We start from the raw sequence: 230,686 nt of genomic DNA on the forward strand, positions 1-230,686 counted from the left end.
CACGATCCAGGGCCGCGACTGACGTTTCCCCACGGCCAGACCAACGACCACCCAAGCCGAAAGTCACATGATCAACGACTTCTGTTAGGACCTCTTAGCCACTGCCCCGGCTGAACTCCTCTCCGCGCTGATCGGCTCGCTGGAGACGGGAGGGGCGTGGGTGATGAACCTGCGCCTGGTGCCGCACTGGCTCATCGTCGGGGCCACGCGCTCGGGCAAGTCGACCCTGCTGGCCCGGCTCATTACCCAGCTCGCCACACAGCGCGTCGCCCTGGTCGGCATCGACTGCAAGGGCGGCATGGAACTCGGCCTCTTCACCACACGACTGACCGCACTGGCCACCTGCCGCCGTGAGGCCGTGGCCGTGCTCTCCGCGCTGGTGGTCGACATGCAGGACCGGATGAGCGCATGCCGGTCGGCCGGAGCCCGCTCCATCTGGGAGCTCCCGGACAAGCTCCGCCCCGTGCCGGTCGTGGTCCTGGTCGACGAGATCGCGGAACTGTACCTGTCCAACGGCACCCGCGAGAGCAAGGCAGAAGCCGAACAGTGCTCAACGCTCCTCCTGCGGCTGGCCCAGCTCGGTGCCGCCCTCGGCATTCACCTGGTGGTGGCCGGCCAACGTGTCGGCTCCGACCTCGGTCCCGGCGTCACCGCCCTGCGGGCCCAGCTCGGCGGCCGGATCTGCCACCGGGTCAACGACCCCGGCACAGCGGAAATGACCCTCGGCGACCTCAACAAGGATGCCGTGGCGGTCGCCCAGGCGATCACGCCGGAAGAGCGCGGTGTGGCTGTCTGCACGGGGCCCGATGGCGGATGGAGCCGTGCGCGCTCACATCTCACCCCCACTGATGAGGCCGTGGCCACGGCCCGGAAGTACGGCGCGATGACCCCGGAACTGTCCCTCGTCACCCGCGCCCTGGCGGCGCTGGAAGGAGAGTCGAAGTGATCAGCGAAGGTACGGCGTTCACGTTCGCGGTGATCTTCGGGATCATCACCGTCCTCCTCGTCCGCTCGCGCGACGTCCGGGCCTGGGAAGCGGTCTGCGTCGGCCTCTTCGGCGTCTACCTCGGCCAGACCCCCGTGATCTTCACCATCCACGGGCTCGTGACCTGGTTCATAAGCGGCTTCTCCCACACCTGAGCAGAGAGGACACCCGACCATGCCCATGCCTCGCGTGAGGTGCCCCCACTGCAAGGGCGACGGCGCCCGTAAGACCTGGACCGGACGGATCCGGCGCTGCCGCGTCTGCCGGGGCACCGGCACCATCCGCTGAACCCCGCCACACCCGAGCCACCTGCAAGGGAGCGATCCCCATGACCGACGACGCGCCACCAACCCACATCCGTGCCGCTGCGGCGGCCCACCCCGGAAGGTCACCACCATCACCCCGCAGTACACCCCGGCTGACCGGCGCGCCGCCCTGGATCGCGCGGCGCGCCTGCGTCAGCTCCCCGAAACCGACCGCGACGCCATACGCCTCGCTCAAGATCCCAAGTTCCCCCGCTGGCTGGACCAGGTCACCGCGACCGGCGGATGCGCCCATCCCGTCCACCTCTCAGGCTCCACCACCACCCTGGACGGCACTACGGGCGAGATCCTCCGCCACTACGACACCCGCGACGAACCCGGCGAACGCCTCCTCGTCCGCTGCCGCAACCGCCGCGCAACCGTCTGCCCCGCCTGCTCCCGCCTCCACGCCGGAGACACCTACCACCTGGTGCGCGCCGGACTCCTCGGCGGCAAGAACGTCCCCCCGGCCGTCCGCTACCGGCCTCGGCTGTTCGTCACCCTCACCGCCCCCTCCTTCGGCCCGGTCCACCGCGCCGGGGAACAGTGCCGACCCCGCCGAGACAGCCACACCTGCGAGCACGGACGCGCCCTCGGCTGCGGCACCGTCCACGCCCCGGATGCCCCGGTCGTCGGCCAACCGCTCTGCCCCGACTGCTACGACTACACAGCCCACGTCCTCTGGCACGCACACGCATCCAAGCTCTGGGACCGCTTCGTCATCGACGTCCGGCGGCGCCTCGCCTCCTCAGCCGGCCTCGTACAGTCACGCTTCGCCGAGCACGCCCGGCTCTCCTTCGCCCGCGTCGCCGAGTACCAGAAGCGGGCGGCCGTCCACGTCCATGCCGTCGTCCGCGTCGACGGACCGAACGGATCCGACGACGAACCCCCGCCCTGGGCCACTGTGCAAGTCCTCGTCGATGCCGTACGCAAGTCGGCCCGGCGCGTCCTGGTCCGCTCGTCCTACAGCCCGGCCGTGGGACAACTGGTCCTGAGCTGGGGTGAGCAGATCGACGCCCGGCCACTGCACACCGACGGTGACGGCCCCGATGACGACGCCGTAGCCGCGTACGTCGCCAAGTACGTCACCAAGGGAGCCAGCGAAACCGGCGCCGGCCTCGATCACCCGCTCACCACCTGGGCCGATATCGAGGCGGCACCCGTCAGCACCCACGTCCGCACGCTCATGCGTGCCTGCTGGCGCCTGGGCGGCCTCCCTGAGTACGCACCCCTCCGCCTCCGCCCGTGGACCCACACCCTCGGCTACCGCGGCCACATCCTCACCAAATCCCGCGCCTACTCCACCACCTACGCAGCCCTCCGCGCCGAACGCGCCCACCACATGGGCCACACCGACACCCCCGACGCCATCACCGAACACAACTGGCGCTACATCGGCTCCGGCCACACCCCCGGCGCGGCCCTCATCGCGGCCGGCGTCGCCGAAGACCTTGCGGGATCTCGGCGGCTTGCTGTGGAGGCAGGACGAGAGGGGGGATGGCTCTGACGACGACTCTTCCCAAGCGTGGTACTCAGCACGTCAGCCCCTTGCCCCCGCCACGGAACGGTGAGAGCAGTACCGACATCATGATCGAAAATGAGATCGTGATCGTGGACGACGATGGGACAGAACAACCGTTTGATCCGGCGTCGTGGTTCTCGTGACACAAACGGCCGCCTCCCCGTATCGCTGGGAGGCGGCTGCACTCGTTCGCCAGCAGTCTCGTATCAGAAAGCTTCGGCGAAGTCGTCTTCCTTGAGTATCAGGCGGTCCCGCACGTCCTTCGGGATCATGAGCTTCATGTGGACGTACGGGGCGCGTACCCCCTTCACCTTGGTCCGCTTGATAGTGCACTTCACGCCCACCCGGAGAAGATCGGCGCCCATGGCCTCCATGCCGCCCTCCTCCCACCGCTCCCGGAACGACTTGCCGTTGTGCACGGCCACCCACCGGTCCTTCGTCGACTCGGGGTCGATGGCCTCCAACTGCTTGATCAGGTCGTCCATGGTCTTCTCGGCCTGCTCCCGCGTGAAGCGGGTCTTCGTGAAACGCCCCTCGGGTTCGAGACCGGTCATGTAGTAGCTGATGGACTCCTCAAGGCGCTTCTGCTCCTTGCGGGCTTCGGCGCCCTGGCGGTACTCGCGCACCATGACGGGGTCGTCACCGAGAACCTTCAGCACGTCCTCGACGAACTTGCTGTAGATGAGGTGCGGGTTCGGTGCGCCGTGCCCGCCGCTCTTGCACTTGCCGCATCGCAGGTACTCGTATGCCCTGCCCTTGTGCGTTGTCTTCTGGACCATCATGTTGGCCCCGCAGTCGTAGCAGAGCAGGACTCCGAGGAACTTCGTCGCCCCGCCGGGGGCGCGGGTGGGCTGATTCTTCCCGCGTCGGTCCAGGGCGGCTTGGAGGCTCTCGAACTCCTCTTCTGTGAAGATCGGATCCGCCACGCGGATGGGCTTCCCGTCGTTGCCCAGCACGATCTTCGAGCGGCGCACGCCTCCGACCTTGTTCTCCTCCACGCGGTACCCCATCAGTCCGGGGTTCCTGAGCCGGCGGAGCATCGTCGACGTGGTCAGGCCTGGTCCGCAGATTCCGGCACGGATGAGCACCCTGGACATGCGCCGCGCGGATGCGGGCTTCGGCCTCTGGGCGGCGCGGCGGCACCAGTGCAGTGCTCTGTACGCCTCTGCATTGATGGCGAGGACGACCCTGTCGTCCTCGTTCTCCGTCGTCTCGTAGCCGTACGTCGGCTTGCCCACGACCCAATCCGTCTGCGTCCTGGCGTAGTCCCACAGGCTCGTGATGCGCGTGCTGGTGTTGGCCGCCTCGATCTCGGCGATTCCACCGATGATCGTGACCATTATCTTTCCGGCCGTCGTGGTCAGGTCGATCGAGTCGTGCTTGGACAGCAGGTTCTTCCCGTACTTCAGGCACCACTCGATCATGGTGCTGAGGTCCGTGAGGCGCCGTACGAACCGGTCCAGCTTCCAGAACAGGATCTCGTCGAACTCCGGCGCGCGGTTGTTGAGCCAGTCTCCCAGTTCCTTGCGCTTCCACGGGGGGACCTTCGTCGCCGATACATTCAGGTCGCTGGCGACACCGACGACTCGGCGGCCTCGCTCCAGGGCGAGCTTCCGCAGATCGAGTTCCTGCCGGATGGGGGACGTCGTCTCGTCGGTGAGGACTGACAGGCGTATGGAGAGCAACGCCCTGGGGGCGTCGTCCGGCAGCAGGGCCTCGGCCTTCTTCAGGTCCTCCAGGACCGCCAAGTCTGCTGCCGTCCACTCGGTCTCGACGTCGTACGCCGGTAAGTGAGTTGAGCTGCGCTTCCTGCTTCGGGTTGCCATTGCGGCACCGTACTGGATTTAGGACTGTTGGTGTATGCCCTGCCATGGACACGACGATCCAGATCGGCCCGACCGGCAAGAAGCTGCTGCCGCTGACGGTCAAGAAGGACGTTGCGACCAGCGGACACGTGCACTGAGGTGAGCGAGGCGCGAGGTGCTCTCCGAGGTGGAGTGGGGCCGGCCCCGTCGGCTGCCTGAGAGCGGCCTCTGCGCACTTCTGAGCCCCCTCCTTGATCGGGAGGGGGCTCGGTCGTGGCTGGATCAGCTCTGACAGCCACAGCCGGAGGCTGCTTTCGCCGCGCTGACGCTGACGGTGGGGTCTGCCGCCGTCTCGACCTCGGTGCAGCAGGCGTTCACCCCGCAGCAGGTGCCGGCCGACGGGTCCGTCCGGGTGCCGGGCCGGGGAGCCGTCGGCTTCGACGCGCGGACGATCGCGGAGTGCATGCCGTCGGCGACCGGATGCGTCGGAATGATCTCGATGCCCGTGAACCCTGCCGCTTCCAGGCCTGTGCGGTACTCCTCGAAGGAGAGGGCGCCCGCGATGCACCCGACGTGGTCGCCGCGCTCCCCGCGCTGGGCCGGGGTGAGTGAGTCGTCGGCGACCACGTCGGACACGCCGATCCGGCCGCCGGGCCTCAGGACGCGGTAGGTCTCGGCGAAGACGGCGGGCTTGTCGGTGGACAGGTTGATCACGCAGTTGGAGATCACGACATCGATGGTGCTCGCGGGCAGGGGGATCGCCTCGATCGTGCCCTTGAGGAACTCGACGTTCGTCGCCCCGGCCTTCTCGGCGTTGGTGAGAGCCAGGGCGAGCATCTCGTCGGTCATGTCGAGGCCGTAGGCCTTGCCGGTGGGGCCCACGCGGCGGGCGGAGAGCAGGACGTCGATGCCGCCGCCGGAGCCGAGGTCGAGGACGCGTTCGCCCTCGCGCAGTTCGGCGACGGCGGTGGGGTTGCCGCAGCCGAGGGAGGCGGCCACGGCCTCGGCGGGCAGGGTCTCGCGCTCGTCGGTGGCGTACAGGGTCGAGCCGAAGTTCTCGTCGGTCTCGATGGGCTGTGGGCCGCAACAGGCGGTGCCGCCTTCGCTGACCTGCACGGCGGCTGCCGCGTAGCGCTGACGGACGGTTTCCCGGAGGTCGGTGGACTGGTCGGACATGGAGCACTCCCGCGTGAGTGGGCATGGCGGTGCCCTGAACGGCTTGTATTGATGTTCTTCGATTCCACCTTGCGCCTTGATTCGAAAAACGTCAACATAGACGCATGTCGAATCAAGAGCTGAAGATCCTCGGCCAGGACGGGGCTGGTGCCTGCTGCGAGGGATTGGCCGCTGCGCCACTGGATGAAGAGCAGGCGGCCGACCTGGCGAAGATCTTCAAAGCCCTGGGCGACCCGGTGCGCCTGCGGCTGATGTCGATGATCGCCTCGCGGGAGGGCGGGGAGGTGTGTGTCTGTGAGCTGACCCCGGCCTTCGACCTCTCACAACCGACGATCTCGCACCACCTGAAGCTCCTCCGGCAGGCGGGGCTCATCGACTGTGAGCGCCGCGGCACCTGGGTCTACTACTGGGTGCTGCCGAACGTCCTCGACCGCCTGGCCGGATTTCTGGCCATGCCGCAGACGGCGAAGGCATCCGTGTGAGCGCGCCCCTGGGGCGTCGCGTCGCTGCGGAAGCGGTCGGTTCGGCGGGGCTGGTGGCGGTGGTCGTCGGCTCGGGGATCCAGGCGGCCGGACTCTCGCGGGACGTGGGCGTCCAACTGCTCGCCAACTCCACTGCCACGGTCTTCGGTCTGGCCGTGCTGATCGTGCTCCTCGGGCCGGTCTCCGGCGCGCACTTCAACCCGGTCGTCACCCTCGCAGCGTGGTTCACCGGCCGCAGGAGCGGAGACGGGCCGAGTCTGCGGGAGGTGGCCGCGTACGTTCCGGCGCAGATCGCTGGGGCTGTCGTCGGCGCCGTCCTGGCCGATGCCATGTTCGCCGAACCCCTGGTGAAGTGGTCCACCCACGACCGCTTCGCAGGGCACCTGTGGCTCGGGGAGGCAGTGGCGACCGCCGGACTGGTGCTGCTGATCTCCGGCCTGAACCGGACGGGTCGCGAGCGATTCGCTCCGGCCGCTGTGGCGTCCTTCATCGGGGCCGCCTACTGGTTCACCTCCTCCACCTCCTTCGCGAACCCCGCGGTGACCATCGGCCGGACGTTCACCGACACCTTCGCCGGAATCGCCCCGGCCTCTGTCGCACCCTTCATCGCGGCTCAACTGGTGGGTGCCGCCGTCGGCCTGGGCCTGGTGGCGCTGCTCTTCGGGCCCGCCGCTCCTGCCGAGACCGATGTCGTCATGCCGCGGGGCGACACCGAACCCGCTGCTTCTCCTCGCTGAACCGTCTTCCAAGGAACATCCACCATGAGCGACTCCACTCCCCGCCCCTCCGTCCTGTTCGTCTGTGTCCACAACGCCGGGCGCTCCCAGATGGCCGCCGCCTTCCTCACCCACGTCGCCGGGGAGAAGGTGGAGGTCCGCTCGGCCGGCTCCGCCCCTGCCGACGCGGTCAACCCGGCGGTGGTGGAAGCGATGAACGAACTCGGCATCGACCTCTCCGCCGAGACCCCGAAGGTCCTCACCGTGGAAGCCGTGCAGGCGTCCGACGTCGTCATCACCATGGGGTGCGGAGACACCTGCCCCGTCTTCCCGGGGAAGCGCTACCTTGATTGGCAACTCGACGATCCGGCCGGCCAGGGCGTCGATGCGGTCCGTCCGATCCGGGACGAGATCGAGCGGCGCATCCGTGGGCTGGTGAACGACCTGACGGGCTGAACGGTCCAGGTGCGTCTGCAGATCGGCTCGACCGGCAAGAAGCAGCTGCCGCTGACGGTCCTAGGTGATTCTCGAACGTGATTGAGGCTTCCATCTCCGCCGTACCGGGCCTGATCGCCTCCTGGGCGGTCCTCGCTGCACTCGTCGCGGTGCCGACGGCGCTCGTGGCGAAGGCGAAAAAGAGGCCGTGGCCTCTGCGGACAGCACTGGCCGCCTACGTGGCCGGCATCGCCGCGGTGACCCTGCTGCCCGGTGACGCCGGTCTGGGGCCCTGGCAGTGCGACACGGGGATGCCCCTCCACCTCGTCACGTCGGCGAGTTCCCGGCTGAACATCGCGCTCTTCGCGCCCGGTGCGTTTCTCGCCGTCCTGCTCTTCAGGAGGCCGGCGACGGTTGCGGCCGCGTTCGGAGCCCTCAGCGGGGCGGTGGAACTCGCGCAGTCGGTGGGGCATCTGGGGCGCTCGTGCAGCGTGACGGACCTCGCGGCCAACGCGACCGGCGCGCTGCTGGGTTCTCTGGCGGGGGCGGTGTGGCTGTACCGGCGCCGACAGCCGCCCGCGCGGCCCGTGCGTGACCTGGTGTGGGGGGTGGCGCTCGCGGCGGTCGCCGTGTCGGCCGTCGGGGGAGTGTTCCAGTCGCGGATCGACCCGGTCGACGTCGTGGCGATGGACGACCGGAGGCGTGACCTGGCCGAGTCCGCCGGGCAGGCCGAGGAATGGATCGCCGCCGCGGCCAAAGGCGTGTTCGGGAACGACACCGAGGTACGGGGGACTTCGGCCGAGCAGGACGGAAGCCGCCTGAGGATCACCGCTGAGACGAACCACGGCACCCTCACCGGCACCTGGCCGGCGAAGACCCTGGAGCGTGCCCGGTCCTCGCGCCTCCGTGGGGACGAGGGCAGCCTCAGCGAGAAGGAGGTCGCGGCAGCGGCCGAACGCTTCGCCCGCACGTGGTTCCCGCGGAACGTCGTGGGGAGCGAGCAGCGCATCCGATCCACCGGTGAGGGCCCGGCCGCGGTCTGCACGGTGCTGTACCGGCGCTACACGGACGGGGTCATGATGCCCATGCGCCTCGACCTCACCCTCACCACCACGGGACGAGTCATCGCGTTCTCGGCCCGAACCGTCGATGATCCTGTGCTGCCGAGAGTGACCATCGGCGAAGCCGAGGCGAAGATTCTGGCGGAAGCCGCGACGGGCCGGTCGGCCGACTCCACCGCGCTCCTCGCGCAGCGGGTCGAGGGCGAATGGCGACCGGTCTGGCGGGTGAACGACGCCAAGGCCGGGCAGCACATCACGATCGACGCGACGACCGGTGAGCGCATCGCCGACCAAGGGTGACGGTCTGGGGCGCGCCGGTCTGCGACATCTGCCGCCGCACATCACCACGCCCGCCGACCGTCAGCCCGGCGAACGCAACCGGTCCAGTTCGGCCCCGAGCCCGTCCCGCAGCGCGTCATGCTGCGGACCCAGCTTGACGCTGTCGTCGTTCCACCGGTCGGGCGGATACAGCCACACGGGCCTGCCCACCAGTTCGGGCGGCTCCCACGCGAACCGTGGCCAGACGTGGGCGTGCAGGAACGGGTCGGTGTTTCCCAGGATCTCCAGGTTGACGCGGCGGAAGTCGGGGTCCAGCCGTCGGCAGACCCGCTCGACGGCCTCTCCGAGCCGGTCCATGTCGGACAGGAACGACAGGCGCCTGGGCCTCGGCAGGTCGGACAGCCGCCGAACTCCCGGTTCGTCCACGAGGAGAACCGAGTACCCGGGCAGGAACTGAACGTCGCCGATCACCGCGAACCCCGACTCCAGCCGCCGTAGCACGGTCGGGTTCTCGCCCCGCAGAGCAGCCCCGATCCGATCCGTCCTCCAGTCGTCCGTCTCATACGTCCCATCCGTCCCATCCGTCATGGCCCTCAACTTAGTTGCCGCCGCTGAGTGGGGATCCTTCAGGGGAGAAGGGTGCCGAGAGCGCGGCCGAGGCCATGTGCGATGACCACGTCGTCCACTGGAACAGGCACGGCTACGGCGATTTCGCGGTCCGGGATGCCACGACGCATGCGTTCCTCGGCCGGGTGGGACTGCGTCATCGGGCCCAGTACGGGGTCGACCTCGGTTTTGCGCTGCACCCGCGGGCCCAGGGACGGGGGATCGCCCAAGAAGCGGGGCGTGCGTGCCTGGGTCTGGCGTTTCGGCGGCTCTCGCTCCCCGCCGTCTTCGCGTTCGTCCTGCCCGGCAACGCGGCCTCGATCGCGGTACTGCGCCGCCTCGGCGGCCGGGAGGACGGGGTGGTCGAGTCCAGCGGTCTGCGGTGCCTGCGCTACCGGTTCGACCCTGCCGTCGCCGTGGACGACGAGTGCGCCGACTTCCGGCTGGTCCAGACGCAGAGCCGCCGCCCCGGGGCATCCGATGACGGCCTGGCCGAACCGCTCGGTCTCGTGTGGGGCGACCGGCCGCACGCCCTCGCGGCCGTCTCCGGAGGCCGGCCGGTCGCCTCCGTGGGATGGCTGCTGCGGGACATGGCGTTCGACGGTGTGCCGCGCCGCGCCGCCGGGCTGGGCGGGGTGGTGGTGCACCCCGGCCACCGCGGCCGGGGGCTCGCCCGGACGGTGATCAGTGTCGCGGTCGAACACGCCAGAGCCGCCGGAGCCGAGACGGTGGTCCTGCTGGGCCGTCCGGATCTGGTTCCGCTCTGCACCCGGCTGGGCTGGAGCCGGCTCTCCGTGCCCGTCACCTTCCGGCAGCCCGAGGGCGCCCGGACCTGGCCACTGGCCGCCATGGTCTACGACCTGGCGGGCCTGCCCCGTCCCACCGCCGGCGTCGACCTGCGGGGCCTGCCCTTCTGATGCAGGCCCGGTGCCCCGGCCTGCCCGACCGTGGCGGAACCACCCGTGGCGGGTGAGGTCGGCGACGGGTCGTGAGGGGATTCTGCTGGGGGAGCGGGGGACGCGGCGGCGAAGGGACGAGCGGGCGATGGGCGACGAGAGGGCCGAGCGGATCGCGGAGTTCGTCCGTCCGTTGCGGGTCGAGCCCGGCCGCCGGGTGCGGCTGGGGAAGGACTTCGATCCGCGGTACAAGGCGGGGATCCGGAAGAAGAAGGAGGGCGTCGAGCTGCTGCGGAGCGGGGTCGAGCTGCTCGCCGACTATCAGCAGCGGCTGGCCGCGCAGGACACGCACGGGGTGCTGGTGTGTCTCCAGGCGCTGGACGCCGGAGGCAAGGACGGCACGATCCGGCATGTGATGAGCGGCGTCAACCCGCAGGGCGTACGGGTGGCGAGCTTCAAGGTGCCCTCCGACGAGGAGCTCGACCACGACTTCCTCTGGCGTTACCACCGCGAACTGCCGGGGCGCGGGGAGATCGGCATCTTCAACCGGTCCCATTACGAAGAGGTCCTGGTGGTGCGGGTGCACCCGGAGAACCTCGAACGCCAGAAGCTGCCCGACGCGGCCCGCGGTCCGGGCGTGTGGAAACGGCGCTACCGGGAGATCAACGACTGGGAGCGCTACCTCACCGACAACGGCTTCGCCGTCGTCAAGCTCTTCCTGAACCTGTCGAAGGAGGAACAGCGCAGCCGTTTCCTCAAGCGCATCGACGTCCCCGAGCGGAACTGGAAGTTCTCGGCCGCCGACGTCCGTGAGCGCGCCCGCTGGGACGACTACCAGAAGGCGTTCTCCAAGATGCTGTCGGCGACCAGCACCCCCTGGGCGCCCTGGTACGTCATCCCGGCCGACCGGAAGTGGTTCGCACGGGTGTGTGTCAGCGCAGTCCTGGCCCACACCCTGATCGGCATCGACCCCCGCTATCCGGAGGTCGGCGACGAGACCCGGCGGGAGCTGGCCGAGGTCAAGCGCGAGCTGGAGCGCCAGGCCCCCGTCGGCGAGCCGGCCGACCCCTACGCCGCGAAGGAAGAGGGCAAGCGCGGGGGGCGGGCATGAGTGCCCCGGCCCGCGCCCCGCAGCCACAGCCGCGGCAGCGGGCGGCGAGCGGTCGGCCCTGGTACGCCCTGCCTGCGGACGAGGTCGCCACCGCCCTCGGGGCGGAGCCCGGGCGGGGGCTGTCCGCCGGCCGGGCGGCCGAGCTGCTCCGGGCGAACGGCCCGAACGCGCTGCCGGAGGAGCAGCCGGTGCCGGGCTGGCGCCGCTGTCTCGCCCAGTACCGCAGCTACATGCAGCTCGTCCTGGTGGCCGCCGCCGTGGTCTCCCTGGTGATCAAGGAGTGGAGCACCGGGGTGCTGCTGTTGGTGCTCACGGTTCTCAACGCGGTCGTCGGGATGCGGCAGGAGGGCAAGGCGGAGAGCGCCATGAACGCCCTCAAGTCGATGATGAAGGCGACCGCGCGGGTGCGCCGGGACGGGGCGGAGTCGGAGATCCCGGCCGAGGAGGTCGTCGTAGGGGATGTCGTGCTGCTCGCGGCGGGCGACGAGGTGCCGGCCGACGGGCGGATCGTCGCCGCGAACGCGCTCCAGATCGACGAGTCCGCGCTGACCGGCGAGAGCGTCCCCGCGGTGAAGGATCCCGGGACGCTCACCGGGACGGATCTGTCGCCCGGGGACCGCACCAACATGGCGTTCATGAACACCCCCGTCACCCACGGCAGCGCGACGGTGATCGTCACGGCCACCGGGGCCGACACCGAACTCGGCCGGATCTCGGGGATGCTGTCGAGCACCACCCGGGAGGCCTCGCCGCTGACCCGGGAGCTGGACCGGCTCACCCTGTGGATCGCGGGGACGGCCGGACTGACGATGATCGTGATGTTCGTGCTGGGGCGCAGCCGCGGTACGGCGTGGGACGCGCTGTTCGTGAGCGCGGTCTCGCTGGCCATCGCCGCCATCCCGGAGGCCCTGCCGACAGTGACGCAGACGATCCTGTCGATCGGCGCGGTCGACCTCGCCCGGCGCGAGGCCATCGTGAAGGACCTGCCGTCGGTGGAGTCGCTGGGGTTCACCTCGGCGATCAACTCCGACAAGACCGGCACGCTCACGATGAACCAGATGACCGTGGTGGAGGTGCTCGATCCCGGGGACCGCTACACCGTCTCCGGCACCGGGTACGGCCTGGAGGGCAGGATCCGGCACCCCGTCGGCTCGGCGCCCGACATGGAGGAGGCGATCCTGCCGTACCTGGTCGCCAACGACGCCACGCTCGTCGGGGGAGCGGTGGTCGGCGACCCCACCGAGGGCGCGCTGCTGGTGCTCGGGCACAAGGCCGGGCTGGACATCGACGCCACCCGGGAGCGGCTGCCCCGGCTGGCCACGCTGCCCTTCGACCCGTCGTACAAGCTGATGGCCACCTTCAACGAGGCGACGGACGGGACGGGCCGCCCGGTCGTGCGCTGCTTCGTGAAGGGGGCGGCGCCCGCGGTGATCGACCGGGCCGCGACGGCGCTCGCGGGCGGGAAGGCGGTGCCGTGGAACGAGGACGCCGGGGCGCGGGCGCAGACCCACATCGAGCGCATGGGCGGCGAGGGCCTGCGGGTGATGGCCGCCGCGCGGCGCGACCTCGATCCGGCGGACTTCGACGCCGACGGCGACCTCCTCGCGTACGTCACCGAGTTGCAGATGACGAGCCTGGTCGGCATGGTCGATCCGCCCCGGGAGGAGTCGCGGGCCGCGGTGGCGGACGCGCAGGCGGCCCACATCCGGGTGCGCATGGTCACCGGCGACGACGTCGTCACGGGTGCCGCCATCGCCCGGCAGCTCGGCATCGAGGGCGAGGCCATGCTCGGCGCCGACTTCGCCGCGCTGCCGGAGGAGGAGCGGCTCGCGCGGATCGACGACATCGGCGTGGTCGGGCGGGTCGCCCCCGAGCACAAGGTGCTGCTCGCGGACACGCTGAAGGCGAAGGGGCATGTGGTGGCGATGACCGGCGACGGCGTCAACGACGCCCCGGCCATCAAGGCCGCCGACGTCGGGATCGCCATGGGCTCCGGCACCGAGGTCGCCAAGAACGCCGGGCGCGTGGTGCTGTCCGACGACAACTTCGCGACGATCGTCTTCGCCGTCGAACAGGGCCGCAAGATTTACGACAATCTCACCAAGTACATCCGGTTCGTGCTGGTGCTGCTGGTCGTGTTCGTGCTGACCTTCCTCGGCGCGACGCTGTTCGACATCGCCGCGGGGGAGCCGTTCACCCCGGCGCAGGTCCTGTGGATCCACTTCTTCGTCAACGCCGCCTTCGGCTTCGCGCTCGGCTTCGACCGGCAGAGCCCGGGACTCATGGCGCGCCGGCCCCGCCCGCGCGGCGAACCGGTGCTGACCACGGGGGTGATGGTCACCGTCGGGCTCTCCGGACTGGCGATCACGATCGGGCTGCTCTGTCTGATCCAGCTGGGCACCTCGCGCTTCGACAACGTCGCGATCGGCCAGTCCATGGCGTTCACGTCCTTCGCGCTCTGCCTCATCGTGGCCGCGCTGGAGTGCCGCAGCGAGACGGACACCGTGCTCACCACCGCCAGCTTCGACAGCAAGCAGATGAACATCGCGATGTTCGTGGAGTTCGTGCTCGCCGTGCTGGTGACCCAGATGGACGGCTTCCAGCGGCTCCTCGGGACGACCGAGATCGACCTGGAGCAGTTCGGTTGGGCGCTGCTCCCCGCGGTGGCCCTGCTGGCCCTGTGGGAGCTGGGCAAGGCCCTGGTCCGTAGGAACTCCCCGAAGACCATCGGGTGAGAAGACAGACAGGTGAGAACAGAGAAAGGTGATTCCGACATGGCAACCGCATCCGAGACCCCCGTTCTGGACACCCTCGCCGCCATGACCATCGACTCCGTCGAGCGCTGTCACATGGACGAGCGGACGCTCATCCTCACCCGTATCGCCGCGCTCGTGGCCGTCGATGCGCCGGCGATCTCCTACCTCGCGCACATCGACCCGGCGATGAAGGCCGAACTCACCGTCGAGGAGCTCCAGGACGTCCTCGTCGCCATCGCGCCCGTCGTGGGCAGCGCCCGCGTGATGTCGGCGGCCGGGCACATCGCGCAGGCCTTCGGCGTCGCCATCGCGCTGGCCGAGGCGGAGGCGGAGGCCATCGCCAACGCCGAGGCGGAGAGCCGCGGCACGTCCTGAACCGCCCACGCCGGGCACACTTTTGTCATCCGTCCGGCTGATTCCGTGCATCCAGTGAGCGGTCCGCGGCGTCTACACCGGTATGGACCTGCAGAAACCGCCCGCCGAGCCGCATCAGCCGGAGGGATGCCTCGTCGTCGCGATCCGGCTGCCCGTGCGGATCGTGGTGCTCGTGCTGGTCGTGCCCGTGCGGATGGCCTGGGACGCGCTGGTCGTCACCGGCCGCTTCCTACGGGACACCCTGCTCCGGCCACTGGGCCGCGCCCTGCTGTGGCTGGGGCGGGTGGTGTTCGTGTGGCCGCTGGTGGGGCTGTGGCGGTACGTCCTCGTCCCGGCCGGCCAGGCACTGGCCTGGCTCGGGAAGGTGCTCCTGGTCGTCCCCGCCGTCGCCCTCCACCGGTACGTCCTGACTCCGGTCGGGCAGGCCGCCGTATGGCTGGCGCGGGGCGTCGGCGCGGGGTGCGCGTGGCTGTACGCGCGCGTGCTGACCCCCGCCGGGCACGCGGTCCTGTGGCTGGCGCGGTACGCGGTCGTCGTCCCCGTGCTGTGGCTGGTCCGGTACCTGGTCGTCGTACCCGCCCGTCGGGTGTACGAGTGGATCCTCGCGCCGGTCGGACGGGCCGCCGCCTGGTGCGCGCTCGGGTTGTGGCGGCTGCTCGGACTGCTGGTCACGGGGCTCGGGACGGCCCTGTACTGGATCGCCCGGGTGCTGCTGGTGCTGCCCGCGCTCGCGCTGTGGCGCTGGGTGCTCGTCCCCGTCGGGCGCTTCCTCGGCGTCCTCGCCCGGGAGGTCGGGGAGGCGCTCGGACACGCCTGGCGGATCGCGGGGCACCTCTCGCGCTCCGTCGGCCGGGTCCTCGCCACCGTCTTCCGGTGGCTGTTCGTGGAGCCGGTGCGCTGGGTGTACCGGACCGTCCTCACCCCGGTGGGGCACGTCGTCCGCGACCTCGTCCTCAAGCCCGCCGCGCAGGCCGCGCGCGCCGTGGGCCGGGTGACCCGGCAGGCCCTCGCCTCCGCGCGCGAGACGGCCCGGCAGACCCGGGCCGACGTACGGCGGATCCTGTTCGGGGAACCCCGGGAGCGGGCCGTGCGGACCCGGGAGAGGGAAGCCGTGCTCCGGCGGGAACCGACGCCGCTCGGCACACGTACTCTTGATAGCAGTACGACCGCTCTCACGAACCTCACGAAGGACTGAACGACACTGGGCAAGCGACAGCCCGAAGGCCCGCCGCCCGCACCCGCGGTGCAGCGCATCCGACTGCGCTACACCAAGCGCGGCCGCCTCCGGTTCACCAGCCACCGTGACTTCCAGCGTGCCTTCGAGCGCGCGTTGCGCCGTGCCGAGGTACCGATGGCGTACTCGGCGGGGTTCACGCCGCACCCGAAGGTGTCGTACGCCAATGCCGCACCCACCGGCACGGGCAGTGAGGCGGAGTACCTGGAGATCGCGCTCACCGCGGCGCGCGAACCGCAGACGCTGCGTGCGCTGCTCGACGAGTCGCTGCCCACCGGGCTCGACATCGTCGACGCGGTCGAGGCCCGCACCTCGGGCCTCGCCGACCGGCTCACGGCCTCCGTGTGGGAGCTGCGGCTCGACGGAGTCGACCCGGCCGACGCCGAACGCGCCGTCCAGGTCTTCAACTCCGCCGGGACCGTCGAGGTCCAGCGCATGACCAAGAACGGCCTGCGCACCTTCGACGCCCGCCCGGCGGTCGTCCATCTCGAAACACAGCTCGAAACACAGCTCGACACGCAGCTCGAAACACAGAGTGAAGCGGCTGATAGGCCGACCGACCGGCCCTGTGCGATACTGCGGCTGGTTGTTCGGCACGTGACGCCTGCCGTTCGACCCGACGACGTCCTGTCCGGTCTCCGCGCCGTGGCCGACCTGGCGCCGCCGGTCCCCGCAGCGGTGACCAGGCTGGCGCAGGGGCTGCTCGATGAAGAGACCGGCGCCGTGACCGACCCGCTCGCGCCCGACCGCGAGGCAGCCGAGGCCCTCACAACGGCCTAGCCACTGCCGCCGCGAAGGCGTCGACGCACGGAAGGTTCCGCATCGGGACGGGCGTCGTAGCGCAGCCCTCGGACTCGGGAGCCACCTGGGTCGGGCGGCGCACCCACCAGAAGACTTTCGCCAGGCCGTCGCAACAGGGCTACGGAACCGGCGAGACAGGACACAGAGAGCTCCCGTGCGGCGGCCGCGCCCCGGACGGCGGCAGCGCGCAGGTGCGCGAGCCGCGGACGTCAACGGCGACCGATCCCTCGTGATCGGCGCCGGGCCCGGTGCGGCGCCCGGGAGCCTGACGGGAGACACACCCGCATGCTCGAACCGACCGAACCCACCCAGGGTTCCGAAGAACAGAACAACACCCCCAGCGACACCCTGCCGCCGCGTCGTCGGCGCCGTGCCGCTTCCCGCCCGGCCGGCCCGCCGAGCGGCGCCGCCGAGGCCCCGGCCGAGATCACCGCGCCGGCCATACCGGCCGTGGAGACCGCCGAGCAGCTGGCGGACGAGGTCGACGAGACCGAAGAGATCGCCATGAACGAAGAAGAGGCCGCCGCGGAGAAGGCGGCTGCGGAGAAGGCCGAGGAGGCCGCTCCCGCGCCCCGTGCGCGTCGCCGTGCCACCCGTCGGGCGTCCGCGCCCGCCGGTGCCCCGGCCGAGACCGAGGCGGCCGAGGCCGCTGCCGAGACCGTGGTGCCGGTGGCTGCCGCCGCCGAGGCGGAGGCCGTGGCGCCGGTGGCCGAGGAGGCCGCCGCCGCGCCGCGTACGCGTCGTCGTGCCACCCGTCGGGCGTCGGCGCCCGCCGGTGCGCCTGCTGAGGCCGAGGCCGCGCCTGTGGCCGAGGTTGCCGCTCCCGCCGAGGTCGAGGCCGAGGCTGCCGCCGAGGAGGCCGCTCCCGCGCCGCGGAGCCGTCGTCGTGCCACCCGCCGGGCGTCCGCGCCCGCCGGTGCTCCGGCCGAGCCTGAGGCGAGCGCGGAGACGGAGCCGTCCGTGGCCGAGGTTGCCGCTCCCGCCGAGGTCGAGGCCGAGGCCGCCGCCGAGGAGGCCGCTCCCGCGCCGCGGAGCCGTCGCCGTGCCACCCGCCGGGTGACCGCGCCCGCCGGTGCCGCCGCCGCGAGCGAGGCCGAGCCGGCCGTGACCGCCACGACCGAGCCCGCCGCTGCCGAGCCGGTCGTCGCCGCGCCCGCCGCCGAGGCGAAGGCCCCCGAGGCCGCCGCCCAGGCCCCGGCCTCCACCGCCCGGACCGCTGCCGCCCAGGCCCCGGCCGTCGAGGCCACCCCCCGTACCCCGGCCGTCTCCGAGGCCGCCGAGGAGGAATCCGGTACCCGGCGGGCCCGTCGGCGCGTCGTGCGCCGGGCCGCCGGCGGGTTCTCCGAGCCCGCGCCCGTGCGTAACGGCGAGGGCGACGCGCCGCGCCGGCCCGCGCGGCCCGCGGTCGCCGTGTTCCAGGCGCCCGTGTTCGCCGAGCCCCAGTTCCAGACGCCGCAGCGCGCCGCCGCCGAGGCTGCCGCCGCGTCCGCCGAGGAGCCGGTCGTCGAGGCCGAGGAGACCGAGGAGCTGCCCGCCGAGGTGCTCGCCGAGGAGGTGCCCGCCGAGGAGCAGGCCGGCTCGCGCCGTCGCCGTCGTCGCCGGGGCGCCGCCTTCGCGGAGGAGACCGAGGCCGCCGAGCGGACCGAGCCCGCCCCCGCCGCGGAGGCGGCGGACGACACCGAGCCGGAGGAGGCCGACGAGGCCGCCGAGGACGGGGTCGAGGGCGACGAGGAGAACGAGGAGACCGGTTCGCGCCGTCGCCGCCGCCGCGGTGGGCGTCGTCGCCGCCGGGGCGAGGCCGCCGACGGCGAGGGCGACGGCCTGGACGCCGAGTCCGACGAACTCGCCGCCGAGCAGGCCGCGCAGGACGCGGAGGACACGGCCGAGCAGTCCGAAGAGGACGCCGAGGACGCCGAGGACGAGGCCGGCGGTTCCACCGCGGGCAGCCGTCGCCGGCGCCGCCGCCGTCGTCGCGCCGGAGACGGCGGCGCCGACGCCGAGCCGGGCGACGGCGACCCCGAGCGGACCGTCGTCAAGGTCCGTGAGCCCCGCAAGCCCGCCGAGCCGTCCGACGAGGTGCAGTCCATCAAGGGCTCCACGCGTCTGGAGGCCAAGAAGCAGCGCCGCCGCGAAGGCCGTGAGCAGGGCCGCCGACGCGTCCCGATCATCACCGAGGCCGAGTTCCTGGCCCGCCGCGAGGCCGTCGAGCGCGTGATGGTCGTCCGCCAGAGCGGCGAGCGCACCCAGATCGGCGTCCTCGAGGACGGCGTGCTCGTCGAGCACTACGTCAACAAGGAGCAGTCGACCTCGTACGTCGGCAACGTCTACCTGGGCAAGGTCCAGAACGTGCTGCCGTCGATGGAGGCCGCCTTCATCGACATCGGCAAGGGCCGCAACGCCGTCCTGTACGCCGGTGAGGTCAACTTCGAGGCGCTCGGCATGGCCAACGGGCCGCGCCGCATCGAGTCCGCGCTGAAGTCCGGGCAGTCCGTGCTCGTCCAGGTGACCAAGGACCCGATCGGGCACAAGGGCGCCCGGCTGACCAGCCAGGTCTCCCTCCCGGGCCGCTACCTCGTGTACGTCCCCGAGGGCTCGATGACCGGCATCAGCCGCAAGCTGCCCGACACCGAGCGGGCCCGGCTGAAGACGATCCTCAAGAAGATCGTCCCCGAGGACGCGGGCGTCATCGTGCGCACCGCCGCCGAGGGCGCGAGCGAGGACGAGCTGCGCCGTGACGTCGAGCGCCTCCAGTCGCAGTGGGAGGACATCCAGAAGAAGTCCAGGAACGGCGGCAGCTCCAACGCGCCGTCCCTGCTGTACGGCGAGCCGGACATGACCGTCCGGGTCGTCCGCGACATCTTCAACGAGGACTTCTCCAAGGTCGTCGTCAGCGGCGACGAGGCCTGGTCGACCATCCACGGGTACGTCTCGCACGTCGCGCCCGACCTGGCCGAGCGGCTGTCGAAGTGGACCTCCGAGGTCGACGTCTTCGCCACCTACCGGATCGACGAGCAGCTCGCCAAGGCGCTGGACCGCAAGGTCTGGCTGCCCAGCGGTGGTTCGCTGGTGATCGACCGCACCGAGGCGATGGTCGTCGTCGACGTCAACACCGGCAAGTTCACCGGCCAGGGCGGCAACCTCGAGGAGACGGTCACCAGGAACAACCTGGAGGCGGCCGAGGAGATCGTGCGCCAGCTGCGGCTGCGCGACCTCGGCGGCATCATCGTGATCGACTTCATCGACATGGTGCTGGAGTCCAACCGGGACCTGGTGCTGCGCCGTCTGCTGGAGTGCCTGGGCCGCGACCGTACGAAGCACCAGGTCGCCGAGGTGACCTCGCTGGGCCTCGTGCAGATGACCCGCAAGCGGGTGGGCCAGGGTCTGCTGGAGTCCTTCTCCGAGACCTGCGTCCACTGCAACGGCCGCGGTGTCATCGTCCACATGGAGCAGCCCGCCTCCCTCGGTGGCGGCGGCAAGCGCAAGAAGCGCGGCCGGGGCGGCGACGCCCACGAGCACGAGCACGAGGCCGTGGCGGTCGAGACCGCCGAGCCGCTCGTGGGTGCCGAGGAGGAGGCCGAGACCGAGGCCGAGGTCGCCGCCGAGGTGGCCGAGCCGATCGCGCTGACGCCCCCGGAGTTCGCCCCCGACGAGGAGCTGTACAGCAGCGTCGCCGAGGCGGAGGCCGCGGCCACGCGTGGGCGCGGCCGTCGCAGGGCGAGCCGTCGGGCGTCCGCCCCGGCCGGTGCGCCGAGGGGCGCCGGGCGCCGGGGAGGCCGTGGTGAGGTGTTCGCCGCGGAGGAGCCGGTCGAGGAGCTCACCGAGGCGTCCGTCGAGGCCCCCGTCGAGACGCCTGCCGAGGCCCTCGTGGAGGTGCCCACCGCACAGGCCGTGACCGCCGAGGCGGAGGCCGCCCTTCCGGTGCAGCCGGCCGAGGCGCTCACCGCGCAGGCCGAGCCGGTCGCGGTGGAGGACCCGGTCGTCGAGGCCCCCGTCACCGAAGAGGCCGCGCCCCAGGGCCGTACCCGTCGTCGCGCCACCCGCAAGGTGTCCGCGCCGGCCGGTTCGCCCGCCGGTGCCGAGGCCGCCGTGGTGACGGTCGTCGAGCCCGCCGTGGAGGCCCCGGCCGCCGAGGCCGCGCCCGTCGCGGCCGAGCCCGAGGCCGAGCCGGTCGCCGAGAGCGCGGCCCCGGCCCGCCCGCGGCGCCGTGCCGTGCGCAAGGCCACCGCGCCGACCGCGGCCGAGGAGACGGCCGTCGTGGTCGTCCCGTCGGCCACGGCGGAGGCCGCCGAGGCGCAGGCCGCCGAGGCCGAGCCCGTCGCGGCGGAGGTCACCGGGGCCGAGGGCGTCGCCGCTGAGGAGGCCGCTCCCGCCGCTCCCGCCAAGAAGACGGCCGCCCGCAAGACGGCCAAGAAGGCCACGGCGACGAAGGCCGCCACCAAGAAGACGGTGACGGCCAAGAAGACGGCCGCGAAGAAGACCGCCGCCAAGAAGACGACGGCCAAGAAGGCCGCCAAGGCGACGGTCGCGAAGAAGACGGCCGCGGCGCAGGCGACCGAGGACTGACCCTCTCACCTGCGGTGCGACAACGGCGCGGGCGTCCGGTGCGAACCGGGCGCCCGCGCCGTCGTTCGCGCCGTCGGCCGGATGCCTCTCCCGGCCCCTCACCTCGTGTCGCACTGTGTTTACCGTAGAGTTACGCTGTGTCTTGCTTGTGATCGAGGGCACCCGGGGCGGTGGTTTCTCTGTGGTAACACTCGGGAAAATTGCCGTCCCCGTGCTGGTAACGTGCAGTCTGGTCCCGGTGGCCAAAGACATGCACACCGTGACCGCAGCCGATGAGCACATCCGGTCCCGTACCGGGTACGGCTGAATCCCGCAAGGAACCCTCGGGGGGCGGGCTCCTGTGTACAAGCCGTCCATCCGCCTACAGGTGGCCATGGACAACCAGGGATGCGGCCGTGCTGAACATCGACATGGCCCTTCCCGACCGCATGACGTGGTGCGCCTTAGAGGTCGCCGTAGAGGAGGGGTACGTCGATGACCGACGCCCATGAGTTCATACCGGCCGCCAGACCCGTGATCGACGAGGACGAGATCGAGGCGGCGGTGCGCGTTCTGCGCAGTGGCCGGGTCGTCCAGGGTCCCGAGGTGGCAGCCTTCGAGGAGGAGTTCTCGGAGCTGGTCGACGGGCGTCACTGCGTCGCGGTCAACTCCGGCACCTCCGCCCTCCACCTGTCGCTGATGGCCCTCGGCCTCGGCCCGGGCGACGAGGTGATCGTGCCGTCGTTCTCCTTCGCGGCCTCCGCCAACGCGGTGCGGCTCGTGGGGGCCGACGTGGTCTTCGCCGACATCGACGCCGACACCTTCTGTCTGGACCCCGCCGCGGTCGAGGCGGCCATCACCCCGCGCACCGCCGCGATCATGCCCGTCCACCTCTACGGCCACCCCGCCGCGATGGACCGGATCATGGCGATCGCCGCACAGCACGGCCTCGCCGTCGTCGAGGACGCCTGCCAGGCGCACGCCGCCGCCCTGAACGGCACCCCCGTCGGTGCCTTCGGCGCCGCGGGCACCTTCAGCTTCTACCCGACGAAGAACATGCACAGCCTCGAGGGCGGCATGATCTCCACCGGTGACGCCGAGGTCGCCCGCACCCTGCGCCTGCTGCGCAACCAGGGCATGGAGCAGCGCTACGCCAACGAGATCGTCGGCGCCAACGTCCGGATGACGGACGTCTCCGCCGCGATCGGCCGCGTCCAGCGCGGCAAGCTCGACGGCTGGACCGAGCAGCGCATCGCCAACGCCGCGTACCTCACCGCGCACATCAGCGCGCCGAACGTGGTCACGCCGAAGGTCGCCGAGGGCGCCCGGCACATCTACCACCAGTACACCGTGCGCGTCCGGGGCGACCGCGAGGCCTTCATGGCCGGGCTGACCGAGGCCGGCATCGGCAACGCCGTGTACTACCCGACGCCCATCCACCGGCTGAAGCCGTACTGGGAGCCGGACCAGAAGGCGGGCCGCACCTGGGACCTGCCCGAGACGGAGCGCGCCGCCGCCGAGGTCGTCTCGCTGCCGGTGCACCCCTCGCTGTCCGCGCACGACCTGGAGCGGATCGCCGCCGCCGTGAACACGCTGGGGGAGCAGCTGTGAGCAACGGGAAGCCGCTGCGCGCGGGACTCGTCGGCCTCGGTTCGATGGGCCGTCACCACGCCCGCGTCCTGTCCGGTCTGGAGGGCGTCGACCTGGTCGGCGTCGTCGACCCGATGGGCGACAAGTTCGGCGCCGCCCAGGGCGCGCCGATCCTGGACACCGTCGAGGAGCTCATCGCCCTCGGCGTCGACTACGCGGTCGTGGCCTGCCCCACCCATCTGCACGAGCAGGTCGGTCTGGCGCTCGCCGAGGCCGGGGTGTGCGCGCTCATCGAGAAGCCCGTCGCCGAGACCGTGGACGGCGCCCGCCGCCTCGTCGAGGCGTTCGAGTCGCGTTCCCTGGTCGCCGGTGTCGGCCACATCGAGCGCTGCAACCCGGCGCTGCGCTCGCTGCGCGCCCGCCTGGAGTCCGGTGAACTCGGTGACGTCTACCAGGTCGTGACCCGCCGTCAGGGCCCGTTCCCGCACCGCATCGCGGACGTCGGCGTGGTCAAGGACCTCGCCACCCACGACATCGACCTGACCGGCTGGGTGACCGGACGCGAGTACGTGTCCATCGCCGCCCACACCGTCTCCAAGAGCGGCCGGGTGCACGAGGACATGGTCTCCGCGGTGGGCCGTCTCGACGACGGCACCATGGTGAACCACCTGGTGAACTGGCTCAGCCCGCTCAAGGAGCGCTTCACCTCGGTGACCGGGGAGCGCGGCTGCTTCATCGCCGACACCCTCACCGCCGACCTGACCTTCCACTCCAACGCCGCGGTCACCACCGAGTGGGAGGCCCTCCAGGCCTTCCGCGGGGTGTCCGAGGGCGACATGATCCGGTACGCCATACCCAAGCGTGAGCCGCTGCTCGTCGAGCACGAGCTGTTCCGGGACGCGGTGCTCGGCAAGGACGCCGACATCTGCACCCTGCGCCAGGGCATGCGGACGGTCGAGGTGGCCGCGGCGGTGCTCGAGTCGGCGCTGGACGGCAGCACCGTCCTGTTGGACCGCAATGGTTGCGGGGCCGCCTGAGCGTCCGGACACGCGTCGCCGGCGGTCCCTGGCCCCTTGTGCGCAGGGGGCGGAATTCTCGTCCCATCCGGAGGAAGACAAAAAATGGAATCCCCTGCTCGTAGGCCGAGGCTCGCGGTCATCGTGGCCAACGGCATCACGGGCGACTCCCGCGTCCAGAAGACCGCGGTCGCGGCGGCGCGAGACGGCTGGGACGTGACCCTGGTGGGGCGCAGCGACACCAAGCGTGTCCAGCGTTCCAAGATGGGCCCGATCACGGTGATCCGGGTCCCGGTCGGCGCGGAGTACCTGCGCGGGGTGAACTCCCGCAGGACGCACCCCGTACGGGCGGCCGCGACGCAGTTCCAGCTGCGGGACCAGGCGGCGCTGAACCGCTACACCGCGGCCTACCGGGCCTGGGTGCGCCAGACGTCGGCCGAGAGCAACTGGGCGGGCAGCCCGCGCCGCGCGTCCCTCAAGGCGCTGCTGCGGGCCCGCCGGTCGGTGCACCGGCTGCGGGTGCGGGCGTTCCGGTGGGAGGAGCAGCGCCGGCCCAAGGACCCGGCTCCGGTCGGCGACTGGCGCCGTGACTGGCCGCAGGTGGTCGACCTCGATCTGGCGTTCGGTCCGGTGATCGAGGAGATCGAGCCGGACGTCATCCACGCCAACGACGTGACGATGATCGCCACCGCGGCGCAGAGCGCGGCCCGGCTGCGGGCCCGCGGCCGCAAGTGCGCCTGGCTCTACGACGCCCACGAGTACATCAAGGGCGTCGAGTGGCCGAACGCCCGCCAGGGCTCGGCGCTGCCCGCGCTGGAGGCCGAGTTCATCGGCCGCGCCGACGCCGTGGTCACCGTCTCCACCCAGATGGCCGAGCTCCTGAAGAACGACCACGAGCTGGGCGAACTGCCGCTGGTCGTGGGCAACTCGCCGGTCCGTGAGGTCATCGGCGGACGCCGCTCCAGCGCGTCCGTCCGCGAGGCCTGCGGTCTCGGCCCCGAGGTGCCGCTGATGGTCTACTCCGGCTGGATCGGCCGGGAGCGCGGGGTGGACGCCGTCATCGACGGGCTGCCCGACCTCCCGGACTTCCATCTCGCCCTGGTGGTGGGCCGGATGACACCGCTCCTGGAGGAACTGCTCGCCCAGGCGGAGTCCCTCGGCGTGCGCGACCGGATCCACCTGGTGCCCTACGTGCCGCAGCACGAGGTCGCCGACTACCTCTCGTCGGCGGACCTCGGGCTCACCCCCTTCAAGCGCGTCCCCAACTGCGAGGTGTCGCTGCCCACGAAGGTCTCCGAGTACCTCCAGGCGGGCCTGCCGCTGGTCACCAGCGATGTGAAGGTCATCAAGGCGTACGTCGAGGAGCACGGCCTGGGCGAGGTGTGGACCTGGGACGACCCGAAGACGTTCGCCGTGGCGGCCGCCCAGGCCATGGACAAGCGCGACAAGCTCGCCGAGGCCATCACCGAGGACGTCCGCACGGAACTGTCCTGGGAGTCGCAGAGCGGCAAGCTGCTCGGGCTGTACCGCGAGCTGTCGAAGAAGACCCCGCCGGGCCCGCGCCCGGAGGTCTCCTGGACCGTGCAGGAGACCCCCGAGGCCGTCCAGACGGTGGAGGTCACCGACGGCGACGGACAGCCGGCCTGGCGCAGGCTCGGCGAGACCCGGATCAAGCTGGGCCTCGGGCCGGCCAACTACGCCGGCCAGGGTGCCGCCTACGCCCAGGCGATCACGCGCCTCAACCCGGACGTGTCCGTCGAGGTCGTGATGAACAAGCGGCCCGAGTCCTTCGACTACCCGGCCGACGTGTACGTCGACGCCACCCGGCTGCGGGAGCTGAACGTCCAGCTCCAGCAGGTGGAGCGGATCGTCGGGCGGTACACGCACCTCCTGGTCGACGCCTTCATGCCGGTCTTCGGCCAGCTCAACGGCCCGTCGATCGCCGGTGACCTCGACGCGCTCAAGCAGGCCCGGATCAAGGTGGCGCTGCTCGCCCACGGCAGCGACATCCGGCACCCGCTCCGGCACATGGAGCGGCACGCGTTCTCGCTCTTCCACGACGCTCCCGAGGGCATCGCGGAGAAGCTCCGGGTGAAGGCCGAGCTGAACCGGCGCATCGCGCAGGAGGCGGGACTGCCGCTGTACGTCACCACCCCGGACCTCCTGGAGGACCTGCCGTCCGCGAGCTGGGCCCCGCTGGTCGTCGACGTCGCCGGCTGGGCGACCGACCGGCCGGTCATGGAGCGCAAGCGCCCGCTGGTGCTGCACGCCCCCTCGAAGCGGTGGACCAAGGGCACGGACCGGATCATGCCGGTGCTCACCGAACTCCATGACGAGGGCCTGATCGAGTTCCGGCTCGCCGAGGGCATCCCGTGGGCCGAGATGCGCGAGCTGGTCCAGGACTGCGACTTCGTCCTCGACCAGTTCACGACGGGCAGCTACGGTACGTTCGCTGTGGAGGCCATGGCCGCGGGCAAGCCCGTCGTCGCGTACATCAGCGACGGGGTGAAGGCCGCGACCGACGGCGCCCTGCCCATCGTGGACGCCACCCCGGACACACTGCGTGAGGTCATCCGGTCGCTCGTCGACGACCGGGAGGGCACCGCGCGGATCGGCCGGCGCTCCGTCGACTTCGCCCGTACGTACCACGACGGAAGCTGGACCGCCCAGGTCCTGAGCGATTTCCTGAAGTGACCAGTTCAGAAAGGCTGTTCATGGAAGCGCAGAGTGCCGATGCGCCCCGCCCCACCAAGGGCCGCGTCGTCATGCTCGTCGACAACAAGGTCGACGGCGACTCGCGAGTGCAGAAGGCCGCCGAGTCCGCCGCGGCGGCCGGCTGGGACGTGGTGCTGCTCGGTCTCGTGCGGTCCGGCAGCGGGCGCACCTGGAAGCTGGGGGACGCGGAGGTCCGGCTGCTGCCGCTGAAGACCCCGCTGGCCAAGCGGCACGCCGAGCGGCACCGCTCGCTGCTGCGCCGCCCCTTCGCCTACCCGCCGGGCCCGATGGCCGCCTACCGCCGCCAGTGGGTCAAGGCGTGGCGGGTCGACCTCGCCACCCGGCGGGCCGCGCTCAGGGTGGTGCCCGCCGCGGTGGGCAGCCCGCTGTTCCGCACGGCGGAGAAGGCCCGCCTCACGGTGGCCGGCCCCGTCTCCCGGTTCATGCAGAAGTGGATCGAGTTCCGCGCCGGGCAGAGCACCAAGGCCCAGCAGGCGGGCCGCGCCCTGCGCGGTCCCCTCGACCGGGCGTTCACCGCGCTCTGGAAGGGCGCCAAGGGCAAGCGGGCCTGGCGCCGTCTGGAGCCGGTGCTGTGGGACTACGAGCTGACCTACGGCAAGGAGATCGACGCCCTCAAGCCCGATCTCATCCACGCCAACGACTTCCGCATGCTCGGGGTGGGCGCGCGGGCGACCGTGCGGGCGCGGGCCAAGGGCCGCTCCGTCAAGCTGGTGTGGGACGCGCACGAGTTCCTGCCCGGGGTACGCCCGTGGGAGGACAACGCCCACTGGATCCCCGGCAACACGGCCCACGAGAGCGAGTACGCCCCGTTCGCCGACGCCGTGGTCACGGTCTCCGAGGGGCTGGGCGACCTGCTGATCGAGCGGCACGGGCTGAGCACCCGGCCGACCGTGGTGCTCAACGCGCCGGACCGTCCCGTGGAGCGGGACCCGGCGATCGAGGACGCCGAGCCGGAGCCGGACCTGCGCGAGCTGTGCGGGATCGGCCCGGAGGTTCCGCTGGTCGTCTACAGCGGCTCGCCCGGCCCGCAGCGTGGCCTCGGTGACATGGTGGAGGCCCTGCCCGGGCTGGACGGCGTCCACATGGCGTTCGTGGTCCCGTCCCCGGCGGCCTCCTACATCCAGAGCCTGCTGCGCCGTGCGCAGGAACTGGGCGTGGGTGACCGGCTGCACGCCGTTCCGTATGTGAAGCACTGGCAGGTGGTGCGGTTCCTGTCCGCGGCGAACGTCGGCTGCATCCCCATCCACCACTGGCCGAACCACGAGATCGCGCTGATCACGAAGTTCTTCGAGTACTCGCACGCCCGGCTGCCGCTGGTCGTGAGCGATGTGCGGACCATGTCCGAGATGACCCGTTCCACGGGCCAGGGCGAGGTCTGCCGGGCGGAGGACGTCGACGACCTGGTGCGCGCGGTCAAGGCCGTGCTCGCCGACCCGGAGAAGTACACGGCGGCCTACGACAAGCCGGGGCTGCTCGACACCTGGACCTGGGAGGCGCAGGCCGAGGTCCTGGACGGGCTCTACACCCGCCTGGTCACGGGGACCGCGGGGGAGCCGGCATGAGCGCGCCCGCCGACGTCAGCGTCGTCGTCGCCGTCTACAACACGATGCCGTACCTGACGGACTGCCTGAACTCCCTGCTGGGACAGAGCATCGGCCGGGAGCGCCTGGAGATCGTCGCCGTCGACGACGGCTCCACCGACGACAGCGGCCGTGAGCTGGACCGGTTCGCGGCGCTGTACCCGGACACCGTCAAGGTGATCCACCAGCCGAACTCCGGCGGCCCGGCCGCGCCCAGCAACCGCGCGCTGGACGTGGCCACCGGCCGGTACGTCTACTTCATCGGCTCCGACGACTACCTCGGCGACGAGGCGCTGGAGCGCATGGTCAGGTGCGCCGACGCCAACGACTCGGACGTCGTCGTCGGCAAGATGGTCGGCACCAACGGCCGGTACGTGCACCAGGCGCTGTACAAGGAGAACGCCGCGGACGTCAGTCTGTACGACTCCGCGCTGCCGTTCACCCTGGCGAACACCAAGCTGTTCCGGCGGGACATGGTGGAGAAGTACCGGCTGCGCTTCCCGGAGCACCTGCCCGTGGGCAGCGACCAGCCGTTCACCATCGAGGCGTGCGTGCGCGCCCGGAAGATCTCGGTGGTCGCGGACTACACCTGCTACTACGCGGTCAAGCGCGGGGACGCCAGCAACATCACCTACCGCGCCGACCATCTGGCGCGGCTGCGGGCGGCGGCCGAGATCATGGACTTCACGGCCGGGCTGATCGAGGCGGGCCCGGACCGGGACGCGGTGCTGCGCCGGCACTTCACCTGGGAGCTGGCCAAGCTCGTCCAGGGCGACTTCCCGTCCCTGGACCGGGAGTTGCAGCGGCAGCTCTGCACGGGCATCGGCCGGCTGGCGGACGTGTACCTCACCGACGGCATCCGGGACGCCATGGACGTCAAGCGCCGGGTGCGGATCGCGCTGGCGCAGGCCGTGGCCATCGACGAGCTGGCCGAGGCGATCTCCTCGGAGGCGGAGCACGGGGCGCCCCCGTTCGTGGTGGAGGGCGAGCGCGCCTACGCCCGCTACCCGGGCTTCCGCGACCCCCGGATCGGGGTGCCCGACCGGGTCTACGAGCTGGTCGGGGAGGCCGTACCGGGCCGCCTCGCCAAGGGCACCGTGCTGCTGGACTCCGCCTGGGACCAGCAGGGCGAGAAGCTCGCCTACACGGCGTCCGTACGGGTGCCGGTCCTGGGTGACGTCGAGGGGGCCGGCGTGGCCCTGCGCCTGGTCAAGGGCGCGATGCCCAAGTCGGCGGACAAGCCGGGCGCGCGTCGGCTGAAGTCCGGGCACGAGCTCAGGCCCGTGGTGGGCGAGATGAGGGTGGAGCCGTCCGCGCACGGCTCCGCCGCGACCGTGCTGCACGCCCGTGTCCCGCTGGAGCCGGCCACCGGCAAGTGGGGCGTGCGGGTGTACGTCGACGTGGCCGGTTCGACGTACGAGATCCCCGTGAGCGGCAAGGGACTGCCCATGCCGCTGGCCCGCAAGTGGGGGAGGGACGACGATCCGTACCGGGCGTCGGCCCTGGTCAACCCCAAGGGACGCGTGGTGGTCGACACGGCCCAGATGTACCCCCCGAAGAGGACTGTGGTCCGGCGGGCGCTGGGGGGCCTTGTCCGGAAACTGAAGTCCCGTTCCAAAAGGAAGAAGTAGCGACCCTCCATGAACATCTGTGTAGTAGCGCTCGGCAAGATCGGGCTCCCGCTGGCGGTGCAGTTCGCCTCCAAGGGCCACCGGGTCATCGGCGCGGACGTCAACGAGAAGGTCGTCGAGCTGGTCAACGCCGGTGTCGAGCCGTTCCCCGGTGAGCACGACCTCGACGTCAAGCTGAAGCAGGCCGTCGACGCCGGTCTGCTGAGCGCGACCACGGACACCGCGTCCGCGGTCGCCGAGTCCGAGGCCGTCGTCGTGGTCGTCCCGCTGTTCGTGGACGCCGAGGGCACCCCGGACTTCGGCTGGATGGACGCGGCGACCAAGGCGATCGCGCACGGCCTGAAGCCGGGCACGCTGGTCTCGTACGAGACGACCCTCCCGGTCGGCACCACCCGCACCCGCTGGGCGCCGATGCTCGCCGAGGGCTCGGGCCTGACCGCGGGCGAGGACTTCCACCTGGTCTTCTCCCCGGAGCGCGTCCTGACCGGCCGGGTCTTCGCCGACCTGCGCCGCTACCCCAAGCTGGTCGGCGGCATCGACGAGGCGTCGTCGGCCCGCGGTGTGGAGTTCTACGAGCAGGTCCTCGACTTCGACGAGCGCGCGGACCTGCCGCGGGCCAACGGGGTGTGGGACCTGGGCACCGCCGAGGCCTCCGAGCTGGCGAAGCTGGCCGAGACGACGTACCGGGACGTCAACATCGGGCTGGCGAACCAGTTCGCGCGGTTCGCGGACAGCAACGGCATCGACGTCAAGAAGGTCATCGAGGCCTGCAACTCGCAGCCGTACAGCCACATCCACCAGCCGGGCATAGCCGTCGGCGGTCACTGCATCCCGATCTACCCGCGGATGTACCTGTGGAACGACCCGTCGGCGACCGTCGTGCGCTCCGCCCGTGAGGCGAACGCGGCGATGCCGCAGTACGCGGTGGACCTGCTGGCCGCCGCCTACGGCGACCTCACCGGCGTCAACGTCCTCGTCCTGGGCGCCGCCTACCGCGGCGGGGTGAAGGAGACGGCGTTCTCGGGCGTCTTCCCGACCGTCGAGGCCCTCAAGGCGCGCGGCGCGGTGCCGTTCGTCTCGGACCCGATGTACACGGCCGAGGAGCTGGCCGCGCACGGCCTCACCCCGCACGCGGGCGAGAAGGTCACCGCGGCGATCCTCCAGGCCGACCACGCCGAGTACCGCGCCCTGACCCCGGCGGACCTGCCGGACGTCACGGTCCTGGTCGACGGCCGCCGTACGACGGACCCGGAGGCCTGGAAGGGCGTCCGGCGGGTCGTCATCGGAGGCTGACACCCCCGCACACGGCCGAGGGCCCGTCCGGTACGTCCGGACGGGCCCTCGGCCGTGTACGGGTCAGCCGCGCGCGGCCGCCGCCCGCTTGGCGGACTCCTTCTCCAGGGCGGCGCGCAGCCACCTCTGGGTCGGCTTCTCCACGAACCGGTGGACGAGCCAGGACAGCCCCAGCAGCAGCGCCGTGGTGATGCCCAGGGTGGCCCACGCCCCCACGTGCCCGTACAGCGTGCGGATCAGCGCCCAGCCCAGCTCCTCGTGGAGCAGGTAGAGCGGATAGACCAGCGCGCCCGCCGTGGACAGCCACCGCCAGCCGACGCGGTCCAGCTTGTGCAGGGCGACCGCGAGCACCAGCAGGTAGAAGACGGTGACCAGGGCCAGCGCGAGGTAGGGGTCGCGGTCCATGCCCTTGTCGTGCCGCAGATGATCGGCGTGCTGGACCAGGTCGCTCTGCATCACCAGCCAGCTCGCGCCGAGCAGACCCCAGAGCTTGAGGTCCGGCCCGAACCGGTACATCAGGTACATGGCAATGCCGGAGACGAAGAGGGCCGTGTTCAGCGGCTGGGCGAAGATCCCCACCAGCGGCACGTCGTCCTGCTGCACCAGGATGCTCGCGAGCAGCCACAGCCAGCAGAAGACGGAGACCCGGACGTAGTCCAGCCCCTTCCAGACCACCACCAGGAAGACCAGGTAGAAGGTCAGCTCCACCCAGAGGGTCCAGTAGGCGCCGACGAGATGCCGCGCGGACAGCGGCACCTGGAACATCGTGAGGTTCGTCAGCGACTCGCTGACGCTGGGCGCCTTGCGCGACCCGTCGGGCATCCCGCGCCAGACGAGCACGGCCACGACCACCGAGAACCAGTACGCCGGGAACAGCCTGAGGAAACGGGCCTGCACGAACTGCCCCGGGGTCCGGCCCCAGGCGGACAGACAGATGACGAAACCGCTGATGATGAAGAAGAGCTGGACACCGTAGGAGCCGTACGAGGTGACGGGGAACAGCCACGGGAACAGTTCCTTGGGATTGACACCCCAGTTCGCCTTCGTCGCCGCGTCCACCCCGGTGAAGTGGAACAGCAGGACCGAGAGCGCCGCCACGACCCGCAGCGCGTCCAGCGCGTAGAGCCGCGTGGCGCCCTCCCGCGCGGGCGGCGCGGCCGGCGCCTCCTGCTGGGCCGGGACCGTGACATCGGTCTGGGACATGCTCCCCCTTCCACGGCCGCCACACCCCGCCTCGGCGCGGTTCGCCTCAGGGCCCCGTGGTGTGCAGCCGCGCCCGGTGAGCATACGGGGCGCGGGCCGCGTATCTCCGCGCAGGCGGCCCGGGCGGGGAAGAACACGGCCTTACCTGTTCATCGGACGTTGCATAACTCGTCACAAGGAAGTCGTCGTATGATCCGGCCCTGGCTACTCAGCCGGGGTCGGCCGCTCACCGCTCAGGATCCTCACGTGCCCGCTGCCCGCCCCTCGTCGTCGACCGTCACCGGGATCGGCCCCGGTGACAGAGCTGGAGCTACGCTGTGCCGGTGCCACCGATACCCGCTGAGCAGTTGATCGGCCTCGCCCGCCCGGTGAGCACCGGCCTGGCCAGGGCGGGAGCGCCGTCCCTCGGGGCCCGGCTGCTCAACGTGCTGGCCCACCGCGTCCCGGAGCCCCGGCTCAAGGCCGACCTGCTGGCCGAGGCCGCCGCGCTGGAACTCGCCCACGGTCTCACCCCCCGCCGCCTCAAGGCGGCCTACGCGGCCCAGCTGGTGTGCGCGGACGCGCTGTTCAAGGAGGGCAAGAAGGCGGCCGCGGCCGCGGCGGCGGCCGACGCGCTGATTCTGGCGTTCCACCGCGTCCCGCACCTCGACGGGCTGACCTCACCCCTGGCGGAGGACCCCGAGGGCTTCACGGCCGCGCTCCGCCGCAGCCGCACCCTGCGCGCCGTGGCGAAGCCGCGCGGCCGGGCGGAGGCCGCCGCGACACCGCCCGGCGACCGGCCCCACCGGCTGCTCATCGTCAACCGGGGCAACGCGAACTTCCTGCCGCTCATCACCGGCCGCTACGAGGGTCACCCCGACGCCGAGGTCCGGACGCTCGACATGGCCACCGACCCGGAGCTCGCGCCGCTGGCCAAGGGGCTCGGGCGCATGATGGCGCGGGCCGTGGGCGGCCAGGCCGCCTACGGACGGGCGGCCGAGAAGGCACTGCGCCCCCACCTCGACTGGGCCGACACGGTCTTCGTCGACTGGTGCTCGATCGGCGCGGCCTTCCTGACCCTGGTGGACCCGGGCACCACCCGGGTGATCGTCCGGCTGCACAGCTACGAGGCCCTCAGCTACTGGCCTCACGTCATGGACTTCTCGCGCGTGGACGACCTGCTCTTCGTCAGCGCGCACGTACGGGACCTCACCACGGCCGCGGTACCGCGGCTGCTGGCCGAGGACGCGCCCCGGCTGCACGTGATCCACAACGCGATGGACCTGTCCGCCTACCGGCGCCCCAAGCGACCCGACGCACGGTTCACGCTGGGCCTGGTGGGCACCGGCCAGGTCGCCAAGGACCCCCGCTGGGCGGTCGAGGTCCTGCGGCTGCTGCGCCGGCACGACGAGCGCTACCGCCTGCTGCTCGTGGGCGGCGGCCTGAACGCCGACAGCAGCCCGGCCGTACGGCGGTACCACGACGCGCTCGAGCGGGACCTGGCGAAGCTGGAGCCGTCCGGCGCGGTCCGCCGCGTCGGACAGACCGACGACGTGCCGGGCGCGCTGGAGGAGGTCGGCACGATCCTCAGCACGTCGGTCCGGGAGAGCTTCCACTGCGGACTGGTCGAGGGGGCGGCCAGCGGCGCCGTGCCCGTGGTCCGCGACTGGTCGTTCTTCGCGGGCCGCGAGCACGGCGCCCGTACGCTCTTCCCGCAGGACTGGGTCGTCGGCACGCCCGAGGACGCGGCCCGGCGGATCCTCGCGGTCACGGCCACCGAGGAGACCTGGCAGAAGACGGGACAGGCGGCCGCCGAGCACGCCCTCGCCGCCTGGGACTGGAACGTCGTGCACGACGACTTCGACCGGCTCCTGCTCGACGTCCACCGGAACACGACGGCCTGAACGGCCCGGCCGGTGCCCGGCCCGCACCCGGGCCGGGGTGGGTCAGGTGGTGCGCAGCGCCAGGACGCCGTCCTTCTCGTCGTACAGCTCGCCCGTCTGCGGGCAGGTCCAGGTGCCCTGCTCGGTCGCGTGCTCGGTGAGCCGTACGCCGGCCCGGCCGACCCAGCCGATCCGGCGGGCGGGGACACCGACGACCAGGGCGAAGTCGGGCACGTCCTTGGTGACGACGGCGCCCGCGGCGACCATGGCCCACCGGCCGATGACGAGCGGCGCCACGCAGACCGAGCGCGCGCCGATCGAGGCGCCGTCGAGGATCTTCACCCCGACGGCCTCCCAGTCGCCGCCGCGCTTCTGCTTGCCGTCGGGGTCCACGGAACGCGGGTTGTGGTCGTTGGTGAGGACCACGGCAGGGCCGATGAAGACACCGCTGCCCAGCTCGGCGGGCTCGTAGACGAGCGCGTAGTTCTGGAGCTTGCAGTTGTCGCCCATGTGCACGCCCGATCCGACGTACGCGCCCCGGCCGATCACACAGCCCTCGCCGAGACGGGCGCCCTCGCGGATCTGCGCGAGATCCCAGACACTGCTGCCCGCCCCGATCTCGGCGCTCTCGTCGACCTGCGCGCTGGGCTGGACCCTGTAGTTCACTTGTTCGCCTTCCGGTGTGCGTCCTTCGTCCGGCGAGCATACGGGGAGGGGGCACAGCCCCGTATGGGTGTCCCTGGCCCGTTCCTACGCCTGCTCCGGCGCTGATCCGGTATCTCGCGCCCGGACCACGCCACGAAGGCGGCCTGGGGCCGCCGAGGCCCGCTCACGAAGGCTCGGCGGCCCACGGGCGGTGGCGGCGGGCGCGGCGGCGAGCCGCAGGCGGCACCGCGTACTGGACCAGTTGGGACTTTGACGCCCTCGGACAGCGCCAGCACCAGATCGAGCACTCCACCACCGGCGGCAGCGACACCACCACCAGCTACGCCTACGACTACAACGGCAACGGCACGGTCCAGCCCCACGCCCTGTCCTCCACCTCGGCCGCCGGCGCGAGCACCGCGACCACCAGCTACGCCTACGACAAGGCCGGCAACACCACCGTCGCGTCGGGCAACCAGGCGCTGACCTGGAACGACGCCGGCCAGCTCACCCAGGTCAGCGGCGGCAAGACGGGCACCACCGGCTACATCTACGACGCCGACGGCAACGTCCTGCTCCAGACCGACCCGTCCAGCACCACCCTCTACCTCCCCGGTGAGCAGCTCACCCTTACCGGCAGCACCACCACCGGCGTCCGCTACCTCCCCCTGCCGGGCGGCGGCGCCGTGGTCCGCACCGGCACCACCACCAACTACAAGTTCGAGATCAGCGACCCCCACGGCACCAGCGGCCTCTACCTGGACAACACCGCCCAGACCCCGACCTGGCGCCAGTTCACCCCCTACGGCGGCACCCGCGGCACCGCCGTCAGCTGGCTCGACAACCGCGGCTTCCTCAACGCCCCCGACAACGCCAACACCGGCCTCACCCAACTCGGCGCGCGCCAGTACGACCCTGTCCTCGGCCGCTTCGCCAGCCTCGACCCCCTCTTCGAGGCCACCGACGACCAACAACTCGCCGGCTACGCGTACGCCCGCAACAACCCCATCACCAACAGCGACCCCTCAGGACTGTGCGCAAGCGCCGACTGCCCGACCCGGCCGGCTCCGGGATACGAGAACACGACGCCGGGCCACACTCCGAGCAAGCCGAAGAAGTCTGCCAACACCACCTACGCAGAAAGAGGCGAAAGCTACAACAGCGGCGCCAGCAGCAAGAGCGGTACGGCGCACAGCGGTAGCAGTGGCCAGAGCGGAGGCAGCGGCCACAGCGGCGGCAGCAGTCACCCGAGCGGGCTTGGTGGCTTCCTCTCCGGACTTGTCGATCAGACCAGTGACATGGTCACCGGCTATGTCAACCAAGCCCTCAGCAGCCTTAGTACGGTCGGCGACTGCATACTCGGAGACGGCTGAGGCAGTTGCGCCGCACTGACCGTGCCGGGCGTAATCGCCAAACAGGGGATCCCTGCCATCCAGGGCATGTGGGACACCGGCGTCAGCATCTACACCGAGTACAAGCAGGGCGACGGCGCCCACGCCAGCGGTCGGGTCAGCGCCTTCGTAGCGGTGGCTCTCCTCAGTCGGGGGCGTGGGAGCGCAGCCGAGGCCGAGGAAGCAGGCGCGGTCGCTCGGAGATGCAAGAGCTTTACGTCCGCCACGCCCGTGTTGCTGGCCGACGGCAAGTCCAAGCCCATCGGGAAGATCAAGCCCGGAGACATAGTCCGAACAGCCGATCCCAAGACGGGCAAGCGCAAGGGTTCACGTGCCGTCTCCGCAGTGTGGATCAACCACGACTACGACCTTGTCGACCTCGGCATCCGCCAGGCAGACGGCACGCTGAGCGTTCTGCACACCACCGCGAAGCACCTGGTCTGGGACGACACCCTCCACAAGTGGATACCCACAGAAAGCTGGCCGTCGGCCACGCGCTCAACACCGCCTCGAACAAGCACGTCTATGTGGCTTCCGTGACTGCTCGCCCGGGCGACCAGCACATGTACAACCTGACGGTGGAAGACCTGCATACGTACTATGTGCTGGGGGGCACGCCGGTCCTGGTTCACAACTGTGATCCTCTTGTGCAGTACGCCGACTCTGTGCGTAATGACACAGGGGTGAAATTTGCTTCCGAATACACGTCTCCTTCAGGAGAAAAGTATTAGGGCCGCAACAAGCACGGTCAGCAGGCCAGTGGTGTTCTGCAGGTTGCTTTGGACGAGGCTGATCATCATGGAGGTTGCGCCGAGGTGCACTGCCTGATTCAGGCTCAGGCGGCTGAAGGGCCGGAAGCGATCAGGGGAGGTACGATGCGTACGGTGCAGTCGAGAAATAACTCCATGCCGACGTCAAATACAGCTGGTCATGGCGCACCAGCCACTCCATGTGGTCGCTGCGTGCGACTGCTGGACAACCTCGGTATCGGTTGGTAATCCTGATCAGCTTTGACTCGTTGGACCCCGAACTTCTGCAGGCTCTTCGTGACGCCGGTTGGCACTCCCAGCGGCGAGCGGATGCCAGCCCTTGGCTCGACTCCTTGCAGTAGGAGGGGTATCAACTGAATCCGAAGGCTGAAGAAATCCTTTTCGCACTAGGGGGCCTGGTTATTGAACCTGTAAATAAATCTGGCCCGAACTTCAGCAACGATGAGCCTTTCAATTTCGACCCAATTTCAGCCGGGGCTGGTCAGCGGGCCCTGGCATTGGAGATTGAGGAAGCTCTGGGTGGGCGGTATTTCCCAATCGGCGAATGGCTCAGCTATTCGAGCGTCTTCGTAGAGGCCGGCGGGAGGGTGGTTGCCGCTGGCCTTGGATGGATCTGGGAAATGGGTTCCACCATCGAAGACGCCTTGGAGTTGGCGGCTCGTGCAGATCGCCCTCTCGTATGCCTGCACTCCGACGCGGGACTAGAGCCGTGGCCCCGGTGAATTCGTGGCAGTGAACTGAAGCCCCGTCTGGCTCGTCATGGCGGGGCTTCTGCGTGAGGGTGACGGTAGTAGTTGACGGCAACGTCAGCGGACGAAGGCGGGGCAGGGTGGCGGTTCATCGCCGTCGCCGATGGCCGTCTCGGTGGTCTCCCGTCCCAACTCGTTGTCCGAGGGCGGCCGGTCGGCCCAGGAGGCTAGATGCTCGAGCCGCACGATGTTGACCGCGGTCGCGGACCAGGCCGACGGGGTCGGCTCGGTCGCCTCCATACCGACGGCTGCTCGCCGACGTTGACGAGCGGGCACTTGTTTCTGTGCGCTCGACCCGGGCTCGGCTCGGGGGTCGCCTGGCTGCCGGGGCTGAGATCGGTGAGGGCATCCGGCTGCCCGGGCAGCGGGCGCGTGCCGCCCGGTCTGGTCCTGGATCTCGACGCCACACTGATCACCTGGCACTCCGAGAAGGATGCGGCGGCGTCCACCTGCAAGGGCGGTTTCGGGCTCGATCAGCGTCCACGAGGCGTCGTACACGATCCACGGCCCAGTGTTCGCACCTTCCCGAACGGCAGATTCGCCCTACCGGACACGCCCCACCGGCACGCCTCAACAAGATCGTGTTGCGAGCTCAAATCCGCGCCGGTGTTCGCAGAGTGGCTATCAACGCGGCGAGTTGGTGTGGAGTGGTGAGCAGGATTGTTTTCGGTTCGTCGCTTTCGCGGAGGAGAATCCTTCCGGCCAGGGTGCTGGCGAGGTAGACGCAGGCGGAGCCTTCTTCGCTGAAGGATGACTTCTGCCAGTTATGTTCGGTCATGTCTCGTCTCTCAGATGTCCTGGGCGATGTGATGGATGAGGTCGCGAGAGGCGGCGGGTTTCAGGGCGACCGCCTCCATGCGGTCCAGGACGAGACGGTACTTCTCCAACTGTCCTTCTGCATCTACAAGTTCGCTGCCATGAGCGGTGTCGACCTCCACCGTGTCGAGCGTCGGCACCGAACCGTGGAAGTAGTCGACGGCATGTCCTGTGGTGGGGAACGAAGTGCCGTTGAACGGGATCACGCGGACGGTGACGTTGGTCTGCTTGCTGACCTCGGTCAGGTACTCCAGCTGAGTCCTGGCCACCTCACGGCCGCCGAACTGCATGCGCAGGGCGGCCTCGTGGACGATCGCGGTGTATGGGGGTGGTTGTTCGCGGTGGAAGATGGACTGGCGCTTGATGCGGTGGGAGATCCGGAACTCGATTTCGTGCGGGCGTAGCGCGGGAACCGCTTCACGGAACAGCGCGCGGGCGTGCTCGGGGGTCTGGAGCAGGCCGGGGATGTTGATGACCTGGGTGACACGCAGGGCGGTGGCGTGGTGTTCCAGCTCTGCGAGGTCCAGGAGGCGGAGCGGCAGGGTGTCCCGGTACCCCTCCCACCAGCCGCGTGTCCGGTCCGCGGCCATGCCGGCGAGGGCGTCGACGAGGGGTTCGTCCGTGCAACCGTAGATGTGGGCGAGGGTGCGTACACGTTCGGCGCTGATGCCGAAGCGGTTGGCCTCGATGTTACTGACCTGGGCCTGAGTGGTGCCCAGGAAGCGGGCGGCCTGAGCGGCGGTCATGCCTGCCCGTTCCCGCAAGCGGCGCAGCTCGATGCCGATGCGGAGGCGCCGGGCTGTAGGGACGCTTCGTGGTGCCAAGTCCTCGCTCCGTTCCGTACACCTGTTTGTGAAGGTCACTCACACGAGGCAAATCGCTGAACCTTTTGCTTGGTGGTGCAAAACCTTCAGGGATTGCAGTCTACGGTGAGTCTCGAACCGCTCAACCGGCCCCGCCGATAACCCGGAAGCGCACCGCGCAAGCGCTGCTCGTGTGCGGCACTGCCACCGCCCGCGGCCGGGCCGTTGAGTGAACAGGCGAACCAACTTCCCCCACCGCAGGAGGCGTTCATGGTCACCGTATCCCCGTCGGAGTGCGAAGCGTCACCAAACTGGGCGTACAGCCTCCAACTGCCCCATGATCCCCGAGCCGCCCGCATCGCCCGCGTCACGCTCAGAGCCGTCCTCGTCGGCCACGGTATGTCTCAACTCCAAGACTCGGCGGAACTCCTGGCGTCGGAACTCGTCACCAACGCCTACCGCTACTCCACCGGCCCCGCCACCCTCCGCCTGCGCGGCCTCACCCACGCCCGGCTCCGGGTGAGCGTCTGGGACGCCGATCCGCACATTCCGCCGCCCTTCGGCGAGCGGTCCGGGCCCGTCGGACCTGTCCCGGCGGAGGCGGACAGCGGGCGCGGGCTGTTCCTCGTACGTCATTACGCGCAAGCGTGGGGCGGGTATCCGCTCGGCGGCGGCCCGTCCGGGCAGGGCGGGAAGCTGCTGTGGTGCGAGGTCGGGGTGAGGGGCGAGCGCCCAGCGGCTGGGGCATGAGCCTTGCCGAGGCGGGCTGCGGCCGCGCCCCGACACTATCGTGGTGAAAGTGACACGCTCTGTGACCAGTGGAGGATCGTGGTGACCATCATGACCGAGCGTCCTCGGGCCATAGACGCCCCGCCGAGCGGCTCCTACGAGGAGATGCTCCAGGTCGTCGAGGAGATGGACTCACCTGTCGGCTACAGGGCCGAGCTCATCCGGGGGAAGATCGTCGTGTCGCCGGGGCCGAAGCCGTGCTACCTGCGGGTCATGAGGTCGCTGCGGCTTCAGTTGGGTCCGCATGCTCCGGAGGGGTACGGCGTGGACGTGGCTCCGTTCCTCTTCGCTTTCCACGGCTCCGGGCGGGCATACGGCCCTGACCTGCACGTCGCCGACGAATCCGCCTTCGAGGCCGACGGCCGTCACGCCGATGCCTCCGCCCTCTCCCTCGTCGCCGAGCTGACCTCCGACTCCACCAAGGACGTCGACTGGCTCGACAAGATGGCGACGTACGGGCAGATCGTCCCGGTGTATCTGCTGCTCGACATGCGGATCGGGGAGATCAATGTCATGTGGGATCCGTCTCCCAAGGGGTACCGGTCCCGGACCAACGTGCCGTTCGGGCGGCCGGTGCGCATTCCGGCGCCGTTCGACTTCGCACTCGACACCTCGGAGTTCGTCGTGGAGGAGTACGTGGATCCGGAGGCCGAGCAGCGCTGAGCGCGCGGGCAGGGCCCGGTTTGACCCCTCAGGCAGGGCCCCGTAACCTTGAGCGTCGGTGTGTCCCCTAGGCGCGCCACATCCCCGTAAACCTCTTCCTCCCGGGTGCCGGTCCGCCGGTGGCTCAGGGAGAGGCTGTCCGTGACTCTTCCCGGGCGGCTGGACTGCGGGGGTGCCGTTTCCGAGCGAGAGAGTGAGATCCGCGTGTACGCCATCGTGCGCAGCGGTGGTCGCCAGCACAAGGTTGCTGTCGGCGACATCGTTGAGGTTGACAAGATTTCCACCGCCCAGGTTGGCGACACGGTCGAGCTCTCGACCCTGCTCGTTGTCGACGGCGACGCCGTGACCAGCGACCCGTGGGTGCTGGCCGGCATCAAGGTCCAGGCCGAGGTCGTGGACCACCACAAGGGCGTCAAGATCGACATCCTTCGGTACAAGAACAAGACCGGCTACCGCCGTCGTCAGGGCCACCGCCAGCAGTACACGGCGATCAAGGTCACTGAGATCCCCGCGGCTGCGAAGTAAGGGACTGAGGAGACATGGCACACAAGAAGGGCGCATCGTCCACCCGGAACGGTCGCGACTCCAATGCCCAGCGGCTCGGCGTGAAGCGCTTCGGCGGTCAGGTCGTCAACGCGGGTGAGATCCTGGTCCGCCAGCGTGGCACCCACTTCCACCCGGGCGCCGGTGTCGGCCGCGGTGGCGACGACACGCTGTTCGCGCTCGAGGCCGGTTCGGTGCAGTTCGGCACCCACCGTGGCCGCAAGGTCGTGAACATCGTTCCGGTCGCCTGAGTCGGCTGATCGGAAGCTTTCGCGAGGCGGACCTCACTTCCCTGGTGGGAAGGCGGGTCCGCCTTTCGCGTGTTACGCAAGAGACAAGAACGTACGTATCTGATGGAGGCACCCACCATGACCACCTTCGTGGACCGCGTCGAGCTGCATGTCGCCGCGGGTAACGGAGGCCACGGCTGTGCCTCCGTCCACCGTGAGAAGTTCAAGCCGCTCGGCGGCCCCGACGGGGGCAACGGCGGGCGCGGCGGCGACGTCATCCTCACCGTCGACCAGTCGATCACCACGCTGCTCGACTACCACCACTCCCCGCACCGGAAGGCCACCAACGGCAAGCCGGGCGAGGGCGGCAACCGCTCCGGCAAGGAGGGCCAGGACCTCGTCCTGCCCGTGCCGGACGGCACCGTCGTGCTCGACAAGGCGGGCAACGTCCTCGCCGACCTCGTCGGCCACGGCACCTCCTTCGTCGCCGCCCAGGGCGGCCGCGGCGGCCTCGGCAACGCGGCCCTCGCCTCCGCCCGCCGCAAGGCCCCCGGCTTCGCGCTGCTCGGCGAGCCCGGTGATTTCCAGGACGTCGTCCTGGAGCTGAAGACCGTCGCGGACGTGGCCCTGGTGGGCTACCCGAGCGCCGGCAAGTCCTCGCTGATCTCGGTGCTCTCCGCGGCCAAGCCGAAGATCGCCGACTATCCGTTCACCACGCTCGTGCCGAACCTGGGTGTCGTGACCGCGGGGTCGACCGTCTACACCATCGCCGACGTCCCCGGGCTCATCCCCGGCGCCAGCCAGGGCAGGGGCCTCGGCCTGGAGTTCCTGCGGCACGTGGAGCGGTGCAGCGTCCTGGTGCACGTCCTGGACACCGCCACCCTGGAGTCCGACCGTGACCCCGTCTCCGACCTCGACATCATCGAGGAGGAGCTGCGGCAGTACGGCGGGCTCGGCAACCGTCCGCGGATCGTCGTCCTGAACAAGATCGACGTACCGGACGGCAAGGACCTGGCCGAGATGGTGCGGCCGGACCTGGAGGCGCGCGGTTACCGCGTCTTCGAGGCGTCCGCCGTCGCGCACATGGGGCTCAAGGAGCTGTCGTTCGCGCTGGCCGAGCTGGTCGGGCGGGCGCGTGCCGCCAAGCCGAAGGAGGAGGCGACCCGGATCGTCATCCGGCCCAAGGCCGTGGACGACGCCGGCTTCACCGTCATGCTGGAGGAGGACGGCCTCTACCGCGTCCGCGGCGAGAAGCCCGAACGCTGGGTCCGCCAGACCGACTTCAACAACGACGAGGCCGTGGGCTACCTCGCCGACCGCCTCAACCGCCTCGGTGTGGAGGCGGAGTTGATGAAGGCGGGCGCCCGCTCCGGCGACGGTGTGGCGATCGGCCCCGAGGACAACGCGGTCGTCTTCGACTGGGAGCCGACCGTCATGGCCGGCGCCGAGATGCTGGGCCGCCGCGGTGAGGACCACCGCCTCGACGAGCCCCGTCCGGCCGCCCAGCGCCGCCGTGACCGCCAGGCCGAACGCGACGAGGCCACCGAGGAGTTCGAGGGCTTCGAGCCCTTCTGAGGCACGCGTGACCGACCCGTTGCGGCTTCACCGCCGCAACGGGTCATCGTTGTCCGTCTGCTTGTCATGTATGCGCGGCCCTCCATTCAGCCTGCCGACCGGCCGGCCGTGCCACCTTCTTTGCGTCAAGACGCCAGCGACGCAAGGGAGTTCCCCCCATGTCCCCGGACCGCCGTCGTCTCCTCACCGCCGGTGCCGCCGTGGCCGGCGCCGCCGCCTCCGCCCAGCTGTGGCTGCCCGCCACCGCGCATGCCGCCGCGAACACCCTGCCCGAGAACGTGTTCAGCCTCGGCGTGGCCTCCGGCGACCCTCTGCCCGACGGGATCGTGCTCTGGACCCGTCTCGCCCCCGACCCGCTCGACGGCGGCGGGATGGCGCAGCAGGACGTCGCCGTGCAGTGGGAGATCTCGCCCGACGCCCGCTTCGCCTCCTCCGTGCGACGCGGCACGGCCACCGCCCGGCCCTCGTACGGGCACAGCGTCCATGTGGACGTACGGGGCCTGAAGCCGGGCCGCGACTACTGGTACCGCTTCCGTGCCGGCGGCCGGATCTCCCCGGTCGGCCGCACCCGTACCGCTCCCCAGCCCCTGGCCTCGGGCGGTTCGCTGCGCCTGGCGCTCGCCTCCTGCCAGAACTGGCAGCACGGGTACTTCACCCCCTACGCCGACATGGCCGCCCAGGACCCGGACGTCGTCCTCTTCGTCGGCGACTACATCTACGAGTCCGGACCCTCCGCGTCGGCGGTGCGCCGGCACGAGGGGAGCGGTGAGCCGTACACCCTCACCCAGTACCGCAACCGGTACGCCCAGTACCGCAGCGACCCCGATCTGCGGCGGATGCACGCCCGCGCCCCCTGGGTGGTCACCTTCGACGACCACGAGGTGGACAACGACTTCGCGGGAGAGGTCCCGCAGGACCCCGACAAGCAGTCCCACGACGCCTTCACGGCCCGGCTGACGGCCGCCTACCAGGCGTACTACGAGCACATGCCGGTACGGGCCACGGCGGTCCCGGACGGCCCGCACATCCGGATGTACCGGGCCCTGCGGTTCGGCCGGCTGGCCCGGCTCAACGTCCTCGACACCCGGCAGTTCCGCAGCGACCAGGCCGTCACGCAGGAGGGCGCCCAGGACCCGGCGCTCACCATGCTGGGCGCCGAGCAGAAGCGGTGGCTGCTGAACGGGCTGCGCACCTCCGACACCCGCTGGAACCTGATCGCCTCACAGATCATGATGGCCGAGACCGATCTGCTGGCCGGCCCCGGCAAGCTCTGGTACTACGACGCCTGGGACGGCTACCAGGCCGAACGCAACGCGCTGCTGGGGGAGTTGGCCGCCGTCCGCAATCCGGTGGTGCTCAGCGGCGACCGGCACCTCACCATGGTCAGCGATCTGAGGCGGGACTTCGCCGACCCCTCCTCGGCGGTCGTCGGCGCCGAGTTCGTCGGCACCTCGATCTCCAGCAACGGCGACCAGGACCAGGCCGCCTTCCACGCCCAGTGGGACCCGCTGAAGGCCGACAACCCGCACTGGAAGCTGATCGACGCCCACCGCGGCTATCACCTCTTCGACATCCGGCCGGACGCCGTCGACGCGCAGATCCGGGTGGTGGACACCGTCCTGAGAACGAAGGCGACCGCCCGCACGCTGGCCAGGCTCAGGGTCACGGACGGCAGGCGCGGCGTCCGCACCGTGTGAAATCTGTGTGACCGGAGCCTGGGGCTCATCTGTGTCCCAGGCTCCTCTCAGCGCACTCTAAGGAACATCTCTTACCGTCCCTTGACCATGGAGACGGACTGTACGACAGACGACGCCCCGGTGAACGAGCGCGCGGAACTCGCGGCCATGCCCGCGCAGCGCAGCCCCCGGACCGCGCAGACCGCGCGACCGGCCCCGCTGCCCGCCGGAACCCGACTGCTGCACATCGGCCCGCACAAGACCGGGACCACCTCGATCCAGGGCGCCCTCTTCGGAGCCAAGGAGACGATGCCGGCGTACGGCGTCGACTTCCCGGCCACGAGCAGGCACCCCATGCAGGCCGTGCTCGCGGCGTGCTCCCGGGGCGGGATGATCGGTGACACCACCCCCACCGAGCGGCACTGGCAGCAGTTCGTGGAGCAGGTGGCGGCCGGCGGCCGGAAGACCTCCGTGATCAGCAGCGAGTTCTTCGCCGACGCCCCCGACGACGCCACCGTCGAGCGGGTCGTCGACCAGCTCGGCGGAGAGCGGGTACACGTCCTGATCACCCTGCGTCCGCTGGCGAAGATCATGCCCTCGCAGTGGCAGCAGTACGTGCAGAACGGGCTGCGCATGGGCTACGAGGAGTGGCTGGAGCACATGCTCCGCAAGGCCCCCTACGAGAAGCCCAACCCGAGCTTCTGGCGGCGGCACCGGCACGACCGGCTCGTCGAGCGGTGGGTGCGGGTGGTCGGCGCCGACCGGGTCACCGTCGTCGTGGTGGACGACCGGGACCGCGAGGGGCTGATGCGCACCTTCGAGGCGCTGCTGGGTCTTCCGGACAAAATGCTTCAGCCGGTTCCGGACACCGCGAATCGTTCCCTCACCCTGGCCGAGACCGAAATGCTGCGGAATCTCAATAAAGAATTCCGGGGCAATGGGCTGCCGGACGAACTTTATTCGAAACTTATCCGCAACGGCGCGGTGATGCATATGAAGAACGCGTGCAGCCCGACGTCGCGGGACGTGAAGATCTCCACCCCCGGGTGGGCGGTGGAGGCGGCCGCCGGGATCGGCGCCGAGATGGCCGAACGCATCACCGCAATGGGCGTACGGGTCATCGGCGATCCCGCACTGCTGTCCGCGGTGCCGAAACCGGCCGCCTCCGACGGTGGCGAGGAGCCCCGGATGGCTCCCGAGGTGGCCGCTCAGGCCCTGTACGGGGCGCTCGCCGCGGTGGCCGAGACCGGACCGGGCCGCCCGGGCACGCGCGGAGTGCACCAGACCTCTTCCCGGGAACTGGTGCGCGTGCTCGGCCGTCGCTGCCTCAAGCGGCTGCGCCGTCACTGAACAAGGTTCACCGTTACTCTCAGGTATCACTCGGCCCCTGTGGAGTTACTCACAGGATTTCCAGGGAGCATCCTCGTGGTTCCCGTACACGTCTTACCAATCACCAGCGGTTCAAGGTGAATGGCGGGTGGCGCGCACATATGCAGTGAAGGGCGCTCACCTTGCATCGCGGTAACCGCAAGTGGGACCATTTCCCCGTTCCCGTCGCCCCAAGGTAGGTCTTCTGGTGTCCCAGCACATAGCCAAGCCCCGTACGACCGCAGTGATCCTGGCCGGTGGCACCGGTCAGCGCGTGGGTCTGTCGATCCCCAAGCAGCTGCTGAAGATCGCAGGCAAGGCCGTCATCGAGCACACCCTGACCACCTTCGAGAAGGCCGACTCCGTCGACGACATCATCGTGCTGATGGCGCCGGGCTATGTGCCCGACATCGAGAAGATCGTGGCCAAGGCCGGGTTCAAGAAGGTCTCCCGGATCATCGAGGGCGGTTCCACCCGCAACGAGACCACGGAGCGCGCCATCACCGCCCTGGGCGAGGGCCTGGCCGAGGGCGAGGACCTCAACGTCCTCTTCCACGACGCCGTACGCCCCCTGCTCTCCCAGCGTGTCATCGACGACTGTGTGAGCGCCCTGGAGCGCTACCAGGCCGTCGACGTCGCCATCCCGTCCGCCGACACCATCATCGTCACCCGGACGCACGGCGAGGACGGCGAGTTCATCACGGAGATCCCGGACCGCTCCCGGCTGCGCCGCGGCCAGACCCCGCAGGCCTTCAAGCTGTCCACCATCAAGCGGGCCTACGAGGTCGCCGCCGGTGACCCCAACTTCCAGGCCACGGACGACTGCACGGTCGTCCTGCGCTACCTGCCGGACGTGCCGATCCACGTCGTCGCGGGCGACGAGTACAACATGAAGGTCACCCAGCCGGTCGACGTCTTCATCGCCGACAAGCTGTTCCAGCTCGCCTCCACCGCCACCCCCGAGCCGTACGGCGAGGAGGTCTACCGCGAGCTGCTGACCGGCAAGACCGTCGTCGTCTTCGGCGGCTCCTACGGCATCGGCAAGGACATCTCCGAACTCGCCGAGTCCTACGGCGCCACGGTGTACGCCCTCGGCCGCTCCACCACCGGCACGCACGTCGAGAACCCGGAGGAGGTCGACGACGCGCTGTCCAAGGCCTACAGCGAGACCGGGCGCATCGACTACGTCGTCAACACCGCCGGGGTGCTGCGCATCGGCAAGCTGGCCGAGACCGACAACGCGACCATCGAGGAAGCGCTGAAGGTGAACTACCTGGCCCCGGTGCAGATCGCCCGCTCGGCCTACAAGTACCTCGCCGAGACCAAGGGCCAGCTCCTGCTGTACACCTCCAGCAGCTACACCCGCGGCCGCGCCGAGTACAGCCTCTACTCCTCGACCAAGGCCGCCATGGTGAACCTCACCCAGGCACTGTCCGACGAGTGGGCCGGCGACAGCATCCGGGTGAACTGCGTGAACCCGGAGCGCACGGCCACCCCCATGCGCACCAAGGCCTTCGGGCAGGAGCCGGCGGGCAGCCTGCTCTCCTCCGAGGCGGTCGCGCGCACCTCGCTCGACGTCCTCCTCTCCGAGCTCACCGGGCACGTCATCGACGTCCGCCAGCAGGACCCCACGGCCGCCGCGGGCAAGGCCTCCGGCTTCGAGCAGGCCCTGGCCTCGGTGCTCGACCGACAGGACGGCGTGGCATAATCAAGCGCAAATAGCCATCGAATTTCAGGCCTCTGTCGCTCCCTGTTCACGGAGAATTCACAGGGGCCTGAAGCGTAAGAATCCCGAAACCTTCACAAAGGATTTTCCGGACTTTTAGGCTTCTATGACCGGCACCCCTCCCAGAGCAGGTTTCTCCGTGATATCCACTGCCATTCGCGTGGCCCGGGTGGGCAGCGCGGCCGAACTGGCCGCGGCGGTCCTCATGATGCTGGGTTATCCCTGCCTCATGCTGGCCGCGCTCGTCCCGAGCACCCCCGCCTTCGCCGCCGCGGCCGCCGTGACGTACCTGGCGGACCTCTATCTCCACCGCAAGGGCACCTACCTCATCAGCCTGCTGAACAAGGTGAGGGCCGGCCTGTCCACCCGGTTCCTGGTCCGCGAGCTGCTGCTCATCCTGCTGCTGGCCCGGCTCGACCTGTCGGAGGAGCCGGTCTTCTACGCGGCGATCGCCTGCTTCACGCTCTTCTTCGGTCTCCAGGCCCCGCACGGCGCCCTGGTCACCCTGATCGGCAAGCGCCGCCAGATGCCGGTCGTGACCCGCAACGTCGACCTGGCCTCCCGGCTGACCGTCCCGGACGCCCCGCCGCGCGCGCTGCTGACCCGGGCCGGACAGAAGATGCTCCACCTGGACCTCGCGGCGATGGCAGGCCTGCTGGTCTGCGCCCTCACCGGCGTCGACCTCGCCGGTTACGCGGGCGTCGCCGTGACCCTGGGCCTCGGCGCGCTGTACGTCGCCCTGCTGGTGCCGCACCTGCGCGCCCGCCGGCTGCCGCCGAAGCCCGACAAGGTGCTGGCCACGGTGAGCGCCTGGCTGCGCGAGTACCGCCCGGAGACCGTGCTGTACTTCTCCGGCTCCAAGGAGTCCGCCTACCAGGTCAACATGTGGCTGGAGACCATGGAGCAGCTCGACTCCCGGCCGCTGATCATCCTGCGTGAACGCTCCGTCCTGGAGAAGATGTCGCCCACGACGGTCCCCGTCATCTGCGTGCCCGGGGGGGTGCACCTGATGAACATGGACCTCTCCATGGTGCGGGTCACGTTGTACGCCGCGAACGTCGGCAAGAACATCCACATGCTGCGCGTGCCCACCATGAAGCACGTCTTCATCGGCCACGGCGACAGCGACAAGCTCGCCAGCGTCAACCCGTTCAGCAAGGTGTACGACGAGGTGTGGACCGCCGGCCGGGCCGGCCGCGACCGCTACGCCATCGCCGACGTCGGCATCCGCGACGAGGACATCGTCGAGGTCGGCCGCCCGCAGCTCGCGCCCATCAGGACCTGGGAGGGCGCGCCCGACGACCGCATCCCGACCGTGCTGTACGCGCCCACCTGGGAGGGCTGGGACGACAACCCGGGCAACACCTCCCTCCTGCTGGCCGGCGAGAACATCGTGAAGAAGCTGATCGCCGCCGAGCCCCCGGTCCGCGTGCTGTACAAGCCGCACCCGTTCACGGGCACCCGCAGCGCCGCCGCCGGGGCGGCGCACCGCCGGATCACCGCGCTCATCAAGAAGGCCGCCGAGCAGCGCGCGGGCGACGCGCGCTTCCAGGGCGACGCGGCGGCCCAGGCCGCGGCGAAGGCCGACCTGACCCGGCTCAAGGCCCGCCTGGAGGACCTCTCGCTCTCCTTCGACGAGAAGGCCGACGAAGCGGTGACCAGCCGCGACGGCATCGTCGACGTGCGCAAGCACGAGGAGGCGGCCCGGCTGCGCACCGAGTGGAACGACGCCTACTGGCGGTCCTTCCCCGACTTCGAGCACCGGGTGGTCACCGGCACCGAACCGCGCCTGTACGACTGCTTCAACGCCGCCGAGGCGATGGTCTCCGACATCTCCAGCGTGGTCTCCGACTTCATCGCGAGCGGCAAGCCGTACGCCGTCACGGACTCCGCGGAGCTGGGCACGGAGGAGTTCCGGCGGCAGAACACCGCGGTGCGCGCGGCGGTCATCCTCACCAACTCCGCCGCCGAGCTGGACCAGCTGCTCGGCGCGGTGCGCGACCCGGCCGCCGACGCGCTGGCCGAGGACCGCAAGGAGCTCAAGGAGTACCTGCTCGGCCCCGACGAGCCGACCTCCCTCGCGCAGTTCAACACCGCCGTCGCGGACCTCGCCCTCAAGGCGGAGGCCCGCAATGTCGGCCAGGCCTCCCGGGCCGCCGCGGCGGAGGGCGCGGCCGGTGCGGCGCCCGGTGACGGCGCGGAGCTGACCAATGGTGTGACGGCGGGCTGACGGCCGTATCGCGAAAGGGCCCGGCCCCCGGAGACGTTCTCCGGGGGCCGGGCCCTTCGGCGTTCTGTGATGTGGGACACCTTCGGGAGCCGGGACAACCCCTTCACCGGGCCGGCCGTCTATCGGGTTGCTGGAACATGGAACAAGGGCAACCGTTGCGTGATGAGAGGGAAAAGTGACGCGTGCGCAGCCTGACGTCACGGTGATCATCGGGGCGTACGAAGCGATGCCGTATCTGGTCGAGTGCCTCGCGTCGGTCGAGGCACAGACGCTGGACCCGGCCCGGATCGAGGTCGTCGCCGTCGACGACGGCTCCCAGGACGGCACCGGGGACTACCTGGAGGAGTTCGCCGCCCGCGCTCCCATGCCGGTCACGGTGATCCGCCAGGAGAACTCCGGCGGACCCAGCGGCCCGCGCAACGTCGGCCTGGCCAGGGCCACCGGACGGTACGTGTTCTTCCTGGACGCCGACGACCGGCTCGGCGCCGAGGCGCTGGAGCGCATGGTCGCCATGGCCGACCGCAACGGCACCGATGTCTGCCTCGGCCGGGTCGAGGGCGTCAACCGCAAGGCGCCCCGGTCGATGTGGGGCGCGAACCAGGACCGTACGGACGTCTTCTCCTCCAACATCAAGTTCACGCTCAGCGCCCAGAAGCTGTTCCGCCGCGCCCTGCTGGAGCGCCATCACATGCGCTTCGACGAGTCCCTGTGGACCGGCGAGGACGCGCTGTTCACCATGGAGGCCTATCTGCGGGCCGACGGCGTCTCGATCGTCGCCGACTACACCTGCTACTACCTGGTGGGCCGCGACGACGGCAAACACGTGACCAAGAGCGGCGGTTACCAGCTGCGCTTCGACTCGGCGCGGGCCCTGATGGGTCTGCTGGAGCGGATGCTCCCGCCCGGCCCGAAGCGGGACGTCCTCATGGTCCGGCCCTTCCAGGTCACGCTGCTGCCGCAGTTCGGCCCGGTCTTCCTCCGGCAGGACGAGGACATCCGGCGCACCAAGTTCGAGCTGGCCGCGCCGCTCATGGACGCCTACTGGAACGAGGGCGTCGCCCAGCGGCTGAAGGTCCAGGAGCGGCTGCGGCTCCAGCTGGTGGCCATGCGGCGCCCGGACCTCCTGGTGGACGTCCTGGAGTTCATGAAGGCCAAGCGCGAGCCCGGCCCCGTCCTGAAGAAGGGCGGCACCCAGCTCTATCTGGCCTACCCCGGCTACCGCTCCCGCAAGGACGGCGTCCCCGACCGCGTCTACCTCGCCGAACCGCGCGAGGCGAAGGCGTACCCGGGCTGGCGCCAGACCCCCGCCGAGACCTTCCTGCGCGGCGCGACCCGCAAGGTGCGGCGCAGGCTGGGACGGCTGAGGAAGCGGGTGACCGGGCCGCACGGCCGGGTGGCCGCCTGAATGCCCGGGGCGCTACTTCGCGGGCTTCAGCGCCCGGCCCATCACCCGGCGCGCCCTGCGGTAGATCGAGGGCGCCGGGACGGTCAGGGCGGCGGCCTTGGCGGCGGCCTTCGCCCCCGCCCGGGACTTCGCCAGCTCCCGCTGCAACTGGCTGTTGTGGGTGTCCAGTTCGGTGATGCGCTGCTGGAGCCAGCCGAACCGGCTGGTGAGCGACGCCACGTCCGCGTCGATCCAGGGGCGCACGCCCTCCGGGAAGCGCAGCGCGCGCAGCCGCTCGTCGAAGGCCTTGCCGCCGTCGCCGTGCGTGAAGGTGTTCTCCAGCCCGTTCTTGTCCAGGAACGAGGTGAACCGGTCGAACCGCTCCCGGTGGTTGCCGGTCAGCGCGCTGAAGTCGGCCTCCTCGTACAGCTCGGCCGGGTCGAGGTCCGCGGGCACCTCGCTCAGCAGCCGGTGCGGGATCTCGAAGTAGCGGCACAGCTCCAGCGTGCGCGAGTCGAAGGCCAGCACGGTGGCCGGCGTGCCCGCGAGCAGGGCCGCGATGTTGCCGTGGATGCGCGAGCCGAAGGAGTAGTCGAACTCCTTCAGGTCGTCGATCCAGGTGACCGGGTCGATGTAGACCCGGACCTTGTCCTCCCGGTACATCGGGTGGTCGGGGTGGGTCGGCATCTCGCGGACCCGGCCGGCCGAGGAGTCGGTGTCGCGCCAGTGCAGCTGGCGGGCGTCGGTGAGGTTCTGGCCGATGTAGCGCAGGTGGGGGTAGTTCTCGTGGGCGCGTCTGAGGATCTTGCTCAGGCCGCCGCGCACCGCGGTGTGCGAGCCGTTGGTGGAGATCCTCGACTCGGGGGTGATGGCCGCCACCCGCTTGGTCACCTCGAGCCGCTCGCCGTGCATGAACAGCGACGGGCAGCCGATGATCTCGACGTCCTTGAAGCCCATGTCGGTGACGTACTGCGCGGTGAACTCGCCCCGCACGCCGATGGAGGCGCTGTGGTCCAGGACCGCGGAGACGAAGTCCCGCACGGTGGACTCCATGGACTTCAGCCGCGCCGGGTCGTTGTCCAGGCCGGCCTGGGCGCCGACGCCGACCACCACGACCGGGATCTTCAGCTTCGAGATCAGCTGTGTCAGCCGCTTGAGCGGGGCCTCGAACGTCGGCCGGAAGGCGTTGGCCAGAGGCACGACGAACGCGTCGTACTCCTCGTTGATCCGCCCTGCGGCACTGACCTGGGTCGCGATGCCGTTGGACACCACCTCCGCGCTGCCCGGCACGGTGAGGATCTTGTGCGTGGCGTCGCTGAAGATGAGGTTGCCCGAATTGGTGGCAAAGACGTCGCGGTGGAGGGCTTCCTCGACGGGGACCACGTCGAAGGGGCTCTTCCCCGACCTGAGGAGTATGCGCTTCACAGGGCGAACTGTAGGTGACACAAACTTCAAAATAAATTTGTATTCCCTTCAGATTCTATGTGGAACCAGTACAACCTTTTTGCCGTACGCGAAGAGTGAGCAAACGATTACGCAGGCGCACCGTCCGGGGAGTGGAACTCGCGCGCGTCCCCGGGGTCCGTTCGCGTAGATTGCGAGAGGGCCCGGAAGGACTCGGAACAGCCGCGCGAGGGGACGAAGAACAAGGTGGCAGGCGCAAGGCAGGCCGTGGGCGAGGCCCGCAGGATCGTCGTCAAGGTGGGCTCCTCGTCGCTGACCACGGCCGCCGGGGGACTGGACGCCGACCGCGTCGACGCCCTCGTCGACGTCCTCGCCAAGATCCGCAGCGGCGGCGAACGTGAGATTGTCCTCGTTTCCTCGGGCGCCATCGCCGCCGGCCTCGCCCCGCTGGGCCTGCGCCGCCGCCCCCGCGACCTGGCCCGCCAGCAGGCCGCCGCCAGCGTCGGCCAGGGCCTCCTCGTCGCCCGCTACACCGCCTCGTTCGCCCGCTACGCCGTGCGCGTCGGACAGGTGCTGCTGACCAGCGACGACATGAGCCGCCGCGCCCACCACCGCAACGCCTCGCGCACCCTCGACAAGCTGCTCGCGATGGGCGCGTTCCCCATCGTCAACGAGAACGACACCGTCGCCACCGACGAGATCCGCTTCGGCGACAACGACCGCCTCGCCGCGCTCGTCGCCCACCTCGTCCACGCCGACCTGCTGGTGCTCCTGTCCGACGTGGACGGCGTCTACGACGGCGACCCCAGCAGGCCGGGCACCTCCCGGATCGCCGAGGTGCGCGGCCCCGAGGACCTCGCGCACGTCGAGATCGGCAGCGCCGGCAAGGCGGGCGTCGGCACCGGCGGCATGGTCACCAAGGTCGAGGCCGCCCGGATCGCGACCGGCGCCGGCATCCCCGTGGTCCTCACCAGTGCCGTGCACGCCGCCGACGCCCTCGCCGGCAAGGACACCGGCACCTACTTCCACCCCACCGGCAAGCGCTCCGCGGACCGGCTGCTCTGGCTCCAGCACGCCTCCACCCCGCAGGGCTCGCTCACCCTGGACGACGGCGCGGTGCGCGCGGTCGTCGAGCGTCGTAAATCGCTGCTGCCCGCCGGGATCGCCGACGTCGAGGGCGAGTTCAGCGCGGGCGACCCCGTCGAACTGCGCGACACCGCCGGACACGCGGTGGCCCGTGGCCTCGTCAACTTCGACGCCAAGGAGATCCCCCTGCTGATCGGGCGGTCCACCCGCGAGCTGGCGCGCGAGCTGGGTGCGGAGTACGAGCGGGAGGTCGTCCACCGCGACGACCTGGTGATCCTCCACCCCTGAGGCCGTCGAACGGCTGTCTCCGGAGGGCCCCGAACGGTCCGTACCGGTGGGGGACGTTCCGTGAAACCGCCCCAAGGAGCCGTGCGGCCTGCTCAACTTTGTCTCAGGGAGACCGGTTGCACGAGCGCTGCGAAAAGGAGGCCGTCGTGAGACGAGTGCGCCCCGGGGTGGCAGCGGCGCGGGGGAGTACCGGCGCGGCGGGCGAGGAACGCGCGCTGACCAGCGTGGCGGCGGGGGAGCGGTACGAGGGACCCGCCGAGCTGCCCCGGCTCTGGCACGTCACCCTCAGCGTCTCCGGCGAGGAGGCCCCGCTGGGGGAGGTCCGGCGCGCCCTCGAACAGCTCGCCCACGACCATCCCTTCCTCCTGACCAGCCGCTACGCGGGCGATCACGCGGAGATCCGCTACTTGGAGGAAGCCCGCGACCTCCACGACGCCGCCGCCGTCGCGCTGCGGCTGTGGGGCGAGCACCGGCGCACCTCGCAGCTGCCGCCCTGGGAGATCGTCGGCCTCGAGGTGATCGACCGGGAGACCTACCACCAGCGCATCGCCGAGGGCTACGGCCCGCGACCGGCCAGCCCGGTCGGCGTCCACCCCTTCTGACCCCTCCCGTTCTGACCCCTCCCGTCGGCCTCCCCGTCCCCGCCCCTCCGGGTACGTCTCGGTGCTTGGGACGGCCCGTGGACGACCATGGCCCCCTCCGCCCGGCGCACTACCCTTCCCGTATGACCACGCTCTCCCCGTACGACGCCATGTCCCCGGTCACCCAGGCCGCCTACCGCGCCAAGGCCGCCGCCGCCGACCTCGCGCCACTGCCCCGGGCCGCCAAGGACGACGCGCTGCTCGCCATCGCGGACGCGCTGGAGGTCCGTACGAGCGAGATCGTCGAGGCCAACGCCAAGGACATCGCCAAGGCCCGTGAGGCCGGCACCGCCGAGTCCGTCATCGACCGGCTGACCCTCACCCCGGAGCGGGTCCGGGCCATCGCCTCCGACGTACGGGACGTCGTCGCCCTGCCCGACCCGGTCGGCGAGGTCGTCCGCGGCTCCACCCTCCCCAACGGCATCGACCTGCGCCAGGTCCGCGTCCCGCTGGGCGTCGTCGGCATCATCTACGAGGCCCGCCCGAACGTGACGGTGGACGCCGCCGCCCTCTGCCTGAAGTCCGGCAACGCGGTCCTGCTGCGCGGCTCCGCCTCCGCCTACGAGTCCAACACCGCCCTCGTCCGGGTCCTGCGGGACGCCGTCGGCGGCGCCGGGCTGCCGGCGGACGCCGTCCAGCTGGTGCCCGGCGAGGGCCGGGAGTCCGTGCACGAGCTGATGCGCGCCCGCGGCCTGGTCGACGTCCTCATCCCGCGCGGCGGCGCCTCCCTGATCCGGACCGTGGTCATGGAGTCCAAGGTCCCCGTCATCGAGACCGGCACCGGCAACTGCCACGTCTACGTCGACGCCCAGGCCGACATCGACATGGCGATCGACATCCTGATCAACTCCAAGGCCCAGCGGGTCAGCGTCTGCAACGCCGCCGAGACCCTCCTGGTCCACCAGGACATCGCCGCCGCGTTCCTGCCCCGTGCCCTGGACGCCCTCGCCGAGGCCGGGGTCACCGTCCACGCCGACGACCGGGTGGCGGCGTACGCCGAGGACTCCAAGGCCACCGTCGTGGAGGCCACCGCCGAGGACTGGGAGACCGAGTACCTCTCCTACGACATCGCCGCCGCCGTCGTCGACTCCCTGGACAAGGCCGTCGAGCACATCCGGCTGTGGACCTCCGGCCACACCGAGGCGATCGTCACCACCTCGCAGCAGGCGGCCCGCCGGTTCACCCAGCTGGTCGACTCCACCACGGTCACCGTGAACGCCTCCACCCGGTTCACCGACGGCGGCCAGTTCGGCTTCGGCGCGGAGATCGGCATCTCCACCCAGAAGCTGCACGCCCGGGGCCCGATGGGCCTGCCGGAGCTGACCAGCACCAAGTACATCGTCACCGGCGACGGCCACGTACGGCGCTGACGCACGGCCGGGGGAGGCGGTGGGCGAGGCGGCCGTGAAAGGCGTCTCATCCGGTGGACGAATTTCCCTACCGCCTGCCCAAATTGACCCCCCAGGTCTACTCTGGATCCGTGCCGGAGGACGTGGGGGGCACGCCGTTCCCTGACGGCTGGGAGCCCGACGACGACCACGACCGCGGGGTGTCGGACGAAGAGTTCGCCTCCGTGGTCTTCGACGAGGCCTTCGTACGGGCGGCCGTGGTGCACGAGCCGTCCGCCGTGGAGCGCCTCCTGGCCGCCGCCGAGGCGAGAGCCGAGGCCTCCGAGGCCGAGGCCCGCCGTGCCCGCGCGCGCGGCGACCGCTACGACGACGCGTACGGTCCCGACGGACCCGGCGATTTCGGCCATGATCCGGACCTCGACGACCTGGACGACGACGACCCGGACGGCCACCACGGCCCCTTCGGGCCGTACGGCAAACAGGTCCGCTGGCACCGTCCCGTCGCCTGGATGCTCGCCGTCGTGATGGGCGTCGGCATGGTCGCGCTGGCCTTCGCCGCGGTCTACCGGGGTTCCTCCTCCGGCAGCCGGGACCAGGTGCCGCCGCCCGCCTCGACCGGACCGGAGCAGGGCGGGGCGGCGACGCAGGGCGGGGCGGCGACGCCCTCCACCTCCGCCGACCGGTCCAGGGCGGCCGTCTCGGCGGTGCCCCGCACGCCCTGAGGCCCGGGGCCCGTCCGGCGCGTCGAACCTGGTGAGAACCTGTCAGAACTTGTCGCGCAGCGGGGCGTTTACCCGGGCCCCGCGCGACCTACCCTGAAAGTATGAGCGGGCCTGGCGACCCACCGGAGGGGACCCCCGAAGGCGCCCCCGGAGGTGGAGAGGACGAGTACCGATCCGTCGTCTTCGACGAATCGTTCGTCCGCGCTGCCCGCCTCCAGGAGTACTCGGCCCTGGAGCGCATGGCCGACCACGCGCCCGCCGTACGCCGCCGCCCGCCCCTGCACCGGGGCCTGTCCCGGCAGGCGCTGATCCTGGTCCTGCTGATCGCCGTCGCCTTCGGCACCGCGATCTACATGGGCGTACGCAACCCGTACCAGAGCTCCGCCACACGGCGGGCCGTGGACCCCCTGCGGATGACCGTCGTCCCGCTCGCCCCGCAGGGACCGGTGCCCGGCACCGCCGACACCGGGTCGTTGTTCGCCCACAGCCCGGCCGCGCAGTTCCGCGTCGGCGCCGAGGGGATCCCGCTGCCGGCCGCCCGGCGCACCGCGCACTTCTCCGACAGCCAGGTCGTCACCGCCCTGACCACCGCCAAGGAGTACCTGGTGCGCTCCTCCCTCTACCCGGAGGTGCTCACCGGACAGGAGGTGCAGCCGGTGCGCGGGCTGATCGACGCCGAGCAGCTCGACCAGTTCGACGAGGGCTTCAGCCGTCCGGCGGCCGACGGGCGGCACGCGCCGACCGGCTGGCTGGTGCGCTTCGACCCCGCCCGGGTGGAGCTGGCCGACCGCAAGGTCCGGGTCCAGGGCACGCTGACGGTCACCGAGACCGACTCGGCGACGCTGGAGGTCACCGCGGAGCACACCTTCGTGTACGCGCTGCGGCCGGCCGGGGCCGACGCGAAGGCGCCGGCCTCCCTGTTCACCGTCCGCCGTGAGCTGCTGTTCCGGTTCGACCGGGAGGACCTGCGGACCCGCCAGACACAGATCGTCTCGGCGACCGTGCAGGCGGGGCCGCTGTCCTGCGCGGAGGACTCCGCGAACCGGCTGCGACCGCTGCTGGCCGGCCAGACGGCGGCGGGCCGTCCGGCCGGGACCGATCCCTATGCGACCGGGAGCGCGGTCGGGTTGTGCGGGACGCTTGACGCCGGGGCTGAGCCGAAGTTCTGAGGCTGCGGGCCGGTGGGGGCTGGTCGCGCCCAAGCGGCGGAGCCGCACATCGATGCAGCCCCGCGCCCCTGGGGCGATGCGCTTACCGGGCGCTTTCCGCCGGGGGCTCCTCGTTCCCCTCGTTCCCCTCCGGTGTGCTCGTGAAGCCGTCGAAGCCTCGGCGGACCCGGCCGCCCAGGCCGCCCGCGCCGCCCGCGATGTCGGTGACCAGCTTCATCAGCGGGTCCTTGGAGGTCTTGATGTTGGTCGCGTAGTGGGAGGCGGACTCGCGGAAGGAGTCCGACACCGAGGTGTTCTTGTCCTCGTCGCGGCGCGGGTAGTGGCCGTCCATGATCCGCTGGTAGTCGCGGGACTCGGCCCACTTCTTCAGCTCCGCCGCCCGGACCGTGGCGAAGGGGTGCGTACGGGGCAGGACGTTCAGGATCTTCAGGACGGAGTCGCGCAGGTCGCCGCTCTCCTCGTACTCCTCGGCCTGCTTCAGGAACGCGTCCACGTTCATCTCGTGCAGGTGGTTGCCGCCGGCCAGCTTCATCAGACCGCGCATCGAGGCCTTCAGGTCCTGGCCGACGAGGAGGCCCGCGCGGTCGGCGGACAGCTCCGACTTGCGGAACCACTCGCGCAGCGCCGTGACGATCGCCATGATCGCGATGGTGCCCAGCGGGATCCAGGCGACCCGGATGGCGAGGTTCGTCAGGAAGAGCAGGATCGTGCGGTACACCGCGTGCCCGGACAGGGCGTGGCCCACCTCGTGGCCGATGACGGCCCGCATCTCCTCCTCGTCGAGCAGTTCGACGAGACCGGTGGTGACCACGATGATCGGCTCGTCAAGGCCGATGCACATCGCGTTCGGCTGCGGGTCCTGGTTGACGTACATCGGCGGGACCTTCTCCAGGTCCAGGATGTAGCAGGCGTCCCGCAGCATGTCGTTGAGGTGCGTGAACTGCTGGTCGGAGACCCGCACCGAGTCGGACAGGAACAGCAGCCTCAGGCTCCGCTCGGGCAGCAGCCCGCTGAGTGCCTTGAACACCGTGTCGAAACCGCTCAGCTTGCGCAGCGCCACCAGGGCGGAGCGGTCGGCCGGGTGCTCGTACGCGCGCGAGGAGATCCCGGGGAACCGGGTGCGCTGCCTGCTCGGCACGTTCTCGGAGCCGTTGTTCTGGCGGCCGTCGTCGGACATGTACTCCCCCATGTGCGTCTGTGTGGCCCTCGTGCGGCCCGCCCTTTGCGGACCCTTGTGCGGCCCTTTGCGCCCCCGAAGCAGAGCCCAGCCTAGGCGGAGTTACCGTGGACGGGCACTACACCGAAGGAGTCCCGAACCATGGAGCAGTACCCCGCGGCCGCCTGGCTGACCGAGGCCGCCCAGCAGCAGGGGGCGGGGAACCTTCTCCGTGTCGTACTGATCGTGATGATCCTGGGCTGTGTGCTCACCGCGTGGTTCGTACTGCGGGGCTACAAGCGGAAGGACGACTGAGTCCGCGGGAAGGTTCCCATGGGCGGAGTCGGCGTGATCGCCGCGGAGCGCCCCGCTTACGATGGGCCGACATCTTTATCCCGCCAACACCGGATAGGTCGTCCCGAAGATGAGCCTTCACAGCGCCGCCGCCCAGCTGGTCACCCTCGCCGCCGAGGGCGAGGAGCACGGTGGCAACCACGAGAGCCTGAACCCGCTGCTCACCGGCGGTGGCGCCTTCCTCATCCTGATGCTCCTGCTCTGGATCACCACCCGCTTCAACCGCGACCGCTGAGGCACACCGTGTTCCCACCGGGGTGGATACCGGGGTACTTCGGGCACCGGCCGGCCGGGGCCCTCAGGACGGGCCGGTAGGGTCTGCACGCATGGGAGAGCAGGACATGCCTACCGGCCCGTCGAACCGGGGCAAGCGCCGCCTGGGCGTCATGGGCGGAACGTTCGATCCGATCCACCACGGACACCTCGTGGCGGCCAGTGAGGTCGCCGCGCAGTTCCACCTGGACGAGGTCGTGTTCGTCCCGACCGGTGAGCCCTGGCAGAAGAGCCACCGCCGGGTCTCCCCGGCCGAGGACCGCTATCTGATGACGGTCATCGCGACCGCCGAGAATCCCCAGTTCTCGGTCAGCCGCATCGACATCGACCGCGGCGGTGCCACCTACACCGTGGACACCCTGCGCGACCTGCGGGCCCTCAACCCCGACACCGACCTCTTCTTCATCACCGGCGCCGACGCCCTCGGTCAGATCCTGACCTGGCGCGACAGCGAGGAGCTGTTCTCCCTGGCGCACTTCATCGGGGTCACCCGGCCCGGACACCAGCTCACGGACCCCGGTCTCCCGGAGGGCGGCGTCTCCCTCGTGGAGGTTCCCGCGCTGGCCATCTCCTCGACGGACTGCCGTGCGAGAGTCGCCAAGGGAGACCCCATCTGGTACATGGTGCCGGACGGAGTCGTGCGTTACATCGACAAGCGCGAGCTGTACCGCGGCGAGTGAGCCGAGAGGGGTACCGGTGAACGACCGATATGACGCGGGGTACGGGGGCGACCCGTACGAGCTCGTGGGCTACGACGAGTACGGGCAGCCGGTCTACCGGCAGGTGACGCCCGCCCAGCCGCCCCAGCAGCAGGGCTACGACCCCTACGGGCAGCAGGGACAGCAAGGCCAACAGGGGTACCAGAACCAGCAGGGCTACGGGTACGACCCGTACACCCAGGGCGGTCAGCAGGCACCCCCCTACGACCCGTACGACACCGGGGTGCAGCAGACCGGTGGCGGCTACGCCCCCTACGACCCCTACGGGCAGACCGTCGTCGGCGGCCAGCCGCCGCGGGCCGAGCAGCCCCGTACCGTCGAACAGCCCCGTACCGCCGAGCAGACCGCCTACATCCCGCAGCAGGCGGGACCGGCCGAGGGCGAGACGGACGAGCGGGCCGGGGACGACACCCCGGAGCCGGACGGCCGGGAGTACCACACCGCGCAGTTCGCGTTCGTGGAGGAGCCCGACGGCGACTCCGAGGACGTCATCGACTGGCTGAACTTCACCGAGAACCGCACCGAGCGGCGCGAGGAGGCCAAGCGCCGCGCCCGCAGCCGGCTCGTCGCGCTCACCGTCGTCCTCGCCCTGGTGGCCGTCGGCGGCGTGGGCTACCTCTGGTTCGCCGGGAAGCTGCCCGGACTGTCCAAGTCCGCCGGCTCCAAGGCCGGCACCACCACCGCGAGCGCCGCCCAGAAGCGGGACGTGGTCGTCGTCCACCTCCACAACACCTCCGGGGGCGGCACCAGCACGGCCCTGCTCGTCGACAACACCACCACCGACCGGGGCACCACCGTCCTGCTGCCCAACTCCCTCGTCCTCACCGACACGGACGGCACCACCACGACCCTCGCCAAGTCCGTCGACGACGACGGCTCCGACGGCACCCGGGACGCCCTGGACACCGTCCTCGGCACCGACATCGAGGGCACCTGGCGGCTGGACACCCCCTATCTGCAGAACCTCGTCGACCTCGTCGGCAACATCGAGGTCGACACCGACACCGACGTCCCCGACCCGGCCGCCAAGAAGAAGGGGCAGGCCCCCCTCGTCAGCAAGGGCAAGGACCAGACCCTGAGCGGCAAGATGGCCGTCGCCTACGCCACCTACCGCGCCTCGGGCGAGGCCCAGAACGCCCAGCTGGAGCGGTTCGGCCAGGTCATGCAGGGCGTCCTGCGCAAGGTCTCCTCCGACCCGGGCGCGGCGACCACCACCGTCGAGACGCTCGCCCAGATCCTGGACCCCTCCCTCACCGACAAGGACCTCGGCACCTTCCTCGCCAAGCTCTCCGACCTCGCCAAGGGCGGCGACTACAAGACGGCCCTGCTGCCGGTCCAGGCGGACGGCACGCTCAGCGCCGACGACAGCGCGAGCGTCGTCAAGGACGTCCTCGGCGGCACCGCGAAGAGCCCCGACAAGGACGCGGCCGTCAGCGTCTCCGTGCAGAACGCCAGCGGCACCAAGGCCGACACCGAGGACGCGCGCGTGGTGCTCCTCAACGGCGGCTTCACCTTCCTGGACGGCGGCACGGCCTCGGCCGCGCAGACCGCCTCCCAGGTGCTGTACGCGGACGCCGCCGACAAGGAGAACGCCACCGAGGTCGCCAAGACCCTGGGCCTGCCCACCGGCACCGTGAAGAAGGGGAAGGTCTCCGGCAACGCGAACGTGTCCGTCGTCCTCGGCCGGGACTACGAGCCCTCGTCGTCGTAGTCCCGATCAATCGCGTGGGGGACCGTCGGTGGTCCGTGAGACCCTTGAGGGCAAACGACCGCCGACGGAAAGCCACGTAGTGACCGCCACCGACCGCTCCATCGAGCTCATCACCGCCGCCGCCCAGGCGGCCGCCGACAAGCTCGCGCACGACATCATCGCCTACGACGTCAGCGACGTGCTGTCGATCACGGACGCCTTCCTGCTGGCCTCCGCGCCCAACGACCGCCAGGTCAAGTCGATCGTCGACGAGATCGAGGAGCGGCTGCAGAAGGAGCTCGGCGCCAAGCCGGTCCGCCGCGAGGGCGACCGCGAGGCCCGCTGGGTCCTGCTCGACTACGTCGACATCGTCGTCCACGTCCAGCACAGCGAGGAGCGCGTCTTCTACGCGCTGGAGCGGCTCTGGAAGGACTGCCCCGAGCTGGAGCTGCCCGAGGACGCCCGGGCCACCAAGGGCAAGGCCGCGGAGTACGCCAAACTGCGGGCCGAGGAGGACGACGCCGAAGAGTTCGGGGACCTGCGGTGAGCGCCCCCGGCCGGGGACGGCGGGTCATCCTGTGGCGGCACGGCCAGACCGCGTGGAACGTGGAGCGCCGCTTCCAGGGCACCACGGACGTCGAGCTGACCGAGACCGGCGTGGCCCAGGCCCGCCGTGCCGCCCGGCTGCTGGCCTCCCTCAAGCCGGACGCCATCGTCGCCTCCGACCTCGCGCGCGCCGCGGCCACCGCCGCCGAGCTGGCCGTGCTCACCGGTCTGGAGATCACCCACGACGAGGCCCTGCGCGAGACCTACGCGGGTGTGTGGCAGGGGCTCACCCACGAGGAGATCGTCGACCGGTACGGCGACGAGTACGCGGCCTGGAAGCGCGGCGAGCCGGTCCGCCGCGGCGGCGGCGAACTGGAGACCGAGGTCGCCGACCGCGCCGCGCCCGTGGTGCTGCGGCACGCCGAGAAGCTGCCCGAGGACGGCACGCTCGTCGTCGTCAGCCACGGCGGCACCATCCGCACCACGATCGGCCGTCTCCTCGGCCTGGAGGCACACCACTGGGAGAGCCTCGGCGGCCTCTCCAACTGCTGCTGGTCCGTCCTCGGCGACGGCGCCCGCGGCTGGCGCCTGCTCGAGCACAACGCCGGCACCCTGCCGGAGCCGGTGCTCGGCGACGACGACTGAGCCGATTTCGCTTTCCGGCAGGTCGCAGGCTAAAGTTCTTCTTGTTCGGCCCGCGGGAGCGGGGGAACAGCGGGGCTATAGCTCAGTTGGTAGAGCGCCTGCATGGCATGCAGGAGGTCAGGAGTTCAATTCTCCTTAGCTCCACAGCGACGGGACCCCGTCCGATCGGCTCGATCGGACGGGGTCCTTCTCGTTCAACGGGCCATCTCCTCGTGGTACACGCTGCGCAGCCGGCTGCGGGCCCGGGTGAAGGCGCTCTCGGCCGACTTGTACGTGATCCGCAGGGCCGTCGCCGTCTCCGCGGTGCTCAGCCCGCGCGCCCGGGCGAGCAGCACCTCGCGTTCACGGCGGCCCAGCGCGGGGACCTGGGTCAGCAGCCAGGCGCCCGCGGCCCGTTCGCAGGTGCGGTGCTCGACCTCCGAGCCGGTGTCCGGTTCGGTGCGGTGCAGCAGATGGGCCCGGTCGGCCAGCCGGCGGTCGCGCTGGGTGCCGCGCTGCTGGTCCACGCAGAGCCGCAGGGTGATCGTGGTGAGGAGCGCGGCGACCCGGGCCTCGTCCAGCGCCTCGAAGGTGGCGGCGCGGATCATGGCCTCCTGGACACAGTCCTCGGCGTCCGCCGATCGCCCCAGCCGGCCCTTCGCGAGGCGCAGCAGCCGCTCGCGCTCGGCCGTCACCAGGGCCCAGCGGCGGGGGTCCCGGTACTTCTCGGTGCAGGTGTCGTCGGTGCAGGTATCGGACGACGTGCGCGTCACAGCAGCTCCCGAGGGCGAGGTCGTGGTGGTGAGGACACCCTCGGCGGGCGCGGTGGCGAAAACCTTGACGCATTCATGGGCGCGTTCTCCGCACGTTGCGGACGCCGTACAGTGAAAATCAAGAAATGCCTCATGGTGACGATGTTCGTTCGTCAGTACGAAGTCGATCGCTTCGGGGCGCAACGACCAGAGACAGCGCACACCCGGGGGAGTGGGAGCGTGGTTCTTGTTCAGTTGTTGGGGCCTGTGGAGTATCGGGCCGCGGGGGAAAGCCTGGTGGAACTCGGCCAGGCCAGGCAGCGTTGCATCTTTGCCATGCTCGCCGTGAGCGCAAATGAAGTCGTCATGCCCGACGAACTCATCGACCGGGCCTGGGGCGCTGAGCCGCCGCAATCGGCTCGGAACATGATTCATTCCTATATATCCAGGCTGCGCGGCGCCCTGGAGAACGGCGGCAGCGGAGCGGGGGCCACCCTGCGCCGCCGCAACGGCGGTTACACCCTGGAGGTGGACCCCGACGCGGTCGATCTGCGCCGCTTCCGCCGGATCGTGGCGGCCGCCCGGGCCACGGCGGACACCCGCACCTCGGTGGCGCTGTTCCGGGAGGCGCTCGACGCCTGGCGGGGCCGGGCGCTCGGCGGACTCAAGGGCGAGTGGGCCGAGCGGACCCGGCGGCTGCTGGAACGGGAACGGGTGTCGGCCCTCGTCGAGTGCCATGAGGCCGAGCTGCGGCTGGGGAACCACCTCGGGCTGCTCGACGAACTGCACTCGCTCGCCGACCAGCACGCCGACAACGAGCTGGTCATCCGCAACCTCATGACGGCGCTGCACCGCTCCGGCCGACGTGCCGAGGCCGTCGAGGCGTTCGAGGTCCTGCGCCGCAGGCTCGCCGACCGGCTCGGGGTGGATCCGGCTCCCCAGACCCGGGAGCTGCACGCCCGCATCCTGCGCGGCGACACCGAGGTCGTGTCCGCGCAACCGGCCGCCGACGTGGCACCGACCGTGCCGCGCCAGCTGCCGCGGGGCATCCGCTGTGTGGGCCGCGAGCAGGAACTGGCCATGCTGGACGGGTTCGTCACGGCGGACGACGGCCGTCCGCCCACGCGGGTCATCGAGGGGCCGCCCGGGATCGGCAAGACGGCCCTGGCGGTCCAGTGGGCCCACCGGGTCGCCCGTCGCTTCCCGGACGGCCAGATCTTCGTGGCCCTGCACGGCAGCGGCGGCGAGGGGCGGCAGGGGCGGGCGCGGCTGACCGCGCGGACCACGGCCACGGTCGCGCTGCGGCAGGACGAGCCGCGCGCCGTCCAGGCGGCGGTGGCGGTGCCGGTCCCGGTGCCGCGTGCGGTGCGGGCCCGGGAGCGGGCCCCGTCCGCCGACGACGTGCTGCGGTTCGTGCTGCGCAGCCTCGGGGTGACGGTGCCGCGGACGGAGAGCGATCCGGTGGGGTTCGGGCAGCGGGTCCTGAGGGATCTGAAGGTGCTCGTGGTGCTCGACGACCTCGCCTCGGCCGATCAGCTGGCGGCGCTGCTGCCGGGCCCGTCCGCGGGGGCGCTGCTGGTCACCACGCGCGACGACGGCCGCCTCGACGGACTCGGCGACCTGCGCGCCGTACGGCTGCGGGAGCTGAGCGCCCAGCAGGCGCGGCGGATGCTGGCCGGGATCCTCGGGGAGCGGCGGGTGGCGGCCGAACCGGAGGCCGTGGCCCGGATCATCGAACTGTGCCACCGCACTCCGCGGGCGCTGAGCGAGGCGGCGGAACAGGCGCTCGTACGGCCCTGTCTGCCGCTCGCCGACCTGGCGGAGGCGATGGCGGCCGGGGCCGTCGGGCCCGGGTGACCGGACCCGGGGCCGTCAGCGGCCGGACACCGCCAGGGCGTCGAAGAGCAGGCGCAGCTCGGTGAGGCTCGCGTCGAGGGCCTTCTGCTGGTCCTCGGCGCGGGCCACCACCATCGCCGTCTCGCACAGGGCGCCGTAGAGCAGATGGGTCAGGGACGTCACGGAGTGCGGGGCGATGTCGCCCTTCGCCGTGGCGCGCCGGACGCCCTCCTCCATCATCTTCACGCAGCCGGTGTTGATCTCCCGCATCTCCTCCGTGCCCAGCGCGCCCGGCGCGTCGAGCAGGTTGATGCGCTGGACGTCGGTGGCGAGGACCTCCACCAGGAAGGCCCGCGCCCCCACGTACACGGCCTCCCAGGAGTCCGGCTCGGCGGCGTCCAGGTAGGCCTCGGCGACGATGTGGGCCAGCCGGGCCTGCTCGCGTTCGTACACGGCCCGGAAGAGGTGCTGCTTGCCGGAGAAGTGGTGGTAGAGGGCGCCCTTGGTGAGATGGGCGGCCTCGACGACGGCATCCAGCGACGTGGCGTTGTAGCCCCGCTCGGCGAAGAGCGTGCGAGCGGCGCGCAGCAGTTCCTCGATGGTGCCGTCGGACCGCTCACGCTGCGTCAGACGTGTTCTCGTGCGAGTCGTGGGCATGTTCACACTTCCCGGGTCGGACCGCCTTCAGCTTGGCCTTCCAGGTTACACGCACTTTCATTCCAACCATACGTATGTGTTCCGTTCGGTACCGGTACGGCTCAGCCGGCGCCGACCCGGGCGGTGAAGCGCAGCACCCGGGCCCAGGCGTCCGCCGAGGCGTCGGCGTACGCGTCGCGCTGGGCGTCGAAGAAGCTGTGCGGGGTGCCCGGGTAGGTGACCACCTCGTGGTCGGCGCCGGCCGCGGCCAGGGCCTCCTCGAAAGCGCTCACATGGGCGGGCGGGATGCCCGGGTCGTCCCCGGCCATCAGCGCCAGCACCGGGGCGGCCAGGTCGGCGGCCCGGCGGGTCGGCCCGGGGGAGCCGTCCGGACCGTCGGCGGGCCAGCAGTAGAAACCGATCACCCCGGCCAGGTCCAGGCCCCCGGCCGCCGCCATCACCGCGAGCCGGCCGCCGATGCAGAAGCCGGCGGTGAGGACGGCGCGCGCGGCGCCGCCCTCCTCGGAGCGCAGATGGGCGACGCCGGCGGCCAGGTCGGCGTAGAGCTCGCGGGGGCTCAGTTTGGCCATGTGCTGGGCGTAGGGGAAGTCCTTCTCCCGCTTTCCGGCGCCCGCCGTCCGTCCGTAGTAGTCGATGACCAGAGCCCGCACACCGTTCTCCGCGAAGCGTTCGGCCAGCTCTGTGTAGAACCCGTAAAGGCCGCGTACATCGGGAAGGATCACGACGGCCGTTCCGGTGCCGTCGGCGGGGGCCGCGGAGAAAGCGGCGAAGGTGTTGCCGTCCTTCGCCGTCAATTCCAGATATCCGCTTTCGATCACGGCGTCCGGAATCCTCGGTACGGGTGGAACGGCGTCTTCGTCGAAGCACATGGGCCGGGGGCCTCCGTCGCGTTTGTTGCTTTTTTGTTTCGGGTCGTTCGGGATTCTTGAAAAGAACGGGTTTTCTACGGCTCGACCTCGTCGAGTCCGAACGGAACCCGGAACGGGGGCACACTGGTGCCCTCGATCCGGTACCGGTTCCACAGATCGGGTTCGGTGATACGGCCCGCCGCATGGCCCTCGGCCGTGCGCACTTCCACTCCGGCGCTGCGGTCGCCCACCAGCCGGGTCAGCTCCTCGTGCGCCTCCAGCCGTCCGTACCAGCGATAGCGGCCGTCGAGCGGCTGGAAGCCGCCGGTCAGCGTGGCCCGCACGGTGAACTCCGTGCGGCCCTCGACGACGAGCACCGCCAGACCCTCGTAACCCTCATCCTCCACGGTCAACTCCCTTGGATCTAGGCGTCCTTGAGCCAACCGGCCTCGCGCCACACCTTCTCCGAGCGGCCGCCGATGAGACCCAGCGACCGGTAGTAGGGGGCGATCCGCTCGGCGCCGTAGCCGCCGTTGGCCTTGCTGATCGGGTTGGAGCGGCCCGCCTCCACGGCCGCCTTGGGGTCCAGGCCGGCCCGCTCGTACATCAGCGGGTTGTAGCGGTCCCGGCGGATGGACTTGACCACGGCCGCCAGGAAGTTGCGCAGCAGCTCCAGCCGCCGCTTGGACAGCGTCGGGACGAAGCGCTCCAGCTCGGTGCGGGCGAAGCTGATGTGCCGGGCCTCCTCCACGACATGGATCCGGGCCACCGTGCGCACCAGCGGCTGGACCGTCTCGTCGGCCGCCTGCTCGCGCTGGAAGCGGTCGAAGAACTCCTCGGTGAGCAGCAGCATCGCCCACAGCGCGGGCACCGGCGCGAACGTCTTCAGCAGCAGCCCGCTGCGCTGCGTCTTGGGGTGGAGCGGATAGAACTCGGTCCCCGTCTTCTCCACCAGCCGGGCGAACATGATCATGTGGCGCACCTCGTCCGCCACCTCCGTCAGCGCGAACTGCACCTGCGGGCTGGTGATGTCCCGCTTGTAGGCGTAGCGCGACACCAGGTGCAGCAGGATGTGCTCGGTCCACACGCCCGCCGCCAGCGACGACGCCAGCTCCTCACGGCTGAGCAGCAGCTTCTGCTCCAGGCTCAGCGAGTCGTACAGCTCCGTCCCGTACAGCGAGATCCGCTTCTCGGGGAGGAACCACTTGCCCTCCTCCAGGGGCTCGTCCCAGTTGACGTCCACGCGCGGGTCGTAGGAGTGCCGGGCCGACGCGACGAGCAGCTGCGCGGCCTTCTTCGTCTGCCGGACCAGCGGGTCCTCCGAGCGGCGGCCCGGACGGTCGGTTGCGGTGGTCATCGAGGCTCCTCAGTCCTGTGTGCGCGGGGTGGGGTCGGAAGGGGTGTCCGCCGAGACGAGCCGGTGCACGTCCACCGTGATCTGCTCCCGGACCGGGCGACCGGCCAGGATCTCCACCACGTAGCGGGCCGCGAGCACACCGAACTGGTGTGACGCGTAGACGAGTTGGGGGACGCTGTAGTCCGGTTCCGAGCGGTGCGCGGTGACGTCGGCGATCAGGTCGGCCGGGACGATCTCGCGGGGGATCACCCTCAGCAGCAGCGTCCACAGGGCGTCCTCGGCGATGTCCTCCTCGGCGATCGCCCCCGCGAGCGGGACGGACTCGGCGCGGTAGTCGTAGTAGCGGACGTGCTGGGTGCCCGACAGGTCGTAGCCGGAGACCACGGGCAGCCGGCGGCGGGCCGCCGCGGCGTGCAGGGCGTACTTGGCCCGCCAGCCGCCCAGGGTGGTGACGTCCACGCCGTCGACCACCACGTCCACCCCGTCCAGGAGCAGCTCCGGGGCGTCCGGACGGATGCCGGCGGTGTCGACGCGGATCCCGGCGTACGGGTTGACCGACCGGATGCGCTCGGCCGCCACCTCCGCCTTGTTGCGGCCGATGTCCGCGTAGGTGGCGCTCTGCCGGTTGAGGTTGTTGAGCTCGTACGTGCCGGGTTCGGCGAGCACGAAGTGGCCCGTGCCGAGCCGGGCCAGCGGTTCGACGACCGCGCCGCCGGTCGAGCCGCACCCCGCCACCAGGACGGTGGCGGTGCGCAGCCGCTCCTGCACGGGGGCCGGGATCAGGCCCCGGTTGCGTTCGGTGAGGGACCGGTAGTACGACTCCGGGTCCTCGGGGACGTCGGCGGGGACCGTCGGCGCGGGTGCCGCGGCGGTGGTGCTCATATCCTCACCCTCCGGATCTCTCCTGAGACCTGGCCGACCAGCTGCTGGAAGCCGGCCAGCGGGTTCGTCGCGTCCAGCGCGCGGGCCAGCCAGCGCACGAGCTGCTCCAGTTCCTCGCCGTGCGGGACGCGGGCCACGAACGGCTTCACGACCGCGCGCTCCACGTAGGCGGGGAAGAGCAGGTCGTCCTCCGGCAGGCGGGGGCTGGTGCCCTCGATGACGGTGATGTCCTTCAGACTGCGGGTCAGCCGCCGTACGGCCAGGCCCTCCTCGCCGTCCCCGACGAGGAGTTTCGGCTGCGGCGACAGACCGGCCAGCACCGTGTAGAAGCCCAGCATCAGCTCCAGGGACAGCCGCAGCCGCCGGGCGGGGGAGGTGTCGCGCTCCGAGGGGCGCTGCATCAGACGCTTGACCTCCCACACCTCGTGGCTGGTCACCGGCTCGTCCAGCGGCACGTGGTCGAACAGGTTGATGTCGTGGGCGACCTCGCAGGGGAACCGGGCGCGGTCCGGGTGGGTCACGGGCAGCGGGGCGGCGTCCGTGGTGCCGATCACCGACACATAGCGCAGGATCGCCCCGGACCGCTCCTCCATCCCGATGACGTGGATCTCCTCGCCGTGCCCCACGCCGAGCGGCTCCGCGAACAGACCGCGCGCGAAGGCCACGCGGTCGCTGGCGAAACGGGACCTGAGGTACTGGGCGAGCCGGAAGCCGTAGATCGCCAGCCGGTAGCGCTCCGGCAGCCGGGACTGCGGGACCGCGACGACGGTGAGGCCGTCGGGCCTGCGGGCCAGGTACAGCGGCTCGGTCTCCTCGGGCAGGCCCGCGAGGTTCATCCGGTCGTGCAGCGCCAGCACATGGGCGACGTACCGGGCACGCCGGGCGTCCTCACCCGCAACCAGCTCCTCACCGCCCGCCCTCCCACCGACAACGGTCGGGACACTCATACCGCCGCCTCCCTTCGGGCCGGGACCTCGGGCAAGGCCCCGGACTGCACCGGCCCAGCCCCGGGCTCCCGGCCGGGGACCGGGCCCGCCTCCGGCTTCCCGGCCGGCGCCGGGGCCGGGGCCCGGTCCGAGTTCGGCGCCCGGTCCAGCGCCTGGTCCGCCTCCGGCTGCGGGTCCGGGTTCGGCGCCCCGTCCGGGGCCGGGCTCGACTTCGGCGCCCGCTCCGGGGCCAGGTCCGCCTCCGGCTGCCGGTCCGAGTTCGGCGCCCTGTCCGGGGCCGGGCTCGACTTCGGCGCCCGCTCCGGGGCCAGGTCCGCCTCCGGCTGCGGGTCCGGGTTCGGTTTCCGGTCGGCCCGGGGCGGGTTCGGCGCCCGGTTCGACCCCGGGGCCCCGGGCGGGTGCAGGTCCGTGTGTGGTTCTGGGGGCAGGTCCAGGACCAGGCCCGAGAAGCGGGTCGTCGTGGCCAGGGTCGCTTCGATGTAGCGGGTGGCGGAGAGCGTGGCGGCGGCGCGGGCCCCGGGGGCCGAGAGGCCGACGGCCGCCCGGGGGCGGGGCGTCGGGGGCGTCGTGGCCGTCCCGGCGCCGGGACGGGGGCGGCGGGGGGTCGTGGTGGCCGCCGTACGGACCGTCGTGCGGGGCGCGGTCACAGCCGGCGTCCGTACAGGGCGCCGGTGACGGCGAGGGCCAGGACCTCCGGGGTGCCCTCGTAGATGCGGGCGCCGAAGGACTCGCGGACCAGCTTCTCCACCGCGTGATCACGGCAGTAGCCGCGGGCCCCGACGATCGACATGGCCTCCTCGGCCACCTCGATCGCCGCACGGTCGGCGAACAGCTTGGCGACGGCCGGCCCGTAGACGGGCGCGGGCAGCATGTTGTCGGCCTGGTAGGCCGCCTGGAGGTACAGCAGGCGCGAGGCCTCGATCTTCGAGGACATCTCGGCGAGCTTGCGGGCCGTGAACTGGTGCTCGTACAGCGGCTTCCCGGCCTGGACCCGCTCGCCCGCGAACTCCTTGGCGATCTCGAACGCGCCCCGCGCCACCCCGGTGGAGATCGCGGCGACGATCGAACGGGCCTGGTTGGACTGGAGGGTGAGGTAGTTCCAGGCGCCGCCCTCACCGAAGGCGATGTTCTCCTCCGGCACCCGGACGTCGTCGAAGTGGAGCGTGGTGCCCAGGCAGGCGCGGTACCCCATCTTGTCGGCGACCGCGCCCCGGGTGACGCCCTCGCTGTCCAGCGGCACGATGAACACGGTCAGCCCGGTGGCGCCGGGGTTGCCCTCGATGTTGGCGAACACGGCCGCCCACTCGGCGACCTTGCCGTTGGTGATGAAGCGCTTGACGCCGTTCAGGACGAAGTGGTCGCCGTCGCGGCGGGCCGTCATCACGTCCTCGGCGAGCTCGGCGTGCTCCGGTATCAGCAGGTCGCAGCCGGCGGTCTCCTCGGTGATGGCGTTGCAGGCGAGGACCGGCTTGTCACCGAGGAAGGACGGCAGGAACCGGGCCTGGAGCTGCTGGTCGCCGGAGAACAGCACCGACGTCTGGCCGAGCAGCGAGGCGCCGAAGATCAGCGCCGTGCTGGCGCAGACCGACGCCAGCTCCTCCATGGCGACGGCCACGCCGAGCACCCCCATACCGCGGCCGCCGAACTCCTTGGGCATGGTCAGGCGCAGCAGGCCGAGACGGTGGCCGGCCTCGACCATCTCCCAGTCGAAGTCGTCGGCCGGGGCGAAGTCGTTGTCGAGGACCCGTGGCTTCACCACGGTCTGCGCGAACTCGCGCACCTCGTCACGGAGTTCCTCGACCTCGGGCGGAAGCCGGAACATCGACGGCATCGCCGCCGCGTCGAGGGCGCGCAGATCGGACAGGGTCGGGGCGTTCGGCACGACGGTCGTGGTGGTGGCGATCACAGTGGTCCGCTTTCTGTGGTGGGCGAATTGCTGTGGTGACGGGCTCAGGGGGTACGGCGGCCGCGACCGCCGCTCAGGAGGCGGCGGGCGCCAGGGCGAGCTGCGCGTACTCGCGCCCCAGCACCGGCAGATAGTCCGCGAGCGAACGCACCCGGGCGACCGGGCCCTTCACGACGAGCCGGCGGGCGACGATCGCCTGCGTCACGCCGAGCTGCCCGAGGAGGACCAGGTGCAGCGCCTGCGCCTGCACCTCCAGCCGCAGGCTCGCGGGGTGCGGGGCGCCGTCGTGCACCCCGTCGGAGTCCAGCAGGAAGGCCGCGTCGGCGGCGCCGGTGACGACGAACTGGAGCGAGAAGTCCCGCTCCTTGAGCAGGGCGGCGAACTCGGCGTCGGCGAGGGCCGCCCGGAAGGCGTCGATGAACAGCTGCGGGTCCTGGACGGTCACAGTCGTACTGCCTTTCGTGAGGTCGTTCCTGTGGTCGGTCGGGTGGGGGAGCCGGCGGCCAGGATCAGTTCGGCCGCGCGCTCCGCGAGCATCACGGTCGGCGCGTGGGTATGGCCGCGGGGCAGGGAGGGCAGGGCGGAGGCGTCGACGACCCGCAGCCCGGAGACGCCCCGCACCCGCAGCGCGGGATCGAGGACGGCCTCGGGGTCCGCCCCCATGCCGCAGGTGCCGACGGGGTGGTACAGGGTCTCCGCGTGGGCCCGGGTCACCGCGTGCACCGTCCCCGGGTCGGGGTCCAGCGCGCCCGGCGTCAGCGGCCTGCCGAGGCGGGCTGCGAGCGCGGGCCGGGTCAGGACGTGCTGGGCCCGGCGCACGCCCTCGGCGAGGACACGCAGGTCGTCGCCTTCGGGGTCGGACAGATAGCGCGGGTCGATCACCGGGTGGGCCGCCGGGTCGGCCGAGGCGAGCCGGACCGTGCCGTGGCTGCGCGGGCGCAGCAGGACCACGCCGAGGGTGACGCCATGGGTGCGCGGAGCCTTCCCCTGGTCGAGGAACGGCACCAGCATCCACACGAACTCCAGGTCCGGCGCCGCCAGTCGGGGGTCGCTGCGCAGGAACGCCACGGCCTCCGCGAGATTGGACGTCAGCCGGCCGCGCCGGCCGCGCAGGAACGCGCCGATCTCGCCCTGCGGGTCGGTGACACCGGGGGTGACCCGGCCGTTCGCCTCGAAGGCCAGCGGTACGTACAGGTGGTCGGCGAGGCGGTGACCGACCCGGGGCGCGTGCGCGTGCACCGTGATGCCGTGCCGGCGCAGCTCGTCCGCGTCGCCCACGCCGGACAGCATGAGCAGCTGGGGCGAGCCGATCGCGCCCGCCGCGAGGACGATCTCGCCCTCGGCGCGCACGACGCACGGCCCGTCCGGTGTCGTACAGGCGACCCCGACCGCGCGGCCGTTCTCGATCAGGATCCGCTCGACGCGGACATCGGTGAGGACGGTCAGGTTCGCCCGGCGCGAGGCGGGCCGCAGATAGCCGTCGGCCGCGCTCCACCGCCGCCCGCCGCGCTGGGTGGCGCGCACCGGCCCCGCCCCCTCCGGCTCCAGCGGCCGCCCGTCGTCCAGCGCGGGCAGCCCCGCCTCGGCACAGGCGGACAGGAACTCGGCGGTGGCGGGACTCGGGTCCCGCAGGTCCTCGATCCGGATCGGCCCACCGGAGCCGTAACCGCTCGCACCGGAGCGGTCCTCCGCGCGGCTGAAGTACGGCGTCACCTCCGCCGTCGACCAGCCCGCGCAGCCCTCCTCATCGGCCCAGCCGTCGAAGTCCGCGCGGTGGCCGCGGGTCCAGATCTGGGCGTTGAGGGAGGACGAGCCGCCCAGGGTGCGGCCGCGCGGCCAGTTCAGGGCGCGGCCGTCGAGGCCCGGTTGGGCGACCGTACGGTAGCCCCAGTCCGCGGAGGAGCCGAACAGCGCCGGGAACGCGGCGGGGATGCTGATCTCGGCGCGCCGGTCCGGGCCGCCGGCCTCGATCAGCAGCACCTCTCCGTCGTCACCGGCGCTCAGCCGGTCGGCCAGCACACAGCCGGCCGAACCGGCGCCGACGACGATGTGGCGTACCGTGCGGTCGCCGCCCATCAGCCCTCCGTCCGGTCCGCGAGCCGGGAGCCGAGCGCCTTCACGATCTCCGCGGCGAGGGCGGCGTGCCCCTCCATCGCGAAGTGGATGCCGTCGGCGCTCATCAGGTTGGGGCGCAGCCGCACCGGGTGGTGCCACATCTCGATGAGGACGGCGTCGTGCCGCCCGGCCACCGCGCGGATACGGTCGTTGAGGGCCGCCGTGCGGTCGCTGAAGACCGCCAGCTCCGGTACCGACTCGAAGACGTTCGTCACCGTGAACGTGAAGATGTCCGCGCCCTGGGCGCGCAGGGCCCCGTACATGGCGTCCAGGTCGGCCTCGACGCCGTCGAGGTCCGGCTCGGCGTCGAACAGGTCGTTGCCGCCGGCCGCCACGTTCACGAGATCGGGCCTGAAGGCCAGGACCTGCTCCAGCTGCTCGGCGCGCACCGCACCGGTCCGTTTGCCCTTGACCCCGGTGTTCAGATAGCCGAAGTCGGGCCTGTCGGCGCTGAGCGCGGCCGAGATCCGCTCCGGCCACGGCACGGTGGCGTACCCGGGGCTGGGGTCGCCGAGGCCGGCGGCGAAACTGTCGCCCATCACGGCGAGCCGCTGCCAGGGCGCCCCGCGCAGCAGCCGTACCGACTCGTCGTGGGAGAGCGCCAGCGGGTCGTCCGCCTCGCTGCGCAGATCGTGGGTCGTCATCTTCTCGTGGTACCTCTCTGGGATGGGTGGGATCAGGCGGCGTCGCTCGGCACCGCCTGCTGCTGGTCGACGAAGTCCTCGATGTCCTTGACCGTGGTGATGTCGGGCGTGCCGCCCGTGCCGAGGTCGACCAGCGCGAACTCCTGCTCGATGCGGAGCGAGAGCTCGATGACGGCGAGGGAGTCGTAGCCGAGCTCCTCGACGAGACGGTCGTCGGACCGCGCCTCGCGGGCGCCGAGCGGGCTCATCTCCCCGACGATCCGGCGGACCTGGGCGCGCAGGGTGGTGTTGTCGGTGCTTTCCGTGCTGTCCGTGCTGTTCATGGTTCGTCGTCCCCTTCTGCTGATGTGGTCGTCAGGCCGCGGCCGCGCGGATCGGGTGCGGCGTGTTCCAGCGCTCCTCGTACGCGTCGAGGGCGGTGTCGATCGCGAGGTCCCAGGCGTCGCCGGCCTTCTCCACCAGGTGCGGCAGCCCGACCAGGCGCAACTGCTTGACCAGGCGTTCCCGGGCGATCTCGACGCTGCCGCGCAGCTGGGCGGCGCGGCTGAGCAGGGCCGCGCGGAGCGCCGGGGACGGGTTGTGCCGGGAGGGGCCGATCAGCACCCAGGCGGCGGCGCCCAGCGATTCGAAGTGCGCGTCCTCCACCACCTGGGCGAAGCCGCCGGCGACCCCGTCCTGGGCGGCGCGCAGTCCGAAGGAGACGTGCCGCGACTCGTCCCGCGTCACGTTCGTGAGCCCCTCCTCCAGCGCGTCCAGCTTCAGCCGCTTGGCGAGGAAACGGGTGGTGCGCAGCGCCGTCGCCGCGAGGACGCCCTCGGTGATCAGGTGGTAGTAGACGAGCGCCCGGTACCAGGACTCGCGGTCCTCGTGGTCGGCCCGTACCGCGTCGGTGGCCCGGGTGAGCACGGGCGCGAACACCTCGGCGTAGTCGGCCCCGTCCTCCGCCTCGTCGAGCGAGGCACCGCATGCGTCCTCCAGATACGTCTGGAAGAACCGCACGTGCCGGGCCTCGTCGGCGAGCTGCGTGCACAGGAAGATCCGGTCGTCCTCGGTGGGCGGCGACTCGATCAGGGCGCCGAGGGTGTGGGTCACCGTGACCTCGCCCACCTCCAGCTCGGCCAGGGAGCCGAGCATCTGGCCGCGGGAGAAGGGGCTGAGTGCCTGCCAGGTCTGTGCGTCCCCGGCGGGCGCGACCTGGGCGACGGCCCACTGCTGGCGCTCCCAACGGCGGTACAGATCGGCGGAGTTCGCCAGCCGGCCGCGCTGTTCGGCGGTGGCTTCGGGGGCCGTCTCGGTGACGTCGAGTACCAGCCCGGCGGTCGTGACGCTCATGTCGCTGCCCCATCCAGGTGTGTCGCGGTCGGTTGCGGTGCGGTCGGCGGTGCCGGGCGGTGCGTCGGGTGCGTGGAGTGGAGTACGTCGCCGGCGAGGGTGCCCTCCGCGGTCTGCCGCCACAGCAGCCGGCGGCGCGGTTTGCCGCTGGAGGTGCGCGGGATGGTGCCGCGCCGGGCCCGGACCACGGTCACCTCGACGGTGGTGTCCAGGGCGGAGCGCAGGACGCCGGTCACGGCCTCCAGCCACGCCTCGCCGGGGGCCTCCACGACGACCACGGCGCCGCCGCGGCCTTCGAGGGTGCCGAGCGCCACCGCGCAGCGGCCGGGCGGCACCCCGGGAACGGACACGAGCGCCGCCTCGAGGTCCTCGGCGTGCACCTTGCGGCCGCGGACCTTGAGGCTGTCGCCGATCCGCCCGACCACGTAAAGCTCGCCGTCGTGGAGGAACCCGGCGTCGCCGGTGCGCAGTCCGTCCGGGCCGAAGGGCGCGCTCGCCGCCGGGTCGGGCGACCGGTAGCCGTCGGCCACGGAGGTCCCGCGGACCCGGATCTCGCCGAACGTGCCGTCGGGCAGCGGTGTGCCGTCCTCGTCGACGACGTCCACGGCCGTCTCGGGCACCGGGGTGCCGCAGGCGGCGATCCAGCGCGCGGGGTCCTCGGGGCGGTCGACGCCGAGGACACCCGTGTCCGTGACGGTCACCGGCGCCCCGGTGGCGAGCGGGCCCGCCGTACGGACGATCCGCGCGCCCGTGCCGGGCCGTACGCCGGTGACGGCGAGGGTCGTCTCCGCCATGCCGTAGCAGGGCGTGAGCGCCCGGGAGTCGAAGCCGTACGGCGCGAGCTTCGCGGTGAAGTCGGCGACCACCCGCGCGTCGACGCGTTCGGCGCCGCTCATGGCGACCCGCCAGGCCGAGAAGTCCGTACCCGCCAGCTCCTCCTCACGGACCCGCGACGTGGCGTATCCGTAGCCGAAGTTGGGGGCGGTGGTGATGGTCACCCCGTGCCGGCCGTGGCAGTCGAGCCAGCGGGCCGGGGAGCGGATGAAGTCGACCGGGCTCATCAGCCACAGGTCGATCTGGGCCACGACGGAACCCAGGAACGTCCCGATCAGACCCATGTCGTGGTAGAGCGGCAGCCAGGAGGAGCAGGAGTCCTCGCTGCTCACGCCGAGCCAGCCGTGGATGGCGCGGACGTTGGCGGTGAGGTTCTCGCCGGTGACCCGGACCCCCTTGGGGGTGCCGCTGGAGCCGGACGTGAACTGCAGCAGCGCGAGGTCCGCGGTGCGGCGCGCCAGTGTGTCGGCGGCGGGCAGCTCCGCCGGGTCGGGCAGCACGAGGGGTGTGCCCGTGCCGGCCTTCGCGCACGCCGTGGCGGCGAGCGGGGCCAGGGCCGCGTCGGTGAGGACGGCGGCCGGTTCGGCGGCGCCGAGGACGGCGGCCGCGTGCTCGGTGAAGGCCTCGTGGCCGCCGAAGGTGACGGGCGAGGCGATCGGGGACGGGGTGGCCCCCGCGTACATGACACCGAGGAACGCCGGTACGAAGGTCTCGGGCTCCTCGATCAGCAGGGACACGACGCCTTTGGTGACGCCGTTCGCGTGCAGGAAGGCGGCCGTGCTGCGGGTGGCCGCGGCGATGCCGGCGTAGTCGCGCAGGTGCCAGTCGCCGTTTCGGTGGTAGTGGATTCCACGCTCGGGTGCGGGGGAGTCCAGCCAGTCGAGGACTGTGTTCATCAATTCCCCTCATGAACCGATGGGCTCTCGTCCTGTGTTACGGGCTGGTGGGACCGCCCCCTCGTGGGAATCCCGGGTTTTCGCAGGGGCCGCCGGGCAGGGGGGCGCCGGGCAGGGGCCGTACGGAAACACGCGGGGCGGGGCCGCGGGTCCGAGACCGCGGCCCCGCCGGGACCGGCCGCGACCGCGGGGGGTGTGAGTCGCGGCCGGTGTGCGAGGGGTGAGCCGGGGTCAGGCCCGGTCCACCGCGGGTGTTCCGTCGGCGGCCTGTGCCGCGGCGGCCTTGGCCGCGGCCTCGGCCTGCGCCTTCATATAGGCCTGGATCTGCCGCTGGGTCTCGGCGATCTGGGCCATGGACTTCTTGGTGAACAGCCACAGGGCGGGCACCGCGGAGGCGGCGATGAAGATGCCGGCCAGCAGGAAGGCGTCCAGGTAGGGCTGCGGGGTGCTCAGGTCGCCGGCCGCGAACACCGCCGCCATCGAGGCGACCCCGACCGATCCGCCGAACTGGCGGGCGGTGGTGTTCATCCCGGTGCCGGTGGCGAACTTCAGCGGGTGTACGGAGATGGAGGCGGCGGTCGTCACGCTGGTGAGCGCGGCGCCGATGACCGCTCCGCCGAGGGCGCCGTAGGGCAGCCACAGGGCCAGGAACTTCTCCTCGCCGCCGAGGCCGTAGTACGCCCAGAAGCTCAGTCCGAGGAAGGCGAGCGCGGAGACGACGATCACCGGACGCTGCTTCTCCGGCGGCACGCGGCGGCCCACCGAGATGGCGGCGACGGCGGAGAGCACGGCGCCCGGGGTGACGGCGAGACCGGCCTTGAGGACGGAGTAGTGCCAGATGGTGGTGAGGTACAGCGGCCCGGACAGGAACCAGACGAACAGTCCGGCGCCCAGCAGGAACGAGGTGAGGTTGGCCGCCGCGAACATCGGGGTGCGCCACAGCTCGGTCTCGACGGCCGGTGCCTCGTGGCTGCGGGAGCGCAGCAGCGACAGGGCCACGAAGAGCACGCCGGCGCCGATCCAGATCCAGGTCTTCGCCGCGTCCCAGCCCCAGTCGCCGCCCTTCGTCAGGCCGATGACGATGCCGGCGATGCCGAGGGTGATGGTGGCGGTGCCGAGGAGGTCGGGCAGCTTGGAGCTCTCGACGGCGCGCTGGGGCAGCTTCAGTCCGCCCGCGATCACGGCGAGGCCGATCGGGACGTTCAGCACGAACACCGCGCGCCAGTCGATCTCGCTGACCAGGAGCCCGCCCAGCGAGGGGCCGGCGGCCGCGGCCATGGAGCCGGCGGCTCCCCAGATGCCGATGGCCTCGGCACGTTTCTCGGCGGGTGTCTCGGAGAGGACGAGTCCCAGGGCGGCGGGGATCATGCCGGCCGCGCCGATGCCCTGGACGGCGCGGGCCGCGATGAGGCTCTCGACGTTCGGGGCGAGGGCGCAGGCCAGCGAGGCGGCGCTGAAGACGCCGAGCGACCAGAGGAACAGATTGCGCCGGCCGAGGATGTCGGCGAAGCGTCCCGCCGGGGTCAGCAGAGCCGCGAAGAGGATGCCGTAGCTGGTCACCACCCAGGTCAGGTCGGTCAGGGACTCCTTGGGGAAGTCCTCGTGCAGGGCCGGGAAGGCCACGTTGACGATCGTCGTGTCGAGAAAGGCCATGAATGTGGCTGCCGATGTCAGCAGCAGTGTCTTCCCCGCGCTCGACGGCTCGGCGCGAGACGCAAGCGTGCCTGAGGTCACTGTCGATCCCTCCAACTACCCAACTAACATTCCTTGGGTATGTGAGTACATACCGTAGGTATGTAGTTGTCAAGTCACAGGGGGTGGCGGGGTCCGCGTGCGTAATCCCCGAGAAGGGAGCAAGCAGGAGCAGAACCAGCAGCTGCGAAGGAGTCCGTGTGAACACCACGTACGCCGTACCCGCCCCCGGACCGGCCCGCCACCCCGCGGCCCTGCTCGGCATCGGTGCCTACCGGCCCCGACGGATCGTCACCAACGAGGAGATCTGCCGCACCCTGGACTCGTCCCCCGAGTGGATCCTGCGCCGCAGCGGCATCGCCACCCGCTGCTTCGCCGGGCCCGAGGAGACCCTCGCCGAGATGGGCGCGACCGCCGCCGGCAAGGCGCTCGCCGACGCCGGTGTCGCCCCGGACGAGGTCGACGAGATCCTCGTCGCCACCATGTCGGACATCGGTACGGCGGGCTCCGGCGCCCCGCCCGGCGACCTGGCCGCCGAGATCGGCCGCCGGCTCGGCGTCCCCGCGGCCGCCCGCCAGGTCGGCGCCGCCTGCGCCGGGTTCACCGTGGGGCTCGCCCTGGCCGCCGCGTCCGTCACCACCGGCCAGGCGCGCACCTGCCTGGTCGTCGGCGTGGAGCGCATGTCGGACATCCTCGACCCGCGGGACCGCTCGACCGCCTTCCTGTTCTCGGACGGAGCGGGCGCCGCGCTGGTCGGCCGAGGCACGGAACCCGGCATCGGCACCGTGGTGTGGGGGACGGACCCCGGCATGCGGGACGCGATCACCGTACGGGAGGAGCCGGAGCCGGGCGGGCCCGTCATCCGGATGCAGGGCTCCTCCGTCTTCCGCTGGGCGGTGACCCATCTGCCCGACGTCGTCCGGGAGATCCTCGCCCGCTCCGGGGTCGGCCCGGACGACGTGCAGGCCTTCGTCCCGCACCAGGCGAACCTGCGCATCATCGAGGCGGTCGCGCAGAGCGTCGGCTTCCCCGCCGAGGTCGCCGTGGCCCGGGACATCGTCGACCAGGGCAACACCTCGGCGGCGTCCATCCCCCTCGCCCTGGACCGCCTGCGCACCTCCGGAACCCTCGCCGAGGGCGACCTGGCGGCCCTGGTCGGCTTCGGCGCGGGCCTGACGTACGCCGGAATGGTGATCCGCATGCCGTGAACCCCGCGACCGCCGACGGCCCCGGACCTCACCGGGGCTCTCGGTACCGGCTCGGCGGGCCTGCTTCCCCGGCGGGCGCGCCGGGGATCGGCGGGGTCAGGTGTGCGTCGTCCCCGCGCGGGTGTTGTGGAGCAGCGTGCGCAAGGTGTCCGCCTCCGGTACCGCCAGCGGGTCGGCCAGGCGCAGGGCGTGTCTCCACAGGCGGGCCGGATGGCCGTGGTGGGGCGCAGTGGCGGCGGCCCGGCCCCAGGACAGCAGGGCGCGGATCTCGCCCAGGCGGTGGCCCGCCGCCCGGTACAGCGCGGACGCCTGCCGGTACCCGGCGACCGCGGCCGCGCACCGGCCCGAGGCCAGGGCGCAGTCCGCCTCCGCCATGAGGGTCTGCGCCCGCACGAGCCGCATGTCGCAGCCCCGCAGGACGCGCCGGGCGCGCCGGCAGGCCGCCAGCGCCTCCTCGTACAGGCCCAGCCGCACATACGCCGCCGCACTCTCGGCCTGCGCCCGCGCCGCCGCCTGCGGGTAGTTGACCTGCTCCGCCATGACCAGCGCCCTGCCGAAGCTGCGCATGGCCAGCTCGGCGTGATCGGCGGCGGCCTCCACACTGCCCAGCCGGATCAGACAGTCCGCCTCGATCCGCGGGTCGGACAGATGCGGGATCGCCACGTGCGCCTCGCGCGCCGAGGTCACCGCCTCGGCGTGCGCGCCCACGTCGCCGAAGAGCTCCGCCCGGCAGGACAGCGCGATCGCCACCCCCTCGTGGAAGTCCATCTCACGGCTCGTCAGGATCGCCAGCTCGCACCACTGCTGCGCCTCCGCGTGCTCCCCCAGCTGGCGCAGCGACAGCGCGACGTAGGCCGGCAGCCGGATCTGCCCGAACCGCGATCCCGACTGCTCCGCGAGCCGCAGCGCGTCCCGGAAGCCGTGCAGCGCGGCACCGGGGTCCCCGGCGTCGTAGGCGTTGCGGGCCAGCCGGGCCACCGCGTTGGCCTGCCCCGCGAGATCGCCGAGCTCCTCGTGGATCCGCTGGGCCGCCCGCATGTACCGGTCCGCCAGACCCAGCACCCCCACCGACCAGTACGTCCGGCTGAGCACCGCCAGCGACAGCGCCTCACCGGCCCGCCACGACGCGCCCCGGCTCACGGTCAGCGCCTCCCGGGCCCGCTGCCGCTCGGCCCGGTAGTGGCCCTCCCGGTAGCGCGAGTCGGCGACGTTCAGCAGCATCGCCGTGTTCGCCCGCTCATGCCCCGACCGCGCGGCCGCCCGCTGCGCCGCCTCCACCGCCGAGGACCAGTCGTCGCCGCCCGGGTGCAGCCGTATGTACCCCAGCATCGCGTCGGCCAGCCGCCAGCTCGCCGGTCCCAGCCCCAGCTCCGAGGCGAGCCTGATGGCCGCGCAGAGATTGGTCTTCTCCCGGTCCAGCCAGGCCACGTCGATGCCGGTGCCCCGGCTTCCGGCGGCGTCCTCCGCCCGATCGCCGACTGCTCCGGCCGCTCCGGCCGGGCCGTCCGTGCCCCGCGCGGTCCCCGAACCCGTACCCGTACCGGGCACCGTCCGTGGCCGCCCGCCCCACGGCAGGAGCGCCGCCACGGCCGCCCCCCTGTGCACGCCCGACATCTGGATCCCGTCGGCGAGGCTCGCCCGCTCCACCGCCTCCCGGTACCACTCCAGCAGCCGCAGCAGGACGTCCCGGCGCGCCTCCCACGGGTCCTCCTCGGTGGCGCGCCCCACCGAGTACTCCTTGACCATGTCGTGCATCCGGTAGCGCCGCGGCCCGTACTCGGCCAGCAGATTGGCCCGTACGAGCGCCCCGATCGCCTCCTCCAGCACGGCGAACGGGCAGTCCGCGAGCGCCCCGACCGTCTCGCGGCCGAACTCCGTCCCCGGTACGACACCCAGCTGCCGGAACACCCGCCGCTGCACCTCGGTCAGCTTCCCGTACGAAAGGTCCAGCGCCCGGCCCATCGCCCCGTGCGCGTCCGCCCCGTCCGTCGTCGGGACCTGCGCGAGCAGCAGGCCCAGCGGTTCGTCGGGATGGCTCGCGGCATAGGCGCCGCTGAGCCGCACGGTCAGCGGCAGCCGCCCGGACGCCTCGACGATCCCGGACGCCGCCGCCGGCTCCCTCGCCACCCGGGCACTGCCCACCAGCGACGCCAGCAGCTCCAGCGCCGACGCGTCGTCCAGGGCGTCCAGCAGGACCTCACCGGCGAAGTAGGTCGCGGTCAGCCCCGGCAGCCGTTCCCGGCTGGTCACCAGGACCGCGCTGCCGTCGACGCTCGGCGGCAGCAGATGACGTACCTGCTCGGGGCTCGCCGCGTCGTCCAGGACGAGCAGCACCCGTCTGCCGACGAGCAGCGTCCGGTACAGCGCGGCCCGTTCGTCGAGCCCGAAGGGGATGTCCGCGGCCGGCAGACCCAGCGCGAGCAGCACCGAGACGAGGATCTCGGAGGGTTCGAGGGGCGGCAGATGCCGCTCGTGGCCCCGCAGCGGCACGAACAGCTGCCCGTCGGGGAACGCGGTGCCCGCCCGCTGCGCCCACCGCAGCGCCAGCGTCGTCTTGCCCGCCCCGGCCATGCCGCTGATCACGGCCAGATTGGTGCCCTGCGACCCGCCCGCCTCCCGCCGGGGCGTCAACAGCTCGTCCAGTGCGTCCAGTTCACGCACCCGGCCGGCGAAGTAGCCGCTGCTGACCGGCATCCGCAGCCGTTCGCGCGCCTGGGACGCGACGGGGGCGGCCGGGGCGTCGCCCGCCGGGTGCGGCGCGGGGCGCAGCAGCTGCTCCCCGGCCCGGCGCAGGGCCTCACCGGGGCGCGTGGACAGCTCACGGGCGAGCCGGGACCGTACGGCCTCGTAGGTGCGCAGTGCCGCCGCGGGGTTCCCGCTGTCGCGATGGGCCCGGATCAGCCGGAGCGCCAGCTCCTCGTCGTAGGGCCGTTCCTCGGTCATCTGCTGGAGCGGGGGCACGATCTCCTGGGGCCGGCCCAGCAGTAATCGGGTGTCGTAGTACTCCAGCAGGGCCGTCTGCCGCTCGCCCTCCAGCGTCGTGCGCAGTGAGTCGACGTGGCCGCCGTCCAGGTCGCCGAGCGCGGCTCCCGACCACTGCGCCAGCGCGGCCGCCAGCAGCTGGGAGCGCTCCTCGTCGTCCTCGGCGCCGGCGGCCCGGGCCGTCAGGTCCCGGAAGCGGCACAGGTCCACGGCCGTGGGGTCGACCCGCAGCACGTATCCGTTGGCCTCGGACACCAGGACGGGCCGGCCGGGCGCCGCGGCCAGGACCTTGCGCAGCCGGGCGGCGTACCCCGCGAGAGCGTTGCGCGCCCCCCGGGGCGGGCGGTCGTCCCACATGAGCGCGGTGAGCCGCTCGGTGGGCACCACGTTGTTCACGTCCACGAGGAGGATCGCCAGCAGACTGCGCTGCCGTGCGTGCCCGATGTCCAGGTCGTGCCGGCCGGCCAGCGCCCGCACCGGTCCCAGCACCCGCAGGTCGATCACTGTTGACTCCGCTCGAGAGTTGGATCGGACGCGAAGCTGTCGTGGTGCTTCTCCGCGGTCGGGACCTCAAGGATTCCGGACTCCTCGCGGCGGGGCAAAGCCCTCCGGGATATTCCGCCGCCCGTGTCGGTGGTGCACCTGAGTCGGAACGGCCCCACCAGGCGTATACCTCTGCGGAGGCGCTCCCGTGTCCGGACTGGTACTGAGGCGTCGCTGACCGTATTGGCCCGGCCGTGGCAGAATCAAACGGCCGGAAGGGGGCGCGGCCCGACGGGAGGGAGTAGCGATGCCTGCGAGCATCCTCGGAGAGGGCGGCCACCTCTCCGGAGCGGCGTTGACACGGGGCAAGGCCACCCGGCTCAGCTGCCCTTCCTGCGGTTCGGCGTTCGTGGCCCAGGTTCTCGGCGACAACGGCGGGATCTCCTACGTGTGCACGGCCTGCGGCCACAGCTGGAGCTGATTCATGGGTGCACACAGGCGGAAATGCGACTGGTGCGGCAGCGGCACCCCGATCGTGCGTGACATGGAGCCGGTCAACCCCGACTACCAGTACTGGTGCGAGGAATGCGCCCGGGCGCTGATCATAAAAGGCGACCCCATCGAGACGTACCGCGAGCTGGAGGGCGAGCCGATCTACGGGCGGCTGCTCGAGGAGCACTGCACGCTCAAGCGGTTCTATTCGTTCGTGACGGCCTGACCGGGTATTTCCGGGCAAGTCGGACAGAACGGAAACGATTTGGTGGTCCACCCCCCGGACCGTGTAATGTTGGCGTCGTCGCCAGGGGAGCCGGGCGGAACAAAGCAAGGGGCTATAGCTCAGTTGGTAGAGCGCCTGCATGGCATGCAGGAGGTCAGGAGTTCAATTCTCCTTAGCTCCACAGCAGAAAGATCCCGCCGGGTCGAATCAGACCCGGCGGGATCTTTCTTTGCGTCTCGCAATGTCTCGCAATGTCTCGCAATGTCTCGCAATGTCTCGTCGTGTCTCGTACGACGCCGAAGGGGCCGCCTGTTTCCAGGCGGCCCCTTCCGGGTGCGGGGGCGGTCAGCGGCCGAGCGCGCGCCGGCCGCGGCCCTGGGAGAGCACCGGGAGGTTCTTGGCGGGCGCCGAGCCGCGCGTGTCCTCCTCCAGGCGCAGGGCGAGCGCGGGGCAGCGGCGTACCGCTCGCAGCGCCTTCGCCTCCGCGTACCGCGGCACCTTCGCCTGGGCCACGGTCGGGAAGCCGTCGGCGCCCAACTGGAAGACCTCCGGCAGGATGTCCGCGCACAGACCGTGGCCCCGGCACAGGGTCCAGTCGACGAAGATCTTCTGACGGCTGTCGCCGGCGTCCTGCGAGGCGCCGCCGCTCGTGATGGCCGCCGGGGCCATGCCCTCCTCGAAGAGCGGGAGGACGCCCTCCACCGGCCGTCCGCAGCCGTTCCCGAGCACATGGGCCGCGAGGTCGTCGGTGAACGCCTTGATGGTCGACTCCAGGAACATCGCGGAGCCGTCGGGGTGCGAGCACGCCCCACGCCGCTTGACGTTCTTGGCGACCTGCTTGAGGGCCTCCAGCGCGGCCGGGCCGCCGCCGTTGATGATGTCCTCCATGCCGCGCGCGGCGGCGGGCAGACCGAGGTAGCAGGGACCGCACTGTCCCGCGCTCTCGTCCGCCAGCCACTGCGCCACACGCAGCGACTCGCCCAGCGGGCAGGTCTCCTGGCTGATCGGCAGGATCGCGCCGGCGCCCAGCGCACCGCCCACCGCGTCCAGCGAATTGCGGGACACGACGGCCTCGTTGACCGTCGCGGCGTCGATCCACCGGCCGTGGTAGCCGCCGGTCAGCACCCCCTGCGGCACCGGCGGGGCGCCGGCCAGCTGGAGGACGTACCGCAGCGGCACGCCGGTGGGGACCTCGATCACCATGGGGCGGGCGACCGCGCCGGAGACCGTGAGCATGACGGTGCCCGGCTCGTCGTAGAGGCCGGTGTTGCCGTAGCGCTCGGGCCCGATGCGGGCGGCGATGGCGAGCTGGGCGAACGTCTCGGCGTTGGACAGCAGGGTCGGCGCGCCGCCGACGCCGCTCTGCGAGGCGCTGGTCTTGCGGCCGGGCGGGATCGCCGGGCCGCCGTCGATGGAGCGGACCAGCGAGGCGGCCGCGCCGGTCACCATGCGGATCGGGTTGCGCTGGACGAACGCCTTCAGCGCCGAGCGGCGGCCGGTGCCGAGGCCCCGCTCGGCGAGGGCGGCCTCCATGGAGCGCTCGGTCGACTCCCGGGTGACCCCCACCACGAGCGTGCGGGCACCCAGGGCCTCCGCCACGAGCAGCGCACCGTCCAGGATGAGGTGCGGGGCACGGTTGATCAGCACCGTGTCCTTGCGGCAGGCCGGTTCGTCCTCACTGCCGTTGACGACGACGACCGGCCGGACGCCGCGTTTGATCGCCGCGTCGGCGACCGAGCGCAGCTTCTTGTGGAACGGGAAGCCCGCGCCGCCGCGCCCCTTGAGGTTGATGCGTTCGGAGAGCTGCGCGAGCTTCTCCCCGCCCATGGGTTCGAGCGGCCCATGCACCTTCAGGTGCATGGGCAGGTCAAGTCTCTCGACAAGGTCGAAGCCCGACGTGAGCTGCGGAAGGCCGACCACGCGGACTTCTGGGACGTCGGGCAGGGCCTCGTTCACCTATAGCCTCCGGAAGGCGTGTTCCAAGGTTCGCCCGAACCCGGATTGTCCGTGGACGCTCCGGGCGCTGGTGCACTGGCGGGACCGCTGTTGTACGTGTCGTTCGAGTTGTACGTGCCGTACTGGGCGTTCGTCTCACCGGTGTTGTACACATCACGTCCGCCGTACCCCGGGTTGCCCGAATTGCCGTAGACCGGGATGTTGAACCCGGTGTCCTGCATCGGGTCGTACGCCGACGGGGGCGCCTCGCCGACCGGCGGCGGGGACGGGATCGGCCAGCTGCCGGAGGTGCTGCCGCCGGTGTCCGCGCGCGGCATCGCGGCGGTGGCCTGCATGTCCTGCATGTTCATGCGCGCGGTCTGGTCGGCCGCTCCCGCGTACGGCTGCTGCCCGCCGGGCGTGTTGGCGGAGCGGTAGGCGGCGGCGTACCCGCCCCCGGTGTCGGCGCCGGCCGGCATGCCGAACAGCGACGAGGTCTGCGGGTTCCCGCGGCCGGCGTCCCTGTCCCGGCCCCTGCCTTCGTCCCTGGCCGCCCGCGAGGGCCGGGCGGGACGCTCGTAGTCGCCCTCGGCCATCCGCGCGCGGGACGCCTCCAGGCCCTCCATGGCGTAGCGGTCCTGGGTGCCCATCATCATGGTGATCTTGTCGGCGACATTGCGCTTGAACTGGCGCGGGGCGGCGCGCAGCAGCAGGGCGGCCATGACGCCGACCAGGCAGAGCTGGTACGAGATCATGAAGAACGGCTTGGCGGCGCGACCCGCGTAGAGCCCGTGGATGAGGGCGGCGCACAGGGCCGGGTAGGCCATCATGTGCATCGCGCGCCAGCGGGCGGCGACCTCGGCCGGGGCGGCGAACTGGTTGCGCAGGGCGCCGGTGATGCCCACGAAGATCATGAGCAGGCCGGCCGTGGAGCCGAGGCCGATCAGGAAGCCGATCCCGGTGACGCCCTGCGAGAACGGGATGAGCGCGGCGAGCAGGACGGTGTGCTGCAGCGCGATCTTGACGGTGACGTGCACGAGCAGGAAGGCGATCGAGCCGACGGCGGTCACCCGGTGGATGCCCTGTCCGATGATGCGCTGGCGGGTGTTGAGGATCAGCCGGTCCTGGGCGACCAGACCCCAGATGACCGAGCAGGTGAGGCACACCAGCGACAGGACGCCCGCGCCGAAGTTGAGGAAGGACTGGAGCTGGTCCCCGCCGGCGAGCACGACGACGGGTATGAGGACCAGGACGACAGCCGAGGCCACCCCGTAGGCCGATCGGCCGGGCTTGGGGATCGAGCTGTTGTTGAGAAGAGGGTTCATGGGGGCAACTCCGAGCAGTTTCGGGAAAGCGGTCCCGCTGCCGAACTCTAAGCGGCTCCATACCGATGGGTACGAGGTTTGAGTTATTGCGTTGTTATCAAGTGACCATCTGGGCGGGACGATGTCCCTTTAGTTGCTGTTACGCGAAGTAATCCTTGACCTTTGTTCAACTTCGGCCGGGTGTGCCCGGTGTCCGTAGGTCATACGTAAGTCCGTCGCAGCTTGCTCAACCCCTGCGGTACCCTAGCGCCATGCGTGCCGTACGCCTTCTGCTTAGCGGGCCGCGCTGATCAGTCCCGAACGCCGGTGGACCGGACGGTTCGGCATCGGCGCGGCGTCCCCTCCTGTGCGAGGGGATTTTTCGTTTCCGGGAAGTCGCAGCAGTCGGCAGAGACGATCGATGGAGCTTTGAGGATCATGAGCGAGACGAACCCCGCTGCCACCACGGGCATGTCGGCGGATGCCGCGCCACACCGCTACACGGCGGCCATGGCCGCCGACATCGAGGCACGCTGGCAGGACTTCTGGGACGCCGAGGGCACCTACGCCGCGCCCAACCCCAAGGGCGACCTGGCCGGGGACCCCGCGGTCGTCGCCCGCCCCGAGAAGTTCATCATGGACATGTTCCCGTACCCCTCCGGTGCGGGCCTGCACGTCGGCCACCCCCTGGGCTACATCGCGACCGACGTCTTCGCGCGCTTCCAGCGCATGACCGGCCACAACGTCCTGCACACCCTGGGCTTCGACGCCTTCGGCCTGCCCGCCGAGCAGCACGCCGTGCAGACCGGCGAGCACCCCCGGGTCACCACCGAGGCCGCCATCTCCAACATGAAGTCCCAGCTGCGCCGGCTGGGCCTGGGCCACGACAAGCGCCGGTCGTTCGCCACGATCGACCCGGACTACTACAAGTGGACCCAGTGGATCTTCCTGCAGATCTTCAACTCCTGGTACGACGACGAGGCCGCCAAGGCCCGCCCGATCGCCGAGCTGATCGCCCAGTTCGAGTCCGGTGAGCGCGGCGTCCCGGGCCACACGCGCGCGTGGAACGAACTGACCGCCACCGAGCGCGCCGACGTCCTGGGCGACTTCCGGCTGGCCTACGCCTCCGACGCGCCGGTCAACTGGTGCCCCGGCCTGGGCACCGTCCTGGCCAACGAGGAGGTCACCGCCGACGGCCGCTCCGAGCGCGGCAACTTCCCCGTCTTCAAGGCCAAGCTGCGCCAGTGGAACATGCGCATCACCGCCTACGCCGACCGTCTGATCGACGACCTGGACGCGCTGGACTGGCCCGAGGCCATCAAGCTGCAGCAGCGCAACTGGATCGGCCGCTCCGAGGGCGCCCGCGTCGACTTCCCCATCGACGGCGAGCACATCACCGTCTTCACCACCCGCCCCGACACCCTGTTCGGCGCGAGCTACATGGTCCTGGCGCCCGAGCACCCGCTGGTCGACACGTTCGTCCCGGCCGCCTGGCCCGAGGGCACCCACGACGTGTGGACCGGCGGACACGCGAACCCCGCCGAGGCCGTCGCCGCCTACCGCGCCCAGGCCGGCTCCAAGTCCGACGTCGAGCGGCAGGCCGAGGCCAAGGAGAAGACCGGCGTCTTCACCGGCGCCTACGCGACCAACCCGGTCAACGGCGAGCGGATCCCCGTCTTCATCGCCGACTACGTCCTGATGGGCTACGGCACCGGCGCGATCATGGCCGTCCCGGCCGGCGACCAGCGCGACTTCGAGTTCGCGCGCGCCTTCGAGCTGCCGATCGTCTGCATCGTCGAGCCGACCGACGGCCGCGGCACCGACACCGCCACCTGGGAGACCGCCTTCGGGTCCTACGACGCGAAGATCATCAACTCGTCCAACGACGACATCTCCCTGGACGGCCTGCCCGTCGCCGAGGCCAAGGCCCGCGTCACCGAGTGGCTGGCCCGCAAGGGCATCGGCCAGGGCACCGTCAACTTCCGGCTGCGCGACTGGCTGTTCAGCCGCCAGCGCTACTGGGGCGAGCCCTTCCCGATCGTCTACGACGAGGACGGCGTCGCCCACTCCCTGCCCGAGTCGATGCTGCCGCTGGAGCTGCCCGAGGTCGAGGACTACTCGCCCCGCACCTTCGACCCGGACGACGCGGACACCTCGCCGGAGACCCCGCTGTCCCGCAACGAGGACTGGGTCAGCGTCACCCTGGACCTGGGCGACGGCCGCGGCCCGCGCGCGTACCGCCGCGAGACCAACACCATGCCCAACTGGGCCGGTTCCTGCTGGTACGAACTGCGCTACCTGGACCCGCACAACAGCGAGCGGCTGGTCGACCCCGAGATCGAGCGCTACTGGATGGGCCCGCGCGAGGGCCGGCCGCACGGCGGCGTCGACCTGTACGTCGGCGGTGCCGAGCACGCGGTGCTGCACCTGCTGTACGCCCGCTTCTGGTCCAAGGTCCTCTTCGACCTGGGGCACGTCTCGTCCGCCGAGCCGTTCCACAAGCTGTTCAACCAGGGCATGATCCAGGCCTACGTCTACCGCGACAGCCGCGGCTTCCCGGTGCCGGCCACCGAGATCGAGGAGCGCGACGGCGCGTACTTCTACGCGGGCGAGCCGGTCAAGCGCGAACTGGGCAAGATGGGCAAGTCCCTGAAGAACTCGGTCACGCCGGAGACGATCTGCGCCGAGTACGGCGCCGACACCCTGCGCCTGTACGAGATGGCGATGGGTCCGCTGGACGTCTCCCGCCCGTGGGACACCCGCGCGGTCGTCGGCCAGTACCGGCTGCTGCAGCGTCTGTGGCGCAACATCGTCGACGAGAACACCGGCGAGGTCACCGTCGTCGACAGCGAGCCCGACGAGCCCACGCTGCGCGCGCTGCACAAGGCGATCGACGGGGTGCGCCAGGACCTGGAGGGCCTGCGCTTCAACACCGCCATCGCCAAGATCACCGAGCTGAACAACCACCTGACCAAGGCGGGCGGGGCGCTGCCGCGCACCGTCGCCGAGGCCCTGGTGCTGCTGATCGCCCCGCTGGCCCCGCACATCGCCGAGGAGCTGTGGCGCAAGCTGGGCCACACCGACTCGGTCGTCCACCAGGACCTGCCGGTCGCCGACCCGGCGTACGTCGTGGACGAGAGCGTCACCTGCGTCGTCCAGATCAAGGGCAAGGTCAAGGCGCGTCTGGAGGTGTCCCCGGCCATCTCCGACGAGGAACTGGAGAAGGTGGCCCTCGCCGACGAGAACGTCGTCAAGGCGCTGGACGGGGCGGGGATCCGCAAGGTGATCGTGCGGGCGCCGAAGCTGGTGAACATCGTTCCGGCGTGACGTCCCCTAGGGGTCCTCTGCGGGCAGGTTCGGGGTTCTTCCGGAACTCCGGGCCTGCCCGTCTCGTTTACCGTTTGATGGGGAACGGATGGAGGTGCGCGGACCGATGAGGGACGTGGACCGGTCGAGGAGGAGCTCGTGGAAGCAGTGATCGCAGTCGTCGCCCTGCTCTTCGTGCTGCTCACGGTGCTCGGCGTCTACGCGACGGTGAAGGCGGTCGGCGCCGCCAAGCGCGGGGTGGACCGCACCATCGACCAGGCCCGCCGCACGGTCGAGGACCACACCCTGCGGGCCAAGTCCTTCGCCCAGCCGGGACCCGTCGGCGAGATCGCCCAGCTCCGGCTGAAACTGCGCACCTCGATGCGGGCCACCCAGGACGCGCTGCACGCGGGCGTGACGGAGGACGAGTCCCTCAAGGAGTCCCTCGCCCTCTTCCAGCGGCTCAGCGCCCACGGCCGTGAACTGGACGGCGAGCTCAAGCGGCTGGAGTCCGAGCCCGACCGGGCCAGGCTCGCCGAGCGGCTGTCGTCGCTGCGCGAGCGCACCGACCGCGTCACGAGCTCCGCGGACTCCCTGCGCTGGGCGGTCCGCGACCGCGCCCGCCGCTTCGCCGAGGACGACCTGGACCACCTCAGCGCCCAGATCGACGTCGAGGCCGGCGCCCTGCGGCACTGGACCACCGAGGACGAGGACACCCCGCGGACCGCACGGCCGCAGGCGCGACCGCAGACACCGGGCACCTCCGCCGCGCAGGAGCCGGACCGGCCCGCGATCGACCCGACCGGGCCGCGCCCCACCTACCCCTGGCAGAAGAAGCCCCGCCCCGAGACGTCCGGTATGTGATCCCTACCGGATTCGGTCAAGGCCTGTCCAGGCGAGAGGGGCCGGGCTGCCGTCCACGCGCTACGCCAGGTAACCTCCAGCTCATGTCCCGCCATGTCGCGATCGTCACGGATTCAACGGCCTACCTGCCGCAGGGGACGATGGAGCGCCACGGCATCACCGCGGTACCCCTGACCGTCGTCCTCGGCGGCGAGGCCCTGGAAGAGGGCACCGAGATCTCGACCCGCTCCCTGGCCCAGGCCCTGCAGAAGCGACGCCCCGTCACCACCTCGCGCCCCAGCCCCCAACTCTTCGCCGAGACCTACCGCAGGGCCGCCGAGGCCGGTGCCACCGGCATCGTCTCCCTGCACCTGTCCGCCGAACTCTCCGGCACCTACGACGCGGCGGTGGTCGCGGCACGGGAGGCGCCGGTACCGGTGCGGGTGGTGGACACCGGCATGGTGGCCATGGCCCTCGGGTTCTGCGCGCTCGCCGCGGCCGAGGCCGCCGAGTCCGGCGGCACCGTGGACGAGGCGGTCGCCGCCGCCGAGAAGCGGGCCGACGGCACCGCCGCCTACTTCTACGTCGACACCCTCGACTACCTGCGCCGTGGCGGCCGGATCGGCGCCGCCCAGGCCCTGTTGGGCTCGGCGCTCGCGGTGAAGCCGCTGCTCCAGCTGGACGCGGGCCGCATCGACCTCCTGGAGAAGGTGCGGACGGCGTCCAGGGCCATCGCCCGGCTGGAGGAGTTGGGCGCCGACCGTGCGGGCAGCGCCCGCGTCGACATCGCCGTCCACCATCTCGCCGCTCCCGAACGGGCGTCGGCGCTGGCGGACCGGCTGCGGACGCGGGTGCCGGGCCTGGCGGACCTCCATGTGAGCGAGGTCGGCGCGGTGATCGGGGCGCATACGGGGCCCGGACTGCTGGGAGTTGTGGTGTCGCCGCGCTAGGAGGCCACCCGTGCGGGTGGTGGAGTTGTCCACAACTGGGGAGTAGTCCCCGGGAATCGAGCAAGATCAGCGCGATGTGACGATGTGTCCGATCCTCGGGACATGGCACTTCGATCACGCTCGACCACACGCCCACGCCCCCACCACGCGACCAGCGGCCCCGGCCGGGCGCCCGGCTCCGACGGCCGTACGCGACACGCCTCCGCGGAGGAACTGCGCCGCCGGGCGGAGGTGTTGTTCGCGGCGCGGGGCGGCGACGGGGAGCGGCACGAGGAGGACGGTGCCCGGGAGGCCCGGGAAGGACCGCCCGACGAGCCGGAGCCGTCGGAGCCCCGCGCGGGCCGGGCGCGCGGCCGGCGGGAGCGGCTCGGGTCCGCGCTGTGGGAGCGGATGCCGGTGTGGGTGCAGACCCGCTGCGGGATGGAACGCGGCAGCGCGCTCGCGCTGACGGTGGTGCTGGTCGTCGCCGTCGGCTTCGCCGTCCAGCACTTCCGCACGGGCGGGGCCGAGCCGGTCCGGCCCCCGGAGGTGGTGCGCGCGGCGGCCGAGGCGTCCCCGCCGGCCGCGACGCCCGCGGCCGAGATCGTGGTGGACGTCAGCGGGAAGGTCCGCAAGCCGGGCATCCGGCGTCTTCCGGCCGGTTCCCGGGTCGTCGACGCGCTGAGCGCGGCCGGCGGGGTGCGGCCGGGGACCAGCACCGAGGGCCTCAACCGGGCACGGTTCCTGGTGGACGGCGAACAGGTCGTCGTCGGCGGCCCCGCGCCCCCGGCGGCCGAGGGAGCGGCGGCACCCGCCGGACCGGGGCCTGCGGCGCCCGTCTCCCTCAACACGGCCACCGTGGAGCAACTCGACACCCTCCCCGGCGTCGGCCCCGTGCTGGCACGGCACATCGTGGACCACCGCACCCGGCACGGCGGCTTCCGCTCGGTGGACGAACTGCGCGAGGTCGACGGCATCGGCGAGCGCCGCTACGCCGATCTGCGCGACCTGGTGCGGCCATGAGGCCGGGGGAGGCGCCGGAGCCCGACCGCGGACGACCTGAAGAGGGTCCCGCCGCCCCTCCCCGCCGCCGGATCCATGCCGCCTCCGGCAAGCGGCTGGGGGACGCGCATCCACGGCAGGAGGCGCCGCTCGATCTGCGGCTGGTGCCGCCCGCCTCGGCGGCCTGGGCCACCGCGGCGCTCACCCTGGACGCGACGCCGGGGATCGTGGTGGGCCTGGTGCTCTGCTGTCTGGCCGGGGCGGCCGTGCTCCTGGCGGTCCGGGGCCGGGGCGGCGGCCGGGCGCGGTTCACCGTGGCCGCCTCGCTGCTCTGTGTCGCCGCGGCGGCCGCCGCGGCCGGACTGCACGGGGCCGATCTGCGGCGGGGGCCGGTGCCGGGGCTCGCGGGGCGGTACCCGACGGTGACCGCCGAGGTCGAGCTGACCTCCGATCCCCGGCTCACCCGGCCCCGGGTCCGCGGGGACCACGCGATCCCGGACTCCGTGCTGATCGAGGCGGAGGTCCGCAGGGTCGAGGGACCGGAGGGGGAGGCGGTCGCGACACGGACACCGGTGCTGATGCTGGTGGACGTCCGGACGGCCGGGCGGGCGGCGGCCGGGAGATCGCCGTGGCTGCGACTGCTGCCGTCCACCCGGGTCCGGGTGACCGGGCGGCTGGCTCCGCCGCTGACGGGAGGGGACCGGATCGCGGCGGTGCTGCGGGTGCGGAGCCCGCACACACCGCAGGTCGTGCGGGGGCCGTCGGCGGTGCAGCGCACGGCCGGCCGGCTGCGCGCGGGCCTGCGGGAGGCCACCGACGGACTGCCGGCGGACGCCCGCGCGCTGCTGCCCGGGCTGGTCGTCGGCGACACCGCCCGGATCACGCCCGAACTGGACGAGGCCTTCAAGGAGACCGACCTCGCCCACACGCTCGCCGTCTCCGGCAGCAACCTCACGATCGTCCTCGCCCTGCTCCTGGGCCCGCCCGGACTGGCCCAGCGGGTCGAACGCCGGGGCCTGGCGCCCCGCCTCGGCATCCCCCTGCGGGCCACCGCGCTGCTCGGCGGAGCGCTCACCCTCGCCTTCGTCGTGGTGTGCCGGCCCGACCCGAGTGTGCTGCGGGCCGCGGCCTGCGGGGCGGTGGTGCTGCTCGCCCTCGCCACCGGCCGTCGCAGATCCCTCGTCCCGGCGCTGGCGACAGCGGTCCTGCTGCTGGTCCTGTACGACCCGTGGCTGGCCCGGAGTCATGGCTTCCTGCTGTCGGTGCTCGCCACGGGCGCCCTGCTGACGCTGGCGCCGCGCTGGAGTGCCGCGTTGCGCGGGCGCGGGGTGCCGCCGCGGCTCGCCGAGGCGCTGGCGGCGGCGGGGGCGGCGCAGGCGCTGTGCGCACCGGTCGTGGTGGTGCTGTCGGCGCGGGTGAGCCTGGTCGCGGTGCCGTGCAACCTCCTCGTGGAGTTCGCGGTGGCGCCCGCGACCGTCCTGGGCTTCGCCGCGCTGGCGGCGGCGCCGGTGGCGATGCCGGTGGCCGAGGCGCTGGCCTGGTGCGCGAGTTGGCCGGCCGGCTGGATCGCGTGGATCGCGCGGGCCGGGGCGGCGCTGCCCGGCGGGGGAGTGGACTGGCCCGGCACCTGGGCCGGGGCGCTGCTGCTCGCCCTCGTCACGGCGGCGGTGCTGCTGCTCGGCGGACGGCTGGCGGGCCGGCCGTGGCTGTGCGCGCTCTGCGGGATGGTGTTCCTGCTGGCCGTGGTGCGGCCGCCGCCGCTCACCCGGGTCCTCACGGGCTGGCCGCCGCCGGGCTGGCGGCTGGCGATGTGCGACGTGGGACAAGGTGACGCGACGGTCCTGGCGGCCGGCGAGGGCACAGCAGTGGTGGTGGACGCCGGGCCGGACCCGGAGCCCGTCGACCGGTGCCTGCGCACGCTCGGCATCACCAGGGTGCCGCTCGTGGTGCTCACCCACTTCCATGCCGATCACGTGGCCGGACTGCCCGGGGTGCTGCGCGGACGGGAGGTGGGCGCGATCGAGACGACGGGGTTCGAGGAGCCCCCGGACCAGGTGGAGTTCGTACGGAACCAGGCGCGGGCCCGGCATGTGCCGGTGCTGCGGGCCGTGGCGGGGGAGCGGCGGCGGGCCGGGCCGCTCGACTGGGAGGTGCTGTGGCCGCCCTCGCGTCCGGTGCCGGTGCCGGACGGGCCGAACGACGCGAGCGTGACCCTGCTCGTACGGTCGGGCGGGCTGCGGATGCTGCTGCTCGGCGATCTCGAACCCCCGGCCCAGCGGGCGTTGCTGCGGTCACCGGCGGGCGGTTCGGTGCGCCGGGTGGATGTGCTCAAGGTCGCCCACCACGGCTCGGCCTACCAGGACCCGGACCTGATACGGGCGGTGGCGCCGAGGCTGGCGCTGATCTCCGCGGGGGCGGGGAACCCGTACGGACACCCGGCGCCCGGCACGGTCGCGGCGCTGAAGGCCGGAGGTGCGACGGTGCTGCGGACGGACCGGGACGGGGCGCTGGCGGTCGCCGGCGTGGCCGGGGCGCTGCGGGTGGCGCGAGACTGAGGGCATGGATCCCACACACCAGGACGCCCACCCGGACGCACGCGTGGACGGAAGCCCGGACGCCCGCGTGGAGGACGGCCCGGACGACCGCCCGGACGACCGCCTCGTCGACGCCTATCTGCGGCGCCTCGGGGTCGTGCGCCCGCCCCGCCCCACGGCCGCCGCCCTGAGCGAACTCCATCTGAGGCATCTGCTGACCGTGCCCTTCGAGAACCTCTCGGTCCAGCTCGGTGAGCGGATCGTGCTGGAGGAGCGGCGGCTGGTGGAGAAGATCGTGGAGGAGCGCAGAGGAGGGTTCTGTTACGAGCTGAACGGGGCGTTCGGGACGCTGCTGACGGCGCTCGGGTTCGAGGTGACGTTCCTGGCGGCGCGGGTGTTCGGGGAGCCGGGGCGGCTCGGGATCCCGTACGACCACATGGCGCTCGGGGTGCGCACGGTGGACGACGGGGCATGGCTGGCCGACGTGGGGTTCGGGGCGCACAGCCACCACCCGCTCCGCAGGGCGGACCGGGGTGAGCAGAAGGACCCCGGCGGGGTGTTCCGGATCGTCGAGGCGGAGGCCGGTGATCTGGACGTCGTACGGGACGGCTCGCCGCAGTACCGGCTGGAGGCCAGGCCGAGGGCGCTCGGGGACTTCGTGGCCGGGGCCTGGTGGCACAGCACCTCGCCCGCGTCGCACTTCACCCGGTCGCTGGTCTGTTCGCGGGTGACCGAGGACGGGGGAAGGATCACGCTCAGCGGGCGGCGGTGGAAGGTGACCGGGCCGGAAGGGGAGAGCGAGGAGACGGAGTTGGTGACGGACGAGGAGGTGCTCGGGGTGTACCGGGAGCGGTTCGGGATCGTGCTGGAGCGGGTGCCGGAGGTGAGGGCGGTGGAAGCGGGCCCGCGGGGGTAATTGGGATCGTGTTGCCTCGAAAGCCGCATCGGTGATCGAATGGGTCTTCGGCAAGGTGTGGAGTCAAGTCGCGCAGGGGTGGCGTTGATGTTCGGCCGCTGGATGGAAAACCGTACGAACCGGGTGCAACGGATGAGTCCCCTCGCGGCGCTCCCGACCCCGGAGAACGCCGGGGTGCTGAGCTGCCGGGTGCTGGATCCGGTCAACGAGCCCGTGCGCAACGCGGAGTTCGCGGTGAGCGACACCATGGGCCGCAAGATCGTCAGCGGCGGGACGGATCCGTTCGGGGCGTTCATGACGACGGTGCCTGCCGGTGAGTACCGGCTCGCCGTGTCCGCCGAGGGGTTCACCCCCTACCGGGCGACCGCGACGGTCGGGGAGAACGCCCTGGCCTCGCTCGGTGACGTGACGCTCCAGCTGGCGCAGCCGCCGGAGCTGCCGGCGCCGGGGGACTGGGACATCGAGCCCACGCATTCCTCGATCGGGTTCACCGCGCGGCACATCGGGCTCGCGCGGATCCACGGGCGGTTCAACTCCTTCGCGGGAGTGGTGCGGATCGCGGAGCGGGTGGAGCAGTCGGCGATGCACGTGGTGATCGACGCGGCCTCCATCGACACCAACGTCCGGATGCGGGACGAGCACCTGCGGTCGGCGGACTTCCTGGACGTGGACCGGTATCCGACGCTGGAGTTCTACGGCGAACGGTTCACGCACAAGGGCGGGAGCCGGTGGGCCGTGACGGGGGCGCTGTCGCTGCACGGCGTGACGCGGACCGTGACGCTGGACACGGAGTACCTCGGGCTCGGCACCGGCATGGGCGGCGAGACGCGGGCGGCCTGCCGGGCGCGGACCGAACTGCACCGGGACGACTTCACCGTGAGCTGGCAGACGATGCTGGCGCGCGGGATCGCGGTGGTCGGGCCGAGCATCCAGGTCGATCTGGACGTGCAGCTCGTGCCGAAGGGCTGAGGCGCGGGTACCGGAGAATGGCTCCGTGAGCGATGTGAGACATGTGCTGGTGCTGCCCGACCGCGATGCCGCGGAGGAGGTGGCGGAGGCACTCGTGGAGCGGTTCGGGGTGCGCGAGGAGCCGTTGCTCGTCCGGGACGCGCTGGCGGGCGAGGACGACGCCGAGGACGCGCAGTGGCTGGTGGTGCTGCGGGACGAGGGCGGCGTGCTGGACGCGGGGGCGCTGGACGAGTTCGCGGGGGAGTGGGAGGGCTGGCGCGAGGAACCGTAGGCGACGGCAACCCGACGGACACGCACTGTCAGTGGGCCGTGCGATGCTGTATCCGATGGCCAGGAAGACTGCGAATGACGATGTCCTCGCCGCGGTGACGCTCGCCGTGGGGCAGGAGGAGTTGCTGCTCGACCGGGCGGTGCAGGAGGTCGTGGCGGCCGCCAGGGCCGCGGACGCCGACACGGACGTCCGGGACCTGACCCCCGACCAGGTGCAGCCCGGCACCCTCGCCGAGCTGACCAGCCCCTCGCTCTTCGCGGAGCGCAAGGTCGTGGTCGTCCGCAACGCGCAGGATCTGTCGGCCGACACCGTCAAGGACGTGAAGGCCTATCTCTCGGCGCCCGCCGAGGAGATCACGCTGGTGCTGCTGCACGCCGGCGGGGTCAAGGGCAAGGCGCTGCTGGACGCCGCCCGCAAGGCCGGGGCGCGGGAGATCGCCTGTCCGAAGATGACCAAGCCGGCCGACCGGCTGGCGTTCGTGCGGCAGGAGTTCCGGGCCACCGGGCGGTCCGCGACGCCCGAGGCGTGCCAGGCGCTCGTCGACGCCATCGGCAGCGATCTGCGGGAGCTGGCCTCGGCGGTGACCCAGCTCGTCGCCGACGTCGAGGGCACCATCGACGAGGCCGTCGTGGGGCGGTACTACACCGGGCGGGCCGAGGCGTCGAGCTTCACCGTCGCCGACCGGGCGGTGGAGGGGCGGGCCGCGGAGGCCCTGGAGGCGCTGCGCTGGTCGCTGGCCACCGGTGTCGCACCCGTGATGATCACCAGCGCGCTGGCACAGGGCGTGCGGGCCATCGGCAAGCTGTCCTCGGCGCGCGGCGGCCGTCCCGCCGATCTCGCGCGGGAGCTGGGCATGCCGCCGTGGAAGATCGACCGGGTGCGCCAGCAGATGCGGGGCTGGACCCCGGACGGGGTGGCCGCGGCGCTGCGCGCGGTGGCCGAGGCGGACGCCGGGGTGAAGGGCGGCGGGGACGACCCGGAGTACGCGCTGGAGAAGGCGGTCGTCGCCATCGCGCGGGCCGCCCGCTCCAGAGGACGGTAGGGACTCCCCAGAGGAGAATCGTGCGTATCGGCCCCTGCCGGGCCCCTATCAGCCTCTGTCGCCTGACAAGGAGAGGTGGCGATCGCCGTGGCTGAACACCCGCACGCGAAGATAGTCCGTGAGGGCTACGAAGCCTTCCAGCGCGGAGACATGGACACCCTGCGCGCACTGATGACCGGGGACTGTACCCACCACGTCCCCGGCTCTCACCCGCTCTCCGGGGACTACAAGGGGATCGACTCGGTCCTCAACGACTACTACGGCCGGCTCTACTCGGAGACCGGCGGGTCGTTCCGCGTCGAGCTGCGGAACCTGTTCGTGGACGGCCGCGGGCATGTCATGTCCGTGCACCACTTCACCGCCGACCGGGCGGGCAAGCACATCGACGAGATGGGCGGCATCGTCTTCCGGATCATGGGAGACAAGATCACCGACCTCGATGAGTGTGTCGCGGACATGGCGAAGTCGGACCAGTTCTGGATGTGACCGGGCATGCCGAAGGCCCCGGCCTGCCGCCCTGGGGAAGGGCGGAGGGCCGGGGCCTTCAGACAAAGCCGATAAAGCTGATGAAGCTGATCAATCTGGTGAAGCTGCTGAGCCCATACCCGCGTGGCGAACGCAGGCCGCGTACGGGCTCGGGGGCCGGTCGGGGGCGGATGAGAGAGGGCCCGCCCTGGGTCCTTCCGGCGGCTCGGATCCCGGGGGATCCGGTCAGACCAGAGGGGTTCAGCCCTGGAGGGTCGCGACCTTGGAAGCGAGCGCCGACTTCTTGTTGGCGGCCTGGTTCTTGTGGATGACACCCTTCGAGACAGCCTTGTCGAGCTGACGCGCGGCAGCGCGCTGGAGCTCGGTGGCCTTCGCGAGGTCACCCGCGGCAGCGGCCTCACGGGCCTTGCGGATCGCGGTCTTCAGGGAGGACTTGACGGCCTTGTTGCGCAGCCGAGCCTTCTCGTTGGTCTTGATCCGCTTGATCTGGGACTTGATGTTCGCCACGAAATAAGCCTCTTCTAATTCCTGGATTCTTTGGTGCCTCGCGCTGAGAGGGCATGAGACACAGCTGCCCACACTACCAGCGGGCCCGAGAATGGCCCAAACCGGCTCCCGGTCGCCGCGCGTGGGACCATGGAGCCTACGTATCGATCCGACCCGAGGCACAAGGCGCCTCAAGAGACAGGACCCTGCGTGCCCGCGACCCCTAACAATGTGCCCGAGCCGAGCCGTACCGACCCGGCTCTGATCCGCAACTTCTGCATCATCGCGCACATCGACCACGGCAAGTCCACGCTCGCCGACCGGATGCTCCAGCTGACCGGTGTGGTCGAGCAGCGGCAGATGCGTGCTCAGTACCTCGACCGGATGGACATCGAGCGCGAGCGCGGCATCACGATCAAGTCCCAGGCGGTGCGGCTGCCGTGGGCTCCCACCCACGACAAGAACAACACGCACATCCTCAACATGATCGACACCCCCGGGCACGTCGACTTCACCTACGAGGTCTCGCGGTCCCTCGCGGCTTGTGAGGGGACCATCCTCCTCGTCGACGCCGCCCAGGGCATCGAGGCCCAGACCCTCGCCAACCTCTATCTGGCGATGGAGAACGACCTCACGATCATCCCGGTGCTCAACAAGATCGACCTTCCCGCGGCCCAGCCGGAGAAGTTCGCCGAGGAGCTCGCCAACCTGGTCGGCTGCGACCCCGACGACGTGCTCCGGGTCTCCGCGAAGACCGGTGTCGGCGTGGACGCGCTGCTCGACCGGGCCGTGCGGGACATCCCGGCCCCCGTCGGCGTCAAGGACGCCCCGGCCCGCGCGATGATCTTCGACTCGGTCTACGACTCCTACCGGGGCGTGGTCACGTACGTCCGGGTCATCGACGGCCAGCTCAACAAGCGCGAGCGCATCAGGATGATGTCGACCGGCGCGACCCACGAGCTGCTGGAGATCGGCACCAACTCGCCCGAGATGCTGGCGGCCGACGGCCTCGGCGTCGGCGAGGTGGGCTATCTGATCACCGGTGTGAAGGACGTCCGCCAGTCCAAGGTCGGTGACACCGTCACCAGCCAGGTCAAGGGCGCGACCGAGGCCCTCGGCGGGTACAAGGACCCCAAGCCGATGGTCTTCTCCGGTCTGTACCCGCTGGACGGCTCCGACTACCCGGAGCTGCGCGAGGCCCTGGACAAGCTCCAGCTCAACGACGCCGCCCTGGTCTACGAGCCCGAGACCTCCGCCGCGCTCGGCTTCGGCTTCCGCGTCGGCTTCCTCGGCCTGCTGCACCTCGACGTGATCCGTGAGCGCCTGGAGCGCGAGTTCGGCCTCGACCTCATCGCCACCGCGCCGAACGTGGTGTACCGCGTGGTCATGGAGGACCGCACCGAGGTCGTCGTCACCAACCCGAGCGAGTTCCCCGAGGGGAAGATCAGCGAGGTCTACGAGCCGGTCGTGCGCGCCACCATCCTGGCGCCGACCGAGTTCATCGGCTCGATCATGGAGCTGTGCCAGACCCGGCGCGGCACCCTGCTCGGCATGGACTACCTCTCCGAGGACCGGGTCGAGATCCGCTACACCCTGCCGCTCGCCGAGATCGTCTTCGACTTCTTCGACCAGCTGAAGTCCAAGACCCGCGGCTACGCCTCGCTGGACTACGAGCCCACCGGCGAGCAGACCTCCAGCCTGGTCAAGGTCGACATCCTGCTGCACGGCGACAAGGTGGACGCCTTCTCGGCGATCACCCACAAGGACGCCGCGTACGCCTACGGGGTGCGGCTCGTCGCCAAGCTGCGCGAGCTGATCCCGCGGCAGGCCTTCGAGGTGCCGATCCAGGCCGCCATCGGCTCCCGGGTCATCGCCCGCGAGACCATCCGCGCCATCCGCAAGGACGTCCTCGCCAAGTGCTACGGCGGTGACATCTCCCGTAAGCGGAAGCTGCTGGAGAAGCAGAAGGAAGGCAAGAAGCGGATGAAGATGGTGGGTTCCGTGGAGGTTCCGCAGGAAGCCTTCATCGCCGTGCTGAGCAGCGACGACGCCGCGGGCTCCGCCAAGGGCAAGAAGTAGCCCCTCCGACGCCTGAACACCGGGCCCGCCGTGCTGTCGCGCGGCGGGCCCGTGGTGTGCTGTCCGGAGAAAGTGACCGTACGTGGCCCCTTACGTGCCGGGCGGTCGCCCTTTACCCTGATGCCCTGCTCGATAGTTACTCGCGAGTTAAACAACAGCCGCAAGAGCCAGCCGCGCCGTCGCGGGCCCCGGAGGATGTCGTGAGCGACCCACAGACCCTGATCGAGAACCGTCCGCCGTCCGTGGCGGGCCTCTTCCTGGAGCGGGTGGCCGCCACGCCCGACGCCGAGGCCTACCGGCACCCGGTGCCCGCCGCGTCCGGCGCGGGCCCCGACGACTGGAAGTCGCTGAGCTGGGCGCAGGCCGCCGAGCGGGTGTACGCGATCGCGGCCGGGCTCATCGAGCTGGGGGTGCAGCCCGAACAGCGTGTCGCGCTCGCCTCCGCCACCCGGATCGAGTGGATCCTCGCCGACCTCGGCATCATGTGCGCCGGCGCCGCGACGACCACCGTCTACCCGCAGACCAACGCCGACGAATCGGCGTACATCCTCTCCGACTCCGAGAGCCGGGTGCTGATCGCCGAGGACGCGGCGCAGGTCGCCAAGGCCGTCGAGAAGCGCGCCGAGCTGCCCGCCCTCACCCATGTGGTGGTCCTCGACCCGGCCGGCGTCGACACCGGGGAGGACTGGATCCTCACCCTCGACGAGCTGGAGAAGCGCGGCGCGGCCCGGCTGGAGCAGGAGCCCGGGCTGATCAAGGAGCGCGTCGCCGCGATCACCAAGGAGCAGCTCGCCACCCTCATCTACACCTCCGGCACCACCGGCCGCCCCAAGGGCGTGCGCCTGCCGCACGACAACTGGTCGTACATGGCCAAGGCGATCGCCGCGACCGGTCTGATCAGCGCCGAGGACGTCCAGTACCTGTGGCTGCCGCTCGCGCACGTCTTCGGCAAGGTGCTCACCTCCGGCCAGATCGAGGTCGGGCACGTCACCGCCGTCGACGGCCGCGTCGACAAGATCATCGAGAACCTTCCGGTGGTCCGGCCGACCTACATGGCGGCCGTGCCGCGGATCTTCGAGAAGGTCTACAACGGCATCGCCAACAAGGCCCGCGCCGGCGGCCCCGCCAAGTACAAGATCTTCCGCTGGGCCTCCGAGGTCGCCCGCGAGTACGCCAAGGTCACCCAGGACAACTTCCGCCGCACCGGCACCGCGAGCGCCCCCTTCGGTCTCGCCGCCAAGCACAGGGCCGCCGACGCGCTGGTGTACGCCAAGATCCGCGAGGCGTTCGGCGGGCGGCTGCGCGCCTGTGTCTCCGGCTCCGTCGCCCTCGCCCCGGAGATCGGCTTCTTCTTCTCCGGCGCCGGCATCCACATCCTGGAGGGCTACGGCCTCACCGAGTCCTCCGCGGCCTCCTTCGTGAACCCGGGCGAGGCGTACCGCACCGGCACGGTCGGCAAGCCGCTGCCCGGCACGGAGGTGCGGATCGCCGAGGACGGCGAGATCCTGCTGCGCGGCCCCGGGATCATGGAGGGCTACCACGGGCTGCCCGACAAGACCGCCGAGGTGCTGGAGGCCGACGGCTGGTTCCACACCGGTGACATCGGCGAGCTGTCGCCCGACGGCTATCTGCGGATCACCGACCGCAAGAAGGACCTGTTCAAGACATCCGGTGGCAAGTACATCGCGCCCACCGAGGTCGAGGGCCAGTTCAAGTCGGTGTGCCCGTACGTCTCCAACATCCTCGTGCACGGCGCCGACCGGAACTTCTGCACCGCGCTGATCGCGCTGGACGAGGTGTCCATCCTCGACTGGGCCAAGGAGAACGGGCTCGGGGGCAGGTCGTACGCCGAGGTCGTCGCCGCGCCCGAGACGGTCGCGCTCATCGAGGGCCACGTCGCCGAGCTCAACGCCGGGCTCCAGAGGTGGCAGACGATCAAGAAGTTCCGGCTGCTGCCGCGGGATCTCGACGTGGAGCACGGCGAGATCACGCCGAGTCTGAAGCTGAAGCGGCCGGTGGTGGAGCGGGAGTACCAGCACCTGATCGAGGAGATGTACGCGGGGACGCGGGAGGCATAGGGGCGGGTTGGGGCGCGTGGGAGGCTGCGGGAGCGTTGTGGTTGCTCGCGCAGTTCCCCGCGCCCCTTTCGGTCGGCTGTAGTCCCCGTGCTCGAAAAGCGAACCTTATTCGTCCTTCATCGAGCACATCCGTACACACACGCAGCACCCTTCGCATACGACATGATCCCCTTCGGTCACGCACCGCATATGGCTGGGATCCGTCTGTCACCCTGAGGGCATCCGAACTGCCCGGGGAGCTGCGCATGGGGGCCATTCCGACCCAGCGGGAGACCGTCTCCCTCGGTATCGGTGCGCCGTCGTCCGCGACCCCCGACGCGCCCCCGGTCACCCGCGCCACCCTGGCCGGCAGCCCCCATGCCCCCGGCCTCGCCCGCGCTCTGGTGCGGGCCGCGTTCGCGGAGTGGGGGGACCTTCCCGAACGCCTGGCCGAGGACGTGACCCTCGTCGTCAGCGAGCTCGTCACCAACGCCGTCGTGCACGCCGGCACCGACGTGGACCTGCTGTGCCGGCTGGAGGACGATCCCGAACAGGGACACGCGGTCGTCGTCGAGGTCGGGGACCACCACCCCTCCCGCGCCCCCCGCGACCACCCGCCCGAGACGCCGCACGAGACCCCGGAGTACGGCCGCGGCCTGCGGCTGGTCGCCGCGCTCGCCGACGCCTGGGGAGTGACGTACCGCAGGGGCGCGAAGACGGTGTGGGCGCGGCTGCTGCCCCTGGCCCCCGAGCCGTACGAGACCGACGGGACGTACGGCGCCTCGCCCGTCGCGCCCCTCGACCCCCTCCTCGAAGCCCTCGCCCCCGAACCGCAGCCCTCCTGCCGGGACGGAGACTGGCTGAACCGCGGCGCCCTGTCGTTCCTCGCCGAGGCCTCCGACCTGCTCGCCGGGCAGCTCGACGAGGATCTCGTCGCCGCGCTCACCAGCCAGCTCCTGGTGCCCCGGCTCGCCGACTGGTGCGGGGTCTGGCTGGAGGACGAGGTCAGCGGGCACGGCGGCGGCTGGGGCGAATGGGCCGGCGGCCCCGGACCGCGACTGGCCCGGGTCTGGCACGGCGACGAGGGCCGGATCGAGGAGCTGCGCCGGGCCCTGGAGAAGGATCCGCCGCGCCCCGCGGAACCGCCCCGCTCCGGGCCCGAGCACTTCCCCTGGCCCGGCGCGGCGCTCGGCCCGCGCGGCGCCGCCCTCGCCTACCGGCTGATCGCCGGCGGCCGCCCGCTCGGCACCCTGGTCATCGGGCGGGCCGGACCGGGTGCCTTCGCCGACGAGGTCACCGGGCTCGTCGAGGACCTGGGCCGCCGGGTGGCGCTGGCGATCGGCGCGGCCCGCCAGTACGCCCGCCAGGCCACCATCAGCGCCGTCCTCCAGCGCGGGCTGCTGCCCGGCGCCGTCGCCGAGATCCCCGGCGTGCGCAGCGCCCTCGTCCACGAGCCGCGCGAGCAGGGCGGCCCGAGCGGCGACTTCTACGACCTGTTCCCGGCGGGCGACGGCCGCTGGTGCTTCGCCATCGGCGACGTCCAGGGCAAGGGCCCGGAGGCGGCCGTCGTCATCGGCCTCGCCCGCCCCTGGCTGCGGCTGCTGGCCCGTGAGGGGTACGGCGTCCCCGACGTCCTGGACCGGCTCAACCAGCTCCTCCTCGACGACGCCACCGAGGCCGCCGACGCCGCCGCCCGCGCCTTCGTCGGCCCCACCGGCCCCGGCGACGGCCCCCAGACCCGGTTCCTGTCCCTCCTCTACGGCGAGCTGGCCCCCTTCGAGGGCGGCGTCCGCTGCACCCTGGCCTCCGCCGGGCACCCGCTGCCGCTGCTCCTCGGCCCGGACGGCTCCGTCGCCACGGCCGCGCGCCCCCAGACCCTGCTCGGGGTCATCGAGGACGTGACGTACACCAGCGACGTGCTCGAGCTGCGGCACGGCGACAGCCTGCTGTGCGTCACCGACGGGGTCACCGAGCGGCGCTCCGGCCTCCGCCAGTTCGACGACGGCGACGGGCTGGCCGTCGCGCTCGCCGGCTGCGTGGGCCTGGGGGCCGAGCCGATCGCCGAGCGGATCCGCCGGCTCGTCCACGAGTTCGGCGAGCATCCCCCGGAGGACGATCTGGCGCTGCTGGTGCTCCAGGCGGAGTGACCGTCGTCGTACGCCGGCGCGGTACGGGACAATGGAGGGCATGCCTTCCGCACTCCCCGACGGTGAGCCCGTCCCCGACGACGGCGCGCTCCCGGCGCACGCGCTCACCGGCGCAGCCGACCGCCCCCTCGGGTTCTATCTGCACGTCCCCTACTGCGCGACCCGCTGCGGGTACTGCGACTTCAACACCTACACCGCCACCGAGCTGCGCGGCACCGGCGGAGTCCTCGCCTCCCGCGACAACTACGCCGACACCCTGATCGACGAGATCCGGCTGTCGCGGAAGGTGCTGGGCGACGACCCGCGTCCGGTCCGCACGGTCTTCGTCGGCGGCGGCACCCCCACGCTCCTTGCCGCCGACGACCTCGTCCGGATGCTGGGCGCGATCCGCGACGAGTTCGGCCTGGCGGCGGACGCGGAGGTGACGACGGAGGCCAACCCGGAGTCCGTCGACCCGTCCTATCTCGCCACGCTCCGCGCGGGCGGCTTCAACCGGATCTCCTTCGGCATGCAGAGCGCCCGGCAGCACGTGCTGAAGGTCCTCGACCGCACCCACACCCCCGGCCGCCCCGAGGCCTGTGTCGCGGAGGCCCGCACGGCGGGCTTCGAGCACGTCAACCTGGACCTGATCTACGGCACCCCGGGCGAGTCCGACGACGACTGGCGGGCCTCCCTGGAGGCCGCGCTCGGCGCCGGACCCGACCATGTCTCCGCGTACGCCCTGATCGTCGAGGAGGGCACCCAGCTGGCCCGGCGCATCCGGCGCGGGGAGATCCCGATGACCGACGACGACGTCCACGCCGACCGCTATCTGATCGCGGACGAGGTGATGACCGCCGCCGGCTACGACTGGTACGAGGTCTCCAACTGGGCCACCTCGCCTGCGGCCCGCTGTCTGCACAACGAGCTGTACTGGCGCGGCGCGGACTGGTGGGGCGCGGGCCCCGGGGCGCACTCCCACGTGGGCGGCGTGCGCTGGTGGAACGTGAAGCATCCGGGCGCGTACGCGGCAGCCCTTGCCGCCGGCCGCTCCCCCGGGGCGGGGCGTGAGCTGCTCTCCGAGGAGGACCGGCGGGTCGAGCGAGTCCTGCTGGAGCTGCGGCTGCGGGAGGGCGTCCCGCTGGACCTGCTCCGGGAGGAGGGCCTGAAGGCCTCCCGCCGGGCCCTGACGGACGGGCTGCTGGCGCAGGCCCCGTACGACGGCGGCCGTGCCGTGCTCACCCTGCGGGGGCGGCTGCTGGCGGACGCGGTGGTGCGGGACCTGGTGGACTGATCACCCCGGCGAGTGAATCCCCTGTGGAGCTGGAACCCCCCGAGGGCATCAGGGCCGAGCTGCTGCGGGGGACCGTCGTGATGACGCCGAGTCCGGATCTGGTGCACAAGCGGAGCGTGACCGACGTGGTGGACCAGATTCCGCGCAGTCGCTGGTCCCGGCTCCAGGCCATGCGCGTGGACATGTTCGACGATGTCAGCGCGCCCGTACCTGACGTGGTGGTGGTCGAGCGTGATGCGTGCCCGAAGCAGGGGGCGCTGGTTCCGGCCGGGGTGGTCACCGCAGTGATCGAGGTCGTCTCCGGACGGAGCGCCGATCGCGACTACCTTCTCAAGCGCTCTGTCTATGCGGCGGCCAAGGTACCCGCCTACCTGATCATCGATCCCGTCATGGCTCAGTGCGTTCTGCTCAGTGAGCCGAAGGGCGGGGGTGAGGACGCCGACTACCGACGGCAGCGGCACGCCTTCTTCGGTGAACTGATGCCGTTGGAACCCCTTGGCCTCGAACTGGACACCAGCGAATTCGCCGCCTACGAGAATGTCAGGCCCCACCGCTACCCGTGACGAAGTCGATCAGCTCCTCCACTCGCCCCAGCAGCGCGGGCTCCAGGTCCTTGTAGGAGCCGACCCGCGCCAGGATCGCCTGCCACACCGCCCCGGTGTTGTCGGACGGCCAGCCCAGCGCCCGGCACACGCCCGTCTTCCAGTCCTGGCCGTGCGGCACGCGCGGCCAGGCCGTGATGCCCAGGGACGACGGCTTCACCGCCTCCCAGATGTCGATGTACGGGTGACCGACGACCAGGGCGTGCTCGCTCGTCACCGCCTGCGCGATGCGGAATTCCTTCGTGCCGGGCACCAGGTGGTCCACCAGCACCCCCAGCCGCGCGTCCGGCCCGGGGCCGAAGTCCTCGACGATCGCCGGGAGGTCGTCCACGCCCTCCAGGTACTCCACCACCACGCCCTCGACGCGCAGGTCGTCGCCCCACACCTTCTCGACCAGTTCGGCGTCGTGCCGGCCCTCGACGTAGATGCGGCCGGCGCGGGCCACGCGGGCGCGGGCGCCGGGGACGGCTACCGAGCCGGACGCGGTGCGGGTAGGACGCACGGGGCCGGAAGAAGGCCGTACGAGGGTCACCACACGGCCCTCCAGGAGGAAGCCCCGGGGCTCCAGCGGGAACACCCGGTGCTTGCCGAAGCGGTCCTCCAGGGTCACCGTGCCCGCCTCGCAGCGGATCACCGCGCCGCAGAAGCCGGTGCCGGGCTCCTCCACCACGAGGCCGGGCTCCGCCGGGACCTCGGGGACGGGCTTCGGCTTCTTCCAGGGAGGGGTGAGATCCGGCGAGTACGGGCGCATTCGGATGACGATAGGAGAAGCCCCCGCCCGAGCGCACCCGGCTCAGTGCGACACGCCGAAGCGCGCCGCCAGCGCGTCCCGCTGCCGCCGTACGAACGCCGCGTCCACCACCGCCCCGTGCCCCGGCACGTACAGCGCGTCCTCGCCGCCGAGGGCGAGGAGGCGGTCCAGGGCCGCCGGCCAGTGCGAGGGGACGGCGTCGGGGCCCGCCTGGGGCTCGCCGGACTCCTCCACCAGATCGCCGCAGAAGACGACCTCCGGGGAGCCGGGGACCAGGACCACGAGGTCGTGCGCCGTGTGCGCCGGGCCCACGTTCGCGAGCAGGACCTGACGGCTCCCGCCCAGGTCGAGGGTCCACTCGCCGGAGACCAGGTGGCGGGGGGCGACCAGCGTGTCCGCCGCCTCCGTCGCCGTCGCCTCGTCCAGACCGTTGCGCACCGCGTCCGCCCGCAGCTCCTCCGCCGGGACCGTGTCCATGCCCACCGCCCCGTACACCTCCGCGCCCGCGAACGCCGCCGCACCGAACACATGGTCGAAATGCGGATGGGTGAGCGCGAGATGGGTCACACGCGCGCCGGTCAGCTCCTCGGCCTGCGTCCGCAGCCGCACCCCCTCCGCCAGACCCGACCCGGCGTCCACCATCAGCACCGCGCCCGCCCCGACGACCAGCCCCGCCGTGCAGTCCCAGCCCGGCAGGCGCACCCGCCCGACCCCGGCGGCGACCCGCTCCCACCCCAGCTCTTCCCAAGTCATGGTCATACCGGGACGCTAACGGTAGGGCGTCCCGGCGTCGGCCGACCTTGCCCCCGGTGTACCCCACAGCCGTACACTGACCGGGGAACGTCTGGCACTCGGAAGCGAAGAGTGCCAGGGGGGACGCCCAGGGGACTGGGGACGACCACGGGAGGTGTGCGCGGGTGCTGAGTGAACGCAGGCTGCAGGTGCTGCGCGCCATCGTCCAGGACTACGTCGGAACCGAGGAGCCGGTGGGGTCCAAGGCCCTCACCGAGCGGCACAGCCTCGGCGTCTCCCCGGCCACCGTGCGCAACGACATGGCCGCCCTGGAGGACGAGGGATACATCGCCCAGCCGCACACCAGCGCCGGGCGGATCCCCACCGACAAGGGCTACCGGCTGTTCGTCGACAAGCTGGCCGGCGTCAAGCCGATGACCGCGCCCGAGCGGCGCGCCATCCAGAACTTCCTCGACGGCGCCGTCGACCTCGACGACGTCGTGGCGCGGACCGTACGGCTGCTCGCGCAGCTCACCCGGCAGGTCGCCGTCGTGCAGTACCCGTCGCTGACCCGGTCCACCGTGCGGCACGTGGAACTGCTGGCGCTCGCGCCGGCCCGGCTGATGCTCGTGCTGATCACGGACACCGGACGGGTCGAGCAGCGCATGGTGGACTGCCCGGCGCCCTTCGGGGAGGCCTCTCTGGCGGATCTACGCGCGCGGCTCAACAGCCGGGTCGCCGGCCGCCGGTTCGCCGACGTGCCGCGCCTGGTGGAGGACCTGCCGGAAGCCTTCGAGGCGGACGACCGCGGCACGGTCTCGACGGTGCTCTCCACCCTGCTGGAGACCCTCGTCGAGGAGAACGAGGAGCGGCTGATGATCGGCGGCACCGCCAATCTCACCCGCTTCGGACATGACTTCCCTCTCACCATCCGGCCCGTCCTGGAGGCCCTGGAGGAACACGTCGTTCTCCTCAAACTCCTGGGCGAGGCGGGGGATTCGGGCATGACCGTACGCATCGGTCATGAGAACGCCTATGAGGGACTCAACTCCACTTCCGTGGTCTCGGTCGGCTACGGTTCGGGCGGCGAGGCAGTCGCCAAACTCGGCGTGGTCGGCCCGACCCGCATGGATTACCCGGGAACGATGGGAGCGGTACGAGCGGTGGCACGTTACGTCGGACAGATCCTGGCGGAGTCGTAAGTGGCCACGGACTACTACGCCGTTCTCGGCGTGCGCCGCGACGCGTCGCAGGATGAGATCAAGAAGGCCTTCCGCCGGCTCGCCCGCGAGCTGCACCCGGACGTCAACCCGGATCCGAAGACCCAGGAGCGGTTCAAGGAGATCAACGCCGCCTACGAGGTGCTGTCGGACCCGCAGAAGAAGCAGGTCTACGACCTCGGCGGCGACCCCCTCTCGCAGGCCGGCGGCGGTGGCGCGGGCGGCTTCGGGGCCGGTGGCTTCGGCAACTTCTCCGACATCATGGACGCGTTCTTCGGTACGGCGTCCCAGCGGGGGCCGAGGTCCAGGACCCGGCGCGGCCAGGACGCGATGATCCGGCTGGAGATCGACCTCGAGGAGGCGGCCTTCGGCACCACCAAGGACATCCAGGTCGACACCGCGATCGTCTGCTCCACGTGCAGCGGCGAGGGCGCCGCCCCCGGCACCACCGCCCAGACGTGCGACATGTGCCGCGGCCGCGGCGAGGTCTCCCAGGTGACCCGGTCCTTCCTCGGCCAGGTCATGACCTCCCGCCCCTGCCCCCAGTGCCAGGGCTTCGGCACCATCGTCCCGAACCCCTGCCCGGAGTGCGCGGGCGACGGCCGGGTCCGCTCCCGGCGCACGCTCACCGTCAAGATCCCGGCCGGCGTCGACAACGGCACCCGGATCCAGCTCGCGGGCGAGGGCGAGGTCGGCCCCGGCGGCGGCCCCGCCGGCGACCTCTACGTCGAGATCCACGAGCTGCCGCACTCCACCTTCCAGCGGCGCGGCGACGATCTGCACTGCACGGTCACCATCCCGATGACCGCGGCGTCCCTCGGCACCAAGGTGCCGCTGGAGACGCTCGACGGCCTGGAGGAGGTCGACATCCGGCCCGGTACCCAGTCCGGCCAGTCGATCCCGCTGCACGGCCGGGGCGTCACGCATCTGCGCGGCGGCGGGCGGGGCGACCTCATCGTCCACGTCGAGGTCATGACCCCGACCAAGCTCGACCCCGAGCAGGAGCGGCTGCTGCGCGAGCTGGCCAAGCTGCGCGGCGAGGAGCGGCCCCAGGGCCAGTTCCAGCCGGGCCAGCAGGGGCTGTTCTCCCGTCTGAAGGACGCGTTCAACGGGCGCTGAGCGGTCACCCGTCCCGGACGATGCCCTTGGCCTATGCCAAGCGGTGGCCGGTTTCGGACTTGTTCGGAGGACGTGACAACATGCCGTCATGTCCTCCGAGCTGACCGATCTCTTCCCCCACCCGATCGTGCAGGCCCCCATGGCGGGCGGTGTCTCCGTACCGCCGCTCGCCGCCGCCGTCTCCGAGGCCGGCGGGCTCGGATTCCTGGCCGGCGGCTACAAGACGGCCGACGGCATGTACCAGGAGATCAAGCAGCTCCGCGGACTGACCGGCCGCCCCTTCGGCGTGAACCTCTTCATGCCGCAGCCCGAGTATCCCGAGACGGGCGCCGTCCAGCTCTACGCCGAGCAGCTCGCCGGTGAGGTCACCTGGTACGAGACCGAGCTCGGCGACCCCGACAGCGGCCGCGACGACGGCTACGACGCCAAGATCGCCGTACTGCTGGACGACCCCGTGCCGGTGGTCTCCTTCCACTTCGGCGTCCCGGCCGCCGACACGCTGAAGTCCCTGCGCCGGGCCGGGACGTTCACCCTCGTCACCGTGACCTCCGCCGAGGAGGCGCTCGCCGTCGAGCGGGCCGGCGCGGACGCGGTCATCGTGCAGGGCACGGAGGCCGGCGGCCACCAGGGCACCCACAAGGACATCCCCGAGAACGACGGCTCCGCCCTCGGCCTGCTCGCCCTGCTCGGCCAGGTCCGCGAGGCCGTGGGCCTGCCGGTCGTCGCCGCCGGCGGCATCATGCGCGGCAGCCAGATCGCCGCCGTCCTCGCGGCCGGCGCGAGCGCCGCCCAGCTCGGCACCGCGTTCCTCGCCACCCCCGAGTCCGGGGCGCAGGCCGTGCACAAGGCCGCCCTCACCGACCCCCTGTTCGTCCGCACCGAGCTGACCCGCGCCTTCTCCGGCCGCCCGGCCCGCGGCCTGGTCAACCGCTTCCTGCGCGAGCACGGCCCCTACGCCCCCGCCGCCTACCCCGAGGTCCACCACCTCACCTCCCCGCTGCGCAAGGCCGCCGCCAAGGCCGGCGACGCGCAGGGCATGGCCCTGTGGGCCGGCCAGGGCCACCGCATGGCCCGCGAGCTGCCCGCCGCGGAGCTCGTCGAGGTACTGGTCGCGGAACTGGCGGCCGCGCGGGCCGCCTCGGCCGAGGGCGACGCGCGATGACCGCGCCCGTCTTCGTCGTCGACCGGCTCGCCCCCGCGGGGCCGCAGTTCGTGCTCGACGGGCCCGAGGGGCGGCACGCCGTCTCCGTGAAGCGGCTGCGGCCCGGCGAGGACGTCGTCCTCACCGACGGGCACGGCCGCTGGGCCGAGGGCGTCGTCCGCGCCGCCGAGGGCAAGGACCGGCTGGTGCTGGACCTGGGACCGGTCCGGGACGAACCCGAGGCGTCCCCCCGGATCACCGTCGTCCAGGCCCTCCCCAAGGGCGACCGCGGCGAGGTCGCCGTCGAGACGATGACCGAGGTCGGCGTCGACGCGATCGTGCCCTGGCAGGCGTCCCGCTGCATCACCCAGTGGCGCGGCGAGCGGGGCCTGAAGGCGCTCGGCAAGTGGCGGGCCACCGCCCGCGAGGCCGGCAAGCAGTCCCGCCGGGTCCGCTTCCCCGAGGTCGCCGACGCGGCGAGCACCAAGCAGGTCGCCGCGCTGCTCGCGGGGGCCGACTTCGCGGCCGTCCTGCACGAGAGCGGCGAGGACCGGCTCGCCGGCGCCGCACTCCCCGCCCACGGCGAGATCGTGCTCGTCGTCGGCCCCGAGGGAGGCGTCTCCCCCGACGAACTGGCCGCCTTCGCCGAGGCCGGCGCCCGGCCCCACGTCCTCGGCCCCACCGTGCTGCGCACCTCCACCGCGGGCACCGCCGCCGCGGCCCTCCTCCTCGGCCGCACCGGCCGCTGGTCCTGACGCCGGGAGCACCCGTGGAACTTGCCCAGATACGGCTCCTCGTCACCGACTTCGCCGCCTGCTACCGCTTCTACGACGACGTCCTCGGCCTGACCCCGCAGTCCGGCGCGGCCGGGGGCCCGTACGAGAAGTTCAGCCCGCGCACCGGCTCCGCCGGGATCGCCCTCCAGGACCGCGCCATGATGGCCGCCGTTCTCGACGAACTCGACGGCCCGGCGGCCGGGCACCGCTCCCTGGTGGTGCTGCGCGTCGACGACCTCGACGCGTACTGCGCGCAGATCACCTCCCGGGGCGCCACCCTGCTGCACGGCCCCGCCCCGATGACCGACCGGATGCGCGTCGCCCATCTCAAGGACCCCGAAGGCAATCTGGTGGAGCTTCAGGAGTGGCTCCTGCTGCGCGGTTGACCCGGGCGATCCTGGCCGCATCCGGGCTACCGCGCCGCGGGCGGGAGTGGCAGGCTGCCGTCCATGGGGGTATTGAGGCGGATTTGGCTTCTCCTGTTCGTGCCTGTCGCCGTGGGCGCCGCCGTGGCCTGCGAGCCGGGCGGCGGGGTGAGCGGCATCTCCGTGGCGTACACCACCGATCAGGCAGCCACGGCCGAGATCGGGCGCCGGGACGTGGACGTCCGCTGGCTGACCTGCACCGCCGCCCGGGCGGACCGCCTCGTCTCCGTCGACTGCCAGGGGCAGACCGCGGACGGCAAGGACATCACGGTCACCGGCAAGGTCGAACGGGCCGTCGACGGCAAGTGCGTGCGCGGCGATCTGCGGGCGGACGTCGGCAAGAAGGAGCTGTTCCGGGTCAGCGGGCTCGGGGACTGCGGCTCCGCGAAGCCCTCGCCGGTCGAGGCCCCTTCCTCCTCGGCCGGACCGTCGGGTTCCGCCCCGTCCGGCGGACCGTCCGGCGCCCGGCCGACCGTCACGGTCACCGTGACCGTCACCCGGACCGTGGACGCCCAGGGCGGACAGAAGTGATCGAAACCCCTGACCTGCGGTCCCATCCCTGAATACAGTGATCTGGTGACACAGTCCGCGACGCCTGCCGCATACTTCCGACACCCGCATCCGCACGGCGAGTTGGTGGCGTTCGCCGCCGAGGACGACGTGTGGCTCGCTCCCCTCGACGGGGGACGCGCCTGGCGGGTCAGTGCCGACAACGTCCCCGTCTCGGCACCCCGCATCTCACCCGACGGAACCACCGTCGCCTGGACCTCCACCCGCGACGGCGCCCCCGAGGTGCACCTCGCGCCCGTCGACGGCGGACCGGCCACCCGCCTGACGCACTGGGGGAGTTGGCAGACCCGGGTGCGCGGCTGGACCCCCGACGGCCGGGTCCTCGCCGTCAGCACCCACGACCAGGCCACCCTGCGCCGCAGCTGGGCCCGCGCCGTCCCGGTCGACGGCGGACCGGCCACCACCCTGCCGTACGGCCCCGTGGGCGCCGTCGCGTACGGCCCGCACACCGTGCTGCTGTCCGCGCCGATGGGCCGCGAGGCCGCCTACTGGAAGCGCTACCGGGGCGGTACGGCCGGAAAGCTCTGGATCGACCGGGACGGCAGCGGCGAGTTCGTCCGGCTGCACCAGGACCTCGACGGCAACCTCGAATGCCCGGTGTGGGCGGGGGACCGGATCGCGTTCCTCTCCGACCACGAGGGCACCGGCGCGCTCTACTCCTCCCTCGCCGACGGCTCAGACCTGCGCCGCCACACCGCTCTCGACGGCTTCTACGCCCGCCAGGCCACCGGCGACGGCACCCGGATCGCGTACGCCTCGGCCGGTGAACTGTGGCTGCTCGACGACCTCGACGGCGCCGAGCCCCGCCGCCTCGACATCCGCCTCGGCGGACAGCGCACCGACCGCCGCCCCCACCCCGTCACCGCCGCCCGCTGGCTCGGCGGCGCCGCCCCGGACCACACCGCGCGCGGCAGCGCCGTCGAGGTGCGCGGCGCCGTCCACTGGGTGACCCACCGCTCCGGACCCGCCCGCGCTCTCGCCGCCCAGCCCGGAGTGCGGGCACGGCTGCCGCGCACCTTCCGCACGGAGGGCGAGGAGTGGGTCGTCTGGGTGACGGACGCCGAGGGCGAGGACGCCCTGGAGTTCGCGCCCGCCACCGGAGCAGTCCCCGGCGCCACCCCGCGCCGGCTCGCGGCCGGACGCCTCGGCCGGGTCCTGGAACTCGCCATGGCCCCCGACGGCGGCCGGGCCGCCGTCGCCACGCACGACGGCCGGCTCCTCCTCGTCGAACGGGAGAGCGGAGAGGTCCGCGAGGTCGACCGCAGCGCCGACGGAGAGGTCTCCGACCTGGTCTTCTCCCCGGACTCCGGCTGGCTCGCCTGGTCCCACCCCGGCCCGCCCCCGCTCGCCCAGCTCAAACTCGCCAACGTCACCGACCTCTCGGTCACCGAGGCCACCCCGCTGCGCTTCCGCGACTACGCGCCCGCCTTCACCCTCGACGGCAAGCACCTGGCGTTCCTCTCCACCCGCGCCTTCGACCCGGTCTACGACGAACACGTCTTCGACCTCGCCTTCCCGGCCGGCGCCCGCCCGCACCTGATCACCCTCGCGGCGACGACCCCGTCCCCGTTCGGCCCGCAGCGCCACGGCCGTCCCTTCGACGCCCCCGACAAGGACGAGACCCCCGACAGCGAGGGCACCCCCGCCACCCGCATCGACCTCGAAGGCCTCGCCGACCGGATAGTGCCCTTCCCCGTCGAGGCCGGCCGCTACTCCTCCCTCGCCGCCGCCAAGGACGGCGTCCTGTGGCTGCGGCATCCCGTACGCGGTGTCCTCGGCGCCTCCCGGGCCACCCCGGACGACCCCGACCCGCGCACCGAGCTGGAGCGCTACGACCTCGTCCAGCAGCGCATCGAACACCTCGCCGCCGACGCCGACGGCTTCGAGGTCAGCGGCGACGGCAAACGGCTGCTGCTGCGCACCGACGGCAAGCTCAAGGTCGTCCCCAGCGACCGGCGCGCCTCCGGCGACGAGGACAGCGACACCAACATCACCGTCGACCTCGGCCGGATCCGGCAGACCGTCGACCCGGCGGCCGAGTGGCGCCAGATGTACGACGAGACCGGCCGCATCATGCGGGACAACTTCTGGCTCGCCGACCTCGGCGGACTCGACTGGGACGCCGTCCTGGACCGCTACCGGCCGCTCCTCGACCGGGTCGCCACCCACGACGACCTGGTCGACGTGCTGTGGGAGGTGCACGGCGAACTCGGCACCTCCCACGCCTATGTCTCCCCGCGCGGCGGCCACGGCCGCGGCGCCCGCCAGGGCCTCCTCGGCGCCGACCTCTCCCGCCACGACGACGGCAGCTGGCGCATCGACCGCGTCCTGCCCTCGGAGACCTCCGACCCCGACGCCCGCTCCCCGCTCGCCGCCCCCGGCGTCGCGGTACGGGCGGGCGACGCGATCCTCGCCGTGGCCGGCCACCCGGTGGACCCGGTCACCGGCCCCGCCCCGCTGCTCGTCGGCACGGCCGGCAAGGTCGTCGAACTGACCGTCTCCCCGGCCGGCGGGGGCGAGCCCCGGCACGCGGTCGTGGTCCCCATCGACGACGAGGAGGCCCTGCGCTACCACGCCTGGGTCGCCGACCGCCGGGCGTACGTCCACGAGGTCTCCGGCGGCCGCCTCGGCTACCTCCACGTCCCCGACATGCAGGCGCCCGGCTGGGCCCAGATCCACCGCGACCTGCGCGTCGAGGTGGCCCGTGAGGGCCTCGTCGTGGACGTCCGGGAGAACCGCGGCGGCCACACCTCCCAGCTGGTCGTGGAGAAGCTCGCCCGCCGGATCGTCGGCTGGGACGTCCCGCGCGACGCCCGCCCGTTCTCCTACCCCCTGGACGCCCCGCGCGGCCCCGTGGTCGCCGTCGCCAACGAGTTCTCCGGCTCCGACGGCGACATCGTCAACGCCGCCATCAAGGCCCTCGGCATCGGCCCGGTCGTCGGCACCCGCACCTGGGGCGGCACGATCGGCATCGACAGCCGCTACCACCTGGTCGACGGCACCCTGGTCACCCAGCCCAAGTACGCCATCTGGCTGGAGGGCTACGGCTGGGGGGTGGAGAACCACGGAGTCGACCCCGACGTAGAGGTGGTCTGCACCCCGCAGGACCACGCGGCGGGCAGGGACGTCCAGTTGGACGAGGCGGTGAGCCTCGCCTTGCAGGCACTGGAGGAACGTCCAGCGAAAACTCCGCCAAGTCTGCCAAGTTAAGGGGCGCGGGGAACTGCGCGACCAGCCACGATGGCACCCGCACCCGACAACGCTACGATGCCACCCGATCACCGGCTCAACCCGAGGGGACCGACATGGCAGGGGAACCGCAGGACGACTGTCTGTTCTGCAAGATCGCCGAGGGCCACATCCCGGCGACGATCGTCCGCGAGACGGAGACGACCGTCGCCTTCCGGGACATCAACCCGCAGGCGCCCACCCACGTCCTGGTGATCCCCAAGGTGCACTACGAGAACGCCGCGGAGCTGGCCGCCGCCGAACCGGCGATCGCCGCGGACGTCCTGCGCGAGGCGAAGGCGGTCGCCGAGGAGGACAAGCTGGAGAGCTACCGGATCGTCTTCAACACCGGCAGCGGCGCCGGCCAGACCGTCTGGCACGCCCACGCGCACGTCCTCGGCGGCCGTGGCCTCCAGTGGCCCCCCGGATAGTCCGCCATGTCCGTACGTGAGCTCGTCGTCCTCGGCACCGCCAGTCAGGTCCCCACCCGGCACCGCAACCACAACGGCTATCTGCTGCGCTGGGACGGCGAGGGCATCCTGTTCGACCCCGGCGAGGGCACCCAGCGCCAGATGCTGCGGGCCGGGGTCGCCGCGCACGACCTGAACCGGATCTGCGTCACGCACTTCCACGGGGACCACTCGCTCGGCCTCGCCGGGGTCATCCAGCGCATCAACCTGGACCAGGTCCCGCACGAGGTCACCGTCCACTACCCGCTCTCCGGCGAACGCTTCTTCGACCGCCTCCGGTACGCCACCGCCTACCGCGAGACCGTCGCCCTGACGCAGGTCCCGGTGAGCGCGGACGGGGTCCTCGACGCCCGGCCCTCCTACACCCTCGACGCCCGCAAGCTCTCCCACCCCGTCGAGTCCTACGGCTACCGGCTCACCGAACCCGACGGCCGCCGCATGCTCCCCGAGCGTCTCGCCGCGCACGGCCTCAAGGGCCCGGACGTGGGCCGGCTCCAGCGGGAGGGCTCGGTCGACGGGGTGACACTCGACGACGTCAGCGAGATCCGGCGCGGACAGCGGTTCGCGTTCGTCATGGACACCCGGCTGTGCGACGGCGTCCACGCGCTCGCCGAGGGCGCCGACATGCTCGTCATCGAGTCGACCTTCCTCGACGAGGACGAGCGGCTCGCCGTCGACCACGGCCATCTGACCGCCGGTCAGGCCGCCCGCGTCGCCGTGGAGGCCGGCGTACGGCATCTCGTGCTCACCCACTTCAGCCAGCGCTACACCGAGCCGGACGAGTTCGAGCGGCAGGCACGGGCCGCGGGCTTCGCGGGCGAGCTGACCGTGGCGCACGACCTGCTGAGGGTGCCGCTGCCGAAACGGCGGTAAAACAGCCGTACGATGCTTTGATGCCCCTCCCGAAAGCTGAACTGCACCTGCACATCGAAGGCACCCTGGAGCCGGAGCTGGCCTTCGCGCTGGCCGCCCGCAACGGGGTCGCCCTGCCGTACGCCGACACGGAAGCGCTGCGCGAGGCCTACCGGTTCGAGGACCTCCAGTCCTTCCTGAACCTGTACTACGAGCTGATGGCCGTCCTGCGCACCGAGCGGGACTTCGAGGACCTCGCGAACGCCTACCTCGCCCGGGCGGCCGCCCAGGGCGTCCGCCACGCGGAGATCTTCTTCGACCCGCAGGCCCATCTCGCTCGGGGCGTCGGCATGGGCACGGTGGTCGAGGGGCTGTGGCGGGCGCTCGGCGGCAGCGAGACCACCCACGGCGTCTCCACCCGGCTGATCCTCTGCTTCCTGCGCGACGAATCCGCCGAGTCGGCGCTCGAGACGCTGGACGCGGCGAAGCCGTACCTCGACCGGATCACCGGCATCGGCCTGGACTCCGCCGAGGTGGGGCACCCTCCGGTGAAGTTCCGCGAGGTGTACGAGGCCGCCGCCGCGCTGGGGCTGCGGCGGGTGGCGCACGCGGGGGAGGAGGGCCCGCCGGAGTACATCACCGAGGCCCTGGACGTCCTCGGGGTCGAGCGCGTGGACCACGGGCTGAGCTGCATGGAGGACCCGGCCCTGGTGGAGCGGCTGGTGCGCGAGCGGATCCCGCTGACGCTGTGCCCGCTGTCCAACGTCCGGCTGCGCACCGTCGACACCCTCGCCGACCATCCGCTGCCCGCGATGCTCGACGCCGGGCTCGTGTGCACGGTCAACTCCGACGACCCGGCCTACTTCGGCGGCTACGCGGGCGACAACTTCGACGCCGTACGGCAGACCCTCGGCCTGACCGAGGAGCGCCTGCGCGAGCTGGCCCGCAACTCCTTCACCGCCTCCTTCCTGGAGGACGACGAGGAGCGGCGGGCCCGGTATCTCGCCGAGGTCGACGCCTACACCTTCTGATCAGTCCCGGTGGACCCGGTCCACCAGGATGTCTATGACGAGCGGCGTGCGCGGGCCGAAGCTCAGCAGCACGCCGTCCTCCAGGTCGACGACCCGGCGGTGCAGGCCGGCCGGGGTCTGGGCGATGCCCGGGATCGCCAGCAGCCCGTCGAGGCCGCCGACCGACTCCAGGCCCTTGGTCATCATCAGGATGACGTCCGGCCGGGCCTGGGCGAGGGCCTCGGTGGTGATCGGGGTGAACGGCTTGTCCAGGCCGGCGGCCGTGCCCGCGTCCACCGCGCCCGCCGCCGCCAGCAGCGAGTCCGCGCCCGAGCCCTTGCCGCCGATCAGATAGACGGCCGCGCTGCCCCGCAGGTACAGGAACGCGACCTTGGGGCGGCTGCCCCCGGGGACGGCGGCCCGGGCGGCGGCGAGCTCGCCCGCCATCCGCCGGTTGAGCGCCTTCCCGGCGGCCGGCACGCCGAGGGCCTCGGCGATCCGGGTGGTGCGGGTGGTGACATCGGCCAGTTCCGTCGCCGGATCGAGGACGACGACGGGGATCCCGGCGTCCCTGATCTGGTCGATCGCCTCCTTCGGGCCGGTGTCGGTGTCGGCGAGCACCACCGTCGGCCGCAGCGACAGCACGCTCTCCGCGCTCACGTCGTGCGCCTTGGTGACCTGGGGCAGCTGCTTCGCCTCCGTGAAGGTGGCGGTGATGTCCCGGCCGACGACACGGTCGCCGAGCCCGAGCGTGAACACGATCTCCGCGACGCCCCCGTTGAGCGGCAGGATGCGGGAGGCGTCCTGCACCGTGACCTCGCGGCCGTCGGAGGAGTCGACGGTGACCGGCAGCTCCGGGGTGGGCGCCGGGCCGGGCAGCGGGACCAGGGAGTTCGCCGCGAGCTGCTTGCGGGCGGCGGCCGCCCGGGCGCTCGCGTCCGAGGGCGCCGGGTCCGCTCCCGCCGTCGTGGAACCGCCCGCAGAGCAGGCCCCCGTCAGCAGGGCGAGCGCCAGTCCGAGGGCTGCGAGAGCTCTTCCCGGCCGCTGTCTCCCCGTCACGCGCATGGCGTTTCCCTTCCGCTCGGCTGGCACACAGATGAGGATTAGTTTAGGTTAGCCTTCCCTTAGTTTCGCGTGCCGGGGGTCTTCCATGGCTTGGTCAAGTGGCCTGCGTGGTCACGGAGTTGGCGTTCTCCTCACGGTCGCCTCGGCGTCCGCCCTGCTCCTCCCGGCGGCCACGGCGGCCGTCGCGGCGGGCGGTACGGCGACCGGGCCCGAGGGCCAGAAACTCACCGTGTCCACGTCGTCGGGCCTCGACCCGGCGGGCGAGACGGTCACCGTGACCGGCTCCGGCTACAACACGGAGAAGGGCATCTACGTCGCCTTCTGCGTCGACAACGGCTCCGGGAGGACGCCCACGCCGTGCGTCGGCGGCGTCGACATGTCCGGCGAGTCGGGCGCGTCGGCGTGGATCTCCTCCAACCCGCCGTCCTACGGCGAGGGGCTCGCGAAGCCGTACGGCGGCAGCGCGCACCGGGGCACCTTCAGCGTGCAGATCAAGGTGCGCGCCAAGGACGCCAACACCGACTGCACGGCGGCCGGGGTGACCTGCGCGGTCATCACCCGCAACGACCACACGCGGGGCGGCGACCAGAGCCAGACGGTACGGATCCCGGTGACGTTCGGCTCGGCCGTCTCCTCGGGGACGCCCTCGACGCCGAGCGCGAGCGGGAGCGGGAGCGGGAGTGCGACGACCGGATCCGGCACCGGCACCGCGACCGGGAAGGCGACCGGGAAGGCGGCCGACGGCTCCATGGCCGACACCGGCTCCGGCCTCGCGCTCCCCGTCGGCCTGACCGCCGCCGGACTGGTGGCGGTGGGCGCTGGCGCCTGGTTCTGGGCCCGCCGCCGTCGCGGGGCCTGACACATCCTCACCTCATCCTGGGAGAACTGAACATGGCGAAGAGAACCGGCGCCGTCGCCCTGGCGGCCGGCGTCCTGTTCGCGCTGGGTGCCCCTGTGGCGGTGGCCGACGCGGGGAGCGTGGAGTGGATCCCGGCCGTTCCCGGGGTCTCGCTCGATGTCACCGCGCCCGCCGTGCGGGCCGCCGACGGCGGTGTCTCGTTCCCCGTCCTCGGGGGCGGCGCGGACGCACTGGAGCTGGGCGGCGCGGCCCTCCTCGACGGGCCCGGCGGGCAACCCCTCGTGCTGGCCGGGCTGCGCCTGCGGCTCTCCGGCGGCGAGGGTGAGCTGTACGCCCGTACGGTCGTCGACGGCCGGGCCCGTGAACTGGCGCTGGCCGACCTGGCCGGCGTACGGGCGTCCCTCACCGCCGAGGGGGCGGACCTGCTGTCCTCCTGGAGCGGGACGGAGTTCCAGGAGGGCGACGGACTGGGCGAGTTCGAGGTGACGGTGCCTCAGGAGGAGAGCCCGCGGCCGTCCCCGAGCCCCGTGGAGCGGCGCGAGACCGAGCCGCCGGCTGCTGTCGTCGCTCACGCCGCCCTCGCCCCCGGCACCCGGCAGACCGTCACCGCGACGGGATTGACCCCCGGTGCCGTCGTGCTCGTCGCGATCGACGGCGACACCCGCTATCAGGACACGGTCGACGCGGAGGGTCGTATCGCCCGGTCATTTCCCGTGTACGACACGGCAGTTGTGGGCGAGCACGCGATCGAGCTGACCCAAGTGGGCGTCGACCGGCCGGACTTCACCCTTGGCTTTACCGTCCATTGACAATCACTCAAGATCATAGTTAGGTAAGCCTTACCTAAGTTTACCTGCTTCGGAGAGGACCCCCATGAGAATCCCCGCCGCTCGCGCCGCACTCGCCGTCGCCGCAGCCGGTGCCCTGACCCTGGGCCTCGCGACCTCCGCCTCCGCCGCCACCTCCACCCGCACGGTCGTGGACGGCGGCACCACCTACACCCTGTCCCTCACCGCACCGGACACCGCCGCCGCCTCCGGCCAGGTCATCACGGTCTCCGGCTCCGGGTACAACACCAGCCAGGGCATCTACGTCGGCCTCTGTGTCGTGGACGGCGCGGCGGGCGTCAACAAGCCCAGCCCCTGCCTCGGCGGCCAGGACGAGAGCGGCTCCACCGGCGCCTCGCACTGGATCAACAACACCTTCGGCGGGCTCTTCGCCAACAGCTCCACGTTCGGCACCGGCGGCACCTTCAGCGTGAGCATCTACGTCAAGGCCACGCTCGACGACGGCAGCGTCTGCGGCGAGGACGTGACGTGCGCGGTCGTGACGCGTGCCGACCACTTCGACACCAACGACCGCAAGTACGACGTCCACGTCCCGATCACCTTCCAGTGAGGCAGGCGGTGGCGCCCACCACGCCCGGACGCCCGGCGGCGCTGCTCGGCGCCGCCGCCCTGGTGGCCGCCTCCGTGACCGTCGGCGCGCTCGTCGCCGGTCCGGTCGCGCAGGCGGCCGACACCCCTCGTACCGCTCTCGGCAAGGACGGGCAGAGACTCACCGTCTCCGCCTCCGCGCACCTCGACCCGGCCGGCGAGACGCTGCGGGTCACCGGTTCCGGCTACGACGCCACCAAGGGCGTCTACGTCGCCGTCTGCAAGGACAACGGCGACAACCGCATCCCCACCCCCTGCCTCGGCGGCGCCGACCAGACAGGCGGCAGCGGGGCGTCGCGGTGGATCGTCCCGAAGGGCTCCACCGAGGCCCCCGCCGGGGTCGCCGAGGAGTGGGGCGACGGCGGCACCTTCGACGTCGGACTGGCCGTCACCGGCAAGGACAGCGGCCTCGACTGCACCCAGGTCGCCTGCTCGGTCATCACCCGCGTCGACCACAACGGCACCGGTGACCGCTCCCAGGACGTCCGCATCCCGATCACCTTCCAGGGCCAGGACCCCGGCGACGGGGACGACGGCGGCGACGGCGTGGACGTACCGGCCGGGACCGTCACCTACACCCGGGCCGCCGAGTTCACCACCGCCGGCCGCCCGCTGGACCTGCTGCTGCACCCCGACTCCGGGAAGCTGTACGTCGGTGCGGACGACATCACCGACACGGCCGGGGTGAGCGAACAGGGCCTCTACGCCCTCGACCCCGCGGACGGGAGACTCCTGAGCCATGTCCAGCAGGCCCCCGGCTCCACGGGCGCCCTCGCCAACCGGGTCGTCCGCCGGATCGCCGCCCCGCTCGCCGGTGACGGCGTCGTCTTCCACTACCCCCTCCGCGGCATCGGCACCGCCAAGGACGGCGACGCCACCGCCAAGGGCGTCTGGCTGTCCGGCACCGAGATCACCGGCGTCGGACCGGGGACGAAGGCCGGCACCACGCTGGTCGCCCAGGGTGCCGTGATCTCCGAGATCGACGCGGCCACCGGCGCGGTCGTCGACGGCCGTACCCTCACCCTCGCGGGCGGCGGCGACGCGTTCGGTGTCGACCTCGCCCACCGGGCGGCCTGGTCCAGCGACCGTGCGAACGGCACCCTCCGCCGGATCGACCTCGACACCTTCACGGTGACGGCGACCGTCGACATCCCGGCCGAGCAGGTCACCTTCGTCGAACCGGACCCGGTCACCGGCCAGGTGTGGGTCGGTAGCACCACCTCCGTCCTGGTCTTCGACAAGGACGGCAAGAAACGCGCCACGCTGACCGGCACCGACCGCCCCACCGCCGCCGCCTTCGACGCCACCACCGGTGAAGTCTTCGTGCTGCGCGAGGACTTCGGCACCGCCGAGGACAACGGCGCCGACAACAACGGCGCGTTGGAGGTCTACGACGCTACGACCCTCCAGCCGGCCGCCGAACCGCTCGTGCTGCCCGGCAGCCGCGCCGGCGCCTACGCGGGCGTGGCCGTCACTCCGGGCGCCGCCTCCGTCTACGTCACCGACCAGGCGGAGAGCAAGGTCCTCGGACTGGACCGGCGGATGTCCCCGAAGGTCGTCCAGTCCCCGACCGACCAGAGCGTCACGGCCGGCGACGAGGTGACCTTCGTCGCCTCCGCCGACGGCACCCCGGAGCCCACGGTGAGCTGGAGCGTCAGCCCGGACGGCGGGCAGACCTGGACGAGGATCGAGGGCGCGACGGGGAACGCGTACTCCTTCACCGCGAAGGCCGCCCAGGACGGGTACGCGTACCGCGCCGAGTTCCGGAACGGGGTCGGCACCACCCGCACCGCGCCGATCACCCTGACCGTGAGGGAGTCCGGCACCGGCGGCACCGGCGGCCACGACGGCGAGGAGCAGGCCCCCTCCGGCACCCGGACCGTCACCGGCTCCGAGGGCCAGAGACTCACCGTCACCCCCGTCAACGGCCTCGCCACCGAGGGCCAGACCCTCAAGGTCACCGGCTCCGGCTACGACACCGGCAAGGGCATCTACGTCGCCCTCTGCGTCGACAACGGCGACGGCGAACTGCCCACCCCGTGCATCGGCGGCGTCGACATGATCGGCGGCTCGCACAGCTCGGCCTGGATCTCCTCGAACCCGCCCGACTACGGCGAGGACCTGGCGATCCCGTACGGCACCGGCGGCACCTTCGAGGTGGAGCTGACCGTGGACGCCGCGGACGAGTTCACCGACTGCTTCGAGGCGGCCTGCGTCCTCGCCACCCGCGCCGACCACACCCTGTCCGGCGACCGCTCCCAGGACGTGAAGGTCCCGGTCGCCTTCGTCGGCCAGGACCCGGTCGCCACGGACGACGGCACGACAGACAGCGGTGGTACCACCACGTCCGGCGGCACCGGCACGAGCGGTACCAGCGGCGACTCGGGCACGACCACCACCGGCTCCGCCTCGGGCGGCAGCCTCGCCGCCACCGGCGTCACGGTCGGCACGGTCGCGGGCCTCGCGCTGCTGCTCACGGCGGCGGGCTGGTACGTCTGCCGACGGGCGGGGGCGGCCCGGTAGGACCGCTCAGCTTCCGGATCCCGGTGCGGCGCCTGCCTGCCGGGGTCCGGCCGTGTCGTAGGCGTCCGGCGCCGGGACGGCCGGGGCGTCCACCTCGATCTCGACGACGGGCGTCCCGCCCCGCCGGCGTATGGCCTGCGGCCCGGTAGGACCGCTCAGCTTCCGGATCCCGGTGCGGCGCCCGCCTGCCGGGGTCCGGCCGTGTCGTAGGCGTCCGGCGCCGGGACGGCCGGGGCGTCCACCTCGATCTCGATCTCCACGACGGGCGTCCCGCCCCGCCGGCGTACGGCCCCCGGAAGCACCCGACGTCCGCTCGCGTGCAGCGCCACCCCGGTCATCGGCACGGCGACCACGAGCAGCGCGGCGCCCAGCACCAGGCCCATCACGGGGAACCCGGCCTGCGCGGAGAGCACGCTCCCGGTGAGCGGACCGGCCGCCGTGCCGAGCGAGCCCGCCGAGCCGACCAGCACCGCCCAGCGCCCGCGCGGGTCCAGCGAGGCGGCCAGCCCGATGACGTACGACAGGACGACCGGGTAGAGCACGTTCCAGACGATCTGGCCGGCCGCGAAGCCCGCCGGGGTGGTGGCCGAGGCGTTGCCCGCGACGCAGGCCGCGATGAGGACGGTCCCGAGCCCGATCGGCAGCGCCCGGCCCAGACGCGCCCCGAGCGCCCCGGCGGCCAGCACACCCGTGAGCCCGGCGCCCAGCGCCACCGCGAACACCGCGCCGACGGCCGCCTCGCCGAGGTGGGCCTGCGTCAGCCCGATCCGTCCGCTCACGCCCCAGAGGGAGTTCTGCACCAGCGACCAGAACGGCATGGCGGCCGCCAGCACCAGTCCCGCCCGCAGGTGGGGCAGCGGGACCCGGACCTTGGGCAGCGCGGGGTCGGCGGATGCGCCGCGGCCGGGCAGACGCCCCGTCAGCGGCCATACGGCGAGCGCGGTCAGCGCGATCGCGGCGAGCGGCTGTCCATGCCCCGCGCCGAGGTGCGGCACCGTCAGATAGACGGCCCCGGCGAGCGCGGACACCCCGAGCAGGCCGAGGGTGGAGGCGCGGTGCGGGTCGGGCTCGGCGGCGATCCGGGTGGCGGCGACCGCCGTGGCCGTACCGGAGCCGAAGCCGCCGAGGACCGCGCCCGCGACGACGGCCGGGACCGAACCGGCCAGTGCGGCCCCGCCGTAGCCGAGCACCGCGAGCAGCAGTCCGGCCCGGGCCATGGTCCGGGCGCCGATCCGCTCCACCCGGGAGGCCAGCAGGAAGCCGGCCGAGGAGGAGGCGAGCAGCAGCGCGCTGCCGACGGCGCCCGCCTCGGTGGCGGTCAGGGGCAGCCCGGCGTCCAGCCGGCCGACCACGGTCGGCAGCAGATAGGGGGCGAGATACCCGGCCGTGAAGAGGGCGACGAGGGGCCAGGGGACGGGGGTGCGGCGGGCGAACACGGGCATTCCTGCAAGGCGAGAAGAGGCGGCTCGGGGCAATTCATATCAAGCGGGCGCCGCCCGAAAAAATTGAGGATGCATGATCTGGGTCACACCCTGTTTACCAGGGGAGACATCGGGTAGACGAGGGCCTTTTCGACGCTCTCTAACGCCAGTTCACGGCCCCGGCGGCCCCCGGCCCCGCCGCCTCGATCCTGGCGCGGGTCTCCCGCATCACGGCGACGATCCGCTCCTCGTGTCCGGCCGTCAGACGGGCCAGCGGCACCGAGCAGCTGATCGCGTCCTGCGCCGGATGCTCGTACCGCAGCGCGAAGCCGAAGCCGACGATCCCGGTCACGCCCTCCTCGCGGTCCACGGAGTACCCCCGCGCCCGCACCCCGGCCAGGTCCGCCCGCAGCGACTCACGGCTGGTGTGCGACTTCGGGGTGAGCGCCGCGTAGGGCCCCTCGGGCAGTTCGCCGTCGGGGCGTTCGGCGAGCAGCGCCTTGCCGAGGGCGCCGACGTGGGCGGGGAGGCGGCGGCCGACGCGGCTGATCGTGCGCAGATACGCGTGCGACTCACGGGTGGCGAGGTAGGCCACGTCCCGCCCGTCCAGCCGGCCCAGGTGGATCGTCTCGCCCAGCGCGTCGGAGGCCTCGTCGAGATACGGCCGCACCAGGCGCACGCGCGGATCGGAGTCGAGGTAGCTGGTACCGGTCAGCAGGGCGTGGATGCCGATGCCGTACAGCGAGCCGGTGACGTCCGTGCGCACCCAGCCCCGGCCGATCAGGGTCTGCAGCAGCGCGTACATCGAGCTGCGCGGCACGCCCAGCGCGTCCGCCAGCTCCTGGAGCCGCGCCGGGCGGTCCCCGCGCTCGGCGAGCAGTTCCAGCAGCTCGACCGTGCGCGCGGCCGACTTCACCTCGCGGACACCGCCTGTCTCCGACATGTCCCGATCGTAAGCGGGGTCGCGCACGGCATTGACGGGGCGTCGTTCGCGTATCTAATCTCCATCTTCATACGTGGATACATATGGGATGGCGTCTACATAGGGAGATGAAGCAGGTGGGCCTCGACACCGACACGGTCCGGAGACTGCGGGAGGGCATGGCGGCGGGCGTGCTGTCCTTCCCGCTGACGAGCTTCCACGAGGACGGCTCCCTCGACCCCGACGGCTTCCGCGCCCATGTCGCCGGCCGACTCGCCGCCGGTCCCGGAGGCCTCTTCCCGGCCTGCGGCACCGGCGAGTTCTTCTCCCTCGACGAGGACGAGTACCGCACGGTGGTGCGGATCGCCGTCGAGGAGGCCGCGGGACGCGTGCCGGTCGTCGCCGGGACCGGCTACGGCTGGGCCCAGGCCGCCCGCTTCGCCCGCATCGCCGAACAGGAGGGCGCCGACGCCCTCCTCGTCCTTCCGCACTACCTCGTCGCCGCCCCGCAGGACGGCCTCGTCGCCCAGCTGGAGCAGCTCGCCGCCCGCACCCGCCTCCCGCTCGTCGCCTACCAGCGCGGACAGGTCGCCTACGGCGTCGACGCCTTCCGGCGGATCACCGCGATCCCCACGGTCGTCGGCCTCAAGGACGGCCACAGCGACCTCGACCGCCTCCAGCGCCTCACCCTCGCCGCCCCCGAGGGCTTCCTGTTCTTCAACGGCGCCGCCACCGCCGAGATCCAGGCCCGCGCCTACGCCACCGTCGGCGTCCCCGCCTACTCCTCCGCCGTGCACGCCTTCGCACCCGAGATCGCCGGCGCCTTCTTCACCGCGCTGCGGGACGGGGACGCGGGCACCGTCGACAAACTCCTGCGCGCGTTCTACGTCCCCCTCGTCGAACTCCGCGACCGGGCACCGGGCTACGCCGTGTCCCTCGTCAAGGCCGCCGCCCGGCTGCGCGGCGCCCCCGTCGGCCCCGTCCGCGCCCCGCTCACCGACCCCTCGGCCGCCGACCTGGCCGACCTCAGGACCCTTCTGACCACCGGACTCGACCTCGTGGGAGCCGCCCTGTGAACCTCACCGTCACGGACGTACGCCTGACGCCGATCCTGGTCGCCGACCCGCCGCTGCTCAACACCCAGGGCGTCCACCAGCCGTACACCCCCCGGCTGATCGTCGAGGTGGAGACCGCCGACGGTGTCGTCGGGGTCGGCGAGACGTACGGCGACACCAAGTACCTGGAGCTGGCCCGCCCGTTCGCCGAGCGGCTGATCGGCCGTCAGGTGAGCGACCTGAACGGGCTGTTCACGATCGCCGACCAGGTGGCGGTGGACTCCTCCCGGGTCTCCGGGCAGGTCGACGTGGGCGGACTGCGCGGGGTCCAGACCGCCGACAAGCTGCGGCTGTCCGTCGTCTCCGGCTTCGAGGTCGCCTGCCTCGACGCCCTCGGCACCGCCCTCGGGCTGCCCGTGCACGCGCTGCTCGGCGGCAAGGTCCGCGACGCCGTCGAATACAGCGCCTACCTCTTCTACAAGTGGGCCGCCCACCCCGAGGGCGTGTCCGGAGAACAGGACGACTGGGGCGCGGCCCTCGACCCCGCCGGGGTCGTCGAGCAGGCCCGGCGCTTCACCGAGCGCTACGGGTTCACCTCCTTCAAGCTCAAGGGCGGGGTCTTCCCGCCCGACGAGGAGATCGCCGCCGTACGCGCCCTCGCCGCCGCCTTCCCCGGACACCCGCTGCGGCTCGACCCCAACGGGGCCTGGAGCGTCGAGACCTCGCTGAAGGTCGCGAAGGAACTCGGGGACGTCCTCGAATACCTGGAGGACCCGGCGCTCGGCACGCCCGCCATGGCCGAGGTGGCCGCGGGGACCGGCGTACCGCTCGCCACCAACATGTGCGTGACGACCTTCGCCGAGATCCAGGAGGCCTTCACCCGCGGGGCCGTGCAGGTCGTCCTCTCCGACCACCACTACTGGGGCGGGCTGCGCAACACCCAGCAGCTCGCCGCGGTCTGCCGGACCTTCGGCGTCGGGGTGTCCATGCACTCCAACACCCACCTCGGCATCTCGCTGGCCGCCATGACGCACGTCGCGTCCACCGTGCCGGACCTCCACCACGCCTGCGACTCCCACTACCCGTGGCAGTCGGAGGACGTCCTGACCGAGCGCCTCACCTTCGACGGCGGCAAGGTCACCGTCTCCGACGCGCCCGGGCTGGGGGTCGAGCTCGACCGGGAGAAGCTCGCGGTGCTGCACCGGCGCTGGCTGGACGACGACGGGGCGCTGCGGGAGCGGGACGACGCGGCGGCGATGAGGGTGGCCGACCCCGGGTGGGTCACGCCCTCGGTGCCTCGCTGGTAGGTGCCGCTTGCTGTTCCCGCTCGTTCGGCTGCGGGCCGTGGGGGCCGATCGCGCCCACGCGGCGGAGCCGCACATCGATACAGCCCCGCGCCCCTGGGGGGTTGCAGGCGTCCGGTGTTCCTGTGGTGCAGACTGGCCAGGTCCGTACCACGTCAGGGAGCGCACCGTGACCGCCGCCGCCGCGTCCACCGGAGAGGGACACCACCGTCAGAGGGGCCAGGCCGCCCTGGTCGATCCCCTGGTCGCCCGGCGGGCCCCCGGAGACCCGCCCTGGGACGTCTACCTCACCGGCACCGTCTTCCTCGACATCATCTTCACCGGCCTCGACTCCGCCCCCGTGCGCGGCACCGAGTCCTGGGCGCGCGGCATGGGCTCCAGCCCCGGCGGCGTCGCCAACATGGCCACCGCGCTCGCCCGCCTGGGCCTGCGCACCTCCCTCGCCGCCGCCTTCGGCGACGACCACTACGGCGAGTACTGCTGGGACGCCCTCGAACAGGGCGAGGGCATCGACCTCGCCGCCTCCCGCACGGTCCCCGGCTGGCACTCGCCCGTCACCGTCTCCATGGCCTACGAGGGCGAGCGGACCATGGTCTCCCACGGCCACGAACCGCCCCCGGAGGCGATGCTCGTCCACGGCGGCGCCCCCGACCGCCCGCCGCACGCCCGCGCCGCCGTCGCCTCCCTCACCCCCGGCAAGCGCGATGCCTGGATCGCCGGGGCCGCCGCCCGCGGCACCCGGGTCTTCGCCGACGTCGGCTGGGACGACACCGGCGCCTGGGACCTGGCCGGCCTCGCCGACCTGGAACACTGCGAGGCCTTCCTGCCGAACGCCGAGGAAGCCATGCGCTACACCCGCGCCGACTGCCCCCGCGCCGCCGCCCACGCCCTCACCGCGCACGTGCCGCTCGCGGTCGTCACCCTCGGCGCCGAGGGCGCCTACGCGGTCGACGGACGCACCGGCGAGACCGCCGAGGTCCCCGCGATCGCCGTCGAGGCCCTCGACCCCACCGGCGCCGGGGACGTCTTCGTGGCCGGGTTCGTCACCGGCACCCTCGCCGACTGGCCGCTCGCCGACCGCCTCGCCTTCGCCGGCCTCACCGCGGCGCTCTCCGTCCAGGAGTTCGGCGGCTCGCTCTCCGCCCCCGGCTGGGGCGAGATCGCCGCCTGGTGGCGCCGGGTCCAGTCGGTCGAGGGCCAGGCCCCCGAGGCGCTGCGCCGGTACGCGTTCCTGGAGGCCCTGCTGCCCCGGGAGGAGACCACCCCCTGGCCCCTGCGCCGCGCGGTCCCGACGATCGGTTTCGGCCGCTCGGCGTAGGCCCGGCAGGGGTCGGCGGTCCACCGACAAAACCCCATGGCGTTGTCAGCCCCCTGGCGTACCCTGGAACACGCCAGGCCGCCCCAGTGGCAGGCGAGACGCATCCGGGAGGACGTAGAGGCCCTCGTGGCCGGCCTATGACTCAGACACCCACAGCTCACACGCCCGCGCAGGGCAAGGCGAGAGCACACTTCACCGTTCCCGCCCAGCACCCCATGGTGACCGTGCTGGGGTCCGGCGACTCCCTCCTGCGCGTGATCGAGACGGCTTTCCCGGCGGCCGACATCCACGTCCGGGGCAATGAGATCAGCGCTACCGGCGACCCACGGGAAGTCGCCCTCATCCAGCGCCTGTTCGACGAGATGATGCTGGTGCTCCGCACCGGGCAGCCGATGACGGAGGACGCAGTGGAACGCTCGATCGCCATGCTGCGGGCGAGTGAGAACGGGACGAGTGACGGCCAGGAGACCCCGGCCGAGGTACTGACTCAGAACATCCTGTCCTCGCGCGGTCGCACCATCCGGCCCAAGACCCTCAACCAGAAGCGGTACGTCGACGCGATCGACAAGCACACGATCGTCTTCGGCATCGGCCCCGCCGGTACCGGCAAGACGTACCTGGCCATGGCGAAGGCGGTCCAGGCCCTGCAGTCCAAGCAGGTCAACCGGATCATCCTGACCCGCCCGGCGGTCGAGGCCGGCGAACGCCTCGGCTTCCTGCCCGGCACGCTCTACGAGAAGATCGACCCCTATCTGCGCCCGCTGTACGACGCGCTGCACGACATGCTGGACCCGGACTCGATCCCGCGGCTGATGGCCGCCGGGACGATCGAGGTCGCCCCGCTGGCCTACATGCGCGGCCGTACCCTCAACGACGCCTTCATCATCCTGGACGAGGCCCAGAACACGAGCCCCGAGCAGATGAAGATGTTCCTCACCCGCCTCGGCTTCGACTCCAAGATCGTGATCACCGGTGACGTGACGCAGGTCGACCTGCCCAACGGCACCAAGTCCGGTCTGCGCCAGGTCCAGGACATCCTGGAGGGGGTGGAGGACGTGCACTTCTCCCGGCTGTCGTCCCAGGACGTGGTCCGGCACAAGCTGGTGGGCCGTATCGTCGACGCGTACGAGAAGTACGACAGCACCAACGGCACGGAGAACGGCACCCACAAGGGCGGCCGGACCAAGCGGAAGTAGACAAGCCAGCACATGTCGATCGACGTCAACAACGAATCCGGAACCGAGGTCGACGAGCAGGCGATCCTCGACATCGCCCGCTACGCCCTCGCGCGGATGCGCATCCACCCGCTCTCCGAACTCTCGGTGATCGTCGTGGACGCCGACGCCATGGAACAACTGCACATCCAGTGGATGGACCTGCCGGGGCCGACGGACGTCATGTCCTTCCCGATGGACGAGCTGCGTCCGCCGTCGAAGGACGACGACGAGCCCCCGCAGGGCCTCCTCGGCGACATCGTGCTCTGCCCCGAGGTCGCCGCCAAGCAGGGCACCGAGGCGCCCACCCAGCACTCCATGGACGAGGAGCTCCAGCTGCTCACCGTCCACGGAGTGCTGCACCTCCTCGGCTACGACCACGAGGAACCGGACGAGAAGGCCGAGATGTTCGGCCTCCAGGCGGCCATCGTGGACGGCTGGCGCGCGGAGAAGGGCCTGACCGGCCCGTCCCCGGCGCCGACCGTCTCATGAGTCCCACCCTGATCGCCGGCGCGATCGCCCTGGTCGTCGTCGCCTGGCTCGCCGCCTGCGCGGAGGCGGGCATCGCGCGCGTCTCCAGCTTCCGCGCCGAGGAGGCCGTACGGTCCGGGCGGCGCGGCAGCGCCAAGCTCGCCCAGATCACCGCCGACCCCACCCGCTACCTCAATGTGGCGCTGCTGGTGCGCGTCGCCTGCGAGATGGCGGCCGCGGCCCTGGTGACGTACGCCTGTCTGCAGGAGATCGACGGCACCGCCCCGGCGCTGCTCGCCGCGATCGGCGTGATGGTCCTCGTCTCGTACGTCGCGGTCGGGGTCTCCCCGCGCACCATCGGCCGCCAGCACCCGCTGAACACCGCGACGGCGGCGGCGTACATCCTGCTGCCGCTGGCCCGGATCATGGGCCCGATCCCCTCGCTGCTGATCCTCATCGGCAACGCGCTCACCCCCGGCAAGGGCTTCCGCCGCGGCCCCTTCGCCTCCGAGGCGGAGCTGCGCGCCCTGGTCGACCTCGCCGAGCAGGAGTCCCTCATCGAGGACGAGGAGCGCCGGATGGTGCACTCCGTCTTCGAGCTCGGCGACACCCTCGTCCGCGAGGTCATGGTCCCGCGCACCGACCTGGTCGTCATCGAGCGGTACAAGACGATCCGCCAGGCCCTCACCCTCGCCCTGCGCTCCGGTTTCTCGCGCATACCCGTGTCCGGGGAGAGCGAGGACGACATCGTCGGGATCGTGTACCTGAAGGACCTGGTCCGCAAGACGCACATCAGCCGGGACGCCGAGTCCGACCTCGTCTCCACGGCCATGCGGCCCGCCGCCTTCGTGCCCGACACCAAGAACGCCGGCGATCTGCTGCGCGAGATGCAGCTCCAGCGCAACCATGTCGCCGTCGTCATCGACGAGTACGGCGGCACGGCCGGCATCGTCACCATCGAGGACATCCTCGAGGAGATCGTCGGCGAGATCACCGACGAGTACGACCGTGAACTCCCGCCCGTCGAGGACCTCGGCGACGACCGCCACCGGGTCACCGCCCGCCTCGACATCACCGACCTCGGCGAGCTGTACGGCCTGGAGGAGTACGACGACGAGGACGTGGAGACCGTCGGCGGACTGCTCGCCAAGGCCCTCGGCCGGGTCCCCATCGCCGGGGCCGCCGCCGTGGTCGACCTGCCGGACGGCCGCGCCCTGCGGCTCACGGCGGAGGCCGCGGCCGGCCGCCGGAACAAGATCGTGACGGTACTGGTGGAGCCCGTCGAGCGGCCCTCGGACGGGACGCGGGAGGAGAAGCCGGAGTGACCCCCGAGCAACTGCGCGCCCTGTGCCTGTCCTTCGAGGCGGCCGAGGAGGACTTCCCCTTCCGGCCCGAGATCTCCGTCTTCAAGGTCCTCGGCAAGATGTTCGCGCTGAGCTGGACGGACCAGCGTCCCCTGAAGGTCAACCTCAAGTGCGACCCCGAGGACGCGGTCCGGCTGCGCACCGACCACCCCGGCCTGATCGCCCCCGGCTACCACATGAACAAACGCCACTGGAACACGGTCACCGTCGACGGCGACCTCCCCGAACGGCTCGTCCGCGAGCTGGTCGAGGACTCCTACGACCTGGTGGTGGCCGGCCTGCCCCGCGCGGAGCGCCTCCGCCTGGACCGCCCCTGAGGGCCGAGCGGGGGAAAGGGCCGGCCGCTCCGTATGCTCGGACCATGACCGACAGCAACGCGCTCGACCCCGAGGACCGCAAGATCGTCACCCTGGCCCGTTCGGCGCGGGCCCGCAACGGTGTACCCGAGGGGGCGGCCGTACGGGACGACACGGGACGCACCTATGTCGCCGGGACGGTCGAGCTGCCGTCGCTGCGGCTGAGCGCGCTGCGGACGGCGGTGGCGATGGCGGTGGCGTCGGGAGCGGCGTCGCTGGAGGCGGCGGCGGTGGTGAGCGGGGCGGAGGCCGTCACCGAGGAGGACCTGGCGGCCGTACGGGACCTGGGCGGGCCGGAGACACCGGTGCTGCTGGCTGCGCCGGACGGGACGGTCCGGAGCACCACGCCCGCGGGCTGACGGACCTTCGACCCACCGTTCGACGGGGCTTCCGCCCACCTTTCAACTCGGCCTGAAATCGACCTTGCCGTCGTCCCGTCCCTCCCGCATCAATGGAGCCGTAAGTTCCGACGGACCGTCAGATTCACCCCCCACCGGGCCCGGTGACCGCACCCACCGTCCCGCTCCCGACGCCCGTCTCCCCACATCCGGGAAGGAGCCGGAACTCATGAGCAAGCGAATCGGATCAGGTGCGGCACTGCTGGCCGGGGCCCTCGCGGTCACCGGGCTGGCTCTCGCGCCCTCGGCCGCCGCCGTCACCCCGACGACGGCGACCATCACCGCGAGCTGCGGCATCTTCGGCGGCGGGGCGGCCACGCTCACCGCCACGCAGTCCGGTACCTCGGCGACCATCACTCTCACCTCCTCGATCACCACCCCTCTCGCGCTCAGCGCCAACAGCATCAATTCGACGCTCACGATGGCGAACTCGACCGGTTCCGCACGCGTCTTCAGCGGATCCGTCAACCCGGCCATGGCGGCCGGCGCCACGATCACCGTCGGCCCGCTGCCCGGCACCGTGGCCTCGGGTGACAAGCTCGACTTCAACGGCGGATCGCTGAAGATGGTGATCCTCGGCATCACCGTCACCTGTACGACGAGCGCGGCACAGGTGCCGGGGCCGTTCGTGTTCAACTGATAACGGCCGGAAATCCGATCGACGGACCGTCGGTTTCCGAGCGGGACCAGGAAGCTGACGGTCCATCAGTTGACATCCCCGTCTCCATTGACTTCTGGCGCGATCCCACCCTCAATGCCCCCTACGGCGCAGAAGAGCCGCTGCGCCCGCACCCTGGAGGAGGGGGCAGACATGGGTTCACCCCGAAGTGCCCGAGGTACCCGAAGACGGCGCTGGGCTTCGCTGCTCGGGGCGACCGCGCTCGCGGTCACCGCGGGCGGCGCGCTCGCGTGCCCGGCCGGCGCCGCCGACAACGTGGACTTCGCGACGCACTGCATTCCGCCGGCGATCGCGGGCATCCCGCCGATCGACGGCACCACCACCGCGAAGATCACGGTGGACAACACCAGCCCCAAGGTCGGCGACACCGTCACCGTGACCTACACGGTGGTCAAGGCCGCCGCGAGCAACCCCACCGTGATCGACCTGCCGGCCGACATCATGACGCCGACCGGAGTGGTCGCCCTCGGTGGCGCGCAGACCGGCAACGTCACCGTCGCGGGCCCCAAGAAGAACGACCCGGTGCCCGGCAACGGCGCCTTCCCGTCGTTCTCGATGACCGGCACGTTCACGGTCACCTCGCCCGGCGCGATCACCCTCTCGCCCGGCGACTACAACATCCACACCAGCTACATCCTGGAACTGGACACCGTCTGCACGGTGACCAACCCGCCCGCCCCGGTGTCGGAGACCGTCACCGCCGCGGACAACCCGCCCGCCAACACCCGTAACCTCGGACTCGGTTCGGCCTCCGGCGGCCCGGGAGACCCCGTCTCCTTCACCGGCGGCGGCTTCACCGCGGGCGCGACGGTCACCGTCGCCGGGCGCTCCGGATCCGACGAGACCGCGGACAGGACCACCGTCACCGCGGACTCCTCGGGCAGCATCTCCGGCTCGCTCGTCGTCAACGACCTCACCACCACCGGGATCGTGGCGTACGAGGGCAGTGCCTGGAGTTCCGACCTGGGCACCTCGACCGCCGCGTACGTCGTCATCGACGACACGCCGATCCCCGAGGGCAGCCAGAAGCTGACGACGACCGTCAAGGCGGGTGACCTGTCCATGGAGCAGTCCGGGGACAGCGTCGCGATGTCCACGGTCGACTTCGGCTCCGGCGACCCCTCGACCGGCGACCTCAACGCGGTGACGGTCAAGGACTACCGCGGCGGACCCGCGGGCTGGTCCCTGACCGGCAAGGTCACCGACTTCAGCGGACCCGGCGCCAAGATCGACGCCGGCAAGCTGAGCTGGACGCCCACCTGCACCACCAAGGCGGACAGCCCGAGCACCTGCGTGGCCGGCTCGTCCGGCGTCGTGGGCAGCGCGGGGGCGACCCTCGCCTCCACGCCGGACGGCACCCTCACCGGTGGTGAGTTCACCGCGAAGGCCGGACTCTCCCTCGACGTACCGGCGTTCACCCCGCCGGGCTCGTACGCCGGTGTCCTGACGCTCACGCTCACCTGAACCACCCGTCCTCGCGGTGGCCGGGCGGCCGCCCCACAGGCCCGCACCCGCCCGCCCACCGAGCCCGTCCCATCACCCGTGGAACGTCTGTGGGGGTCCGCACCCATGTCGCTGCGCAAGCCGTACGCCGTTCTCCTCCCGCTGCTCCTGCCGTTTCTGCTCGGCCTGCTGACCGCCGCGCCCGCCCGGGCCGCCGACAACGGAAGCTGGTCGGTCTACCCCGTCTCCTCGGCCATCGCCGCACGGCCGTACTTCTATGTCTCCGCCGATCCCGGCCAGAGCGTCCAGGACAAGGTCGTCGTCGCCAACAAGACGGCCGGCCCCCTCACCTTCCGGCTGTACGCCGCCGACGCCTACAACACCGCCCGCGACGGCGGTTTCGCCGTGAAGTCGCTCGGGGAGCGGATGCGGGGCGTGGGCGCGTGGGCCGTCCTGCCGAAGGACCGGGTCACCGTGCCCGCCCACCAGACCGTCACCGTGCCGTTCACCGTCAAGGTGCCCGAGAACGCCGAGCCCGGGGACCACCCCGGCGCGATCGTCGCCCTAGACGAACGGATCGACCGGGGCGACGGCTCGGTCGCCCTCGGCGTCCAGCGGGCGGTCGGCGCCCGCGTCTACCTCACGGTCGGCGGCCCCACGCTGCCCGCGCTCGCCGTCGAGGACGTCCGCATCAGCCACCACCAGCCGCTGATCCCCGGCCTCGGCGACAGCACGGCGACGATCTCCTACACCCTGCACAACACCGGCAACGTCACCCTCCAGCCCAAGGTCGCCCTCAAGGCCGAGGGTCTCTTCGGCCGCACGCTCCTCACCCGGGACCTGAAGAGACTCCCGTCCCAGCTCCTGCCGGGCCAACGCGTCCGCCTGACGGAACGGTGGACGGGGGCGCCTCAGCTCGACTGGGCGGACGTGAGGCTGACGGCGACGGCCACGGGCACGAAGGAGTCGGCGACGGCGTCCTTCGTGGCGGTGCCGTGGCTGGTGACCGGGGTGCTGGCGGCGGGGATCGCCATCGGGGTGTGGTTCTTGATCAGACGGCGCCGAATGCGCCCTGAAGGGGCGCGGGGAACTGCGCGACCAGCCACAACGCACCCGCAGACGAAAACACACACCACGACCGGTGCCTAAAGGGCGTCGGGACCTCGTTCCCCCGTCCGCACCCGCACCACCGTCTCCACCGGCACCGCCCACACCTTCCCGTCCCCGATCTTCCCGGTGTGCGCCGCCCGCACCACCGCGTCGATCACCGCCTCGGACTCCGCGTCCTCGACGACGACCTCGATCCGCACCTTCGGCACGAGGTCGACCTGGTACTCGGCCCCCCGGTACACCTCGGTGTGGCCGCGCTGCCGGCCGTACCCGCTGGCCTCGGTCACGGTCAGCCCGTGGACGCCGAGCTCCTGGAGCGCCGTCTTGACCTCGTCGAGGCGGTACGGCTTGACGATCGCGGTGATGAGCTTCATTCGTGGGGCTTGACCTTCTGGGCGGAGGGGAGGACGGAGTGGCCGACCGGGGCACCGTGGCCCAGGACGCCGTGATCGTATGCGGTCTCGGCGTGCACCGTAAGGTCCAGGCCGGTGTGCTCCTGGTCCTCGTCCGCGCGGAAGCCCAGCGTGCGGTCGAGGACCGTGCCGATGCCGTACGTCACACCGAAGGCGTACGCCGCCACGACGACCACCGCGACCAGCTGCCTGCCGAGCTGGGTGAACCCGCCGCCGTACAGGAGCCCCTCCGCGCCACCGGTCATGGTGTCCACGGCGAAGACGCCGATGAGGAGGGTGCCGATGACGCCGCCGACCAGGTGGACGCCGACGACGTCCAGCGAGTCGTCGTAGTTGAACTTGAACTTCCAGCTCACGGCATACGAGCAGACCGCACCGGCGGCCAGACCGACGACGAGCGCGCCGAGCAGGGAGACCGACCCGCAGGACGGGGTGATCGCGACCAGACCGGCCACCGCGCCCGAGGCCGCGCCCAGGGTGGTCGGATGGCCGTCGCGCTTCTGCTCGACGAAGAGCCAGCCCAGCAGGCCGGTGCAGCCGGCGGCGAGGGTGTTGAGGAAGACCGCGGCGGCGAGCCCGTTGGCGCCGAGGGCGGAGCCCGCGTTGAAGCCGAACCAGCCGAACCAGAGCAGACCGGCGCCGAGCACGACCATGGGCAGGTTGTGCGGACGCATCGCGTCCTTCTTGAAGCCCAGACGGGGGCCGAGGACCAGACAGAGGGCGAGTCCCGAGGCGCCGGAGGTGATCTCGACGGGGAGTCCGCCCGCGAAGTCGAGGGCGCCCAGCTCGCTGACGATCCAGCCGCCGGGGCCCCAGACCCAGTGGGTGACGGGAACGTATACGAGCAGCGCCCAGACGGGGACGAAGACCAGCCAGGCCCCGAATTTCGCGCGGTCCGCGATCGCGCCGCTGATCAGGGCCGCCGTGATGATCGCGAAGGTGAGCTGGAAGGTGGCGAAGAGGAGCGTCGGGACCGTGCCCTGGACGCTGTCCGGGCCGAGGCCCGCCATGCCGGCGTGCTCCAGCCCGCCGATGATCCCGCCGCCCAGGTCGTCCCCGAAGGCGAGGGAGTAGCCGGCGGCCAGCCACACGATCGTGACCAGCGCGATCGACACAAAACTCATCATGAGCATGTTGAGCACGCTCTTCGTGCGGACCATGCCGCCGTAGAAGAGGGCCAGGCCCGGGGTCATCAGCAGGACGAGCGCGGTGGCGGCGAGCAGCCAGGCGGTGTCGCCGGTGTCGACGTGTGCGGCGGCGAGGGACGTCACGGGGTCTCCAACGGTGGGTGGGCTCGTCAGAGGGTCACCGGTCCCGGTTTCCGGTCGCGTACGGGTGTGTTTCCGTGACGTTTCGTTGCGGGCGGGTTTCCGGAAGCTCACCGAGGGCGGCGGAGCCGCTCGTGTGTACGGCGGGGCTTCATGGATCAGGGAGAATGGGGCCATGAGCGTTCGTAACCAGTCATCCGAGCAGCCGGCCGGGACCCTGCACCGCGCCGGCTTCGCCTGCTTCGTGGGCCGCCCCAACGCGGGCAAGTCCACCCTCACGAACGCTCTGGTCGGGAAGAAGGTGGCGATCACCTCGAACCGGCCGCAGACCACCCGGCACACGGTGCGGGGCATCGTGCACCGCCCCGACGCCCAGCTCATCCTGGTCGACACCCCGGGGCTGCACAAACCGCGCACGCTCCTCGGCGAGCGCCTCAACGACGTGGTCCGCACCACCTGGGCCGAGGTCGACGTGATCGGCTTCTGCCTCCCGGCGAACGAGAAGCTGGGCCCCGGCGACCGCTTCATCGCCAAGGAACTGGCCGGCATCAAGAAGACCCCGAAGGTCGCCGTCGTCACCAAGACCGACCTCGTGGACTCCAAGGTGCTCGCCGAGCAGCTCATCGCGATCGACCAGCTCGGCAAGGAGCTGGGCTTCGAGTGGGCGGAGATCATCCCCGTCTCCGCGGTCGGCGACCGCCAGGTGGACCTCCTCGCCGACCTGCTGGTCCCCATGCTCCCCGAGGGCCCCGCGCTCTACCCCGAGGGCGACCTGACCGACGAGCCCGAGCAGGTGATGGTCGCCGAGCTGATCCGCGAGGCCGCCCTGGAGGGCGTCCGCGACGAGCTGCCGCACTCCATCGCCGTCGTCGTCGAGGAGATGCTCCCGCGCGAGGACCGCCCCGCCGACCGGCCGCTCCTCGACATCCACGCGAACATCTACATCGAGCGCACCAGCCAGAAGGGCATCATCATCGGCCCGAAGGGCCGCCGCCTGAAGGACGTGGGCATCAAGTCCCGCCAGCAGATCGAGGCCCTCCTCGGCACCCCCGTCTTCCTCGACCTGCACGTCAAGGTCGCCAAGGACTGGCAGCGCGACCCCAAGCAGCTCCGCAAGCTCGGCTTCTAGACGGTACGGCGGCCCTCACACCGCCCGCGGGCCCGGCGCCGGTGCGGTCAGCTGGCCGGTGGCGGTGAGGGCCAGCCGGGAGAAGAGCTGGCCGGAGAAGCCGAAGAGCAGGGCGATGGCCAGCGCGATCGGACGGGCCGGGGCGTTCCAGGAGTTCTCCAGGAACACCTGGCCGAGCAGGTTCAGCTCGGGGTCGGCGAGCATCCGCACCAGCAGCAGCCCCCCGACCGCCGCCAGCGCCCCGCCCACCGGCGCGAGCACCAGCACCCCCCACGACGACGGCGGACGCTGCGCCCGCATCACCCCGACCACCGGGGACAGGAACCCGCCCAGCGCACCGAGCAGCATCGTCTCCCGGTGATCCAGCACCCTCCCGATCAGCAGGACCGCGCACAGCCCGGTCAGCGCCAGCCACAGCGCGATGCGCTGCTGGTCGTAGTCCCGCTCCGCCGCCCCGTCCTCGGCGTCGTCCAGCCGCTGAGCGGCCGCCAGCACCAGCGCCCGCCCCGCGACCGCGCCCACGTCGGCGGCGGCGACCCGGTCCGCCATCTCCTCGTCGGCCGCATCCCCCGACGCCCGCAGCCGGAGCACCAGCGACTCCCGCTGCGCCAGCACCTCCTCCTCCGGCTCGACCCCGAGCAGCCTGCGCTCCGCGGCGTGCAGCACCCGCCACGCCGCGGCGAGCTTCGACAGCGGGATCGCGATCACCCCGTACCGCGCGCTCAGCCGCCACACCACGGTCCCGCCCTCCTCCAACTGCGCCAGCCGCCCCGCCACCGCCCCGACCACGGCCCGCTGCGGCGCCCCGTCCTCCCAGACCCCGCCCAGATACGCCGCCCGCGCCCGGCAGTCCCGCAGCCGCGCCTGCAACAGCCGGTACCGGGGAGCGGCGATCAGCCCCCGGCTGGTGATGTAGACGATCAACAGGTAACAGACACAGACCAGTTCCAGTCCCCAGCCACCGACTCGCATCAGCCTTCCCCCTGCCCCGCCGCGACGCCGGAGTCATCCTGCCCCGTCGCGAACAGGGACAAGCGGCGCCTCAGCCGCCCCCCGCCCCCACCCCGCCGGGCGTGAAGTCCTGGAGCCCCAGCACCCGCAGGAGCCGCAGGCGTTCGTAGGTGTCCGTGCCCGGGCGGGCCGTGTGGACGACCAGGAGCTGGTGGTGCTCGTAGCTGAGCAGGACCTCGCAGTCCAGGTCCAGCAGGCCGACCAGCGGGTGCAGGAAGCGTTTTGTCGCCTTGTGGCGCAGGGCCACCTCGTGGGCGTCCCAGAGGCGGGCGAACTCCTCGCTGCCCGCGCGGAGTTCGGCGACCAGCGCGGCAGGTTCCGGGTCGTCGGGACGGGCGGCGGTCACCGCGCGCAGATTGGCCACCTGGGCGCGGGCGTGGTCCGGGCGGTCCTCCTCCGGGAACAGGGTGCGCGCGGCCGGGTCCAGGAAGTACCTGCGGACGAGGTTGCGCTCGCGCCGGGGCCGGGACATCACGTCGAGGGTCAGCGCCCTGGCCATCGCGTTCTGGGCCAGCACCTCACCGCAGTCGGTCACCACCTGCGCCGGGGTGTCGTCCAGCCGGTCCAGGATCAGCATCAGGCCGGGCGACACATGCGTCGACGCCGTCTCCCGGCGCGGCGGCTCCTCACCGGCCAGGTGGAACAGATGGTCGCGTTCGTCGGCGCTCAGCCGCAGCGCGCGGGCGAGTGCCGTCAGCATCTGGCGGGACGGGCGGGGGCCGCGGCACTGTTCCAGACGCGTGAAGTAGTCCACGGACATGCCCGCCAGCCCGGCCACCTCCTCGCGGCGCAGTCCGGGGGTGCGGCGCCGGGCGCCCGGGGCCAGGCCCACGTCCGAGGGGGCGAGACGGGCCCGCCCGCGGCGCAGGAAGTCGGCGAGTTCGGCTCGGTTCACCCTTCCAGGCTGCGGCATCCCGCCGGTCTTATCCAGGGACTGCCGATCCCCTGATCCACGGGTCTCTCCCGCCCGCTCCGGCTCCGCCCGAGGGTGGAGGCAGCAGAGAGTACGGACGTGAGGAGACGATCATGCTGACACTCGTGACAGGGGCCACCGGACAGGTCGGGCGGCGCTTCGTGCCGAGGCTGCTGGCGCAGCGCGAGCCGGGCGAGCGGGTGCGGGTGCTGGTCCGGGACGCGGCGCGCGGGGAGCGGTTCGCCGAGCTGGGCGCCGAGGTGGTGACCGGGGATCTGCGGGACGAGGAGACCCTCGGCAAGGCCGTGGCGGGGGTGGACGCGGTGGTGCATGCCGCGGCCTCCTTCCGGGGGGTGCCGGACGAGGAGGCGTGGGCCGTCAACCGGGATGCCGCCGTGGCGCTCGGACGGGCCGCGCGGAGCGCCGGGGTGGGGCGGTTCGTGCAGGTCAGCACGGGGATGGTGTACGGCGTCGGGCGGGGGCGGCCGCTCACCGAGGACGACGAGATCCGGCCCGGCGGCATGATGTGGGGCGCCTACAACGAGTCCAAGGCGGCCGCCGAGCGGGAGCTGCTGGCGCTGGACGGGCTTCAGGTGCGGATCGCCCGGCTGCCCTTCGTCTACGGCGACGGTGACCCCCACCTCGCCCAGGCCCTCCAGTGGGCCGCGGCCTGGGCGCCGGCCCAGCGGTTGCAGATGACCCACCACGCCGACGTCGCCCAGGGGCTGCTGCGCCTGCTGTACGCGCCCGCGGTGGGCGGGCCGGTCTACAACATCGCCGACGACGCCCCCGTCACGACGGTCGAGCTGTACCACCTCAACGGGGTCGAGGTGCCGGCCGGCATCGGGACCCGGACCGACCCCGACACCGACCCCGACACCGACCCCGGCCCTTGGTTCGGGATCATGTCCAACCGGCGGATCCGCCGGGATCTCGGCTTCCGCCCGGTCTACCCGTCGGCGTGGACCGCCCGGGACGCCGGAGCCCTGTAGCCCCGGGGGAGAGGCTCACTCCACCCCCCTGATCCGCCCCACCAGCACCGCGCCCGCCAGGCCCACCGCCGCCGCCACCGCGTACAGCATCCGGTAGCCGCCGAGGTAGGTGACGAGCGGGGCGGCGAGGACGGGGGCCGCGACCTGGGGCAGGGAGTTGGCGACATTGATGATGCCGAGGTCCTTGCCCCGGTCCAGGGCCTTGGGCAGGACGTCGGTCATCAGCGCGAAGTCGACGGAGGCGAACACGCCGTAGCCGATGCCCTGCACGGCCGCCGCGACGATCGCCCCCGGCCAGGTCTGCCAGACCGCGAGCCCCGCCGTCGCCACCGCCATCAGCACGCCGGACCAGACCACGAACGGCTTGCGCCGGCCCACCCGGTCCGACCAGACGCCCCCGACGACGACCGTGGCGAGCAGGGTGAGCCCGTTCACCGCCGAAAGGATCAGCACGCCCTGGTCGGGGTCGGCGTAGTGCAGCCGGTCGCGCAGGTAGTACAGCAGGTACAGCAGCACCAGCGCGTTGCTCAGGTTCATCAGGAACCGGGTGAGCCAGGCCCAGCCCAGGTCGGGGTACCTCCTGGGGCTCAGCCAGAAGCCCTTCAGGAAGCCGGGCCAGGACCAGGCAGGGCGGTCCGTCACCGGCAGCCGCAGATCCTCGTAGCGCAGGACGTACGGCAGCACGCCCAGCGCGGTGAACACCGCGCACGCCACATAGCCCGCGCCCACGCCGCCCGCCACCGTGACGAGCGCCGTGCCGCCGACCACGCCGAGGACCTGTGCGACCCCGAGCCAGCCGCCCACGGAACCCCGCTGGGACCGGGGCACCCGGTCCGGGACCGCCGCCGTGACCGCCGCGAAGGCCGCGTTGAGGGTGAGCTGCACCAGGCACCAGCCCAGCGCCATCGTCCACACCCCGTCCGCCACCGCGAGCAGCAGCAGGGACAGGGCGCCGCCCACCGCGCCCGCCACGATCCACGGGGTACGGCGGCCGTACCGGGACGTGGTCCGGTCCGACAGGGCGCCGAAGAGCGGGTTGGCCCACAGCGACACCAGCGCGCCCACGCCGGTGACCCAGGCCAGCATGGTCTCCTTCGACATGCCGGAGCCGGGCGCGAAGTCCTTGGCCTGGGAGGCAAGCAGGATCTGCAGCGGGCCGTACCAGCCCACCCAGATCGCCCCGTTGGCGAGGGACAGGGCCGAGGTCCAGCCCTTGCCCACGCGCTCGACGGGCTCGGCCAGCGCGGCCCCGGGGGCGGCGGGGGCGGCCGGGGCGCCGCGGTCCGGCGCCCTGTCCTCCGTCGTCATCCCCGCGCCCGCGATGCCTGGGCCCGCAGGACGTCCCGGTACCAGTGGTAGGACGCCTTGGGGGTGCGGGTCTGGCTCGCGTAGTCGACGTGGACCAGGCCGAAGCGGCGCGCGTAGCCCTCCGCCCACTCGAAGTTGTCCAGCAGCGACCACACGAAGTAGCCGCGTACGTCCACGCCCGCCTCCAGCGCCCGGTGCAGCGCGCGGACATGGCCGTCGAGGTAGGCGATCCGGTCCTGGTCGTCGAGGCCGTCGTAGGAGCAGCCGTTCTCGGTGATGACCACCGGCGGGAGGCGGTCGCCGTAGCGCTCCTTGAAGGTGGTGAGCAGTTCGGTCAGGCCCTCGGGGACCACCGGCCAGCCGAAGTCCGTCACCGGGACGCCCTCGATCTCCCGTACGGAGAAGGGGAGTTCGGCCGGCATGGTGATCCCGCCGAACTCGATCTCGGTGCCCTGCGGGGCGCCCACCCTGGTCGGGGCGTAGTAGTTCACGCCGTACCAGTCGAGCGGCTCGCCGATGATCTTCAGATCGGTGGCGACATCGCCCGGCATCAGCTCGCCGAGCCCTTCCGGGTACTCGCCCAGCAGCAGCGGCTCCGCGAACAGCCGGTTCAGCAGGAGGTCGTAGAAGGCGGCCGCCTCCAGGTCGGCCGGTTCCTGGGACGCGGGCCAGGTCGGGCCGTGGGAGTTGGCGACGCCGATGTCCGTGGCACCGGCCGCGCGCAGGGCCCGTACCGCGAGACCGTGGGCGAGGAGCTGGTGGTGGGCGACCGGCAGCGCGTCGAAGAGCAGCTGCTTGCCGGGGGCGTGGGTGCCGAGGGCGTGGCCCAGCAGGGTGTGCTCGGCGGGCTCGTTGAGGGTGATCCACTTGTTCACCCGGTCGCCGAGGCGGTCCACGACCGTCGTCACGTAGTCCGCGAAGAGGGACGCGGTGTCGCGCTCCAGCCAGTCCAGGCGGGCCGGCAGGTCCCAGTGGAAGAGGGTGGGGACGGGGCGCACGCCCGCCGCCAGCAGCTCGTCCACCAGGGCGTCGTAGAAGTCCAGACCGCCGGGGGAGTTCACCCGGGGCCAGGATATGGAGAAGCGGTACGCGTCCACCCCGAGGTCCTTCAGGAGGGCCACGTCCTCGGTGTGGCGGTGGTAGTGGTCGCAGGCCACCTCCGCCGTGGAGCCGTCCTTCACCCGTCCGGGCTCGGCGGAGAAGGTGTCCCACACGGACGGCTCGCGCCGGTCCGCGGCGCCCTCGATCTGATGGGCGGAGGTGGAGACGCCCCACAGGAAGCCGGCCGGGAACTGGGGGATCGGGTGCACCGCGTCGCGCGGATCGTTCGCCATGGGCGGGATCATCCTTACCCACCGGTAAGGAAGTCAACGCCCGGGCGGCAACTACCGGTTGCACGCCCCGGCGCACGGCAGCCCGGACCCCTTCCCGGAAGCCCCCTCTTCAGGCCCCTTCCTTCAGGCCCCTTCTTTCAGGCTCCTTCTTTCAACACCTGCGAGATCAGCTTGCGCTGCTCGGGGGTGAGCCGGGGATCGGCCGCGTACACCGTCCTGCCGTCCACCGTGATCTCGTAGCTGAACCCGTCCGGGACGCCCTGCGGACGGGTGGGACCGCCGTCCGCCAGCGCCTGCTTCGCCAGGTCCTCCCACGCGCGGGCATCGGGACGCCCCGAGGTGTCCACCTCGGCGTGCCGCTCGATGCCCGCGAAGCCGCCCGTGCGACTCACTCGAATCCGCATGGGACCGTGTCTAGTACGGATCTACAGGATCCGCACCCCCACCTGCTCCCACGCCTTCTGCACGGCCCGGAGCTCGTCGCCGCCGTCCCCGAACCGCGCCCGCGCCGCCTTCACGGTCAGCTTGGCGAAGTCGGTGAACAGCGCCTTCTGGGTGAGCTTGCCGCCGGTGAGCACGTCGTACCAGATCTGGCCCGCCTTCTCCCAGGCGTGCCCGCCGAGGGCCGTCGCGACCAGGTAGAACGCGTGGTTGGGGATGCCCGAGTTGATGTGCACGCCACCGTTGTCGCGGCCGGTGCGGACGTAGTCGTCCATGGTCGCGGGCTGCGGGTCCTTGCCGAGGACGTCGTCGTCGTACGCCGTGCCCGGGGCCTTCATCGAGCGCAGGGCCGAACCGGTGACGCCGGGGGCGAGGATGCCCGCGCCGATCAGCCAGTCGGCCTCGGAGGCGGTCTGGCCGAGCGTGTACTGCTTGATGAGCGAGCCGAACACGTCGGACATCGACTCGTTCAGGGCGCCCGGCTGGCCGTAGTAGGTCAGGTTCGCCGTGTACTGCGTGACGCCGTGGGTGAGCTCGTGCCCGATGACGTCGACGGAGTTGGTGAAGTCGACGAAGATCTGGCCGTCGCCGTCGCCGAACACCATCTGCTCGCCGTTCCAGAAGGCGTTGTTGTAGCCCTCGTCGTAGTGGACGCTGGCGTCCAGCGGCAGACCGTCGCCGTCGATGGAGTGGCGGGCGTAGGCCTTGAGGTAGAGGTCGAAGGTGGCGCCGAGCCCGGAGTAGGCGCGGTTGACCGTGGCGTCCTGGCCGGGGTCCTGGCCCTCGGAGCGGACCTTGGTGCCGGGCAGGTCGGTGCCGTGCGCGCAGTCGTAGATCGAGCGCAGCGGCTGGTCGGCCGGTGCCTTCGCGATCGCCGTCGGGCCGGCCCACAGGCCGTACTCGGTGCCCACCCGGCGGCGGTTGCGCAGCTCGCCGTCGCGCAGCAGGGTGCGCTGGGCGGGCCGGGACAGGGCGGGGTCGTCGTTGCTCGCCAGCTTGTCGAGGACATGCGGCGGTACGACGGTGCAGAAGACGGGCTCGAAGCCCCCGTTCGTCGTCATGAGTCGCACCATTGCACTGTGTTATTCCGGTGTCACTACAGGCAACCATGATCGGTGAAAAACAGTGACAAACATGGCTGATCTGCGGCGGGCAGTGGTATAGCGCACGTTTCGCCCCTTTGGTTCCCGTGGTCCCGCATACTGATACGGACCCACGCGACGGGAGCGGCTCGGCTAGGCTGCGGAGCACTATGCGTTTCGGGCTGCTTCTCCTTAGCTGCCGCGGCGAGGGCCTGTAAGACAGGTCGACTCCCTCCCCGCGGAGCTTTGCGTTGCATCGTCGGCCGTCCTTCCGGACATCCTGAGGAGCCCCGCGAACATGGCGAACCGCCAGCAGCCCAGCCAGATGCCGATCCACAAGTACGGACAGTACGAGCAGGTCGACATCCCCGACCGCACCTGGCCGAACCAGCGGATCACCGTAGCCCCCCGCTGGCTCTCCACCGACCTGCGGGACGGCAACCAGTCCCTGATCGACCCGATGTCGCCCGAGCGCAAGCGCCGGATGTTCGACCAGCTGGTCAAGATGGGCTACAAGGAGATCGAGGTCGGCTTCCCCGCCTCCGGCCAGACCGACTTCGACTTCGTGCGCTCGATCATCGAGGAAGAGGGCGTGATCCCGGACGACGTCACGATCTCCGTGCTGACCCAGGCCCGCGAGGACCTGATCGAGCGGACCGTGGAGTCCCTGAAGGGCGCCAAGCGGGCCACCGTCCACCTGTACAACGCCACCGCCCCCGTCTTCCGCCGGGTGGTCTTCCGCGGCTCCAAGGACGACATCAAGCAGATCGCCGTCGACGGCACCCGGCTGGTGATGGAGTACGCCGAGAAGCTGCTGGGCCCGGAGACCGAGTTCGGCTACCAGTACAGCCCCGAGATCTTCACCGACACCGAGCTGGACTTCGCGCTGGAGGTCTGCGAGGCGGTGATGGACGTCTACCAGCCCGGCCCGGGCCGCGAGATCATCCTCAACCTGCCCGCCACGGTGGAGCGTTCGACCCCCTCGACGCACGCGGACCGCTTCGAGTGGATGAGCCGCACCATCTCCCGCCGCGAGCACGTCGTCATCTCCGTCCACCCGCACAACGACCGCGGTACGGCCGTCGCCGCCGCCGAACTGGCCCTGATGGCCGGCGCCGACCGCGTCGAGGGCTGTCTGTTCGGCCAGGGCGAGCGCACCGGCAACGTCGACCTGGTGACCCTGGGCATGAACCTGTTCTCGCAGGGCGTCGACCCGCAGATCGACTTCTCCGACATCGACGAGATCCGTCGTACGTGGGAGTACTGCAACCAGATGGAGGTCCACCCGCGCCACCCGTACGTGGGCGACCTGGTCTACACGTCCTTCTCCGGCTCCCACCAGGACGCCATCAAGAAGGGCTTCGACGCGATGGAGGCCGACGCGGCGGCCAAGGGCGTCACGGTCGACGACATCGAGTGGGCCGTCCCGTACCTGCCGATCGACCCCAAGGACGTCGGCCGCTCCTACGAGGCCGTCATCCGGGTCAACTCGCAGTCCGGCAAGGGCGGGATCGCGTACGTCCTGAAGAACGACCACAAGCTGGACCTGCCCCGCCGGATGCAGATCGAGTTCTCGAAGCTCATCCAGGCGAAGACGGACGCCGAGGGCGGCGAGGTCACCGGCTCCGACATCTGGGCGGTCTTCCAGGACGAGTACCTGCCGAACCCGGAGAACCCCTGGGGCCGCATCCAGGTCCGCACGGGCCAGTCGACCACCGACACCGACGGCGTGGACACCCTCACCGTCGAGGCCACGGTCGACGGCCAGGACACCGTCCTGACCGGTACCGGCAACGGTCCGATCTCGGCCTTCTTCGACGCCCTGCAGTCCATCGGCATCGACGTACGCCTGCTCGACTACCAGGAGCACACGATGAGCGAGGGCGCCTCCGCGCAGGCCGCCTCGTACATCGAATGCGCGATCGGCGACAAGGTTCTGTGGGGCATCGGCATCGACGCGAACACGACGCGTGCCTCGCTGAAGGCGGTCGTCTCCGCGGTCAACCGCGCGACCCGCTGACCTGCCTGACCGGCTGTTTCGGGGCCTTGACCGTCGTATACGGCGATCAAGGCCCCGTCGGTTATCGGCCACCGTCCCGTGCAGGTCACGGAAAGGTCTCGTCCTGGGTGCTGACTAGTCCTCCCCCCTGTGGCTAACATCACGCAGACGTGGCGATGTTGCCGCGGGGTTACGGAGGTGCGACGTGCTGCCAGGACGGGGACGAGACGGCCAGGTCACCAGGCTTGCCCGCATCCTGGGCACCCGTACCGCGTGGACACCCGTCGGGGACGGCGAGTTCTTCTGCCCCGGCTGCGGCGGCGACCGCAACTACCAGCGGCTGACCGGCCGGCGCCGGTTCACCCTCCTCGGTCTGCCCGTCCTCTCGCGCGGCGATACCGGCCCGGTCGTCGAGTGCGCGGCCTGCCAGTGCCAGTACGGCACCGACGTCCTCGACCACCCCACCACCACCCGCTTCTCCGCGATGCTCCGCGACGCCGTCCACACCGTCGCCCTCGCCGTCCTCTCCGCGGGCGGCACCTGCGCCCGCCCCTCCCTCGACACGGCCACCGACGCGGTCCGCGCGGCCGGCTTCACCGACTGCACCCGCGAACAGCTCGCCGCCCTCGTCGACGCCCTCGCCGCCGACACCGGCCGCACCTACGGCGAACCCTGCGGCGCCGGACTCGCCATAGAGCTCCACGAGGCACTCGACCCCCTCGCCCCCCACCTCGCCCCCACCGGCCGCGAGGCGATCCTCCTCCAGGGCGCCCGCATCGCCCTCGCGGACGGCCCCTACACCCCCGCCGAACGCGAGGTCCTCGCCACGGTGGGCGCGGCCCTGACGATCGACGCGGACGAGGTCACCCGCCTGCTGGATGCGGCGGGCACGCCCTCCTGACCACGCCGGGGGCGCACGAGCGGGCGCGGCTCGTCGTCGTGGCGTACGAGTCGGGGACGGTGGTGCCGGGGACGATGTGGGCAGTCCGTCCAAGGGAGCCGCGATGACCCTGCTGAGCCGTGCCCTCCTCGCCACCGCCGTGGTCCTGACCCCCCTCGGCGCCGCCGGCCCGGCCGCCGCGGGCCCGGGCAGCCGCTGCACCTCCTCCGTGCCGTACGTCTCCGGGCAGGGCGGCTACGCCTCCTACCGCATCCCCGCCGCCGTCACCACCCTCCCCCACTCTCGGCTTCGCTCGAGCGGGGGGACCCCCACCGGCACCCTGCTGGCCTTCGCCGAGGGGCGCCGGGACGGGCCCGGGGACACCGGGGACATCGACATCGTGCTGCGCCGCTCCACCGACGGCGGCTGCACCTGGGGCCCGCTGACCGTGGTGGCCGCCGGAGACGGCGACACCCGGGGCAACCCGGCGCCGGTGGTCGACCCGCGCACCGGGACCGTGGTCCTGGTGAGCTGCGCCAACCCGGGCACGGCGACCGAGGCGCAGATCATGCGCGGGGAGGCGCCGGGCCGCCGGGTGTACGTGCAGCACAGCGCGGACGACGGCCGCCGCTTCAGCCCGCCGCGGGACATCACGGACGCGGTCCGGCTGCCGTCCTGGCGCTGGTACGCCACCGGCCCCGGCCATGCCCTCGCCCTCACCCGGGGCCCGCACCGGGGCCGGCTGGTCGTCCCCGCCAACCACTCCGCCGCCCCGCCCGCCGACTCCGCCGACACCGGCCGGGAGGCCCGCTACTACGGCGGCCACGCCCTGCTCAGCGACGACGGCGGCCGCAGCTGGCGGCTGGGCTTCGTCGACGCCGACCACGACGGCACGGTCAACGCCAACGAGAGCACGGCCGCCCAGCTACCGGACGGCCGTGTCTACTTCAACGCCCGTGACCAGGGCGGCCGGGCGCCCGGCAACCGGGTGGACGCCGTCTCCGAGGACGGCGGCGAGAGCCTGCTCCACCCCTACGCCCCGCAGCCCACCCTCGCCGACGCCCCCGTCGTCCAGGGCAGCACCCTCCAACTCCGCGGCCCCGGAGCCCCGTTGCTGTTCTCCGCCCCCTCCGACCCGACCGCCCGCAGGGCCCCCGCCGTCTGGCGCAGCACGGACTCCGGGACCTCCTTCACCCGGGCGGTCACCCTCTCCGGACTCCCCGCCGCCTACTCCGACCTGGTGCCGGTGGACGCGGAGACGGTGGGGCTGCTGTACGAGACGGGGACGGCGGGACCGTACGAGACGATCGAGTTCCGCCGACTGGACGCCTCCGGCCTCTAGCGGAGCGCTAGGGGAGGGCGCGGTCGTACGTCTTGTCGGTGTCGGAGTCGTAGACCAGCTTGCCGGCCGCGTCGTAGCCCATGACGTGCGGGGCGAGCTCGACCTCCTCGGTCAGGGTGCCGTACGCGATGTACCAGCCGTGGTCCAGGACGGCCGGGTCGACGGTGCTGTCGCCGTAGGAGACGGTGACCCGGGTGACCGACGGGTCGACGTAACCGATGGCGGCCCAGCGGAACGGTAGCTTCCACTTCCCCTTGTCGATGACCGACTGCATGTACAGGTCGGCGGCGTTGGGGTCGGGCACGACCAGGCCCGCCTCCGGGGACGCGGCGTCTCCGGAGCTGATGTTGACGCCGTCGGCCTTGCCGTCCTTGACGTTGCAGATCACCCGGGATCCGGTCCGCTTGTCCTGCACCGCGACGACGTGGAAGCCGTCGCCCGGGGTGTTGGAGTCACCGGTGCTCTTCGCGGCGAGGATGATCCGGTAGCCCGACGCCTTGCCCGGCATGCCGGTGATCGACGAGACCCGCTCGGCGTCCAGGCACTTCTGGAGCCCCTCGGCGGCCTGCGTGAAGGTGATGCCGTCCAGCAGCTGCGCGTCGCTCGCCGGCCGCGCGGGACCGGAGGACGACGTCGTCGACTTCGGGCTCGCCGGGGCGCTGACCGAGGTCATCGGCGCCGCCGTGTCGGAGCCCTTCCCCCCGTTCCCGCCGGCCCAGGCGTACGCCCCCACCGGCACCACGGTCAGCGCCACCAGCGCCGCCGCGACCGCCGTCATCCGATGCCGTCGTTCCGCCATGCCCTGCCTCCTGATCGCCGGGTACGGGGCCGGTGCGGGGCGGACGATGTCCGCGTCCCGTACCAGCAGCTCCCGCAACCGCTCCTCGAAATCGTCCCCGGCCTCGTCGACGTGTCGCTCGCCGCTCACCTGGTACCTCCCTGCCCGGAGACCGCGCGGCTGGGCGCCAGTCCCGGATACGTGCGCAACTTCGCCAGCCCCTTCGACGCCTGGCTCTTGACCGTGCCGGGGGAGCAGCCGAGCACCTCGGCGACCTCCGCCTCCGACAGGTCCTCCCAGTACCGCAGGACGACCACGGCCCGCTGTTTCTTGGGCAGCTGGGCCAGCCCGGCCATGAGGGAGCCGCGCTCCTCCACCCGCCCGGTCGCCTCGTCGCGCCCCGCCAGGTCCGGCGGCGCCGCGGTCAGCGCCTCGGTGACCCGCCGTTTGCGGAACCGGTCGCTGTTGCAGCTGACCAGCATCCGCCGGACGTACGCCTCCGGGTTGTCGGTGCGCGCGATCCGCCGCCACGAGCGGTACGCCTTCGCCAGCGCGGTCTGTGTCAGATCCTCGGCGTGGTGGACGTCCCCCGTGAGCAGATACGCGGTCCGCACCAGCCGGGACCATCGCGCTCTGACGAACTCCTGGAACCGATCCTCTAGTTCGGCCTGCATCAAGCACCCTCCTCGCCCTCCAGACCACCGGCCGGGGGGAATCGGTTGCCTGTGCGGGCGGGTGAGGTTCGCATGGCGGGATGGACGAGTTGTGGGAGAAGGGTGAGCCCGGGGTGCTGGTGCTGCCGTCCGGGCGGACCGTGCGGGGGCGCGGGCTGCGGCGGGAGCCGGATCCGGCGGGGCCGGTGCCGTCGTACGGGCTCTGTCTGCTCGGGAAGGAGCCGCCGCGCATGCCCTGGGAGGCGTGCCGGGTGCGCCGGCCCGGCTTCCGGCTGCCCGCGGATCCCGTCCGACGCCCGCGCCGCGTTCGCCCGGGTGTGGCGGCGGGCGGGCGGACCGGGACGGCGCCGGCCTGTCCGGCGGTGCTGGACGGGGTACCGGCGGCCGAGGCCGTGCAGTTCGTGCGCCGGCACTACGACCGGCACGCCGTGGAGACGCCGTGGCAGAGGCGTTTCGTACGGCGGTTCACAGGGTCAGCGACATGAGCAGCCGGTCCTCGCCGGGACCGAAGTAGTCCTTGCGGGGGCCGCCGGGGTCCGGGACGAAGCCCAGGGAGAGGTAGAGGGCGACGGCCGTCTCGTTGCCGGGCTCCACGGAGAGCCAGACGGAGTGGGTGCCCTGGCCGCGCAGATGGCCGAGGATCCCCGTCATGAGCTGCCGGCCCAGGCCCTGTCCACGCAGGGCGGGGGCGATGGCGAGGCTGAGGACCCAGCTCTGCGCCTCGTGCGGAGGGCTGGCGAGCACATAGCCGTGCAACTCGCGGCCCTCCTCCACGAGGAGCAGGAAGTCGGGGAACGCGGTGAGGAGTTGGCGCAGCACGAAGAACGGGTAGGGACCGTGGGGGAAGGCCTGCTCGTCGAGGCGTGCCAGGTGCGGCAGATCGTCCTCGGTGGCCCTTCGGATCCGTAACCGCGTCTTTCCGGGTACCTGGCCGATCGTCGGGCCGATAGCCGGACCGACGGCCGGACCGGTGGCCGACCGGAAATGATCTCCGGGAAGTGGAGTCATGCCGTCCCCTTGTGAATGTCGACATATCGAATTGGGGCCTTGTGTGATTTCCGTACCTGATCTCCATCATTGGCCACGTGTATCCCCGCCTTCAAGACCCCCGCGCGTTGGTAGACTTACGGTAAGGTGAACCATGACTTCTGGAACCACCGCCGATCCAAAACTGAATGCCGACGTACGCTGGGACGACTTCGACCCGCAGGCGTACATCGGGCGCAACTACCTCCACATGCAGGCGGTGGACAAGGAGATCGTCTCCCGGGTGCGCGACCACTTCGGTGATCATTTCCGGGGGAGCGGCAGAGTCCCCTCCGGTATTGACGTCGGCGCCGGCCCCAATCTCTATCCCACGCTCGCCATGCTCCCCTGGTGCGACCGGATCACGCTCCTGGAGCGGTCCGCCCGCAATCTCGCCTACCTCGGCAGCCAGGTCGCCGAGTACGACCCGCACTGGGACCAGTTCTGGGACGTCCTGTGCGAGGACCCGGCCTATGCCGAACTCGACGTCACCCCCCGGGTCCGTTTCAAGGAAGCCGTCCAGCAGCCCGAACCCGGCAGCCTTTTCGACCTCTGCGCCGACACCCGCCGCTGGGACGTCGGCACGATGTTCTTCGTCGCCGAATCCATCACCACCTCGCTCGACGAGTTCCAGCGCGGAGTGGGCTGTTTCATGAGTGTCCTGAATCCGGGCGCGCCTTTCGCCGCCGCTTTCATGGAGCATTCCCGGGGATATCGCGTCGGTGAGGTGGATTTCCCGGCCACCCGTGAAATCGACGACGAAAAGGTGGAGAGCGCGCTCGCTCCTTTCGCCCAGGACATGAAGATGTACCACTTCGACGATCCGGGCCATCTCGTGCGCGACGGATACGAGGGAATGATTCTGGTCTGCGGCCGACGGAAAGAATGACCACGGGGCAGCTGAATCCGTAGAGACCGGCCTGTGCGAGGGGAATGGGCATGCAGATCAAGCCGAGACAGAATCTGCTCGAGGTATGGCAGGCCGTCGCCCGCCACTCCTTCGACGACGGCACCTGGGACTGGGGCGAATACGGCGGCCTCAGCAGCGTCGCCGACGCCGAGCGACTGCTCTGCCTCCTCTACCCGGCCACCGAGATCGAGCCGTTCCGCCTGGACGACCCCGACACCACCCAGCTCGACGTGGAACGGTCCCTGCGCCACGCGGGCGACTCCAGCCAGATCCCCGCGAACCTCGTCGAGATCCTCGGCGACTTCATGGAGAAGCACCGCGGCGAGGAGGGCCCCACCTTCGCGGGCGGCTACTACTTCGCGCCCGAGGACCCCGACCTCGAACTCTCCAAGGAACAGCGGGAGGTCGGCGTCGTCGACTCCTACTCCATGTCGATCACGCTGTGCCTGGCCACCCTCGGCTTCCTCAAGGTCTACCGCGGCAAGACCCGCCGCGCCTCCACCCTCGCCCGCATCGACAAGCTCCGCGAGGAGACCAGCGCCCGGCTCACCGCCGCCATGGTCAGCCTGCTGCGCTCCTTCACGGTCAACGTCGTCGACATCACCTCCGACCAGGGGCAGGCGCTCGCCCGTCTCCTCGGCCGCGGACGGCTCTCCGACCGGCAGGTCCTCGCCCGCTTCCAGGACCGCTTCAAGTCGCTGCGCGCCCTCATCACCGAGAGCGTCACCCTCGGCCTCGACGGCGACGTCACCGACGAACTCCGCAACGAGAACCGCCTCTTCGAGTGCGGCTGGGCCTGGAGCCTGGTGAAGGGCGCCCCCGAGATCGAGGTCGAACCGGCCACCGCCCAGGGCATCGGCAAACAGCCCGAGGGCGTCGCCCGCGCCGTGCCCTACCTGTACTTCACCGTCGTCGCCCTCGACGGCATCCCCGACCTGTCCTCCGAGCGCACCCTCGTCCTCGGTCTGCTCACCGCCGAACAGCAGAAGCTCGCCGACGCCCTGCGGCTGCGCTGGGAGATCACCCAGCAGTACTGGTCCGCCATCGCCCGCTTCGACGACGCCACCTGGCCGCTGGAGGAGATCCCCTGGCGCACCACGCTCCAGCAGCTGGAGTCCGAGTACTTCTCCCTCTCCGTGGCCTCCATCCTCGTCCACGACCTGGTCCGCCGACGCGCCACCGACGACGACCTCACCCGCACCGTCGCCGTGATGGAACGGCTCGCCGACCGCGGCCGCATCACCAGCCGCCCCACCCGCGAGGACCCGGCGGTCGGCCTGCACAACCCCGGCGTCACCCTGCCGCTGCTGGGCAGCGAGAAGATCGGCCCCGCCATGAAGTGGACCATGGGCGACTTCTCCGCACAGCTGCTCAAACGGACCCTGCAACTGTGCGCGCTGTCCAGGAACATCGCCTCGCAGGACCGGCTGCTGCGGCTCGCCGAGAGCATCCTCGACCACCTCTGGGCCCGCCGCATCACCGACGGCCAGGGCGTCGGCCTCTGGGACAACGTGCACGCCGTGTACCCCGAGTTCCCGGTCCGTGAAGGCCCGTTGTCCTGGAGCATCACCGAGCGCGTCACCGAGTGCATGGTCGTCGCGCGCGGCCTCTACACCCAGAACCCGATCCGCAGCACCGAGATGACCACGCTCGCCCAGGCCGCGATCAGCGAGGCCTCCCACCTCTTCGGCAAGGAGCAGCTGGAGCAGCCCGCGCCCGCCCCGAGGAGCCCCCAGGCCGAACAGGTGCGGGCCATCGAGGCCGACCTGCGGCGCGCCCGGGAACTCCTCGACAAACAGCCCGGCACCTCCCACTCCCTGGCCCTCGGCGTCCTCGCCCGGCTCTACGAACTCGACCGGGCCCGGGGCGACGCCGGCCCCCGGGGGGTGTGATCCGTGCTCGTGTTCGCCGCCTCCGACAAAGGAGGCACGGGCCGCTCCGTGACGAGCGCCAACCTCGCCTACCACCTGGCCCTCGGCGGTGACGACGTCTGCTACCTGGACTTCGACTTCGGCTCCCCGACCGCCGCGGCCGTGTTCGACCTGCCCGACGTGCTCACCGAGGCCGAGAACCGCGGGCTGCACTCGTACCTCCAGGGCAAGACCGGCAAGCCCCTGCGGGTCGACGTCTGGGCCCGCACCGAACACCCCGACCTGCGCAGCAGGCCCGGCGGCTCCGGCCGGCTCGTCCTGCTGCCCGGCGACCGCACCGGCGGGGAATTCGTCACCGACGAGGAGAACCTGCACCGCTGCGTCGATCTGATCCTCGGTCTGAAACGCGAATTCGACGTCATCATCGTCGACTTGAGCGCCGGACGCAGTTATGCGATGGACCTCGCCCTGGTCGCCACCTCGCCCCGCGGCGGACTCGGCCGGCTCAAGACCCGCTGGCTCGTCTATCACCGGTGGACCCGCCAGCATGTGATGGCCGCCGCCGAACTCGTGTACGGAAAGCAGGGAATCGTGCAGGCCGGTATAGCCATGGGGCACCGGCCGGACGCGCTCAACGGCTCGACCCGTTTCGTCCGGGCCGCCGTACCCGATCTCGAGTCGCCCCTGTGGTCCCAGGTGTCGCCCGCGCAGTACGCCTGGATGCGCAAGTGCGACAAGGAACTCGAACAACTCGCCGCGGGCCGCGGAATCGGCAAGACAAGGGTCCTGGCCTCCATTCCGCTGGAACCCGTCCTGCAATGGCAGGAACGCCTCATCACCGACGAGGACGTGCACGACCGCAGGATCGCCAACAACGAGACCTGGCAGGCCATGGGAGATCTCGCCCAGCGGGTGAGCGACGACAAGTTCTGGGGGGAGTTGTGAACCGGTCCGCGGCCGTCTTCCGGGAGACCAGCGCCGAACCGCGCACGGAATCCGTTCCGTTCTCCCATCTCTCCCTGGAATTAGGTCACTTGTACATGGAGGACTTCGTCGAGGGGCCCGCCCGGCTGCGCCGGCACTTCGCCGCCGTCCGCCCCTGGGTGGACGCCGCCCGGGCCGGACTCGGCCCGCTGGGCACCGGGCGGCGCCCCCGGATCAGCACCTGCTTCCTCATCGACGACTACTTCTCCCGGCTCTCCACCCCCGCCGAACTGATCCCGCCCCTGCTGGCCGCCGCCGCCGACGCCGGGCTCACCATCGACTACCTCGCCCGCGAGTCGGGCTGCGCCGTGGCCGACCCCGCCCACCGCGACCGGGCCGAACTCGCCGAGTCCGTCCTGCACCGGCTCGTGGAGTCGCCCCCGCCCGGCAGCAACGGCTTCCGCCCGCCCGTCAGCCGCACCGGCTGGCTCACCAACGGCCGCCGCGCCCCCGCCCGGCGCACCTCCGCCGCCCTCGACTCCACCGGCACCGTCTGGCAGCCGCCCAGCGAGACCGGCGCCCGCGGCCACTCCGTCTTCATGGACGTCGAACTCTGGGACGGCCCCGACGACGACCGCACCTGGTCCTGCGCCTTCCTCGCCTCCGTCTGGCAGCTCGTCCGCCTCGGCCTGCTGCGCGACAACGGCCGCGCCGTGCTCACCCCCACCCCCTGGGACGAGAAGGACTTCCCGGCCGAGTGGGACGCGCTGCCGCCCGTCCTGCGCCTCAACCCGCAGGCCGCGCCCTTCACGGCGTACGTCACCTGCAGCGTCCTGCCCGCCCGCTTCCTGCCCGTCGAGCACGCCGTACGCGTCATCCTCGACCAGGTCCACGTCGAGGCCGAGGCGCTCGCCCAGGTCGCCGAACGGTCCGCCGCGGAGGGCTTCGCCGTACCCGCCGGCGTGGTCGACCGCACCTCCTACGTGTTCCCGCCGGGGCTGTGATGGACGGCCTGGGCACCGCCTCGGGTCCCGTCCTCGTCTGCGGTGAGGTGCGCACCTGTCTGCTGCCCACCCGGGACGCCGTCGACGAACGGGCCGCCGTGGAACTGCTGCGGCTGCGCGCCGACGAACGCGTACGGGTCTCCCGGCACCCCAACCGGCACGCCGTCTCCCCGGACGTCCTCACCGGCGTCGACTGCCGGCTGCCCACCGCCACCGGCGCCCGCAGCCGCGCCGTCGGCACCGTCACCGCGCGGGCGGCGCTCACCGAGGGCCGGGTCCTCCAGTCCACCGCGTACTTCTCCGCACCCGCCGCAGGACCCGACCGGCGCCAGCCCTGGGGCTACTACCTGGTCCGCCCCGGCGCCCTGGTCCCGGTCGGCCGGCTGCCCGCGAAGGCCCTCACCGAAGGCTTCCTGACCGGCCACCAGCCCGGCGAACTCGACCTCGGGTCCGTCGCCGACAGCCTGCTCGCGAGGATCTCCCGGCAGCACCGGATCCTCGACCACGACACCCCGCTCACCACCGCCGACACCAGCCTGCGCTGGACGGCGGCAGCGGCGGCCGACGGCGAGGAGACCTCCCTGCGGTTCACCAAGGCCGAGGACGGGCTGCGGATCGTGGAGCTGCGACTGCCGCCCGGCACCGCGCCCACCGCCGCGGCCGGACTCTGCGAGGACCTCGCGCTGCACGACTGGCTGCTGACCACCGTCGCCGACAAACTCGACGGACTGCGCGTCGGCTCCGAGGACGGCCGTGCCGTCCTGAAGGTGCTGCGCCCCCTGGTCGACCACCTGCTCCACCTGTGGATGCCCCAGGCCCGCGTCGACGCCGCCCTGCACAACGCCTGGCGGGAACTCGAACGGACCCCGGGCTACAGCAGGCAGTGGAACGCCCTCGCCCAGCGCATCCGCGACCAGCTCGTCCTGCAGAACCTGGCCGTCCCACGACAAGCACTGCCCACAGCCTGACGCACGATCCCAACGGGGGGAGAAAGAGAGTTGAATGCACGGCATGTAACACAGAAGCTCCTGGTCACGGTGGTGGTGGGGGGAGTCGTCTACCTGCTCACCAATGTGATCTCGTCCGACGACGACGGCCCCTGGCAGCTCGTGCTGTCCGTGCTGTGCGGCGGCATCGTGCTGATCGTGCAGTTCCTGGTGTCGTTCGTGAACCAGATGCACGCCGTGAAGGGCTCCGTCGACCAGCGGTTCGCCGACATCGGCAAGGCCACCAAGCTCTTCAACGAGGTGGAGAAACTCCGCGACGACGGGGTCCCCCGGCTCGCCGAGAACGCCACCAAGGTCGTCTCCAGCGGGCCCAGGATCCTGCACGACTTCGCCAACGAGGAGATCAACCGCCTCGCCGGGGTCATGGAGGACCTCACCAGCCTCAGCGCCGAGACACCCGGCGAGAACCACGACTGGCTGATGACGCTCACCCGGTGCACCCGGCACAGCATCGACGCCATCAGCACCACCGTCGTCGACGACGGCTTCTGGTCCACCGAACCGGCGAACCGCTACCTCACCGCCCAGCACGAGGCGATCATCGAGCGGGGCATCACGGTCCGGCGGCTCTTCATCGTCAAGGAACGCGGTGAGCGCGCCGCGCTCGCCCCGATCTGCGAGGAACAGCGGGACCTGCGCATCCAGGTGCGTGTGGTGGCCCTGGACCAGCTCCAGGCCCACCACCGGCGCGGCAACATGATCGACTTCATCGTCTTCGACCAGGCCCTGTCCTACGAGATCCACCCCGACCAGCTGGGGCTGAACTCCCGGACCGCCGTGAACGCGCGGCGTGAACTGGTCCAGCCCCTGGTCCGCCGGTTCGAGCAGCTGTGGGACGCCGCCGAGGAACTCCAGCTGCCCATGAACAACCACCCCGGCCCGGACAGCCTGCGGTCCCTGACCAACAGCGGCGGACCGGGCACCGGCCCGGACGGCGCCTGACCCGGGGGAGGCACCGCACCATCGGGGGATCCCGGCGACCCGGGCACACGGCGGGGTCCCCGTAGGCGAGAATGGACGGCATGAGCCAGTTCCGCTCCCAGCGGCGCCGCGGCGGTGTGCGATGAGTCTCTTCCGGGACGACGGCATCGTCCTGCGGACCCAGAAACTCGGCGAGGCCGACCGCATCATCACGCTGCTCACCCGCGGACACGGCCGGGTCCGGGCGGTGGCCCGCGGGGTGCGGCGCACGAAGTCCAAGTTCGGCGCCCGCCTGGAGCCCTTCTCCCACGTCGACGTGCAGTTCTTCTCCCGGGGCAGCGAGCTCGTCGGACGCGGGCTGCCGCTGTGCACCCAGAGCGAGACCATCGCACCGTACGGCGGCGGCATCGTGACCGACTACGCCCGCTACACCGCCGGGACGGCCATGCTGGAGACCGCCGAGCGGTTCACCGACCACGAGGGCGAACCGGCCGTCCAGCAGTACCTGCTGCTGGTGGGGGCGCTCAGGACCCTGGCCCGCGGCGAGCACGCCCCGCACCTCGTCCTCGACGCGTTCCTGCTGCGCTCCCTCGCCGTCAACGGCTACGCGCCCAGCTTCGAAGCCTGCGCGAAATGCGGCCTGCCCGGCCCGAACCGCTTCTTCTCGGTCGCCTCGGGCGGCAGCGTCTGCGTGGACTGCCGGGTGCCCGGCAGCGTCGTACCGTCGCCGCAGACCCTGGTACTCCTGGGCGCGCTGCTTACGGGAGACTGGGAGACGGCGGACTCGGCGGAGGCCCGGTACGTCAGGGAGGGCAGCGGGCTGGTGTCCGCGTATCTCCATTGGCACCTGGAGCGCGGGCTGCGCTCGCTCAGGTACGTAGAGAAAAGCTAGAGAGAAGCCAGAGGGAGACGAGAGGCACATGGTTGTACGCGGGTTCCTGGGGCGACAGCGCAAGGAGTACAGGGCGCCGGAGCCGCACCCGTCCGGCGCCCGCGCGCCGAAGCTCCCCGGCGAGCTGGTCCCCGAACATGTGGCGATCGTCATGGACGGCAACGGCCGCTGGGCCAAGGAGCGCGGACTGCCCCGCACCGAGGGCCACAAGGTCGGCGCCGAACGCGTCCTCGACGTCCTCCAGGGCGGTGTGGAGATCGGTGTGCGGAACATCTCCCTGTACGCCTTCTCCACCGAGAACTGGAAGCGCTCGCCCGACGAGGTCCGCTTCCTGATGAACTTCAACCGCGACTTCATCCGCAAGACCCGCGACCAGCTCGACGCGCTCGGCATCCGGGTGCGCTGGGTGGGCCGGATGCCCCGGATGTGGAAGTCGGTCGCCAAGGAGCTCCAGGTCGCCCAGGAGCAGACCAAGGGCAACGACCGCCTCACCCTGTACTTCTGCATGAACTACGGCGGCCGCGCCGAGATCGCCGACGCCGCGAAGGCCATGGCGGAGGACGTGAAGGCGGGCCGCCTCGACCCCTCCAAGGTCAACGAGAAGACGCTCCAGAAGTACATGTACTACCCCGACATGCCGGACGTGGACCTGTTCCTGCGCCCCAGCGGCGAGCAGCGCACCTCCAACTACCTGATCTGGCAGAGCGCGTACGCCGAGATGGTCTTCCAGGACGTGCTGTGGCCGGACTTCGACCGCCGTGACCTGTGGCGGGCGTGCGTGGAGTTCGCCTCCCGGGACCGCCGTTTCGGCGGCGCGATCCCGAACGAGGAACTCTTGGCCATGGAAGGCACAACCGAAGACCAGTAGGCCACTTCACAGCCGCCGGGCGTTCATCCGCCCCGTCGACGCTGCGGGAGATCACCTCCGGATCTCCCGCTCGTCGAAACGGCCCGCCCATGCATCGCGTCACCCCCGCCCTCGCCACCGCCCTCGGCGCCCTGGTGCTCACCGCGCTCCCCGCGCACGCCTCCGGTGCCGCCCCGCACCTGGCGCACCGCGACAGCTACGGCACCAAGGCCACGTACGAGCCCGAGCAGAGCGCGCACACCTACCAGAAGCCCCCGTCCGGCTTCACCCCCGTCTTCACGGAGAACGTCTCCCGGCACGGCTCCCGCTCCGCCACCGACGGCGAGGACGCCGACCTGATCCTCGCCCTCTGGGACAAGGCCGAGGTCGCGGGTGAACTCACCGGCAAGGGCGAGGAGTTCGGCCCGAAGGTGCGGGCCCTCCAGGCCGCCATGGCGAAGATCGGCTACGGCAACCTCAGCGGCCTCGGCAAGGAGGAGATCCAGGACACGGCCGTCCGCATGGCGCAGCGCCTGCCGTCCCTCTTCACCGACATCGCGAAGAACGGCGAGAAGATCGACGTCGTCAGCTCGGGCCAGGGCCGTGCCGTCGACAGCGCCAACCTCTACGCGGGCGCCCTCGCCACGACCGACCCCGACCTCACGCCCCTCATCGGCGCGACCCGCACCGACAAGGACCTGCTCTACTTCCACAAGGCGGCCGGGGGCGCGGCGTACCGCGACTACCTGGCCAACGACCAGCGTCTCGCGAGCACCCTCGCGTCCCTCACCGACCAGCCCAGGACCCACCAGGCCGCCCACGGCGTCCTGCGCCGCCTCTTCACGGCCCCCTTCGTCGACGCGCTGGCCCCCGCCGACCAGGTCGCCGCCGCGACGGCCGTCTACAACCTCTACGCCATCGCCCCCGCGATGTCCGAGGAGTCCCCGGACGGCGAGGGCTGGGGAATGAACCGGTACATGTCGGTCTCCGACGCGGCCTGGTTCGGCTACCTCGGCGATGCCGAGGACTTCTACGAGAAGGGCCCGGGCTTCGCCGACAGCGACATCACCTACAGGATGGCCGGCGTCCTGCTCGACGACTTCTTCCAGCAGGTGGAAGCCAAGAAGTCCGGTACCAGCACCCTCGGCGCCGAACTCCGCTTCACCCACGCCGAGGAGATCATCCCCCTGGCCGCCCTGATGGGCCTCCCCGGCAGCACCGCCCCGGTCACCGCCGACCACCCCTACACCTACGCCACCAACCCCTGGCGCGGCGCGGACGTGGCCCCCCTCGCCTCCAACATCCAGTGGGACGTCTTCAAGAAGGGCGACGACTACCTGGTCCGCATGCTCTACAACGAGAAGGAGACGGCCTTCAAGCAGGGCTGCACCCCGATCAAGAAGGGCAGCAAGTTCTACGACCTGACCGAGTTGGAGCACTGCTTCAACCGCGTCTGATCAGCGCGCCCTTCAGGGGCGCGGGGAACTGCGCGATCTGCCACAACGCACCCGCAGCCGACGCTCAACCGGCAGCGCACTCCGCACAAGTCCCGAAGATCTCCACGGTATGGGCCACATTCACAAACCCGTGCTCCGCCGCGATCGCCTCCGCCCACTTCTCCACCGCCGGCCCCTCCACCTCCACCGCCTTGCCGCAGCTGCGGCAGACGAGGTGGTGGTGATGGTCGCCGGTGGAGCAGCGGCGGTACACGGACTCGCCGTCGGAGGTACGCAGGACGTCCACCTCGCCGGCGTCGGCGAGGGACTGGAGGGTGCGGTACACGGTGGTCAGGCCGACGGAGTCGCCCTTGTGCTTGAGCATGTCGTGGAGTTCCTGCGCGCTGCGGAACTCGTCGACCTCGTCCAGTGCCGCCGCGACGGCGGCGCGCTGCCGGGTGGCACGGCCCTTCACGGGCGGTCCAGCGGTCGTCACCGTTGCCTCCTCACGTCTGCGGCTTGCCGGGCCATTGTGCCAGCCCGGCCTGTGCCGAGTCAGACACCGACCCCGTCGCCCGCCCCCCGCGTGGCCGGAATCGTGCACTCCGCCGGGTCTCCGGCGGGGTGGGCGGCGGCTGCCGCGCGGGCGCGGCGGCGGGCCAGCGGGGCGGCCAGCGCGCCGAGCGTGAGGAACGCGGCGATGGTCAGCAGCACGATCGTCGCGCCGGGCGGGACGTCCTGGTAGTACGAGGTGACCGTGCCGCCGATGGTCACGCTCACGCCGATCGCCACGGCGATCGCGAAGGTCGCGGCGAAGCTGCGGCTGAGCTGCTGGGCGGCGGCGACCGGGACCACCATCAGGGCGGACACCAGCAGCAGGCCGACGACCCGCATGGCGACCGTCACCGTCACCGCCGCCGTGACCGCCGTCAGCAGGTTCAGGGCGCGCACCGGGAGGCCGGTGACACGGGCGAACTCCTCGTCCTGGCTGACCGCGAACAGCTGGCGGCGCAGACCGACGGTGACCAGGACGACGAACGCGGCCAGCAGGCAGATCGACGTGACGTCGGAGTCGGACACCGTCGACAGGGAGCCGAAGAGGTACGAGGTGAGGTTGGCGTTGGAGCCGCCCGGTGCGAGGTTGATGAACATCACCCCGCCGGCCATACCGCCGTAGAAGAGCATGGCGAGGGCGATGTCGCCGCGGGTGCGGCCGTACCAGCGGATGAGTTCCATCAGCACCGCGCCGAGGACGGAGACCGCGGTCGCCATCCAGACCGGGGAGGTGGAGAGCAGGAAGCCGAGGCCGACGCCGGTCATCGCGACATGGCCGATGCCGTCGCCCATCAGGGCCTGGCGGCGCTGGACGAGGTAGATGCCGACGGCGGGGGCGGTGATGCCGACCAGGACGGCGGCGAGCAGCGCCCGCTGCATGAAGGCGTAGTCGAGGAAGTCCATCAGCTCAGCAGTCCTGTGCGCATCGGTTCGGCACCCGCCGGGGCGTGCGGGTGGACGTGGTCGTGGCCGGGCAGGGCATGCTGGCCGACGGCCTTGGGCGGCGGGCCGTCGTGCTGCACACATCCGTCGCGCAGGACGACCGCCCGGTCGATCAGGGGCTCCAGGGGGCCCAGTTCGTGCAGCACGAGCAGGACCGTCGTACCGGCCGCGACCTGGCTCTTCAGGGTCTGCGCCAGGACCTCCTGGCTGGCCAGGTCCACGCCCGCCATCGGCTCGTCCATGATGAGCAGCTCGGGCTCCGAGGCGAGGGCGCGGGCGATCAGGACGCGCTGGTGCTGGCCGCCGGAGAGCGCGTCGACGTTGTCCTTGGCCCGGTCCGCCATGCCGACGAGGTCCAGGGCGTGCCGTACGGCCTCCCGGTCGGCCTTGCGGAAGACGCCGAAGCGGGTGCGCGAGAGGCGGCCGGAGGAGACGACCTCGGTGACGGTGGCGGGGACGCCGCCGGCGGCCGTGGTGCGCTGGGGGACGTAACCGATGCGCGCCCAGTCCCGGAACCGCGGGCGCGGGGTGCCGAACAGCTCGATCCCGCCGGAGGTCACGGGCACCTGGCCGATGAGGGTCCGCACGGCGGTGGACTTGCCGGAGCCGTTGGCGCCGAGCAGCGCGACGACCTCACCGCGGTGCACGGTGAGGTCGATGCCCCGCAGGACCGGGCGCGAGCCCAGGTCGGCGCGGACCCCGCGCAGGGAGATGACGGGCTCCGTCATACCGCTTTCGGTCATGCCGCTTTCTCCGATCGGCTGGTCACTTGGCTCCCAGGGCCTTCTGCAGCGCCTCGAGGTTCGCCTGCTGGACCGAGAAGTAGTCCTTGCCGCGGGACTTGTCCGTGATGCCCTCGATCGGGTCGAGGACGTCCGTGGTCAGTCCGGCGTCGGAGGCGATGGTCTTCGCGGTCTTGTCGCTGACGAGCGTCTCGTAGAACACGGTGGTGACGCCGTCGGCCTTCGCCATCTTCTCAAGCTCCTTCACGCGCGCCGCGCTGGGCTCCGACTCGGGGTCGAGGCCGTTGATGGCCTCCTCGGTCAGGCCGTAGCGCTCGGCGAGGTAGCCGAAGGCGGCGTGGGTGGTGACGAAGACCTTGGTCCTCGTGTCGGCGAGCCCGGTCCTGAACTCGGTGTTCAGGGCGTCGAGCTTCTTCACCAGGGCCGCGGTGTTGGCCTTGTAGTCGGCCGCGTGGTCCGGGTCGGCCTTCTCGAAGGCCTTGCCGACGCCCTCGGCGACCTGGGCGTAGCGCACCGGGTCGAGCCAGATGTGGGGGTCGAGGCCGGACAGCTCCTCGTTCTCGTGGTCGTCGTGCTCGGCCGCGTGGCCGCCGACCTCGTTGCCGTGCTTCTCCAGGGAGGTCAGGGCAGCGGCGTCGATCTTGGTCTTGACCTCGGACTGGGCCACCGCGTCGTCGACGGAGGGCTGGAGGTTCTTGAGGTAGAGCACCGCGTCGGACTCCTGGAGCTGCGCGGTCTGCTGGGCGCTGATCTCCAGGTCGTGCGGTTCCTGGCCGGGCTGGGTGAGACTGGTGACGTGGACGTGGTCGCCGCCTATCCGCTCGGCGAGGAAGGCCATCGGGTAGAACGACGCGACGACGTCGAACTTGTCCGTGTTGCCGGCGGCACTGGCCCCCGAGCAGGCGGTGAGGGTGCCGAGCCCGAGGGCGGCGGTGGCCGCCATGGCTATGCCGGATATGCGCTGACGCCGTACGTTCATGACAGTCATTTTCAACAAATATGGAAACCGTTGTCAACAAGCCCGGCGGTGAGCGCTGGGTAAGGGAACCGATTTGATTCAGGGGGAGCCCCCGCCGGTACCCTGAACCATTCGCTGGAAGCATCTCGCTTCGTCGCCCGTCGTCGTTATGAAGAGAGCACCGTGGCCGCCGACAAGATCGACACCATCGTCAGCCTGAGCAAGCGCCGTGGCTTTGTATTCCCCTGCAGTGAGATCTACGGCGGCCAGCGTGCCGCCTGGGACTACGGACCGCTGGGTGTCGAGCTCAAGGAGAACCTGAAGCGCCAGTGGTGGCGCTACATGGTGACGTCGCGCGAGGACGTGGTCGGTATCGACTCGTCCGTCATCCTGGCCCCCGAGGTCTGGGTCGCCTCCGGTCACGTCGCCACCTTCTCCGACCCGCTGACCGAGTGCACCTCCTGCCACAAGCGGTTCCGTGCGGACCACCTGGAGGAGGCCTACGAGGCCAAGCACGGCCGTCCCCCGGCGAACGGCCTGGCCGACATCAACTGCACCCACTGCGGTACGAAGGGCCAGTTCACCGAGCCCAAGCAGTTCTCGGGTCTGCTCTCCACCCACCTCGGCCCGACGCAGGACACCGGCTCCGTCGCCTACCTGCGCCCCGAGACCGCCCAGGGCATCTTCACCAACTTCTCCCTCGTGCAGACCACCTCGCGCCGCAAGCCGCCGTTCGGCATCGCGCAGATGGGCAAGTCCTTCCGCAACGAGATCACGCCCGGCAACTTCATCTTCCGCACCCGCGAGTTCGAGCAGATGGAGATGGAGTTCTTCGTCAAGCCGGGCGAGGACGAGACGTGGCAGGAGTACTGGATGGAGCAGCGCTGGAACTGGTACACCGGCCTGGGCCTGCGCGAGGAGAACATGCGGTGGTACGAGCACCCGAAGGAGAAGCTCTCCCACTACTCCAAGCGCACCGCTGACATCGAGTACCGCTTCCAGTTCGGCGGCAACGAGTGGGGCGAGCTGGAGGGTGTCGCCAACCGCACCGACTACGACCTCACGGCCCACTCCAAGGCCTCCGGCCAGGACCTCGCCTTCTACGACCAGGAGGCCCAGGAGCGCTGGACGCCGTACGTCATCGAGCCCGCGGCCGGTGTCGGCCGCGCGATGCTGGCGTTCCTGCTCGACGCCTACGTCGAGGACGAGGCCCCCAACGCCAAGGGCAAGCTGGAGAAGCGCACGGTCCTGCGCCTCGACCACCGTCTGGCCCCGGTGAAGGTCGCGGTCCTGCCGCTGTCCCGCAACCCGGAGCTGTCCCCGAAGGCCAAGGGCCTCGCCGCCGCGCTGCGCCAGCACTGGAACATCGAGTTCGACGACGCGGGCGCGATCGGCCGCCGCTACCGCCGCCAGGACGAGATCGGCACGCCGTACTGCGTCACGGTCGACTTCGACACCCTCGACGACAACGCCGTCACGGTGCGCGAGCGCGACTCGATGAAGCAGGAGCGCGTCTCCCTCGACCAGATCGAGGGCTACCTGGCGGGCCGTCTGATCGGCGCCTGACCCAGGATCCTCACCGGTGCCGGGTCCCTGTTCCCAGGGGCCCGGCACCGTGCTGTCTCAGAGGTCCAGGTCCACGTACAGGGCCGCGTGGTCCGAGGCCGACTCGAGCTTCGACTTCACCGTGTCGAAGGACTTGATGCCCTCCGCGAAGATTCCGCGGGTCTCCAGGCCGACATGCTGCACCTCGGGCCACAGCGACGGCGGCAGCAGGATGTAGTCGAGCTTGTCGTCGGTGGTGCGGCAGTCCCCGTGGGTGCCGGGCAGTCCGCGATAGGCGGGGTGGCTCATCACGTCCCGCAGGCCCGTCTCCCCCAGCTCCACGGCCGGCGCGCTGTCGGGGTCGTCGTTGAAGTCCCCGGCGACCACGACGTGCGGGGTGCGCTCCGACGCGGCACGGTAGATCTCCGCGACCCGCCGCGCCTGGGCCAGCCGCAGGTCCGGGTCGTCGTGGAACTTGCTCTTGAGGTGGTTGCCGAGGATCACGAGCGGCGTTCCGTCGAGCTCGATCTCGAACTCGGGGCAGTCCCGGCTGAAGAGGCGCTCGTCGGGGCGGTCCTGGCGGGTGTCGAAGACATGGGTCCGGACCGAGGTGATCGGGTGCCGGCTGAAGATCCCGACGTCGATGCCCCGGGGGTCGTTGCCGTCGACGAGCAGGTTGTACGGGTACGGCCGCCTGCCCAGTGCCCCTTGCAGGACCTGCGTGTCGAAACGCTCCAGGGCGAGCCGGTCCTCCACCTCCACGGTCAGCAGGATGTCCGCGTCGACCTCCGATACCACTCGGCCGGTGTTGCGCACCACGTCCAGATCGAGGTCGTCCTGGGACAGCTCCGCCCAGCCGGTCCACGCGGCACGGCCCTTGGCGGTGACCTCGACGCGGGTGCTCTCGCCCGACCCGGTCGTCTTGAACAGTCCGGAGCCCTTGCCCGGGCGGGACTGGTTGACGAAGATCGGCGGCGGGTCCTCGGGGTTGATCTCGTACGCCCGGTGCTTCTCGATGAGCCGGGCGATCTCCCCCTTGTCCGCGGGCTGGTACACCGGCAGATCGAGGAGTGCGACCAGCTTGGCGAAGTCGCTGACGATCTCGTCGCGCTCGGCCGCCTTCTCGAGACGGAAGGCCGTGGGCCGACGGAACAGGTTCTCCATGTTGAACGTGGCGATACGGATGCTCATGGCAGGCCTCCACGGCGGCGCGCAAGGGCCGCTCGGCCGGTGGCAGGCGCCGCCTGGGTGACTGCGCACCGACATGTCCCATTGTCCTCGCCGTGCGCGGCACGTCGACCGGACGGGTCCCGGCCGCCCGCCGGTCCTGTCGTGCCGTGTCGTGTCGCGTCGACAAGTATGGACTGACAGATATTGAAATCTGTCAGTGGGGATGTCAGGCTGGACCGCATGACGATCCCCACCCGCCCCCTCGGCAGCACCGGCCCCCGTGTCTCCGCCCTCGGCCTCGGCTGCATGGGCATGACCGCCCTGTACGGCGAAGCCGACCGCGCCGAGTCCCTCGCCACGATCCACGCCGCGCTGGAGGCCGGCGTCACCCTGCTCGACACCGGCGACTTCTACGGCATGGGCAGCAACGAACTCCTCATCGCCGAGGCCCTGCGCACCGCGCCCGCCGCCCGCCGCGAACAAGCCCTGCTCAGCGTGAAGTTCGGCGCCCTGCGCGGCCCGGACGGCTCCTGGCTCGGCTACGACGGCCGGCCCGCCGCCGTGAAGAACTTCGCCGCCTACTCCCTCCAGCGCCTCGGCGTCGACCACCTCGACGTCTACCGCATCGCCCGCCTCGACCCCGACGTCCCGATCGAGGAGACCGTCGGCGCCCTCGCCGAGCTCGTCCAGCAGGGGTACGTCCGCCACATCGGCCTCAGCGAGGTCGGCGCCGAGACCATCCGCCGGGCCGCCGCGACCGCCCCGATCGCCGACCTCCAGATCGAGTACTCGCTGATCTCCCGCGGCATCGAGCGCTCGATCCTGCCCGTCACCCGCGAACTGGGCATCTCCGTCACCGCGTACGGCGTCCTCGGCCGGGGCCTGATCTCCGGGCACTTCACGGCCGAACGGCAGCTCACCGCAGGCGACTTCCGGGCCTTCTCGCCCCGCTTCCAGGGCGAGAACCTCCGGCACAACCTGACCCTCGTCGAGGCCCTGCGCGAGATCGCCGACCGCAAGGGCATCTCCGTCGCCCAGACCGTGATCGCCTGGGTGCTCGCCCAGGGCGAGGACATCGTCCCGCTGATCGGCGCCCGCAGCCGGGAGCGCCTCACGGAGTCGCTGGGCGCCCTGGACGTCGTACTCGACAAGGCGGACCTCGACGCGATCGAGGAGGCCGTGCCCGCCGACGCGGCGGCCGGCGGACGCTATGCGCAGGCGGCGATGGAACACCTCGACAGCGAACGCTGACCTCCCTGCCCGGTACCGTCTGAACCATGGCTCCGCCGCAGACCTCCGAGATCCTGACCCCCGAGCGCATCCTCGAAGCGACCGAGGAGGTGCTGCGGCGCCACGGCCCGGCCAAGGCCACCGTGGTCGACGTGGCCCGCGCGCTCGGGGTCAGCCACGGCAGCGTCTACCGGCACTTCCGCACCAAGGCGGCCCTGCGCGAGGCGGTCACCAAACGGTGGCTGGACCGCACCTCCGAGGCCCTCGCGGGCATCGCCGCCGACGAGACGCGCGCCCCGCGGGCCCGGCTGCGCGCCTGGCTCACCGCCCTCTTCGAGGCCAAGCGGCGCAAGGCGGGCGACGACCCCGAGCTGTTCGCCACCTATCTGGTGCTGACCAAGGAGAGCGGCGAGGTCGTCCGCGAGCACATCGCCGACCTCACCGGCCAGCTCGGGACCATCATCACGGCGGGCGTCGCGGCCGGCGCCTTCGCCGTCCCCGACCCGGCCACCGCCGCCCGCGCCGTCTTCCACGCCACCGCCCGCTTCCACGACCCCGACTACCTCACCGTGTGGGAGCGGCCCGAGGCACAGGGCGACTTCGAGGCGCTGGTGGACCTGCTGGTGAGGGGCCTGGGCACCGGACAGGCGGCGGACATCCCGGCGGACTAGAGTGTGCGGCCGACCACGCGCGGGAACCGACCACCCCGCGCGCCACCGACACGAACCGGGAGAGACCCCGATGCCTCCGACGATCCGCAGGGCGGTGATCCCCGCCGCCGGACTCGGCTCCCGGCTGCTGCCGCTGACGAAGGCGACCCCCAAGGAGATGCTCCCGGTCGGCGACAAGCCGGTCATCGAGCACACCGTGCGCGAACTGGTGGACTCCGGCATCACGGACATCACCATCGTCGTCTCCGGCGGCAAGTCCCTCATCCAGGACCACTTCCGCCCCAACCCCGCCCTCGTCGAACAGCTCCGCGCCGACGGCAAGACCGCCTACGCCGACGCCGTCGAGGAGATCGCCGAGCTGGCCCGCCGCGGCCACATCACCTACCTCGACCAGCGCGGCCCCTACGGCAACGGCACCCCGGTCCTCAACGCCGCCCGCTCCTTCGGCGACGAACCCGTCCTCGTCCTGTGGCCCGACGACGTGTTCGTGGCGGAGATCCCCCGCGCCCAGCAGCTCATCCGCGCCCACGAGCAGACCGGCTGCCCCGTCCTCGCCCTCATGCCGATGGACCCCGCCGACTCCCAGCGCTACGGCGTCCCCCTCGTCAAGGAGGACCTCGGCGCCGGCACCCTGCGCATCACCGGCCTGGTCGAGAAGCCCGATCCGGACGCCGCGCCCTCCGCCTACGCGGCCATCGGCGGCTATGTCATCACCCCCGGCATCGTCGACGAACTCCGCGAACAGACCCGCCGCTGGTACGAGCACCGCACCGGCGAGATCTACCTGACCGACGCGATCAACGCCTACGCCGCCACCCGCGCCGTCTACGGCCAGGTCATCCAGGGCCGCTGGTACGACACCGGCAACCCCGCCGACTACCTGATCGCCCAGATGGCCCACGCCCTGGCCCACCCCGAGTACGGCCCACGCCTGCGCGGACTGGTCAGCGACCTCGACGGCTCGGCCACCTAGCCGGCCGTCGCCGTGCACCGCCAGAAGTCCCGCATCAGTGGGGTCGGGGTCGGGTTCTCCATCGCCACCTGGGTCAGCAGGATCGTGACCGTGTCCGTGGTGGGGACGAGGTGGGCCGTCGTGCCGGTGCCGCCGACCCAGCCGTAGCGGCCGGGCACGTTCCAGGGGGCCAGGGGAGCGAGGTCGACCTGGCCGCCGTAGCCCCAGCCCTGGCCCTCCAGGAACAGGGCGCCCCCGTCCCGCTGACCGGCGTCGAGGTGGTTGCTCGTCATCCGGGCGACCGAGGTGGGGGAGAGCAGCCCGCCGCCGCCGGCCAGGAGGAGCCGGGCGAAGGCCAGCCAGTCGTCGGCCGTGGAGACCAGGCCCCCGCCGCCCGAGGGGAACGCGGGGAGCCGGCTCCACTGGCCGTCCGGGCGGTCCGTCACCTCCAGCGCCCCCGCGCCGTCGGGACGGTACGCGGTCGTGAGACGGTCCCGTTTCTCCTCGGGGACCTCGAACGCGGTGTCCTTCATGCCCAGCGGCTCCAGCAGCCGCTCCGCCAGGAACGCGGGGAGGGAACGGCCCGACGCCCGGGCGATCAGGATGCCCTGGAGGTCCGACGCCGTGCCGTACAGCCAGGCCTCGCCGGGCTGGTGCAGCAGCGGGACCCGGGCCAGCTCGGCCAGCCAGACGTCCGGGGCGGGGTACGCCTGCGGCGCCCGCCCGTCCTTCTGCACCCCGAACAGCGCCCGCACCGCCGGGAGCGCGAAGTCGGACGGGAAGCCCCAGCCGGGCCGCGAGGACAGCAGGTCCTCGACCGTGATCGGCCGGACCGCCGGGACCACGTCCGTCACGGGAGCGGACGGCGTGCGCACCACCAGCGGGCGGGCCAGCTCCGGGAGCCACTCCGCCACCGGCGCGTCCAGTGCCACCACGCCCTCGTCCACCAGCATCAGCAGCGCGGCCGCCGTCAGCGGCTTGGTGATCGACGCGATCCGGAACAGGGAGTCCCGGGCCATCGGGGCGGAGCCGTCGGCGTCGACCGAGCCCACGGTCACCACCTCCACCTCCTCGCCGCGGGCCACCAGGCCCACCGCACCGGGAACCGTCCCGTCGTCGACGTACCGCCGCAGGGTCGTGTGGAGCGTGCTCATGGTGGGGGCCTTCCGGTGCGGGGACGACGGGACCTGTGCCTCCTACGACTCCCCGCGCGCCCGGAACTCATCGCCGCGCGTCGCCGGTCCGTCCCTCCGTCGGGTCCACCGTCGCCTGGTGGGCCTCGGCGAGATGGTCGGCCGCCTTCAGCCAGGGCAGGAACTGGGCACCCTTGCGCCAGCCGCACGTGTCGCACTCGATGGTGCGCTGTACCCCCGCCCGCCGCACCCGGACGACATGCTCACGCCCGTGCCCGTCCCAGCGGCTCACCTTGCTCTCGTCGATCTGCGCCACGACGCCTCCCGCGTCCCTGTCCGGGCGAACCTCGGCCAGCAAGGAGTGTGCAGCACGGGCGACGGCAACGGGGGACGTCCGGGCGTGAGTTGACCAAGCCGTTCTCTCCCGGTGACCGACCGGGTCGGCGGCTCCGCGTCGGTCGTTCCGCGTCGGCCGTTCCGCGTGGGCGGCTCCGCGTCGGCCGTTGCGCGTCGGCCGATCGGCGTCAGCCGCTTCGGGTCGGCGGCTCCGGGTCAGCCGATCCTGCGGGGCAGGCGCAGGCTCAGCAGGCCCGTCACCACCACCCCCGCCATCTGCACGGCCAGCGTCGTCACGAGCGCGTCCTGCATGCCCGACCCCGGGACCAGGGAGAGGAAGAGGGTGCCGAGGGTGGCCACGCCCAGGGCCAGTGAGGCCTGCTGGGTGGTCACCATCATCCCGCTGCCCACACCCGCCCGGGCCGGCGGCACCTCGGACATCACCAGCCGCATGACGACCGGGAGCTGGAAGGCCTGCCCGGCGCCCGCCACCGCCGTGCCCGGCAGCAGCTCCAGGACACCGACGTCGGGCCAGTCGGCGTGGACCGTCAGCAGGATCAGCAGCACACCGACGCCCTGGAGCACCGCCCCCGCCGTCACCACCCGCGACCCGAACCGGGCCACCAGCCGGGGACCGGCGAGCGAGGCGAGGAAGAACGCCACGGCCATCGGCGCGAGCGCCAGACCGGCCCGGACCGGGCCCAGCCCGGCCCCGCTCTGCAACGCCAGCGCCACCACGAACATGAACCCGCTGAACCCCACCGCGAGCGGCGCCATGATGGTCAGCCCGCGCCGCAGCGTGGTGAGCGCGAGCAGGCTCGGCGGGACGAGCGGCGTCCGGCCGAGCCGGTCGGCGCGCCGCTCGACGCCGTAGAACGCCGCCGCCACCAGCGGGAACGCGGCCAGCGACAGCCACGTCCACAGCGGCCAGCCGGCCGCCCGGCCCTCGGTCAACGGGGCGAGCAGCGCCAGCAGGGCGGCGGCGAGCAGGACGGTGCCGGGGCCGTCCACCGGCTCCGGGTGCGGGGAGCGGGTCTCGGGGACGGTCCGCAGGGCCAGGACGAGGCCCACGACGACCACGGGCACGTTCACCAGGAACACCGAGCGCCAGCCGCTGCCGGCGATGTCCGCCGCGACGAGGACGCCGCCCAGGATCTGGCCCGCCACCATGGACAGGCCGGCCGTGGCGCCGTAGAGGCTCATCGCCCGGGCCCGGCGCGGACCCTCCGTGGACGACTGGATGGTGGCGAGGACCTGCGGGACCATCGCGGCGGCCGAGGCGCCCTGCGCGACCCGCGCCACGACCAGCGACCACGCGTCGGGGGCGAGCCCGCAGGCCAGCGAGGTCAGCCCGAAGGCCGCCATGCCGCCCAGGAACAGCCGGCGCCGGCCGAAGAGATCGCCGAGCCGGCCCCCGAGGACCAGCAGCACGGCGTACGCGACCCCGTACCCGGCGACGACGAGCTCCAGGACGGACTCGCTCGCGGCCAGGTCCCGGCCCATGGTCGGCAGGGCCACGTTGACGATGAAGAAGTCGATGAGGGGGAGTGCCGCACCGAGCAGCACGGTGAACAGGCCGAGGGGGCCGAGGGGGCGGGCCGGTGCCGCGGTGCGGGCGCCCGGCGGGACGGTGGTGGTCGTTGACTGGGTCACGCCCCCGAGCCTGCGCCGCGCCCCAGACGGGTACCAGAGTGTTCTTATCCTGGTAGCAGCACTACCTGGAAACAGGGTCCGGGCCGCGGCAGGCTGGAGGCATGACGACGATGGCCCAGGAGACCGCGCTCACCCCTCCGGCGGCAGGCGGCTCCGGCTCGGAGATACGGCGGCACGAACTCGCCGCCTTCCTGCGCAGCCGCCGTGAGCGGATCACCCCCGAGCAGGTCGGCCTGCCGCGCGGCGCCCGCCGCCGTACACCGGGGCTGCGCCGCGAGGAGGTCGCCCATCTCTCGGCGGTGGGCGTCACCTGGTACACCTGGCTCGAACAGGCCCGGGACATCCATGTCTCCGTGCAGGTCCTGGACGCCCTCGCCCGCACCCTCATGCTGGACGCCCCTGAACGCGCCCACCTCTTCCAGCTGGCCGGCGCCACCGATCCGACGCCCGCCGCGAACTGCGAGGGCGTCACCGAGGCCGTGCGCATGACCCTGGACCAGCTCGACCCGCTGCCCGCCTGCGTCCAGAACAGCCGCTACGACATCCTCGCCTACAACCGCACGTACGCCCGGCTGTTCCGCGACCTCGACGCGATCCCGCCCGAGGACCGCAACTGCATGCTCCTCGTCCACACCCACCCCGACTGGCGGGCCGCGATCGTCCACCTCGAGGAGACCATGCGGCTGATGGCGGCCAAGCTGCGCGCCTCCATGGCCGGGCATCTCTCCGAGCCGGCCTGGAAGATGCTGGTCAAGCGGCTCCAGACGGAGTCACCGGAGTTCCGCGAGAACTGGGAGCGCTACGAGGTCGTCGTCAACCGCACCAAGATCAAGCAGTTCCGCAACCCGTACGTCGGCCTCCTCACCCTGCACCACACCGACCTGTGGCTCAGCCCGGACCACGGGGCCCGGCTGGTGTCGTACACACCGGTGGACGAGGAGAGCCGGGCGCGTTTGGAGAGGCTGTACGGGATGTTCAGCGGGAGGACGGGCACAGGGTGACCTTGTCGCCGGGGTGCAGGACCACGGGGCGCCGCCAGCTCCGGATGGTCGTGGGGCGGCCGGACTTGTCCACCGCGATGACCGAGACCCCTCCGGCCGCTTCCACGCAGGAGAGGGGGACAGCCCTGGGCCCCCACTCCACCACCTCGATGTCGTCCTTGCTCAGGACGTGCGTCAGCGCCTGCCGGTCCTCGACGTCGATGCCCGCCTCCTTGAGGGTGAGCGTCACACTCCCGTCACCATGCCGCTCCACCGCATACGCCCGCGACCCACCCGCCGACCCCGGCACCGCGACCGCCACCGCGACGGCACAGGCCGCCAGCCCGAGCGAGACCCGGCGCCGGGTGAGGACCCGCCGCGGACCGGGAACCGGCACCGGCTCCTCCCGCAGCTCGATCTCCCGCTTCAGCTCCGCCAGCAGCCGGTCCTCGAAGCTCTCCCGCGCGCTCATGCCTCTCCTCCCACCACGTGCAGCAACGACATCTCCGCCGACGTCCCCGTCCCGGTCTCCGCCTCCGCGCGCAGCGCCTTGCGGGCCCGGTGCAGCCGGACCCGGGCCGTGACCTGGCGGATGCCGAGCGCGGCGGCCGCCTCCGTGACCGTCAGCTGGTCCACCGCGACCAGCTCGATCACCGCCCGTTCCCCCTCGGGCAGCCGGGACAGCGCGGCCAGCAGTCGGCGGCCCGGGCTCTCCGCGTCGAGCTTGTCCTCCAGCCGGACGATGTCGTCCGCCTCCAGCAGCCGGCGCCCCGAGAACCGCCGGTCCCGCTCCGCCTCCCGCGCGACCCGCCGCCGCTCCGAGGAGACGACGTTGCGCGCGATGCCGTACAGCCAGGCCGTCTCGCTGCCGAGGCCCGGCCGGTAGGTGTGGGCCGAGTCGAGCACGGCCAGGAAGATCTCGGCCGTCAGATCGGCCGCCGTGTGCGGGTCGTCGACCCGCCGCGCCACGAACCGCGTCACCGCGTCCACATGCCGCCGGTAGAACTCCTCGAACCCCGCTAAGAGCCCGTTCCCCGCCCGTTCCCCGTCCGCCACGGACGCCTCCCTCTCCTCGGCCACACCCGTACTTGGTACGGGGCCCGGGAAGCGTTACGGCGTCTCGGCGGTCAGGCGTTCACACCCGCCGCAGCCCCTTTGACGTCCTGCGTCCCCTCCTCCAGGCGGCGGGCCGTCCGCTCCGCCGTGCGGCGGGCCCAGGGGCCGGTGGTCAGGGCGCCGAGGGCGAGGACGAGGAGGCCGCAGGCGGTGAGGATCCACCAGCCGGGGACGGCGGCGGCGACGAACGTCTCGCGGTACGACGTCACGCTCACGCCCGCCGCCAGCACCGCGCCGACCACCGCGACGCCGAGGGTCTGCCCCAGCTGCCGGCTGGTGGAGGCGACCGCCGCCGCCACCCCGGCCTGGCTGCGGGGCATCCCGGAGACCGCCGTGTTGGTGATCGGCGCGTTCACGAAGCCGAAGCCGATCCCGAAGAGGGTGTAGCCGAGGAACAGCGTGACGTTCGAGGTCTCCGCGTCGAGGACGGCGAACAGCAGCGCGCTCGCCGTCATCGCCAGGCCCGCGACGACCAGCGGCAGCCGGGGACCGCGGCTGCCCACCAGCCGGCCCGACAGCGGGGCGCACAGGAACATCGGGACGGCCATCGGCAGCATCCACAGACCCGCGTCCAGCGCGTCCAGCCCGCGGACGTTCTGGAGGTAGAGCGTGGACAGGAACAGGAACCCGCCCAGCGCCGCGAACGCGCTGATCGCCACCACCGTCGCCCCGCTGAACGGCGCCGAGCGGAAGAAACGCAGGTCGATGAGGGGTTCGGCGCGGCGCGGCTCGTAGATCAGCAGTCCGGTGAGCGCGGCGAGGGCCAGGGCGGCGAAGGGGCCGCTGGTCGCGAGGCCCGCGCCGGGCGCCTCGATGATCGCGTACGTCAGCGAGCCGAAGAGCGCGATCACCAGCAGCTGGCCGACGGGGTCGGGGCGGCGGGCCCGGGGGGCGCGGGACTCGGGGACGAACCGGAGGGTGAGGAGCAGCGCCGCGAGGCCGACCGGGAGGTTGACCCAGAAGATCGCGCGCCAGCCCACCGCCTCCACCAGCGCCCCGCCGAGCAGCGGGCCGGCCGCCATCGAGATGCCCACGACCGCACCCCACACCCCGATCGCCCGGGCCCGCTCCCGGGGGTCGGTGAAGGTGTTGGTGATGATCGACATGGCGACCGGGTTCAGCATCGAGCCGCCGACCGCCTGCACCATGCGGGCCGCGATCAGCAGGTCCAGGCTGGGCGCGAGGGAGCACAGCAGCGAGCCGAGCGAGAACACGACCAGGCCCGCCATGAAGACCTTGCGGCGGCCGATCCGGTCGGCCGTGGAGCCCGCGAGCATCAGCAGCGCGGCCAGGACGACGGTGTAGGCGTCGATGGTCCACTGGAGTCCGGCGGTGGAGGCGTGCAGATCGCGCTCCATCGCGGGCAGGGCGACGTTCAGGGCGGTGGTGTCGAGGCTCACGATCAGCAGGCTCATGCAGCAGATCGCGAGGACGAGCCGACGGCGGCGGGGGCTGAGCTCGGGCATGCGTTAATAGTACGCCTAACTAATGAATATGGCCCGCACGGCGTGCCGTACGTGAGAATGGGGAAATGTCCACGACCGCGCCCACGCAGCACACGACCCTGCGGATCGGCCCGCACGCCGTCCAGCCGCCCGTAGTCCTGGCCCCCATGGCCGGTATCACCAACGCGCCCTTCCGCACCCTGTGCAGGGAGTTCAGCGGCGGCAAGGGCCTGTTCGTGAGCGAGATGATCACCACCCGGGCGCTGGTCGAGCGCAACGAGAAGACCATGCAGCTGATCCACTTCGACGCGACGGAGAAGCCGCGCTCGATCCAGCTGTACGGCGTCGACCCCGCGACCGTCGGCAAGGCCGTCCGCATGATCGCGGAGGAGGGCCTCGCCGACCACATCGACCTGAACTTCGGCTGCCCGGTCCCGAAGGTGACCCGCAAGGGCGGCGGCTCGGCCCTCCCCTACAAGCGCCACCTGCTCCGCGCGATCCTGCGCGAGGCGGTGTCCGGCGCCGGGGACCTCCCGGTGACGATGAAGATGCGCAAGGGCATCGACGACGACCACATCACCTACCTCGACGCCGGCCGGATCGCCGTGGAGGAGGGCGTCACCGCCATCGCGCTGCACGGCCGCACCGCCGCCCAGCACTACGGCGGCACCGCCGACTGGGAGGCCGTCGCCCGGCTGAAGGAGCACGTCCCGGAGATCCCCGTCCTCGGCAACGGCGACATCTGGTCCGCCGGGGACGCGCTGCGGATGGTCCGCGAGACCGGCTGCGACGGGGTGGTCGTCGGACGCGGCTGTCTGGGGCGGCCGTGGCTGTTCGCGGACCTGGTGGCCGCGTTCGAGGGGCGCCACGACGACCTCCGCAGGCCGCCGCTGCGGGAGGTAGCCGACGTCATGGTCCGGCACGCCACCCTGCTCGGCGAGTGGATCGGCGACGAGTCCAAGGGGGTCGTCGACTTCCGCAAGCACGTCGCCTGGTACCTCAAGGGCTTCGCGGTCGGCAGCGAGATGCGTAAGCGCCTCGCGATCACTTCCTCGCTGGAGGAACTCCGCTCCGGGCTGGACGAGTTGGACCTCGACCAGCCCTGGCCCGCCGGCGCCGACGGGCCCCGCGGCCGGACGTCCGGCAACAACCGGGTGGTGCTGCCGGACGGCTGGCTGAAGGACCCGTACGACTGCGCGGGCGTCGGCGAGGACGCGGAGCTGGACACCTCCGGCGGCTGAACTCCCGGGCGATCAGCCCTTCTTGGGGGATCAGCCGTTCTTGGGGTGCATGGTGGAGCCGTACGCCGTCAGGAAGCGGTCGCGGAAGGAACTCATCTTCCACACCGGGGCGTTGTGGGCGGGCCGCAGACCGTCGGTCCAGTTCCAGCTCGCGATCTTGTCGAGGACCTTCGGGTCCTTGGCCACGATCGAGATCGGCACGTCCCGGCTGGCGTTCTGGCCGCTGACCCGGGCGATCGGCTGGTGGTCGCCGAGGAAGACGAGGACGGTGTCGTCGGTGCCGTAGCGCTCCAGCCACTCGGTGAGCGCGGTCACCGAGTACTGGATCGACTTGCCGTACTCCTCCTTGGACTTGGTGCCGTCGGCGATGACGTCGGACGCCTTGTTGCCGGCCGCCTCGATGGCGTTGAACACCGAGCCGTCGCCCAGTTCGTCCCAGCCGACCATCTTCGGGATCGGCGCCCAGGGCTGGTGGCTGGAGGTCAGGATGATCTCCGACATCAGCGGCTTGTCCCGCTCCTTGGAGTGCTCCAGCTGCTGGAACGCCTCCAGCGCGTACTGGTCGGGCATCGTCGACCAGCTGAACTTCGGTCCCTGGTAGCCCATCTTGAAGGCGTTGTAGACCTTGTCCAGGCCGTAGTACTTCGCCTCCGGCCAGGCCTTCTGCACGCCCGGCATGACCCCGACGGTGTCCCAGGCGCCGGTCTTCTTGAACACCTTGGTCAGGGACAGGTGGTCGCTGGCCATCACCGTGCGGTAGCGCTGCTGGTTGTCGACCCAGAGCCCGGACAGGGTGGTGGAGTGGCCGAGCCAGCTGCTGCCGCCGTACGTCGCCGAGGTCAGCCAGCCGCTCTTCGCGTGGAAGCCGGCCTTCGCGAGGGCCTCGGTGCGGGCCTGGAGGGTGGCGTCCACGCCGGGGGACATGATCGGGTCCTCGATGGCGCTGCGGCCGTAGCTCTCGATGAACGTGAAGATCATGTCCTTGCCGCGCAGATCGGGCACGAGCTGGTCGGCGGGGGTGTTGCCGAAGGTGTCGCTGCGGGTCTCCTTGCCGAACGCGGCCTCGTCCCGGAGGGTGTCCCGCACCTGGCGGGCCTCGGACTGGAGCCGGTTCGCCACACGGTCGGAGGCGACCGGGATACCGGCGAACTGGAAGCCCAGGACCGAGCAGGTGATCCAGGCGGTGCCCGCGATCAGGGTGCCACGGGTGGCCCTGCGGGGGTCGCGGACCAGGATGTTGCTCAGCCGGACCGTCGCCAGCGCCGTCACCGTGATCACGAGGACGACGAGCAGGGCGACACCGACCGCCGCCGCGCGGGCGGTCGTCTGCCCCAGGGTGTCCACGAGATACGACTGCGCGTCGCTCAGCAGACCCCAGTCCAGGACCAGGTTGAAGTCCCGGCCCAGGTACTCCATGAAACCGATGTCGAGCAGGTTCAGCACGGTCAGCGCGCCGAGCACCGCACCGCCGAGCGCCGCCAGCGCGATGCGCGGCCTGCGCGGGAGCGCGAGCGTCACCGCCGCCCCGATGATCGCCTCACCCGGCAGCCGGACGAACCGGTTCACCTGCAACGCGGCCATCCGGTTCGGCAGCAGCAACGCCCCGATCACCAACACGAGCGACAACACCGTCACCGCCCACCACACCCCCCGGGCGACCCCGGGATGCCGCCCCCGCCAGGCCCGCAGATAGGCGATACGAGCCTTGAGGGGGGTCTCGGTGCTCTCGGTGTTCTCGGTGCTCTCGGTGTTCTCTGTGCTCTCGGTGTCGAGGGCCGGGGCGTCGGCGTCGGCTTCGGCCGCGGGGGCCGGGGGCTCCGCGTCCGCGGGGTCCGCCGAGGTCTCCTTCACGGAACCCTCGGCAGGCTCCGGCTCCGGCTCCGGCTCCGCCGGTTCCCCACCGGCCGGGCTCTCCGTACGGACCTCGGTCCCGCCGGAGGCCACGGACTCCCCAGCCTCCGTCGCCGCCTCGGCCTCGGGCAGGCCCTCGGCCTCACCCGACTCCCCGCCCCCCGCACGTTCCTGAGCGGCCGTCGGTTCCGGCGTGGCCGTGCGTTTCTCGGGGGCGGGGGAGGGCACGTCGGTGGCCTCGGGGTCTTCCGGAGCCGTTGGCTGGGTGGAGTGAGTGGAGACAGGCACCCGAGGGTCCTTCCGTACGAAGCCCGGTGTTCGGCGGACCCGGCGCGAGAAGCCGGATCCGCCTCAGTTTCGTACGGCCTGCCCCCGGCCCGTGTTCAGCCCCCTCGGCCAGCGGTCGGCAAACACCGTGCAAACGTCGGGCCAAGCACCCCGGCCGGGCCCCGCTACGCCCCGCCGACCGCCGTGAGCAGCGCCAACGGGGCAGCCGCCGCACGGGACTCCCGTACGCACGCGTGCGGGTAGGGAACCGGTTCGGCGTGCGTGTCACGGCCGTAGCCGGCGAGCACCTCGGGGAGCCGGTGCCCGGTCGCCGTCGCCGCGTCGACCAGCGCCCGGGCGACCGTACGGGCCTCGTCGTGCAGGCCGTACCGCGCGAGCCCCAGCGTGATCAGCGCGTTGTCGTGCGGCCAGACCGAACCGCGGTGGTAGGAGAGCGGGTGGTACGCCGGCTGCCCGGCGGCGAGCGTGCGGACGCCCCAGCCCGAGAAGAAGTCGGGTTCCAGCAACCGCCGCCCGACGACCTCGCCGTACTCCTTGTCCAGCAGCCCCGACCACAGCAGATGCCCGGCGTCCGAGGCCAGCGCGTCGACCTGGCGGCCCGCCCCGTCCAGCGCCAGCGCCGGGAACGCGTGCTCCGGCATCCAGAAGTCCCGCTGGAAGCGGTCGCGCAGATCGGCGGCCGCCTGTTCGAGGAGGGCGGCGTACGTGGTGTCCTCCCACACCGTGCGCGCCACCCACGCCGTGCGGCGCAGCGCGTCGTACGCGTACCCCTGCGCCCCCGCCGCCATCACCGCCCCGGTGGCGCGGGTGCCGTCGGCGGAGCAGATGGAGCCGGGGGAGTCCTTCCAGTTCTGGTTGGCGAGCCCGCCCTGGTCGGCGCGGTAGATCAGATAGCCGCGGGTGGTCAGTCCGCCGTGGTCGAGCATCCAGGCGATCGCCGCGCGGGCGTGCGGCTCCAGCCGGCGGGCCAGTGCGGTGTCGCCGGTCTGTTCGACGTACGCGCCGAGGACGACGAGGAAGAGCGGGGTCGCGTCGACCGAGCCGTAGTAGCGGCCGTACGGCACCTGCCCGAAGTGGGCCAGCTCGCCGTGCCGCACCTCGTGGACGATCTTGCCGGGCTGGGCCACCGACGGCGCGTGGGACTCGGTCGCCTGGGTGGCGGCGAGGGCCGACAGCGTGGCGGCGGCCAGCCGGGGACGGTAGGGGAGCGCGAAGAGGGAGGTGAGGAGGGCGTCGCGGCCGAGGAGGGCGAGGAACCACGGCGCTCCGGCGGCCGGCACCCGCAGCTCCTCACTCTCCGTGCCCGTCGCCTGGACCTGGAGCGTGGCGAGGTCGGCGAGCCCTCGAACACAGGCGGTCGCCAGTTCGGGCCATTCCGTGGGAAAAGCGACACCTTCCATGAACTCGCCCTCATACGCAAGAAGCTTTTCAGCCATTGCAGAAGGGGAGCGGGGAACCCGCAGCGCACGTTTCTCGCCATGCGGCCGGGCCATCACGCGCAGGATCAGTTCGGCGCTGCCGTGCGCCTCCAGGTCCAGCGTCCACACGAGTCGGCGGGCGCCGGTGCCGGTCTCCTCGACGGCGTCCGGGGCGGGTTCGGCGGTCACCGTCGTACAGGACCGCCACTCCCCGCGCCGGTAGCCGAACTCCACGCCGTCGTCGAGGACCTCGCGGCGGCGGACGGCGCCCGTCTTGGCGTACGTACGGTGGTCGGAGCGCAGCTCGAACTGGTCCGTGAAGTCCGCGTCCACGGTCAGCGCGAGCCGCACCGTGGTCGGCACGGGCCGGTTGCCGACGACCCGCACCGACTCCACGAACGAGCAGTCCCCGACGGCCTGTTCACGGAAGAGCGTGCAGGACGGCGGCTCGTCGCGCCCGCCGCGCGGGACGAGCACACAGCGGGTGGTGTCCCCGCCCGCGACCGGCGCGAGTTCCTCCGGCACCGCGCCGTCCACCGTCAGCTGCCAGCGGCTGAGGTGCCGGGCGTCCCGGACGAACAGCCCCTGCGGGGCGGAGCCGGCGCCCCGTACCCCGCTGATGTCCCCGCGCTCGCCGACGGCGGCGAACGTCCCGCCGTACACGAGCAGATGATGCCGGTCCGTCATCCCCGGTCCCCTCCCTTGTCGGTCGCGGTGTGCTGGTGGAGCAGGTCGAGCGTGAGCGCGGCGGTCCAGCTGAAGCCGGTCGCGCCGCAGGCCTCGCCGGTGTACGGATCGACGTACTCGGCGAAGTCCGAGGTGAGCGCGGTGTCCAGGACGGCACGGCGCAGGGTGTCCGCGTCCGCGGGACGGCCGTGCAGCCGCAGGCCGCGCTCCAGGAGCCAGGCGGTGTTGAACCAGGCCGGGCCGCGCCAGTAGCGGTGCGGGTCGAAGGCCTCGCCGAGCAGGTCGTAGCTGGGGACGAGACGGGTCGTCGTACCGACCCCGAAGTGCGGGCCCCCGAGCGTGCGGACGACGGCCGCCGCCACCTCGCGCGGCAGATCCGGCAGGATCAGCGGGACCAGCCCGGAGACCCCGCGCTCGCGGATCGGAGCGCCCTCGTGCTCGCGGATCGGACCGCCCCCGTGCTCGCGCGCCGGGACCTCGGTGCCGTGTACGTCCCGGCAGAAGAACATGCCCTCCGCCGGGTCCCACAGCCGGTCCACGAGTGCCGCCGTGAGCCGTTCGGCGCGTGCGTGCCGGGCGGTCGCCGTCGCCCCCAGCTCGCGCGCGATCCGGGCGAGGGCGTGCTCGGAGGCGATGAGCAGCGCGTTGAAGGAAGGATCCTCCACCGCGAACTCGCCCCGCCCGTCGGCGTACCCGGCGTCCCGGTAGTCCGCCGCGAGCCGGACGTACCGCCCGTAGTCGAGGTCCGTCGGCCGGTCCTCGGCCGCCCCGTGGTCGAGGTCGGCGCGCCGGAAGGAGCGGGCCGGCGCCGGGGTGACCCGGGCCAGCGGGGCGTCCCAGCTCGGCGCGTTGTCCATCCCCTGCTCCCAGGGGTGGACGATGGAGACGAGCCCGGCCCCGCCGTGATCGCGGCGGTGCAGCAGATAGCGGTGCCAGGCGGCCAGCCGTGGGTAGACCCGGGCCAGGAAGCCCCGCGCCCGGGACAGCCCCGGGTCGGCGCGGTGCACCAGCCAGGCCGCGAGCGCGTGCACCGGTGGCTGCACGATGCCCGAGGTCTGTACGGTGCGCGGGGCGCCCGCAGCGCGCCCCGCGGTCGAGGAGCGCCAGAAGTCGGGGCTCGGGAAGTAGGCGTCGAGCGGCACGGAGGGGTTGAAGACGATGTGCGGGATGCGCCCGTCGCCCCACTGGGCGGCCAGCAGGGTCTCCAGCTCGGTCTGCGCCCGCAGCGGCGAGACATGCCGCAGACCGATCGCGACGAACGCCGAGTCCCAGGACCACTGGTGCGGGTACAGCCGGCGCGAGGGCACCGTCGACGTGCCCGTCCAGTTGCCCTCCAGCACCTCCACCGCACCGTCGCGCACCGCTCTGAGGTGCGGCGGACCCGGCGGGGCGGCCGGATCGTATACGGCGGTGAACTCCGCCGGGTCGGCGATGAGCTGGGCGGTGCGATCCACTCGGGGCTCCCCGAAAGACGTCAAGGCGGCCCCCTGGTTCGGCAGGGGCTACCGTAGGGTTACGTCTATTTAACACGCAAAACTCAATATGTAATGCAAGCTTGAGAAGCACAAGGGGGTGCGCATGACTGGGCGTCCGGGACGGACCGGCAGGGCGGGTGGTCAGGCCAGCGCCGGAGAACTGCTCGAACTGGTACGCAGTGGGCGGGCGACGACACGCGGTGCCCTGCAACAGGTGACGGGCCTCTCCCGGGCGACGGTCGGACAGCGTCTGGACCGGCTGTTCCGGGCGGGCTGGCTGCGCGAGGGCGCCGGTGGGCCGGTCGGCTCGCCGCAGGGCGGCCGCCCCTCGATCACGCTGGAGTTCGACGACGACCACGCGGTCGTGCTCGCCGCCGACCTGGACACCCGGCACGCCCGCGCGGCCGTGCTGTCCCTGACCGGAGAGATCCTCGCGGAGCACTCCGGCACGCTGGCCATCGAGGACGGCCCCGACCTCGTTCTCGGCGAACTGGGCGGCTGGTTCGCCGAGTTGCTGGAGAAGGCGGGCCACCGGGCGCAGGAGGTCTGCGGCATCGGCCTCGCCGTGCCCGGCCCGGTGGACAGCGAGACGGGCCGGGTGGTGCAGCCGCCGATGATGCCCGGCTGGGACGGCTACGACATACGGGGCCGCCTGGCCAGGGCGTTCACCGAGCGCACCGGCGCCGCCGGGGTGCCCGTCCTCGTCGACAACGACGCGAACCTGATGGCGTACGGCGAACAGCGCACCGGCCACCCCGACTGCTCGGCGTTCGTCCTGGTCAAGGTCTCGACGGGCATCGGCGCCGGGGTCGTGGTGAACGGCTCGGTCTTCCGCGGGATCGACGGGGGCGCCGGGGACATCGGACACATCCGGGTGGGCGCCGAGGCGCTGTGCCGGTGCGGCTCCTACGGCTGCCTCGCCGCCGTGGCCAGTGGTGGTGCCGTGGCCCGCAGGCTGGCGGAGACCGGGGTGCCGGCGGCCTCCGGCTCGGACGTGCGGGACCTGCTGGCGGCCGGGCACCCGGGCGCTGCGGCGCTGGCGCGGGAGGCGGGGCGCCAGGTGGGGGACGTCCTGGCGACGGTCGTGACCCTGCTGAACCCCGGTGTGCTGATGATCGCCGGGGACCTGGCGGGCACCCCCTTCCTCACCGGGGTGCGCGAGCTGCTCTACCAGCGGGCGCTGCCCCGCTCCACCGCCCATCTGGACGTGGTGACCTCGCGGCTGGGGGAGCGGGCGGGGCTGGTGGGAGCGGGTGCGCTGGTCGTGGAGCACCTGTACGCGCCCGAGCGGGTGGAGGAGCGGTTGCTGGCCCTGGGGGTCTGAGGGACGCTCGTGAGTGCACCGCGGTGCGTCCGGATGGTGAAATCCGAGCCGCGGCGACAGCGTGATTCTCGCCACCCTTGAGGGGGGTAATGCTCAGATGAGCGGATCATGGATCGAATGCACTTCTCCAAGGGGTGGCACTGGGTGCCACCCCTTGATCGTTCATCGATCGAAATCAGATGTGAGAGACGGCTGCTCATCTGAGCGGAAAACTGCACCCATGGACACCACTGTCTTCAAGAAGTGAAAACATACGCCGGTCTTCGCTTGCCAAGCTTTGACTTTCGATCCACTGGCGGACGACCGGTTACGGGCGCATGACGCACAAGTGGACGTACCCAGGCGCCTTCGATCTGGGTATGTTCCTCGCCGTCAGGGCAGCCACCGCGTCCTCGAGGAGTCGAGACCCGTGTCGGAAAACAAAGAACCCCACGTGGCGAAGTTCGTTTACGACTTCACCGAGGGCAACAAGGACCTCAAGGACCTCCTGGGTGGCAAGGGCGCCAACCTCGCCGAGATGACCAACCTCGGCCTCCCCGTCCCGCCCGGCTTCACCATCACCACCGAGGCCTGCAAGGTCTACCTGGAGAGCGGCGAGGAGCCGGCGGCACTGCGTGACGAGGTGAGTGCGCACCTCGTCGCCCTCGAGGAGCGGATGGGCAAGAAGCTCGGCCAGGCCGACGACCCGCTGCTCGTCTCCGTCCGCTCGGGCGCCAAGTTCTCCATGCCCGGCATGATGGACACGGTCCTGAACATCGGCCTCTCCGACAAGTCGGTCCAGGGCCTCGCCCGGCAGGCCGGCGACGACCGCTTCGCCTGGGACTCCTACCGCCGCCTCATCCAGATGTTCGGCAAGACGGTCCTCGGCGTCGACGGCGAGCTCTTCGAGGAGGCCCTCGACGCGGCGAAGGCCGCCAAGAAGGTCACCGTCGACACCGAGCTGGAGGCGGCCGACCTCAAGAAGCTGGTCACCCGCTTCAAGAAGATCGTCAAGACCGAGGCCGGCCGGGACTTCCCGCAGGACCCGCGCGAGCAGATGGACCTCGCCGTCAAGGCGGTCTTCGACTCCTGGAACACCGACCGCGCCAAGCTCTACCGCCGCCAGGAACGCATCCCCGGCGACCTCGGCACGGCGGTCAACGTCTGTTCCATGGTCTTCGGCAACCTGGGCCCCGACTCCGGCACCGGTGTCGCCTTCACCCGCGACCCCGCCTCCGGCCACCAGGGCGTCTACGGCGACTACCTCCAGAACGCCCAGGGCGAGGACGTCGTCGCGGGCATCCGCAACACCGTCCCGCTCGCCGAGCTGGAGCAGATCGACAAGAAGTCCTACGACCAGCTCCTCGGCATCATGGAGACGCTGGAGAACCACTACAAGGACCTCTGCGACATCGAGTTCACCATCGAGCGCGGCCAGCTGTGGATGCTCCAGACCCGGGTCGGCAAGCGCACCGCGGGCGCCGCCTTCCGCATCGCCACCCAGCTCGTCGACCAGGGCCTGATCGACGAGACCGAGGCGCTCCAGCGCGTCAACGGCGCCCAGCTCGCCCAGCTGATGTTCCCCCGCTTCGACGAGGAAGCGAAGGTGGAGAAGGTCGGCCGGGGCATCGCGGCCTCCCCGGGCGCGGCCGTCGGCAAGGCGGTCTTCGACTCGTACACCGCCGTGAAGTGGTCCCGCTCGGGCGAGAAGGTCATCCTGGTCCGCCGGGAGACCAACCCCGACGACCTCGACGGCATGATCGCGGCCGAGGGCATCCTGACCTCCCGCGGCGGCAAGACCTCCCACGCGGCCGTCGTCGCCCGCGGCATGGGCAAGACCTGTGTCTGCGGCGCCGAGGAGCTCGAGGTCGACACCAAGCGCCGCCGGATGACGGTCCCCGGCGGACACGTGGTGGAGGAGGGCGACGTCATCTCCATCGACGGCTCCTCCGGCAAGGTCTACCTGGGCGAGGTCCCGGCCGTCCCGTCCCCCGTCGTGGAGTACTTCGAGGGCCGGATGCACGCCGGCGCCGACGACGCCGACGAACTGGTCGAGGCCGTCCACCGGATCATGGCCTTCGCCGACCGCAAGCGCCGGCTGCGCGTGCGCGCCAACGCCGACAACGCCGAGGACGCGCTGCGCGCCCGCCGCTTCGGCGCCCAGGGCATCGGCCTGTGCCGCACCGAGCACATGTTCCTCGGCGACCGCCGTGAGCTGGTCGAGCGCCTGATCCTCGCGGACACCGAGGCCGAGCGCGAGGAGTCCCTCAAGCAGCTCCTGCCGCTCCAGAAGACGGACTTCGTCGAGCTCTTCGAGGCGATGGACGGCCTGCCCGTCACCATCCGCCTCCTCGACCCGCCGCTGCACGAGTTCCTGCCCGACATCACCGAGCTGTCGGTGCGCGTGGCGCTCGCCGAGTCCCGCCAGGAGCCGCACGAGAACGAGCTGCGCCTGCTCCAGGCCGTCCACCGCCTCCACGAGCAGAACCCGATGCTGGGCCTGCGCGGCGTACGGCTCGGCCTGGTCATCCCCGGCCTGTTCACCATGCAGGTCCGCGCCATCGCCGAGGCGGCCGCCGAGCGCAAGAACGCCAAGGGCGACCCGCGCGCGGAGATCATGATCCCGCTCGTCGGCACCGTCCAGGAGCTGGAGATCGTCCGCGAGGAGGCCGACCAGGTCGTCGCCGAGGTCGAGGCGGCCACGGGTGTGTCGCTGAAGCTGTCGATCGGCACCATGATCGAGCTGCCGCGCGCCGCGCTGACGGCCGCCCAGATCGCCGAGGCCGCCGAGTTCTTCTCCTTCGGCACCAACGACCTCACCCAGACGGTGTGGGGCTTCAGCCGCGACGACGTGGAGGCCTCCTTCTTCACGGCCTACCTGGAGAAGGGCATCTTCGGGGTCTCCCCCTTCGAGACGATCGACAAGGACGGCGTCGGCTCCCTGGTCAGGGCGGCGGCGCAGGCGGGCCGCGCGACCCGCCCCGACCTCAAGCTCGGCGTCTGCGGCGAGCACGGCGGCGACCCCGAGTCGGTGCACTTCTTCCACGAGGTGGGCCTCGACTACGTCTCCTGCTCCCCCTTCCGCATCCCGGTGGCCCGCCTGGAGGCGGGGCGCGCGGCCACCCAGTCGGAGGGCAGCGACCACCGCTGAGCCCCTGAGGGGCCTGTGAACCCCGGAGTCGCCGTCGGTCCCCGACCCTCAGTACCGATCGGCGGCGGCTCCGGCACGCAAGAGGAGGGCGGCACCCTGTGCGGGGGTGCCGCCCTCTTATGTCGTCGATCGCGCTGGTCAGCCCGCATCTCCCATTCAACGCCAAGGAAATCCCAAGGTTTTCACAGCTTCATTTCCGGCTCGTAATTCTTACTTTCCTCTTCCCCTTCTGATGGGTCGTGTTAAGTTCTTTCTCATCGGGCGGCGGGATCGCCCAGGGTGACGACCCTGATCCCCATCCGTCCGTGCGGAATTCCCCTTCCCGCAGATACTGGAAACTCAGAAGGAGTCGGTATGAGCTTCAGGGTGATCGCACCGCTTACCCCCCGCCGCAACGCGAACACGAACCCCAACGCGAACGCCGGCCAGGTCCCCCCGCCCCCGCAGCCCCAGCAGCGCCGCCGCCCGCGTCCCGGTGATCCGGCGCCCCAGCAGCGCGGCGCCTGAGGGTAGAACGCCTGGTGGAAGGGAGGGTCGCCGGTTCTCCGGCGGCCCTCCCGGGTTGTGCGCAGCCTGTGGATCCACCCCGAAGAACCTGGCAACTAGGCAAAGTCACCGAAGCGGCAGCGCCCTCGCTCATACCTTGTTCAAGCGCGCTCCCGGCCGTGTGTGAGGGGAGAGGTAATGCGCGCGTCCCGGAAGTCTCCAGGGATTGAATTTCCTCGGCATGTCCCGGCGGGCCTGGAAATGTCGGAATACGGCTTGCCGATATTTCGAGATCCTCCGGAGCCGACGGATTACCTGACTCCGAAAACCGCCGCGTACGAGGACGGCGAGGAAAGTGCTTTCGAGGCCACGGCCACGGCCGCAGGCGCCGAAGACGACGACTTCGCCGCACCCGAGGCCTTCGACACCCCCCTTGCTCCCCCCTCTCCCCCCACCCTCTCCCCTCGCGCCGCCTTCCGCCGCTTCTGGCCCATGACCAAGGGGCTGCGGCGCTGGCTGGTGGGGGTCTGGCTGTGCACCGTACTGGGCGCGCTCGCCGAGACCGCCGCGATCCTGCTGTTCAGCAGCCTCACCGACAACGCCCTGCAGAAGGGCTCACTGGACGCCTTCTGGGGCCCCGCGGTCCAGTGGCTCCTGATCGCCGTGGTGGGCGGGGTCATCGGCTACGCGGGAGGCTCGCTCGCGGTCTGGGTCTCGGAGCGCTTCGTCATGCGGCTCCGCCAGCACGTCTTCGACCATGTGCAGAAGCTCCCGCCGCACTTCTTCCAGCGCCACCGCCAGGGAGACCTGCTCTCCCGGCTCACCGGCGACGTGGAGGCGATCGAACAGATGGCCGTCTCCGGCCTGATCGGCACGGCCTCCGCCCTCTTCAGCACCGTCTTCTACGCGGCGGCCGCGTTCTGGCTGCGCTGGGACCTGGCGGCGGCGACCTTCGTCCTGGCCCCGCTGTTCTGGCTGGCGGCCAAGAAGTTCTCCGCGGGGGTCGGGGCGGTCGCCCGGGAGGGCCGAGTGGCCGACGGCGCGGTGACCTCCGTAGTGGAGGAGTCCCTCGGCAACCTCGTCCTCACCCAGGCGTACGGCCGTCAGGACGCCGAGCGGCGCCGGCTGAGCCAGGAGGCGACGGCGTGGTTCCGGGCGGCGGTCCGCTCGGCCCGCCTCAACCAGGCGTACAGCCAGCTGGTGCAGGTCATCGAGACGGTCTGCGTCCTCGCCGTGATCGGCATCGGAGTCTGGGAGATCTCGGAGGGCCAGATGACGCTGGGCCAGCTCCTGGCCTTCGCCGCACTCCTCGGCTACCTCTACCCGCCCATCCGCGGCCTCGCCCAGCTGGGCCTGCTGATCACCGCGGCGACGGCGGGCGCGGAACGCCTGGTGGAAATCCTGGACACCCGCCCCGCGGTGACCGACCCCGAGACCCCGAAGGACCGCCCGACGGGCCGCCCCGACGGCGTGATCACCCTGACGGACGTCTCCTTCCGCTACCCCGGCACGGACCGCCCCGCCGTGGAGAACCTCTTCTTCACGGCACACCCCGGCGAACTGGTGGTCATCACCGGCCCGAGCGGCGCCGGCAAGTCCACCGTCTCCAAACTCCTCCTCCGCTTCTACGACCCGGGTTCCGGAGCGATCACCCTGGACGGCGTCCCCCTGCACGACTTCCCCCTGGACCGCCTCCGCGAATACATCACCCTCCTCCCGCAGGAGACGCTGGTGCTGCACGACACGGTCCGCGCGAACATCGCCTGCGGCCGGCCGGGCGCCAGCGAGCAGGCGATCGTCGACGCGGCGAGGGCGGCCGACGCGCACGACTTCATCACCGCGCTGCCCGAGGGCTACGACACCCTCATCGACCCCGGGACGGCCCGCCTCTCCGGCGGCCAGCTCCAACGCCTCGCCATCGCCCGCGCCGTCCTGCGCGACGCGCCCGTCCTCGTCCTCGACGAACCCACGACCGGCCTCGACGCGATCGCCACCCGCCGCATCATCGACCCCCTGCGCCGCCTGATGACGGGCCGCACGACCATCATGATCACCCACGACCTCACCCTCACCCCGGCCGCGGACCGCATCCTGGTCATCGACCAGGGCCACATCGTGGAAACGGGCCACCACGACGAACTCCTGTCCCTGGGGGGCGTGTACACGCGCCTGTACGGCTCCCAGAATCCTGGGGTCACCGCCGACGCCGATCTCGACCACGTGCCGGGGGCGTACGCGTACGCGGGGCAGGCCGAGGGTGGGGCGTATGGCTGGAGCGAGCACTGGACGGGACCGGTGGCCTGAGCGGCGGTGGCGGTTTTCGGGTGTCTGGATTTCGATCACCTGATGTGGTGGTGATGGGCTAGGCAGATCGTTTCTCTCTGTTTTCATTGCATTACAGTCCGTGATCACCGGTGGCTTTCGGGGCCCCTGGTGATCACGGAGGTAGGCATGAAGAGGGTAGTGCTCGGGCTGGCGACGGCTGGGTTGGTGCTCAGCGCGGCGGTGACGGCGTTTGCTTCGCCGGGGCAGGGGGTCATCCAGGATCTCGAGTCGGAGGGCGTCGCGTTCACCCAAGGGGGGTACCGGCTCAACCCGCCCGGCACCAATCATGGCGCCTTCGAATGGTGGGGCCGTCTCACGGACGTTGCTGCTAACGATCGGCACAACGTCTACGTCGAGGTCATGGTCCAGGGCCACGACTGGTTGCGCTACTACGGCAAGCAGGGGCGCAGTGTCCGCCTGCACCACTCGAACTGGAACGGTGCTCAGCGCTACACGGGCAAAGCAAGGATCCGCGTGTGCCGGGACCGGGGCGCCCTTCGCCCCAACAACTGCTCACCGACCAAGGCCTACACCATCGACTGGGACCGTGGCTGAGTCGTCCGACCTTCCAGGCCCAGGTGGATGTGCCTGGGCCGGGCTCTTGAGTAGGGGAACAAGATCAACACGCCAGAAGTCCTTTCCGCGAAGGGAATTGACCTCTTCTACGGTGAGACGGTCGCTGTTCGTAACGCGGAGATCACCCTGGGTGGGGGAGAGGTGGTGGCGATCACCGGGCAGAGTGGGTCCGGTAAGTCATCACTTCTGTACTGCCTGGCTGGGGTCTTGCCGGTGGCATCCGGTGAAGTCTGCTTCGAAGGACGCTCCCTGGGCACGCTCGACGACGAGGAGCTCAGCGCCGTCCGCCGTGAGCGGTTCGGCTTCGTCTTCCAATACGGTGAGCTCCTGCCTGAGCTGACGGTGGAGGAGAACGCCGCGCTGCCGCTACGGCTGGCCGGCCGGCGCAAGGCTGAAGCTCTCGATGCGGCTGGCGAGGTACTGAGTCGGCTCGGTCTCGCGGGCCTTCGAGACCGCCGTCCGTCGCAGGTGTCGGGTGGGCAGAGCCAACGCGTCGCGGTCGCCAGGGCATTGGTGCACAGGCCCGCCGTCGTGTTCGCTGATGAGCCCACCGGCTCGCTCGACAGCAGTAATGCCACAGCCGTCCTGGAGGAATTCCTCGGCCTCGCGCGCTCGCAAGGAACGGCTGTGGTCCTTGTGACACACGACGCGCAGGTGGCAGCTCGGGCCGATCATCGCTACACCATGTGCGATGGTGTGCTTACAGCTCAGGTGCGGGAAGCGTCATGAAGGAACTGCTGCTAGGCCTTCGGCTGTTGCTGGGCAGTGGTCGAGGTAACCGCGTCCGTTTCCTTCTCATGACCGTCGGCAGCGCGATCGGAGTATGCTGCTTGGCCGTCGTACTTGCGATTCCGGGAATCCTGTCCGCACAAGACGCCCGTAAGGCGTCTCGGGAACCGGACTGCTCGAATGGGCTGGGTGGCTGCGCATCTGCCGAAGGACGCGGTATGGCGCTCACCCGAGTGGACCCCTACGGTACAGCCCCTCTCACCCGGATCTTTGTGGCTCTGGAAGGCGAGCCGATCGACCCACCACCTGGTCTGCATGAACTTCCCAGCCCCGGTGAGGTGTTCGTATCCCCTCGGCTTCACGAGATCCTCAAGTCCGACCCCGGCCTGACACGACTTCTCCCTGGGAGGGAAAGCGGGCTCATCTCTGCGGCGGGGTTGGCTCATCCCGATGAGTTGTACGCCTACATTGGCGCCTCCCCTGAGGAGCTCAAGGGAGGAGGGCACATGGCGGAATTCGGAGTGCGACATACGCGCTTTCCCACCGTGGAGCCTTCCACTCTCGACATCCTGCGCTTCACGATGGCTGGCGTCGTCCTGCTTCCGCTGGCTGTGTTCCTCTCAGTGTGCGCCCGGCTGTCTGCAGCCTCCAGAATGAGACGGCTGGCAGCGTTGCGCTTGTTGGGACTCAGCAGAAGAGGCATGCAACGCGTCAATGGAGCCGAGACCGTCGCTGCCGCTTTTATGGGCGCAGTCCTTGGTCTGGGTTCCTACTGGGCACTCAACGAGATGGTTTCCCGTGTCGGCCTTCCGGGATTCAAGTGGTACCCGGAGGACGGGTTGCTTTCTGGGGAGACCCTCGTCGCCTGTTTGGTGGTATGTCCAACGCTTGCCTGGTTCGTGAGTCTGATCGGGGCGAGGAAAGCGGCGGCAAACCCGCTGGCCGTGCGGCGTAGCGCCATGGAGAAGGCGCCGCGCCCATGGGGCTTGCTCCCGCTCCTACCTGGACTGGGTATCGTCATCGGCTACTGCGCAGTCGGCGCCATGGGGAACGTACCCACGGACACCGGACTCTCGTCGATCCTCATGCCGCTCGCTGTCGTGCTGGTCGGTGTCGGGCTGGTGCTGTCGCTCCCGGTCTTCTCACGGGCCATCGCACGTAGGGTGGCCCGGTCCACAGGTTCGCTCTCCCTTGGGCTGGCGATGCGTCGCAACGAGGTGGAGCCCGGTGGGGCCCTACGCGTGGCGACTGGCCTGGTCCTGCTGGTCTTCGCTGCGTCTCTCACGCAGGGCGTGCTCATCGAACTGGATCAGGTCTCCAAGAACACCTCGCCCACTCAGCTCTACACCATGGCGCTGGACGATATCCCGGAAGAGAAGCTGTCGGCTCTCACCGACCTCTTGGGCATCCGAAGCCACGTCATCCAGACCCGATCGTGGGCGGATGTCGAGCAATTGGACAGGCCGCCGAGCATCAGCGCCGTCATCGCCACCTGCGATCAATTGCGCAGGGTGGCGACCCGGCTCGAAGGCTGCGTTGAGGGGCATCCCGCACGGTTGATGGTTCCGGGAGGCACGTACGACGAGGCCAGCAAGCCGGGCAGTCGTTTCCCCTTCCACCTGCGGAACACCATGGGCCAGCCGCGCGTCATGGAGGTTCAGGTGCCGCAGAGCACAGTCCTGTACGACGACGACACCGCAGTGGCGATGGTAGGCAGCGGCACCGTATTGATTCCGCCGTCGCTCGTCCCCACAGGTTTCCTCCCGGAAGGCGGGGCAACTCTCTCGCTCGCCAGCAGCTCGGCCCCGGGGACGGTGAGTTCTGTGCTCGAGGGTATTGCGGGAGTCGACCCCACGATCGAGGTCGAAACCGCGGGCGTGAACGTGACCGGGCTCCAGCAGATCTCTGTCATCAAAACCCTCCTCGCCGTAGGCATGGTCCTCGGCCTGATCATCGGTGTCGCCGCCTACCTGGTCGCCGCCACCGACCGAGCGGTGGAACGGAAGTCGCAGGTCACCGCGCTCGCGTTGCTCGGGGCCCGGCCCCGGACGCTGCGGGCCGTTCAGGTCGCGCAGGTCGTGCTGCCCTTGGGTGTCGGACTTCTCCTCGCCGTGGTGACCGGGAAGATGGCCGAGTCCAGTTACCTGGTGACCGGGGGCGGGGCCGTCTTCTGGGACGGGGCCGGGGTGCCGTTGTTGCTGGCCTCCGCGCTCGGTGTCGTCGTGGTCGCCGCCCTCGGCGCGTTGCCGCTCGTCGGCCGGCGTATCGACCCCGAGTTGATCCGACGGGACTGACAGCCGGGGGAGAGAGGGAGGTGCGGCACTCCTGGGGGTGTCGCACCTCCCTCGCTGGACGACGCCGACGGGGCCGACCTCGCGCCCGTATCGCCCGGGGGAATCTGGATAGGGCCGGTCGAGGAGGGCGTGGAGCCGTGCGACTTCGTGTTCGTCGATGCCGACAAGCCCGGCAGTCCCTGAGGGTGGCGCGTACCCGCCGTGCGGTCCGGCGCCGTTGGGTCGGGGCGCCGGACCTGGGGCAGCTCACCTTCCTGTGTAACCCGAGGCGTACTCCTCTCCGTAGCGCTGGGCGAAGTCGTCCGGCATGGGGGTCGTGTCCAGGTAGAACCACTCGGCGGTGGGGCCGGGGGCGGGGGGCGTGCGGCGGGGGAGGGGGGTCGGGCGGGCGTGCCGGCCCGGTTCGGGGGGTGGTGTGGAGCGGGTGGGGGTGGGGAACGTGGGCCAGTCGGGTTCCGGGTGGGTTGGGCGCGGGTGGTCGGGCGCGGGGGGCGTGCCCGGCATCAGGAGTTCCACGCGGAGGCCCTTGCCTCGTTGCTGGGCCGTGAACTGTTCCACCTGGCTGCGGCAGGCGTGGTCGAGGTGGGTGACGCCGGTCAGGTCGAGGCGGATGCGGGGTTTGCCGGCCTCGGCGGCCGACTCCAGGGCCTCGATGACCTGGGGGAGGCGTAGGAAGGTCGCGTTGCCCGCCATCACTACCTTCGCGGTGTCTTCCTCCAGGTGTTGGCGGATGACTGTTCGGGACATGCGGATCGCCGCCAGGACGATGCCCGCCGCCAGACCGATCAGGACGCCTTCGAGGAGGGCGGTCGCCACGATCACCAGGGTGGTCACCGTCATGACCGCGAACTCGCCCCGGTCCTGCCGCCACATCTTCGGGAACTCCTCGGGCGCGAAGAGCTTCCAGCCGCTGTGGATGAGGACGCCGGCCAGGACCGAGATCGGGATCAGGGCCAGGACCTGGGGGAGCAGGAACGCGAAGGCCAGGAGCCACAGACCGTGGAGGGTGCGGGAGAGCCGGGTCTTCGCGCCTGCCTGGACGTTCGCCGAACTGCGGGCCACCACCGCCGTGATGGGGAGCGCGCCCAACAAACCCGCAACCGTGTTGCCCGCGCCCTGGGCGATCAGCTCGGGGTTGTAGCGGGTGCGCGGGCCGTCGTGCATACGGTCCACCGCGGCCGCCGTGAACAGGGACTCGGCCGATGCGATCACCGTGAAGGTGAGGATCGCCGTGATGATCCCGGCGTCCGCGAGCCCCGCGAACTGCTCCGGGCCCGGTACGTCCACCGAGGCCAGCAGATTGCCGACCTGGAGCGTCTTGATCTCGACGCCGGGGATCGCGGCGACCGCGATGCCGATGGCGACGGCCACCAGGGCCGCCGGGACCCGCTTCACCGGGCCCGGTGCCTTCTTCCACAGGAAGCTCAGGACGACCGTGACCACGCCCAGGCCCGCCGCGATCAGTGCCTGCGGGTCCGCGAACGTGTTCGCGAGGAGACCCGGGAGGCCGGCCATGTTCTCGATCGGGGTGCCGGGCGCCTTCGCGTCCATCGCCGGGTACGCCTGGCTGAACATCAGTGGCAGACCGATGCCGGCCAGCATGCCCTGGACGACCGCGAGGGAGATCGCCTGGAAGAAGCGGCCCAGCTTCACCAGGCCCAGGACGATCTGGAGGAGGCCGGAGAAGAGGACGATCACGCCGAGCATCGCCACGCCGTGCTCCAGCACCGTCTCCGCGACCAGGGCCGCGAGACCGGCGGCCGGGCCGCTCACCTGGAGCGTGCTGCCGCGCGCCGCGCCCACCACCAGACCGCCGATGACACCCGAGATGATGCCCAGCTCGGCGGGGACCCCGGAGGCAACGGCCACCCCGATGCAGAGGGGGAGCGCGACCAGGAAGACGACCAGGGACGCGGTGATCTCCGTCGCCAGGTCGGGTTTCGGGTCCTTGGGTGGTGAGGGTGCCCGCGGTGCGGTGTCCGTCTCAGGACTCCTTGGGTCCCTCAGGTTCCTCGGGTTCCTCGGGGGGAAAGGCCGGGGGTCCCGGGCCCTCGAACCCCGCATCCTCGTCGCGTGCGCGCCGCTCATGCCGCGTGCACCCGGAACAGACCGTCCTCGTCCAGCTCGTGCACCCGGCCGGTGTCCACCTCGTAGTACCAGCCGTGCAGCCGCAGCCGGCCGCTGTCCAGCCGGCGCCGCGCCGCCGGGTAACTCCGCAGTACGGCAAGCTGGTTGACGACGTTCAGCTTCGCCACGTCCGGGAGCCGGGGATCCTCCGTCGCGCCGTCCAGGACGGGGGCCAGCCGGGGGCGGGCCAGTTGCAGCCACGCGTCCACACCCGGCAGCGCGGACAGGTCGTCGCCCGACTTGATCGCGCCCATCGCACCGCAGTGGGAGTGGCCGCACACCACGATGTCCTGAACGCCGAGCACCTCCAGCGCGTACTCGATGGTGGCGGCCTCGCCCGAGGCGCCCTTCCTGCCGTGCGGCGGAACGATGTTTCCCGCGTTTCGCAGCTCGAATATCTCACCGGGCCGCGCGCCCGTTATCAGGGCTGGAATAACCCGTGAGTCGGAGCAGGTGATGAACAATGCCTCGGGGTATTGACCTTCGGCCAGCCGCCGGTATTCACCGCTTTCGAAGTCGACCCGCCGTTGGAACGAGCGGGCGCGGTCCAGCAGTGCCTTCATGATTCCTCCCGGTGCTTCCGTCCCAGGTGGGACCCGGTCTCGAGCTGGTCGTCATGGGGGTACGACCAGGTCTCCACCACCGTAGAGGGGGCTGTGCCAGGCGAAGGTTAGAGGAACACTAAACCGCCGACAAGAATGGGACAGTTTTTATCCCGTACGGTTCCCGACTGAGCCGCTGCTCACATTCTCCGGATGGATACGGCGTTTTATCGGTCGCTCTTGTAGCGTGACCTGTCCACGGAACACGCGAATTCGGTTCACGGGAGAGACGGGAACGCATGGGCGTACGAGTCCTGCTCATCGAGGACGACCACACGATCGCCGAACCGCTCGTCGAGGGCCTCGGGCACTTCGGGCTGACGGTGCATCACGTCAGCACGGGCGGCGCGGGGTTGAGAGGGCCGTACGGCGATGTCGTCCTGCTCGACCTGGGGTTGCCCGACGTGGACGGCATCGACGTCTGCCGCGGTATCCGGCAGACCTCCGACGTCCCCATCATCATCCTCAGCGCGCGGGGCGAGGAGGCCGACCGGGTGCTGGGCCTCGAACTGGGCGCCGACGACTATCTCGCCAAGCCGTTCAGCATGCGGGAGCTGGTGGCCCGGGTGCGGGCGGTGACCCGGCGGACCCACCGTGGGCTGGCGGAACGGGAGTTCGCGGGCGGGGGCGCCGGCATGGGCGCGGGCACGTCCATGGGCGGGGAGCCGTTCGGTGGCGAGGCCTTCGGTGCCGTACCGCCGTCTCCGTCTCCGTCTCCGTCTCCGTTCCCTCCCCCTTCCCCCTCCCCCTCCCCCTCCCCCTCCCCCTCCTATGACCCCGCACCCCCGCCTCCGCCCCAGGCCCAGCCGCAGCCCCAGCCCTTCGAAGCCGTGGCCGGTGCCGCCGGGCCGTTGGTCGTCGACCGGCGGACACGGCAGGTGTGGGTGGGGGAGCGGGCGGTGACGCTGACGCCGAAGGAGTTCGAGCTGCTCGCCCTGCTCACCGAGGATCCGGGCGCGGTGTACTCGCGGCAGCAGATCCTCGACCGGGTCTGGGATCCGCACTACGAGGGGCCGACCAAGACGCTGGACGTCCATGTCGCCACACTGCGGCGGAAGTTGGGCAACCCCGCCTGGATCCAGACCCTGCGCGGAGTCGGCTTCCGGCTTGCGGTCCACACCAGGCCGCCCGGCAGTCGGCCCGACAGCCGACCCGCCGGCCAACCCGTCGCCGATCAGCCCCGCTATCAGGCCTCCGACCCGTACGCCTCCCACCGGTACACCCCCGACCCGTACACCCCCGACCCGTACGCCTATGACCCCTACCCCCCCTACGACCAGCCCGCTCACGACTCCCCGTTCGCCCGCCGCCCCGACCCGGCCCCCCATCCCTCGGCGGCCTTCTGATGACGCGGCGGCTGCTGCTCAGTTACCTCACGCTCGCCGCCCTGCTGCTGCTCGCGCTGGAGATACCGCTCGGCTTCGTGTACTCGCGGGGTGAGCGGGAGCGGGTGACCAACGCGGCGAAGGACGAGGCGGAGTCGGTGTCGGCGTACGCCTCGTTGGCCATCTCGATGGGCCGGGCCGCGCAGGATCTGCCCGAGCGCGCCGCGCACTGTGCCGAGCGCATCGGCGGCCGGGTGCTGATCGTGGACCAGGCGGGCGCGCTGCTCGCCAGCTCGCACCCCGTGTCCGCGCGGGAGCAGGGCGAACTGCCGGCCCGGCCCGGTATCGCCGCCGCCCTGCGGGGCACCGCCACCGTCGACGTCCGCACCTCCACCATCGGCGGGGTCCAGTACCTCGCGGTGGCCGCGCCGGTGCGGCACGGTGCGGTGCGGCAGGGGGCCGTCTGGATCACCCTGCCGACCCGGATGGTGCACGAACGGGTGCACCACGTCTGGCTGTTGCTCGTCCTCGGCGGGCTCGCCGCGCTCACCGCGGTCGCCGTGGTCGGCTTCGGCATCGCCCGCTGGACCGGCCGGCCCATCCGTGAACTGGAGCATGCCACGCAGGAGTTGGCGGTCGGCGGCACCGCCGTACCGGTGGCGATCACCAATGGGCCGCCGGAGGTGCGCAGTCTGGCCGCGACCTTCAACCGCACCGCCGCCCGTCTGGAACACCTGCTGGCCTCCCAGCGGGCCTTCGCCGGTGAGGCCTCGCACCAGCTGAAGACCCCGCTCGCGGCGCTGCGGCTGCGGCTGGAGAACCTGGAGAACGACATCGCCCTGAACGCCCGGGGCTCGCTCACCGCCGCGCTCACCGAGACCGACCGGCTGGCCCGGATGGTGGAGGGGCTGCTGGCGATGGCCCGGCTCGACGAGAGCGCGGGCGTACCGGAGCCGGTGGACCTCGGGCAGGTGTGCGCCGAGCGCCATCGCGCGTGGACCCCGCTGTACGAGCAGCACGGGGTGTGGCTGGCGCTGGCCGGGGACTACACCGGCGAGGTGCTGGCCCTGCCGGGGGCGGTGGAGCAGATCCTCGACAATCTGCTCTCCAACGCGCTGCGGGTGTCGCCCCCGGGGTCCACGGTCTCGATCGACCCGCGCTGCCCGGCGGTGCCCGAGCGGCGCTTCCCGCACCGGCAGCCGCACCGTCCGGCGGGGCCAGGGCGGGTCGAACTGCATGTCATGGACGAGGGGCCCGGGATGACCGAGGAGCAGCGCCGTCGCGCCTTCGACCGCTTCTGGCGGGCCCCGGACGCCCCGAAGGGCGGTACGGGGCTGGGGCTGGCCCTGGTGCAGCGGCTGGCCCATGCGAGCGGCGGCGAGGCGGTGCTGCGGCGGGCGCCGCTCGGGGGTCTCGACGCGGTGATCCGGCTGCCGGTGGCACCGGGGCGGGCCGGTGGTGGTCCGGTGTTCGCGTCGCAGCGCCCGGGAAGGCCCCTCCAGACGGCGGCGCCCGGCGGACGCTGACGCCCGCCTCTTCCGTTTCGGGAACCGACGGTGACCCGGGTCGACGCTGACCCGGGTCACCGTGGGGCTTACGCGAGCGAGCGCCGAGCCGCCCAGGCCGCTCTCGGGCCGCTCAGGCCGCCGCCCGCACCTCGTACGTCGCGATGCGCACCGTCTCGTCGTCCAGGCACTCCCCGGACACCAGGTCGAAGCGCTGCTTGAGCAGTGGCGAGGCGACGAAGGGGCGGCCCTGGTGGGTGCCGGTCAGGCCGCGGGAGAGGACCGCCGCGCCGCCGAACGGGTCACGGTTGTCGACGGCGTACAGGTCGCCCGCGCGGTCGCGGAAGAGGGCGACCTGGCGGCCGTCGGGCAGCAGCGCGGCCACGCCGCGGCCCGGGGTCAGCGCGGACAGGTCGCAGACGGTGAACCAGTCCTCGTCCAGCAGGAGTTGGATCTTCAGGTCGGTCGTCTCGAGTGCCAGGGTCATCGCTGGGCGCTCCCTTCCAGGGGACGGTGGCCGATGGTCAGCAGCGGCAGGTCGGGCTTGATCTGGTCGCGCTCGGGGACGAAGCCGACGACCGGGTCGGGGGTGTCCGGCGCGTTGACGAAGGACACGAACCGGGCGAGCTTCTCGGGGTCGTTGATGGTGGTGGCCCATTCGTCGGCGTAGTGCGCCACGTGGTCCGTCATCAGGGACTCCAGCTCCTCGCAGATGCCGAGGGAGTCCTCCACGACCACGTCCCGGACGTGGTCCAGGCCGCCGGGGATGCGCTCCAGCCAGGTGGAGGTGCGCTCCAGGCGGTCCGCGGTGCGGATGTAGAACATCAGGAACCGGTCGATCAGGCGGATCAGTTCGGCGTCGGAGAGGTCCTGGGCGAGCAGGTCTGCGTGGCGCGGGGTGGCGCCGCCGTTGCCGCCGACGTACAGGTTCCAGCCGTGGGAGGTGGCGATGATGCCGAAGTCCTTCGACTGGGCCTCCGCGCACTCGCGGGCGCAGCCCGAGACGGCGGACTTGAGCTTGTGGGGGGAGCGCAGTCCCCGGTAGCGCAGCTCCAGGTCGATCGCCATGCGGACGGAGTCCTGGACGCCGTAGCGGCACCAGGTCTGGCCCACGCAGGACTTGACGGTCCGCAGCGACTTTCCGTAGGCGTGGCCCGACTCGAAGCCGGCGTCGACCAACCGGGTCCAGATCAGTGGGAGTTGTTCGACGCGGGCGCCGAACATGTCGATCCGCTGGCCGCCGGTGATCTTCGTGTAGAGGCCGAAGTCGCGGGCGATCTCGCCGATCACGATGAGGCCCTCGGGGGTGATCTCACCGCCGGGGATGCGCGGGACGACGGAGTACGAGCCGTTCTTCTGCAGGTTGGCGAGGAAGTGGTCGTTGCTGTCCTGGAGCGATGCCTGCTCGCCCTCCAGGACATAGCCGCTCGCGCCGATCGTGGGGGCCAGCGAGGCGATGATCGAGGCCACCGCCGGCTTGCAGATCTCGCAGCCGTCGCCGCCCCGGGCGTCCTCGCGGCCGTACCGGTCGAGGAGGCCCTGGTAGGTGTTGATGCGCAGGGCGAGGACGATCTCGTACAGCTCCTCGCGGGTCTGCGAGAAGCAGCCGCACAGGCCCTTGTCGACCTCGACGCCGGACGCCTCCAGCTCGGCGGTGACGAGCTGGCCGAGGACCTTGACGCAACTGCCGCAGCCGGTACCGGCCTTGGTGCACTTCTTGACCTCGGGCACGGTGGTGCAGGAGTGCTCGGTCACCGCGCCGCGGATCGCGCCCTTGCTGACGTTGTGGCAGGAGCAGATGATCGCGTCGTCGGGGAGGGCGGACGGGCCGAGCTGGGCGCCGCCGCTCGCGCCGGCCGGCAGGACCAGCGACTCGGGGGAGACCGGCGGGACGGACCCGGTGAAGGCCTTCAGCGTGCCGTACGCCTCCGCGTCGCCGACCAGGATGCCGCCGAGCAGGGTGCCGTCCCGGCCGATGACCAGCTTCTTGTACAGGCCCGCGCGGGAGTCGGAGTAGACGACGTCGAGGCAGTCGGCGCTGGTGCCGTGCGCGTCGCCGAAGGACGCCACGTCCACGCCGAGCAGCTTCAGCTTGGTGGACAGGTCGGCGCCGGTGAAGGCGGCCTCGTCGGCGGCGATGGTGGCCGCGGCGGTCTCGGCCTGCTCGTAGCCCGGCGCGACCAGGCCGTAGACCCGGCCGTCCGCCGCGAGGGCGCACTCGCCGATCGCGAACACGTGCGGGTCGTTCGCCGTACGGCACTGCTCGTCGACCGCGATGCCGCCGCGCTCGCCGACGGTGAGGCCGCAGTCCCGGGCGAGCTGGTCGCGCGGCCGGACGCCGGCGCTGAACACCACCAGGTCGGTGGCGAGTTCGGAGCCGTCGGACAGCTTCATCCCGGTGACGGCACCGGTCTCGTCGACCACGATCTCCTGGGTGCCGACGCCCGTGTGGACGCTCAGGCCCATCTCCTCGATGGTGCGCAGCAGGGCCGCGCCGCCGCCCTCGTCGACCTGTACCGGCATCAGCCGGGGCGCGAACTCCACGATGTGGGAGGTGAGTCCGAGGCCCTTGAGGGCGCCGGCCGCCTCCAGGCCGAGCAGACCGCCGCCGACCACGGCACCCGTCGTCGCGGTCTTCGCGTACTCCTCGATCGCGAGGAGGTCCTCGATGGTGCGGTAGACGAAGCAGCCCCGGGCGTCCTTGTGCGGGACCGGCGGCACGAAGGGGAACGAGCCGGTGGCGAGGACGAGCGTGTCGTAGGCGAGGACCTGACCGGACTTCGCCGTCACCGTCCGGGCCTCGCGGTCGACCGTGACGGCCGGGTCGCCGACGTACAGCTCGATGCCGTGCGCCGCGATGAACTCCATGTCGGTCATGGAGAGGTCCTCGGGCGTCTTGCCCGCGAAGTACGAGGTGAGCGCCACGCGGTCGTACGCGGGGCGGGGCTCCTCGCAGAGCACGACCACGCGGTGCGTGGCGGTCAGGCCGCGCTCGGCGAGCGCCTCGAGGAAGCGCTGGCCGACCATGCCGTGGCCGACGAGCACGATCGTGGGGGTGGCCTCCGTGGCCTCCGGGGTGGCGGTCATCAGGAGCCTCCGTCGTTGGTGAGCAGGTGGAGCAGGGGGCCGCCGTCGGAGGGGAGCGGCTCTGCTCCCTCCCAGGCGCGCGCCAGCGCGCCGACGGTGCCGAGTTCGCCGACGAGGACCCCGCCGACCAGGCGGTCGTCGCGGACGACGACCTTGCGGTAGGTGCCTCGGGTGGCGTCGGCGAGCTGGACGACGTCGTCGCCGGGGCGCGGCTCGGTCTCGCCGAACGCGGCGAGGTCGAGGACGCCGTTCCCGGAGAGGGTGAGCCGGGTGAGGGCGCGGGTGCCGCAGTAGCGGGCGGCCGGGTCGCCGGCGAGCGACGCGGCGAGGGCGTCGGCCTGTTCGAGCGCCGGGGCGGCGAGGCCGTACACGGTCCCGTCGTGCTGGGCGCAGTCGCCGATCGCGCGGATGTGCGGGTCGGAGGTGCGCAGTGCGTCGTCGACGAGGATGCCCTTGTGGACGGCGAGCCCCGCCTCCTTGGCGAGCCCGGCGCGCGGGGAGACCCCACAGGCCAGCACCACCAGGTCGGCGTCGAGCGCGTAGCCGTCGGACATCTCGACGGAGCGGACCGCGCCGCCGACGCAGCGCACGTCGCGGACCCGGCACTCGGTGTGGACCTCGACGCCGAGGTCGGTGAGGTGCCGGCGGACCAGCTTCGAGGCGGCCGGGTCCAGCTGACGCTCCATCAGTCGCTCGGACTGCTGGGCGAGGACGACCTGGGCGCCGCGGGTGGCGAGGGCACGGGCCGCGGAGACCCCGAGCAGCCCGCCACCGATGACGACCGCCCGCACCCCCGGCCGTACGGCCTTCGACAGGCCCAGGCAGTCGTCCAGGGTGCGGAACGCGTGGACGCCCTCGGGCAGCACGTGGTCGGAGGTGAACAGCCCGCGCAGCGGCGGCAGTACGGGGTTGGAGCCGGTGGCGAGGACCAGGGTGTCGTATGCGATCTCCGAGCCGTCCGCGCAGGCGACGGTGCGCCGGGCGCGGTCGATGCCGGTGACCTTGGCCCGGACCAGTCCGGCGGGCGCGGGCAGCGCGATCACCTCGGGGGCGTACCGGCCGGCCAGCACCTCGGCGAGCAGGACCCGGTTGTACGGGCGGTGCTCCTCGTCGCCGACGAGCAGCGCGGGCACGCCCAGCTCGCCGAGCCGGCGGGCGAGTCGTACGCCCGCGAGGCCGGCGCCGATCACCACCACACGCGAATTCGAGGTCATGCCCTTGAGCGTGCGGTGCGGAGGTTACCCGGTCGCATCACGGTTGTTTCCCGCGAGGAACGCTGCCCTCAGCGGGGGCCGGGTGGGGGTGTGAGGGTTTCCGAGGGGTGCGTGGCCTGTGCATTCATCCGGGTCGTAGGGTCATGACCATGCCCGACATCCCGCTCGCCGTGATCGCCCTGCTCTGCCTCGCCGCGCTCGCGGCCGGCTGGATCGACGCGGTGGTGGGCGGCGGAGGGCTGCTGCTCCTGCCGGTGCTGCTGCTCGGTCTGCCCGCCGGGACCCCGGCCGCGTCCGCGCTCGGCACCAACAAGGCGGTGGCGATCGTCGGCACCTCCGGCGCGGCGGATGGGGGCACCTCCCACGCCCTTTAGGCAGTGGGGGACTACGCCCGTAAGGCGCCGGTCGATGTGCGCACCGCCGTACGGATCGGCCTCGCGGCGCTCGCGGGGTCCTCGGCGGGCGCGTTCTTCGCGGCCGGGATGAGCACGGAGGTGCTGAAGCCGCTGATCATGGTCGTGCTGCTGGTGGTGGCCGCGTTCGTGATCGCCCGCCCCGCCTTCGGCACCGCCCCGGCTCCCGGGCCCGCCACCCGCCGCCAGATCCTCACCGCGATCGGCCTCGCGGGCCTCGGCATCGGCTTCTACGACGGTCTGATCGGCCCAGGCACCGGCACGTTCCTGGTGCTGGCCCTCACCGCGACCCTCCACCTCGATCTGGTCACCGCCTCGGCCACCGCGAAGATCGTCAACTGCTGCTCCCCCAGTTCTCGGCTTCGCTCGAACCGGGGGGACCCCCATCGCGGGCGCCCTCGCCACCTTCGCCTGGCAGGGCAGCGTGCTGTGGCAACTCGCCGCGCTGATGGCCCTCTTCAACCTCGCGGGCGGCACCCTCGGCGCCCGCGCGGCCCTGAAGAAGGGCAGCGGGTTCGTCCGGGTGGTGCTGCTGACGGTGGTGTTCGCGCTGGTGGGGAATCTGGCCTGGCAGCAGTGGGTGGCCTAGGGGCGGCTTCCCGTGAGGTGCGCGAAGACGACCACGTTGCTCTGGTAGCCGGTGGCCTTCGTGTAGGCGCCGCCGCAGGTGATCACGCGTAGTTCGGGGCGGGCGGCGGCGCCGTAGACGCGGGCGTCGGGGAAGCGGCGGGCGTCGTAGACCTCCACCGCGTCCACGGTGAAGACGGCGACCGTGCCGTCGAGGCGGTCCACCTCGACGGTGCTGTGCTTGCGCAGGGCGCCGAGGTCGTAGAAGACGGCGGGGCCGTCGGCGTTGTCGACATGGCCCGCGACGATCGCGGTGCCCCGTTCGCCGGGGGTGGTCCCGGCCTCGTACCAGCCGGCCAGGTTCGCGCGGCCGGCGGGCGGGGCGGCGAGGTTCCCGGCCGGGGTCAGGGACAGTCCGGTCAGCGGGGCGTCGACATGGAGGGCGGGGATACGGATCCGGGTGGGCGGGGACGGCGGCAGCGCCGGGGTGGAACGTATCGCCGTACCGCTGCCGCTGCCCGCGCCCGGGTCGCCGCCCGAGTGGGCCTGTGCGGCCGTCGGCTGGGGCGGGGCGTGGGTCTCGGTGCCGTCGTGCAGCAGCCACGCGCCCGCGCACAGGGCGGTCACGGTGACGGAGGCTATGAGGGTGTTGCCGACCCTGCGCATGCGTATCCCGACCTCTCTCCCTACGGGGCTATGGGGCTATGGGGCTACGGGTTTACGGGTTTACGGGGCGCCCCGTACCCCCCTCCGGGCCGCGAGGGGCGTCGGGCCCGGAGGGGGAGGGGACATGCGGTACCGGTGGACGGACAGCGGAGGGTGCCCGTCAGATCCCGTCGCCTCTCGCCCGGCGATGCAGGAGCCAGGTACCGCCCGCGGCGGCGACGGCGAGTGCCGCCACGCCGGCCGCGGTCTGCACGGGGTCGGGGCCGAGTGCGCCGCCGACCCCCGTCTTCACACTTCCGCGCGGGGCCGGCGGCCGCCGCGCCGAGGCCAGCGCCACCACCAGGTCCCCGGTGAGCCGCCGGCCGCCCCGCGCGCACTGCGCGACGATCTCGTACGTCCCCGGCTGCGCGCTCGGCGGCACCCGGAACTCCCCGGTCGCCTCGCCCCGCTGCGCGCCCGGCACGAGGGTGAACCGGCCGGCGCCCACCGCGTCCGCGTCGCCCGCCGCCGTCCCGTCCGCGCCGCACGCCGAGGTGTGCACCGTGACCGGGTCACCGGGCACGACCCCTACGGGGCGGATCTCCAGGTCCGTGCCCGCGTCCCGCGCCCCGTACGCCGGGACGGCGATCCCGCCCGCGACGGCGACGGCGAGCGCGGTGCCGGTCAGCAGACGGGTGGTACGTCGCATCGGTGCTCCCTCGCAGCGCCTCGGATCGTGTCCCTGCCCTTCCGAGGTAAGTCCCCGCACGGCGCCCGCGCTTCCTGAAGGGGTGTCAGGAATGGGGTGAACGGGTGTCGGCGCACGGGTGCGGAGGGTCGTTTCGGCAGGTCACCGGCGTAGGGGCAGGACGTGGGGGAAAAGCGCCCGGAGGGGGGTGTGAACGGGTGACCGTTCAGCGCCGCGCGAGCCAGTCGCCGCCCTCGACCAGTCGTCCCCGGGCGCGGAGCCGGGCGGCCACGGGCGGGGCCGCCACATAGACCCAGGCGAGCGCGGGACCGGCGGCGGCCGTCGTCACCTCGCGGGCCACTCGCTCGTACAGGTTGCGGGGATCGCCGGGCGTGTACTCCTCCAGCCGGTCCAGTTCGGCGAGCAGTCGCGGGTACGTCTCGGGGCGGGCGGTGACGAGTTCGCCCGCCACGACCCCGCCGGGCTCCTCCACCGCGTACGGGTAGCCGGGCCCGTCGTAGAGCACCGCGCCCGTCAGCCGGGCCGGCTCCTCGCGCAGGGTGCGGCCGCGCAGGAAGAGGTCGTGGTTGACCTCGCCGGGGCGCAGCGTGCCGTAGACGAAGAACGGGAGGTGGGGGCGGGGCGGGAGGGCCGGAATGCTCACGGAAACGATTCTCTCCTCCCACAGCCCACGCACCGCCCCCTCACGGCTTCCGACCGGAAGCGCTATGGACAGGAAATGTCATGCCCACTTAAATCGCAGGACGGCATCAGACATCTGGCATCAGGCACCACCTCTGCGCCACCCCCACACGCGCCCCCACGGCGCCCTTCCGAGGAGACCGAGCAGACTGATGAGTCGGATACGGCAGCACGTCCGAGGTTCCCGTCTCGCCACCGCCGGCATCGCCGTCACCACGGCGACCCTGCTGGCCGCCGTACTCTCCCCGGCCGCCGACGCGGCCGGCAGACCCACCCGTGCCACCGCGCTCGACCACGCCGCGGCAGCCCTCGTCGAGCACGCCGCGAGCCTGGGGCTGACCGCCCCCCAGGACACCGCCGTCCGGGACGTCGTCATCGACAAGGACGGCACCCAGCACGTCCGTTACGACCGCACCTACCGTGAACTCCCCGTCCTCGGCGGCGACTTCGTCGTCCACCTGGCGCCCGACGGCACCTACCGCAGCGCGAACCGGGCGACCCGGGCGGCGATCTCGCTGCCCACCATCACCCCGAAGCTCTCCGCGCCCAAGGCCGCCGACGCCGCCGTGAACGCCCTGCGCGCGGCCAGCCTCGGCGAGACCCTCAAGCAGGTCAAGGCCAAGCCCCAGCTGGTCGTCGACGCCCTGCACGGCGCCCCGAAGCTGGCCTGGCGCACCGATGCCGTCGGTCTGGACTCCCTCGGCAACCCGGTCGCCCGCACGGTGCTGACCGACGCCCGCACCGGCGCCCGGATCGACGCCTGGGACTCCATCGAGACGGCCACGGGCGACGGGCAGTCGATGTACGGCGGCACGGTCCCGCTCGAGACCACGCTCTCGGGGACGACGTACCAGCTCAAGGACCCGACGCGCGGGAACACGTACACCGGGGACGCCGAGAACAAGACCGACCTGTGCATCTTCGGCATCTGCATCAGCCGCGCCCCGGCGACGCTGTTCACGGACACCGACAACCACTGGGGCACCGGCGCGGCGGCCGACCGCTCCACGGCGGCCGTCGACGCGCAGTACGGCACCAACGTGACCTGGGACTACTACAAGAACGTGCACGGCCGCAACGGCATCGGCAACGACGGCAAGGGCTCCTACAACCGGGTCCACTACGGCAACAACTACGCCAACGCCTTCTGGGACGACAGCTGCTTCTGCATGACGTACGGCGACGGCAACGGCACCCAGCTCGGCCCGCTGGTGGCGCTGGACGTGGCCGGCCACGAGATGTCCCACGGTGTGACGTCGAAGTCCGCCAACCTCACCTACTCCGGCGAGTCCGGCGGCCTCAACGAGGCCACCTCCGACATCTTCGGCTCGCTCGTGGAGTTCTACGCCAACAACTCCACCGACGTCGGTGACTATCTGATCGGCGAGAAGGTCGTCCGCTCCGGACTCGGCCGGGACGCCCTGCGCTACATGGACAAGCCGAGCAAGGACGGCAGCTCCGCCGACTACTGGAGCAGCTCGGTCGGCAACCTCGACGTCCACTACTCCTCCGGCGTCGCCAACCACTTCGCCTATCTGCTGGCGGAGGGCAGCGGCTCCAGGACCGTCAACGGCGTCACCTACAACTCCCCGACGTACAACGGCTCCACGCTCACCGGGATCGGCCGGGACAAGCTGGGCGCCATCTGGTACCGGGCGCTGACGGTCTACATGACGTCGTCCACGAACTACGCGGGCGCCCGGACGGCGACCCTCAACGCCGCCCGTGACCTGTACGGCTCCGGCAGCACGGAGTACAACGCGGTCGCCGCCGCCTGGACCGCGGTGAACGTGAACTGAGCCCGGCCGCAGGGCCGTTCGGTCCTGCCCGGTGTGCGGGAGGCGAGTGAGGCACGTGAAGAGGGCGTGAAAACTACTCGCTTTCCCGCACACCGCCCGCCCCGTTAGGCTCCCTGCGCGCACGACCGGCGCGACCAGGGGGAACCGGGGGTAACAAGCATGACCGAGGAAGCCGGGAGAGTCAGGGCGGCCGAACGGGGTCCGAACGCATGGCTGCAGGTCACCTCGGCGTTCGTGGTGGTGGCGGCGCTGGCGGGGGGCCTGTGGAAGTACCAGAAGGAGCACGTCGCGCGGGAGCGCGTCGCCGCCGCGGCGCCCGTCGGGCCGATCTCCTGCTCGTCCGCGCGGCCCACCGGGATCCCGACGATGGTGCGGGCAGGCGTGAAGTACGTCTCCGCCAACCAGCTCTGCCAGGCGCTGAACCGCCCCGACCTGGCCGCTCTGCTCGGCACCCCGGGGGAGCGGGCGCTGTCGTACGGCGGCGACGACGACTCCGTCACCCTGGGCGGCAGTGACATTCCCGCCCCCGAGATGAACGTCACGCTGCCGACGTACTCCGTCCAGCTCTCGGCGTCCTTCGACCACTTCGCGGTCGAGGACATGGCCGACCTGGTGGGCGGCGACGCCCGCGAGCGGACCTTCCTCGGGCGCCCGGCCGTGCTCTACTCGGACCGGACCTACGCCTACTTCTGGGGCATCCGGCCCCCCGAGGACCAGGCCTCCGCCGCGCCCAGCCACCCCACCCGCCGGCTCGTCGTCGCCCGCGACCCGAAGGACGGCGGCGGCTCCTACGACATCGCCCTCTGGCGCCAGGACTCCGGGCGCCCGGACGACGCTGTGCTCCTGCGGCTCGCGGCGCGGATCCTGCCGACCCTTCCGGGATGGTCCGGTTCCGGCTCCTGACGCACCGGGGCCGGCATCCCGTGCGGATGCCGGCCCCGGTGGTGGCGGGTCTCAGGCCGCCATCTCCGTCTCCGGCTCCCGCTCCTGCGGGGCGGGGGCCGGCCGCGGCTCCCGCCCGGGGTTCCGCATCACCAGTGCCGCCAGGACCGCCGCCGCCAGGGTGCCGATCGCGCCGACCGTGAAGGTCGTGGTCATCGACGCGGTGAAGGCCTCGCGGGCCGCGTGGACCAGTTCCGGGTCGCCGTGCGCGCTCGCCAGGGCGCCGGCGATCGAGCGGCGGGCGGCCTCGGGGGCGTCCGCCGGCATCCGCTCGGTGTAGCCGCCCGCGAGGAGGGAGCCGAGGATCGCGATGCCGAGGGCGGTGCCGGCCTGCTGGACGGTGTCGTTCAGGGCCGAGCCGACGCCCGCCTTGTCCGCGGGGATGGTGCCCATCAGCGCGCCCACCGCGGCCGGCATCGCCAGGCCCGCGCCGAAGCCGAGCAGGCCCAGGGCGACGGCCGGGACGGTGAATCCGGAGCCGGCGTCGACCGTGGTCAGCAGGGCGAAGCAGGCGGTCATCACCAGCAGGCCCGCGAGCACGACGCGCCGGTTGCCGGTGCGCGCCGCCAGCTTCACGCCCAGTCCGTTGCCGGCCAGCGCGGCGACGGCGAGCGGCAGGAAGGCGAGGCCCGCCTCGACGGGGGAGCGGCCGAGGACGAACTGGAGGTACTGCGTGAGGACCAGCAGCAGGCCGCCGTTGCCGATCTGGACGAGCGCCAGCGCCAGCGAACCGCCGCTGAAATCACGGTGTCTGAACAGGGCCAGCGGGACCATCGGCGTCCTCGTGACGTTCTCCCAGACCACGAAGCCGGCCAGGGCGAGGACGGCCACGGCGAGGGAGAGGGCGGCGCGGCCGCCGAACGCCCCGTGCTGCGGGATCTCGATGATCCACCAGACCAGCGCGGTCATGCCGACCGCCGAGAGTACGGCGCCCAGTGGGTCGGGCTTCTGCCACGGCGCCCGCGACTCCGGCATCAGGACCACACCGGCGACGAGGGCCAGGGCGACGACCGGGACGTTCAGGAGGAAGATCGAGTGCCAGGAGAAGTGCTCGATCAGGACCCCGCCCAGTACCGGACTGCCGACCAGGCCGAGCATCGACACCGAACCCCAGGCCGCCATGGCCTTCCCGCGTTCCTCCTCGTCGAAGACCGTGATGAGGATCGACAGGGTGGACGGCATGATCAGCGCGCCGCCCACGCCCATCGCGGTGCGGACGGCGATCACCTCGCCGGGGCTGGTGCAGACCGTCGCCGCCAGTGAGGCGGCCCCGAAGAGCACCAGGCCGATCAGCATCACCCGCCGTCGGCCGAAGCGGTCGCCGAGGCTGCCCGAGGTGAGCAGGAGGCCCGCGAAGACCAGGATGTAGGAGTCGAGGATCCACTGGGTGTCCTGGGCGCTCGCCCCGAGGTCCTCGGTCATCGAGGGCACCGCGACGGTCAGGGCCATGCTGTCGATCGTCAGGACCAGCGTGCTCAGGCACAGCACGACGAGGATCCACCAGCGGCGTGGATTGCGGCTTTCCATGGACGTGGGGTCCCTTCCCGTCGGGGATGCGTACGGTGTTCCGAGTGATGCGAACACTGTACGCATGCAGGAACGGTGTGCGCAATCCTTGAACTCTGTACGCTGGAGGCGTACGACGTACGCGCCGCGCCGTGAAGGAGCCGTTGCCATGAGCCCCAAGGGGAAGCCGAGTGCTGTTCCGTCCGTCTGGGCACGGGAGCGGCGGGAACCCGACCAGCCCGCGCTGAGCAGGGCCGCGATCGTGCGGGAGGCCGTCGCGATGCTGGACGCCGAGGGCATCGAGGCGCTGAGCATGCGCAAGCTCGGCGCCCGGCTGGGCGCGGGCGCGACCTCCCTGTACCGGCACGTGGCCACCAAGGACGAGCTGATGGAACTGGCGGTGGACGAGGTCGCGGCCGAGGTGCACGTCCCGGCGATCGAGGGCGGCGACTGGCGTACGGCCGCGACGGGGGCCGCCGCCTCCTTCCGGGCCACCGCCCTGCGGCACCCCTGGCTGTCCTCGGTCCTGGGGCAGGCGGGCCTCGCCTACCTCGGCCCCAACCTCATGGCCTTCTCCGAGCGCCTGGCCGCCCTGTTCGCGGACGCCGGGTTCGCCGAGCCGAGCCGGGCGATCGACACCGTGCTGTCGTACGTCATCGGGATGAGCACCACCGAGGCCGCCTGGCTCACCACCGTGGCCCGGTCCGGCGAGAGCGAGGCCGACTTCATCGCCCGGCTGATGCCCGCCGCCGGCCGGGCCGCCGCCGGCCACGCCCACCTCGCCGACGGCTACGCCCAGGCCGCCGCCGCGACCACCGACCCCGCCGCCGTACGCGAGGAGAAGTTCCACTACGGCCTGGACGTCGTCCTCGACGGCCTCGCCCTGCGCCTTTCCCGCTAGGCCGTGTCCGCAAGGTCCCGTCGTCCGCCCGGAGGGCAGGCCCTGCGGCGTCCTGGGGGAGCGAGCCGGGGGCGGGACTTCGCGGACACGGCCTGGCGCCTCGCCCTGGGTCCTGTCCCGTGGATCAGGCCGCAGGAAGGCGGCGGCACCTTGCCGGCGCGGGCAGGCGGGCCGCGCCCCGCGTCTCCGGCGTGATCCGCCGGGTCGGCCTACGCGGCGGTGCCGCCCGTGTAGTCGCTGGTGAACGTGGTCTCGATCGTGGTGGCCACGGACTGGGCCACCCCGGTGCCGGTGAGGATGATGCCCAGCTCGCGGTTGTTGGAGAGGGAGTTGCTGCTGATGTTCATGGAGCCGGCCTCCACCTCCTGGGTGGACAGGCCGTAGTCGGCGACCATGGCCTTGGCGTGGATGTAGAAGCCGTCGGGGTCGGAGTACCCGGCGACCTTGCCTCCGGCCGCCTTGATCTCGGCGACCTGGCTGGAGTAGCTCGCCGGGCTCTCCAGCACCACCCGCACGGTGACGCCCGCCTTCGCCCGCGCCGCGATCGCGTCGACCACCGTGCTGTCGCCGAACTCCAGTTCCTCCACGTCCAGCGTCCTGGTCGCACTGTTGATCACGGAGAGCAGACGGCTGCGCGCGTCGGTGGGCGACCACAGCAGATGGTCGCCGTCGGTGGGGGTGACCGAGGTGCCGGCGTAGTCGGCCGCGAAGACCTTCTCGATGGCGGCCACATCGCGGGTGTCGTCGGTGAAGACGCCGTAGTCCCGGCCGGTCGCGTAGTACTGGGAGGTGAGGTTGCCGGTGAGGATCAGCGACTTGGCGCCGTCGACCGTGATGGTCTTCTGGTGGGTGTAGACGAAGGAGGACGGCGACCACACCACACCGACCCCCGCGTTCGTCAGGGCCGTGTACGCCGCGCTGTCGGCGCTCTTGTGCTGGGTGTCCAGGACCACCCGCACGGTGACGCCCTTGTTCTTGAGGGCGATCAGGTCGTTGACGGCCGTGGTGTCCTCGAGCTCGTACATCGTCATGTCGAGGGACGTGGTGGCCGAGTCGATGAAGTCGTAGATCGTCGGCTGGCCGCTGCCGAGCGAGAAGGCGAAGGCGGTGTAGCTCGCGGCGTCGGCGGGGGCGGCGAGGGCGAGGACGGTGGCGCCGGCCGCCAGGGCCACACCTGCACGGTGGAGAACCTTGCGCAACATGCCTGTCTCCTGAGGGGAGTCGGGTGCCACGGGGGACTCGTGGGCATGGGCATGGCACCACGCGCGTAGACCCGTCGCGGCCGTCCCCCGGGTGAACTCGCGGTTACCGAGCTGCCGATGAACCGAACATAAGGGACTCTCCGCAGGTGGGAGCCGGTTCATGGGGTACTTGTGGAATCGCAAAATGTTCGTGGGCGGGCCGTCGCCGCCTCACGGCACGGCGATCTCCGCCCGCTCCACGCGCACCGCGCACACCTTGAACTCCGGCATCCGCGAGGTGGGGTCCAGGGCCGGGTTGGTGAGGCTGTTGGCGCGGCCCTCGCCCGGCCAGTGGAACGGCATGAAGACCGTGTCCGGGCGGATCCCGGCGGTGATGCGGGCGGGCGCCACGGCCCGGCCGCGCCGGGACACCACGGCCACCGGATCGCCCTCGGCGGCCCCGAGCCGCGCCGCGAGCCGGGGGTGCAGTTCCACGAACGGACCGGGCGCGGCGGCGTTCAGCTCGTCGACCCGGCGGGTCTGCGCGCCGGACTGGTACTGCGAGACGACCCGGCCGGTGGTGAGGAGCACCGGATACTCCTCGTCCGCCTCCTCGGCAGCCGGCCGATGCGACACGGACACGAACCGCGCCCGCCCGTCGGGGGTCGCGAACCGGTCGAGGAAGAGCCGGGGGGTACCGGGGTGCACCGGCTGTGCGGACTCGGGGGCCATGGGGGCCGTGCCGGGATGCGTCGTCACGGCGGGCCCGGCGGCCCGGTCGGGGTCGTGCGTGCGCGGCGCGGCGTCCTCGCAGTGCTGCGGCGAAGCCGACCCCGGGTCCGCGGTCCGGGACGGTGTGCCGGGGCGAGCTGCCGCGGCGGGCGTGGCAGCCGGGGCCGGGGCGTCCGTGGCCGGGTCCGGCGCGGTGTCCTCGCCGTCCGTTGCCGATGTCGGCGCCGGTGTCGGGACCGGTGTCGGCCCCGTCGTCGGGCACGGCCAGAACACGCCGTTCTCCTCCGCCAGGCGGCGGTAGGTGATCCCGGAGTAGTCCGCGATCCCGCCCGCGCTGGCCCGGCGCAGTTCCTCGAAGACCTCCTCGGGGTCGGTCGGGAAGCCCTTCTCCACGCCCAGCCGGGCCGCCAGCCCGTGCAGCACCTCCAGATCGCCGCGGACGCCGTCGGGCGGGGTGAGCGCCCGCCGGCGCAGCAGCACCCTGCCCTCCAGGCTGGTCGTCGTGCCCGTCTCCTCCGCCCACTGGGTGACCGGCAGGACCACGTCCGCGAGGGCGGCCGTCTCCGACAGCACCACATCGCACACGGCGAGGAACTCCAGCGACCTGATCCGCTCCTCGACATGCGCGGCCCGCGGCGCCGACACGACCGGGTTGGACCCCATCAGCAGCAGGGACCTCACGTCCGTGCCGAGCGCGTCCAGCAGTTCGTACGCGCTGCGGCCGGGGCCGGGCAGGGAGTCGGGGTCGACGCCCCACACCCCGGCCACGTGCCGGCGGGCCGCCGGGTCGTCCAGCTTGCGGTAGCCGGGCAGCTGGTCGGCCTTCTGGCCGTGCTCGCGCCCGCCCTGCCCGTTGCCCTGGCCGGTGAGGCAGCCGTAGCCGGACAGCGGCCGGCCCGCGCGACCCGTGGCCAGGCAGAGGTTGATCCAGGCGCCGACGGTGTCGGTCCCCTTGGACTGCTGCTCGGGTCCGCGCGCGGTGAGCACCATCGCGGCCTCCGGCTCGCAGAACAGCCGTACGGTCTCCCGGAGTTCGGGAACGGACACCCCCGTGATCCGCTCCACGTACTCCGGCCAGTGCGCCATGGCCGCCGCGCGGGCGTCCTCCCAGCCGACGGTGCGTTCGGTGACGTACTCCTCGTCGACCCGCCCCTCGGCGACGACGAGGTGCAGCAGCCCGAGTGCCAGGGCGAGATCGGTTCCGGGCCGCGGCGCCAGGTGCAGGTCGGCCTGTTCGGCGGTCCTCGTGCGGCGCGGGTCGACGACGATCAGTGTGCCGCCGTTCTCCCGCAGTTCGTGGAGGAAGCGCAGGAACGGCGGCATGGTCTCGGCGGGGTTCGACCCGACGAGGATCACGCACCCCGTGCGCGGGATGTCCTCCATCGGGAACGGCAGCCCCCGGTCCAGACCGAACGCCTTGATGCCGCCCGCCGCCGCCGAGGACATGCAGAAGCGGCCGTTGTAGTCGATCTGCGAGGTGCCGAGCACCACGCGCGCGAACTTGCCGAGCGCGTACGCCTTCTCGTTCGTCAGCCCGCCGCCGCCGAACACCCCGAGCGCGTCGGCGCCGTACGCGGACCGTACGCGGGTCAGCTCCCGGGCGATCCGGTCCAGCGCCTCCTCCCAGGAGGCCGGCACGAGCGTGTCCCCGGAGCGGACCAGCGGCGAGGTCAGCCGCGCGCCCGGGGCGAGCACCGCCGGCGCGGTGCGGCCCTTGCCGCACAGCGCGCCCCGGTTCACCGGGAAGTCCGGGCGCTCGACCACCTCGACGCCCCCCGTGGGCAGGGGCGACAGGGCCATCCCGCACTGCAGGGCGCAGTACGGGCAGTGGGTGGGCGTCGAGGTGGTCGGCATGCGCTTCAGCGTGCTTCGCCCGTGTTACGCCCCGTGCGGTCTCCTGTTACGGCGGTGTGGTCGTGCCCTCCCCGGCGCGGAGGCCCCGACGTGAGGGGTGCGGGAGGAGCGGGTGTGACGGAAGACGCCTCACGTGACTCATTTCGTCCCGTAGTTGGCCGGTCACACATGGTTGAGAGTTGAAGAGCCGCTACTAGAGTCGAGAACGCGTACGACCCGCACGGCATCGCACGACCGCACGGCGTTCGAAACCCCGGGCATGCCGCCGCCCCGGACATGTCACCCGACACTCGAACCAGCCTGGAGGTCCCCCCGACATGCCTCTGCGCCATCTCACCCCCCATGACCGGCAGCTCTTCCACCGGTACGGCCGCGGCCCCGCCGTCCCCGTGCCGGACCCGCTGATCCACCGGGCCGTCGAACGGCAGGCCGCCGCCCGGCCGCACGCGATCGCCGCCGAACACCAGGGCGCGACCCTCACCTACGGCGAACTGGACCGGTACGCCGACGCCGTCGCCGCCCGGCTGGCCCGCGAGGGCGTCCGCCCCGGCGACCACGTCGGGCTCTTCGTCCGCCGCTCGATCCCCCTGCTGGTCGGCCTGCTCGGCATCCTGAAGGCGGGCGCGGCCTACGTCCCCCAGGACGTCGGTCTCGCGCCGCGGGCCCAGCTCGACCATGTGGTGCGCACCGCCGCGACCGTCGTCGTCCTCACCCAGCGCGAGCACCTCGCACGGGTACCGGCCGGCCCCCGGGTGATCGCCCTGGACGATCCCCTCGAACCGGCCCCGGCGCCCCGCCCCCGGATCGCCCCCGACGACGGCTGCTACGTCCTGTTCACGTCCGGCACCACCGGCCGCCCCAACGGGGTGAAGGTCACCCACCGCAATGTCGCCAACATCCTGCTCACCCGGCCCGGCGCCCTCGGCATCCGCCCCGGCGACCGCGTGGCCCACCTCCTCAACGTGGCCTTCGACATGGCGGCCTGGGAGATCCTCGGCTGCCTGGCGCACGGCGCCACCCTGGTCGTCCGCGGCAAGGACATCGCGGCGGCCGCGCGCACCGCCACCGTGCTGATCGCCACCCCGACCGTGCTGTCCGGCATCGATCCGGCGGCCTGCCCCCGGGTGCGCGCGGTGGCCGTCGCCGGGGAGCCCTGCCCGCGCCCGCTCGCCGACCGCTGGGCCCGCCGCGCGGCCTTCTTCAACTGCTGCGGCCCCACCGAGACCACCATCGTCAACACGATGAGCCGCCACGACCCGGCCGACCCGCTGCTCACCATCGGCCGCCCCACCCCCAACAACACGGTGTACGTCCTCGACGCCGACCGCCGTCCGCTGCCCATCGGCGAGACCGGCGAGATGTGGGCGGGCGGCGACTGCGTCTCGGCGGGGTATCTCGGCAACGAGGCCCTCAACGCCGAGCGGTACGCGCCCGACCCCTTCCTCGGCGGCGGCCGGCTCATGTTCCGCACCCGCGACCTGGGCCGCTGGACCGCCGACGGCCGGCTGGAGCACCTCGGCCGCACCGACGACCAGGTCAAGGTGCGCGGCTTCCGCGTGGAGCTGGACTCGGTCTCCTCGGTCCTGGAGCGGCTCCCCGGCTGCACCCGGGCGGTGACCCTCCGGCGCGACGCCCGCAGCCTGGTCTCCTTCGTCTGCCCGGCGGACGTCGACCCGGACGCGGCCCGCCGCGCCGTCGCCGACGCGCTGCCGTACTACTGCGTCCCCGTTGATGTCATGCCCCTGACATCCTTGCCGGAGACCGACCGCGGCAAGATCGACAAACCGGCGCTGCTGCGGCTGGCGCGGGAGCGTACGGAGATGTCCCCGGAGCGGGAGCGGGAGCGGGACCGGGACCGGGTGGCGGTGACCCGGTGACGACCTCCCTGGACCGCACCTCCGTCGGACCGCCCCCGCTGCTGTCCGCGCCCCGCCGCCTCCTCAAGCACCCCCGCCTGATGCACTACAACCGCCTCGCGGCCCTCGTGCTCACCGTCAACGCGGCCTACGCCTGGCTCAGTTGGCCGCCGACCGACCGCTCCCTCGCCCACGCGGCCCTCGCCAACCTCGCCCTCGCCGTCCTCGTCCGCCAGCAGTACGTCGTCAACCTCCTCTTCCGACTGGCGACTTCGGCCCCGACCCACTGGCCGCTGCGGCTGCGCTGGACGCTCGGCAAGGTCTACCACTTCGGCGGACTGCACGTGGGCGGGGCGCTGGCCGGGGCCGCCTGGTTCCTGGCCCTCACCCTGCGGACGCGGAACGGCCCTCTCCTGGCGGTCGGTTGGACCCTCGTGGCCCTCCTCGCGCTGATCGTGGCGACCGCCCTGCCGCCCTTCCGCTCCCGTCACCACGACACCTTCGAGAAGATCCACCGCTTCGGCGGCTGGACCGCCCTCGCCCTGTTCTGGACGCACACCCTGATGTCGGCCCCCGGCCCGGTGCCGGTGGCGGTGCTCGCGCTCGTCACCTTCAGCGTCGCGCTGCCCTGGCTGCGGCTGCGCAGGGTCGACGTACGCACCGAACGCCCCTCCCCGCACGTGGCGCTGGCCCGCTTCGACTACGGCGAGACCCCGTTCGCCGGCTCCTCCACCGCGATCAGCCGCAGCCCGCTCGGGGAGTGGCACTCCTTCGCCAACGTCCCGGCCCCCGGCGAGTCCGGCTTCCGGCTCACCATCTCCCGGGCCGGCGACTGGACCGGCTCCTTCATCGACGACCTGCCCGCGACGGTCTGGACGAAGGGCATCACCACCGCCGGCGTCGCCAACATCGAGGTCCTCTTCCGCAAGGTGGTGTACGTGGCGACCGGCAGCGGCATCGGCCCCTGCCTGCCCCATCTGCTCGCCGCCGAGGTCCCCTCCCGCCTGGTCTGGGCGACCCGCGACCCCCGGACGACCTACGGCGACGCCCTCGTCGACGAGATCCTCGCCGTCCAGCCGCACGCCGTCGTCTGGGACACCTCCCGCGACGGCAAGCCCGACATGGTGGCCCTCGCCCACGCCGCCCACCGGGACTTCGGGGCGGAGGCGGTGATCTGCATCTCCAACAAGAAGCTGACCTGGCAGGTCGTGCACGGGCTGGAACGGCGCGGGATTCCGGCCTACGGCGCGATCTGGGACTCGTGAGAGGAGCGGCGGGGATGACGAACCTGAAACGGGACCGCGCGGGCGCGGTCGTGACCGTGACCCTGCACCGCCCGCACGTCCGCAACGCCCTGGACTCGGCGCTGCTCGCCGAACTCATGGACGTCCTGCGGCCGTTGGAGGCGGACCCCACCGTCGGCTGTGTGGTCCTCACCGGCTCCGGGCCGGCGTTCGCCGCGGGCGCCGACATCCGGGAGATGGCGGACCGGACGGCCGTCGAGATGATGGACGCGGACTGGTTCGGCGGCTGGGAGGAGTTCGCCGACCTGCGCGTCCCGACGATCGCGGCGGTGGACGGGTACGCCCTGGGCGGCGGCTGCGAGCTGGCGATGATGTGCGACCTGGTGATCGCGGGGGAGTCCGCGGTGTTCGGCCAGCCGGAGATCACGCTCGGGGTCATCCCCGGCATCGGGGGCACCCAGCGGCTGACCCGTCTGGTCGGCCGCGCCAAGGCGATGGACCTGGTCCTCACCGGCCGCACCATGGACGCCGCCGAGGCGGAACGCGCGGGCCTGGTCTCCCGGATCGTCCCGGACGGGCGGGTCCTCGCCGAGGCCCTGGAGGCGGCGGCGACGATCGCCTCGTACGGCCGGATCGCGGTCCGCGCGGCCCGGGAGTGCGTGGACCGGGCCCTGGAGACCGGCCTGCGCGACGGCGTCCGCCACGAACGGCGCGTCTTCCACGCGCTGTTCGCGACACAGGACCAGAAGGAGGGCATGACGGCGTTCCTGGAGAAACGCCCCCCGGTGTTCCGGGGCCGCTGACGGCCGGGGGCGGGAGCGGTGGCCTCCTCTCCCGCCCCCGGTCACCTCCCTGCCGCCAGCGCCCGCGTGACGCCCTTCTCCTTCGGGCCGAGGAACCGCGGATCCGGCTCGAACACCGCGTCCAGGGCCGCCTTGCCCGCCGCGAGGATCTCCCGGGTGCCCCCGTAGTACCAGGTCACGTCGTGCTTGGCGTCGACACCGACACCGTACGAGTCGACGCCCGCCGCCTCGCACAGGGCGACCGCCCGCCGGATGTGGAAGCCCTGGCTGATCAGCACCGCCCGGTCCACGCCGAAGATCTTCTTGGCGCGCACACAGGAGTCCCAGGTGTCGAAGCCGGCGTAGTCGCTGACGATCCGTCCGTCCGGCACCCCGTGCCGGGTCAGATAGGCGCGCATCGCGTCCGGCTCGTCGTAGTCCTCGCGGCTGTTGTCACCGGTGACCAGGACGACCCGGATCCGGCCCTCCCGGTACAGCTTCGCCGCCGCGTCGAGCCGGTGCGCCAGATACGGCGACGGCTCGCCGTCCCACAGCCCGGCCCCGAAGACCACGGCGACCTCCCGGCGCGGCGCCCCCGCCGTCGTACCGATCCGGTCGCCCGTGGACACGAACAGCCAGGTGGCCGGGAGCAGCGCGAGCACACACCCGGCCATCACCGCCTGCACCAGCCGGCGCCGCCCGGCACGGGTGCGCGGCAGCCGCGGTCGACGGATCTTCATGAGGTGCCCCCTGCGTGGATCTGGGTCGAAATCCCGTTCGGCCCGGAAAGACGCAGCGTACGGTGATCCGGTTCGCCCGCCGGCGGAGGGCCCCGGACCTCACAGCGCCCCTACCCTCGCCGTGAACGCCCGGAAAATACTCGTGACGGTCAGGCAACGGGGGTGCAACCTCGCCCGGCGACGATCGGGGCATGAGCCAGCCAAGCCTCGTCCAGCTCGACGCCCGCCGGCGCCCGGCCCCGCCCGCGCTGGTGGTCGTCGCCCACGGCAGCCGGGACCCGCGCGCCCTGAGCACCGTCCGCACCCTGCTCGACCGGGTCCGCGACCGGCGCCCCGGACTGCCGGTGCACCTCGGCCACATCGAGCTCAACGAGCCCCTGCTCACCGACACGCTGGCCGCCCTGGACGCCCGCGGCACCACGGACGCCGTCCTGGTGCCCCTGCTCCTCGCCCGCGGCTACCACGTCAAGCGGGACATCCCGGAGATGGCGGCGACGGCCCGGGTCCGCACGCGTGTGGCGGCCCCGCTCGGCCCGCACCCCCTCCTGGTCGACACCCTGCACACCCGTCTCCTGGAGGCGGGCTGGCCCCCGGCCCCGACCGCCGAGGACCGCCGTACCGGAGCCGTGGTCCTCGCGGCGGCGGGCTCCCGTGACCCCGACTCGGCGACGGACACCCGCCGCACGGCCCAGCTGCTGGCGAAGCGCCTGGGCGTCCCGGTGGTCCCGGCGTACGCGTCGACGGCGACCCCCACGGTGGAGGCGGCCCTGCGCGCGCTGGCGGCGCGGGGCCGGGACCGGGTGGCGGTGGCCTCGTACTTCACCGCGCCGGGCCGCTTCGCCCGGGAGTGCGCCGAGCAGGCCCCCTGGATCGCCTCGGCCCCCCTGGGCACCCACCCCGCGATGGCCGACCTGCTGCTCCACCGCTACGACCGGGCGCTGGAGACGGGCGGCAGCAGCAACGCCGCCTGACGCCTCCGTCCCACGAGGAGGTTTCTCCGTCTCACGCGGCGAGGGGACCGAGGTCGGCGGCGGTCTCGGCCAGGGCGCGCAGGGCGGGGCTGTCGGCGCCGGTGCGCCAGGTGAGCGCGAACTCCAGGGCGGGAGCGTCGGTCAGGGGCAGGAAGACGACGCCGGGGGGCTTGTTGTAGCGCGCGGCGATCTCGCCCAGCGGGTGGACGCAGCGGCCGGAGGCGACCAGCGAGAGGATCTCGTGGAAGGTCCGCGCGACGGGCCCGCGGGGGACACGGCGGCCCAGCGGGGTGCGGGTGGGGACCATGGAGGCGACCCAGTACTCGGGGAGCCCGGGACCGATGTCGACGACGTGGTGGTCGGCCAGGTCCTCCAGCGAGGCCGTGCCCTGTCCGGCGAGCGGATGGTCCGCGGCCACGGCCAGCACCCGGCCCATCGTGAGCACGGTGGGGCCGACGGTGAGGTCCGGTTCGACGACGGGCAGCCACAGCACGTGCGCGTCGTGCTCCCCGCCGCGCAGACCGGTGAAGGCGTCGACGCCGTTGATCTCGCCGAACTCGACGTCGCCGCCGGGGTGGCGGGCGCGGAACGCGTCGACGAGGGGCCGTAGTTCATGCCCGGCATGCCCGAACACACCGAGTCTGAGGGTGCGGTCCGCGCCCGCACCGGCGGCCTGGGCCCGGGCGAGTCCCGCGCGCAGGAGGTCGAGGGCCTGCTGGAGGTCCTCCCGCAGGCGCCGGCCGACCGGGGTCAGGGCCACCCGCCGACTGGTGCGGTCGAACAGGACCACACCGAGCTGCCGTTCCTGTCGGCGGATGGCCTGGCTGACCCGGGCCTGGGACACATGGAGCCGTTCGGCGGTGCGGCCGAAGTGCAGTTCCTCGGCCAGGGTCAGGAAGATCTCGACGTCCCGCAGCTCCATGCATAACCCCCACGTTATGAACAGCCCCACGGACTTTACCTTGTTCGCCCGCTGACCTGCGTCGATGCTGAGGGCATGAACGCTTCCCAGGACGTCGTCGACCGCTTCGAGATCGAGGAACTGCGCGCCGAGGTCACCGACGCGGTGATGATGCGTGACTTCGACCGCTTCGCCTCGCTGTTCACCCCCGGCGCAGTCGTGCGCTGGCCGCACATCGGCAAGGAGTTCACCGGCCGCGAGGAGATCCGGTCGGGGATCGAGTGGGGGCAGGGGCTGTGGGAGTTCTTCGTCCAGAACGTCCACGCGGGGGTCGTCCGGCTCGACGGCGACACGGCGACCGGGCGGGTGTACATCGAGGAGTTCGGGCGGATGCGCGACGGCGGATCCCATCGCAACCACGCCCTCTACCACGACCGTTACCGGCGCACACCCGACGGCTGGCGGTTCGACGAACGGGTCTACGAGGTCCGGTACGTCGACTCCGCGCCGCTCACGGGCTCATCACCGAAGGAGTAGTGTCATGTACCTGATCACCGGAGCCGGTGGTGTCGTGGGACGCCGGGTGATGGACCTGCTGCTGCGGGAGCGCGGGGGCGGCGGCGAGAACGGCGAGAAGGCAGCCGTCGCCGCGGTCACCCGCGGTCCCGGCGCGGACGCGCTCCCGGACGGTGTCCGGGCCGTCGTCGGCGACCTGTTCCACCCCGGCTGGATCGAGCCGGCGCTGGCCGGGGCGCGGGCCCTCCAGATCAGCCCGCGCGCCACCGGCCCGGGGCTCGGCGCACTCCTGCGGCTCGCCGCCGGCCAGGGCGTACGGCGGGTGGTGCTGCTGTCGGCCACCACCGTGGACCATCCCGCGGGGGAGGCCCGCTTCGCCGCGCAGTTCCGCCACGCCGAGGACCTCGTCAGGAACTCCGGCCTGGACTGGACGGTCCTGCGCCTGGCCGACTTCGCGGCCAACGCGCTGGCCTGGGCACCCCAGATCAGGTCCGGCGACGTGGTGCGCGGCGCGTACGGCCGGGCCGCGACCTCGCCCGTCCACGAGGACGACATCGCGGAGGTCGCCGTACACGCCCTGCGCGGCACCCTCCCGCCGGGGCCGGTGCACACCCTGACCGGGCCGCAGTCGCTGGACCAGGCCGAGAAGGTGCGGCTCATCGGGGCCGCCCTCGGCCGGGACCTGACCTTCCAGGAGCTCCCGCCCGAGCGGATCCGCCAGGGCATGCTCGCCCAAGGGCTGCCCGAGGAGGTCCCCGACCGGCTGCTCGGCTCCCTGGCCGACTACGCCCGCCGCCCGGGACCCACCACCGCCACCGTGGCGGACCTGCTGGGCCGGCCCGCGCGCACCTTCGCCGACTGGGCCCGCGCGCACGCACCCGCCTTCGGCGCCTGACCCTCTTCCCACCGACCCGGGAGCCCCCATGAACATCACCCTGTGGACCGCCGCCGGACTGCTGACCGCGGTCGCCCTGGCGGGCGGCATCACCAAGACCTTCGTCCCCAGGGCGAGACTGTCCGCCCAGCACGGCGGGGAATGGACGCAGCAGGCGAGCGACGGCTTCGTCAGGACCCTCGGGATCCTGGAGCTGCTGGCCGCGGCCGGGCTGATCCTGCCCGCCGTGCTCGGTGTCGCCCCGGTCATGGTGCCGGTGACGGCCCTTTGCTGGGTCGCCCTCATGATCGGCGCCATGATCACCCACGGCCGTCTCGGCCAGTCCGGGCTGGTCCTGGTGAACGCGGTCTACCTCGCGCTCGCCGCCTTCGTCGCGTGGGGCCGCCTCGGCCCCTGGTCCTTCGGCGGGTGACAGTGGTCGAAAGGCGCCCCTGAGCACCCGATTGTCACTACCGCCGCT

General features: G+C 71.8%; 201 protein-coding genes, 2 tRNA genes and 3 pseudogenes. 133 read left to right on the forward strand and 73 right to left on the reverse strand.

The features are described from left to right. Nucleotides 1-94: 94 nt before the first annotated feature. From ABZ490_RS00005 to ABZ490_RS00015, 3 genes and pseudogenes are all read left to right on the forward strand, one after another. Nucleotides 95-946 (forward strand): annotated as a pseudogene (locus tag ABZ490_RS00005) (FtsK/SpoIIIE domain-containing protein); the annotation flags it as partial. Further along, nucleotides 943-1,140: a hypothetical protein gene (locus tag ABZ490_RS00010; RefSeq protein WP_340377378.1), complete on the forward strand. Its 198-nt coding sequence runs from the start codon at nt 943-945 to the stop codon at nt 1,138-1,140. The pseudogene ABZ490_RS00005 and the gene ABZ490_RS00010, both read left to right, overlap by 4 nt. A gap of 298 nt (nt 1,141-1,438) precedes the next feature. Next, nucleotides 1,439-2,794 (forward strand): replication initiator, encoded by a 1,356-nt coding sequence (locus ABZ490_RS00015; RefSeq protein ID WP_358982928.1) that lies wholly within the window; start codon nt 1,439-1,441, stop codon nt 2,792-2,794. A 221-nt stretch (nt 2,795-3,015) separates the two neighbouring features. On the opposite strand, the gene ABZ490_RS00020 is transcribed toward ABZ490_RS00015, so the two are convergent. Together ABZ490_RS00020 and arsM are read right to left on the reverse strand one after the other, a co-directional pair. Continuing rightward, entirely contained in the window at nt 3,016-4,635 is a 1,620-nt protein-coding gene (locus tag ABZ490_RS00020) for a recombinase family protein (protein ID WP_358982150.1), read from the reverse strand. A gap of 261 nt (nt 4,636-4,896) precedes the next feature. Continuing rightward, a complete protein-coding gene (gene arsM / locus ABZ490_RS00025; protein ID WP_358982152.1) occupies nt 4,897-5,790 on the reverse strand; it encodes an arsenite methyltransferase in 894 nt (297 codons plus the stop codon). 104 nt (nt 5,791-5,894) lie between these two features. Between arsM and ABZ490_RS00030 the strand changes: the two genes are divergently transcribed. From ABZ490_RS00030 to ABZ490_RS00045, 4 genes are all read left to right on the forward strand, one after another. Continuing rightward, entirely contained in the window at nt 5,895-6,272 is a 378-nt protein-coding gene (locus ABZ490_RS00030; protein ID WP_358982154.1) for a metalloregulator ArsR/SmtB family transcription factor, read from the forward strand. Next, complete coding sequence (locus ABZ490_RS00035; RefSeq protein ID WP_358982930.1) at nt 6,263-7,009, forward strand: MIP/aquaporin family protein; 747 nt, start codon at nt 6,263-6,265, stop codon at nt 7,007-7,009. The genes ABZ490_RS00030 and ABZ490_RS00035 overlap by 10 nt, the downstream gene beginning before the upstream one ends. Nucleotides 7,010-7,033: 24 nt before the next feature. Continuing rightward, complete coding sequence (locus ABZ490_RS00040) at nt 7,034-7,444, forward strand: arsenate reductase ArsC (RefSeq protein ID WP_358982157.1); 411 nt, start codon at nt 7,034-7,036, stop codon at nt 7,442-7,444. Between the two features lie 77 nt (nt 7,445-7,521). Then, on the forward strand, nt 7,522-8,784 hold the full coding sequence (locus tag ABZ490_RS00045; protein ID WP_358982159.1) for a VanZ family protein: 1,263 nt from the start codon (nt 7,522-7,524) through the stop codon (nt 8,782-8,784). Between the two features lie 60 nt (nt 8,785-8,844). On the opposite strand, the gene ABZ490_RS00050 is transcribed toward ABZ490_RS00045, so the two are convergent. Next, nucleotides 8,845-9,351: a diadenosine tetraphosphate hydrolase gene (locus tag ABZ490_RS00050; RefSeq protein ID WP_358982161.1), complete on the reverse strand. Its 507-nt coding sequence runs from the start codon at nt 9,349-9,351 to the stop codon at nt 8,845-8,847. 14 nt (nt 9,352-9,365) lie between these two features. Here ABZ490_RS00050 and ABZ490_RS00055 point away from each other — a divergent pair, with 14 nt between their 5' ends. The 13 genes from ABZ490_RS00055 (at nt 9,366) to ABZ490_RS00115 (ending at nt 30,930) form a co-directional block, all read left to right on the forward strand. Then, nucleotides 9,366-10,286 carry a GNAT family N-acetyltransferase gene (locus ABZ490_RS00055; protein WP_358982163.1) on the forward strand — a complete coding sequence of 307 codons (921 nt, stop codon included), beginning with the start codon at nt 9,366-9,368 and terminating at the stop codon, nt 10,284-10,286. 127 nt (nt 10,287-10,413) lie between these two features. Then, a complete protein-coding gene (locus ABZ490_RS00060) occupies nt 10,414-11,376 on the forward strand; it encodes a polyphosphate kinase 2 family protein (protein ID WP_358982165.1) in 963 nt (320 codons plus the stop codon). Next, on the forward strand, nt 11,373-14,111 hold the full coding sequence (locus tag ABZ490_RS00065) for an HAD-IC family P-type ATPase (protein ID WP_358982168.1): 2,739 nt from the start codon (nt 11,373-11,375) through the stop codon (nt 14,109-14,111). The genes ABZ490_RS00060 and ABZ490_RS00065 overlap by 4 nt, the downstream gene beginning before the upstream one ends. A gap of 39 nt (nt 14,112-14,150) precedes the next feature. Further along, the gene (locus ABZ490_RS00070) at nt 14,151-14,507 is read left to right on the forward strand and encodes a carboxymuconolactone decarboxylase (protein WP_358982171.1); all 357 of its coding nucleotides are present in this window, start codon (nt 14,151-14,153) and stop codon (nt 14,505-14,507) included. Nucleotides 14,508-14,589: 82 nt separating this feature from the next. Beyond that, nucleotides 14,590-15,702, forward strand: coding sequence for a hypothetical protein (locus tag ABZ490_RS00075; protein ID WP_358982174.1), 1,113 nt, complete (start codon nt 14,590-14,592; stop codon nt 15,700-15,702). Between the two features lie 48 nt (nt 15,703-15,750). Continuing rightward, a complete protein-coding gene (locus ABZ490_RS00080) occupies nt 15,751-16,521 on the forward strand; it encodes a TIGR03936 family radical SAM-associated protein (protein ID WP_358982176.1) in 771 nt (256 codons plus the stop codon). Between the two features lie 306 nt (nt 16,522-16,827). Then, a complete protein-coding gene (locus ABZ490_RS00085) occupies nt 16,828-21,105 on the forward strand; it encodes an Rne/Rng family ribonuclease (RefSeq protein ID WP_358982178.1) in 4,278 nt (1,425 codons plus the stop codon). A 474-nt stretch (nt 21,106-21,579) separates the two neighbouring features. Continuing rightward, nucleotides 21,580-22,695, forward strand: a complete 1,116-nt coding sequence (locus ABZ490_RS00090) for a DegT/DnrJ/EryC1/StrS family aminotransferase (protein WP_358982180.1) — start codon at nt 21,580-21,582, stop codon at nt 22,693-22,695. Next, nucleotides 22,692-23,711: a Gfo/Idh/MocA family oxidoreductase gene (locus ABZ490_RS00095; protein ID WP_358982182.1), complete on the forward strand. Its 1,020-nt coding sequence runs from the start codon at nt 22,692-22,694 to the stop codon at nt 23,709-23,711. The genes ABZ490_RS00090 and ABZ490_RS00095 overlap by 4 nt, the downstream gene beginning before the upstream one ends. An 84-nt stretch (nt 23,712-23,795) precedes the next feature. After that, nucleotides 23,796-26,384 carry a glycosyltransferase gene (locus ABZ490_RS00100; protein WP_358982184.1) on the forward strand — a complete coding sequence of 863 codons (2,589 nt, stop codon included), beginning with the start codon at nt 23,796-23,798 and terminating at the stop codon, nt 26,382-26,384. 20 nt (nt 26,385-26,404) lie between these two features. Continuing rightward, nucleotides 26,405-27,988 (forward strand): glycosyltransferase family 4 protein, encoded by a 1,584-nt coding sequence (locus ABZ490_RS00105; protein WP_358982186.1) that lies wholly within the window; start codon nt 26,405-26,407, stop codon nt 27,986-27,988. Then, nucleotides 27,985-29,637, forward strand: a complete 1,653-nt coding sequence (locus ABZ490_RS00110) for a glycosyltransferase (RefSeq protein ID WP_358982188.1) — start codon at nt 27,985-27,987, stop codon at nt 29,635-29,637. Before ABZ490_RS00105 ends, ABZ490_RS00110 begins: the two co-directional genes overlap by 4 nt. Nucleotides 29,638-29,646: 9 nt before the next feature. Further along, nucleotides 29,647-30,930, forward strand: a complete 1,284-nt coding sequence (locus ABZ490_RS00115; protein ID WP_358982190.1) for a nucleotide sugar dehydrogenase — start codon at nt 29,647-29,649, stop codon at nt 30,928-30,930. A 63-nt stretch (nt 30,931-30,993) separates the two neighbouring features. On the opposite strand, the gene ABZ490_RS00120 is transcribed toward ABZ490_RS00115, so the two are convergent. Then, a complete protein-coding gene (locus ABZ490_RS00120; RefSeq protein WP_358982192.1) occupies nt 30,994-32,133 on the reverse strand; it encodes an acyltransferase in 1,140 nt (379 codons plus the stop codon). 323 nt (nt 32,134-32,456) lie between these two features. Between ABZ490_RS00120 and ABZ490_RS00125 the strand changes: the two genes are divergently transcribed. After that, nucleotides 32,457-34,016 (forward strand): glycosyltransferase, encoded by a 1,560-nt coding sequence (locus ABZ490_RS00125; RefSeq protein WP_358982194.1) that lies wholly within the window; start codon nt 32,457-32,459, stop codon nt 34,014-34,016. A gap of 42 nt (nt 34,017-34,058) precedes the next feature. Here ABZ490_RS00125 and ABZ490_RS00130 read toward each other — a convergent pair whose 3' ends face one another. Continuing rightward, nucleotides 34,059-34,661 (reverse strand): acyltransferase, encoded by a 603-nt coding sequence (locus ABZ490_RS00130; RefSeq protein ID WP_358982196.1) that lies wholly within the window; start codon nt 34,659-34,661, stop codon nt 34,059-34,061. 14 nt (nt 34,662-34,675) lie between these two features. On the opposite strand from ABZ490_RS00130, the gene ABZ490_RS00135 reads away from it, so the two are divergent. From ABZ490_RS00135 to ABZ490_RS00150, 4 genes are all read left to right on the forward strand, one after another. Further along, a complete protein-coding gene (locus tag ABZ490_RS00135) occupies nt 34,676-36,013 on the forward strand; it encodes an RHS repeat-associated core domain-containing protein (protein ID WP_358982198.1) in 1,338 nt (445 codons plus the stop codon). Between the two features lie 66 nt (nt 36,014-36,079). After that, a complete protein-coding gene (locus ABZ490_RS00140) occupies nt 36,080-36,571 on the forward strand; it encodes a Hint domain-containing protein (RefSeq protein WP_358982200.1) in 492 nt (163 codons plus the stop codon). A 23-nt stretch (nt 36,572-36,594) separates the two neighbouring features. Next, a complete protein-coding gene (locus ABZ490_RS00145; RefSeq protein WP_358982932.1) occupies nt 36,595-36,762 on the forward strand; it encodes a hypothetical protein in 168 nt (55 codons plus the stop codon). Between the two features lie 392 nt (nt 36,763-37,154). Next, nucleotides 37,155-37,523, forward strand: a complete 369-nt coding sequence (locus tag ABZ490_RS00150) for an SUKH-3 domain-containing protein (RefSeq protein WP_358982934.1) — start codon at nt 37,155-37,157, stop codon at nt 37,521-37,523. Nucleotides 37,524-37,607: 84 nt separating this feature from the next. On the opposite strand, the gene ABZ490_RS00155 is transcribed toward ABZ490_RS00150, so the two are convergent. From ABZ490_RS00155 to ABZ490_RS00165, 3 genes are all read right to left on the reverse strand, one after another. After that, nucleotides 37,608-37,790, reverse strand: coding sequence for a hypothetical protein (locus ABZ490_RS00155; RefSeq protein ID WP_358982202.1), 183 nt, complete (start codon nt 37,788-37,790; stop codon nt 37,608-37,610). Between the two features lie 352 nt (nt 37,791-38,142). After that, a complete protein-coding gene (locus ABZ490_RS00160) occupies nt 38,143-38,328 on the reverse strand; it encodes a DUF397 domain-containing protein (protein ID WP_358982204.1) in 186 nt (61 codons plus the stop codon). A 10-nt stretch (nt 38,329-38,338) separates the two neighbouring features. Next, on the reverse strand, nt 38,339-39,190 hold the full coding sequence (locus tag ABZ490_RS00165; RefSeq protein ID WP_358982207.1) for a helix-turn-helix transcriptional regulator: 852 nt from the start codon (nt 39,188-39,190) through the stop codon (nt 38,339-38,341). Nucleotides 39,191-39,439: 249 nt separating this feature from the next. Between ABZ490_RS00165 and ABZ490_RS00170 the strand changes: the two genes are divergently transcribed. The 10 genes from ABZ490_RS00170 (at nt 39,440) to ABZ490_RS00215 (ending at nt 51,374) form a co-directional block, all read left to right on the forward strand. Continuing rightward, nucleotides 39,440-39,919, forward strand: coding sequence for an ATP-binding protein (locus tag ABZ490_RS00170; RefSeq protein ID WP_358982209.1), 480 nt, complete (start codon nt 39,440-39,442; stop codon nt 39,917-39,919). A gap of 90 nt (nt 39,920-40,009) precedes the next feature. Beyond that, entirely contained in the window at nt 40,010-40,621 is a 612-nt protein-coding gene (locus ABZ490_RS00175) for a Uma2 family endonuclease (RefSeq protein ID WP_358982212.1), read from the forward strand. Nucleotides 40,622-40,825: 204 nt separating this feature from the next. Next, on the forward strand, nt 40,826-41,146 hold the full coding sequence (gene rplU, locus ABZ490_RS00180) for a 50S ribosomal protein L21 (protein ID WP_067245664.1): 321 nt from the start codon (nt 40,826-40,828) through the stop codon (nt 41,144-41,146). Between the two features lie 14 nt (nt 41,147-41,160). After that, complete coding sequence (gene rpmA, locus ABZ490_RS00185) at nt 41,161-41,415, forward strand: 50S ribosomal protein L27 (RefSeq protein ID WP_003990207.1); 255 nt, start codon at nt 41,161-41,163, stop codon at nt 41,413-41,415. A 117-nt stretch (nt 41,416-41,532) separates the two neighbouring features. After that, complete coding sequence (obgE, locus tag ABZ490_RS00190) at nt 41,533-42,969, forward strand: GTPase ObgE (RefSeq protein WP_358982216.1); 1,437 nt, start codon at nt 41,533-41,535, stop codon at nt 42,967-42,969. A 158-nt stretch (nt 42,970-43,127) separates the two neighbouring features. Then, complete coding sequence (locus ABZ490_RS00195) at nt 43,128-44,666, forward strand: alkaline phosphatase D family protein (protein ID WP_358982218.1); 1,539 nt, start codon at nt 43,128-43,130, stop codon at nt 44,664-44,666. Nucleotides 44,667-44,753: 87 nt separating this feature from the next. After that, nucleotides 44,754-45,995, forward strand: coding sequence for a hypothetical protein (locus ABZ490_RS00200; protein ID WP_358982220.1), 1,242 nt, complete (start codon nt 44,754-44,756; stop codon nt 45,993-45,995). Between the two features lie 226 nt (nt 45,996-46,221). Beyond that, nucleotides 46,222-47,721, forward strand: a complete 1,500-nt coding sequence (locus ABZ490_RS00205) for a bifunctional cytidylyltransferase/SDR family oxidoreductase (protein ID WP_358982222.1) — start codon at nt 46,222-46,224, stop codon at nt 47,719-47,721. 157 nt (nt 47,722-47,878) lie between these two features. Next, nucleotides 47,879-49,969, forward strand: a complete 2,091-nt coding sequence (locus ABZ490_RS00210; protein WP_358982225.1) for a hypothetical protein — start codon at nt 47,879-47,881, stop codon at nt 49,967-49,969. A 175-nt stretch (nt 49,970-50,144) separates the two neighbouring features. Continuing rightward, entirely contained in the window at nt 50,145-51,374 is a 1,230-nt protein-coding gene (locus tag ABZ490_RS00215; protein WP_358982227.1) for a glycosyltransferase family 2 protein, read from the forward strand. Between the two features lie 12 nt (nt 51,375-51,386). On the opposite strand, the gene ABZ490_RS00220 is transcribed toward ABZ490_RS00215, so the two are convergent. After that, nucleotides 51,387-52,778, reverse strand: a complete 1,392-nt coding sequence (locus ABZ490_RS00220) for a polysaccharide pyruvyl transferase family protein (RefSeq protein ID WP_358982230.1) — start codon at nt 52,776-52,778, stop codon at nt 51,387-51,389. A 246-nt stretch (nt 52,779-53,024) separates the two neighbouring features. Here ABZ490_RS00220 and proB point away from each other — a divergent pair, with 246 nt between their 5' ends. The 5 genes from proB to ABZ490_RS00245 all read left to right on the forward strand — a co-directional run bounded on the left by proB (nt 53,025) and on the right by ABZ490_RS00245 (nt 58,012). Next, complete coding sequence (gene proB / locus ABZ490_RS00225) at nt 53,025-54,131, forward strand: glutamate 5-kinase (protein WP_358982936.1); 1,107 nt, start codon at nt 53,025-53,027, stop codon at nt 54,129-54,131. Nucleotides 54,132-54,286: 155 nt separating this feature from the next. Then, on the forward strand, nt 54,287-54,733 hold the full coding sequence (locus ABZ490_RS00230) for a hypothetical protein (RefSeq protein ID WP_358982938.1): 447 nt from the start codon (nt 54,287-54,289) through the stop codon (nt 54,731-54,733). A gap of 122 nt (nt 54,734-54,855) precedes the next feature. Then, nucleotides 54,856-56,142: a glutamate-5-semialdehyde dehydrogenase gene (locus tag ABZ490_RS00235; protein ID WP_358982232.1), complete on the forward strand. Its 1,287-nt coding sequence runs from the start codon at nt 54,856-54,858 to the stop codon at nt 56,140-56,142. 83 nt (nt 56,143-56,225) lie between these two features. Beyond that, nucleotides 56,226-56,843 (forward strand): hypothetical protein, encoded by a 618-nt coding sequence (locus ABZ490_RS00240; RefSeq protein ID WP_358982940.1) that lies wholly within the window; start codon nt 56,226-56,228, stop codon nt 56,841-56,843. Nucleotides 56,844-56,944: 101 nt separating this feature from the next. Further along, a complete protein-coding gene (locus ABZ490_RS00245; RefSeq protein WP_358982234.1) occupies nt 56,945-58,012 on the forward strand; it encodes a hypothetical protein in 1,068 nt (355 codons plus the stop codon). Nucleotides 58,013-58,094: 82 nt separating this feature from the next. Here the strand turns inward: ABZ490_RS00245 and ABZ490_RS00250 are convergent, their stop codons facing one another. Then, nucleotides 58,095-59,189, reverse strand: a complete 1,095-nt coding sequence (locus ABZ490_RS00250; RefSeq protein WP_358982942.1) for a M48 family metallopeptidase — start codon at nt 59,187-59,189, stop codon at nt 58,095-58,097. Nucleotides 59,190-59,330: 141 nt separating this feature from the next. On the opposite strand from ABZ490_RS00250, the gene ABZ490_RS00255 reads away from it, so the two are divergent. From ABZ490_RS00255 to ABZ490_RS00285, 7 genes are all read left to right on the forward strand, one after another. Then, nucleotides 59,331-59,483 carry a hypothetical protein gene (locus ABZ490_RS00255; RefSeq protein ID WP_358982236.1) on the forward strand — a complete coding sequence of 51 codons (153 nt, stop codon included), beginning with the start codon at nt 59,331-59,333 and terminating at the stop codon, nt 59,481-59,483. 109 nt (nt 59,484-59,592) lie between these two features. Continuing rightward, the gene (locus ABZ490_RS00260; protein ID WP_358982238.1) at nt 59,593-59,757 is read left to right on the forward strand and encodes a hypothetical protein; all 165 of its coding nucleotides are present in this window, start codon (nt 59,593-59,595) and stop codon (nt 59,755-59,757) included. 91 nt (nt 59,758-59,848) lie between these two features. Next, nucleotides 59,849-60,475, forward strand: coding sequence for a nicotinate-nucleotide adenylyltransferase (gene nadD, locus ABZ490_RS00265; RefSeq protein ID WP_358982240.1), 627 nt, complete (start codon nt 59,849-59,851; stop codon nt 60,473-60,475). A 16-nt stretch (nt 60,476-60,491) separates the two neighbouring features. Then, nucleotides 60,492-62,225 (forward strand): LytR C-terminal domain-containing protein, encoded by a 1,734-nt coding sequence (locus ABZ490_RS00270; protein WP_358982242.1) that lies wholly within the window; start codon nt 60,492-60,494, stop codon nt 62,223-62,225. A gap of 79 nt (nt 62,226-62,304) precedes the next feature. Beyond that, complete coding sequence (gene rsfS / locus ABZ490_RS00275; protein WP_358982245.1) at nt 62,305-62,751, forward strand: ribosome silencing factor; 447 nt, start codon at nt 62,305-62,307, stop codon at nt 62,749-62,751. Beyond that, complete coding sequence (locus ABZ490_RS00280; protein WP_358982248.1) at nt 62,748-63,395, forward strand: histidine phosphatase family protein; 648 nt, start codon at nt 62,748-62,750, stop codon at nt 63,393-63,395. The genes rsfS and ABZ490_RS00280 overlap by 4 nt, the downstream gene beginning before the upstream one ends. Before the next feature lie 71 nt (nt 63,396-63,466). After that, nucleotides 63,467-63,539: transfer RNA gene (locus ABZ490_RS00285), tRNA-Ala, on the forward strand. A gap of 50 nt (nt 63,540-63,589) precedes the next feature. On the opposite strand, the gene ABZ490_RS00290 is transcribed toward ABZ490_RS00285, so the two are convergent. Then, nucleotides 63,590-64,147: a sigma-70 family RNA polymerase sigma factor gene (locus tag ABZ490_RS00290; protein ID WP_358982251.1), complete on the reverse strand. Its 558-nt coding sequence runs from the start codon at nt 64,145-64,147 to the stop codon at nt 63,590-63,592. Between the two features lie 141 nt (nt 64,148-64,288). Here ABZ490_RS00290 and ABZ490_RS00295 point away from each other — a divergent pair, with 141 nt between their 5' ends. Next, the gene (locus ABZ490_RS00295) at nt 64,289-65,983 is read left to right on the forward strand and encodes a BTAD domain-containing putative transcriptional regulator (RefSeq protein ID WP_358982253.1); all 1,695 of its coding nucleotides are present in this window, start codon (nt 64,289-64,291) and stop codon (nt 65,981-65,983) included. A 15-nt stretch (nt 65,984-65,998) separates the two neighbouring features. Here the strand turns inward: ABZ490_RS00295 and ABZ490_RS00300 are convergent, their stop codons facing one another. From ABZ490_RS00300 to ABZ490_RS00370, 15 genes are all read right to left on the reverse strand, one after another. Then, a complete protein-coding gene (locus tag ABZ490_RS00300) occupies nt 65,999-66,619 on the reverse strand; it encodes a helix-turn-helix domain-containing protein (protein WP_358982255.1) in 621 nt (206 codons plus the stop codon). 101 nt (nt 66,620-66,720) lie between these two features. After that, on the reverse strand, nt 66,721-67,437 hold the full coding sequence (locus ABZ490_RS00305; RefSeq protein WP_358982258.1) for a dienelactone hydrolase family protein: 717 nt from the start codon (nt 67,435-67,437) through the stop codon (nt 66,721-66,723). Nucleotides 67,438-67,562: 125 nt separating this feature from the next. Continuing rightward, nucleotides 67,563-67,874, reverse strand: coding sequence for a DUF4873 domain-containing protein (locus ABZ490_RS00310; RefSeq protein WP_358982260.1), 312 nt, complete (start codon nt 67,872-67,874; stop codon nt 67,563-67,565). Nucleotides 67,875-67,891: 17 nt separating this feature from the next. Further along, nucleotides 67,892-68,824, reverse strand: a complete 933-nt coding sequence (locus tag ABZ490_RS00315) for a diiron oxygenase (protein ID WP_358982263.1) — start codon at nt 68,822-68,824, stop codon at nt 67,892-67,894. 9 nt (nt 68,825-68,833) lie between these two features. Next, nucleotides 68,834-69,706 (reverse strand): ThiF family adenylyltransferase, encoded by an 873-nt coding sequence (locus tag ABZ490_RS00320; RefSeq protein WP_358982266.1) that lies wholly within the window; start codon nt 69,704-69,706, stop codon nt 68,834-68,836. Continuing rightward, complete coding sequence (locus ABZ490_RS00325) at nt 69,703-70,653, reverse strand: hypothetical protein (RefSeq protein WP_358982268.1); 951 nt, start codon at nt 70,651-70,653, stop codon at nt 69,703-69,705. The genes ABZ490_RS00320 and ABZ490_RS00325 overlap by 4 nt, the downstream gene beginning before the upstream one ends. Beyond that, nucleotides 70,650-71,300 (reverse strand): hypothetical protein, encoded by a 651-nt coding sequence (locus tag ABZ490_RS00330; protein ID WP_358982271.1) that lies wholly within the window; start codon nt 71,298-71,300, stop codon nt 70,650-70,652. The genes ABZ490_RS00325 and ABZ490_RS00330 overlap by 4 nt, the downstream gene beginning before the upstream one ends. Further along, complete coding sequence (locus tag ABZ490_RS00335; RefSeq protein ID WP_358982273.1) at nt 71,297-72,559, reverse strand: acyl-CoA dehydrogenase family protein; 1,263 nt, start codon at nt 72,557-72,559, stop codon at nt 71,297-71,299. Before ABZ490_RS00335 ends, ABZ490_RS00330 begins: the two co-directional genes overlap by 4 nt. 73 nt (nt 72,560-72,632) lie before the next feature. Next, on the reverse strand, nt 72,633-73,004 hold the full coding sequence (locus ABZ490_RS00340; protein ID WP_358982275.1) for an SCP2 sterol-binding domain-containing protein: 372 nt from the start codon (nt 73,002-73,004) through the stop codon (nt 72,633-72,635). Beyond that, nucleotides 73,001-74,635 carry a GMC family oxidoreductase N-terminal domain-containing protein gene (locus tag ABZ490_RS00345; protein WP_358982278.1) on the reverse strand — a complete coding sequence of 545 codons (1,635 nt, stop codon included), beginning with the start codon at nt 74,633-74,635 and terminating at the stop codon, nt 73,001-73,003. Before ABZ490_RS00345 ends, ABZ490_RS00340 begins: the two co-directional genes overlap by 4 nt. Continuing rightward, complete coding sequence (locus tag ABZ490_RS00350; protein WP_358982281.1) at nt 74,635-75,318, reverse strand: SGNH/GDSL hydrolase family protein; 684 nt, start codon at nt 75,316-75,318, stop codon at nt 74,635-74,637. Before ABZ490_RS00350 ends, ABZ490_RS00345 begins: the two co-directional genes overlap by 1 nt. Before the next feature lie 32 nt (nt 75,319-75,350). After that, a complete protein-coding gene (locus ABZ490_RS00355; protein ID WP_358982284.1) occupies nt 75,351-75,641 on the reverse strand; it encodes an acyl carrier protein in 291 nt (96 codons plus the stop codon). A gap of 31 nt (nt 75,642-75,672) precedes the next feature. Beyond that, complete coding sequence (locus ABZ490_RS00360; RefSeq protein ID WP_358982287.1) at nt 75,673-76,650, reverse strand: ribonucleotide-diphosphate reductase subunit beta; 978 nt, start codon at nt 76,648-76,650, stop codon at nt 75,673-75,675. Beyond that, nucleotides 76,647-78,380, reverse strand: coding sequence for an AMP-binding protein (locus ABZ490_RS00365; RefSeq protein ID WP_358982290.1), 1,734 nt, complete (start codon nt 78,378-78,380; stop codon nt 76,647-76,649). The genes ABZ490_RS00360 and ABZ490_RS00365 overlap by 4 nt, the downstream gene beginning before the upstream one ends. 231 nt (nt 78,381-78,611) lie before the next feature. Further along, nucleotides 78,612-80,114, reverse strand: coding sequence for a DHA2 family efflux MFS transporter permease subunit (locus tag ABZ490_RS00370; RefSeq protein WP_358982292.1), 1,503 nt, complete (start codon nt 80,112-80,114; stop codon nt 78,612-78,614). Nucleotides 80,115-80,272: 158 nt separating this feature from the next. Here ABZ490_RS00370 and ABZ490_RS00375 point away from each other — a divergent pair, with 158 nt between their 5' ends. Continuing rightward, nucleotides 80,273-81,280: a beta-ketoacyl-ACP synthase 3 gene (locus ABZ490_RS00375; RefSeq protein WP_358982294.1), complete on the forward strand. Its 1,008-nt coding sequence runs from the start codon at nt 80,273-80,275 to the stop codon at nt 81,278-81,280. Between the two features lie 96 nt (nt 81,281-81,376). On the opposite strand, the gene ABZ490_RS00380 is transcribed toward ABZ490_RS00375, so the two are convergent. Next, nucleotides 81,377-84,766 carry a BTAD domain-containing putative transcriptional regulator gene (locus tag ABZ490_RS00380; RefSeq protein ID WP_358982296.1) on the reverse strand — a complete coding sequence of 1,130 codons (3,390 nt, stop codon included), beginning with the start codon at nt 84,764-84,766 and terminating at the stop codon, nt 81,377-81,379. Between the two features lie 286 nt (nt 84,767-85,052). On the opposite strand from ABZ490_RS00380, the gene ABZ490_RS00385 reads away from it, so the two are divergent. From ABZ490_RS00385 to ABZ490_RS00395, 3 genes are all read left to right on the forward strand, one after another. Continuing rightward, nucleotides 85,053-85,226: a hypothetical protein gene (locus ABZ490_RS00385; RefSeq protein WP_358982299.1), complete on the forward strand. Its 174-nt coding sequence runs from the start codon at nt 85,053-85,055 to the stop codon at nt 85,224-85,226. Nucleotides 85,227-85,229: 3 nt separating this feature from the next. After that, the gene (locus tag ABZ490_RS00390; protein WP_003976229.1) at nt 85,230-85,463 is read left to right on the forward strand and encodes a hypothetical protein; all 234 of its coding nucleotides are present in this window, start codon (nt 85,230-85,232) and stop codon (nt 85,461-85,463) included. Between the two features lie 108 nt (nt 85,464-85,571). Then, a tRNA-Ala gene (locus ABZ490_RS00395) sits at nt 85,572-85,644 on the forward strand. Between the two features lie 164 nt (nt 85,645-85,808). On the opposite strand, the gene ABZ490_RS00400 is transcribed toward ABZ490_RS00395, so the two are convergent. Further along, the gene (locus ABZ490_RS00400) at nt 85,809-87,419 is read right to left on the reverse strand and encodes an NADH-ubiquinone oxidoreductase-F iron-sulfur binding region domain-containing protein (protein WP_358982301.1); all 1,611 of its coding nucleotides are present in this window, start codon (nt 87,417-87,419) and stop codon (nt 85,809-85,811) included. After that, complete coding sequence (locus ABZ490_RS00405) at nt 87,416-88,723, reverse strand: cytochrome b/b6 domain-containing protein (RefSeq protein ID WP_358982304.1); 1,308 nt, start codon at nt 88,721-88,723, stop codon at nt 87,416-87,418. The genes ABZ490_RS00400 and ABZ490_RS00405 overlap by 4 nt, the downstream gene beginning before the upstream one ends. Nucleotides 88,724-89,140: 417 nt before the next feature. Between ABZ490_RS00405 and leuS the strand changes: the two genes are divergently transcribed. The 10 genes from leuS (at nt 89,141) to ABZ490_RS00455 (ending at nt 101,000) form a co-directional block, all read left to right on the forward strand. Beyond that, on the forward strand, nt 89,141-92,029 hold the full coding sequence (gene leuS, locus ABZ490_RS00410; RefSeq protein WP_358982307.1) for a leucine--tRNA ligase: 2,889 nt from the start codon (nt 89,141-89,143) through the stop codon (nt 92,027-92,029). 138 nt (nt 92,030-92,167) lie between these two features. Continuing rightward, entirely contained in the window at nt 92,168-92,872 is a 705-nt protein-coding gene (locus ABZ490_RS00415; protein WP_358982310.1) for a hypothetical protein, read from the forward strand. An 83-nt stretch (nt 92,873-92,955) separates the two neighbouring features. Continuing rightward, nucleotides 92,956-93,801: a DegV family protein gene (locus tag ABZ490_RS00420; RefSeq protein ID WP_358982314.1), complete on the forward strand. Its 846-nt coding sequence runs from the start codon at nt 92,956-92,958 to the stop codon at nt 93,799-93,801. 102 nt (nt 93,802-93,903) lie between these two features. Further along, nucleotides 93,904-94,803, forward strand: coding sequence for a ComEA family DNA-binding protein (locus ABZ490_RS00425; RefSeq protein WP_358982317.1), 900 nt, complete (start codon nt 93,904-93,906; stop codon nt 94,801-94,803). After that, nucleotides 94,800-97,337 carry a ComEC/Rec2 family competence protein gene (locus ABZ490_RS00430; RefSeq protein WP_358982320.1) on the forward strand — a complete coding sequence of 846 codons (2,538 nt, stop codon included), beginning with the start codon at nt 94,800-94,802 and terminating at the stop codon, nt 97,335-97,337. Before ABZ490_RS00425 ends, ABZ490_RS00430 begins: the two co-directional genes overlap by 4 nt. 4 nt (nt 97,338-97,341) lie before the next feature. Then, a complete protein-coding gene (locus ABZ490_RS00435; protein WP_358982323.1) occupies nt 97,342-98,232 on the forward strand; it encodes an arylamine N-acetyltransferase in 891 nt (296 codons plus the stop codon). Between the two features lie 87 nt (nt 98,233-98,319). Next, nucleotides 98,320-99,201 carry a YceI family protein gene (locus ABZ490_RS00440; protein ID WP_358982326.1) on the forward strand — a complete coding sequence of 294 codons (882 nt, stop codon included), beginning with the start codon at nt 98,320-98,322 and terminating at the stop codon, nt 99,199-99,201. 25 nt (nt 99,202-99,226) lie between these two features. Next, nucleotides 99,227-99,472: a hypothetical protein gene (locus ABZ490_RS00445; protein ID WP_358982328.1), complete on the forward strand. Its 246-nt coding sequence runs from the start codon at nt 99,227-99,229 to the stop codon at nt 99,470-99,472. A gap of 55 nt (nt 99,473-99,527) precedes the next feature. Next, nucleotides 99,528-100,514 (forward strand): DNA polymerase III subunit delta, encoded by a 987-nt coding sequence (holA, locus tag ABZ490_RS00450; RefSeq protein WP_358982330.1) that lies wholly within the window; start codon nt 99,528-99,530, stop codon nt 100,512-100,514. An 87-nt stretch (nt 100,515-100,601) separates the two neighbouring features. Then, entirely contained in the window at nt 100,602-101,000 is a 399-nt protein-coding gene (locus ABZ490_RS00455; protein WP_358982332.1) for a nuclear transport factor 2 family protein, read from the forward strand. Between the two features lie 240 nt (nt 101,001-101,240). Here ABZ490_RS00455 and rpsT read toward each other — a convergent pair whose 3' ends face one another. Then, nucleotides 101,241-101,507, reverse strand: a complete 267-nt coding sequence (rpsT, locus tag ABZ490_RS00460; RefSeq protein WP_067244350.1) for a 30S ribosomal protein S20 — start codon at nt 101,505-101,507, stop codon at nt 101,241-101,243. Between the two features lie 189 nt (nt 101,508-101,696). Between rpsT and lepA the strand changes: the two genes are divergently transcribed. From lepA to ABZ490_RS00485, 5 genes are all read left to right on the forward strand, one after another. After that, nucleotides 101,697-103,565 carry a translation elongation factor 4 gene (gene lepA, locus ABZ490_RS00465; RefSeq protein WP_340379606.1) on the forward strand — a complete coding sequence of 623 codons (1,869 nt, stop codon included), beginning with the start codon at nt 101,697-101,699 and terminating at the stop codon, nt 103,563-103,565. Nucleotides 103,566-103,765: 200 nt separating this feature from the next. After that, nucleotides 103,766-105,643 carry an AMP-dependent synthetase/ligase gene (locus tag ABZ490_RS00470; RefSeq protein WP_358982335.1) on the forward strand — a complete coding sequence of 626 codons (1,878 nt, stop codon included), beginning with the start codon at nt 103,766-103,768 and terminating at the stop codon, nt 105,641-105,643. Nucleotides 105,644-105,888: 245 nt separating this feature from the next. Then, a complete protein-coding gene (locus ABZ490_RS00475; protein WP_358982337.1) occupies nt 105,889-107,769 on the forward strand; it encodes a SpoIIE family protein phosphatase in 1,881 nt (626 codons plus the stop codon). A 40-nt stretch (nt 107,770-107,809) separates the two neighbouring features. Beyond that, entirely contained in the window at nt 107,810-109,042 is a 1,233-nt protein-coding gene (hemW, locus tag ABZ490_RS00480) for a radical SAM family heme chaperone HemW (protein WP_358982339.1), read from the forward strand. Nucleotides 109,043-109,065: 23 nt separating this feature from the next. Further along, complete coding sequence (locus ABZ490_RS00485) at nt 109,066-109,605, forward strand: Uma2 family endonuclease (protein WP_358982341.1); 540 nt, start codon at nt 109,066-109,068, stop codon at nt 109,603-109,605. On the opposite strand, the gene ABZ490_RS00490 is transcribed toward ABZ490_RS00485, so the two are convergent. Further along, nucleotides 109,583-110,395, reverse strand: a complete 813-nt coding sequence (locus ABZ490_RS00490) for a DUF3097 domain-containing protein (protein WP_358982343.1) — start codon at nt 110,393-110,395, stop codon at nt 109,583-109,585. The two genes, ABZ490_RS00485 and ABZ490_RS00490, sit on opposite strands and share 23 nt — an antisense overlap. 42 nt (nt 110,396-110,437) lie before the next feature. Then, nucleotides 110,438-111,154 carry an MBL fold metallo-hydrolase gene (locus ABZ490_RS00495; protein WP_358982345.1) on the reverse strand — a complete coding sequence of 239 codons (717 nt, stop codon included), beginning with the start codon at nt 111,152-111,154 and terminating at the stop codon, nt 110,438-110,440. Between the two features lie 158 nt (nt 111,155-111,312). Here ABZ490_RS00495 and hrcA point away from each other — a divergent pair, with 158 nt between their 5' ends. The 10 genes from hrcA (at nt 111,313) to ABZ490_RS00545 (ending at nt 121,959) form a co-directional block, all read left to right on the forward strand. Next, nucleotides 111,313-112,329 (forward strand): heat-inducible transcriptional repressor HrcA, encoded by a 1,017-nt coding sequence (gene hrcA, locus ABZ490_RS00500; RefSeq protein ID WP_358982347.1) that lies wholly within the window; start codon nt 111,313-111,315, stop codon nt 112,327-112,329. Then, complete coding sequence (gene dnaJ, locus ABZ490_RS00505; RefSeq protein WP_358982349.1) at nt 112,330-113,466, forward strand: molecular chaperone DnaJ; 1,137 nt, start codon at nt 112,330-112,332, stop codon at nt 113,464-113,466. An 88-nt stretch (nt 113,467-113,554) separates the two neighbouring features. Continuing rightward, complete coding sequence (locus ABZ490_RS00510; protein ID WP_358982351.1) at nt 113,555-114,628, forward strand: nitronate monooxygenase; 1,074 nt, start codon at nt 113,555-113,557, stop codon at nt 114,626-114,628. Beyond that, nucleotides 114,625-115,362, forward strand: coding sequence for a 16S rRNA (uracil(1498)-N(3))-methyltransferase (locus ABZ490_RS00515; protein ID WP_358982354.1), 738 nt, complete (start codon nt 114,625-114,627; stop codon nt 115,360-115,362). The genes ABZ490_RS00510 and ABZ490_RS00515 overlap by 4 nt, the downstream gene beginning before the upstream one ends. Before the next feature lie 14 nt (nt 115,363-115,376). After that, nucleotides 115,377-115,769, forward strand: a complete 393-nt coding sequence (locus ABZ490_RS00520) for a VOC family protein (protein ID WP_358982356.1) — start codon at nt 115,377-115,379, stop codon at nt 115,767-115,769. Between the two features lie 63 nt (nt 115,770-115,832). Next, nucleotides 115,833-116,339: a hypothetical protein gene (locus tag ABZ490_RS00525; RefSeq protein ID WP_358982358.1), complete on the forward strand. Its 507-nt coding sequence runs from the start codon at nt 115,833-115,835 to the stop codon at nt 116,337-116,339. Nucleotides 116,340-116,384: 45 nt separating this feature from the next. Next, on the forward strand, nt 116,385-119,588 hold the full coding sequence (locus ABZ490_RS00530; protein WP_358982360.1) for a S41 family peptidase: 3,204 nt from the start codon (nt 116,385-116,387) through the stop codon (nt 119,586-119,588). 95 nt (nt 119,589-119,683) lie between these two features. Beyond that, nucleotides 119,684-120,037 carry a histidine triad nucleotide-binding protein gene (locus ABZ490_RS00535; RefSeq protein WP_358982362.1) on the forward strand — a complete coding sequence of 118 codons (354 nt, stop codon included), beginning with the start codon at nt 119,684-119,686 and terminating at the stop codon, nt 120,035-120,037. Nucleotides 120,038-120,043: 6 nt separating this feature from the next. After that, entirely contained in the window at nt 120,044-120,949 is a 906-nt protein-coding gene (locus ABZ490_RS00540) for a ribonuclease Z (protein ID WP_358982364.1), read from the forward strand. 20 nt (nt 120,950-120,969) lie between these two features. After that, on the forward strand, nt 120,970-121,959 hold the full coding sequence (locus ABZ490_RS00545) for an adenosine deaminase (protein ID WP_358982366.1): 990 nt from the start codon (nt 120,970-120,972) through the stop codon (nt 121,957-121,959). Here ABZ490_RS00545 and ABZ490_RS00550 read toward each other — a convergent pair whose 3' ends face one another. Continuing rightward, entirely contained in the window at nt 121,960-123,003 is a 1,044-nt protein-coding gene (locus tag ABZ490_RS00550) for an ABC transporter substrate-binding protein (RefSeq protein ID WP_358982368.1), read from the reverse strand. It abuts the gene before it with no gap. Nucleotides 123,004-123,088: 85 nt separating this feature from the next. Between ABZ490_RS00550 and ABZ490_RS00555 the strand changes: the two genes are divergently transcribed. The 4 genes from ABZ490_RS00555 (at nt 123,089) to ABZ490_RS00570 (ending at nt 127,821) form a co-directional block, all read left to right on the forward strand. Beyond that, complete coding sequence (locus ABZ490_RS00555) at nt 123,089-123,862, forward strand: hypothetical protein (RefSeq protein WP_358982370.1); 774 nt, start codon at nt 123,089-123,091, stop codon at nt 123,860-123,862. 32 nt (nt 123,863-123,894) lie between these two features. Continuing rightward, entirely contained in the window at nt 123,895-124,671 is a 777-nt protein-coding gene (locus tag ABZ490_RS00560; protein WP_358982372.1) for a hypothetical protein, read from the forward strand. 64 nt (nt 124,672-124,735) lie between these two features. Beyond that, nucleotides 124,736-125,260, forward strand: coding sequence for a hypothetical protein (locus ABZ490_RS00565; protein WP_358982374.1), 525 nt, complete (start codon nt 124,736-124,738; stop codon nt 125,258-125,260). 8 nt (nt 125,261-125,268) lie between these two features. Then, nucleotides 125,269-127,821 carry an immunoglobulin I-set domain protein gene (locus tag ABZ490_RS00570; RefSeq protein WP_358982376.1) on the forward strand — a complete coding sequence of 851 codons (2,553 nt, stop codon included), beginning with the start codon at nt 125,269-125,271 and terminating at the stop codon, nt 127,819-127,821. 155 nt (nt 127,822-127,976) lie between these two features. Here the strand turns inward: ABZ490_RS00570 and ABZ490_RS00575 are convergent, their stop codons facing one another. Beyond that, complete coding sequence (locus ABZ490_RS00575) at nt 127,977-129,257, reverse strand: MFS transporter (protein WP_358982944.1); 1,281 nt, start codon at nt 129,255-129,257, stop codon at nt 127,977-127,979. 145 nt (nt 129,258-129,402) lie between these two features. After that, nucleotides 129,403-130,185 carry an IclR family transcriptional regulator gene (locus ABZ490_RS00580; protein WP_358982378.1) on the reverse strand — a complete coding sequence of 261 codons (783 nt, stop codon included), beginning with the start codon at nt 130,183-130,185 and terminating at the stop codon, nt 129,403-129,405. Nucleotides 130,186-130,292: 107 nt separating this feature from the next. Here ABZ490_RS00580 and ABZ490_RS00585 point away from each other — a divergent pair, with 107 nt between their 5' ends. The 11 genes from ABZ490_RS00585 (at nt 130,293) to ABZ490_RS00635 (ending at nt 140,915) form a co-directional block, all read left to right on the forward strand. After that, nucleotides 130,293-131,240, forward strand: a complete 948-nt coding sequence (locus tag ABZ490_RS00585; RefSeq protein ID WP_358982380.1) for a 5-dehydro-4-deoxyglucarate dehydratase — start codon at nt 130,293-130,295, stop codon at nt 131,238-131,240. Beyond that, nucleotides 131,237-132,526 (forward strand): glucarate dehydratase family protein, encoded by a 1,290-nt coding sequence (locus ABZ490_RS00590; RefSeq protein ID WP_358982382.1) that lies wholly within the window; start codon nt 131,237-131,239, stop codon nt 132,524-132,526. Before ABZ490_RS00585 ends, ABZ490_RS00590 begins: the two co-directional genes overlap by 4 nt. A 166-nt stretch (nt 132,527-132,692) precedes the next feature. Beyond that, nucleotides 132,693-133,841, forward strand: a complete 1,149-nt coding sequence (locus ABZ490_RS00595; RefSeq protein WP_358982384.1) for a PfkB family carbohydrate kinase — start codon at nt 132,693-132,695, stop codon at nt 133,839-133,841. Between the two features lie 137 nt (nt 133,842-133,978). Beyond that, nucleotides 133,979-135,037 carry a PhoH family protein gene (locus tag ABZ490_RS00600; protein ID WP_358982386.1) on the forward strand — a complete coding sequence of 353 codons (1,059 nt, stop codon included), beginning with the start codon at nt 133,979-133,981 and terminating at the stop codon, nt 135,035-135,037. A 12-nt stretch (nt 135,038-135,049) separates the two neighbouring features. Then, nucleotides 135,050-135,547, forward strand: a complete 498-nt coding sequence (gene ybeY / locus ABZ490_RS00605; protein ID WP_067244387.1) for an rRNA maturation RNase YbeY — start codon at nt 135,050-135,052, stop codon at nt 135,545-135,547. Further along, nucleotides 135,544-136,851: a hemolysin family protein gene (locus tag ABZ490_RS00610; RefSeq protein ID WP_358982389.1), complete on the forward strand. Its 1,308-nt coding sequence runs from the start codon at nt 135,544-135,546 to the stop codon at nt 136,849-136,851. The genes ybeY and ABZ490_RS00610 overlap by 4 nt, the downstream gene beginning before the upstream one ends. Further along, the gene (locus ABZ490_RS00615; protein ID WP_358982391.1) at nt 136,848-137,207 is read left to right on the forward strand and encodes an MmcQ/YjbR family DNA-binding protein; all 360 of its coding nucleotides are present in this window, start codon (nt 136,848-136,850) and stop codon (nt 137,205-137,207) included. Before ABZ490_RS00610 ends, ABZ490_RS00615 begins: the two co-directional genes overlap by 4 nt. A 44-nt stretch (nt 137,208-137,251) precedes the next feature. Continuing rightward, entirely contained in the window at nt 137,252-137,605 is a 354-nt protein-coding gene (locus ABZ490_RS00620) for a cytidine deaminase (protein WP_358982393.1), read from the forward strand. Between the two features lie 208 nt (nt 137,606-137,813). Next, nucleotides 137,814-138,284: a hypothetical protein gene (locus ABZ490_RS00625; RefSeq protein WP_358982395.1), complete on the forward strand. Its 471-nt coding sequence runs from the start codon at nt 137,814-137,816 to the stop codon at nt 138,282-138,284. Between the two features lie 171 nt (nt 138,285-138,455). After that, a complete protein-coding gene (locus ABZ490_RS00630; protein ID WP_358982397.1) occupies nt 138,456-139,787 on the forward strand; it encodes a beta-xylosidase in 1,332 nt (443 codons plus the stop codon). Nucleotides 139,788-139,892: 105 nt separating this feature from the next. After that, nucleotides 139,893-140,915: a DUF916 domain-containing protein gene (locus ABZ490_RS00635; RefSeq protein ID WP_358982399.1), complete on the forward strand. Its 1,023-nt coding sequence runs from the start codon at nt 139,893-139,895 to the stop codon at nt 140,913-140,915. Here the strand turns inward: ABZ490_RS00635 and ABZ490_RS00640 are convergent. After that, entirely contained in the window at nt 140,912-141,250 is a 339-nt protein-coding gene (locus ABZ490_RS00640; protein WP_067244397.1) for a P-II family nitrogen regulator, read from the reverse strand. The two genes, ABZ490_RS00635 and ABZ490_RS00640, sit on opposite strands and share 4 nt — an antisense overlap. Next, nucleotides 141,247-142,560: an ammonium transporter gene (locus tag ABZ490_RS00645; RefSeq protein ID WP_358982401.1), complete on the reverse strand. Its 1,314-nt coding sequence runs from the start codon at nt 142,558-142,560 to the stop codon at nt 141,247-141,249. The genes ABZ490_RS00640 and ABZ490_RS00645 overlap by 4 nt, the downstream gene beginning before the upstream one ends. A 172-nt stretch (nt 142,561-142,732) precedes the next feature. Between ABZ490_RS00645 and era the strand changes: the two genes are divergently transcribed. Continuing rightward, nucleotides 142,733-143,686, forward strand: a complete 954-nt coding sequence (gene era / locus ABZ490_RS00650; RefSeq protein ID WP_358982403.1) for a GTPase Era — start codon at nt 142,733-142,735, stop codon at nt 143,684-143,686. A 15-nt stretch (nt 143,687-143,701) separates the two neighbouring features. Here era and ABZ490_RS00655 read toward each other — a convergent pair whose 3' ends face one another. Then, nucleotides 143,702-144,658, reverse strand: coding sequence for a hypothetical protein (locus ABZ490_RS00655; RefSeq protein WP_358982405.1), 957 nt, complete (start codon nt 144,656-144,658; stop codon nt 143,702-143,704). A 70-nt stretch (nt 144,659-144,728) separates the two neighbouring features. Continuing rightward, nucleotides 144,729-145,592, reverse strand: coding sequence for a helix-turn-helix transcriptional regulator (locus ABZ490_RS00660; RefSeq protein ID WP_358982407.1), 864 nt, complete (start codon nt 145,590-145,592; stop codon nt 144,729-144,731). Between the two features lie 131 nt (nt 145,593-145,723). Here ABZ490_RS00660 and ABZ490_RS00665 point away from each other — a divergent pair, with 131 nt between their 5' ends. Continuing rightward, nucleotides 145,724-146,602 (forward strand): NAD(P)-dependent oxidoreductase, encoded by an 879-nt coding sequence (locus tag ABZ490_RS00665; protein ID WP_358982409.1) that lies wholly within the window; start codon nt 145,724-145,726, stop codon nt 146,600-146,602. A gap of 15 nt (nt 146,603-146,617) precedes the next feature. On the opposite strand, the gene ABZ490_RS00670 is transcribed toward ABZ490_RS00665, so the two are convergent. The 4 genes from ABZ490_RS00670 to ABZ490_RS00685 all read right to left on the reverse strand — a co-directional run bounded on the left by ABZ490_RS00670 (nt 146,618) and on the right by ABZ490_RS00685 (nt 150,746). After that, on the reverse strand, nt 146,618-147,910 hold the full coding sequence (locus tag ABZ490_RS00670) for an MFS transporter (RefSeq protein WP_358982412.1): 1,293 nt from the start codon (nt 147,908-147,910) through the stop codon (nt 146,618-146,620). Further along, nucleotides 147,907-149,244, reverse strand: coding sequence for a GH1 family beta-glucosidase (locus ABZ490_RS00675; RefSeq protein ID WP_358982414.1), 1,338 nt, complete (start codon nt 149,242-149,244; stop codon nt 147,907-147,909). The genes ABZ490_RS00670 and ABZ490_RS00675 overlap by 4 nt, the downstream gene beginning before the upstream one ends. Nucleotides 149,245-149,381: 137 nt before the next feature. Beyond that, on the reverse strand, nt 149,382-149,648 hold the full coding sequence (locus ABZ490_RS00680; RefSeq protein ID WP_358982416.1) for a protealysin inhibitor emfourin: 267 nt from the start codon (nt 149,646-149,648) through the stop codon (nt 149,382-149,384). Nucleotides 149,649-149,669: 21 nt separating this feature from the next. After that, the gene (locus ABZ490_RS00685; RefSeq protein ID WP_358982418.1) at nt 149,670-150,746 is read right to left on the reverse strand and encodes a M4 family metallopeptidase; all 1,077 of its coding nucleotides are present in this window, start codon (nt 150,744-150,746) and stop codon (nt 149,670-149,672) included. A gap of 319 nt (nt 150,747-151,065) precedes the next feature. On the opposite strand from ABZ490_RS00685, the gene leuA reads away from it, so the two are divergent. The 3 genes from leuA (at nt 151,066) to ABZ490_RS00700 (ending at nt 154,988) form a co-directional block, all read left to right on the forward strand. Further along, nucleotides 151,066-152,787: a 2-isopropylmalate synthase gene (leuA, locus tag ABZ490_RS00690; RefSeq protein ID WP_358982420.1), complete on the forward strand. Its 1,722-nt coding sequence runs from the start codon at nt 151,066-151,068 to the stop codon at nt 152,785-152,787. Nucleotides 152,788-152,971: 184 nt separating this feature from the next. Further along, nucleotides 152,972-153,667: a TerB family tellurite resistance protein gene (locus ABZ490_RS00695; protein ID WP_358982422.1), complete on the forward strand. Its 696-nt coding sequence runs from the start codon at nt 152,972-152,974 to the stop codon at nt 153,665-153,667. A 103-nt stretch (nt 153,668-153,770) separates the two neighbouring features. After that, nucleotides 153,771-154,988, forward strand: coding sequence for a sialidase family protein (locus ABZ490_RS00700; RefSeq protein ID WP_358982424.1), 1,218 nt, complete (start codon nt 153,771-153,773; stop codon nt 154,986-154,988). A 7-nt stretch (nt 154,989-154,995) separates the two neighbouring features. Here ABZ490_RS00700 and ABZ490_RS00705 read toward each other — a convergent pair whose 3' ends face one another. Beyond that, complete coding sequence (locus ABZ490_RS00705; protein ID WP_358982426.1) at nt 154,996-155,916, reverse strand: hypothetical protein; 921 nt, start codon at nt 155,914-155,916, stop codon at nt 154,996-154,998. Beyond that, complete coding sequence (locus ABZ490_RS00710; protein ID WP_358982428.1) at nt 155,913-156,440, reverse strand: SigE family RNA polymerase sigma factor; 528 nt, start codon at nt 156,438-156,440, stop codon at nt 155,913-155,915. The genes ABZ490_RS00705 and ABZ490_RS00710 overlap by 4 nt, the downstream gene beginning before the upstream one ends. Nucleotides 156,441-156,520: 80 nt before the next feature. Between ABZ490_RS00710 and ABZ490_RS00715 the strand changes: the two genes are divergently transcribed. Further along, nucleotides 156,521-156,925 (forward strand): protein phosphatase, encoded by a 405-nt coding sequence (locus ABZ490_RS00715; RefSeq protein WP_358982430.1) that lies wholly within the window; start codon nt 156,521-156,523, stop codon nt 156,923-156,925. Here ABZ490_RS00715 and ABZ490_RS00720 read toward each other — a convergent pair. Continuing rightward, nucleotides 156,906-157,448: a GNAT family N-acetyltransferase gene (locus ABZ490_RS00720; RefSeq protein ID WP_358982432.1), complete on the reverse strand. Its 543-nt coding sequence runs from the start codon at nt 157,446-157,448 to the stop codon at nt 156,906-156,908. The two genes, ABZ490_RS00715 and ABZ490_RS00720, sit on opposite strands and share 20 nt — an antisense overlap. 133 nt (nt 157,449-157,581) lie before the next feature. Between ABZ490_RS00720 and ABZ490_RS00725 the strand changes: the two genes are divergently transcribed. The 9 genes from ABZ490_RS00725 to ABZ490_RS00765 all read left to right on the forward strand — a co-directional run bounded on the left by ABZ490_RS00725 (nt 157,582) and on the right by ABZ490_RS00765 (nt 167,299). Beyond that, nucleotides 157,582-158,355: an SCO2525 family SAM-dependent methyltransferase gene (locus ABZ490_RS00725; protein WP_358982434.1), complete on the forward strand. Its 774-nt coding sequence runs from the start codon at nt 157,582-157,584 to the stop codon at nt 158,353-158,355. Nucleotides 158,356-158,405: 50 nt separating this feature from the next. Beyond that, nucleotides 158,406-160,268, forward strand: a complete 1,863-nt coding sequence (locus tag ABZ490_RS00730; protein WP_358982436.1) for an SCO2524 family protein — start codon at nt 158,406-158,408, stop codon at nt 160,266-160,268. A gap of 3 nt (nt 160,269-160,271) precedes the next feature. Further along, nucleotides 160,272-161,192 (forward strand): SCO2523 family variant P-loop protein, encoded by a 921-nt coding sequence (locus ABZ490_RS00735; protein ID WP_358982438.1) that lies wholly within the window; start codon nt 160,272-160,274, stop codon nt 161,190-161,192. Beyond that, entirely contained in the window at nt 161,189-162,175 is a 987-nt protein-coding gene (locus ABZ490_RS00740) for an SCO2522 family protein (protein WP_358982441.1), read from the forward strand. Before ABZ490_RS00735 ends, ABZ490_RS00740 begins: the two co-directional genes overlap by 4 nt. Beyond that, entirely contained in the window at nt 162,175-163,143 is a 969-nt protein-coding gene (locus ABZ490_RS00745; protein WP_358982443.1) for an SCO2521 family protein, read from the forward strand. Before ABZ490_RS00740 ends, ABZ490_RS00745 begins: the two co-directional genes overlap by 1 nt. A gap of 30 nt (nt 163,144-163,173) precedes the next feature. Next, nucleotides 163,174-164,124: a hypothetical protein gene (locus ABZ490_RS00750; RefSeq protein WP_358982445.1), complete on the forward strand. Its 951-nt coding sequence runs from the start codon at nt 163,174-163,176 to the stop codon at nt 164,122-164,124. Between the two features lie 121 nt (nt 164,125-164,245). Further along, nucleotides 164,246-164,995, forward strand: coding sequence for a DNA repair protein RecO (gene recO / locus ABZ490_RS00755; RefSeq protein WP_358982447.1), 750 nt, complete (start codon nt 164,246-164,248; stop codon nt 164,993-164,995). 28 nt (nt 164,996-165,023) lie between these two features. Next, nucleotides 165,024-165,863 carry an isoprenyl transferase gene (locus tag ABZ490_RS00760; RefSeq protein WP_358982449.1) on the forward strand — a complete coding sequence of 280 codons (840 nt, stop codon included), beginning with the start codon at nt 165,024-165,026 and terminating at the stop codon, nt 165,861-165,863. An 89-nt stretch (nt 165,864-165,952) separates the two neighbouring features. Then, nucleotides 165,953-167,299 (forward strand): histidine-type phosphatase, encoded by a 1,347-nt coding sequence (locus ABZ490_RS00765; protein WP_358982451.1) that lies wholly within the window; start codon nt 165,953-165,955, stop codon nt 167,297-167,299. A gap of 64 nt (nt 167,300-167,363) precedes the next feature. Here the strand turns inward: ABZ490_RS00765 and ABZ490_RS00770 are convergent, their stop codons facing one another. Genes ABZ490_RS00770 through ABZ490_RS00785 form a run of 4 tightly spaced genes read right to left on the reverse strand, consistent with a single transcriptional unit; the run spans nt 167,364 to nt 170,497 of the window. Then, entirely contained in the window at nt 167,364-167,774 is a 411-nt protein-coding gene (locus ABZ490_RS00770; protein ID WP_358982454.1) for a transcriptional repressor, read from the reverse strand. Nucleotides 167,775-167,833: 59 nt separating this feature from the next. After that, a complete protein-coding gene (locus tag ABZ490_RS00775; RefSeq protein ID WP_358982456.1) occupies nt 167,834-168,736 on the reverse strand; it encodes a metal ABC transporter permease in 903 nt (300 codons plus the stop codon). After that, entirely contained in the window at nt 168,736-169,518 is a 783-nt protein-coding gene (locus ABZ490_RS00780) for a metal ABC transporter ATP-binding protein (protein WP_358982458.1), read from the reverse strand. The genes ABZ490_RS00775 and ABZ490_RS00780 overlap by 1 nt, the downstream gene beginning before the upstream one ends. Nucleotides 169,519-169,540: 22 nt before the next feature. Next, nucleotides 169,541-170,497, reverse strand: coding sequence for a metal ABC transporter substrate-binding protein (locus tag ABZ490_RS00785; RefSeq protein WP_358982460.1), 957 nt, complete (start codon nt 170,495-170,497; stop codon nt 169,541-169,543). A gap of 162 nt (nt 170,498-170,659) precedes the next feature. Between ABZ490_RS00785 and ABZ490_RS00790 the strand changes: the two genes are divergently transcribed. Further along, the gene (locus ABZ490_RS00790; RefSeq protein ID WP_358982462.1) at nt 170,660-172,042 is read left to right on the forward strand and encodes a glycine--tRNA ligase; all 1,383 of its coding nucleotides are present in this window, start codon (nt 170,660-170,662) and stop codon (nt 172,040-172,042) included. A gap of 57 nt (nt 172,043-172,099) precedes the next feature. On the opposite strand, the gene ABZ490_RS00795 is transcribed toward ABZ490_RS00790, so the two are convergent. After that, a complete protein-coding gene (locus tag ABZ490_RS00795; protein WP_358982464.1) occupies nt 172,100-173,212 on the reverse strand; it encodes an endonuclease/exonuclease/phosphatase family protein in 1,113 nt (370 codons plus the stop codon). A 219-nt stretch (nt 173,213-173,431) separates the two neighbouring features. On the opposite strand from ABZ490_RS00795, the gene ABZ490_RS00800 reads away from it, so the two are divergent. The 3 genes from ABZ490_RS00800 (at nt 173,432) to ABZ490_RS00810 (ending at nt 176,065) form a co-directional block, all read left to right on the forward strand. Continuing rightward, nucleotides 173,432-174,442 (forward strand): aldo/keto reductase, encoded by a 1,011-nt coding sequence (locus tag ABZ490_RS00800; protein WP_358982466.1) that lies wholly within the window; start codon nt 173,432-173,434, stop codon nt 174,440-174,442. Nucleotides 174,443-174,468: 26 nt separating this feature from the next. Beyond that, entirely contained in the window at nt 174,469-175,092 is a 624-nt protein-coding gene (locus tag ABZ490_RS00805) for a TetR family transcriptional regulator (protein WP_358982468.1), read from the forward strand. Between the two features lie 70 nt (nt 175,093-175,162). After that, complete coding sequence (locus tag ABZ490_RS00810) at nt 175,163-176,065, forward strand: UTP--glucose-1-phosphate uridylyltransferase (RefSeq protein WP_358982470.1); 903 nt, start codon at nt 175,163-175,165, stop codon at nt 176,063-176,065. Here the strand turns inward: ABZ490_RS00810 and ABZ490_RS00815 are convergent. From ABZ490_RS00815 to ABZ490_RS00825, 3 genes are all read right to left on the reverse strand, one after another. Further along, entirely contained in the window at nt 176,062-177,198 is a 1,137-nt protein-coding gene (locus tag ABZ490_RS00815) for a serine hydrolase domain-containing protein (protein WP_358982472.1), read from the reverse strand. The genes ABZ490_RS00810 and ABZ490_RS00815 overlap by 4 nt on opposite strands. A gap of 67 nt (nt 177,199-177,265) precedes the next feature. Next, nucleotides 177,266-177,493 carry a hypothetical protein gene (locus ABZ490_RS00820; RefSeq protein ID WP_358982474.1) on the reverse strand — a complete coding sequence of 76 codons (228 nt, stop codon included), beginning with the start codon at nt 177,491-177,493 and terminating at the stop codon, nt 177,266-177,268. Between the two features lie 236 nt (nt 177,494-177,729). Next, nucleotides 177,730-179,166 (reverse strand): MFS transporter, encoded by a 1,437-nt coding sequence (locus tag ABZ490_RS00825; protein WP_358982476.1) that lies wholly within the window; start codon nt 179,164-179,166, stop codon nt 177,730-177,732. Nucleotides 179,167-179,267: 101 nt separating this feature from the next. On the opposite strand from ABZ490_RS00825, the gene ABZ490_RS00830 reads away from it, so the two are divergent. Further along, on the forward strand, nt 179,268-180,167 hold the full coding sequence (locus ABZ490_RS00830; protein WP_358982478.1) for a helix-turn-helix transcriptional regulator: 900 nt from the start codon (nt 179,268-179,270) through the stop codon (nt 180,165-180,167). On the opposite strand, the gene ABZ490_RS00835 is transcribed toward ABZ490_RS00830, so the two are convergent. The 3 genes from ABZ490_RS00835 to ABZ490_RS00845 form a co-directional block, all read right to left on the reverse strand. Next, nucleotides 180,142-180,618 carry a hypothetical protein gene (locus ABZ490_RS00835; RefSeq protein WP_358982480.1) on the reverse strand — a complete coding sequence of 159 codons (477 nt, stop codon included), beginning with the start codon at nt 180,616-180,618 and terminating at the stop codon, nt 180,142-180,144. The two genes, ABZ490_RS00830 and ABZ490_RS00835, sit on opposite strands and share 26 nt — an antisense overlap. Continuing rightward, entirely contained in the window at nt 180,615-181,202 is a 588-nt protein-coding gene (locus ABZ490_RS00840) for an RNA polymerase sigma factor (RefSeq protein ID WP_358982946.1), read from the reverse strand. Before ABZ490_RS00840 ends, ABZ490_RS00835 begins: the two co-directional genes overlap by 4 nt. A gap of 71 nt (nt 181,203-181,273) precedes the next feature. Next, the gene (locus ABZ490_RS00845) at nt 181,274-182,728 is read right to left on the reverse strand and encodes an MFS transporter (protein WP_358982483.1); all 1,455 of its coding nucleotides are present in this window, start codon (nt 182,726-182,728) and stop codon (nt 181,274-181,276) included. A gap of 65 nt (nt 182,729-182,793) precedes the next feature. Here ABZ490_RS00845 and dusB point away from each other — a divergent pair, with 65 nt between their 5' ends. After that, nucleotides 182,794-183,948: a tRNA dihydrouridine synthase DusB gene (dusB, locus tag ABZ490_RS00850; RefSeq protein WP_358982485.1), complete on the forward strand. Its 1,155-nt coding sequence runs from the start codon at nt 182,794-182,796 to the stop codon at nt 183,946-183,948. A gap of 30 nt (nt 183,949-183,978) precedes the next feature. On the opposite strand, the gene ABZ490_RS00855 is transcribed toward dusB, so the two are convergent. The 3 genes from ABZ490_RS00855 to ABZ490_RS00865 form a co-directional block, all read right to left on the reverse strand. Then, the gene (locus tag ABZ490_RS00855) at nt 183,979-185,646 is read right to left on the reverse strand and encodes a CDP-alcohol phosphatidyltransferase (RefSeq protein WP_358982948.1); all 1,668 of its coding nucleotides are present in this window, start codon (nt 185,644-185,646) and stop codon (nt 183,979-183,981) included. Nucleotides 185,647-186,251: 605 nt separating this feature from the next. Continuing rightward, a complete protein-coding gene (locus tag ABZ490_RS00860; RefSeq protein ID WP_358982487.1) occupies nt 186,252-188,192 on the reverse strand; it encodes a glycogen debranching N-terminal domain-containing protein in 1,941 nt (646 codons plus the stop codon). After that, nucleotides 188,189-189,646: a hypothetical protein gene (locus tag ABZ490_RS00865; RefSeq protein ID WP_358982490.1), complete on the reverse strand. Its 1,458-nt coding sequence runs from the start codon at nt 189,644-189,646 to the stop codon at nt 188,189-188,191. The genes ABZ490_RS00860 and ABZ490_RS00865 overlap by 4 nt, the downstream gene beginning before the upstream one ends. 124 nt (nt 189,647-189,770) lie before the next feature. Between ABZ490_RS00865 and ABZ490_RS00870 the strand changes: the two genes are divergently transcribed. The 7 genes from ABZ490_RS00870 to ABZ490_RS00900 all read left to right on the forward strand — a co-directional run bounded on the left by ABZ490_RS00870 (nt 189,771) and on the right by ABZ490_RS00900 (nt 200,531). Continuing rightward, the gene (locus tag ABZ490_RS00870; protein WP_358982492.1) at nt 189,771-190,991 is read left to right on the forward strand and encodes an ROK family protein; all 1,221 of its coding nucleotides are present in this window, start codon (nt 189,771-189,773) and stop codon (nt 190,989-190,991) included. A 409-nt stretch (nt 190,992-191,400) separates the two neighbouring features. After that, nucleotides 191,401-194,121, forward strand: coding sequence for a pyruvate, phosphate dikinase (gene ppdK / locus ABZ490_RS00875; protein WP_358982494.1), 2,721 nt, complete (start codon nt 191,401-191,403; stop codon nt 194,119-194,121). Nucleotides 194,122-194,475: 354 nt separating this feature from the next. After that, on the forward strand, nt 194,476-194,628 hold the full coding sequence (locus tag ABZ490_RS00880; RefSeq protein ID WP_358982496.1) for a hypothetical protein: 153 nt from the start codon (nt 194,476-194,478) through the stop codon (nt 194,626-194,628). A gap of 471 nt (nt 194,629-195,099) precedes the next feature. Then, on the forward strand, nt 195,100-196,911 hold the full coding sequence (locus tag ABZ490_RS00885; protein WP_358982498.1) for an ABC transporter ATP-binding protein: 1,812 nt from the start codon (nt 195,100-195,102) through the stop codon (nt 196,909-196,911). Between the two features lie 147 nt (nt 196,912-197,058). Then, nucleotides 197,059-197,487 carry a hypothetical protein gene (locus tag ABZ490_RS00890; protein WP_358982500.1) on the forward strand — a complete coding sequence of 143 codons (429 nt, stop codon included), beginning with the start codon at nt 197,059-197,061 and terminating at the stop codon, nt 197,485-197,487. A 96-nt stretch (nt 197,488-197,583) separates the two neighbouring features. Further along, on the forward strand, nt 197,584-198,237 hold the full coding sequence (locus ABZ490_RS00895) for an ABC transporter ATP-binding protein (RefSeq protein WP_358982950.1): 654 nt from the start codon (nt 197,584-197,586) through the stop codon (nt 198,235-198,237). Then, entirely contained in the window at nt 198,234-200,531 is a 2,298-nt protein-coding gene (locus ABZ490_RS00900; protein WP_358982502.1) for an FtsX-like permease family protein, read from the forward strand. The genes ABZ490_RS00895 and ABZ490_RS00900 overlap by 4 nt, the downstream gene beginning before the upstream one ends. A 246-nt stretch (nt 200,532-200,777) precedes the next feature. Here ABZ490_RS00900 and ABZ490_RS00905 read toward each other — a convergent pair whose 3' ends face one another. Both ABZ490_RS00905 and ABZ490_RS00910 read right to left on the reverse strand, forming a co-directional pair. After that, entirely contained in the window at nt 200,778-202,619 is a 1,842-nt protein-coding gene (locus ABZ490_RS00905) for a SulP family inorganic anion transporter (RefSeq protein ID WP_358982504.1), read from the reverse strand. Next, the gene (locus tag ABZ490_RS00910) at nt 202,616-203,221 is read right to left on the reverse strand and encodes a carbonic anhydrase (protein WP_358982506.1); all 606 of its coding nucleotides are present in this window, start codon (nt 203,219-203,221) and stop codon (nt 202,616-202,618) included. The genes ABZ490_RS00905 and ABZ490_RS00910 overlap by 4 nt, the downstream gene beginning before the upstream one ends. Nucleotides 203,222-203,499: 278 nt before the next feature. Between ABZ490_RS00910 and ABZ490_RS00915 the strand changes: the two are divergent. Further along, a pseudogene (locus ABZ490_RS00915) lies at nt 203,500-204,375 on the forward strand (response regulator transcription factor); the annotation flags it as partial. 230 nt (nt 204,376-204,605) lie between these two features. Then, a complete protein-coding gene (locus ABZ490_RS00920) occupies nt 204,606-206,111 on the forward strand; it encodes a HAMP domain-containing sensor histidine kinase (RefSeq protein WP_358982508.1) in 1,506 nt (501 codons plus the stop codon). A 112-nt stretch (nt 206,112-206,223) separates the two neighbouring features. Here ABZ490_RS00920 and nirD read toward each other — a convergent pair whose 3' ends face one another. From nirD to ABZ490_RS00935, 3 genes are read right to left on the reverse strand one after another with little or no spacing between them, the layout of a single operon-like run. Then, nucleotides 206,224-206,577, reverse strand: coding sequence for a nitrite reductase small subunit NirD (gene nirD, locus ABZ490_RS00925; protein WP_358982510.1), 354 nt, complete (start codon nt 206,575-206,577; stop codon nt 206,224-206,226). Next, nucleotides 206,574-209,177 carry a nitrite reductase large subunit NirB gene (gene nirB, locus ABZ490_RS00930; RefSeq protein WP_358982512.1) on the reverse strand — a complete coding sequence of 868 codons (2,604 nt, stop codon included), beginning with the start codon at nt 209,175-209,177 and terminating at the stop codon, nt 206,574-206,576. The genes nirD and nirB overlap by 4 nt, the downstream gene beginning before the upstream one ends. After that, entirely contained in the window at nt 209,177-210,391 is a 1,215-nt protein-coding gene (locus ABZ490_RS00935) for an FAD-dependent oxidoreductase (RefSeq protein ID WP_358982514.1), read from the reverse strand. The genes nirB and ABZ490_RS00935 overlap by 1 nt, the downstream gene beginning before the upstream one ends. A gap of 149 nt (nt 210,392-210,540) precedes the next feature. Here ABZ490_RS00935 and ABZ490_RS00940 point away from each other — a divergent pair. Then, nucleotides 210,541-211,393, forward strand: a pseudogene (locus ABZ490_RS00940) (sulfite exporter TauE/SafE family protein). Here ABZ490_RS00940 and ABZ490_RS00945 read toward each other — a convergent pair. The 3 genes from ABZ490_RS00945 to ABZ490_RS00955 form a co-directional block, all read right to left on the reverse strand. Then, a complete protein-coding gene (locus ABZ490_RS00945; protein ID WP_358982516.1) occupies nt 211,390-212,037 on the reverse strand; it encodes a class F sortase in 648 nt (215 codons plus the stop codon). The pseudogene ABZ490_RS00940 and the gene ABZ490_RS00945 overlap by 4 nt on opposite strands. A 160-nt stretch (nt 212,038-212,197) precedes the next feature. Next, a complete protein-coding gene (locus tag ABZ490_RS00950; RefSeq protein ID WP_358982518.1) occupies nt 212,198-212,725 on the reverse strand; it encodes a hypothetical protein in 528 nt (175 codons plus the stop codon). 205 nt (nt 212,726-212,930) lie between these two features. Beyond that, a complete protein-coding gene (locus ABZ490_RS00955) occupies nt 212,931-213,362 on the reverse strand; it encodes a gamma-glutamylcyclotransferase family protein (protein ID WP_358982953.1) in 432 nt (143 codons plus the stop codon). A gap of 196 nt (nt 213,363-213,558) precedes the next feature. On the opposite strand from ABZ490_RS00955, the gene ABZ490_RS00960 reads away from it, so the two are divergent. Further along, on the forward strand, nt 213,559-215,205 hold the full coding sequence (locus ABZ490_RS00960; RefSeq protein WP_358982520.1) for a M4 family metallopeptidase: 1,647 nt from the start codon (nt 213,559-213,561) through the stop codon (nt 215,203-215,205). A 159-nt stretch (nt 215,206-215,364) separates the two neighbouring features. Then, nucleotides 215,365-216,108 carry a DUF6215 domain-containing protein gene (locus ABZ490_RS00965; protein WP_358982522.1) on the forward strand — a complete coding sequence of 248 codons (744 nt, stop codon included), beginning with the start codon at nt 215,365-215,367 and terminating at the stop codon, nt 216,106-216,108. Between the two features lie 51 nt (nt 216,109-216,159). On the opposite strand, the gene ABZ490_RS00970 is transcribed toward ABZ490_RS00965, so the two are convergent. Then, on the reverse strand, nt 216,160-217,674 hold the full coding sequence (locus ABZ490_RS00970) for an MFS transporter (RefSeq protein WP_358982524.1): 1,515 nt from the start codon (nt 217,672-217,674) through the stop codon (nt 216,160-216,162). Between the two features lie 148 nt (nt 217,675-217,822). Here ABZ490_RS00970 and ABZ490_RS00975 point away from each other — a divergent pair, with 148 nt between their 5' ends. Further along, nucleotides 217,823-218,554 carry a TetR/AcrR family transcriptional regulator C-terminal domain-containing protein gene (locus ABZ490_RS00975; RefSeq protein WP_358982526.1) on the forward strand — a complete coding sequence of 244 codons (732 nt, stop codon included), beginning with the start codon at nt 217,823-217,825 and terminating at the stop codon, nt 218,552-218,554. Nucleotides 218,555-218,763: 209 nt separating this feature from the next. Here the strand turns inward: ABZ490_RS00975 and ABZ490_RS00980 are convergent, their stop codons facing one another. Together ABZ490_RS00980 and ABZ490_RS00985 are read right to left on the reverse strand one after the other, a co-directional pair. Further along, nucleotides 218,764-219,756, reverse strand: a complete 993-nt coding sequence (locus ABZ490_RS00980) for a phospholipase D-like domain-containing protein (RefSeq protein ID WP_358982528.1) — start codon at nt 219,754-219,756, stop codon at nt 218,764-218,766. A gap of 210 nt (nt 219,757-219,966) precedes the next feature. Further along, on the reverse strand, nt 219,967-222,321 hold the full coding sequence (locus ABZ490_RS00985) for a molybdopterin-dependent oxidoreductase (protein ID WP_358982530.1): 2,355 nt from the start codon (nt 222,319-222,321) through the stop codon (nt 219,967-219,969). 317 nt (nt 222,322-222,638) lie between these two features. Here ABZ490_RS00985 and ABZ490_RS00990 point away from each other — a divergent pair, with 317 nt between their 5' ends. From ABZ490_RS00990 to ABZ490_RS01000, 3 genes are read left to right on the forward strand one after another with little or no spacing between them, the layout of a single operon-like run. Continuing rightward, entirely contained in the window at nt 222,639-224,198 is a 1,560-nt protein-coding gene (locus tag ABZ490_RS00990) for an amino acid adenylation domain-containing protein (RefSeq protein ID WP_358982532.1), read from the forward strand. Then, complete coding sequence (locus ABZ490_RS00995) at nt 224,195-225,442, forward strand: hypothetical protein (RefSeq protein WP_358982534.1); 1,248 nt, start codon at nt 224,195-224,197, stop codon at nt 225,440-225,442. The genes ABZ490_RS00990 and ABZ490_RS00995 overlap by 4 nt, the downstream gene beginning before the upstream one ends. A gap of 14 nt (nt 225,443-225,456) precedes the next feature. After that, entirely contained in the window at nt 225,457-226,224 is a 768-nt protein-coding gene (locus ABZ490_RS01000) for an enoyl-CoA hydratase-related protein (protein ID WP_358982536.1), read from the forward strand. Nucleotides 226,225-226,265: 41 nt separating this feature from the next. Here the strand turns inward: ABZ490_RS01000 and ABZ490_RS01005 are convergent, their stop codons facing one another. Further along, nucleotides 226,266-226,943: an ElyC/SanA/YdcF family protein gene (locus ABZ490_RS01005; RefSeq protein ID WP_358982538.1), complete on the reverse strand. Its 678-nt coding sequence runs from the start codon at nt 226,941-226,943 to the stop codon at nt 226,266-226,268. A gap of 191 nt (nt 226,944-227,134) precedes the next feature. On the opposite strand from ABZ490_RS01005, the gene ABZ490_RS01010 reads away from it, so the two are divergent. Further along, nucleotides 227,135-227,914, forward strand: coding sequence for a sirohydrochlorin chelatase (locus ABZ490_RS01010; protein ID WP_358982540.1), 780 nt, complete (start codon nt 227,135-227,137; stop codon nt 227,912-227,914). Nucleotides 227,915-227,945: 31 nt separating this feature from the next. On the opposite strand, the gene ABZ490_RS01015 is transcribed toward ABZ490_RS01010, so the two are convergent. Beyond that, the gene (locus tag ABZ490_RS01015) at nt 227,946-228,836 is read right to left on the reverse strand and encodes a LysR family transcriptional regulator (RefSeq protein ID WP_358982542.1); all 891 of its coding nucleotides are present in this window, start codon (nt 228,834-228,836) and stop codon (nt 227,946-227,948) included. A 75-nt stretch (nt 228,837-228,911) separates the two neighbouring features. Between ABZ490_RS01015 and ABZ490_RS01020 the strand changes: the two genes are divergently transcribed. From ABZ490_RS01020 to ABZ490_RS01030, 3 genes are read left to right on the forward strand one after another with little or no spacing between them, the layout of a single operon-like run. Continuing rightward, on the forward strand, nt 228,912-229,352 hold the full coding sequence (locus ABZ490_RS01020; protein WP_358982544.1) for a nuclear transport factor 2 family protein: 441 nt from the start codon (nt 228,912-228,914) through the stop codon (nt 229,350-229,352). A gap of 4 nt (nt 229,353-229,356) precedes the next feature. Further along, complete coding sequence (locus tag ABZ490_RS01025) at nt 229,357-230,226, forward strand: NAD(P)H-binding protein (RefSeq protein ID WP_358982546.1); 870 nt, start codon at nt 229,357-229,359, stop codon at nt 230,224-230,226. A 28-nt stretch (nt 230,227-230,254) separates the two neighbouring features. Beyond that, entirely contained in the window at nt 230,255-230,638 is a 384-nt protein-coding gene (locus ABZ490_RS01030) for a DoxX family protein (protein ID WP_358982548.1), read from the forward strand. The last annotated feature ends 48 nt before the right edge of the window (nt 230,639-230,686 follow it).

The sequence above is a fragment of the Streptomyces sp. NPDC005811 genome, from assembly GCF_040630405.1.
Classification (GTDB): domain Bacteria; phylum Actinomycetota; class Actinomycetes; order Streptomycetales; family Streptomycetaceae; genus Streptomyces.

Coding starts and splice junctions, on each gene's coding strand:
- ABZ490_RS00350 (WP_358982281.1), bottom strand. CDS start 75,318: ATGACGACCCACGATCTGCGCAGCGAGGCGGACGACCCGCTGGCGCTC.
- ABZ490_RS01000 (WP_358982536.1), top strand. CDS start 225,457: ATGACGAACCTGAAACGGGACCGCGCGGGCGCGGTCGTGACCGTGACC.
- ABZ490_RS00600 (WP_358982386.1), top strand. CDS start 133,979: ATGACTCAGACACCCACAGCTCACACGCCCGCGCAGGGCAAGGCGAGA.
- ABZ490_RS00710 (WP_358982428.1), bottom strand. CDS start 156,440: ATGCAGGCCGAACTAGAGGATCGGTTCCAGGAGTTCGTCAGAGCGCGA.
- ABZ490_RS00425 (WP_358982317.1), top strand. CDS start 93,904: ATGGCACTTCGATCACGCTCGACCACACGCCCACGCCCCCACCACGCG.
- ABZ490_RS00050 (WP_358982161.1), bottom strand. CDS start 9,351: ATGACGGATGGGACGGATGGGACGTATGAGACGGACGACTGGAGGACG.
- ABZ490_RS01020 (WP_358982544.1), top strand. CDS start 228,912: ATGAACGCTTCCCAGGACGTCGTCGACCGCTTCGAGATCGAGGAACTG.
- ABZ490_RS00560 (WP_358982372.1), top strand. CDS start 123,895: ATGGCGAAGAGAACCGGCGCCGTCGCCCTGGCGGCCGGCGTCCTGTTC.
- ABZ490_RS00780 (WP_358982458.1), bottom strand. CDS start 169,518: ATGACCGAAAGCGGTATGACGGAGCCCGTCATCTCCCTGCGCGGGGTC.
- hemW (WP_358982339.1), top strand. CDS start 107,810: ATGCCTTCCGCACTCCCCGACGGTGAGCCCGTCCCCGACGACGGCGCG.
- ABZ490_RS00105 (WP_358982186.1), top strand. CDS start 26,405: ATGGAAGCGCAGAGTGCCGATGCGCCCCGCCCCACCAAGGGCCGCGTC.
- ABZ490_RS00070 (WP_358982171.1), top strand. CDS start 14,151: ATGGCAACCGCATCCGAGACCCCCGTTCTGGACACCCTCGCCGCCATG.
- ABZ490_RS00545 (WP_358982366.1), top strand. CDS start 120,970: ATGCCCCTCCCGAAAGCTGAACTGCACCTGCACATCGAAGGCACCCTG.
- ABZ490_RS00630 (WP_358982397.1), top strand. CDS start 138,456: ATGGGTTCACCCCGAAGTGCCCGAGGTACCCGAAGACGGCGCTGGGCT.
- ABZ490_RS00195 (WP_358982218.1), top strand. CDS start 43,128: ATGTCCCCGGACCGCCGTCGTCTCCTCACCGCCGGTGCCGCCGTGGCC.
- ABZ490_RS00360 (WP_358982287.1), bottom strand. CDS start 76,650: ATGAGCGTCACGACCGCCGGGCTGGTACTCGACGTCACCGAGACGGCC.
- ABZ490_RS00405 (WP_358982304.1), bottom strand. CDS start 88,723: ATGAACCCTCTTCTCAACAACAGCTCGATCCCCAAGCCCGGCCGATCG.
- ABZ490_RS00860 (WP_358982487.1), bottom strand. CDS start 188,192: ATGACGGACCGGCATCATCTGCTCGTGTACGGCGGGACGTTCGCCGCC.
- ABZ490_RS00685 (WP_358982418.1), bottom strand. CDS start 150,746: ATGACGACGAACGGGGGCTTCGAGCCCGTCTTCTGCACCGTCGTACCG.
- ABZ490_RS00965 (WP_358982522.1), top strand. CDS start 215,365: ATGACCGAGGAAGCCGGGAGAGTCAGGGCGGCCGAACGGGGTCCGAAC.
- ybeY (WP_067244387.1), top strand. CDS start 135,050: ATGTCGATCGACGTCAACAACGAATCCGGAACCGAGGTCGACGAGCAG.
- ABZ490_RS00725 (WP_358982434.1), top strand. CDS start 157,582: ATGACTTCTGGAACCACCGCCGATCCAAAACTGAATGCCGACGTACGC.
- ABZ490_RS00900 (WP_358982502.1), top strand. CDS start 198,234: ATGAAGGAACTGCTGCTAGGCCTTCGGCTGTTGCTGGGCAGTGGTCGA.
- ABZ490_RS00830 (WP_358982478.1), top strand. CDS start 179,268: ATGACGACGATGGCCCAGGAGACCGCGCTCACCCCTCCGGCGGCAGGC.
- ABZ490_RS00945 (WP_358982516.1), bottom strand. CDS start 212,037: ATGCGCAGGGTCGGCAACACCCTCATAGCCTCCGTCACCGTGACCGCC.
- ABZ490_RS00085 (WP_358982178.1), top strand. CDS start 16,828: ATGCTCGAACCGACCGAACCCACCCAGGGTTCCGAAGAACAGAACAAC.
- ABZ490_RS00775 (WP_358982456.1), bottom strand. CDS start 168,736: ATGGACTTCCTCGACTACGCCTTCATGCAGCGGGCGCTGCTCGCCGCC.
- ABZ490_RS00325 (WP_358982268.1), bottom strand. CDS start 70,653: ATGAGTGTCCCGACCGTTGTCGGTGGGAGGGCGGGCGGTGAGGAGCTG.
- ABZ490_RS00910 (WP_358982506.1), bottom strand. CDS start 203,221: ATGAAGGCACTGCTGGACCGCGCCCGCTCGTTCCAACGGCGGGTCGAC.
- ABZ490_RS00540 (WP_358982364.1), top strand. CDS start 120,044: ATGTCCGTACGTGAGCTCGTCGTCCTCGGCACCGCCAGTCAGGTCCCC.
- ABZ490_RS00040 (WP_358982157.1), top strand. CDS start 7,034: ATGAGCGACTCCACTCCCCGCCCCTCCGTCCTGTTCGTCTGTGTCCAC.
- ABZ490_RS00870 (WP_358982492.1), top strand. CDS start 189,771: ATGACTGGGCGTCCGGGACGGACCGGCAGGGCGGGTGGTCAGGCCAGC.
- ABZ490_RS00950 (WP_358982518.1), bottom strand. CDS start 212,725: ATGCGACGTACCACCCGTCTGCTGACCGGCACCGCGCTCGCCGTCGCC.
- ABZ490_RS00680 (WP_358982416.1), bottom strand. CDS start 149,648: ATGCGGATTCGAGTGAGTCGCACGGGCGGCTTCGCGGGCATCGAGCGG.
- ABZ490_RS00065 (WP_358982168.1), top strand. CDS start 11,373: ATGAGTGCCCCGGCCCGCGCCCCGCAGCCACAGCCGCGGCAGCGGGCG.
- ABZ490_RS00970 (WP_358982524.1), bottom strand. CDS start 217,674: ATGGAAAGCCGCAATCCACGCCGCTGGTGGATCCTCGTCGTGCTGTGC.
- ABZ490_RS00490 (WP_358982343.1), bottom strand. CDS start 110,395: ATGCGCCCGTACTCGCCGGATCTCACCCCTCCCTGGAAGAAGCCGAAG.
- ABZ490_RS00640 (WP_067244397.1), bottom strand. CDS start 141,250: ATGAAGCTCATCACCGCGATCGTCAAGCCGTACCGCCTCGACGAGGTC.
- nadD (WP_358982240.1), top strand. CDS start 59,849: ATGGGAGAGCAGGACATGCCTACCGGCCCGTCGAACCGGGGCAAGCGC.
- ABZ490_RS00960 (WP_358982520.1), top strand. CDS start 213,559: ATGAGTCGGATACGGCAGCACGTCCGAGGTTCCCGTCTCGCCACCGCC.
- ABZ490_RS00390 (WP_003976229.1), top strand. CDS start 85,230: ATGGGTGCACACAGGCGGAAATGCGACTGGTGCGGCAGCGGCACCCCG.
- ABZ490_RS00555 (WP_358982370.1), top strand. CDS start 123,089: ATGGCTTGGTCAAGTGGCCTGCGTGGTCACGGAGTTGGCGTTCTCCTC.
- ABZ490_RS00250 (WP_358982942.1), bottom strand. CDS start 59,189: ATGTCCGACGACGGCCGCCAGAACAACGGCTCCGAGAACGTGCCGAGC.
- ABZ490_RS00510 (WP_358982351.1), top strand. CDS start 113,555: ATGTCCTCCGAGCTGACCGATCTCTTCCCCCACCCGATCGTGCAGGCC.
- ABZ490_RS00295 (WP_358982253.1), top strand. CDS start 64,289: ATGTTCGTTCGTCAGTACGAAGTCGATCGCTTCGGGGCGCAACGACCA.
- ABZ490_RS00155 (WP_358982202.1), bottom strand. CDS start 37,790: ATGGAGGCGACCGAGCCGACCCCGTCGGCCTGGTCCGCGACCGCGGTC.
- ABZ490_RS00610 (WP_358982389.1), top strand. CDS start 135,544: ATGAGTCCCACCCTGATCGCCGGCGCGATCGCCCTGGTCGTCGTCGCC.
- ABZ490_RS00420 (WP_358982314.1), top strand. CDS start 92,956: ATGTCCCGCCATGTCGCGATCGTCACGGATTCAACGGCCTACCTGCCG.
- ABZ490_RS00810 (WP_358982470.1), top strand. CDS start 175,163: ATGCCTCCGACGATCCGCAGGGCGGTGATCCCCGCCGCCGGACTCGGC.
- ABZ490_RS00200 (WP_358982220.1), top strand. CDS start 44,754: ATGGAGACGGACTGTACGACAGACGACGCCCCGGTGAACGAGCGCGCG.
- ABZ490_RS00440 (WP_358982326.1), top strand. CDS start 98,320: ATGTTCGGCCGCTGGATGGAAAACCGTACGAACCGGGTGCAACGGATG.
- obgE (WP_358982216.1), top strand. CDS start 41,533: ATGACCACCTTCGTGGACCGCGTCGAGCTGCATGTCGCCGCGGGTAAC.
- ABZ490_RS00670 (WP_358982412.1), bottom strand. CDS start 147,910: ATGACGACGGAGGACAGGGCGCCGGACCGCGGCGCCCCGGCCGCCCCC.
- ABZ490_RS00715 (WP_358982430.1), top strand. CDS start 156,521: ATGGACGAGTTGTGGGAGAAGGGTGAGCCCGGGGTGCTGGTGCTGCCG.
- ABZ490_RS00975 (WP_358982526.1), top strand. CDS start 217,823: ATGAGCCCCAAGGGGAAGCCGAGTGCTGTTCCGTCCGTCTGGGCACGG.
- holA (WP_358982330.1), top strand. CDS start 99,528: ATGGCCAGGAAGACTGCGAATGACGATGTCCTCGCCGCGGTGACGCTC.
- ABZ490_RS00765 (WP_358982451.1), top strand. CDS start 165,953: ATGCATCGCGTCACCCCCGCCCTCGCCACCGCCCTCGGCGCCCTGGTG.
- ABZ490_RS00435 (WP_358982323.1), top strand. CDS start 97,342: ATGGATCCCACACACCAGGACGCCCACCCGGACGCACGCGTGGACGGA.
- ABZ490_RS00760 (WP_358982449.1), top strand. CDS start 165,024: ATGGTTGTACGCGGGTTCCTGGGGCGACAGCGCAAGGAGTACAGGGCG.
- ABZ490_RS00255 (WP_358982236.1), top strand. CDS start 59,331: ATGGAGCAGTACCCCGCGGCCGCCTGGCTGACCGAGGCCGCCCAGCAG.
- ABZ490_RS00175 (WP_358982212.1), top strand. CDS start 40,010: ATGACCGAGCGTCCTCGGGCCATAGACGCCCCGCCGAGCGGCTCCTAC.
- ABZ490_RS00020 (WP_358982150.1), bottom strand. CDS start 4,635: ATGGCAACCCGAAGCAGGAAGCGCAGCTCAACTCACTTACCGGCGTAC.
- ABZ490_RS00635 (WP_358982399.1), top strand. CDS start 139,893: ATGTCGCTGCGCAAGCCGTACGCCGTTCTCCTCCCGCTGCTCCTGCCG.
- ABZ490_RS00730 (WP_358982436.1), top strand. CDS start 158,406: ATGCAGATCAAGCCGAGACAGAATCTGCTCGAGGTATGGCAGGCCGTC.
- ABZ490_RS00565 (WP_358982374.1), top strand. CDS start 124,736: ATGAGAATCCCCGCCGCTCGCGCCGCACTCGCCGTCGCCGCAGCCGGT.
- ABZ490_RS00920 (WP_358982508.1), top strand. CDS start 204,606: ATGACGCGGCGGCTGCTGCTCAGTTACCTCACGCTCGCCGCCCTGCTG.
- ABZ490_RS00585 (WP_358982380.1), top strand. CDS start 130,293: ATGAAGCAGGTGGGCCTCGACACCGACACGGTCCGGAGACTGCGGGAG.
- ABZ490_RS00700 (WP_358982424.1), top strand. CDS start 153,771: ATGACCCTGCTGAGCCGTGCCCTCCTCGCCACCGCCGTGGTCCTGACC.
- ABZ490_RS00060 (WP_358982165.1), top strand. CDS start 10,414: ATGGGCGACGAGAGGGCCGAGCGGATCGCGGAGTTCGTCCGTCCGTTG.
- nirB (WP_358982512.1), bottom strand. CDS start 209,177: ATGACCGCCACCCCGGAGGCCACGGAGGCCACCCCCACGATCGTGCTC.
- ABZ490_RS00430 (WP_358982320.1), top strand. CDS start 94,800: ATGAGGCCGGGGGAGGCGCCGGAGCCCGACCGCGGACGACCTGAAGAG.
- ABZ490_RS00785 (WP_358982460.1), bottom strand. CDS start 170,497: ATGAACGTACGGCGTCAGCGCATATCCGGCATAGCCATGGCGGCCACC.
- ABZ490_RS00980 (WP_358982528.1), bottom strand. CDS start 219,756: ATGTTGCGCAAGGTTCTCCACCGTGCAGGTGTGGCCCTGGCGGCCGGC.
- ABZ490_RS00580 (WP_358982378.1), bottom strand. CDS start 130,185: ATGTCGGAGACAGGCGGTGTCCGCGAGGTGAAGTCGGCCGCGCGCACG.
- ABZ490_RS00890 (WP_358982500.1), top strand. CDS start 197,059: ATGAAGAGGGTAGTGCTCGGGCTGGCGACGGCTGGGTTGGTGCTCAGC.
- arsM (WP_358982152.1), bottom strand. CDS start 5,790: ATGTCCGACCAGTCCACCGACCTCCGGGAAACCGTCCGTCAGCGCTAC.
- ABZ490_RS01005 (WP_358982538.1), bottom strand. CDS start 226,943: ATGAAGATCCGTCGACCGCGGCTGCCGCGCACCCGTGCCGGGCGGCGC.
- ABZ490_RS00300 (WP_358982255.1), bottom strand. CDS start 66,619: ATGCCCACGACTCGCACGAGAACACGTCTGACGCAGCGTGAGCGGTCC.
- ABZ490_RS00535 (WP_358982362.1), top strand. CDS start 119,684: ATGGCAGGGGAACCGCAGGACGACTGTCTGTTCTGCAAGATCGCCGAG.
- ABZ490_RS00160 (WP_358982204.1), bottom strand. CDS start 38,328: ATGACCGAACATAACTGGCAGAAGTCATCCTTCAGCGAAGAAGGCTCC.
- ABZ490_RS00805 (WP_358982468.1), top strand. CDS start 174,469: ATGGCTCCGCCGCAGACCTCCGAGATCCTGACCCCCGAGCGCATCCTC.
- ABZ490_RS01030 (WP_358982548.1), top strand. CDS start 230,255: ATGAACATCACCCTGTGGACCGCCGCCGGACTGCTGACCGCGGTCGCC.
- ABZ490_RS00475 (WP_358982337.1), top strand. CDS start 105,889: ATGGGGGCCATTCCGACCCAGCGGGAGACCGTCTCCCTCGGTATCGGT.
- era (WP_358982403.1), top strand. CDS start 142,733: ATGAGCGTTCGTAACCAGTCATCCGAGCAGCCGGCCGGGACCCTGCAC.
- ABZ490_RS00905 (WP_358982504.1), bottom strand. CDS start 202,619: ATGAGCGGCGCGCACGCGACGAGGATGCGGGGTTCGAGGGCCCGGGAC.
- ABZ490_RS00720 (WP_358982432.1), bottom strand. CDS start 157,448: ATGACTCCACTTCCCGGAGATCATTTCCGGTCGGCCACCGGTCCGGCC.
- ABZ490_RS00260 (WP_358982238.1), top strand. CDS start 59,593: ATGAGCCTTCACAGCGCCGCCGCCCAGCTGGTCACCCTCGCCGCCGAG.
- ABZ490_RS00315 (WP_358982263.1), bottom strand. CDS start 68,824: ATGACCACCGCAACCGACCGTCCGGGCCGCCGCTCGGAGGACCCGCTG.
- ABZ490_RS00140 (WP_358982200.1), top strand. CDS start 36,080: ATGTGGGACACCGGCGTCAGCATCTACACCGAGTACAAGCAGGGCGAC.
- ABZ490_RS00835 (WP_358982480.1), bottom strand. CDS start 180,618: ATGAGCGCGCGGGAGAGCTTCGAGGACCGGCTGCTGGCGGAGCTGAAG.
- ABZ490_RS00990 (WP_358982532.1), top strand. CDS start 222,639: ATGCCTCTGCGCCATCTCACCCCCCATGACCGGCAGCTCTTCCACCGG.
- ABZ490_RS00550 (WP_358982368.1), bottom strand. CDS start 123,003: ATGCGCGTGACGGGGAGACAGCGGCCGGGAAGAGCTCTCGCAGCCCTC.
- ABZ490_RS00515 (WP_358982354.1), top strand. CDS start 114,625: ATGACCGCGCCCGTCTTCGTCGTCGACCGGCTCGCCCCCGCGGGGCCG.
- ABZ490_RS00880 (WP_358982496.1), top strand. CDS start 194,476: ATGAGCTTCAGGGTGATCGCACCGCTTACCCCCCGCCGCAACGCGAAC.
- ABZ490_RS00110 (WP_358982188.1), top strand. CDS start 27,985: ATGAGCGCGCCCGCCGACGTCAGCGTCGTCGTCGCCGTCTACAACACG.
- leuA (WP_358982420.1), top strand. CDS start 151,066: ATGGCGAACCGCCAGCAGCCCAGCCAGATGCCGATCCACAAGTACGGA.
- ABZ490_RS00090 (WP_358982180.1), top strand. CDS start 21,580: ATGACCGACGCCCATGAGTTCATACCGGCCGCCAGACCCGTGATCGAC.
- ABZ490_RS00795 (WP_358982464.1), bottom strand. CDS start 173,212: ATGAGCATCCGTATCGCCACGTTCAACATGGAGAACCTGTTCCGTCGG.
- ABZ490_RS00120 (WP_358982192.1), bottom strand. CDS start 32,133: ATGTCCCAGACCGATGTCACGGTCCCGGCCCAGCAGGAGGCGCCGGCC.
- ABZ490_RS00495 (WP_358982345.1), bottom strand. CDS start 111,154: ATGACCATGACTTGGGAAGAGCTGGGGTGGGAGCGGGTCGCCGCCGGG.
- ABZ490_RS00355 (WP_358982284.1), bottom strand. CDS start 75,641: ATGAACAGCACGGACAGCACGGAAAGCACCGACAACACCACCCTGCGC.
- ABZ490_RS00030 (WP_358982154.1), top strand. CDS start 5,895: ATGTCGAATCAAGAGCTGAAGATCCTCGGCCAGGACGGGGCTGGTGCC.
- ABZ490_RS00625 (WP_358982395.1), top strand. CDS start 137,814: ATGAGCAAGCGAATCGGATCAGGTGCGGCACTGCTGGCCGGGGCCCTC.
- ABZ490_RS00815 (WP_358982472.1), bottom strand. CDS start 177,198: ATGAGCACGCTCCACACGACCCTGCGGCGGTACGTCGACGACGGGACG.
- rpmA (WP_003990207.1), top strand. CDS start 41,161: ATGGCACACAAGAAGGGCGCATCGTCCACCCGGAACGGTCGCGACTCC.
- dusB (WP_358982485.1), top strand. CDS start 182,794: ATGTCCACGACCGCGCCCACGCAGCACACGACCCTGCGGATCGGCCCG.
- ABZ490_RS00935 (WP_358982514.1), bottom strand. CDS start 210,391: ATGACCTCGAATTCGCGTGTGGTGGTGATCGGCGCCGGCCTCGCGGGC.
- ABZ490_RS00745 (WP_358982443.1), top strand. CDS start 162,175: ATGGACGGCCTGGGCACCGCCTCGGGTCCCGTCCTCGTCTGCGGTGAG.
- ABZ490_RS00675 (WP_358982414.1), bottom strand. CDS start 149,244: ATGGCGAACGATCCGCGCGACGCGGTGCACCCGATCCCCCAGTTCCCG.
- ABZ490_RS00365 (WP_358982290.1), bottom strand. CDS start 78,380: ATGAACACAGTCCTCGACTGGCTGGACTCCCCCGCACCCGAGCGTGGA.
- ABZ490_RS00320 (WP_358982266.1), bottom strand. CDS start 69,706: ATGAGCACCACCGCCGCGGCACCCGCGCCGACGGTCCCCGCCGACGTC.
- ABZ490_RS00885 (WP_358982498.1), top strand. CDS start 195,100: ATGACCAAGGGGCTGCGGCGCTGGCTGGTGGGGGTCTGGCTGTGCACC.
- recO (WP_358982447.1), top strand. CDS start 164,246: ATGAGTCTCTTCCGGGACGACGGCATCGTCCTGCGGACCCAGAAACTC.
- ABZ490_RS01025 (WP_358982546.1), top strand. CDS start 229,357: ATGTACCTGATCACCGGAGCCGGTGGTGTCGTGGGACGCCGGGTGATG.
- ABZ490_RS01010 (WP_358982540.1), top strand. CDS start 227,135: ATGAGCCAGCCAAGCCTCGTCCAGCTCGACGCCCGCCGGCGCCCGGCC.
- ABZ490_RS00985 (WP_358982530.1), bottom strand. CDS start 222,321: ATGCCGACCACCTCGACGCCCACCCACTGCCCGTACTGCGCCCTGCAG.
- ABZ490_RS00525 (WP_358982358.1), top strand. CDS start 115,833: ATGGGGGTATTGAGGCGGATTTGGCTTCTCCTGTTCGTGCCTGTCGCC.
- ABZ490_RS00115 (WP_358982190.1), top strand. CDS start 29,647: ATGAACATCTGTGTAGTAGCGCTCGGCAAGATCGGGCTCCCGCTGGCG.
- ABZ490_RS00665 (WP_358982409.1), top strand. CDS start 145,724: ATGCTGACACTCGTGACAGGGGCCACCGGACAGGTCGGGCGGCGCTTC.
- nirD (WP_358982510.1), bottom strand. CDS start 206,577: ATGACCCTGGCACTCGAGACGACCGACCTGAAGATCCAACTCCTGCTG.
- ABZ490_RS00385 (WP_358982299.1), top strand. CDS start 85,053: ATGCCTGCGAGCATCCTCGGAGAGGGCGGCCACCTCTCCGGAGCGGCG.
- ABZ490_RS00345 (WP_358982278.1), bottom strand. CDS start 74,635: ATGGGCGGCGACCGCACGGTACGCCACATCGTCGTCGGCGCCGGTTCG.
- ABZ490_RS00245 (WP_358982234.1), top strand. CDS start 56,945: ATGAGCGGGCCTGGCGACCCACCGGAGGGGACCCCCGAAGGCGCCCCC.
- ABZ490_RS00620 (WP_358982393.1), top strand. CDS start 137,252: ATGACCGACAGCAACGCGCTCGACCCCGAGGACCGCAAGATCGTCACC.
- ABZ490_RS01015 (WP_358982542.1), bottom strand. CDS start 228,836: ATGGAGCTGCGGGACGTCGAGATCTTCCTGACCCTGGCCGAGGAACTG.
- ABZ490_RS00845 (WP_358982483.1), bottom strand. CDS start 182,728: ATGCCCGAGCTCAGCCCCCGCCGCCGTCGGCTCGTCCTCGCGATCTGC.
- ABZ490_RS00075 (WP_358982174.1), top strand. CDS start 14,590: ATGGACCTGCAGAAACCGCCCGCCGAGCCGCATCAGCCGGAGGGATGC.
- ABZ490_RS00235 (WP_358982232.1), top strand. CDS start 54,856: ATGACCACGCTCTCCCCGTACGACGCCATGTCCCCGGTCACCCAGGCC.
- ABZ490_RS00145 (WP_358982932.1), top strand. CDS start 36,595: ATGTACAACCTGACGGTGGAAGACCTGCATACGTACTATGTGCTGGGG.
- ABZ490_RS00655 (WP_358982405.1), bottom strand. CDS start 144,658: ATGCGAGTCGGTGGCTGGGGACTGGAACTGGTCTGTGTCTGTTACCTG.
- ABZ490_RS00800 (WP_358982466.1), top strand. CDS start 173,432: ATGACGATCCCCACCCGCCCCCTCGGCAGCACCGGCCCCCGTGTCTCC.
- leuS (WP_358982307.1), top strand. CDS start 89,141: ATGAGCGAGACGAACCCCGCTGCCACCACGGGCATGTCGGCGGATGCC.
- ABZ490_RS00100 (WP_358982184.1), top strand. CDS start 23,796: ATGGAATCCCCTGCTCGTAGGCCGAGGCTCGCGGTCATCGTGGCCAAC.
- ABZ490_RS00170 (WP_358982209.1), top strand. CDS start 39,440: ATGGTCACCGTATCCCCGTCGGAGTGCGAAGCGTCACCAAACTGGGCG.